This window comes from Psychrobacillus sp. Z16_25 (assembly GCF_056856695.1).
The window spans coordinates 1-166,282 of the sequence record NZ_JBXEOV010000008.1 but is presented as its reverse complement, the minus strand read 5'-3'; the positions used below and the strand labels follow the sequence as shown (position 1 = coordinate 166,282).

Below are 166,282 nucleotides of genomic sequence, written 5' to 3'. Positions count from 1 at the left end.
TGTTTTTGGTCGCACACTAACATTTACCCAGGAATTTATATGACTTTTCACTTTTACACAATTATATGTACATAATCCCGTTATTCTCGTTCGGTGGGCGATTACTCTCACATAAGCCCCATTTACTCTCACTCGGCACCCGGCTCCCGCACACTCACCAGCCCGCCCTTAATGAAGACAACTTTCAGGAAAAGCTCAACTTACTCTCCCATTTTGCTTGTACAGGTAATTCCATCCATTGGCGGTTACAATTAACTCTCGATTCTTAAGTAGTTTAGGTTATTCTAGTATACGGGCATACTTTGAGATCTCTCGGATATTCTAAGATTATTCTCGGGTGATGAGAATTTATTCTCGGTAGGGAATCCCGTCGCATGGTGATGCTAACCGTTTCCACATTCCGATACCTACCCAGCAGCAGCTTCTACTAACTCACGAATCTCTCCAATTAGTGATACACTAGAGGAAAGATGGGAGGGAGTAGCATGGTAGTGGATTTTTACACGAGGCCTGGCTGTCATCTTTGTGATGATGCTCGGTTGATGCTGAAGCTGGTGCAGGAGGATGTTTCATTTGAAATAAATGAAGTGAACATAGAAGAAGATGATGAGCTGCATGAGAAGTATATGCTGATGATTCCTGTCATCGCGCTGCAAGGAAAGATTGTTCAGTATGGACAGGTGGATTATGTGACGATCTTAGAGGCATTGGAAAAATAATGCCTCAATGGGTCTCGGTTGCGGTTCAATACATATTACGGTATAATTCGATACGGATGTATATATTTTTTTATGTATATGGGACACTTTTGTGTCCAGTGGGACAAAAATGTCACAACGGAAGAGGAAGTGACGGATGAATTCTTTTCTTGAAGCGCAGGTGACCCTGTTGCCAGAGATGAAGGAATTGCTGCAAAAGCGGTATCGGATTCTTCAAACAGTTCAGCTTGCCAAAGGTATGGGCAGAAGACAATTAGGGGAACATTTAGGTCTCTCCGAAAGAGATGCCCGGAAGGAAATGGACACGCTAAGAAACCAAGGACTAATTGAGATTTCAAGGGATGGAGCTTCTATCACGAGTGAAGGAACTAAAATTCTTCTGGAATTAAAGCAAATTGTCCAAGAGTGGTCTGGTCGATCTCAGCTAGAGGAAGCACTGCAAAAATATTTAAGTATAAAAAAAGTGATTATTGTTCCAGGAAATGCAGATACTAATAGTAATACATCTATGCTTTTATCTCAGGAAGCAGCGAAGTATTTGGAGGGTATCTTGGGGAATGGCAATATCATTGCAGTGACAGGTGGCGAAACCATTGCATCCATCTCGACCGCGTTGCCGGAAACAAACAAATGGAAGGATCTATTGTTTATTGCGGCAAGAGGCGGGGTAGGGAAGGACGTAAGGCTACAAGCAAATACGATAGCCTCCTTATTTGCCAATAAACTGAACGGTTCTTACCGAACTTTATATATGCCAGATAGTTTAAGCGAAGAAGCCTATCAGGCAACGAAAAACGAACCGTTTATCCAGGAAATGATGGAGTTGTATAACAAAACGAACATCATCATCCACGGAATTGGTGATGCGCTTGAGATGGCTAGAAGAAGGAATTCGGGAGAAGAAGAGTTAGCTCGTCTTCGGGAACTAGGAGCGATAAGCGAAGCCTTTGGATATTATTATAATGACCAAGGAAAAGCGGTGCATAGAATCCCGACGATTGGTGTACAACTAGAGCAGTTGAGAAACATAGAGCACCTGCTGGCGGTTGCCGGTGGAGCAAAGAAAGCCAATGCCCTGCTATCCTACTTTAAACAAGCACCTCCACAAACGGTCCTTGTGACTGACGAGAGTGCAGCAAAAGAAATGATGAAGATTATACCAACAAATTAGGAGGAATATTACATGCCAGTTAAATTAGCGATTAATGGATTTGGACGTATCGGACGTAAAGTATTTCGTGAGGCAATCAACAATGAAAAAGTAGAAATCGTTGCAATCAACGACTTAACAGATGCTGCGATGCTAGCACATCTTTTAAAGTATGATTCTGTTCACGGAATTTCTGATGCAGACATCACATCCGAAGGAAACTACCTGATTGTAAACGGCAAAAACATTCATGTTTACGCTGAAAAAGACCCTGCTGCATTACCATGGGGCGAGCTTGGAGTAGACATCGTAATCGAAAGTACAGGTATCTTCCGTTCTACTGAAACAGCTGGTAAACACTTAGAAGCAGGAGCTAAAAAGGTTATCGTTTCTGCACCAGGACAAGGCGGTATGCCAACATTCGTAATGGGTGTTAACGATGACAAGTACAACCCAGAAACAGACCATGTTGTATCAAATGCTTCTTGTACAACAAACTGCTTATCACCAATCGCAAAAGTTTTACAAAACAACTTTGGTATCAAACGTGGAATGATGACAACTGTTCACTCTTACACAAACGACCAACGTATTCTTGACCTGCCACACAGCGACTACCGTCGTGCTCGTGCAGCAGGAGAATCTATGATTCCAACAACTACAGGAGCAGCTGCTGCAGTAGCAAAAGTTCTTCCTGAGTTAAAAGGAAAATTAGATGGATTAGCTGTACGTGTTCCAACACCAAACGTTTCACTAGTAGACTTTGTTGCAGAGCTAGAGAAAAACGTAACAGCTGAAGAATTGAATAAAGCTTTAAGAGATGCATCTGAAAACGAATTAAAAGGTATCCTAGATTTCAACGAACTTCCATTAGTATCTATCGATTACAATGGAAACACTGCTTCCTCAACAGTAGATGGATTATCTACAATGGTACTAGGGGACAACATGGTAAAAGTATTAGCTTGGTATGACAACGAGTCAGGCTACTCTAAACGCTGTGTAGACCTTGCTGTGCTAATGATGGAAAAAGGACTATAATTTGCATAGCGCTCCATATTCTGATTTATTTTGAATAGCGTTTAAGCAACAGACCCTCTATAATAAAAGAGGGTTGAGAGGAGCAAGGGATACCCTTTGCTCCTTTCTTGTTAGTAAAGAATGTACTTTTGGTAACACTAATTCTCTGCATATTAAAGGAGGCTATTTCATGAATAAACAAACGATGCGTGACGTAGATGTAAAAGGGAAACGAGTATTCTGTCGTGTAGATTTCAACGTACCAATGGAGAATGGAGAAATCACAGATGACACTCGTATCCGTGCAGCACTTCCAACTATCCAGTACTTAATCGGTGAAGGTGCAAAGGTTATTCTTGCAAGTCATATGGGTCGTCCAAAGGGAGAAGTGAAGGAAGAGCTTCGTTTAACGAAGGTTGGAGAGCGTCTATCTTCTCTTCTTGAAAAGCCTGTTAAAAAGCTTGATGAATCTATCGGTGCACAGGTTGAGCAAGCGATTAGTGAAATGTCTGAGGGAGACGTCGTTTTATTAGAAAACGTGCGCTTCCATGCAGGGGAAGAAAAGAATGATCCAGAATTAGCAAAAGCCTTCGCATCACTTGCAGATATCTATGTAAACGATGCATTCGGAGCAGCACACCGTGCACACGCAACGACAGAAGGAATTGCAAAGCTATTGCCTGCTGTTTCTGGATTACTAATGGAGAAAGAGTTAGATGTGCTTGGTAAAGCATTATCTCAGCCAGACCGTCCATTCACAGCAATCATCGGTGGAGCGAAAGTTAAGGATAAAATCGGTGTCATTGAAAACTTATTGGACAAGGTAGATAACATCATCATTGGTGGTGGATTATCTTACACTTTCTTAAAATCTCAAGGCTATGATATCGGGAAATCCCTTGTAGAGGATGATAAGCTAGATCTAGCGAAGTCCTTTATTGACAAAGCAAAGGAAAAAGGCGTTTCCTTCCACCTACCTGTTGATGCGGTAGTAGCAGACGATTTCTCTAATGATGCAAATACAAAAGTAGTACGTATTGATCAAATTCCTTCAGACTGGGAAGGTCTTGATATTGGACCTGACACAGTGAAGCTATATGGTGATATTATTAAAGCTAGCAAGCTTATTATCTGGAACGGACCAATGGGTGTGTTCGAGATGGAGTCATTTGCAAACGGCACAAAAGGTGTGGCGCAAGCAATGGCAGAAACTCAAGGTTACACAGTAATCGGCGGTGGAGATTCAGCTGCAGCGGTTGAAAAATTCCATGTAGCAGATAAAATGGATCATATATCCACTGGAGGAGGAGCTTCGCTTGAGTTCATGGAAGGTAAAGAACTTCCAGGAGTATCAGCATTAAACGATAAGTAATTAATGGAGGCGATGAACATTGCGTAAACGAGTGATTGCGGGAAACTGGAAAATGTATAAAACGTTACAAGAGGCTACAAACTTTGTAAGAGGGTTACGTGAGGAGAACATCTCCTCTGAAAAGGTAGAAGCAGTTATCTGCGCCCCAGCATTGTATTTAGACCGACTTGTGAGGGAAACGAAGGATTCCTATCTTTCTATCGGGGCTCAAACAATGCACGAGGAAAAGGAAGGCGCATTCACTGGGGAAGTTAGTGGGCATCAACTCCAAGAAATTGGCGTTCGCTACGTAGTAATCGGACATTCCGAAAGACGCCAATACTTTAACGAAACAGACGAGTCTGTGAATAAAAAAGTAAAGGCTGCGTTCAGCTATGAACTCACTCCTATCATTTGTGTAGGAGAGTCCTTAGAGCAACGCGAGCAAAATCAAACCGAGCAGATTGTATCCGGTCAAGTATCTGCTGCGCTAGAGGGACTTTCCGAGGAGCAGGTAAAGGCATCCATCATCGCATACGAGCCTATTTGGGCAATCGGTACAGGTAAAACTGCTACAGCGGATGATGCGAATGAAGTATGCCGTGCAATTCGCGAAACAATCCTGGATAGCTACGGTGAAGAAGTAGCTGCTGCAGTCCGTATTCAATACGGAGGTAGCGTAAAGCCGGAAAATATCGAAGAGTTGCTTTCAAAAGAAGATATTGACGGGGCTTTAGTTGGTGGAGCAAGTCTCCAGGTGGATTCTTTTGTGAAGCTTTTGGAGGCTGGAGCAAATGTCTAAAAGTCCTGTGGCACTAATTATTTTAGATGGCTTTGGAATGCGTGAAGAGACTTTCGGAAACGCAGTTGCCCAAGCGAATAAACCCAATTTCGATCGTTACTGGAATGAATACCCGACTTCTCACCTGATTGCTTCAGGTGAAGCGGTTGGTCTTCCAGAGGGACAAATGGGGAATTCAGAGGTTGGCCATTTAAATATAGGTGCTGGGAGAATTGTTTATCAAAACCTAACACGTATTAATAAATCCATCCGAGATGGAGAATTCTTTAAAGAGCCTGAGCTTATTGCTGCAGTCGAGCATGTAAAGAAGACAGGAGGAAAGCTTCACCTGCTTGGCCTTCTATCTGATGGAGGCGTGCACAGTCACTACTCCCATCTATTTGCATTGCTACGACTAGCAAAGGAGCAGGGCTTAGACCAAGCCTACATCCATGCTTTCCTAGACGGTCGTGACGTTGGCCCGAGAACAGCATTAGGCTTTGTAGAGGAAACAGAAGAAAAAATCGCAGAAATCGGAATCGGTAAGTTTGCAACAGTTAGCGGACGCTACTATGCAATGGACCGTGACAAACGCTGGGATCGTGTGATGTTAGCTTACAAGGCAATGGTCGATGGCACTGGTGGAACTAGTAAATCTGCCAAGGAGGGCATTGAGTCCTCTTATGAGGCAGATATCGTTGACGAGTTTGTTATGCCTTTCGTAATCGAAGAGGATGGCAAGCCAGTTGCAACAATCGACTCTGGAGATGCGATTATCTTCTTTAATTTCCGACCAGATAGAGCAAGCCAACTGTCTATGGCACTTAAAACGCCAGGCTTTGATGGTTTTGTTCGAAGCGATAAGCATCCAGAAAACTTGAAGCTTGTGACATTCACACACTACAGCGAAGATGTCGTGGCAAATGTCGTATTTAAAACAATGGACCTTCACAACACATTAGGTGAAGTGCTGGCACATGAGAATAAAACACAGCTACGTATTGCAGAAACAGAAAAGTATCCGCATGTTACATTCTTCATGAGTGGTGGACGTGAAGCAACCTTCCCAGGAGAAGAGCGTATCTTGATTGATTCGCCAAAGGTTGCTACCTATGACTTGAAGCCGGAAATGAGTGCGTATGAAGTGACGGAAGCATTGGTTGCACAAATCACAGCAGATAAATTTGATGCAATCATCCTAAACTTCGCGAACCCAGATATGGTAGGGCACAGTGGAATGCTGGAGCCAACCGTGAAGGCAATCGAGGCTGTAGACGAATGTCTAGGCAGAGTAGTAGATGCTATTTTAGCAAAAGGTGGCGCTGCGATCATTACAGCAGACCACGGTAACTCAGACGAGGTAACTACGATGGAAGGAAAGCCAATGACGGCTCATACAACAAATCCAGTCCCTGTTATCGTAACGAAAAAGGGAGTAACGCTTCGCAGCGAAGGGATTTTAGCCGATTTGGCACCGACCATGTTACATTTATTGGGAATAGAAACACCGCCTGAAATGACAGGCAAAACATTAATGGAAACGGAGAGTTGAAAATGCCAATTATTACACAAGTTCAAGCACGTGAGGTATTAGATTCACGTGGAAATCCAACAGTAGAGGTAGAAGTATTTACAGAGAGTGGAGCTTTTGGTCGTGCAATTGTTCCATCTGGTGCATCTACTGGTGAATATGAGGCAGTAGAGCTACGCGATGGCGATAAATCAAGATATCTTGGAAAAGGAGTTCTAAAAGCAGTTGAGAACGTAAACAACGTAATTGCTAATGAATTAGAGGAAAACTTCTCTGTATTAGACCAAGTATCTATCGACCGTGCTATGATCGAATTAGACGGTACAGAAAATAAAGGAAACCTAGGCGCAAATGCTATCTTAGGTGTATCTATGGCGGTAGCACACGCAGCTGCTGATTACTTAGATGTTCCTTTATATCAATATCTAGGTGGCTTTAACTCTAAACAGCTTCCTGTTCCAATGATGAACATCTTAAACGGCGGTGAGCATGCCGACAACAACGTAGATATCCAAGAATTCATGATCATGCCAGTAGGAGCTGAATCTTTCCGCCAAGCACTTCGCATGGGCGCTGAAATTTTCCACAGCTTAAAAGGCGTATTGAAAGAAAAAGGATTAAATACAGCGGTTGGTGACGAGGGTGGATTTGCTCCAAACTTGAAATCTAACGAGGAAGCACTTGCTACTATCATGACTGCAATCGAAAAAGCTGGCTACAAGCCTGGCGAAGAAGTATTACTTGCAATGGACGTAGCTTCTTCTGAGCTATTCAACAAAGAAGATGGCAAGTACCACTTATCAGGAGAAGGCGTTGTAAGAACTTCTGAAGAAATGGTTGATTGGTATGAAGAGCTTTGCAACAAATACCCAATCATCTCTATCGAAGACGGTTTAGACGAAAACGACTGGAATGGCCACAAGCTATTAACAGAGCGTATCGGAAACCGCGTTCAATTAGTAGGAGACGACCTATTCGTAACAAACACGAAAAAACTTGCACAAGGAATTGAGCAAGGCGTAGGAAACTCTATCCTAATCAAAGTGAACCAAATCGGTACACTTACAGAAACATTCGACGCAATCGAAATGGCAAAACGCGCTGGCTACACTGCAGTTATCTCTCACCGCTCTGGTGAGTCTGAAGATGTAACAATCGCAGACATCGCAGTAGCAACAAACGCTGGCCAAATCAAAACAGGAGCACCTTCACGCTCTGACCGCGTAGCAAAATACAACCAATTACTACGCATCGAAGACCAACTCTTCGGAACATCTCAATACCTAGGAAAGAACACTTTCTACAACCTACGATAAGAGAAATATAATGGGCCGCCCACATTTGTGTGGGCGGTTTTTTGGTTGGTGTGGGTAAAACACTAGGGATTGTAGCAAAAATGAAGGTCATTGTAGCAGAAATGGGCTTGATTGTAGCACTTTTTCTTTCCGGGGGATCATTGTAGCAAAAACTATGGGGATTGTAGCAAAAATGGGGGTCATTGTAGCAGAAATGAGCTTGATTGTAGCACTTTTTCTTTCGTGGGAATCCATTGTAGCAAAAATGCTAGGGATTGTAGCAAAAATGAAGGTCATTGTAGCAGAAATGAGCTTGATTGTAGCACTTTTTCTCCGAGGACATTCATAGAGAAAAAGAATGTTGTAAAAACAGGCTCCAATGTTGTAAAACTTGGTCCTAATGTTGTAAAAATGAGCGATAATGTTGTAATTCTTCTTCCGGAGAGAAAGAATGTTGTAAAAATAGCCTCCAATGTTGTAAAAACAGACCATAATGTTGTAAAAATCACGGCCAATGTTGTAATTCCGACCCAGCGATCACCTAAAAGCAAAAACCCCTCCCCAAAACAAAAAAGCTGCTTCCCCCGAAGCAGCTTTCCCATGCCATCTTATCCATACATATAAGGTCCAATCAGTAAACAAACGACCACCAAGTTGAACAACGTCGTAAATATTACTGCAAAATGAAAGGTCTCGTCTGTCACCCGCAGCTTGCTAATCACCAGCGGCACAAGAGATAAAAGAACCCCGCCCAATAGCACGCCCACTAATTGCATGCTACTTTCCACAAATGGCAATGTGCTCAGCAGTGTTTCAATCGAAATCATCTGAGTAAAAAAGATTGCCTGGGAAATGAACAGCAATAAAACGAATAAGCCAAAAATCTTGCTATGCAAGTTCAAAATATTCTTCTTTTGTAGCCCCATCAGCAATCCATAGACAATCACCAAAGTAGCAACGATCCATGTAAAAGAGAACACAATGAGTATAAACCCATTAAACAACTTCGAAATCAACGTGTACAAAGCTTCCTTCAAGTCCCCATCTTGAAGCTGTTTACTTTCTTCAATTAATTCCGCCTCAGAGGATACAAACTGTAAATGCTTCTTCGTGCCCTCGATATCAAAAAAGAGCACGGTGTCCTCGTTCAGCATGGTCGGACGGTCGTTATGCTCACCCGCTTTGCTAAACGCCGAGGCAGTCACGACCAAATCCTCAAGCTTCCCTGCGTATAATTGGTTGGATGAAGAGAAGGCTACATAGGTTGCATCTTCCACAAAAAGAATGCTTGGTGTGTCTATGCTAGGTAGCTTGCGACCCGTCTCTTCATTGACAAAAGTTACTGTCTCAAACGCGAACTGCTGGTTTTCCGACAAATCAAATGCTGCTAGCTGAATCGTTTTGGATTTCGAGCCACCAGCAATTAGTGTCGTTTCCGCCAGCACCCCGAAGCCGTCCTTCATTTCCATAAAGTCCAGGGAGTTGACGATATCCATTGCTCCCAGCTTAAACGCAAAAAGTTCCCTTGCCTCACTCGTAAGCTGATAAACAACAAAATAGTTCTCTGTCTTACTCTTTGTTACCACGAACACCACATCATTTACCAGCTGCACGTCGTAGATAGGCTCATGAAAAGGAGTCACTTGGTCGCCTACTACAACCTCTTGATCCTTCGTCCAGTAGACAAGCTGCTCTTTATTCTTCACAAAGTTATCAACGCCCTGGGCAATCGTTTCTTCTCTCGAGGCGTCTTTGCGGATCAGTGCTTCATTGCGGTAATAATAAAATTCATCCCGGTCACTCCACGTATTCTTGGTAGTAGTGAAAATTTCATATGTATGCAAATGCTCACAATCTAACTCTCTATCACAGCCTAGCACGTATTGATGATCAAAATCTCTTAAACTGATTGTGTAGCCCGCATCCTCTTCTACAACCTGAATGACAGAGAATCTACTTTCTGGGGCATCTACCGGGAAAGCTCTACTCCATTTTTCAGAAGGGAGCGAAGTTTGCTCCTCCAAGGTAAACCAATAGTTTAGAACGATTAAGCCTAAGGCAATAAGGATGGCGGAAATCCATAGTTTGTTTTTCATGATGATAATTCCTTTTCTAAATATTTGTGTAAGTCTATTATAATATGAATTTCCTCTTTTTAGCAGATGGAATTAACTCTATATCTTTGTTCATACTATTGTAACTTTCTAATATCTTTGTTATGATAAGAGTTGTTGTGAAAGTTTCTATCAGGAGGTGTAACAATGAGTACATTTTTAATGGTATTATTAGTAATCGTGTCACTTGCTTTGATTGTGGTTGTATTATTGCAATCAGGAAAGAGTGCTGGACTGTCAGGAGCGATCTCCGGTGGAGCTGAGCAACTATTTGGCAAACAAAAAGCTCGAGGTATGGACCTTGTGTTACATAGAGTGACGATTGTTCTTTCAGTATTGTTCTTTATTTTGACAATCGCTGTTATGAAATTCTAATAAGCATGCGTACGCCTGGCCAACATACGATTGGTTAGGCGTTTTCTTTTCTATTTTTTTATACATAAGCTAAAATAAAAGCAATAGGTGTAAACGGAGGTTTTATTGAATGAGAATTACGACACCGAAGCCATTCTTTTTCCAGGCTGGGAAACGTGCGGTCCTACTGCTGCATGGTTTCACGGGGAACTCCTCGGATGTCCGAATGCTTGGGAGATTTTTAGAGAAGAACGGCTATACTTCGCTTGCGCCGCATTACAAGGGGCATGGGGTGCCACCAGAGGAGCTACTGGAGACAGGGCCACAAGACTGGTGGAAGGATGTGATCCGTGCATACGACCGCCTAAAGGCTGAGGGCTATGATGAGATAGCGGTTGCCGGCCTTTCCCTGGGAGGCATTTTTTCATTAAAATTAGGGTATACAGTCCCTGTAAAAGGGATTGTCACGATGTGCTCACCGATGACGATGAGAACAACGGACCTCATGTTTGAGGGAGTATTAAAATACGCAAGAGATTATAAACGATATGAAGGAAAGTCGGCGCAACAGATAGAAGAAGAAGTAGAGGCAATCCGTCAGCGACCAATGCAAACGCTTGGAGAGCTGCGCGAATTCGTCTACAATGTCCGCGAAAAAGTGGATCATATCTATGCACCGTTACTTGTGACGCAAGGGAAGAAGGATACCGTGATCGACATAAACTCTGCCAACTACATATACGAGCAGGCAGAATCGCTCGACAAAGATATCAAATGGTATGAAAACTCAGGTCATGTTATTACGCTAGATTCCGAAAAGGAGCAGCTACACGCTGATATCCTAAACTTTTTAGAATCACTGGACTGGAATGTGTAAAACGGACCGATTGCGCACACGCTGAAAAAGGAGGGATGTTTTAGGATGGACAATTTAAAGGAAACATTATTGGAATTAATGAACGATGAAGCATATAAGCCGATGACCACAAAGGAAATCGAGGAGCATTTACAATTAGAGGATGCAGACGATTTTAAAACACTCGTCAAAACACTTGTCCAAATGGAGGAAGCTGGGCAGGTAGTCCGCTCACGCTCTAATCGTTATGGTGTCCCAGCTCGTATGAATTTAATCGCAGGGACATTTATCGGGCATGCAAAGGGCTTCGGATTCGTTGCCCCAGAAGAAGATGGCATGGACGATATCTTTATTCCCCCGACGGAAACGAACGGTGCGATGAACGGAGACAAGGTGCTTATCCGCGTATCGAAGGAATCCTCTGGAGACCGTCGTGAAGGGTCAATCATCAAAATCACCCAAAGAGGAATCACACAGGTGGTAGGAACGTTCCAGGATAATAAAGGATTTGGCTTCGTCATCCCGGACGACAAGAAAGTGCCGATGGATGTCTTCATCGCAAAGGGTGACACGCTAGGTGCCATAGAAGGGCATAAGGTAGTAGTGGAAATCACCGAATGGCCAAGTGAAAGACGCTCGGCTACAGGGATTGTCACGAAGATTCTTGGGCATAAAAATGACCCAGGTGTCGATATCCTGTCTATTATCTATAAGCACGGCATTACGATTGACTTCCCGCAAGACGTAATCGACCAAGCGGAATCCGTGCCAGATCAAATCGCAGAAGAGGATTTAGAAAATCGTCGTGACCTTCGCAATGAAGTGATCGTAACGATTGACGGAGCAGACGCGAAGGACCTGGATGATGCTGTTACGGTGCAGAAGCTTCCAGATGGTACGTATAAGCTAGGCGTCCACATTGCTGACGTTAGCCATTATGTGACAGAGGGCTCGCCGATTGACCGTGAAGCATATGACCGAGGAACGAGCGTTTACTTGGCAGACCGTGTAATCCCGATGATTCCACATCGTCTGTCGAACGGAATCTGTTCCTTGAATCCACAGGTGGACCGTCTGACGCTATCCTGTGAAATGATCATCGACGGCTCTGGTATGGTCCTGTCGCATGAAATCTTCCAAAGTGTCATCAAGACAAAGGAGCGTATGACGTATTCCGATGTTTATAAGATACTAGAGGAAAAGGACGAGGCTCTTATCGAGCGATATAAAGACCTCGTGCCGATGTTCGAATTAATGGCAGAGCTTGCAGAGATTCTGCGCAATAAAAGAGAGCGCCGCGGGGCAATTGATTTCGACTTCCCAGAGGCAAAAATCTCGATTGATGAAGACGGCTGGCCAACTGGCGTATCCATTCGTGAGCGTACAGTGGCAGAGCGCCTGATCGAAGAGTTCATGCTAGCTGCCAATGAAACAGTAGCAGAGCATTTCAAATGGATGGATGTACCGTTCATCTATCGTATCCATGAGGATCCAAAGCCTGAGAAGCTACAACGCTTCTTCGAATTCCTGACAAACTTCGGCTTAGTCGTGAAGGGCTCTGGAAACGATATTCATCCGAAGGCACTTCAAGAAATCATAGAAAGTATTGAAGGAATGCCGGAGGAGCCGGTAATCTCAACAATGCTGCTTCGCTCGCTACAGCAGGCGAAATATTATGCAGAATGTCTAGGACACTTCGGTTTATCGACCGAGTTCTATACGCATTTCACGTCACCGATTCGTCGTTACCCGGACTTGATCGTGCACCGATTGATCCGTACGTATTTAATAAACGGAGATGTATCCTCTGCGACGATCAACCACTGGGGAGCAATCATGGACGATATTGCCGAGCATACGTCGAAGCGTGAGCGCCGTGCAGTAGATGCAGAGCGTGATACCGATGCACTGAAAAAAGCGCAATATATGGCCGATAAGATCGGAGAAGAGTTCGAGGGTATCGTAAGCTCTGTTACGAACTTCGGGATGTTTATCGAGCTTCCTAACACGATTGAGGGGCTTGTCCACGTAACGAACATGACAGACGACTACTACCGCTTCGATGATCGTCAAATGATGATGATCGGTGAGCGCTCTGGCAAGCAGTTCCGTATTGGAGACGAGGTTACCGTTCGAGTGGCTTCTGTTAATCCAGAGGAGGCTGCCATCGACTTCGAGGTAGTGGGAATGAAGAAATCCTTCGGCCGTACTCGCAAGGAGGCTCCTAAGGTCATCCATGCCTCTAAAAAAGGCAGCGGCAAGGATCGCAAGGATAAATCTCAGCCAGGACCAAAAAAAGGACCAAAACAGAAAAAGAAATTCTACGAATCCGTTGCGAAAAAATCGCAGCGTCGTAAGAGACCAAAGAAAAAATAGAGGAGCGTAACAGCGCGCTCCTCAACGCTGTGTAGGGGTGAATCTATTGGCAAAGAAACACGACGACAAGGTGCTTGCCCAAAACAAAAAGGCGAGCCATGACTATTTCATCGAGGATACCTTCGAGGCGGGGATCGTCTTGCAGGGAACCGAGATAAAATCCATCCGAAACGGGAAGGTGCAGCTAAAGGACTCCTTCGTCCGAATCCGTAACAACGAGGCATGGATCTCCAACATGCACATCAGCCCATACGAGCAAGGGAATCGCTTCAACCACGACCCGCTTCGTACAAGAAAGCTGCTGCTACATAAAAAGCAGATCAACACGTTAATCGGAGAAACAAAGCGCGAGGGCTACACCATCGTCCCTTTGAAGATGTATATCAAGAACGGCTATGCCAAGGTATTAATCGGACTAGGAAAAGGGAAGAAGGACTACGACAAGCGCGACGTCCTCAAGCAGAAGGAAGCAAAACGTGAGATGGAGCGTGCGTTCAAGGCACGGAATCAATAAAGAGCCGGACCGCAGAATAGCCAGAACTCTAATCCAAGCAGCAGGCAAGGAAGAACCTGCTAGCATTGGTATAAGCCTTTCCCTTGAATTTTGACCAACTTTGATGTATCATTATCACTGTAACGAAGCTTACATTATTCCATAAACGGGGACGTTATGGATTCGACAGGGATGATCTAAGCTTGAGTTGCGCGTCAGAGGCTCGGCTCTGTAAAAACGGACCTTATAATAACAGGCAAAACAAACAACAACTTAGCATTCGCAGCGTAAGCGCGGATCTGCTTTATCTATCCATCGCCCATGTGGCTAGGTAGAGCTCACTCTTAGTGGGATACGGCTGTCAGTGCCACTTGAGCTGCCAGCAAGAGATTTCCAAGTTAGCGTACAGGACGCCCGCTTATCGGCATAATGTCACGCGAAACCCAAATAGGTAAGCTACACGCGTAGAAGCTTAAGTGTTAGAGTTTCTGGACGCGGGTTCAAATCCCGCCGTCTCCATACAATTAGTTGATATATCAGCCTTTATAAGACTAGGGATATTGAACGGGAGTTGAACTCTTGAACAATATCCCTTTTCTTATACCTATGGAAATTTACATATTCTAAACTTATTCAAGAACCTTCTAATAAAGCATATTAGGAGGTTTTTTCTATGTCAAATAGGAAACGTAAGCATGGTATTTTTGCTGTGAAAGGGGATGTAGTAGTTTTGTCTAATAATAAGGATGAGCAAAACGAATGTATGCCAATTAGCGCAACAATGGATACAGTATTTAATCAAATGCGAATAGCAGGTAAAAGACCACGTACAAATGAAAGTTATATGTACATTTTTAATCAATTTATTGATGTTAGCCGTATAGCTTATGTGGAGGATATAAATATTGATAAATTGAATCATTACTTAGATGTTTTACAGGTTACTCCCGCGACTATACTAATAAGCTTAAAGTAGATTAAAGCGTACTAAGCAAGTTTTATAATAATGGATGGGTAACAGACGTTTCTGGAGAAACATCCAAATAAAAATTGATAAGGAAGTAAAAAAAGGAGCGCGACAACATTTATAGGTTTTAGTGATGCCGCTGTTATTAAATTAATGTACGTATTCGCACAATAGTGGAGCCGAGAGAACGTCACATCGACTTTTTAATAAGATGAATAAAAAAATGGATTTTGGTTTAATTACAAAAGCAAAAAATCATATAGCACAAACGTATACAGAAAGTGAAATAAAGTATCGGTAGATATAGATTTTATCGCTAGTGGGGGATTGAAAGAACTCTCTTTCGCAGCTTTAAAAGTTTTATTAATAATAGTTAGTTTCACCGATAATAATGGATATTCATGGATTTTGCAAGAAAAAAATAGGTGAATTAGCTGGTATTACTAGGCAACATGTGGGAAAGATTATTATTTTTTTAGTATAAAGAAGTCGACGTATGAATTAGGTATGATATAGAAGAACAGGGAATCTAGTTATCTGGTAAATATATTGAGGTGTGATTAGTTAAACGGGTAGATAGAGAGAAGCTTTAAGTTACTTAATCTTTCTTGTGTTTTTAGTAATTTAAAATATAATTAATTATAACGAAATACATATTTTGGGAGGTATTTATGAGTGGGGTTATAGGAAGTGCATTAGTTAGTATAGCTAGTAATTTTACTTGTGATATTTTAAAGTCATTTGGTAAATATAATTTGGAAAATGACATTGATAGAAAATTAAATTTTCATTTAGAAGAGTTCGAGGATTTAGATACTGATTCATATCATTTTGAGCAATTTTTAAAAAGTGAAAGTTTAAAAGCAGATTTTAGAGAGTACTTTAGAGCTAGGATAATAATAAAAAGCAACCAAGAAGATTACAAGTTTCTTTCAAAAGAGACATTTATCGATGAAGTAACTAAAAATGCAATCAATTATGTTAATGAAAAAAATGGAATTTTATTAAGAAAGGAGCTTGTAAATACATATTTTATAAGAATGTTTGAATTGCTAGAAGATGAATTATATAAAAATTTAGACGAAAATTCTAAAGGTACTATTTATTTTATAAATGATTCGTTAAAAGAGATTGAAGAAAGAATAAAAAAAAATCTATCTAATTTTAAAATTCTTGAAGATACAAGTATTTATGAAGATATTATTAAAAAATACGTTGAAATAATGTTGGACAGAAACAAAACCTCACATATCTATGGGATTGATGAACTGGATTTATATTCTTTTTATGTATTTCCTAAATTTAAATTTTATAAAAAAGATATCAGTGCCAATAATAAAAAAAGTAGTTTAGACTGGAAAGATATTTTTGTGGAATCTAATATAGTTTCTATAATCGGTGGTGCTGGGTTTGGTAAGTCATTATTTTTAAAAAATATAATTAATAAATATAATGAGTTAAATGTTTTTGATGCAGAAAAAATGGTACCTATCTATTGTGATTTAAAGAAGTTTAAAGAGTTTGAGGGGAAACTCGGTATCGTATCAGTAGAAGAATTTATAAGGTTAAGCATAATTGAATATACAGGCATGAATGAAAAAGAAATAAGTCTAGAATTAATTAAATACATTTTGGCGGAGGGAAAAGCTCTTATATTATTAGATGCATTAGATGAAGTTGAAATAAATGATAGAGATAGATTAAATGCAAAAATAATAAGCTTTTTTAAATTGTTTAATCAAAATAATAAAGTATGTATAACTTCTAGAGAAATCGGTTTCACACCTAAGACTAGAATCACTTATCAAGTACAAAAAATAAATTTAGAAGATGTTGAAGAATATATTTTAAAAATGGGGAAATTAAATTTTTTTAATAGTGAGGATAAAGAGGATTTTAAAAAGCAATGTAACAAGTTAATTCGTAGTGGATTTTTAGTAAGCTTTTTACAGTTATCATTACTAATAAATATTTTTAAAGCAGAAAGAGAACTTCCTGAAAATAAAATAGATTTATATGATAAATGTATTGATTATATTTCTAAAAAAAGAGAAAGAGACTATAATAAATCTACCTTTGATTTTAGGAAAATAAATCCTATTTTGAATAAAGAAGTGACGTTTGAAAAATTGTCTAATTTATCTAAACCAAATAATAAAGAAGTTTCTAAAGTACTAGTGGAAGAATGTTTATTGGATAGATATAGGAATACTTATAGTTGTGAGGCCTCAGCACAAGATGCAATATCAGAATTCTTGGATTTCTGTTCTCAACGTACGGAACTATATGTATCTGGAGAAAAAGAAGCAACTTATAAATTTTATCATAGATCATTCTTTGAATATTTTTATGCTAAGCATTTAATTTCTACTGAAAATAATGCGGGACTCTTAGAAGTCATTTTTAAATTTGGATTAGATTCTGAAATATTTGAACTTACATCTGCTCTTTTAAAAAAATATAACGATAATAGATATCTAAATATGTTAGAGTTATTAAACTTAAAATTAGATGAGTTAAATGATATTGAAAGTTTATTGAAAGTTTTTTTACTATTAAAGCCGGTAGAGGAAATTAACTATTTAGGAAAATTCTATAATATATTTTTTGGTAATAAAGATAAAAAACCGCTTGATTGGGAGAAAAAGGGTCCGATTAAGGGTATCAGTTTTAATTTATTTGAGGTATTTTTAAAATATAAAGAAGAAGATAAAGTAATAAAAGATTTATGGGAACATTATCCTATGGAAGTTTTGTACTCAAAATTTTTAGTATATTTTGTAGATGTTATTGATGTGAAATTCAATCGAGAGTATATGGACGCTTTCATAGAAATTAAAGAAGATAATACTCTGATTAGTTATGTAAACTTTTTTATCATAGTTGAAAATAAATTAGTTGAGGAATTAATGAAAAACAGTGATTTTAATAATTTGAAATCTAGATTCATAGAGTTTCTAAGCACTAGAATTTATTTTGATGAAAGTAGACTATCTAATGGGAAAAAATCTGATACAGTTATTCGTCTATTCGTACACAAATTTTTAAAATCTTTCATGAATTAAATTAGTGTTAGGAGAGTTTCTTGTTATAAAAATAGGTCATTGAACTAAGTTCGTAAATTTATAATACTCCCTAGAAAATGAGCGCGGCTTTGAAACGTGTAAATCCTAGTGATTCTAAGTGTCGGCATAAAGACTCGCGAATCGTAAATAAGCAGATTACACGCATAGAAGCCGGCGTATTGGAGCTTCTGGACACGGGTTCAAATCCCGCCGTCTCCATACTATAAATTTCATAGGAAATAAATGGTGGTTGTACTGAATGCATATAAGCAACAATTTGGAGACTTTTCTACACACATCACGATTCATAGAGATGGGCTTTGGCGAGAGGACACTGCACTTGGAAAAGGTATATTTGTGACGTAGTAGGGTGTCTATTACATTCAATGGGATGAAGCTTTTCTATGTGCTACTAATACGACGTTCACACCTCTTAAAATTATCTGAAATATAAAATTTTTTTAGAGAGGCAGAAAAACCCTTGCTATTCAAGGGTTTTTTCTTTTGCACTATAAGGAGTCAGTCTATAGTCATCTTACATAATATTCCCATGTATAAATATTGTGAGATGACTACAGGTGTTAGCAAAAGAGACAAAAACTATTAAGGGTGTTACCTTTTATTGTCTTGTAATGTCACTTATAATTAATTATGGGAGTGAATTTCACTTAATTAAATAGATTTACACATTTAAGGAGAATAACAATGATCAATTTTCAAGATAAAGTAAGTTTCATATGGTCAATTGCAGAGATTTTGCGTGGGCCATATAAGCCAGAAGATTACGGTAAGATTGTATTGCCATTAGCAGTATTACGTCGTTTTGACTGCGTATTAGAAAGTACAAAAGAAGAAGTATTAGCGAAGGCAGAGCAGTTCGTTTCAATGAATGAGGAAGCACGTGAGCCTATTTTAAATCGTGTATCGAAGCAAAACTTTCATAACACAAGTAAATATGATTTCAACAAGTTATTAACAGATTCAGATAACATTGCTGATAACTTACGTGATTATATAAATGGTTTCTCAAAAGTGGCTCGTGATATTATGGAACACTTTGACTTCGACCGTCAGATCGATAAGTTGGATCAGAATAACTTATTATACTTAACGATTAAACGCTTTAGCGATATCGATTTACATCCAGAAACGGTTTCGAATGTTGAAATGGGATATGTGTTTGAAGAATTAATCCGTCGTTTCAATGAAAATGCAGAAGCAGGGGATCATTACACACCACGTGAAGTTATTGGTTTGATGACACATTTATTATTCCTGCATGACGATGCGAACATTTTAACGAAGCCTGGCTTAACGCAAACATTATATGACTGTGCAGCTGGAACAGGTGGTATGGGTTCTGTTGCACAGGAATACTTACTGAGTCTAAACCCAACAGCGCATTTAGAGTTTTTCGGCCAAGAAATTAACCCTGAATCGTATGCTATCTGTAAAGCGGACTTGCTGATTAAAGGTGAGGATGCACGTAATATTCGTTTAGGAAATACGTTATCGAATGACCAATTCGCACGTGACCACTTCGACTACCTAATATCGAATCCACCATACGGAGTGGACTGGAAATCATATGAGAAGCCGATTAAAGAAGAACATGAGAAACAAGGCTTTGATGGGCGTTTCGGTCCAGGTACACCTCGTACAAGTGACGGACAACTATTATTCTTACTGCATTTGCTGTCAAAAATGAAGCCAGTAACAGCTGAAAATCCACAAGGCTCACGTTTGGCAATCATTATGAATGGCTCACCATTATTTACAGGCGATGCAGGTTCTGGTGAAAGTGAAATTCGTAAGTATGTGCTAGAAAATGACTTAGTAGAAGGCATTGTGGCATTACCAAACGACTTATTCTACAACACGGGTATTGCAACGTACATTTGGATTTTAACGAACAATAAAGCACCTCTTCATAAAGGAAAAGTATGTTTAGTCAATGCTGTAGACTTCTCGAAGAAGATGAAAAAGTCGATGGGTAGCAAGCGTAATGAAATTACAGAAGAGCAAATTAACGAAATCGTACGTTTATATGGTGATGCACAGCCAAATGAATACGTGAAGATTTTCGATAATGAAGACTTCGGTTACGCAAAAATTACCGTTGAACGTCCATTACGTTTAAACTTCCAAATCACTGAAGAACGCCTTGCACGTGTCGTAGAAGAAAAAGGCTTTGCAAACTTAGCGACAACGAAGAAAAAAGGTGATGCAGGTTACTTTGAAATCGAAGAAGGTAAAAAGCTGCAAACGCAAATTTTATATGTGTTACGTACGTTAGAAAGCGACACGGTATATAAAAATCGTGAGGAGTTCACGAAAGTAGTAAAGGGTGCGTTAAAAGAAGCAGACATCACAATTGGTGCGCCTGTATTAAAAGCAATTTTAGCTGGTTTATCTGAAAAAGATGAAACAGCGGATGTATGTATGAAGAATAAAACAGACATCGAGCCAGATACAGATTTACGTGATACAGAAAACGTGCCGTTAAAAGAAAGCATTCATGACTACTTTGCACGTGAAGTCTTGCCACACGTACCAGATGCATGGATTGATGAAACAAAAACAAAAATCGGCTACGAAATTCCATTCACTCGCCAGTTCTATAAATACACAGCATTGCGCAGCTCAGTAGAAATTATGGATGAGATTAGAGCATTAGAAACGGAGATTGCTGAGCAGTTGAAGAAGGTGATGGGATGACTACGAACTTTCTTAAAAGTAAATTAAAGTATCATTTAAAAGTAAAGAATGGTCGAGAAATAATAAATGAAGTGAACTATGATAATAATGCTATTGACGTATATGGTTCGGGTGGAATTTTTAAGTATACTGACAAAAAACTTTTTACAGGTCCTTCAGTATTATTTGGTCGAAAAGGGACAATAGGCAAACCTTTATATGTTGAAGGTGATTTTTGGACTGTAGATACTATGTATTATACTGAAATTTATTCAGGTAATTCTCCAAGATACTTTTATTATCTGTTAGAAGTGTTTCCCTGGGATCGATTTGTAACTCAAACAGCTTTACCTAGTATTGTAGGATCGGAAGTAGAGAATTATAAAATAAATACCCCTTCTGAAGAAGTACAAAATATCATAGCGAAATATTTAGATTGTAAATGTGCTGAAATTGATGGGCTATTAAAGCATAAAGGAAATCTAATAGCATTATTAGAACAACAACGCCAATCAATCATCACAGAAGCTGTTACAAAAGGTTTAAATCCGAATGTAAAAATGAAAGATTCAGGTGTTGAGTGGATTGGTGAGATTCCTGAGCATTGGGGATTATTGTCTTTAAAGCATATGGCTAGTGAAAAGAAGAACTCATTTGTAGATGGTCCATTCGGTTCCGATTTAAAAAACGAAGAATATGTTGATTCAGGAATACCAGTTATACAATTAAATAATATTAAGAATGGTGAACTAAGAGTTTTTAAAATGAATTTTGTAACTGAAAAAAAATCCGAGGAACTAAAAAGACATATTGCATATCCAGGTGACTTAGTTATAGCAAAAATGGCATCTCCAATTGCTAGGTCAGCAGTTGTCCCTGAAATGTACGATAAGTACGTTATTGTTGCAGATTGTATTAAATTAAAATTAAAAGAAAATTATTTGAATCAATATATTAATTATGCTATGAATACACCTTTTACTATCGCTCAAGCAGAATCTTTTGCGAATGGTACAACACGCTCTAGGGTGAATTTAGGAATAATAAAAAATTTAAAATTGCCTATGCCGAATATTGAGGAACAAAAAAACATAGTGAAACACCTAAAAATTAAAGTATCTGAAGTAGATAATTTAAAAAGAATTGTAGAAAATCAAATCGAAAAACTAAAAGAATACCGCCAGTCCCTTATCTACGAAGCGGTAACAGGCAAAATTGATGTACGTAATATGGAACTTGATTAAGTGAGGTGAGTTGTCATGGCAGTGGATACTTCAGAGAAAGGTTTTGAAACGAATATTGAAGCATCTTTAATTGCGAATGGTTATAAAAAGCGTGTGCTTGAAGGAGAGGCAAGTATTTCTTTCAAGCAACATGCTATTGACGTTGAAGAGCTATTTGTATTTTTAGAAGAAACACAGGAAAAGCGTATGCGTACGTTAGAGAAATCGTATGGCCCTTCTTATAAAGAAGAAGTGTTGAAGCGTATTAAAGACCAGCTGCATAAACAAGGTTTGGTTGAGTGTTTACGTAAAGGTATTAAAGACCGTGGTGTGACGTTACAGCTTGCTTATAATAAGCCACCTACGGATATGAATAAGACGTTAAATGAGCAGTATACGAAAAATCGTTTTAATGTGGCTCGCCAAGTGTATTACAGCGACAAGCATAACAATAGTTTAGATATGGTCCTGTTTTTGAACGGATTACCGCTTGTTGTGATGGAGCTGAAAAATCCATTAACGAATCAAACAGTAGAGCATGCGATGAAGCAGTTAAAGAATGATCGTGATCCACGGGAGCAACTGTTTAAGTTTAATGAGCGTGTAGCGGTTTACTTTGCGGTTGATCCAGATGAAGTATTTATGACGACAAAGTTGGATAAAGGGAAAACATACTTCCTACCATTTAACAAAGGTAACAATGGTGGGAAGGGTAATCCTTTAGCTTATGGTAGCAATTATCGTACTCATTATTTATGGGACGAGATTTTAGTACCAGATAGCTTGCTTGATATTTTATACCGCTTCATCTTTATTAAGAAAGACGACATTAAAGATTCAAATGGTGAAACGATTGGGGAGCGTCAGATGCTTATTTTTCCTCGTTTCCACCAGCTTGATGTAGTACGTAAATTAGAAGAAGATGTAAAACAAAAGAAAGTCGGTCATAACTATTTAATTCAGCACTCTGCCGGATCAGGAAAAACGAATTCGATTTCATGGCTTGCTCACCGTTTAGCAAAGCTACATAACGAGGACAATGAATCGATTTTTAGTAGTGTTATCGTGATTACCGACCGCCGAGTGTTAGACAAACAGTTACAAGATGCAGTGTATCAGCTGGAGCATAAAGCAGGGATGGTTGAGCCGATTGATAAAGATTCAGAGCAATTAGCACGTGCTATTAATAATGAAACACGTATCATCATTACAACGCTTCAAAAGTTCCCGTTCATTTTAGAAAAAGTAGCGGGCTTAGAGCGTAAAAAGTATGCTGTTATTATCGATGAAGCACACTCGTCTCAAGGTGGTAAAGCTTCTACGGCATTAACGAATGTTTTATCAGATAAGACGTTAGAAGCAGCTTATGAGGAAGACCTTATTGCAGAAGAAAACTTAGATGATGTGGATGAGAAAATCGTGGAAGCTATTATGAAAAGTGGTAAGCAGGATAACGTTTCATTCTTTGCGTTTACGGCGACACCGAAGCCGAAGACGTTAGAGAAGTTCGGTACAGTTGGTGTAGATGGTAAACCAGTAGCATTCCATCAATACACGATGCGCCAAGCGATTGAAGAAGGTTTTATTTTAGATGTGCTTGAGAATTACACGACCTATAAAACTTTCTGGAAAATTGCGAAGACAGTTGCTGATGATCCAGAAGTATCACAAAAGCAAGCAACGAAAAAACTAGCACAATATGTGTCGCTACATCCACATAGCATTGCACAAAAAACAGAAATCATTATTGAGCATTATCGTAATTTCGTGAAACGTAAAATTGGTGGTCGTGCAAAAGCAATGGTTGTCACAGCGAGCCGTTTACACGCAGTTCGTTATAAAATCGCTTTTGATAAGTACATTGATGAAATGGGTTATAACGACTTAAAAACAGTGGTTGCATTTTCTGGAACAGTTAAAGATGGTGAAATTTCTTATACAGAGCCAGACATGAACAAATTCTCAGATAAAGAGCTACCTGAAAAGTTCCATTCAGATGAATACAAAGTGTTACTTGTAGCAGAGAAATATCAAACAGGATTTGATGAGCCGTTGCTACACACAATGTATGTAGACAAGCCGTTAAGCGGTATTAAAGCAGTGCAAACATTGTCTCGTTTAAACCGTACTTGTCCAGGTAAGGAAGATACATTCGTACTCGATTTCATCAACCATCCAGAAGATATCAAAAATTCATTCCAGCCGTACTATGAATCAACAAGTTTGTCTGAAATTACAGACCCGAACATCCTATATGATATGCAAGCTGAAATTGAGCAATATCAGGTGTTTACAGAAGATGAAGTAAAGAAGGTCAATGAGCTAGAAGTAACAGGCGGTGTGAAGAAGTCAACAAAGGCACAAACAGAGTTGAATGCTATTCTTGACAAAGGTGTTGAACGCTTTAAAAAAATGTCTGATGAGGAGCAAGAGGCCTTTAAACAAGTCGCTACAAAATTCACTCGTACGTATGGCTTCGTGCTACAAGTCGTAACATTTATCGATTTAGGCTTACACAAACAGTATATTTACTTAACGTATTTATTACGAAAACTTCCACGATCAGCAGGCGATAAGGACGTTTACTTAGCAGACGATGTAGCATTAGAATACTATCGTAACCAAAAGGTGTTTGAAGGCAGCATTAAGTTAGAGGTAAAAGGTGGCGAAGAGCTGGATCCGCAAAAGTACGGTGCGGGTGGGCCTGGTGAAGATGAAAAAGTTCGTCTATCAAGTATATTAGAAAAGCTTAATGAACGCTTCGGCACCCAGTTTACAGAGTCAGATTTCCTTGCTCGTGAGCAGGTCAAGGAAGACATGCTTAACGATAAAGACATTCGCCAAAAAGCAAAAAACAACACAAAAGAAAACTTTAAATTTGCTTTCGAAAAAACATTTATGGATTTTGTCATTGACCGTATGAGTAGCAACCAGGAGTTTTTTATGAAGATATTAGAGAATGAAGAGTTTAAGTCATATATTATGGAAGATATGATGCATGAGGTTTATGGGGAAGTGAATGGGTAAAAAAATCATAAAATTTTTGAATTTAAGTATTTGACTATAAGTGTTGCATATAATATAATAATCCTAACGATCAAGCCCGTGTTCCTTCCGAGGACCGGGCTATTTTTTTATAAGGGTGATACTAAGTGAAACCATTTAAAACACATAATCAACAATTAACGTTACTTAGATCAAGAAACATGGTAATATCAGATGGTTCAAAAGCTAAAAGGATTCTGGAAAGTGAAGGTTATTATAATGTTATAAATGGTTACAAAGATCTTTTTTTAGTCAAAGATGCAGTCAGTGTCCCTGTTACCCCAGAGTTATACATACAAAATACTAAGTTTGAAGAAGTACATGCACTTTATGTGTTTGATAGAGAATTAAGAAATATTCTACTGAAATACTTATTAATATTTGAAAAAGACATTAAATCGAAAATTTCATATAGATTTCCTGAAAAGTTTTCAAGTGCAAATGCATACATGGATATAAGAAGTTTTACAAATAATCCAGATCAGCTAAAGCAAATAGTTGAATTAATATCAATTATCACAAGTACTATTTCAAAGCATGCGAAGCGTAAAAATAGTCCCATAAAGCATTATCTTGACAATCATCAAGAAGTGCCATTTTGGGTACTTTCCAACCAACTTACAATAGGGAATATTAATAATTTTTATGAGTGCCTTGATGATGGTCTAAAAGAGCTAATTGCCAAAGATTACTCTACTAGTTTTAGAAGAAATTACAATTTCTCTGCTCACATTCCAAAAGAAACATTACTGGATATTTTAAAAACTGTTAATATGTTTAGAAATGTTTGTGCGCATGAAGAAAGGTTATATTGCTTTAAATTAAACAGACGGGCAAGGAGTAACCATATCTCTAATTTGTTGAACATCCCTACTAGTTTACTTGTAGGTAATTTATTTACAGTCATTTCTCAACTTAAGTTAGTTTTAAATAAAAAAAATTTTAATGAATTATTAAAAAGCATAAAGGAATTATTTTTAAAATTTGAAGGGAAATTTTCTACAATTACTTTTGATGATATTAAATCAGTTATGGGTTTTCAGCATAGTTGGGAGTCTTTATTTTAATTTAAAAGTATAGTGATTTTTCTAGAAGTCGCGCCTTTTCCATAGGAATGGTAAGCAACTTTTATTCTATTAAAAAGAGGATTTAAGCGTTTTGGAGTAATCCATGTAATTAGACACATTTATAATATTAAAGGAACTACTGAAGATATTAACAGAGCTAAAACTCTAGTTTAATGTCTTTTTTATTTGTTCAAGAAAATAAATTGAAAAATAAGAATTGACACAACAATAATCATATTGGATAATTGGTTCATCCAATTTTATTTTAATATGAGTATAAGGGGTGAGTGTATGGGGATTGGATTTTTGGCATTGCTTGTGTTTATTGCTTTAATTATTGTTTGGACGACTGTCTTGAAGCGTAGCATTGGGGAGGCTATGGTTGTAGGGTTTGTTATCACTGCTTTGTTTGGAGGGACGAAGGCGCTTAGTATGATGTGGGATGGCATTGTATTTGGGGCGACGAATGAGGTTTTATTTGCAGCGCTCGCGTTCGTGTTTATGGCGTATGTTGTCGATAAGACTGGAATTATTGCGTTATTGATAAATATATTAAACTCCCTATTAGGGAGATTACCTGGTGGCCCTGCACACGTGGAGACAGCTGGATCTGCTCTTTTCGGTTTAATCTCTGGATCAGGATCAGGAAATACTGCTACAACCGGCTCGGTGACGATACCATGGATGATTAAATCCAAGTGGTCTCCAGAGCTTGCAGCTACCGTGTCCGCTGGAAATGCGGGTCTTGGAATAGCATTACCGCCTAGTAGCTCGATGTTCATATTACTTGGTTTTGCACCTATCGCTGCTGTAGTTTCCGAGGGAGATTTGTATCTAGCATTACTAATAGGTGGATTATATCAAGTACTGTATCGTGTCATTTTAACGTTTTGGTTTGTAAAGAAACATAAGATTGAAACACTTGGGAAAGAAAACTTAGAGCCGCTTCGCAAAACGTTTGTCATGGGCTGGAAATCGTTATTCATTTTCTTTGGTATTTTGATACCGCTTACAATTACGATTGGTCCTCTTGCGGAAAGGCTTATGGCAAATCCGAATATCGGAGAAGATGCGATTAATAGTATCTCAATATTGGTATGGGTACCGATTTTGATCACATTAATCAGTATGATAATTGGTTACAAGAACCTACCAAAATCCTTTACTGGCTGGAATGAGTTTTTACATGGGGCAACGGCAAAGTTTTCTGTCATAGGTGTTCTGTTGTTATTTGCTTTTGCAGCAAGTGAGAATTTGAAACAGCTGGGGTTAAGTGAAGATTTAACGAGTATGATGGCAAACCTAGAAATGCCAGCTTGGCTTGTTGTAAGTATCGTGGGAGCTCTACTTGTTTTAGTAGCTGGTCCGCTTTCCGGGACTGCTACATTAACAGCGATTGGTCTAGTTGCCTTTACGGTATTAGTGAGTGCAGGGGTTCATCCTATTTTAGCAGTAGTAGCCATTTTAATGTTTGCTTCTACAGAAGGGGCTTCCCCACCTTCGTCTGCTCCAATTTTTATTGCAGCAGGTATTGCCGGAGCAGAGCCTGGGAAGACATTTAAGCCATTAATCTTCTATTATGTCGTGCCTGTTTACTTGATTGGTGTATTAATAGCTTTAGGATTCTTGCCAGTACCTATATAGGAGGAGAAGGATAGATGTTAAAAATACTAGATAAAGTTTTTATTGTCGCTTTAATCTCATTTTTATCGTTAGGGTTCATCATCGTCTTAACTCAATTAATTGGATTGATTATCCAGAACGGAGAACTTATTATTAAAGTGAATGATCTATTAGCAGAACCTGCCTTTATCCTAAGTGCTGTCGCAGGGGTATTAGGGTTCTTGATACCGGTAATTAAAAATAAATCATCGAACGTCCTTACCGAAGAGGAACTAGAGGAACAGCTTTTAGAGAAGCAGACAAAAGTAAATGAGCTAAGGGGTTAAAGACTATGGGAATTCAGCATCAGCGTTTATATGAACAGGTTATTACCTATATAAATGAGAAGATCGAACAGAATATTTTTCAAATAGGGGAAAAGCTTCCGACCGAACGAAGTCTAGCAGAGGAGTTGAATGTAAGCAGAGGAACTTTGCGAGATGCCTTTCGGGTGCTAGAGTCGAAAAATATTATTCGCACGATTCCTGGTGGTGGAAGAATTCTCATCAGTCCAATTGAATCAAATCTAACCTATGAACAAGATATATTAGAAGAACTAAAAAAAGCAGAGATACTGGAATTGTTGGAGGCGCGTGAGCTATTAGAAATTGGTATGTGTAAATTAGTATGCGAGCGTGTGACAGATGAGGAACTAAGTGAGTTGGATGATATCATACGGGGCAACCATGAGAAGGGGGCATTTAATGCCTCCACCTATTTTCATTTAGCCTTGGCCACAGCGACACATAATCATGTGTTGGAGAACTTTATTAAATTAAACCTCCAGCTTATTAAGGAAGTGCGTGAGCAGAACTTCCAACATCCAACTAACAAGAATCAAGCATTCAAGGAGCACTTGGAAATATTAGAAGCAATTAAAAAGAGAGATGTGCAAGCATCTGAACTAGCAGTGAAGAAACATTTTAAGAGGATGAGAGAACGCTTGAACTAAAGGAGTGAGGCTGTGTTACATCCACATCGTTCTAGACTTATCATGCCAATTACCAATGAAAGGTTTATTCAAAAGGCGCCTTTACGAAATGCCGATATTATTGTGCTTGATTTAGAGGACAGCATTCCGCAGAGTGAAAAATTAGTTGCAAGGTCTTTGCTTGAAAGAAGTATTAAAATTGTGTCACAGGGCGGTAGTGCTGTTTATGTAAGGGTGAATAATCAGGAGGGGCTTCTGAAGGATGACATCCGTGCTGCCATACATAAAAGGCTGACTGGAATCTATGTACCAAAGGTGGAGTCAGAGGAGCAGGTGAAGGAGATTGACCTTTATTTGTTATCGCTTGAGCAGGAGAGTGGTCTAGTAGAAGGATCCATCCAATTAGCAGTCTTAATTGAAAGTGCCAAAGGGCTATTGAATATGAATGCTATTTTACAGGCGAGTCCACGAATCCAGTCTGTCAGCTTAGGAGTGGAGGACTTGGTGGAGGATATGCATATGAAAAACAATGACCAGACAGCAGACGTATTGAAAAATATTCGGATGCAGGTGTGTATTGCAGCGAGGGCAAACAACATAGTTCCGCTAGGGCTTATGACCAGTATTGCGGATTACAATGATCTGGAGAAGCTTGCGGAGGGTGCAAGGCTTGCGTATATGCATGGCTTTGCTGGGAACAGCTGTGTCCATCCTTCCAATGTCGAGGTATTCAATAACGCCTATATGCCGACGGAAGAAGAAGTAACGAGAGCGAGAATGCTTATGGAGGCATTCGAGGAGGCATTGCTTCAGAAAAAAGCGGCAATTACGTTTGAAGGGAAAATGATTGATATCCCTCATTATGAAAATGCGAAAAAATTAGTTGCCCAATATGACATGTATGTTGCCTTTGATAAACAAAAACATATGCATATGCAAAACTATAAGCAAAGTTTAAAGGATGTTTGATAATATGCTACCTCTACAAGGACTGAAAATCATCGACTTATCAACCATGCTAGCAGCCCCCTGGGCCAGTACATTTCTAGCTGACTTTGGGGCGGATGTGATAAAGATAGAGCATCCAGTAAACGGAGACCATGCGCGGAAATATGGTGCACAGAAAAACGGGATAGGCGTATTTTGGAAGACGTTGAATCGAAATAAAAAAGGTCTAACATTAAATATTAAATCCGAAGAGGGACAGAAAATATTTTTGCAGCTACTGTCGGAAGCAGATGTATTAGTAGAGAACTTCCGTCCGGGCACGCTCGATAAATGGGGCTTAACATGGGAAGTCATGAAAGAGGCTAATCCCAAGCTAATATTGCTCCGAACATCAGGCTTTGGACAGACTGGACCATATGCCAAAAAAGCTGGCTTCGGAACGGTGGCAGAGGCAATGAGTGGCTTTACCTCCATTAATGGGGAGAAGGGGGGCAACCCTATTTTACCAGGCATGGCACTAGCAGACGGTGTTTCCAGTATATTTGGAGCCCTTTCCATTATGATTGCATTATACGGGCAAATAAAAAATGGCATATCCGAAGGACAGCAGATTGACATCAATCTCTATGAACCATTAATGCGACTACTGGAGCCGCAAATAACCGCGTACGATCAGTTAAACAAAATCCCTGTCCCGAACGGAAATAGCAGCCTACAAACCGCTCCACGCAATGCCTATCTGACAAAGGATAATACATGGATTGCCCTCTCAGGCTCTTCTCAATCCATCACCGAGAATATATTTAAAGCTATTGGGCGAGAGGACTTAATTACAGACGCCAAGTTTTGTACCAACGAGCAACGAATTAAAAACGTTGCAGAATTAGATGGTATCATCGGTGACTGGGTACGAAAACATACATTGCAGGAAGTCGTTGAGCGCTTTGACAAATGTGGTGCCATCGCAGGGCCGATGTATAACATTGCCCAGCTATTCGAAGACCCTCACTATCAACATAGAGAATCCTTCATTCGAGTGCCCGATAAGGACTTTGGAGAAATGCGGATTCCAAACGTCGTAGCGAAGTTTTCTTTGACTCCAGGGGAAGTACGAACACTGGGACCAGATAAGGGAGAGCATACGATTCAGATATTGAAGGAGCAGGTAGGGTTGTCCGATGAGAAGATAGAGCAGTTGAAGGAATTAGGTGTAATCTAAAACGTTACTAATGAATTAATTGATAGGGTAGATATTGCCTTTTTAAGGATATAGAAATCTATAAATAATAACAAAATGTATAAACAAGTTAATCTGCATCTTCCTAAACATTATTGGAAGATGCTTTTTTATATTAAAATAGTATTAAAAACCAACATTAGCTTGTATGTCAGAAAGGTCCCTTATTGTTTGATTCTCAGTTTAACAGCCAATTTCATTCACTTTAATATTCCTTGCTCAAATTTTTAATAATTATAATGAATTTAGATATGACAAAATATGAAATTAAATCTATTATACTTTTTGAATTTTTGCGGTAAAATTTTACTTAATAGACAAACAAAAACAAAAATCTAGTGAGAGTTATGAGTGCAATACAAAAAATAAGGAGTACATTATGAAAAAAATTTTATCGTTTCTTTGTTTTCTAGGTATAACTACAGGTATTTCTGGGTGTTCTAATGAACAAGATCCAAATTTATTAAAAGTAGGTAAATCTTCAGATGAAATAGTGGGAGAAAATTATCAAACAGTTATTTCTGAATTGGAGGAACAAGGATTTTCAAATATCGAGACTAAGGTATTAGATGATTTAATTACTGGATGGTTGACAAAAGATGGAGAAATTAATCAAATAGAGATCAATGGTGATACTGAGTTTAATTCAAATGATAGTTTCCAAAAAGATTCAAAGATTACCATTACATATCATACATTTCCTAAAGAAGAGAAAACGGATACCCAATCTACTACTGAAAAGAGTTCTGAAGTAGTTGACCAATCAACAAATGAAACATCTGCAGAAGACAAACAAGAAGTATTAACTGCAAAAAATAATAAAGATTTAGCAGCTGTTTTAATGGTCAAGGATGAATTTCATCCAATTGTCCTTGAGTTTGCAGATAAATATGCTGGTCGAACCATTGAATTTGATGGAAATATTGCACATATGATGCAACATGGTAATTACACAACAAGATACGATATTTTAATATATGCTGGTGATTATAGTGAAACGAATTTTATTGGACCTATCTTTAAATTTGAAGATATTAATATTTTGGATTTAAAGCTTACTGGCTCAGTAATACCAGATTATATTGATGTAGGACAAAATCTTCGTATTACTGCAGTAGTTGGAGAATACAATGAAGATTCTGGACTTTTCTTTCTGAAGCCACTTTCGACAGAAATAAGATAATTGTTACAAATTATAACAAGAAAAAGAGTTGTTCGCTTAAGAACAACTCTTTTTCTATGCGTGAAAACATATGTACTGAGATCACTTAGTTATTTATCTTACTTTTTGTTTCCTCATCCATTGTGTTGCAACCCACTTTTCACCAGTTATGACTGGTGCTCCACCGTGTAAAGTTAACTCGTTTAATGTTTGATCGTTATAGAAATATTCGAAGTAAACCGCCATCCCTTTTTTAGGAGAGACAGTAAAATTCAGTTTAGGGAAGTAAGTTTCCCCGCCTTCTTCCACATCATTTAAGTACATTACGAGCGTGCTGATTCGATTATTGCTTATGATCCTACTAGTAGAAGTAAAGTAATCATAATGGGCTTTATATTCTTGACCTGGTGTATATTGAAGGATTTGAAGGCCTTCGCCGTGTTCAATAGGGATATTCATAATAGAAGATATCCTTTGTTCGATTCTAGCCACCACATCATTTTCGCTTTCTTCAATAAACGAACCACTGCTCGTCCTTTGTTCGTTTTCTACTCTTTCCGTTCCAATTTTGGAGCGTTTCATTCTGTCTTTAGACAGCCTAATCAGCTCATCACACTCTTCATCACTTAACACATTCCCTAAAACCATTACTAGTGGTTCTTCTAATCTAGCGACTATGTCAATCTCTCGATCTGTCATGATTTTATTCCCACGGTAATCAAATACCGTTTGTTCTCTCATTTCTGTTATCAACTTCATTACCCCTTTTAAACTTTAATAGTTAATACAGTACATTTGGGAAATAAAAAGTAATCCTTTATACCTTTTTATTGGAATAAATTCCTTTTTATTTTATCATATAATTCTAATAAATTTAAATAGTATAAACATTATATTTTATCATATAATTCTAATAAATTTAAATAGTATAAACATTATATTTTTAAATATTTTCGTAATGATATCCAAAAAAATAAAATCTTTCTCATATCAAAAAACTGCTATTAACTACCTTTCACGGTAACTTGTTATTTATATAAAGTTAAATATCATAAAGTAATTTTCATAATGCTTTCACTATTCCGGGGACAATAGAGCGCAAAATTGTATAGATTGTCGTTATACTTATAGTAAGAATCAAAATGATATAACAGTTTGAAATATTTTAATTGAATGGTTTAAAATGGTGGTCTTTAATTGACTTTAAATTTTTCTGGATCAGAGGAGGGTTATTATGCGTGAAAGTTTTTCATGGTCTAAACCAGAGGGTATTCCCGATTTAATTGCCAGGAAAACTGTTGATTGGTCGATTTTTGAATCCGGCTCTACGATTCCGACAGAGTTTCATCCTGACTTTGATGAAGTCAATGGTGAGAAGCTAAATCGTGGGGAGAGTCGTTCTATTAAATTAAGATATTATGGTCTTGAGTATCCTGCCCAACTAGTCAATGTTAAAAGAAAAGATACTAAGTCAGACGAATATCAGATTCGTTATAGTGATAAAATTTTAAAAAACATATTCATTACTACTTTTACGTTTAGCTATAACTATATAAAATTAGCTAGACAAAAACCTAGAGTTGGAGAGGTTAAAAAAGTTTATATAAAAGTACCTGAATCTCAGCGAGAATTTATCGACTTTATCGCAACAGATGAACTGTATGTGTATGAGTTGAGATTTTATGTCTTTAATGAAGAGGTTTATCATGATGAAGAATACCAATATGAGATAGATATTAAAACCAAAGAAAAGCCTATCCCATTTAAAGACGAACCAAAACCCAAGTCTGAAAGAAAAAGTTCGAATAGAGCCGCCTTTAAACGTGACAGTCAAGTTGGGTTGAATGCTTTATCTTCTGCTAATTTTGAATGTGAAATTAATGCCGATCATAAGGATTTTATATCGAAGGCGACAAAGCAAAACTACGTAGAAGCACATCACCTCGTTCCATTGCAGTTTCAGGATTTATTTGAAAACAGCTTAGACTTGGAGGCAAATGTAGTGTCTTTATGCGTTGGCTGTCATAAAAAACTACACCATGCATTTTTCTCTGTAAAAGAAGAACTACTGGATTATTTATATGAACAGAGAAAAGATCGGTTATCAAAGTGCAATATTAACATAGAGAGAGAAACGTTAATGGAGCTTTATAACAAAGAAATATAGTGTTTTTAAAAGTTTTATTACACCTGCCAAGCTGTTAGTAAAGTGAAGTAAAAGGAGATGTTGATGTATGTATATCGTTGGAAGAAATGAATTACAGCTGCTAGATCAATATACGTTGTTGTGAAAGAAGTGGTAAGGGAGCTTCCTAATCAAGCCACAGGTGTAATTGCCCTTGCCAGGGTGGCGAAAACGGTGGATATGGCTTGTAAAAGGCGGAAGCAGGGATGTTTTAATAGGGTTCATCACTTCAATTTCTAGCCCAGGGGATTAATACTATTATTATGTGAATGCGATGAAGCAAGCTGAAAAAGTTATTTAATTATGAGAAAGAACATCTGTATAGTTTGCTATGTGAGGGATGTTGAAGGTTTAAAGATTAACACACATCGTCATAATATTGTAAAGACATTTTCCTTTTTATTAAGGTAGATGTCTTTTTTAATGATTGTTTTTCCATTATAATAAAATATGGTTTAAATTTACTTTTTATTAGTGAACTTAGTGGGGGATTTAGTTTAAAGAGATCTCTAATTTCCTAAGTGATAATATTTAGAAGTTAATATTAAGTTCTTTTGAACTAGTTACAATTATGTACTTAATCAACTTACTTATATAGATAGATAGGGGAAAAATATGAGCAGTAATATGTGGCAGTTTTCACAGATTCCAAATATTGAAGAATCTAATTTCAATAAAATATTAGAGCGGTTTTATAGTTTAGGGGTTGCGGGATTAACAAGAGAAAACATTCAAAATTCATTGGATGGACGTTTGCAGGAAAGTGAACAACCGGTTGTAGTGAAGATAAATTTAGGAATGGTAGATCGCAATGAGATACCTGGTATAAATGAAATTGTTGAAAGGATCGATAGCTTAGAAGGAAGAAATGGTTATACAAAAGAAACGATTAGTCATATGAAAGCTAATATGTTAGAGCCTACAGTACGATATATATCCTTTGAAGATGTGAACACACGTGGTTTGACAGGTGCTAAGTATGGACAAAGCCATAACAAACAACATACATGGGGGATCTATGCCTATAACAAAGGAGTACATTTTGAGGAAAACGATCAAACCTTTGAAGCCTCCCGAGGGGGGTCTCACGGAGTTGGAAAGATAGCTTCTAATGCAGCTTCGGATTTACATCTTATGTTTTTTAGTAACTGTGATCAAGATGGTGAACAACACTTAGGAGGAACAATTCAGCTTATTGAACATAAATTAAAGGACAAGTATTATCGTTCGTCGGGTTACTTTGCAAAATTAAAGGAAGATGAAGGAACAACGAAGTTTATGCCATTTGAAAATAACTTCCATTCCATTTTCGAGAAAAATACCCGTGGTTTAAAAATTGTGATTCCCTTTCTAAGAGAAAGTTTCTATAAAGAGAAAGAGATAATAAATGCAGTATGCGATAGCTTCTTTATTTCTATCTTAGAGAAAAAGTTAATAGTACAAGTAAATGATCTAGTAATTGATGCAGATTCTATTAAATTAATTGCTAAAAATCCAGAGTATTATAATCAAGAAATTGAAGCTATGAAAAAGAATTTTACTCCTTTATACGTAGAAACATTTTTAATGGAAGAACCTAGAATGATAGAAATCCCACATCAAGAAAAAGTATATAAGTTTAAGTTGTACTTTCATTATGATGAACGAATTCCTAAAGGAAGAGTAGCAATTGTTCGTACAATTGGCATGAAGATAGAAGACTTTGTTGTAAAGAGTAACGCAACTAAACCTTTTAATGCCGTTTTAATTGGTGGAGTTGAAGAAGATAGCTATTTAAAATCTTTGGAAAATGAATCACACACAAAAATATCAAACGATGATATTAAGGATCCTAAATTAAAGAGTTTAGCAGGAAAATTTATAAATAACTTAACAAAATCTATTATCAATATAATTGAGGATGAAATTAGAAAGCATAATCCAGTAGATGGAAAGATCAATACATCGGATCTTTTATATACGACTGAAGTAGATTTTAAAGAAAATTTAGCTACTTCTTTTGGTACTGTTAAAATTAAAAATGGAGCTAATGTCGTTACCACAGGAGATAATAACGTAGAAACTAAAGGTGCTAAGAGACAGCGTATAAAAAAGAATGCAACTAAGGTAGAACCAAAAGAGACAGGTATTCGAAGAAAAGGTAAAGCGAAAGAAAAGGGTGAAAGTCTAAGCTCCGGGGAAGAAAAGAATGAGCAATACAAAATTCATTCTTATCGAGTTGAACGTGTAATTATACAGGATAAAGAATTTATCCAATTGAATTTAGATAGTCCTGAACTGAAAAAAATAGATAAGTGCGATCTTAGATTTAACATTATTGATGGTATGGGAAAAGAGTATAACAATGAATTTAACCTTGTAGAAAATTACACTCAAATCATTGATAGAAACCTAAACAAAACTTGTAAAATTGAAAACGGATCTATACATGACGTTTCTATTAAAGATGGGTATGTAAACTTACAACTTTCTCTCTCTTCAAAGTTTAATAAGTCGTTAAAATTTGTTTATTATATCGAGGTGTAACATGATTTATAAAAAAGAAGCAAACTTTCCATACCCAATTCTTTCATCTACAAGTTTAGGTTATCAGGACAGTGATTTTACTATTAAGGTTAGTTTTGAAGAGGACACAGATGTATATAGATTTCTAATAACGAGCAATTTAACTTCTGATTTTATTAACCACTTGCTAAATAATGATAAAGCGAAATACTTGCTGGTAATTCAATCTAAAGACACGAAGTTCTTCGATTTAAGTAAAGATAACTTACAGGTTGAGATACCAAAAAGTAGAATGTCTTTATCAAACAGAACATCTATCCAGCTTCATGTTATTTCTAATGATGCAATTTCGTTTTTATTTAATAATGAACTTTCTAGTTTTTATAATGATATGAAAGGTGAACTTGTTGTCCCAAAATATTCGCTTTTGGGATATTCAAATATTGTCACTTTTGAAGGTGGTATGAAAAATCCACTTGAATTATTTGAAAAGAAGTTAAATCCTCATTTAAGCTCAGCTATCAAGTATGAATTGGGAAATGAAACTATTATTATTCATTTTCGTGAGGAAGAGTTTCAATTTAACTCAATGGCAAATAAAAATAGTTTTCTCAATCCATATTTATATACTGGTTTGAGATTTGCTTTAGAACAGTTTATACAGAAGTATTCTGAAGAAGATGAATATGTCGATTTATTGCAAATAACACAACCTGAAAATTTGCTTGATTTTAAACTATATAACTTGATGATCAGCAAATCAGTTGTAGAGCTAAGTAATGAAAACATTGATGAGGTTATTGGTAGAATTTCTAATCAGATTATTGAAAAATATGTCCGTTCTATAAAGGAGCTGGTCAACCATGAAAATTAAGTTATTAAAAGAAGGTTATAAAAAGGATGAACAGCTATATCAGGCTTTTATAGATGGAACGTTAGCAAATCGTGAGGAGTTTTTCTCAGGAGAAGTTATTGAAATTGAGCATGCCCCTGATTTTCCTTTTTATATGGGAAGAGGAAGTGAGCAACAGAAAAAGGCTGCTTTTTTAGAAGCTTTTGATGTAATTGCAGGATTCTATATCCATTTGGACAGGGACATCCACTTTGATGAGCGATTTTGGCACTCTTTAATGGTAGTTGAAAAACGAGATTATATCATTACAAATTATCCTCAAGTAGTGGATAATTATAATGAGTTTTGTAAGGTAGTAATAAAAGATTTTGATTGGGAAAATTATATTTACAAATGTATTTTAGCAGTGGAATACGTGGAAGATTCAGATGATCTAGTTTATGAGAAAAAGAAGTATTATGAACTCATTATAGATAATTTAGACATCTTTAATTATATTATCAAGTACTCGCTATTTAGAAATAGGCAATTTTTAATAAAAATATTAACCGTCATTCATGAATTAGATATAAGCGAAATCATGAAATCAAAGATAAAGGATAGACCAGATCTGGGGAATGACGAAAGATATGGCAGAAGGGTAATTTTTGAATTAAATAAAAGCTATCCTGTTTTAATGAGTCCTCTATTAGATGTCGAAACCCTAAAAAATGAGTGCTTAAAAGCACTAAGTCTTTATTATGATGTCTCACAAATAAATGAAAGACAGCTATTAATGGTATAGTTATATTTCTAAATTGGATGGTGTAAGTAGTGGCAATTAAGAATTTTGGTTTTAATACAGTAGAAAAATTTTTAGTAACGAACAAATATTATATACCAGATTATCAAAGAGAATATTCTTGGGATCAAGAGGAACAAATTAGCGACTTTTGGCTCGACTTAGTAGACTTAGTGGAGAACGAAAGAGAGAACCACTTTTTTGGTCAAATTGTTGTTCATGATGATATGGTAGAAAAGAGAAAATATATTATCGACGGCCAGCAAAGAAGCTCTACCTCTGTTATATTTTTTGCAGTTATGCTGCGTTTATTTGATGAACTATATAATGAAACAGCAAAAGAAAGTGCGAGAAACAAAGTTGAAGATATTCGAGTGTCTATAATGGGCCGTTGGAGTGAAGAAGAAAATGAATTAAAGTTCCATATGGGTAAAATTGATAACGTGTTTTTTAGAGATTTTATTCAACGTGGAAAACCTATTTACGGAGAAGTCACTGAAGCATCTCATGTAAGAATTAAGAAGGCATACGACTATCTCTATAATAAAATGCAGGATCAAGTTGCTGGTTTAGATAGCCACGAAAAGTATGAGAAATTACTTTCGTTTTATAATGCATTTAAGGATAGGTTTACTCTGATGTATGTGGAAACAGACGATATTAATGAGGCATTTATTATATTTGAAACGCTCAATGCCCGAGGGAAAGAGTTAGAGACATCAGATCTTTTAAAGAATCATTTGTTTAAAACAGCTAGTAATTTAATAGATGATGTAAAAGATGAATGGTTAAAGATGCAAGGGAATGCAGAGGGTATTGATTTAACAAAATTTATAAGAACGATATGGAATTCAAGTAATGACTTTTCAAGAGAGCGTGAGCTGTATAAAAATCTTAAACGTTCCGTTACTAAGCCGAGTGAATGCTTAAAATTTACACAGAAACTTGTTGGTAGTCTAGAACCATACAAAGTTTTAATAGATCCTCAAAATGAAAGTTATTTTACAGATAAAGAAATTGAAAAACATATCGCAAACTTAAAAGTTCTTAGTGCAAGCACCTATTACCCAATTGTAATTGCTATGACTAATGCTGACTATTCGGAAGAGGATATTAAAAAAGTTTTACAGGCCATTGAAAGCTTTATCGTAAGGAATTGTGTAATTGCTGGTAAGGTCGCTAATAAATATGAAATGTTATTTGCCAAAGTAGCTAAGAAAATTAGTAATGAAAAATTATCTTACACAAATATAGTGGCAGAGTTAAAACCTGAAATGCTAAATGACGATGATTTTGAGAATTATTTTGAGGTTGCAGTAATTAAGAGCGCTCCTGTAGCTAAATTTGTTTTAAGAAGAATAGCAGATCATCAGCAAAAAGAAATCATGGTAAATCCGAATAATATGGTCATTCATTTAGAACATATCATGCCAAAGAAAGTAGGGAAGTGGAAAATCTCTGAGGAGCTGCACCAAAAATACCTACATAGAATAGGAAATCTAACTCTATTAGCTGATGAATATAATACTTCTATCAAAAACAAAATATTTAGCGAGAAAAAAGAAATGTACAAGAAATCTAAGATAGAAATGACAAAATCACTATCAAATTATACTGAATGGACTGTGTCTAGAATCGAAGAACGTCAAGCAGAATTATTTCTAGTAGCAAAAGAAGTGTGGAAGGATTTTATTGAGGTTTAAAGGTAGTCATGCTTAGTTCTCTTATTTTACTATTGAAATTTTAACTGCGTTGGTAATAAATCAAAAATTTGAACAGGCTTTAATTTAAGAGTTGAAAAAGAGGTGATTTTATGTCAGGTTTAACGGAATCTAATATAGGCAAAGTTTTAGAATGGGCATATGATAAAGCAGTTAATGGGCTACCAGGCACAGATACTGCATACGAATTAGCGGAAAGTTATTTAAGTAAAAATAAAAATGTTGAAGAAGCAATTAATAGTCTTGTAAATTGGCAAATCACCAAGTGTGCTACTTCAGGTTTTATAACTGGGTTAGGTGGGGTAGTTACAATGCCGGTTTCGATACCAGCAAATTTAGCTTCTGTACTATACGTACAGATTAAAATGATAGCAGCCATAGCGCATATGCGTGGATACGATTTAAAAGACGATCAAGTGCAAACTTTTGTATACGCATGTTTAACAGGTCAAAGTATAAATGAGGTTGTCAAAGGAGCTGGAATTAAGATTGGCATAAAAATTGGCGAAGCTCAAGTGAAGAAAATACCTGGTGAAGTAATCAAGAAAATTAATCAAGCAGTGGGCTTTAGACTCGTCACGAAGTTTGGTCAAACAGGTGCTGTAAACATAGGAAAGATGGTTCCTCTAATTGGTGGAGTGATTGGAGGCGGTTTTGATGCAATTAGTACGAAAACCATCGCTTACGCAGCTAAGGAAACCTTTGAAGAGAATAGTAGTCATCAAGTGATTTTAGAAGTGTAGCATTAAATTTATATCAATCTTCACATCAGCAATAATTTGAGAGATCCTTGCTACAAATTAGTTCAAAATTTTAAATAGACATCTTCCTTAACAAACCTGGAAGGTGTCTATTTTTATTGCCATAGAGTTCACAATTAATTGTGTGAAATGCAGAACGGCTTCAATATGACTTTTAGTCAAGTACCCATATTGATGAAATCACATCCTCCAAGAAAGCAACCATCACAAACAGAAATAAACCTCAAGTTATGGAAAAGAACTAATTAATTTATAAATTTCAGTCATTTACCAGAATTTACATCTAGAAAAGTTTGTTTATAGTCTTTCATTACTAATACTATTTTTAATATAATAACTTGGCGAATTATAATAATCATTTTAGTTTTAAATGGAGCCCGTTATCTCGCAGGAATGGGCAGTTTTCTTTAGTGCGAGATTCACATAAGAAAAAACAAAACTAACATGGTTAAAATAATTCAAAAATGAATAGCAAAGGAGGACTTTAAATGAAACAAAGGGTAGCTAAAGGGTTATTAGTTACTGTAGTTGCGTTGAATCAGGTTCTCGGTTCGGGTATAGCAGCATATGGTATGGTAAACACCGATACTTCTGAGATACTACTAGAAGCCAATGACACCCATGATGTTACAACAGAAGAATCTTCTACGGCTGTAACGGACGAAACGGTAGAAAATGAGTCAGATGTATTGGAAGGAACAGATCCTTCGATTAATACGGAAGAGCCTTCTACTGCTGTAACAGACAAGCCAGAAGAAAATGGAACAGAAGTATCCGAAGGAACAGATTCTTCAACTAGTACGGAAGAACCTTCTACAGTTGTAACAGACATACCAGAGGAAAATGAAACAGATGTACCTAAAGAGACAGATTCTTCTACTATTGTGGAAGATTTCAAAACAGAAGAAGTATCAGAAGCATACATAGACGTACGAAAAATTCCTCGATTTACATCTTCGGCACAAATCCAACCGACAAAAGTTGTCAATGTTTATACGGAAGCTAATTTAAGAGATGCCATAAACAGTGGCGATACACTCATTAAGTTAGAGAAAGATATAACATTGACAGCCCCTTTAGAAATAAACAACCAAAAAACAATCGTTCTTGATGGACAAGGCCATACGATTAAATTGGATCAAAGCCCTAGTAACACAACGAACAGGTTTGTCGTGAAATATGGTAATGGCATTGTAGTGAAAGACGTTACAATCGAAGATTACTACACAGTTGGTATCTCCTTATATAAGGCAGCCAATGTATTCTTGGAAGAGGTTGAGTTAAACGGACAAGAGGTAACGAATGCAAGCCGAAGTAATGTTGGTATCGACTTAGATGGATCGACTGTTAAAATTCGTGATATCGAAAGTAAGAATCATCGATATGCTGGGATTCGAGTTAGAAACGTGTCAGAGCTTAGACTAGATGGCTGGAATAAACATTCGAATGATACAAATGATATAGACAGCCAAGTAAAGCCTGGAGAAAACGATAATGTGATCCACGACAATAGTAGAAACTATAGTGAGTGGGAAGTGAAGCCGGGCTCGAATCATACAAGTACGATTTATAAGGTGAAGACTAAAGCCGATGTCTATGACTTAAAGGGATTTAAAGACGCAATAGCCATTGCCAATACGACGATTGAATTAATGGCTGATATTGATATTAGTGAAAATGTAGAAATTAAAGCAAAAGACGTTGCGATAAACGGAAACGGTCGTAATATCAATATTATTAGTAAGTCTTCAACGGAAAATGGTGCGTTGGCCGTAAAAGCGGAAAATACCATTCTTTCTAATTTCACTATTCATAACGGTACAACCAAGCCAGGTTTAACATTATATAACGCGAAGAATGCAGAATTATATAACGTTCAAATTATAGGAAAAGATCCAAATAGCGTAACAGAGCATAAAGACAGAAGTGGCGTCGCGCTTGATATCTATAATACAACAGTCAAATTAAAGAATATTACGAGTGCCAATAGCTTGTATCGAGATTTTCAAGTTAGAGGTGGATCTCAAGTAGAGATATTATCACAAAATGTCCATTCAACAGGTGGTGCGGTTCATATCCAATCAATCCAGAAGCTAGGCGAGGCTGAAAATAAGGTAATCGATGCCTCTGGTTTCTATTATGCTGGTCGTCCTTTTGAAGAAAATGGCGAGACGAAAGTGGACTACTTCCTAAAGGTTGAAAAAGAGGCAAAAACTCTTGAAGACATTTTAGATGGGGTACAATATGCCGGTACGGTTGTGAAGCTAAAAAATAATATCACGATTAAACCAACCGACATACCTGCAGATAAGAAATCTTTAGCAATTGAAGTATACCGTAATGTCATGATTGACGGTGATGGTTACACACTTGATTTGAATGGTTTAGCTACATTCGTGCTTAAGGGAAAAGACATAACTGTGAAAAACCTAAAAATCAAGAATTCCTATGAATACGGTGTGAATATATACAATTCTAAAAATACGTTACTTGATAACGTAGAAGTAAGTAATTCTAATTCACATGGAATCTTTGTTAATGGTAGTGCGGTTGTCTTAAAAGATGTTTCTACTTTTTATAATAAAGACGCGGGCATCAACATAACAAGATCTAGAACACTTAGAGCTCCAGAGAATGTTGATTCTGAAGTAAAAGTAGAGGGAAAACTTACACAGAAAGAATCAAATGTAAGTGTGAAAGTTGTTAACTTACAGATGCTAGATGGTAAGAAACAAGATAACAAGTTCATCCCTCAACCGAATACGTATATTCATCATGTAAATGATGAGGTTTATCAAAAATTGCTTCCATCTCAGATCGAGCTGTTAGGGATTCAAGGGACAGATGCGGCGGAGAAAGAATATTGGGAACAAGAGCATGACTATCTCGTGCTGAAAGAACGAATCGATGTAACAAAACAAGATATGCTGCTTGATGAAAATAACCAACCGATTCAGTTGAGTGCTGATGGTACCACTGATAATACGGAAAATTTAATCAAGCTGATTGAATTTGCGGCTTCTCATAGTCTAGAATTATATTTCCCAGAAGGAACCTATAAGATTACGGAAGACATCGATTTATCTAAATTACAATTACCTGCTGCATCCAACTTTAAACTTGTAGGTGATCCTACTGGGTTATCAGTCATTGATGGTAGCGGTAATCCAGACAAGATGCTGAAAATATTTAATGATACTCATGGTTCCAAAATGAATTATGTAGATTTTGAGCATCTTGTATTTAATAACGTAGGGGTACTATTCGACGGACCTCATAAAAGAGGAATTACGTTAAATCATAATGTTTTTGTGAATGGTGTGTCGGGTGCTTCCATGGACCCGTATGTAGAAGTAAAGAACAGTAAATATGTGATTGAAAATAATATCTTCTTACGAGGACAACAATATCCAGGTGAAGGTATTGCTACTTACGGAACAAAAAACACAACAATCACGAATAACTTCTTCGGTGATTTGAATAGTATCGATGATGCCAAAGAGATGATTTCAGCAATTGGATCTAAATTATCATTAATCAGCACATCAGATATAATTGATGGAGAACAAGGAAATTTCATTACGGCTATCCATAATGAAAGATATGATAAGAACGTATTAGTTCGAAACAATTATTTCCATTTGACTGGTGATGTAGTGAGTGACTTTTCAAGCATTTCTTCGAAAGGCTACGACAACTTACAAATTGTCGGAAATTACTTCAAAGGCCAAGAAAATGCTACCGATGGAGGCGTAAAAATAAGCAATGGTAAAAACGCTTATATCGGTGCGAACTACTTTGATGATGTTCCTTTATTGACCTCTATTAATACGGATTTAACAAAGGCGGAAACGTACCTACACAATACCGTCATTTATAATAACTTATTCCATCAAAAAACGAACTTTGGCATGCATGGAACAGGCATCGTATACTCCCAAAGCTTCCGAGATGGCGATAACCTAACGTTTGGTGACGGTGAGACTACAGATGATGCTTCTGGCGATGTGAAAGATTTTATCATCTATCAGAATGAATTTAAAAGTGATGAAAGAAATGGAATTACCATCTCAACTCAAGCGGATAAAGCATTTACTGCGAACGAGTTTTTAGCTTTTGACAATCGATACAAGCATACAAATAAATTAGTCAATTATAATCCACAAGGCAACAAGCTAACGGAATCCACTGAGGCTAAAATTCAACTAAAAGTGGTAAATAACGATGGATATAACGCCTTTAAATCCGTGGATATCCCATTGACACCAGCGAAAGTGGAATATAAGTATCTAAAAGAAATTCATAATGAAGCGCAAGCATTCTATGACCAAATTGCAAACGATCAGTTAATAGCAGATATGGTAGGATACTTCGACCCAACAGTTGCAGAGGAATTAAAGAACTTACTAGAGGAAGCGAAAGAGCTAGTACAAAACAACGGGTCGCAATGGGAAGTAAACGTTAAGTACACTCAAATTCTAGAAACATTCGAACGATTAAAAGATACGGAAGACGAAGGCTTTGAGGATGTTCCTACTGTACGACCAGACGATGTCCCAGTAGATAATAACTATAGCGATTACGTAGGCGATGATGAGATGTTTGTAGATCCAGACAAAGACCAAGTAGTGGATGACAAGCCTACTACATTGCCAGACGATGTCCCAGTAGAAGAGGATAAACCGACTACTGATGAACCAGATAAACCTGCTACTAAACCAGAGACTGATGAACCGTCTGAAGATATAAAACCAGAAAGCAAACCAGAAGCAGATGGAAACGGAAACGGTAACTTAACAGGCTCAGGTAACGGATCAAGCACAGGTACTGGGTCAGGTAACGGATCAAGCTCAGCAAATGGAACAGGTTCAAGCACTGTTCCAGGATCAAGCAATAGACCAGGAGCAGGTGTTGGGACTGGATTAGCATTAGGCACAGGAACAGGTTCAAATAATGGAACAGGCTTAAGTCTTGGAATAAGTTTAGGAACTGTAACAGAATCAGAATCAGACAATGAATTAGGTTCTGTTACTGAATTAGGTTCAGGCACTGAAACAGATTTAGGAAACGACGAAGATTCCGTAAATGGAGACTCGATTTCCGAAAAAGAGAAGGAATCGTTTGTTTCAAAGACTTTTGAAATAGTGAAAAAACCATTCGTATGGTTACCTTTCTTATTACTTCTTTTACTTCTTTTACTTCTTTTATTTAAAAGAAAAAAGAAAAAAGAAGAGGAACAGCAATAAGGATTAGGATTGCATGTAAATAATATGTAGTAAATATATAGAGTGTCGGCATAGTCGGCACTCTTTTTTGACAGTTTGCATTGTTGTTGCATTCACTAGATCTAACATCAAGAATCCATCTGCCTAGTGTGTGTATAGATAAAGCTCAATGTTACGATTGATAACATTTATTTTTTAAAAATTTCAGTTAATTGACAGAAATTACACATATAAAATATTGTTTATAGTCTTTCATTTCTATTACTTTTTTTAATATAATAATTTGGCGGAGTATAAAGACCTATGTTTACGTTTGTGCTATTTCTAAAGAAAACAGCAAAACTAACATGAGTAAAATAATTCTAAATGTATAGGTAAGGAGGAGTTTTGATGAAAAAAAAGGTAGCTAAAGGGTTATTAGTTGCCGTAGTTGCGTTGAATCAGGTTTTTGGTTCTGGTATAGCAGTTTATGGTATGACAAATACCACCCATACTTCTGAAATACCCCTAGAAACCAATAATAACACGGATGTTATAACCGAAGATTCTTCTACAGCTGTAACAAATAAAACAGAAGAAAACGGGTCAGATGTATCGGTAGAAACAAACTATTCTACTAGTACGGAAGAACCTTCTGCAGCTGGAACAGAAGTATCTGAGGGAACAAATTCTTCTACTAGTACGGAGGAACAATCTACAGCTGTAACAAACAAAACAGAGGAACATGAAACAGATGGTCACGAAGAAACAGATTCTTCTACTATAACGGGAGATTCCAAAACAGAAAAAGTATCAGAAGCATACATAGACGTACGAAAAATTCCTCGATTTACATCTTCGTCAGAAATTCAACCAACAAAAGTAGTCGATGTTTACGATGAAAATGGTTTAAGAGATGCGTTAAACAGTGGGAATACGCAAATTAACTTAAACGAAAATATAACATTGACAGCCCCTTTAGAAATAAACAATCAAAATACAATCGTTCTTGACGGACAAGACCATACGATTAAACTGAATCAAAGTTCTACTGACACAACTAACTGGTTTGTGGTAAAACATGGTAATGGAATTGTAGTGAGAGACGTAACGATTGAAGATTATTACACGGTGGGTATCTCACTATATAAGGCAACCAATGTATTTTTAGAAGAGGTTGTGTTAAAAGGGCAAGGTGTAACAAATTCAACCAGAAGTAATGTCGGCGTTGATTTAGATGGATCAATCGCTGAAATTCGTGATATTAAAAGTATGAATCATCGCTATGCGGGTATTCGGGTTCGAAATGTATCGGAACTAACGCTAGACGGCTGGAATGAACATACGAATGATGTAAATGATATTGATAGCCAAGTGAAAACTGGCAACGATAATAATGTTATCCACGACAATGGTCAAAACTATAGTGAATGGGAATTGAAACCAGGTTCTGGTCAAACGAGCACTATTTATAAGGTAAAGACAAAAGTCGATGTCCATGACTTGAAGGAGTTTAAGGATGCGATAGCAATCAACAATACGACGATTGAATTGAAAAATGATATTGACATTAACGAAAGGGTAGAGATTCTAGCGAAAAATGTTACAATAAACGGAAATGCTCGTAAAATCAATATTATTAGTAACTCTTCAACGAATAATAGTGCGCTGGTCGTAAAAGCGAAAAATACCACTCTATCGAATTTCATCGTTAATAATGGTACAACGAAGCCTGGATTGACATTATACAATGCTGAAAATGCAGAAGTATCCGATATTCAAATTATAGGAAAAGATCCTGCTACTGTAACAGAGAATAAAGAACGAAGTGGCGTCGCGCTTGATATTTATAAGACAACGGTCAAATTAAAGAATATGAAGTATGCCAATAGTTTGTATCGGGATGTTCAGGTTCGAGGTGGATCTCAAGTAGAGTTATTATCAAAAAATGTCCATTCAACGGGTGCCGTTCATATCCAATCAATTAAGAAGGCGAACGAGCAAAATAACACCATCACGGATGCTTCTGATTTGTATCTTGCCGGTGTAGAGTTTGAAGCAAATGGAGAAACCAAAGTTGACTACTTCTTAAAGATTGAAAAAGAGGCAACTACGATTTACGATATTTTAGATAATATAAAAACTGGCGGTACGGTCGTAAAGCTTCAAAATGATATTACGTTGAACTGGGACGAGTTACCTGAAGATGTTTTGGAGTATCTAAACATTGAAGTCGGCCGCAACGTCACTATTGACGGTAATGGACACACGCTTGATTTAAATGGGGTAGGTATATTCGTGCTTAAAGGAAAAGACATTGTCGTGAAAAACATAATCATTGATAATTCCTTTGACCACGGTGTGAATATCTATAATTCCCAAAATGTTTTACTTGATAAAGTAGTATTAAGTAATTCATATCAGAGTGGAATATTTGTCAATGGTAGTACTGTTGTATTGAGAGATGTTTCTACTTTGTATAATGTAAGCGAGGGAATCAAAATTACGAGATCTAGAACACTAAATTCCCCAAGTCATTTCGATTCTGAAGTAAAAGTAGAGGGAACGCTTACACAGAAAGAATCAAATGTCAGTGTTAACGTCACGAACTTAGAGATGCTAGATGGTACGAAACAAAATAACAAATTTATTCCTCAACCAGGTACGTATATTCATCACGTAAATGATGAGAAACATAAAAAACTAAGTGACTATTATATTGAGCTTTTCGGGATTCAGGGGACACCTGCAGCAGAGAAAGAGTATTGGGAACAAGAACATGACTATTTAGTGTTAAAAGATAGAATCGATGTAACGGAAGAAAATATGATTCTTGATGAAAATGGACAAACGATTCAAATTCAATTAATCGGTGATGGTGAAACGGACAATACGGAAAACTTAATCAAACTGATTAAATATGCGGCGTCTCATAGTAAAGAGTTATATTTCCCAGAAGGAACGTATAAAATCACAAAAGATATCGATTTATCTAAACTCAGTTTATATGCTGCGTCGAACTTTAAACTAACAGGTGATCCGGATGGTTTATCGATCATTGATGGTAGTAGTAATGTAGACAAGATGCTTGAAATATCAAACTATAAATATCAGGCATCAATGAATTATGTAGATATCGAACATCTTGTGTTTAATAATGTAGGCGTATCGATAAACGGTCCATATAAAAAAGGTGTTACGCTGAAGCACAATGTTTTTATGAATGGTAACTATACAAGAGAAAAAAGAGCAGACGGTAGCGTATCGAAAGCGACGATGGAACCATATATCGAAGCGAATAACAGTAAATATGTAATCGAAAATAATATTTTCTTACGAGGACAAAATTATCCAGGTCGAGGTATTTCTACTTACAGAAGTACAAACACAAAGATTAAAAATAATTTCTTCGGTAGTTTGGACGGTATCGATGATGCAGTGCAGATGATTCCAGAAATCGCATCAAAATTATCGATGATTAAAGGATCGAATTTAGTCAATGGTGACCAAGGGAATTTCTTTACGGCGATTAATAATGAAAGATATGACAAGAACGTTTTAATCCAAAACAACTATTTCAATTTAATGAAAACCCGCAATGTAGTGAGCGACTTTGCAAGCAATACATTAATTTCAGGTATCAATGTAGCAGCAGACGGTCAAAGAAGGGACCACATCATTTATTCAAAAGGCTATGACAACCTACAAATTGTAGGGAATTACTTCAAAGGCCAGGAAAATGGTGCCGCTGGTGGCGTAAAAATAAGAAACGGGAAAAATGCGTACGTCGGTGCGAACTACTTTGATGATGTTCCGTTATTAACGTATATTTATCCGGATTTAACAAAGGCGGAAACATTACTTCACAATACGGTCATTTACAATAACTTGTTCCATCAAAAAACGAACTTTGGCATGCAAGGAACAGGCATATTATTCTACCAGAGTTTCCGAGATGGAGATAATCTAACTTATAAAAACGGCGATGTTTGGGATGATGCTTATGGCGATGTGAAAGATTTTATCATCTATCAGAATGAATTTAAAAGTGATGAAAGAGATCGAATTACCATCACAGGTCGAGCAAAAAAAGCTTTTAATGATAACCAGTTTTTAGCTTATAACAATAAATACAAACATACGAATGAGTTAGTCAACTATAATACCCAAGGGAATTTTGGGCTAACTGAATCATCTTTCACTAAAATCCAAGATAAAGTGGTTCAAAATGATGGATATAACTCATTTAAGTCTGTGGATATTCCTTTAACACCAGCTCAAGTGGATTATACGTACTTAAAGGAAATATATGACGCAGCCAAACCATTCTTGGACAACATTGTGAACAATGGTTTAGTCGGAGATTCTGCTGGACAATATAAGCCAGATTTGGTAAAACAACTACAAGAGATGTTAGAGGAAATAACGAATTTATATTCAAATGGTCAATTACGCCAATTAGAAACGAATCGTTATGTAACAAGTCTTGACGAGCTCTATAAAAAAGTTAAAGACAGTTTGAAGCTTCCTATCACTCCGGCTCCACCTACTGGAGATGGATCAGATTCAGACTATGACTCTGATTCCGATGATGAATCAGATTCAAACGATGGACCAGGTACAGGAGACGGATCTGGAACAGATGATGGTTCAGGTTCGGATAACTTATTAGGTGCTGGAACAGGTTCAGGTAGTGGAACAGGCTCAGGTGCTGGAACAGGTTCAGGAGCAGGTACAGGCTTAGGCATAGTAATAGGCACAGGTTCAGGCACTGTATCAGGCTTAGCAACTGGAACGGGTTCAAGCGCAGGTTCAGGCACAGGAACAGGTTCAGGTAACGAAACAAAGCCTGGTACTGGAACAAGCTCAGACAATGTTTCTGGTTTAGGTCTAGGTAACAGAACAGAACTTGGTACTGGAGCAGAATCAAGCGACGAATCTGATTCGGTAAATAGAGATTCAAATATCGAAAAAGAGAAGGATTCGTTTGTTTCAAAGGCTTTTGAAATAGTGAAAAAACCATTCGTATGGTTACCTTTCTTATTACTTCTTTTACTTCTTTTATTTAAAAGAAAAAAGAAAAAAGAAGAGGAACAGCTATAAGGACTAGGGTTAGAATCCGAGATATATAGTAATTGTTAGAGTGCCGGCATAGTCGGCACTCTTTTTTACTAGAATATGAATATATCATTAAAAATCTATGCAGTTCAATGAATAGTAAAATTATTTTATTAATATAGGATTGTGTAAATAACAATATTGGATATCATAAGTAGTGAACATGTGATGAGGGGCGAGTTAGATGTTGAATAGTTCATTAAAAAAGGAATTGATTGCAAAATTAGAAAATAAAATAAAGTATTATGAGCAGTTATCTAAGAGAACCCCAAATTACGCAATTGATTTACATAATTCCAGAACAAGAAGCAAGATAGTTACAATAAATCCAAGGCACAGTTAGTATTGGATCTTTCCAACCAGCACAAGGACTGGGGGTTAGATGAAATTCGAGAAAGAGATATACGGATTACTGATGAGTTGTTAACCTTATTTAAGGACTGGGGATTAAATTAACCAGAATTGAGCCCCCGAGGGAGAGTTAAGGATGGAAAACTAAAAGCGTCACATCGTGTGACAACGTTTTCCTGACGAACATCCTTTTGGCCTCCGTGGAAAGCATCCGGCTCAGTGGAGAACCAAGCATTTTAAAAGTAACAAAGCACTTACGATTTAATAAAAAAATGAAGTGACCCCTAAAAGTTAGACACGGTTATTTCATCTAGGCAGCTTGTGTAAAATGAGTTCGGTACTGTACCGGACTCATTTTTAATTTTGCCTTTATGCGTTTCGTGTTGTAATACTTTATATACTTTTCTAATTCGACCTTAAAATGCTCCACACTTTGAAATTCCTTTAAGTAGAGAAATTCGGATTTCATAATACCAAAGAAGTTCTCCATGACAGAGTTGTCGTAACAGTTGCCCTTTCGAGACATACTCTGCTTGATGTTTTTGGATGCAAGGACGTCCCGGTATTTTTCCATCTGGTAATGCCAGCCCTGATCTGAGTGCATGAGCAGCTTATGTTTCTCAGGCAGGTGTTCTATCGCCCTATCTAACATCTCTGCGACAAGTGAATAGGTAGGCCTAGAGCCAATGGTGTAGGTGATGATCTCGCCATTGAACAGATCTAAAACAGGGGACAGATAAAGCTTTTCGCCGAACAACTTGAATTCGGTGATGTCCGTCACCCATTTCTCATTTGGTGCATCTGCTTTGAAATCACGATTCAAGTGATTCGGTGCCACTTTCCCTACTTTTCCTTTATAGGACTTGTATTTCTTCATGCGCACGACACACTTCAAGCCAAGCTCTTTCATGATGCGTTGCACCTTCTTGTGGTTCACTTTTTGCCCACGATTCGCCAGTTCATCACGGATACGTCGGTATCCATAACGGCCTTCATGATCATTATAAATCTCTTGGATTTCGGTCTTCAGCTCGGCATCCGGATCTGGTCTGTTCATCTTCTTCACTAGGTTGTAGTACGTGCTACGAGGAATTTTTGCAAACGTCACAAGAGCCTTCACCGGATACTTATGCCTTAATTCATAGATGACTTTTACTTTGTCTTCTTTGGTGACTTTTCCTTGGCTTGAACTAAGGCATTCAACTTTTTTAGATACTCGTTTTCCATCTCGAGTTGTTTGATACGAGCTTCAAGTGATTGTGTAGAGCCTTCGGCTAGTACATTTTCAGGCTGTTTTTTAGATTCTTTTTTCATGGACTGGGGCCCCTTTTTCTTGGGGAAGAATGCGTCGTACCCTCTTGTCTCCAGTTGTGCCCGCCACTTTCGAATCAGTCCTGGTGAAGAGATTCGAAAGAAAGCTGCAGCCTCGTTTGGAGAGACGTCCTTCTCCCTCATAAAGTTTAGTACGTCCATTTTAAACTGTGGCGTGTAAGATGTATAGGTTTTTTCAAAGGCAGCCAGCCCATGGTATTTGAATTGCTTGACCCAGTTGCGGACAACAGACTCGTCCGTACCGATGGATTTCGCAATCTCCGTCATACTCTCTAAACCCTCCTGGTATCTCATGACAACTTCTATTTTTTTATTCATCGTATACTTGGTCATAAAAAACTGCACCTCCAATTGTTAGATGTGTCTAACAAACGGGGTGCAGTTCAAAATCGTAAGTGCTTTAAAATTGTTTTGTCCCTGTCTCAGTCTTTTTGATTATTCTATATCTAAAATTAGTGACTGAATGTCTACATCATTTTCAATCATTTTATTTTCTTTCATGAATTCGACTGTTTTTTCCATGCTTTCGATATCTGCAGGTTTGATTTCCATGTCGAAATCATACATTTCATACATTTCTTTTACACCCTCTAGAGGAAGATCCGTTTCTTTTGCGGTGATTTCCATGATTTCCTCATAATTATCATCCATGTATTGCAATGTTTCTTTTTGTACTTGTAAAAACTTTTTCACTAAGTCTGGATTCTTGGAATAGAAATCCTCACTAGTTGCCACTACAATCGTTCCGTCAACCAGTCCTTTACCATTCGTCACTACATGGTAACCGTCTTGAATCATATTATAGGCAGTTGGACCAGCTGATAACGCAAAATCTACTTCTCCTGCTACTAGTGCAGCTTGTGCAGAAGGAATATCTAGTTGTACCAATTCAATGTCCTTCTCTGTTAAGCCTTCCGTTGCTAAATAATTGATCAGTAACTCATGTAAAACAGTTCCTTTTGGACCTGCGACTTTTTTGCCTACCAGGTCTTTAGGTGAAGTGATGTCTGCCTTATTTGTGAATAACATAAAGGCTTCAGGTGAACGACTATACATACTCATAATTTTGATATCTGCTCCATTTGATGCCGATAAAATAACAGATGTGGCACCAACTGCATTCAGAAATTGAATATCTCCAGAAGCTAAAGCTTGCGTCTGCTCTGGACCAGTTGTTAAATTAGAATATCCGAATTCGATTCCTTTTTCTGCAAAAGCCTCATTCAACAATCCTTTTTCTTTCTCTACAATAGAGGGTACATTTAAAGGAGATTGTACATAAGTTGTCTGTACTTTTTCTACTGTAGAAGCATTCTCCTCCTTATTGTCCGCGCTGTCTTGTCCACATGCAGCGATTACGGAGATAAGTACAACAAGTAAAGCTAATAACCATTTTTTCATTTATCATTCACTCTTTCCTGCTAATTTATTGATGATCTTTCTTTTTATTTCTATAAGAGAAGGGGAGAATACATCTCTAGGATAGTCATAATTCTCTAACTGAAAGTGAGCATGAACTCTTCCTTCGTTCAATACAAATATATTTTGCCCTATAGCGATTGCTTCTTCAATACTATGTGTTACGAAGATGATGGTTTTCTTTTTTAGTTGGTAAATTCTTATTAATTCCTTCTGCATAGCTTCACGTGTGAAGTAATCTAGTGCAGCAAAAGGTTCATCCATTAAAATGATGGATGGGTCATAGGCTAATGCTCTTGCTAATGCAACTCTTTGTTGCATGCCACCAGATAATTGGTGTGGATAGGCCTTTTCAAACTTTTTCAAACCTATCAAGTCCATTAACTCTTCTACTTCTTCCTGTTGAATCTTTTGTTTTTCTAACCCGAATGTAATGTTCTTGGATACAGTTAACCATGGCATCAGACGCGGTTCTTGAAAAACGAAGCTTATTTTTTCATCCCTATCTATAAGTACTTCTCCTTGATCGGATTGCTCAAGGTTAGCTAGTATGCGTAGAAGCGTTGTCTTTCCACATCCACTTTTTCCTAGGATGACACTGATGCTATTCTCTGGGAAATCAACATCAATATTTTGCAATACATCATGCTTTTTCCCATCCACCATAAAACTTTTATGCAGTTGGTTTATTTTAATCCCAGCTATTTGTCATCCCTCCTAAACGAGTGAATTTCTTACTGATGAAAGTAAACACTTTATCGCTGATGACTCCAAGGAAGCCGATTACAAGAATTCCTACAATCACCTTGTCAGAGCGTGACATCATCTGTGCATCTAATATGAAGTATCCTAACCCACTTGCAGCTGCAATCATTTCTGCACCAATAATTGCCCTCCAGCTATATCCGAGACCAATCTTCATGCCCAACAGAATATCTGGAATAGCAGCTGGGAGTATGATTTTCATAAACCTTTGTCTAGAGGTTAGTCCTAAAACCCTTCCGACCTCTAGAAGCTTATGATCACACGACCCAAAGCCTTTTTTTATATTCAAGAACATCGGGAAGAATGAAGCTAAAATGATGATGATAATTTTGGATTCTTCTCCGATACCAATCCACAAAATGAGTAAGGGAATCAAGGCTAGAGGAGGAACATGTCGGAAGAACTCCACAATAGGATTGTAATAAGGAGAAAGAGAGGGCTTTAAACCTGCAATAATACCAAGTATAAAGGCGAATACAAAGGCAATTAAAAAACCGACTAATACTCTTTTCAAACTTGCAAGGATATGAATAAACAGTTCTCCGCTTTGTACCATTACTAGAAAGGTATCCCACACCTTCATGGGACTTGGCAGAAGATAGGCACTCCAAACTTCGAAATAACTGAACAAATACCAGGCAATCAGGATAAACGCAATTGGTATTAATTTTTTTATCATATTACTCATTTGTTATTCTAACCCCATCTCCATTATGGCAACCACCTTGACAATATAACATCTCCACTAATTGTTTCTCTTGCTTCGGAGCACCCTGGAAATAAGCGTCTATATCATCCTTAGATGAAAGGCTGATGACACGCGGGACATTATCAAAAAAACCTGGCGGAATTGGGCTTGATTCAGTTGGTTTAGCACTTAGTATGATACGATGATTTCTACAAAATTCAGTCCATGTTTGAAATATCGTATTTTTCAATGTTAACTTATTACCTAAATCTCTTATATCTGTACAAGGAGTTATAATATATAATTCTGCCTCGTCATTCTTATATCTATTAGCCAGCTCCTTAGCACTGTGGATTAAAATAGGATCGATTGTTGAGTACTCTAAGCTAGTATGATGATATTTCTTTTTCACATAAGACATAGCTTTAGGGCATCTATTATCACAGAGAGTCCGATTACAGCCTTCATAACTCTCTTTGTACTTGTTTTTCACGGTTTGTATGTGATTTTCTTCACAAGTAACAATCTGAAAACCTAGACTTACTAAAGTAGATTTCAATTCTTCCTGATTGTACATTTTTAAAACAACAGGATTTAACCAGATATATTTTTGCACTTTCTTCTCCTTTCTAATCAGAAAGCGATTCAAAAAAATTATTCCGGAGTAATACTATCATAAATGATAATAATTATCAATGAGCTTCTCGTTCGGAAAGTTTTGGTGTGTGTCCCTGTATCACAAACATTCGTGATAGTTTGAACAAACGTGAAATTCATGTTTGTTTGCAACACAGGGACGGTTTAATGATTATCAAAAAAATATTAATACATATAATTTTTTTATAATTTATATATACGTATATGGCTTATAATAGTATAATTACACTACTTCTGTTTTTTAGATATATGCTAATTGACTGGGTGATTTTTGGTTTCTATGAAACAAAATAAATATATAGGTAAAAAGATCGGGGAATTTTAAATGAGTAACTTATTAGCAATGAAAGATTTAACCTCACAGCAACTAGCAATGGTGCAAGCGGAGGTTAAGGGTAAAGAAAAGTCAAAAGGAATAGCATACGCAATTTGGTTTTTCCTTGGCGGTCTTGGTGGGCACAGATACTATGCAGGAGACATTGGATTAGGGATTGCAATGACCCTTACTTTAGGTGGTTTGGGAATATGGTCTTTTATAGATGTTTTCTTTATCGGATCACGTATTGAGAAGAAAAATGAAATGCTTGAATATGAAACTATCCAAAAAGTAAAAGCTTTTTCGAACTAATAACTTAATTAATAAATAGCTAATAAGCTACCAATGTTCTGGTAGCTTATTTTTTTATATCATTTTTGAAGATATTCTAAACATATCATTCGGCGTCTGTAAATTTTACATAACCTATATATAATATTAGTAATAGCTTCACTGGTTCGCCTACTTCAAATTGATTGCTTTATTCCGATCAAGCTGAAAGATAGGTGAAGTAAAAGGAGATGTTTCTGATATGTATATTGCTGGACAAAAAGAAATGCAATTGCTGGATCGATATACGATGGAAAACCTCGGTTTGCCAGGCATAGTATTGATGGAGAATGCAGGAGCAGCAGTTGTGAATGAGGTAATGAAGGACTTTCCTGATCGGGGAACAAACATCGTCTTGCTTGCCGGTGGTGGTAATAACGGGGGAGATGGCTTTGTTATTGCTCGTAGGCTGATGGATTTTGGCTATGATGTTAGGTTACTACTTGCAGTAGAGGAGCATAACTTGAAAGGTGATGCGAAGTTGCATTATGAAGTGTTTAAAAAACGTCAGCTTCCAGTGGTAGAAGCAACTGACTTGAAGAAAGTGCATGTCATCATCGATGCTCTTCTTGGTACAGGTGTTCAAGGAGAGGTTCGGGAGCCTTTTTATTCACTCATTCAAGAGGTTAATGAATCGGCAGCATTTGTTTATGCGGTCGACGTGCCTTCAGGTGTTAATGCTAATACTGGGGAAGTGGCGAATGTTGCTGTTCGTGCAAATAAGACGATAACATTTGTGCTGCCGAAAAAGGGGTTTTATTTGCAGCAAGGCCCTGAGTATGTTGGGGAGGTAGTATGTGCGGATATTTCAGTACCGGCATCACTCGTACAAACCCTCGAAATGGATTTGCCGAGATTAATTACGCATGAGTTAGGCAAAGGAGCGGTACCTAAGCGGAAAGCGCATGGCCATAAAGGAACGTTTGGGCATGTGCTCGTCATGGGGGGATGCAAAAGCTATGTCGGTGCCACTGTGTATACAGCAAAAGCGGCATTTCACTCAGGGGCTGGACTGGTCACACTAGCCGTTCCAGAGACCATTTATCCAATAGTAGCCTCTCAATGTCCGGAGAGCTTGTTATGGCCTTTGCAGGATGAGAATGGGGCAATTGCAGCGTCATCCATTGCAACTAGTGACATTGATTTTTCATCTTATAGAACAATTGCTTTTGGACCGGGGCTCGGACGACAAACAGAGGGAGCAGCTCTTGTACGTCATCTACTTGGGAATCTATCAGGACAGCCGCTTGTTATTGATGCAGACGGGCTATATTTTGCAAGAGATTTGTTAGAAGAACTCCGCACATATGAAGGGGACGTTATTTTGACACCTCATCCAGGAGAGATGGCGCATTTAACTGGTCTCACAGTGGCTGAGGTGGAGAAAAATCGCTTGGGAATCGCAAAACAGTTTGCACAAGAGCATGGGGTTTACCTTTTACTAAAGGGGCATCGTCCTATCATTACAGCACCCGATGGTAAGCAGTTTATTAATCCATTTGGAAATGATGCTCTAGGCAAAGGTGGGAGTGGTGATGTACTAACTGGATTCATCGCTTCATTCATAGCACAGGGGGCTAGTACGGTAGAAGCATTAATTGCTGCGAGCTACTATCATGCCATTGCAGCCGAGCAGGCTGGTACAGAGTTATCAAATTATGGTACAACACCTCTAGATATTGTGGAATATGTGAGGGGGATGTTGTAGGCTTATTGTTTGCGTCCCTTTACCAGAAACATTCACGTTTGTTCAAACAAACGTGAATGTTTTATTTTTTTCGTTTGTTTATAACACAGGGAACCACCACCAAAAAGTATCATTTTATATCTTTTATCTTGACAGAAAAAGCGAAATTCTTGTCATTTTTAAATTTACTTTATGTTATTACTTTATTAGAATAGTTTGTCAGGTGTTACTTAATGCTTATTTTTTTGGTGTTTAATCATTTCTTCAATGATATTAGGACTATATTATCTGTTAATTTTAAATAAAAATGTTAAAATATAGTCAATGTTTGTTGGTGCATATAGAGATTGGTTATTGCTTTAAAAAGGGGCGTTATGTTTATGGATACTAAAACACAAATACAGACTAAAATCGATAATTTAGAAGAAGTTGTTAGGTTAATGTTGGAAGAGATTGGAGATTTGCGATCTTTTCTAGAAGTTACATACATAGAGGGACCTAAAAAGGGAGATACCTTAGGGAACTATAATAGACTAGAAATTAGAATATCTCCTGATTCTTTTATAACGTTCAAACTTCCGGAATCGAACACTTTTGAAGAATTAATTTTTGAAGAGAATAAAGTTTTGGATGTTCCGAATGATATGGAGAATATTCCTGACTTGCGAAATAAGCAAAATGACGAAGCTGAGTATAGATATTTTGAAGAATTAAGTAACTACCTAAATACAATAGTAAAAAAGCCAATACGTTCTAGGTATCAAGTTGCGGATTTGTTTGAGGCAGGATTACATGCTGAGACTACTTTAAGTGTCGCAGAAGCACATAGAAAGAAAGAAAATATTCAAAGCATGATGGCTTCTCCATATTTTGCACGGCTAGATTTAACAATATATGCTGAGAATGTCCAACAAACCTTTTATATTGGTTATGAAGGATTTGATGGAGATGGGAAAGAGGAGTATGCAATAGCCAGCTGGACTACAAAACTTGGCAAGCTCTTCGAAAAAAAAGAAAATATTTTTAACACTATTATAGAAGATCCAAAGCTAGGTAAAGTTAAAATGACTTTCGCTAGAAATATAGAGATAAATCATGGGAAAATTATAAAATTACATAAGCCTTTTGGAGAGACTATTTACAACGAAGCTTTAATAGATAAATTGGCATCCAAACATGGTATTGACATGGAAGCAATAGTGGAAACGATTGAAGCTGAACAAAGTGAGATTATTAGACAACCAATCCGTACTGGGGAAGCAATTGTGATACAAGGATCGGCTGGAAGTGGTAAATCCGCAATTGCTTTACAAAGAATCAGCTTCTTGTTAAATGAATACAGAGATGTTTTTAAAAAAGAAGACTCTATAGCGTTTTTTGGCCCCAATGAATTGTTTTTAAAGCATATTAGTAGAGTACTCCCTAGGTTGGGTACCTATAGAGTAAAACAAACAACTTATACAGATTATCTTAAAGACATAGTTTCTATTAAACATACGAAACCTATATCTGATGAAGGATATATAGCATTTAAAGGAAGCATAGAATACAAAAATTTTATTGAGTTTCAAACAAATTCCCTTTTAAATAACCTTATGCCTTGGAATGAAGAGCTTTATATAAGTGAATATGAGAGGGTTACGGAGTTAGATATATTATCTATTATTGATAAGAGCCTACAACTTCCTTATAAAGAAAGAAGAAATATGGTTCTAAACCAAATAGAACAAAAAATAAAAGAATCCATTCTATTTTATGAAGAGCTCATTGTTGCACTTGAAGACAGAATGCAAGTGTATATAACTCAAGAGGTACAAGAGTTAATTAAAAAAAATGTCGGGGAAGAAAAAGAACATCTATCTTCTATACTGAGTAATAAGACATTAGATATTCTGGTCTTGTATGAATTACAAGTTAAAGGAGATAAAAGAAAAAATAGTTCTGATACCTTTTATTATTCTCCTCTAACGAGTGAAGCTAAGGAATTAAGCACTACCTTACAAGATCTATTTACGGAAGATATAAGGAACATGATTAATAATTATATGAACGAATTCAAACAATCTTTCTTGGTATTTGATTCTCAAATATACTCATTTCTTCAACCATTTGAAGAACAGTATATAAAAATGAAAAAACAGATTTTCATAAGCAAACGATTGTCTGAACATTTTAAATATATATATCCGTATTTAATTACACCACTCCAAGAGCTTTTAGAGAGTGAGGAAATTACAAGTATTAGACTGAAAGCAGAAAAGGAATTTGAGCAGTTTTATCTCATGCATGCGAAAGAAGAGATAGGAGAAATTTTTCAAAAAGTTCTTAGAAAGTTTGAGGATTTATGGAATTTTACACTTGAAGATGAAACAAAGAAATTAATAAAAAGGATATATTTGAGAGAATTAGTAGAAGTTAATTTTAATCATAGAGTATTTAATAAACCTTCCGTATCGAAAATTCCATTGGAAGACTCTTCTATAGTGAAAAAGAAAGTAGTTAACTATTTAGAGAGTAAATGGTTTGAATCTCCAGAAGACGTGTATAAAGTAATAATGAAAGATCCATATAATATTATAGAAAAGTATGATAGCTCCTTTATCAAGCAGAACCAATCCTATATCACTAATAAGGATTCCATACATGATATAGATTTGCCCGCACTTTTCACGGTTTACTTAATTATGAATGGAAAACTAGAGGATTCTAAGAAGCTTAATTATCTAATTGTTGATGAAGTTCAAGATTACTTAGAGTATGAACTATGGTGTCTAACACAGTTAACCAAAAAAGGTAGTATGACACTTTTAGGAGATTTAGGGCAGAATCTTGCACGCTATAATAAACTCGACAATTGGGAATCTTATGCGAAGATTTTAGGAAATGTCTCATTTTATAATTTAAAGAAGACTTACCGTTCTACAAAGCAAATTGTTGAATACTCAAATCATATAATCGAACCGTATAGCAAGGGGAAATTTGAATTACCAAACACTATTTTCAGAGAAGGCCCTGAGGTAAAAGAGAAGATGATTTATTTGGAAAATAAGATGTCTTCGATTTTAACCGCAATAAATGAGTTGGAAAATGCAGATGATTCGTATGAAACCATTGCAATCTTATGCCATGACGAACAGGAAGCAAAAGATGTTTACGAACAACTTTCTACAAAAATTGAGACATTACATTGGCAAAAATCATATAATAATTCAATTAGAACGAAATATATTGTTTCAGAAGTTAAATTAGTTAAAGGATTAGAATTTGATTGTGTCATCATCCCGGATGTTTCTTTGTATGAAGATAATGATTTTGAAAGAAGATTGGCTTATGTAGGAGTAAGCAGGGCCCTGCATGAATTACATGTACTTTATACGGGGAAAATTCCATTTAATACGTCCCTGTGACAGAAACAATCACGTTTGTTCAAACAAACGTGATTGTTTTATTTTTCATGTTTGTCACAGGGACAGACACAATACAAAACAAAACAACCAGGAAAATTTCTATTTTCCTGGTTGTTTTATGTGCAGGAATAAAAAAATATTTCCTATCTTCCTGTTGTAATAATCAGAATTTATTGTATAATTTAACATAAGTTAATAAATAGGCAGAGACGATGAGATGAAAGCCTAAATGTGAGTCTTTTTGAAAAGGCTTACATTTGGCGTTCATCTTTCTTTTTTGCCGTTAACTCAAACAAAGGGGGATTTACAGTGAAGAAGATGACAGGGTTAGTTGCAAGTGTAATGCTTGCGGGGAGTATTCTAGCGGGCTGTGCTGGGGGAGAGTCTGGCGGTGAAGGTGGAGGAGATCGAATTACGCTTTATTCTCCTGAAACACCTGACTTTGCTAAAGAATTAGCAGCGAAATATGAAGAGGTGCACGGTGGAAAAGTAGATGTGCATTACGCTGGAACGAATGTACTGGTGAATCAAATGCTAGCTGAAAAAGATAATCCAAAGGCTGACGTATGGTATGGCGGAGGGGGAATCCTACCTTTCGAAGCAGCAGTGGATAAAGGTATTTTGGCAAATTATATTCCAGATTTTGCAGCAGATTGGGACATTGTAGAAGATGGCATCAAAATGAAGCATGAAGACGGAAAATATGTTGGGGTGGAAATTTTCGTTTTAGGTTTTTCTTACAATCCGGAATTAGTGTCTGAGGAAGAAGCACCAAAAACGTGGGAAGACCTATTAGATCCTAAGTGGGAAGGGAAAATCCAATTCCCTAATCCAGCTGCTTCTGGGACAGCAACTTTAATGGTAATGGACCAGATGATGAGAAAAGGGGAAGACGAGGCTTGGAAATACTTCGAGCAATTAGTGAAGCAGTCTAACTCGATGCCTGACTCAGGTTCAGCGCCAACAAAAGCAGTAGCAATGGGTGAGGCTCATATTGGAGTTGGATTTGACTTTATGGCATATGAACAAAAGGCTAAGGGTGAAAGCGTAGACTTTATCGTACCAGATAAAACGCCGGTTCTTGTAAACCCAGTTTCCTTAATCGAGGGTGGTCCAAATGCAGAAGGCGGAAAGAAATTTATGGACTTCCTTCTATCTGAGGACGCACAACAAATCATGGCTGACTGGTATCATATCCCGATTAATCCAAACGTAGAATCTAAGACACCATTGAACTTAGAAAAGGTGAAAGAGATTGCAGTTGATTTGGATATCGATTGGGTGAATGAAAACTATGACCGAGTTCGAAACGAATGGAAAGATAAATTTCAATAAATAAGGGTGAATATAAATGGGATCAGTAAAATTAAGTAACATCACAAAAAAGTTCGGGGACGTTACTGCGCTACATGATATTAACCTTGATATCAAGGAGGGCGAATTTTTCGCTCTTCTTGGTCCTTCGGGATGTGGAAAAACAACCACTATGAGATGTATTGCTGGATTTGAGAACCCTACTTCTGGAGAAATTTACATAGGAGACAATGAGGTAGAAAACATTCCCGCAAACAAGCGTAACTGTGGCATGGTTTTTCAAAGCTATGCACTATTTCCTCATATGAATGTTTTTGAAAATGTCGCGTACAGTCTGAATATCAAAGAGTTAAACTCTAGTAATCCATTTAAACAATTAGGCATTTACGCACGTTTACTGAATAAAAGATTAGGTAAAACACCAAAAGCCACTCAAGAGAAAGTGATGGAAATACTTCAATACGTTGAGCTAGACCAATATGCGGATCGTCTAACTAGCGAGCTTTCTGGTGGACAGCAGCAAAGGGTTGCCCTAGCTAGAGCCTTGGTAATGGAGCCAGCCGTTCTATTGATGGATGAGCCACTTTCAAATCTTGATCAAAAGCTTCGACACTCTATGAGAAATACGATTAGATCGATTCAACAAGATTTAGGGATTACTACTATTTTTGTTACGCATGACCAAGAAGAAGCGATGAGTATGGCGGATCGTATTGCAGTAATGGACAAAGGGGAAATCGTGCAAATTGGTACCCCGACAGACCTATATAGTAATCCACAAACACCTTTTATCGCAGACTTTGTTGGAACCTCCAATATTTTAAAAGGTAACGTGGTAGGGGATGAAAACGGTTTGCTCCTTGTTAGCGGAGATGGTTTTCATTTGAAGTCCTCTAATCATACGACGAAAAAAGAAGTTGATATTATTATACGCCCAGAGCATGTGAGAGTGGAGCCTGTTGATAGTATAGTAGATGCTTCTACTACAAACGTGATAGAGGGTACAGTGCTCATGTCTACCTATTTAGGTTCGATTGTTCGCTATGATGTTCAGGTTGGAGAATATCAACTAATTGTGGACACCACATACTCTACAGGGGCAAATATATTTGAAGAAGGGAAAAAGGTGAAACTGACGATAGAGTTTGAAAGGGTGCTATTGATATGAAGAAATCATTCAAGAACTTCAGCGGATTATCAGTAGTTAAAATATTTATCTACGTATTTTTTGGCCTTTTCATGATACTCCCGCTTTTTTCAGTGTTTCTCGTTAGCTTCACGGGGCAGCCAATCAATATTTTAGGTTCAATCACTGATCCGTCTATTTTTAGTTCTACTATGGAAAAGTTGAAGGGCGTATCCTTAGACAACTATAAAAAAATCTTTACAAACTCAGGCTATTTAGATGCCTTAAAAAACAGTTTATACTTGGGCTTTTTAGTAACTGTAATTGTTATTACGCTCTGTATCCCAATGGCATACGGGATTGCTAGAACAAAAATGCCCTTTAAAAAGATCATCTCAGCATTATGTACCATTCCGCTTATCGTTCCGACTTTTATCTCCTCCTATGCATTTATTATTATGTTCGGAAGAGCAGGATGGGTGACGGAAATTTATAACATGTTAGGCGGAGAAGGGATGCTTCTCGATCCTTACTCTATGGCGGGAGTTGTTACAGTACAAGTATTCTTCTTCTTCCCATATGCACTTTGGCCGTTAGTTGCGGCATTTAAAATAAGTGATATTAGCTTAGAAGAAGCCTCACATAATTTAGGGGCAAAGAGCTGGTTCACTTTTATCTTTGTCACGTTTCCGCTTGCGCTTCCAGGGATTATCTCTAGTGCGCTATTAATATTTACGGTAAGCTTCTCTGACTTTGGAACTCCGATTGTTCTTGCACCTAAAGAATTAAACCTCTTGGTGGTAGAAGCATATCGTGAAATGGCAGGCTTCTTTAACTGGGGCGGTGCTGCTATTCTAACGGTAGTTATGTTGGTTGTTGCTGCATTCTTTTTCTGGCTTCAGCATTTATTTACGAAAAGCAGAAACTATGGATCTGTTTCTGGAAAGCCTAAAAAACAGAAATTAATAGAGAACAAGCTATTAACCAGAATTCTGTCAGGCTACTCTTTCTTCGTGGTGCTAATTCCACTTTTAGCGATGCTGTCAGTAGCTCTACAATCTGTCGCTACAACTTGGGGAAAGGATTTACTTCCGAACGGATATACACTAGATCACTATAAAACAATCTTCTCCACGTCTATGGGGAATATACAAAATAGTATTATGCTTGCCGCAGGTGCGCTTGTTTTAAGTGTTGTCCTAGCGACATTTGTCTCTTACTTTGTGGTTAGACAAAATTCATCTAAGCTAGATTTCATGGCTTCCATGCCTTTAGTGGTTCCAGGAATCGCATTTGGTATTGCTTTAATCCAGACGTTTAATACAGCACCGTTACAGTTAACCGGGACTGCTGTTCTATTAATCATTGCCTATACCATTCGACGACTGCCATATATGGTGAGGTCTACAATGGGAGCGATGAGGGCAATAAAACAGGATATTGAGGAGGCTGCAATCAATCTTGGGGCAACTCCTTTAACAGCGGCTATCACAATCGTTGGGCCACTGATGCTACCAGGTATAGCGGCTGGCTCTGTCTTGGTGTTTATCACTGTTATTAAAGAGGCCAGCGTATCTATCTTACTTGCACCTGCAGAATGGGCACCAATGAGCTTAGTTATTTTCCAAAATATCTTACGTGCTGAATATTACACCGCTGCCGCTATGTCAGTCGTTCTAGTGGTACTTGTGCTCGTGTTACAAGGATTGGCTAATTTCTTATCAAGAAAACAACAGTTATAGTCTATTGGGGTGAAAACGTTGAACGGATATATATTTGATTTAGACGGAACAATCTATATTGATTCGGAGATTATTCCAGGGGTGCCGGAAGCGATTAGGGGCTTGAAGGAAAGAGGAGATAGGGTAGTATTTCTCACAAACAAATCGATCGCTAGTAGAAAAGATTACGTAGAAAAATTAAAGATGTTAGATATTGAAGTGAAGCTGGAAGAAGTAATTAATTCCAATTATATAACCGCATTATATTTAAAGAATATCATGAAGCCGGAGGACTCCGTCTATGTCATTGGAGAGGAACCCCTTTTCGAAGAGCTTAGGGAGAATCAAGTAAAACTGACGGACTCCTCCTCTGAAGCCTCCCACGTCGTTATTGGATGGGACAGGGAGTTTAACTACGAGAAGTTAAACCACGCCTATCAAGCTTGGAGAAATGGAGCGGAAATAATTGCTACAAACCCTGATCGTACCTGCCCAGTCAGTGGAGGAGAAATACCAGACTGTGGGGCCATGATTGGAGCTCTAGAAGGGGCGACAGGTGAGTCTGTCAAAATTATTACTGGGAAGCCATCCTCTCTTATGGCGAATTATGTATTAAACAATGTACTGCAGATGGAAGCAAGTAATTGTTACATGGTTGGGGACAGATTAGAGACCGATATAAAAATGGGAAATGATGCTGGCATGCAATCTGTTTTAGTACTGACAGGAATCACGACAACGAATATGCTAGAAAATCCTGTACATAAGCCGGAATATGTATTAGACAGCGTAAGGGACATACTTTCGTTATAGATTAAAACTCCACATCTCTGGAATCCCAGCGGATATCGCTAGAGCACCGTTTTCTAAGGCTAGATGTACCTCTGATATATTATCTATCAGACCTCCAGCTATTATAGGAAATGGTAGACTTGTAGAAAGCTGATCAATGACCTTTGGCATAATACCAGGCATTACTTCTACAGCATCAGGGCGACAGGAGTTAGCCATTTCAATCCCTTTCATGACAGCATTCCGATCTAGCAAAAATATTCTTTGGATAGTCATGAGGCCAACTTCTTTAGCAAGCTTCACTACATTGCTCTTCGTGGTGATAATCCCGGTCGGTTTCCATTTATCAGCTACGAAAGTTAAGGCTGTTTTCGAGCTTGAAATACCGTCGATAAAATCTAGGTGAATAAAGACGTATTTATTTGCCTGTTTTATCTTTTGTATATGCTCGCCTGCGGTCATGATGTTTCCGGTAAGTAGAAAGACAATATTGGATTTGCTGGCAATCGCCTGTTGCAAATCTTGTTCGTTCGTAACAGAAGCTATTATTTGTGATTCAACCATATCAACTAAACTCATACGTGCACCTCTTCTATCTTTTGGTAGTTATTATAGCATATTTACATTTTTTGAAATAAATAATTTTGGTCAGAGAATTGATGAGAAGACCGTTACAATACTTGCCTAGCTGCGAGTTTCTTGTAATGGTCTTTTTTCTATGGAAAGGAGAAAAAAATGAGGAATTTTTCATATGAAGCGAGAAGCACCATCTTATCCAATCTTGAAGAAACGAACTACGATATTCTAGTTATTGGAGGGGGTATTACAGGGACGGGAATAGCATTAGATTGTGCTACGAGAGGCTTGAAGGTTTTAGTAGTAGAAATGCAGGATTTTGCAGCGGGCACTTCTAGTAGATCCACGAAGCTGGTTCATGGAGGCCTTCGATATTTAAAGCAGTTTGAAATTAAAATGGTAGCGGATGTCGGGAAAGAGAGGGAAATTGTTTATTTAAACGCCCCACATGTGACTCATCCAGAGTGGATGCTCTTGCCTATTTATAAAAAGGGTACCTTCGGGAAATATTCTACTTCCTTGGGGTTGATGGTATATGATTTTTTAGCAGGCGTGAAAAGGCATGAAAGAAGGAAAATGTTAACGAAGGATGAAACGATACAGAGAGAGCCTCTATTGAAGCAGGAAGATTTGATAGGCGGTGGCTACTATGTCGAATATAGAACGGATGATGCAAGACTAACGATAGAAGTTGCGAAGAAAGCGTCTGAAAAAGGGGCAGATCTCTTGAATTACGTGAAAGCAGAGAAGCTACTTTACACAGATGATGGACGGGTTTGTGGAATGACCGTTAAAGATGTCTTTTCGGGAGCTCACTATAATGTTTTCGGAAAGAAAGTTGTGAATGCTTCGGGACCTTGGGTAGAAAATATCATTGGCTTAGACAAGAAAATTCAAGGGAAAAGTTTACTGCATACAAAGGGAGTTCATATTGTCATAGATCAACAAAGGTTTCCATTAAGACAAGCGGTATACTTTGATACACCAGATGGAAGAATGGTATTTGCCATTCCGAGAGACGGTAAAACGTATGTGGGAACAACGGATACCGTATTTGAAGGGGATTTAGTAAACCCTACAATAGAAGAAGAGGACAAAGATTATTTAATCCAATGTATACAATTTATGTTTCCACACACGAATGTTACAGTAGAGGATATTGAATCTAGCTGGGCAGGGGTAAGGCCTTTAATTAGAGAGGAAGGGAAGGGGCCTTCTGAAATATCAAGGAAAGATGAAATTTGGACATCAGAAACTGGCCTCCTAACGATTGCAGGTGGAAAGCTGACAGGATATCGAAAAATGGCCGAAACGATTACGGATATTTTATGTAAGGACTTGCAAAATGAAGGTATTGCAGCTGGACCTTGCATCACCAAAACGTTAAAGCTTTCGGGAGGAGAATTTGATAGCCCAACAGACTATGCAAGTTACACTGCCAAAAAAGCAGAGGATTTAATGGAGCTCGGTCTAACCAATCAAGAAGCTATCGCTCTAGCAACAATGTATGGAAAGAACACAGATAAGATTTTGGAACTGGCAGATCGAGTACAGACTGAAATTACCCTGCCACTAATTATAAAATTAACACTTCATTATGCAATCGAGCATGAGATGGCCATGACTCCTGTAGACTATCTACTAAGAAGAACAGGAAGCATCTTGTTCAACATCTCTTTTGCACAAAAGTGGAAGCTAGAGGTTACCGAATATATGGCACAAGTATTGAACTGGGATGAAGAAACAAAAGAGAGAATGTGGGCAGAACTAGAGTTACAGCTTCGACAAGTTGTGTCTTTCCCTGGGTAAGAAACAATCACGTTTGTTTAAACAAACGTGATTGTTTTTATTTTCATGTTTGTTTGTGACCCAGGGAGCCAGGCTACTGTTATAATGAAAAGAATATTTAGCTAGGTGTCCCTTTGACACAAACATTCACGTTTGTTTGTGACCCAGTGACAGACACAATTTAGGAGGTAAATAGATGATTACAGTCAATCATACGCCTAATATGACAGGTGTTTTAATATGTGGAGATAAAGACGATTTAGAACAGCTATACGATGCCCTGCATCAAATTGTTGGGGGAGAAGGAGATTCACCTGGTTTAAAAAATGCGAGAATGCGAGTGCTCGGTTTATGCTACGACCTACGTCATGCACTAATGGGACATCGCAATGCGGGGTTCAAGGACCATGGTCTCGATCATGAGCAGATGAAATATCTATCATTGGTAGGGACAAAGCAAAATTTGTATTTATCCTTTGAAGCATTTTGGCCAGAGATGCTGTATATTATGTTTGTTTTAAATACGTTCATTGAGGAATATGAGCGAAGAGAGAAAGTACATAAGTGGGATGGAAATATAGCAGCAGTTCGTTTATTTCAACATCAGTTATTAAATCTAATAGAAGAAACGGTCACTCCGAGACAATTTGCTACTGTGAGAAGATATGCCGAAAGTAAATCAATCTTTGACTATAGTTTTTATAGGGATACCTATACTCAGTATATCGATTATTTGAACATGGAATGGATGGAGCTTGAGCTTGAAGAGCGTGTAAAAAAGCTAAGTGTTTTTGCAAAACGAGTATCAGAGAACACAACCGATTACGAGCGCTTTAAAGCTTATGTGGATGAAGAAGCAATTCGCCATGGTGTTTCATCAGGAGAACTGAGATATGGAGATTATGACCATATCATTTGGTAGTCACATGGCGTATAGTTTTGTAAAATTAATTGAGAATGTGGGAAGATAATGCACCTTTACGAGCGGGGGTTATGTAAGTATAGAAGGGAGCAAAGTGATGCTACAACTTAGAGTGGAAAAAAATCGGGATATATTTCGAGTTATCCAAATAAAATCTGATCAAACACTATATGATTTCGAGTTAGTCATTGGTGCGGCTTTTGAAATAGAAGAAATGGTAGAGCCTGTCTATCAAATCATCCGCCGAAATGGTATGCCTGCTGAAGAAGCATTTGCATTTTATGACGATGAAGAAGTTTTGGATAGTGAGGAAGAGCTAATTGGAAAGTGGTTTATAAAAGAAGGAGACGAAATGCTTGTAATCTTGGACGAACAAGAAGAACTAAGCGTAATGTTGGAGAAAGTTATGGAAGATACAGAAAAGCCATATCAATGTGTTGCTGGAGCCGGGAATTTATACGACAGTAACAAAGAGGTAGATATAGAGGCCATTAATGATAACCTTCGCTTCCTGGATGAGATGCCCTATATGGAGCAATTATTAGAGCCCGATTATTTGACCCTGCTTGGGTATGCGGATGAACTAAAGAAGTTAAAGCCGTGGCAATATTTTGGGAATGAAGACATCATTGCCCTTCATTTAAAAGGTGCTACTTACTTTGTTTCTGTTATGGGTGCTGGTGGGGAAGAGTATGGCGTTATGATATATGACCAGGAACATGGGTATAGATCACTTGCTGCTATTCTTGATGGAGGGTATCTGCCTGATGATTTTCACTTTGATCTTAGTGCCTTAACGGTAAATTACCTCGACCGTGCTGAACTAGAAAAACAAGATTATGATCTGATAAAGGATAATGGTTTAAGCTTCAGAGGCAAAAAAAATTGGATTTCTTTTCGTTCTTATGAGCAGGGACTTGAGCCAATCATCCCGTTATATTCTGACGTAGAGATTATGAAAATGATCGTACATGGGATGATCAAAGTAACGCAAATGCGAAAAGAGGGTTGGCAATATCCGCAAGTTGCTACCCATGAGTTTCCTGCATTCCATATATATGATGATGGACAGGTGAAATTTGAAGGACTGATTAATGTCCCACTTCAAAAGAACAAGCTAGAAATTGAAGTCAACGATATTGAAATAGCTAGGATTAAGAGAAATAAGAAAAGTAGCTTAGAGCTGGAATATGATATGTTTTATTTGCCATTTGGAATTTCTGAAAAAGAAGAACGTACAATCTATCCTCTTTTATACATCGTGATGGACCGTATGACCGGTCAGGTTTACGTTAATGAAATGATGCCCTTCCCAAAAATTCCAATTTTTCAACAGCAAGTTTTTTGGACCATGCTCCTAGAACTACCTATCCGTCCAAAGAAGATTTATATGAAAAGAGAAATGATAGATATCCTACAACCACTTGCCAAATTAGCAGGAGTAGAATTAGTCATCAGTGAACTACCAAAGATACAAAAATTAAAAGATATGATGGATCAAATGCCTCCGGTCTAACAGAAATGCTATAGGAATCAACAGAACGTGATTGTTCAGACTATCTAAAACTGGAGTGTGCCATATGGGAAATGAAGTGAATTGTCCCGTTTGTTTTTTTCCTATGGAAGATGGGGCTGGTTATTGTATCTTATGTGAAGAAGTTGTATATAAAGATGAGGATGGTAAATTGACTAGCGATTTTTTAGAATTGATTGAAAAATGATATTTGAAAATAAGAGTAGGTTTGCGTAAGGATCTTTCAAATTCAGTCTAATTGAGCGAGCTGAATTGCATATCGTATAAAAAAGGTCATCTTCTAAAATAATAGGAAGATGACCTTTTTCTATAATGTTTATTTCCCACAGCATTTTTTGTATTTCTTTCCACTACCACAAATGCAAGGATCATTGCGACCAATTTTCCCATATGTATCTCGCATGATGGTTTTCATATCGATTGTTTTCATATCTTTTTCAAACTGCACATTCCGTTCGACAACTTCATTACGCCAAGCTTCTAACTTTGGATGTTCACGATTCATTGCTTTATAAAACGCATAAAATATTTCTTCCATATCACACATTCCAGCAGTTTTACCATTGGCAATATATTGCTCTATCAATAGAAAGGTATGCTCAGAAAAATGAGTTGCTAACGCTTCAATGAGTAGCTCTTGTTTTGTCACATCATTTGTTTGAGAATAGGCCTCGACCAAAGCTTTCTCTGCTAAAGGAGTTTTTATTTCTTTTAAAATGGAAATTGCAACTATAAATGTATCTTCTTCTGCTATAAGGGGAGCAACTGCACTGACTACCTTGTCAGATTGCAATGAAATAAGTGCTTTGCAAACTTCTTCTATCAATACATCCTCATAGCGTGGAAGCAACTGTACCATCTCTGGTATCAAGTCGTGCAGTTGAAAGATGCCAGCTGCACGAACGGCTAAAATACCGTTTGGACTAAATGACTCTTCTTCTAGCTCGTCACGAATAACTTGGCGTGCTTCATTTTCATCATATTCACCTGTCTGAATGAGAATATCCTGCACGAATTTAGCGCTCCCAAATGCGCCCTTATCAAAGTTACGATTTAAATCAGAGGTAAATTCTCCATAGAGCTCCCATAATGGCTCTAAGTCCTCTTCTGTTTTGTCTTCAAAAGCTAAGAAGCGTTTTCTCGCATTCATATAGATTTTAGACATATAAAAGGTTAACTGTTCCTCGTACTTCAATAAAATATGGGGAGGTGTGTTTTCAAGAAATCCACGAACTAAGTGAATTTTATTAAATGGCCATTCAGGAAGCCATTGCAATAATAATTCGATTGTCTTTTCATCTTTTGGAAAATCATCACCATGTAACAATAGTGTCTTTCTTGCTTCCTCATGCTCACCGCAAAAAGCGACTATTTCATTTGTTAAGGAAACTGGAACCTTCGGATACTCCTGTAATTGAGCTAACCAAAAATCGCGCAAAACCTGGTCAGTCGATAACACATTGGGCATAACTTTTTGAAAAAAAGTGTTCATAATTAGCCCCCTCATTTAATTTAGGATATGTTCAGTTTACCCTAAAGGTTGTCCCTATGTAAAAAACAATCACGTTTGTTTAAACAAACGTGATTGTTTTAATTTTCATGATTGTTTGTGACCCAGGGACAGACACAACTAGAAGAATTCAAAGTTCTCTACTTTTTTGCCTTCTTTTCGTTTTTTAGCGATTAAATAGGCATCGATGATGACTACTGGCATTGTAATATATACGGAAAATCCTAAAGTAATGATACTGAAGATGATAGAAAGAACGAAGAACAAAATTCCTTTTGCTACTTGGCCATTCACGATTTGGCCTAGCCCTGTAAGTAGGAAAGATAATAATGCAGGGATTGCTGGATGCATTCCTTCTCCGTTTGTAGATTTACTTTTCTTTACGTTCACTCCGCAAGCTGTACATATTTCTTGAACGTCACTTACAGATTCTCCGCAGTTGTAGCAATAGTTCTTGACTGTATTCTGTCTTACTCCACATTTTGGACAGATTTCTGCTAACTCTGAAATAGTCTCAGAACAATGTGTGCAATACATAATAGTACCTCCCGAAAACTTTATAAAATATTGATTTAGAGCAACAAAATCTATTAAATCGCCCAAGTCTATGACCGGACGATTCTTGTATTTGTATGGCACCAAAAAGAGTAGAACCTTTCAGGTAGGCAATGACACATATAAATATCCTGAGAAAGCTACTCTTTCCGTTTTTAATTCAACAATATTAAGTATAAAGGATTTTAGGAGTATTCTATCAGGGGATTGGTTGCTCTTTTGGTAGTGCTTCCCTCTAGCGGAATAAAACAAAGAGCCAACGTAACAAATAATGAGAGACTTATGTATGGTATGTTAAGTTTAAAAATATCCATCCTTTTAAAAGAAAAGGGGTGAAACAACAATATTAATCCATCTATCTAAGAAGTGTAGGAAGCTAAACTAGTTTATCTTCCCTTATAAAATTTGTCGGCTCTATAAACCATTAACCATAATAAGATTTGTGAAACGACTAGAAAAGCCACCCAGTAGCTATTGTCGATTGCTGCAAGATAAATTGCGATTACACTTAGTATGAATGAGATGATAAAGCCGAATAGTGTATTAGATTCTTTTAATAAGCTCATTTCTACCTCCTAAATATATATTTTTTCTATTTATTTAATAATAAAGTCATCAGGTGCAGGACCCTACTCACGCTAAATTAATAGATTTATCAGATAAATTTATTATATACCAAATGAATAGCCAAGTTTATACAAAAGTATATTTGTTTTTTATACGGCCTTGCTGTGACACTCTTTACCTGGTTAAATAAGGAATAGATATAAGTGTTTAATTAGCAAGTTGAATGGTCTTTTTTTTATGTGGACAGCCGAAGGAGTGATAATGATGAGCTGGGAATTAAACGTAGCTGAAGCGAAGGAAGTGTACCTTACGGAAAGTGATATGTGGAGGTATACCCAGCATTTTTTGATGCACGCCCATCATACGACTACCTATAAGCATGTGTTAATGAAAGCTTTACTGGAGAGCTTGCCGGAAATCAGTGATAGTGGTCGACTGAGTTTTTTGCAGGTGACGAGACATGTGACGAAAATCTATTGGAATCTAGCGATTACCTACCAGCTGGGGCAGATGAACTCCAAGGATAAGCGGAGTGGGGTAGAGCAGGTTATTTTAGATTTTCAGCGAAAGCACAATATACCGAGTGAATGGAATTTTGAGAGAATACCAGAGACCCAGCAGGAGCAGTTAATTAAAGATGTTTCTGTTATCTACAAGAAAAATGTCTATGGCTCCTTTTATAAGTCCTTTAATGGTACTATTTATTCTTTTCATAAAAGAGAAGGCTGGCTTCAGCTTGCCCCTCCTTATATCGTTTTCTTTGAAAAGTATAAGAAAATCCTGATGAATGTAACGAATTATCAGCTAGCACTATTTTTAGAGAAATACAATACAAAGGAAGCGATGGAGCACATTTTGACGAAGGTCGAGTTTGTCTCTGCTAGACAGTCGCTTGCAGAATTCCAGTTGTTGTTGAAGCAATATGGGGAAGAGCACTGTTTTTATTGCAACAAGCCACTGAAACGGTCTCATGTGGATCACTTCGTACCTTGGAGCTACGTACAAAATGATGTCCTGTGGAATTTTGTCCTTGCTTGCCCTTCTTGTAATACAAGTAAAAGCAACCGCTTGGCACACGAGCAATATCTTGAAGAGTTAGTGAAACGCAACAATACATGGATCGCCTACGAGCAAATGGAGACGTATAGCGAGAGAAAGCTTGTACATATGTATGACTATGCCATTCAAAACGGCTTCTTAGGAGAATGGCGACCGGTCTCCCTGGGTTAGAAACATACGTGTTAGTTTAAACAAACGTGAATTTCATATTTGTTTCTTACACAGGGACAGAAACAATACAAAAAATACCCCTGCGTCAAAGCAGGGGCATGCTTACACTGGGATAAATCAATGCAAGTATTTAGAGGTGTCTTGATCTTGGGAGTCTGCGTTAAGGGCAGTGGTTCCTGTGTCGGCCTGTTGGTCATTTTTTTGTTTTTTAGGGGATGATGTTTGCTTATTTGTATTTTTTTCGCTAGATCCAGCATTAGAACCAGAGGACGCATTCTTTTGTTCATTGGAATTCCCCGTATTACTGTTTTGGGCATTTGAAGAGTCTGCTTGGGTTTCAGCCATCTTAGCCACGCTGTCAATGATAGTCCCTGCTTGTGGGGAGATAGTTTTTGCTATCGTACCTACTGCTTGGATAACCTCTTCACCGGTGCTATTATTTTGCGCGTTCTGCCCACTAGTATTATGATTGCTTTGTTTCCCTGAGCTTTGTGATTGATTCTTTTGTGTGCTATTCTCATCGGACATTGATTTTGCAATATTTCCTACGGTTTGCATTATATTGCTGCTATCATGGTTTGAACTAGCAGCATTATCTCCACTCTGTTGTTGAGTGTTACTATCAGAGCCTCCAAATAAAGACTGCGTAATACTGTTGTTCATCATGCTTTGCTTAAAGCTACCATCCATCATACTGGAAGTCATCGCTTTTCTAGGACAGTAATTTGTTACTCCTTCCGCTGCTTTCATTGCTCCGAAAAGAATAGCCAATTGTCCCTTTGTACTTTTGGGATCACGGATCAGTTGGATTGTGCCATAAGCCGTCATAATAGAGCCCACCATGAAGCGGATATAGGCATGTTTATTGCTAAGGTTTTGTTGGTTTTGCGTCATTATAGCATTCCTCCCAAAGGATAATTTTTCTTCTCCGTATCATCACGAGGAAGAAGGTAAGCGTAACAAGAAAAGAACTTAGAAAAGAAAGTTCCCCTTTATTTTTCCCATCCAATGCTTGATTATTCCGTTACCAAGCATTGAAACAAAAAGATAGATGCGCTAATTTCTTAATAGGTATTTTTTGTTAATAAATGAAACTATTTGTTTAAGAGAATTTTAAAAAATATAAAACATTTTACCTATTCCAAATATATAATTATTATATATTTTATTTATTTTATGAAAAATTTACTGTATAATAGAGTTGTAATCGATTATATATAATAAGTTGTTTAACGGAGGTCATCACAATGGGACGTTTAGAAAATAAAGTAGCAATCGTGACAGGTGCAGCACGCGGTATGGGTGAATCACATGTCCGAGCATTTGTTCGTGAGGGAGCAAAGGTAGTTTTTACAGACTTAAACGAAGAAGGCGGACAAGCCCTTGCGAAAGAGTTAGGTGAAAACGTATTATTTGTGAAACAAGACGTGACAAAAGAAGCTGACTGGCAAAAAGTTATCGAAGAAACGGAAAAGGCTTTTGGTCCAGCGAATATTTTGGTAAACAATGCTGGAATCAGCATGAATAAAACATTAATGGAAATGACGGAAGCAGAATATCGTAAAATCGTGGAGATCAACCAAGTTTCTGTATTCCTTGGAACGAAAGCGGTTGTTCCTTCTATGCAAAAAGCTGGAAGCGGCTCTATCGTAAATATTTCCTCTATGAACGGTCTTGTAGGAGGAGCAGTTGGTTATACAGATACAAAGTTCGCTGTACGCGGTATGACGAAAGCTGCTGCACTTCAATTAGCTCACTTTGGCATTCGTGTTAACTCTGTACATCCAGGTGTTATTGAAACGCCAATGGTTAGCCAAGGAGATGCTGTTGAAGCAATCAAAGAATTCGCTAAGCATATTCCATTAAAACGTGTAGCACAATCAGAAGAAGTTTCTAACCTTGTTCTATACTTAGCATCTGATGAATCCAGCTACTCTACAGGTTCTGAATTCGTTATCGATGGTGGATTAACTGCAATGTAATGAAATAAATCACCACACACCTCATGTTAGCAAATAGCTAGCATGAGGTTTTTTATGTTTAAAGAGATGCTATTCAAGGAATATTAATGTTAAGACCCACTAAATTAAGTATTTGCAAAGCTGCATTACTTAAGCGCTTGGTTTCCTGTAGAAGTTAAATGTACTGCTTTTCCTTCATGATGCGTATATATAGTTGGAGACATGTATCTCCATGTATAGAGGCTAGGTTTTTTCAAAAGCTAAGTTTAAATTTCACTGACTGATAAGACAGCCTTAGTTTTCATTCAAATTCGTTCATATAATAGACAAAAATTATTGACAAAATTGTGAACGAGTTTGATAATAAGAAACAAGAGGGGTGTTTGAAATGGAAACATACGTTAAAATGCTACACGCTACAAAGCTATTTGGTGCAGTTTTATTAACGATTGGGGTAGCAGTTTTCTTCTATGGAATAATGACTAGTGGGCAAGGAACTGTCATGGGAATCGGCATTGGCTTAGTAATGGCAGCGTCGTTCACATTCATTATTGGGATGATCCTAGTAGCGTCAGAAGAAATGGTTTTAAACGGCAAAAAATATAGAAATGAGAGCATCTAAAGCTTTCGTAAAAGGTATTTAGGGAGCAATCTCTAAATACCTTTTATTTTGAAATAAAGGACTGATTTGCATCATGTCAAAAAAAGTACTCTACATAACGGCTATCGTAGTGGTGATGACGGCTGTCATTATGGGGTTGGTCTTATTTATAATAAAAATTGAAGAGATCCCAAAATTAGCAGTTGCCTATGTTGCTGAAAAGGTTGAAACGGAAAGAAAGCAAGAACTCTTAAAAGACTATAATAAGGAAGATTTTCAGCATGTCACGATTTATTTTAGTGATTTTGATAAAGAGCTCATACCCGCTACGAAAGAAGCTCTAACCAAAGGAATGAATATAAATGAGAAGCTTTTAGGGTCTTATAGTAAACCGCTTGATGTTGTGCTTTTTTCTACTAATGAGCAAATAGAAAGCTTTTCAGGACTAGCCTATGCCATTGGATTTCATTCAGCACAACAAAATATGTTGGGTATATTACCGGAAAACCGAGAAGGTATTTTGAACGAAGTAGGACCAACCATTTCGCTTTACAATAAAAATGTAATACATGAGTATACGCATTATGTATTAACTCAGCGATTATCAGAGTTAGGCTTGACGACACAGATATTCCAAAATGGTTTTCGGAGGGGATAGCCGATTATTTTGGAAGTGATGGTCATGCTCAGCCTACTATAGATACTGAAATTATCCCTTTGGCACGCTTATCAACAAGGGAAGGTTGGAATGAATATAGAACCAATCCCACTTATGATATTTATTATCAATCCTCTTATTATATCCAATCACTTGCAGAAGAGTTTGGTAGTACAATCTTCGATGAAATCCTTACCGAAACAGAAAAGACAGGTGATTTTCAAAAGGGCTTTCAGCATGCGACCAAGATGGATGTACACGAGTTTGAAAATAAAGTGAAGGCCGCTCTATGAGATTTTGCAGTAATCATGGCTTCATTTTGCTAGGACTTGTTGGAGATAGTTTGGACAGGTTTCTCTGCTTTTACTTAAAGGATCCTTTAATAGATTACATTAAAAATACTACCATGAGTAGCACAAGCCAAGGTCATGGTTTGCGCTACTTTTTTATAATAGAAGGGAAGCGAAGTCAAAACCATTTGGAAATCATTTATATTTAGCAGTAAGCACTGTAGGTTCGGAGCAGCGTCGGCGACTCCAGTGGGAGCAAGGTGTCAGGCAAGACAGCGCAACCGCACGTGTTAGCGTTGGGTGCTGGCTTGCCTGGGGGAGGGAAAACTAAGAACGTCACATCCTGTGACAACGTTTTCCTGACCAACATCCTGTTGGCCCCCGGAAAGCGTCCGACGCAGCGGAGAACCTATACCCGCGCAAAATAAGAAAGCACTAATGATCTTATCAAAAGATAGAATCATTAGTGCTTCTTGTTTAATTTATTATATTTTACAGCCTCTTACATATCCCAAACCATTACAAGTAATGTACCAAAGATCGTGAAAAGGGCTATTAGCAGGCCATAGTAAACATTCGTGTAAATTGCTGCCTTGTCTTCTGACTCACCAGCATGCATGAATACTACTACCTGTAAACCGGCCTGAACAAATGCTGTAACTAGCAATATGGTCATTCCAACTGCAAAGGACATATCAGTGAAATACACCAGCAATGCTATAGCAGTCAACACTAGGGAAAACACAAAGCCCATTACTTGTTTAAGAGGAAATAATTCTTTCATATTACATCATTCCTTTCAAGTAGATGAAGCTGAAGATGAAAATCCAAACGACATCTAGGAAGTGCCAATATAGAGAGAAAATAAAGGACTTATTCGCTGTCTCTGGTATTAATCCGCGTTTTCTAATTTGCAAGAGGATGAATAATCCCCAGAACAACCCAAATGTTACGTGCAATCCGTGTGTTCCAAGTGTCGTTAAAAGTGCTGCTGTAAATGCACTTACCGTTAATCCAGCTCCGACATGTACGTAGTGAACAAATTCATAAATCTCAACGCTTAGGAATCCAGCTCCGAGAAGAAGGGTAGCGATAATGAAACCCATTGTTGCTTTTTTATTGTTCATTCGCATGGCATGTATTGCTAGACCAATAGTAAAACTACTAGTTAAAAGTAAGATTGTTTCAATCAAAACTGGTGTTAGCTCGAAAATATCTGCACCTGCAGGACCGTTACCTATGCGGTTCTCCAAGGTGAAGTAGGAGGCGAAGAGGGTAGCAAATAGCATAACCTCTGCGCCAATGAAAATCCAAAAGCCTAAGATTTTTAATCTGTTTTCTTCTGTGCTGTATTCAAGTGGAAGTGACTTATCTACCTTCATTTTTTAGCACCTCGCAGTTTTCTTTCCGTTTCTTCGACTTCTTCAACTGAAATATATCTTCCGTGGTCTTGCTCAAAGCAACGATATGCTAGACATCCTAAAATTCCAAGTAGGGAAGCAATCGCCAGCGGCCAGATACTGAACACCATCGCAAATCCGAAGACGAAGAAGAAACAGCTCATGATAAATGGCAAGCCACTGTTGTTTGGCATATGAATCTTTTCCACTTTGTTAGGGAAAAGTTTATGTCCATTTTTCTTAGAATCCCAAAATGCTTGTGTTGAAGAAACCTGTGGTAGCGTAGCAAAGTTGTATTCAGGCACTGGTGTATGAGTAGCCCATTCCAATGAACGTGCATCCCAAGGATCGTCTCCGATATCTCTTGGAGAGTAACGGATACTATAGTAAATGTTATATACAAGTAATATAAAGGATACAGCCATAACTCCTGCACCTACAAAGGAAATCATGTTCCACATACTGAATCCAGTAGCTTCAGAGTAAGTGTACATACGACGTGCTTGACCGTCTAATCCTGTGATATACATTGGAATAAACGCTAGTACGAAACCGATTGTCATTAACCATGCAGTCCATTTTCCTAGCTTTTCATTCAACATAAATCCGAAAATTTTCGGCCAGTAGTAAGTTAAACCAGCTAGCATCGCGTAAACCACACCCGGAATGATTACATTGTGGAAGTGGGCAACTAAGAACATTGTATTATGATATTGATAGTCTGCTGCTGACATCGCAAGCATTACCCCTGTAACTCCACCCAATGTGAATAGTGGGATAAACATCATGGAGTAAAGCATTGGTGTCGTAAATTCAATTTTCCCTTTCCAAAGGGTGAACAGCCAGTTAAAGATCTTCACACCGGTTGGAATGGCAATTGCCATTGTCGTGATAGAGAAGATACTGTTTGACATTGGTCCTTGACCCATCGTAAAGAAGTGATGCGCCCATACGACAAAGGACAGTAGGGAAATAATAACCATCGAGAATACCATTGATTTATAACCATACAGGTTACGTCTTGCAAAGGTAGGGATGATTTCACTGAATATACCGAAGGCAGGAAGAATCAGAATGTAAACCTCTGGATGTCCCCAAACCCAGAACAGGTTTGCCCAAAGCATATCCATACCACCGTTATCAGTAGTAAAGAAGTTAGTCCCAAACAATCTATCCAATGTTCCCATTGCAAGCAGTACAGTTAATACTGGGAATGCAAAGACAACAATAATATTGGCAATTAACGCTGACCATGTGAACATCGGCATTTTCATTAATGTCATACCTGGTGCTCTCATCTTTAAGATTGTTACGATAAAGTTAATACCGGTCATTAAGGTACCAAGACCAGCTATTTGAATCGCAAGCAAGTAATAGTTTGTTCCTACTGATTGACTGAATTCGTTACCTGCAAGTGGGAAGTAAGAAGTCCAACCTGCATCTGGTGATCCCCCGACAATGAAGGAGATATTGAATAGTCCCATCCCCATGAAGAACAGCCAAAAGCTTAGAGCATTTAGTCTAGGGAATGCTACGTCACGTGCACCGATTTGAAGAGGCACGACATAGTTAAAGAAAAAGGTGATAAATGGCATCGCCATAAACAAGATCATGACTACCCCGTGAGTAGAGAAGACCTCATTATAATGCTGTGAATCTAAAAACGTATTATCAGGCATAGAAAGCTGGTAGCGCATCATGATGGCATCCACGCCACCGCGGAATAACATTAGTAACGCTACAAGCAAGTACATAATACCGATACGTTTATGGTCTACCGTTGTGATCCATTCTCGCCATAAATAGCCCCATTTTTTAAAGTAAGTGATTCCAATGACAATCGCAACCATTGTAAGACCGATTCCTACCATAGATGCGTATATCAAAAAGCTTGGATGTGGAACGGCAAAACGCTCAAAGAAATCCATTCTATTGTACTCCTTTCAGAATCTATAGCTTGTACTATAGGTATCTAGTAAACTTTCATTTTAATGATGAGAGTGATCATCTGCATTTTCATCTTCGGAATCTGATGAATCAGATCCGTGGTCATGACTTGGTGGTGGAGAGAATTCTAAGTGTGTCCCCACATAAGTTGAACGTCCAAGATGGCCTGGCTCAAGTAGTTCTTCAAACTTTTCTTCTGTTAATTCTGGTGCTGTCTCATGAACTTCTTCAACCCACTCATCAAAGTCAGCCTGTGACATAGCAGTTACATCAAAAACATTTTCAGCAAATCCAGAACCACTAAAGTTTGCGTTTCTTCCCATGAATTCACCCTCTACATCAGCAGCTAAGTGAAGAGTAGTAACCATGTCGGCCATCGCATACTTTTGACCTCCAAGTTGTGGAATCCAGAAGCTAGTGATTGGTCCGTGTGAATAAAGCTTAAACTCAATTGCTCGGTTAGCAGGAATATATAAGTAGTTCACTGTTTCAATACCCTGCTCTGGGTAGCTAAAATGCCACTTCCAGTTTGAAGAAGAAGCGTAAATAGTTAATGGCTCCTGATCCTCATAGCCTTGTGGTGTAGATTCTACTATATAGTTACTTTTCACAGAAACGACAGATAGAACAATAACTATAATGATAGGAATCCCGATACAAAGTGCTTCTACATATTTATTTCCTTCTATATGAGGTGGTTCATAATCCTCGCTTTGCTTAGAAGCTCTGTATTTAAATAAAACAAAAGCTAAGATAGCTAAAACTACAATTACGATTCCACCCATTAGCCAGATGGAGAACATAATATCACTTGCCTGTCTTTCGGCCATTGGACCCTTCGGATCTAAAACAAGCAGCGGCTCACAACCGGTTAACACTGTTGCAATAGTGAAAACCATTAACAAAAGAGACCACTTTAATTTTCTTTTCATCATTGTACCCCTTTCTACTCAATTAATAGTAAGTAGTATCTAATAATAATTATCGAGTAATTCCTCTCGTGCTTTTATCTTATTCCCATTTGTCCAAAAAAACTAATAAATAAATCGGACTTCACAATTTGTTCAGGAAGATTTGAACTTTCCGTAACAAGATTGAATTTATGACAAAATTGTGGAGGGAAAACTGGTAAATAAGGGTGGTAACTTTCTAATGAGTCGCCTCTAAAATGGTAATCAAGAAGTATTTTGACAAATATTAGAGAATTTTAAAGTGAAAATTGAAGAAATATTAAAAGAAACTAGAGTCTGTTATAGATGGGAATTTTCAGGTGTTACTTGTTCGATTATATGAAAAGGTAGATTAGTCGAAGGAGGTAGAGATAGAGGGACCAAAACGGAGTTGTATATAGAAGCTTTTTTTCAGAAAAAACAACCTTTAGCTCTCAAAGAACTAAAGGTTGTTTAGCGAATATTATATTTCTCCAGCCGCTAACCATGGAATAAAGCCCATTAAAAAAAGCTCTGTTGCTGGCATGAAGTAGGAGCCAAAATGGAAGTCTGGATCTAAAGTAGTCACAATCCACGTACCTTTCGTGCTCACTTTGTCTACATACAACAAGGACCCGCCATCCTTCATGTCGATAAGAGATTGCATGCCATCCTTTAGATGGAAAACACCATGCTGGTGCCAGGTACAGGCTTGTAAATCTAAATGGCCATCACGGAATAAAGGGTATTCAGGGGCTACTAAACGTAATCCACTGTCTGCGCCTGGCTCTAGCCACCACCAAAAGTTTGTTGGACGCTTTTCCCACTGCTGATTCGGAATCCATTCCCACGGTTGAGGTCCAAATGCAACTACAATACCACCTCGGTCAGCAAAACGGATAATCGCTGGTGCGGCCTCTAATAGAAGCTTGCCATGTAGCTGAGAAGGAACGATTAATACATCCATACCCTCCAGTTCACTTTCTTGAAAGCGAGGAAGGTAAATGATCTTTTCTATGTACTGATTTATTCTTGGTTCATGGAATGTACGGTAGTGTGGAGCATGTCCACTATATAAAACAGCTATTTTTCTCATGCTTGTTGCCTCTCTTCTAATCTCTCAATTTCTTCCTCTAACCATTCAAGTGTTTGAGGAGCTATCAGCTGAGTTGTGTTCTGACCAGTCGCGTAAGATAGGAGGTCACGTGCGGAATGTGCTAGTATTGTTCCTTTTGTAGAGGTTCTATCTACAAATGTGATTGGTTCACCACTTTTGAAAGCAAGCCATACTTCAACCTCTGGGTTTGTAACAGGATGATATCCACGTGCGTAAAATCCGGAAACTCCTTTGCGATAAGCAAGCTCCTGCATATCTACTCCACGGAAGACAGAATCAGCCTTTCTGATTTCCATTTCGTAATCTACATGCTTTGTGATTTTCTTTGGCATGAAAGGATTTACCCTAGGCAGCCAGCTCCGAAAAATATGGGTGCAAGCGACAACTATTTTCCCGGCATTTAAAAACTGTTGTATGATTTCTCTATTCTCATATAGGTACTCCTGGTCAATGAAATCTGTAATCACCAACACATTGTAGGGAGAAAGATCAGTTGTCCCAAGCTCATATTGATCAAGGTTTGTAACATGGCCCATCGGTTCATTGGAGGCAGCCATTGCACGACCATCTAAGCCAAATGCATGTCCCCCGTCTAGCTTCAAAATATTTAATTTTGACATGTAAAATCTCCTTTTTATAAATAATACTAATAACTAACTATATCAATATAACTTTAAATGATACATATTCTCATTTAAAGTTGCACTGATAATCATTTTAACACTGCCTGATGATGAGGCAAAGTCACTGGGTATTTCTGTTGCTGGCCTTAAATGGATTGTGATTGCAGGGGCGACCCTCTGTACAGCAGCAGCGGTATCCATTGCAGGAATCGTTTGATGGGTAGGACTTATTATTCCTCATATTGCTAGAATGCTAGTCGGCAACAATAACGAGAGGGTTTTACCGCTGTCGCTTGCACTCGGGGGATCTTATCTCTTAGTAATCGATACACTTGCGCGTTCCATTACAGCTGCAGAAATTCCATTGTCCATATTAACTGCTATTATCGGTGCGCCATTCTTTGCTTATTTATTGCGCAAAACGGGAGGTAGCTGGTCATGAAAATTGAAGTACGTGAAGGTAACTTCTTCTATGAAAAAAAGCGGGAGCAGAAGAAGTCCTTTATTTATGAATCGAACATAAATTTTACGTTAGAGCGCGGGCAAATCATGGCTATTCTTGGTCCTAATGGTGCTGGAAAAACGACACTCTTAAAATGTATAACTGGTTTATATGAATGGAAAACCGGGGAAACGCTCATAGATGATGTCCCTCTGACTAATGTGGCACAAAAGGAGCTATGGAAAAGAGTAGGCTATGTGCCACAGGCGCACAAAATGGTATTTGGATTTTCTATAGAGGATTTAGTGGTAATGGGTCGCGCTCCATATATAAGCTCTTTGTCCAAGCCTCGTAAGAAGGATTATGAGCGAGCGCATCAAGCGTTAAATGAAGTAGGTATCCTGCATTTAGCCCAAAAATCCTGTAATGAAGTCAGTGGTGGCGAGTTGCAGCTAGCACTTATTGCTAGAACATTGGTATCAGACCCAGAAGTACTTATTTTAGATGAGCCTGAATCTCATTTAGATATCCAAAAGCAAGTAGTAATTCTGGAAACTTTAAAAAAACTAGCTCGAAATCACGATATTTCTTGTATTATCAACACACATTATCCAAATCACGCTTTTTACTTGGCAGATCAGGTATTGATGATAGCGAAAAAGAAAAAAGCGATAACCGGAACGGTACAGGAGGTAATGACGGAGTCTCGTATGCGTGATTATTTTAATATTGAGCTTAAAAAGTTAATCTTTGATGAAGAGGATTTGCTATTTGAAACAATGATCCCACTTGCACTTACAGCAAAGCGTGAGGTAAGTGAATGTAAATATCATGATTTTAAGGAATAGATTGAATGACCTCCTTTCGTGCAATCCTTAGCACTTATTGGAGGTCTTTACTTATTTATGCTATCTAAACGTATAAAAATATTTGATTTTTAATAAATTCATCATAAAAATCCTCTCTCAAATATGTTATTATGTATTTTATAGAAATACAAATATCTTCTTAGAGAATACAACAGGAGGGGAAAACATGAGAAATTTATTATCGAAATGGAACAAGCTAAGTCTCGTAACAAGAATAGTAGTAGGGATTGTCATTGGTTTGATTTTAGCCCTTACGGCACCTGAAGCAGCAAGCGGGGTTACGATTCTCGGTTCGTTATTTGTCAGTGCATTAAAGGCGGTTGCACCTATCCTGGTTTTCTTCCTGGTTATTACTGCAATTGCCAAACAAAAACTAGGAGCAAAAAGCAATGTTTTCTCCATTCTTGTCCTATATGCGATTGGTACACTTTTGGCTGGAGTAGTTGGCGTCGTTATGAGCTTCCTTTTCCCGACAAAGTTAACATTAGAAAATGCTGCACAGGATCTAGCACCTCCTGGTGGAGTAGGAGAAGTATTAGAAACGTTGGTATTTAATATTGTAACGAATCCAGTAGACGCTTTAATGAGTGCTAATTACATAGGAATTTTAGCTTGGGCTGTCGTGCTTGGTATTACACTGAAGCATGCAAATGAAACGACAAAAGTAGTTTTAGAGAATATATCGGATGCTATTTCGAAGGTAGTACAGTGGGTTATTAATCTAGCACCACTAGGGATTTTAGGTTTAATTTTCGACGCTGTTGCAACAAATGGCCTTTCCACACTCCTAGATTATGGACGCTTACTACTAGTGCTAGTTGGTTCCATGTTAATCATTGCATTAATTATTAACCCAATCATTGTATTTATTTATACAAGAAAGAATCCATATCCGTTGGTGTTTACGTGTCTGAAGGAAAGTGGGATTACAGCATTCTTCACACGAAGCTCTGCTGCTAACATCCCAGTGAATATTCGACTTGCAGAAAAATTAGGATTAAACAAGGATACTTATTCCGTATCTATTCCACTAGGGGCGACTATTAACATGGCAGGTGCGGCAGTCACTATTTCCGTGTTGACATTAGCAACTGTACATACGCTTGGGATTGATGTGGATTTTGGAACGGCGGTCATCCTCATGGTGTTATCCGCAGTATCTGCAGCAGGTGCTTCTGGAGTTGCGGGAGGTTCTCTACTATTAATTCCACTAGCTTGTAGCCTGTTCGGTATCTCAGATGATATCGCAATGCAAGTAGTGGCAATTGGCTTCATCATTGGAGTTGTACAAGATTCATGTGAGACAGCATTGAATTCATCCTCTGATGTATTGTTTACAGCGACAGCGGAAATTGCAAAGAATCGATAAGAGAAACAGGTGGATCACTTCCACCTGTTTTTTCTTTTTCCCTATTAGTAATTAGATTCAAAAAGGAAATACGTGCGGTGACCTCTAATTTACTTGCGGCGCCGGATAGATTACTTGCTTACTGGTCGAAGTTACGTGTGGTAGCCAAGAGAATACTTACGGTTTTGTTTGATTTACTTGCGAAAGTCTATATGAGAAAACCTCCTAGTTGCTGACTAGGAGGTTGTATATTATGCTGCTATTCTTTGTTTCTTCGCCTTTCTAAAATAAAGTAATTCATAAATGCAAGGCACGACGATTAGTGTTAGAAGCGTCGCCATTGCCAGACCGCCGATTACGACTACTGCCAGGCTTTGCGATACAAGGCTGCCTGCTTCTGCTTGCTTCCATAACAGAGGGAGCATAGCGGAAATGGTGGCAACTGCTGTCATGAAGATGGGACGCATTCTAGTCGCGGTTGCTTCAAGGATAGCTTCCCGAATGCTCATGACCTTTTCGTTTTGCTTCACGCGGTCTAGTAGCACGATTGCGTTCGTTACGACGATTCCTATCAGCATTAATGCACCAAGGAGGGCAGTTATGTCAATGGAGATTCCACTGATTATAATCCCTAGAATTGCTCCGATAGCTGCTAGAGGAAGAGAAAACAGAATCGCAATCGGTGTCCGAATGGATTTAAATGTTATCACCATGATGAGGAAAACGATTCCGATTGAGACAAGCATCATCAAGAAAAGGTCTGCAAATTCGTCAGCCTGCTGACTGCTGGAACCTCCAATAAAGACGTCTGTACCAGCTGGGATGTCTATCCCGTCCTTCTCTTCATTTCCAAAAATAGCTGTATTCATCTCGCTTGCAATCTCCGATAGCTTATTAGGGTCTACAGAAGCAGTTACACGTAAATAGGTGTTTCCATCCTTATGCAGCTGTACGGTAGAGCGTTCTTCTTTTTGTAAGGAAGCAACGGATGACACCGGGGCAGGTCCTTCATTTGTCATAATTTCTATCCCTGACAAGTCCGCAGATTTTTCTACTTCAATCAGCGGCTCTAGGTAAACAGCTTTAGTTTTATTATCTAAGCTGATCGTTCCAATTGGTGTTTTGTTCAGCATGACACCAAGTTGCTGCGCTACTTGCTCTGTATTCCCCTTAGAAGGATTCACAACAAGGGAATAGACGGTTTTCTTTTCGTCTTGATTGCTCGTGACCTTTTCTACCCCGTCTATTTGTTTTATTATCGGTACGATTCTCGTTGCTACGCCCTCTAAAGCTTCCTTGTCATTCCCAACAATGTCGATCCTGATACTCGTGCTAGATCCTCCCATCATGAAAGAGGAGGCAACCACTTCGAAATCTGCGTTTGCATAGTTATTTCTTTTTGTTTCTAGTGCCTTTATTACCTCTTCAATATCTTTTTTGTCATGCAATAAAATACTGAAGGTGGCTTCCGTAGAGGAGCCGACATATCCATATTGCGCAGATTCAGGAGCTGATCCCACTTGCATAAAGACAAATTCCGTTTCATCAAGTGTACGGATAAATTCCTCTAATTCTATTGCCTTCTCTTTCACCTCTGGAATCGGCGTTTCCGCTGGGAAACTTACCGTTGCGTATACATAGTCGGCAGATGAATAATCGACCGCTCCTTTTGGAAGGAGGAAGTATGCGCCGATGGAACCGACAAAGAGGAGTCCAGAAATGCTGAAGACGATCCATTTGTGTTTAAGGGACCAAGCAACTACTTTCGGAAAACGAATTGCAGGCTTGTGCTCTGGCAGCTTCGAATTCTTTAACAGCGTGCCGCCCAATACTGGAACAACAGTTAAAGCTACGAGTAAAGAAGCGAGTAAGGAATAAGTGACTGTTAGAGCAAATGGTAATAAAAAGGATTGTAGAGAGCCTTCTAGTAAGCTCATTGGTAAAAACACTGCAACAGTTGCCAAGGTAGATGCAGTGATCGCTACTCCTACTTGCTTCGTAGCATCGATTACCATTTGAATAGAAAACTTCTCTGTTTGCATTTTCCTGAAAATATTCTCAATAACCACAATACTATCATCCACTAATCGTCCTACTGCTACTGCCACTCCACCTAGGGTTAGGATATTCAAGGTCACCCCTGAGCACCAGAGTAGGAATAGGGTAAGGCATAGAGAAAGTGGGATGGAGATAATCGTGATAAGCGTGGAGCGGATATTTCGTAAAAATAATAGTATGACGATTGTTGCAAATAAAGCTCCAAGTAGAAGCTCCTTCATCATCGTATGAACAGAATTTTGTACGATGTCAGAGGAAGAAACGTAAATGACAGCCTCTTGATGTGGAAACTGCTCATTTAGCTCCTTTGTTACCTTTTCTACTTCCTTACTGATTGTCACGGCATTCGACTCTGCATCCTTCATGATGCTGATATCTAATGCATCTTTTCCATTTAAACGACTCGTATAATCGGAGTCCGTTATTTCTTTGATTGTTGCCACATCTCCAAGGGAAACCTCTGGTGATAGGGATAGCCCCTTTAGTTTTTCAAGGCTCGTTAAATCTCCTATTACTTTGATGTTGCTTAATTTATTCTCCATATTCTGCTCTGCAATGGAAATGGTGGCATTTTGACCTTGTAACATGGTCATGATGGAGGTGATAGGAATTCCATATCCGGCCAGCTTCTCTTCGTCTACATCCACGGAGATAATGGATTCTGTTATTCCATAAACGTCTACAATCGAAACGCCCTTAACTGCTTGGTACTTTGCCTTGATTTCATTGCTAGCAAATGCAAGGTTCTCTTCTGTCAAGCCGTCTTCAAATGTTACGGCGATATTAATAATTGGAATCATCGAGGTATGCAGCTGGGAAACAGTAGGCTTTCCAATATTGGAAGGGAAGGAGAGATTTGCAATTGCCTCTTGAACCTCCTGCTTTGCCTGCTTCATATCATAGCCTGCTTCATATACGATATCGACTAAAGAATAGCCATCACCCGTTCGCGAATAAATAGATGATTTTCCGTTCAAGCCAGAGACAGCTTTCTCTATAGGGGTAGTTGCCTCCAGTTCCATTGTTTTGGAATCCGTTCCATGACCCATTGTAATGATCGTTACTTGGGGATTATCTGCAGAAGGTAAAAATTCCATAGGCAGTCGAAAATAACTGATGATCCCCATTACTAAAATAAGTACGGTTAACACACTAATAGCGGCCTTGTTTCCGAAGGCCCATCTTGTAAAGCTCGACATGTTCATTACTCCTCCTAATTGGTGTGACAAAGATTCTTCTTTATCATAATTATTAGAAAAGTTTTCCACATGGAGCCGAAGCTTGAATTTGATGTAAGACTGGAGGCTGAGAAGGGGGTAGGGCCACCCTATAACGGGGATTATTAATTCCATTGGAGATGGAAATGACATGGTAATACGTGCGGTAATCAAAGATTTACTTGCAGTTCTCGGTAGGTTACTTGCGCCTCTGCTGATTTTACTTGCGGTACTCAGGAGAATACTTGCGAATTCACTTGTTACTTGCACCTAGAGGAAGGGGAAAGTAAAAAAGCACAGTCAATTTCCTTGTGAAATTGCTGTGCTCTACCTTTATTTTATAAGCTAGATTTCATAATGCAGTTGACCTCTGTAAATCCCATTTTTTCATATATCTTTTTGGCAAAATTGGTGGAAAAGACGTTTAAGCGCACCTCATCGAATCCTTTATTCTTCAAAAAAGCCTTCCCTTCATTTATTAGCTTGCTTGAAAGTCCTTTGCCTCGGTGCTCCGGAAGGACGAAAATCTCATAGATAAAGCCATATTCCTTTGCTGAAAAGTAATCCATATTTTGAGCGAGAAGAATCCACCCAGTAATAGAGCCTTCTTCCTTTGTCAATAAATATGTGGCTCCTCGGTTTACTATAGGAGTTAAAAGCTCTAAAGCCTGTTCTTGCGTGATTTTCATTTGTGCGCCTTCGCTTGCAGATTGACCAGCATGCGAGAAAATAAATTCGATATCTTCCTCAGTGGCAATTTCAATCATCGAATTCCAACCTCTCTTCTGTAATAAATTTCTATTCTATATAACTCTCTTTAATTCCTTCTCGATTTTAAGAGGAAATTTTAAATCGGCGGCGAATAGTTAGAGAAGAATCATGGAAATGGAGCGAGTATATATGGATATAATTACTTCTATGTTTACCTCACATTATGACCTCTATATCCGATTGGTAGTTGGAACATTTATAGGTTTTTTAATAGGCTTGGAGAGGGCTATCAAGCATAAGCCCGCTGGTATTCGGACGCACATTTTGGTCTGCTTGGGATCTACGCTTGCGATGAGTCTTTCTACTTTAAACCAAGGACCTTATATGGATCCAATGCGCTTGGCAGCTCAGGTAATCAGCGGAATCGGGTTCTTAGGAGCAGGTGTTATCTGGCTTGATAAGGATAATGTGAAGCGTGGACTTACAACCGCTGCAAACCTATGGATAACGGCTTGTGTCGGTTTAACCATTGGCTATGGAGCTTATGATCTAGCGATTATTACTGTATTTCTAATGTTCATCGCTATGAATTTGCCTAAGGTTGTAGAAAAAATAGGCATACTGCCAAGAAGCAAGGGAGCAGATGATAGCGATAGTGATGGAGAATAATATACATACCATGCGCTAACAGAGGACACCAGTGTAATGCTGGTGTTTTTATTATGAATAGCTTTGTTTTGTAAAAATGTCACAAACTTACATACTCGATTGTCTTAGATGTAGAACAGCATCATGTACAACGAATAACAAGCTTTCTCAAATGCACTACTTCTTTATTAAAAAGAGTGGTGCATTTTTTGGTTAAGTTCTGTTTTGTCCATCTCACCGAATATAATTTTCTAAGACAGTTTTCCAAACGGACGGAGGATGAAGTGGAGTTAATTGTTATCCAATCAACGAAGCATTTACGTACGTACAAAGAGGAATGGGATGCTATTTTACGAGAAGCGGACAATAGATATCCTTTTTTTGAGTATCCTATTTTCTCAAGCTGGTGGGATACCTTTGGCAGGACTCAAAACATGGTGGTTTATGCTGTAAAGGAGCTTAAGAGAGTAATCGCGTTCTTTCCTTTTCAAGTTGAACGGTCCGCAAGCTTGACCACTTTTCGGTTTCTAGAAGATCCTACTCAGTTATACAAAGGGTTTGTCATCGGTAAAAAGGATATGGCAAGAGTGTTTATGTATTTCTTTGATGAATTAATGAAGAGAGAAAAAAAGTGTATCTTCCAGCTCGATGGGTTTATTGACAAGGAGCAGGTTTCTGCTTTGTCAGACTACTTACAGGCACGGAATAGTAAATTGGAGGAAAGAAGGTTGGATATCCCTGAAATATCCTCCTCTACATTGCCTTATCTCACCTATATTCCTTTAAAGGAAAAAGTGTATTTAGAAAGTATAGGCGAGATAGAGATAAAGAAAGTAGACCTAGACGGGGTTATTCCCTTTCTGCCAAGTGAGGAACTTTCTTTTTATAGAAGAGTTATCGAGGAGCGTTCGGACGAGCTTCATGTTCATCTTTGGACTTTATCGCATGGGAAGGAGGAGATTGCTTGCTATTTAGGCTTTAGCTGTCGCGGAAGGTTTGTTGGACACAGAAGCTTTTGGAAGGAGGAGTATAAGCTCTTTAACCCAGAGAGAGTCCTGTTGTCTGAATGTCTCCAGCTTCTTGCTTCGGAAGCAACCTACTTAACGGTAGAGGATAGCAATTTACCTTTCGTAGTTAGTAACTATGGGCAAAATTCTATACATACCATTTGTTTTTCTTCCAAGAAGCTTTTTTCTTGGCTTCCTTCCTCACTTCCAAACTGTGAGCCTTTAAAAGATAGCATTTCAGTAACCTCCTCTCCAAAATTACTTTTGGCTAGGCTCTCCAATAATAAGCTGCGAGCACAGAAAACTTATAAAAGATTAGAGAAAGAAGAGTTTTTGTCACTAACATCTAGCAAGAAATACACACTTCAAAAAATAGCAGAGGGCTTTGAAGGGTTTTATAGTAAGCAACCAGAATGGTGCTTTTGGGTGAATCCCTCTCACATTGTAAATGCGACAACAAGGAAGGCTTTAGATGAGCAATCAATCTATGTTGTCGATTGGGAGGGCGAGGACTTGGAAAAAGTGCTTGCTTTTGTCCAAGACCACTACAAGCCAAAGAATATCTATCTTTCTATCAATGCGAAAGACAAGGAAAACAAGAAAAAATTAAAGCTATTTGGTTTTCAATTTGAGTGAGATAGAGGAAAGATGGAAAGAGATAGCATGTGCTCTTTCCTTTTTTTCTTTCCCTTTAGCTGGTCAATATCATGCTATACTAGTATGAAATAGATAGAAAAGGATGTTAAAAATGCAACAGGATAAACCACATGTACTAGTAGTTGATGGAATGGCTTTGCTATTTCGTTCCTTCTTTGCAACGGCGATGAGCGGAAACTACTTTAAAAATGAAAAAGGCATTCCGACTAATGCTGTTCAGGGCTTTGCACGGCATGTATTGGCTGCACAAGAAATTATGAAGCCTACCCATATGGCAATCTGTTGGGATAAAGGGATGAATACCTTCCGTACAGAATTATATGAAGGCTATAAAGCACATCGCCCTAAGCCGGCGGACGAGCTTGTACCACAATTTGATATGGCGCAAGAGCTTTCTGAGCATCTAGGCTGGAAAAACTTCGGTGTTGTCGGTATGGAGGCGGATGATACGATTGCATCGATCACGCACAAATGGAAGGACGATGCTAGATTTACGATTGTAAGTGGAGATAAGGACTTACTTCAATTATTGCATCCATCTACAGAGATCGCTTTTACGAAAAAAGGATTTACTATTTATGATATGTATAATGAAGCTAGATTTATAGAAGAGTATGGCATTTCTCCACTTTTATTCCCAGATGTGAAGGCTTTTATGGGAGATTCCAGTGATGGCTATACAGGTGTAAGGGGAATAGGACCGAAGACCGCTCTGCAATTAATTCAAACCTATGGATCAGTGGAAAGTGTATTAGAATCATTGCATCTATTAAAGGCAGGACAACGCACGAAAATTGAAACGGATATGGAAATGCTCAAGCTCTCTAAACAGCTGGCAACTATTCGAAGAGACGTGCCAATTGATGCAGAGCTGGAGCATTTATTAATAAACCAGATTGATTCCTCTAAAATGGATTTCTTATATGATCAGGGATATACGATTTTAGCGAGACAGTTGCAAGCTAATTTACTGGCGGAACAAATTTAACAAAAGTAAGGATAGGGGCATTGTCCTGGAAGCTTACCCGTCGAATTTTACTTTCTCGGTTTCGTCCTCCATTGTCATGTATGAATAGAAAGATTTCATCTTCTATCTTTTCATAGCCTATGCAAGGAACCCAATGATAGGAAAAAGTAAATATGCCTTTGCGTCGGAAGGCAAAATACCGATCAAACTTTAAGGCAACTGGTCGACCTGCTTCTATTTGCTGCATTGCATCATGGACATTGCACTTAGAGATTTTCCATGCTGGTCCCAGTAGCCTTTTCATTTTTCTAATAAATCGATGCGTGAAAAGGCCGATTCTAGTTCCGCCTAGCAGCTTATACAGTTGATTCACCTGATAAGAGTAAGTGTCTGGTTTTATATAATTTAACAGCACATAGGCTGTCACAGGTCCACAAGCAGAAGACTGCAGCTTTGGTTGTATGGATGAATCATATTGGGACATTCCTTTGACAGGAAGTATTACCTTCAAGGTTGTTTCCTCCTTTAGAGGGGATTGTCTTTATTTTACTAAATCTGAGGGAGAAAGCCTATTAAGGCGTTACAAAGGGGAAGAAAAACATGATTAAACTATTAGAGGACAAGGATTATAGCCAAGCTGCTCATGTAGCAGCTCTAGCGTATCCTGGGATGGATAGTCAAACTCCTGCAAAAAGAGAAGAGCTAGCTGAAAGGCTAAAGCGAGAGCAGGAAACAGAAAATCATATACGCTTTTATGGTTATTTTGATGAAGAAGAGACGCTCAAGGGGATGTACAGAATAGGCGATTTCACTATAAATTTGAACGGCAGGCTAGAGCGGATGCTTGGCATTGGTATGGTCGCTGTTCATTTATTACATAAAAAAGAGAAGATAGCCTTAAAGCTCCTTTCTGATTTTCATGAGAAGGCAAGACAAGAAGGGGTGGGGCTAGTTGCTCTTTATCCTTTTAATCCTACCTTCTATCGAAAGATGGGCTATGGATATGGGCCTCTTAAATATGAATATTCAATCAAGCCAGATACTATCGTGACTAATGGGAAAAAAGAAAACCTTCGATATTTGGATGCGGCGGACGAAGAAGAAATGGTGAAGCTTTATAACAAGTATGCAAGCAACAACCACGGGATGCTACAGCGAACATGGAGTGAAAGACAGCATATCAAAAACGGAGCCGCTAATTATGTTGGAGTGAAAATAGAGGGAGAGTTAGTAGGCGTTTTAGCCTTCTCTTTAAAGAAAATAAGTGATGACAATTTCTTGCACCAGCGCATGTATGTCCATGAATGGGTTTGGAGCAATGTGGAAGGATATAAGCAGCTAGCTGCTTGGTTACATTCTCAGCAGGATCAGGTGGATCGCATCGTTCTACGGACATTTGATACTTCCTTTATTTACACATTAACGAATCCTTCTAATGGCTCGAACCGACTTATTCCGAGTGTGTACCATGAAGCGGCCACTGTGGGGTCTGGCTTAATGTACCGCATCGTCAATATTCCTGTATTTTTAGAGGCTTTACAGAGTACGTTGTCAAAGCCTGCTTCAACAGAACGGTTCCTTATGCAAGTGGAGGACACTTTTATACCAGAACAGGCTGGGATATATGAAATGACCTTCGACGGTAAGAGCTGGAGCGCAAACAAAATACGAAAAACCGGTCAACAAGTACTCTTAAACATTGCCATCCAAGAGTTAAGTGCTTGGTGGATGGGCTGCACCTCTTTAGAGGAGCTTTCCAAGTACGGTATAGTCGAGTTGGAAACACAAATGGCTATTCAATTGGACAGCTGGTTTAAACCAAGAAAATTACCTATCTGCTTGACGAACTTTTAAATATAATCGTTTATTCTACGATGATGGGGAAGAAAATATTTTTTAGGCTTCATAAAAATGTGTATAAGAAGACGCAAGATTGTAATTTTTGATTTTTGTATAATAGCATTGATATGATTAATATAAAATGTAGGTGGTGTTTCACCTTAGTAACAGATAGTTGATCGGAATGGAGGGTGGCAGACTCCTGCGGGAACAGCGCGAGCGGAAAATCCACTTTTATCGTGACCTGACACGATAAAAGTTAGTTGGAGCCGTGCCCGCGGAAAGCGTCCGCCCAAAATGGAGAACAACGGACTTTATTAGAGCATTGACCTTCATTTAAACTAGAGCAGAACTAATAAAGCCCTTTCGAATCTATTAATAGAATCGAAAGGGCTTATATATTATTTAAACAGAATGTAACGTTGTGTTTTTCTCCCCTAACAGCTTGCTTAGAGCGATGCGGAAGTCCTTGTAGGTTTCAATGTCTACATGTAGACTTGCATAGACAATTTCACGAATGAAGCTTGGATTAAAACCAACATAAATCGGTCGGATTCCCATTAACTTGAGGGAACTATTTAAACGATTGATGGATAAAGCTAAATCATTATAGTCAAATGTTTGAATATGCTCCAATGTTACTCCAGTAAAATCAAAAACAACATTCTCTACTTCTTTATGCTCACCAATATAAGCCAATGTTTTAGTTTCGATGTTGTCAAATCGCTCCTTATACATATATCCTACAATGGGAATGAGAATAGTCTTCGGGACAATAGAAGGAATAATAGGAGTGGACATAGTCATGATAATTTTCTCATACCGAGCAATTTGTTCTTTCAGCTCAAGAACTTCTTTTTCTTGGGACATTTCTACACCTCATGTTTTTTCATTCTCTTCCATTGGCGTTAGTGGTTATAGGTTTTATCCCGCATTAAGGGACAGTAAGACTCCCACTTCAAGATGGCAAAAGAAATGAGACAGCTAAGTGGGAGATCAACTGTCCCTAAAAGCCCGATTGGTTCAACTAATGATTGGTGGGGGATGAAAGAAAACCCCACCAATCAAAGTTTCACTTTATTGTTGTGCATCTAAGAATTCTGTTACTTGTTCAGGACTTTTTGCATTCGCACTATGTAAATGTGCTTTCTTCTCACCATTTTGGTAAATAAGTAGACTAGGGATTCCCATTACCTCATACTTTTCTGCTATTTCAGGCAATTCATCTCTATTAAGTTCATACCAAGCGTACTTGTTATATTTCTCGATAATAGGATCAATAAACATTTCCATACGTCTGCAGTCTGGACACCATCCAGCTTCAAATTTTACGATTACCTCTTGATCGCCTGAAATAATTTCGTTAAATTGTTCTTCGGTTGTGATTTTTTTCATAGTATGTACCTCCGGTAAATGATATTTATAGTTTACACTGTTTCCCAGAAGGGAGGAAGAAAAATGTCTTATTATGTTCATTTTATTATTGCGAAAATTTAAATATTGAACTAGAATAATAGATATAGAAATTGTTTCTATTTTTTTTGCAAACAAAATGAATGAGCGTTCATTCAAGATGAAGGGGAGGCTTTGTAGGTGACATATCAAATTAAAAAAGCAGCTGTACTTGGATCAGGGGTCATGGGATCTGGAATCGCAGCTCATTTAGCAAACATCGGTATTCCGACATTATTATTAGATATTGTTCCAAAGGAAATCAGTAAAGAGGAAGAGGCGAAGGGGCTTACTCTAGAGCATCCAACGGTTCGCAATCGATTTGCTGAGTCAGCTCTGCAAAAGCTATTAAAACAAAAACCGGCACCGCTAACTTCGAAGAAAAATCTTTCGTTAATCACGCCTGGTAACTTTGAGGATGATTTGGAAAAATTAAAAGATGTCGACTGGATTATTGAGGTTGTAGTCGAGAATCTAGCTATTAAAAAGAGCTTATATGAAAAGATAGATGCTGTTCGCAAGCAAGGTACGATTGTAACTTCTAACACTTCAGGTATTAGCATCAACGCAATGGTAGAAGGGCGTTCTGAGGACTTCGGAAAGCATTTCCTAGGTACACATTTCTTTAACCCGCCACGTTATTTGAAGCTACTAGAAGTAATTCCTGCAGCTACTACTGCTCTAGAAGTAGTGGATTTCATGAAGAAATTCAGTGAGGACGTTTTAGGGAAGGGTGTCGTAATTGCAAAAGACACACCAAACTTTATTGCTAACCGTATCGGTACTTATGGTCTGCTAGTGACATTGCGTGAAATGCAAGCAAGAGGCTATTCCGTAGGTGAGGTGGACTCTGTAACTGGTCCATTAATCGGTCGTCCGAAATCAGCTACCTTCCGTACACTAGACGTAGTAGGTCTAGATACTTTTGCACATGTTGCAAAAAACGTCTACGATCAAACATCTGGTGAAGAGCAAAAGGTATTTGAAATTCCAGCATTCATGCAAAAAATGCTTGAAAATAAATGGCTTGGTGCTAAGTCAGGTCAAGGCTTCTTCTTAAAAGAAGGAAAAGAAATCAAAGAGCTAAATCCAGAAACAATGGAATACGAGCCAATGAAAAAGCTGAAAACAGCCTCTATGGAAATGGCGAAGCAGCAAAAAGGTCTAGCGGCAAAGGTGAAAACGTTAACGTATGCAAAGGACCGCACTGGTGAACTATTATGGAGCATCCTTAGTCCAACATTAATTTACTCCGCTCAGCTTCACGGTGAGATTGCAGATGATATCGTGTCAATCGACGATGCGATGAAATGGGGCTTCGGCTGGCAACAGGGACCATTTGAAGTGTGGGATGCTATTGGCGTTCAAGCGTCTGTGGAAAAAATGAAAGAAGAAGGCAAGGAAATCCCGGCATTGGTTCTTTCTTTATTAGAAAAAGGCTTTACTTCCTTCTATAAAGAAGAAGATGGCCTGCTTTACTTCTTTGATGGCAACGACTACAAAGAAGTACCGGTTAGTGGAAAGGCAATCAACCTAAAAAGCTATAAGAAAAAGCACGGAGTAATTAAATCAAACTCTGGGGCTAGCCTAATAGATTTAGGAGACGGAATCGCTCTACTAGAATTCCATTCGAAATCAAACGCAATCGGCTTAGATATCATTCAAATGATCAACTTTGCAATTGATGAAGTGGAGAAAAACTTCAAGGGGCTTGTCATCGGTAACCAAGGGAAAAACTTTAGCGTTGGTGCCAACCTTGGAATGATTCTGATGGAAGCACAAGACGATAATATTTTTGAATTAGACTTTGTTGTTCGCAGCTTCCAAAATGCAATGATGAAAATTAAATATTCCTCTAAACCAGTAGTTGCAGCTCCATTTGGAATGACACTTGGTGGAGGAGCTGAGGCTTGTTTACCAGCAACACATATTCAAGCAACAACAGAAACATACATGGGGCTTGTTGAAGCTGGTGTAGGTCTGATCCCAGGTGGAGGCGGTAACAAAGAGCTTTACATGAAGCACTTGAAAGGCCTACCAAATGGTGTTCAGGTAGATTACTTAAATGTAGCAACTAAAGTATTTGAAACAATTGCGATGGCAAAGGTTTCGACTTCAGGAGAAGAAGCACGTGAGAACAACTTCCTGAGCTTTGCGGATGGAATTAGCGTAAATCCAGATCACCAAATCCATGATGCGAAGCAAGCGGCACTTGCATTAGCTGAAGCAGGCTATAAAGCGCCAATCCGTGAAAAGGTTCCTGTATCAGGGGCACCTGGCTATGCAGCATTAATGCTAGGAGCGGAAGGCATGTTCTTATCTGGCTATATTAGTGAGCATGATTTAAAAATTGCAAAGAAGCTAGCATATGTAATCGCTGGTGGAGAGGTACCATACGGCACGCTAGTAGATGAGCAATACTTATTAAACTTAGAGCGCGAAGCATTCTTAAGTCTGGTGGCGGATCCAAAATCACAAGCAAGAATGCAGCACATGTTAGTAAAAGGAAAACCATTACGCAACTAGCGTGAAGGAGAAGGAGGAGAACTCATGCGTGAGGCAGTTATCGTAGCAGGTGCTAGAACACCGGTTGGAAAAGCGAAAAAAGGATCCTTGGCAACTGTACGACCAGATGATTTTGGAGCGTTAGTAATAAAGGAAACATTAAATAGAGCGGGCGGTTATGACGGCCCAATAGATGACTTGATTTTAGGATGTGCAATGCCTGAGGCGGAGCAAGGGATGAACGTAGCTCGTAATATCGGCGCGCTAGCTGGTCTTCCGGATACAACATCAGCAATTACAGTAAACCGTTTCTGCTCCTCTGGCTTACAATCCATCGCATATGCTTCTGAGCGTATCATGCTTGGAGCAGCAGAAGCGATTATTGCAGGCGGGGTTGAGTCAATGAGTATGGTACCTATGATGGGGAATACCATTCGTCCAAATCCGAAGCTAGCAGAAACAGCTCCTCAATACTATATGGGAATGGGCCACACTGCTGAGCAAGTGGCAAATAAGTATAACGTAAGCCGTGAGGACCAAGACGCATTTGCGGTTCGCTCCCATGAGCTTGCAGCTGCGGCAATCGCATCTGGCAAATTCAAGGATGAAATCGTGCCTGTAGAAGTAATCAAGCATTTTGTAGATGCAAATAACAAACAGCAAACGAAAAAAGTGATGTTCGAGATGGATGAGGGTGTACGTCCAGGAACGTCCTTAGAAACATTAGCGAAGCTACGTCCTGCATTTAACGTCCGTGGATCGGTAACAGCAGGTAATGCCTCTCAAACGTCTGACGGTGCCGGAGCGGTGCTAGTTATGGACCGTGAAGTAGCAGAAGCGCAAGGCCTAAAGCCAATCGCTAAGTTCCGTTCCTTTGCTACTGGTGGAGTTGCACCAGATGTGATGGGAATCGGACCGATTGTAGCCGTACCAAAGGCATTGAAGCTTGCTGGATTATCGATTGAGGATATCGATATTTGGGAAATAAACGAAGCATTCGCTTCCCAATCTATCCAAGTAGTTCGTCATTTAGGAATCGATATAGATAAGGTGAATGTAAACGGCGGAGCAATCGCTTTAGGTCATCCACTAGGGGCAACAGGAACAATTCTAACGCTAAAAATGATGAGTGAATTGAAGCGCCAAGGGAAGCAATTCGGTGTCGTTACAATGTGTATCGGCGGCGGAATGGGCGCAGCAGGAGTATTTGAGCTTCTTTAATTAAGAAGAAAAGCGCAAGCGCCTATGTCTGCCCCGACAAGCAAATGGGGATTGGTGAGGATGGAAGGAAAACTAAGAACGTCACATCGTGTGACAACGTTTTCCTGACCAACATCCTGTTGGCCCTCGAGGGGCAAGGCGCTGGAGCTGGACAATTATCATCAAAAATCTTTTTATACAATAGGAGGAAGAGAAAATGACACAAGTTCAAGACGTAGTAAAGGGTGGAAGCTTCTTAATAGAAGATATTGAAGCAGAACGTGTATTCACACCAGAGGATTTTACAGAAGAACAAAAGATGATTGCAAAAACAACAGAGGAATTCGTTGCAAATGAAGTGCTTCCTGTAGTGGAAAACTTAGAGCACCATGAATTTGAACACTCTGTACGTCTATTAAAATCTGCTGGAGACCTTGGTCTTCTTGCGGCGGATATTCCTGAAGCATATGATGGGCTTGGCCTAGACAAAATTTCTTCTGCTTTAATTGCAGAAAAAATGTCTGTAGCTGGTGGCTTCTCTATTACTCACGGTGCTCACGTAGGAATCGGTACACTACCAATCGTACTTTTCGGTAACGAAGATCAAAAGAAAAAATACTTACCAAACTCCGCTTCCGGAGCTAAAATCTCTGCTTATGCATTAACAGAGCCAGGTTCAGGTTCGGATGCACTAGGTGCGAAAACAACTGCGAAATTAAATGAGGCAGGTACTCACTACATCCTTAACGGAGAAAAGCAATGGATCACAAACGCAGGTTTTGCTGATGTATTTGTTGTATATGCGAAAGTAGATGGAGACAAATTCACTGCATTTATCGTAGAAAGAAACTTCCCAGGTGTATCTGTTGGTGCAGAAGAAAAGAAAATGGGGATTAAATCCTCTTCTACTCGTACATTAATTCTTGAAGATGCAGAAGTACCAGTAGAAAACCTATTAGGTGAAATTGGACGCGGTCATATTATCGCTTTCAACATTCTAAACATCGGACGTTACAAATTAGGTGTAGGAACAATTGGTGGATCTAAGCGTGCGTTAGAATTAGCGATTTCTTATTCTAACCAACGTCAACAATTTAAGACGCCAATCTCTTCCTTCAACTTAACTAAGCAAAAATTAGCTACGATGGCTTCTAAGCTATATGCAACAGAAAGCTTGATCTACCGTACAGTTGGTTACTTTGAGGACCGTATGAGTCAATTAAGTGAAGAAGAGCAAAAAGACGGAAGCAAAATTGCTGCTGCAATTGCTGAATATGCAATTGAGTGCTCTATCAACAAAGTAGTAGGTTCTGAGGTTCTAGATTATATTGCAGACGAAGCGGTTCAGTTACATGGTGGATATGGCTTCATGCAAGAGTATGAGGTAGAGCGCATTTACCGTGATTCTCGTATCAACCGTATCTTCGAAGGTACGAACGAGATCAACCGTTTAATCGTTCCAGGTACATTCTTGAAGAAAGCGATGAAGGGCGAGCTTCCATTACTTCAAAAAGCACAAGGTCTTCAAGAAGAGCTTCTGATGATGATGCCGGAAGAAATTAGCGACGAGCCACTAGCACAAGAAAAAGTATTAGTTGCAAACGCGAAGAAAATCGGTCTATTAGCTGCTGGTATGGCTGCACAACGCTTTGGCGCTAAATTAGAAGCAGAACAAGAAGTCCTAGTAAACATTGCAAACATCGCAAACAACGTATTTGCAATGGAGTCAGCAGTGCTTCGTACAGAAAAAGCAATCAACCGCAGTGGAGCAGAAAAAGCTTCTCAAAAGCTACTTTACACAGAAATCTTCTGCCAAGAAGCATTTGATGAAATCGAAAAAGCTGCAAAAGAAACACTGATCGCTTCTGTTGAAGGTGACAACCTGCGTATGATGCTTTCTGCACTTCGCAAGCTAACACGCTACACTCCTTACAACGTAATCGAGAAAAAGCGCCAAGCTTCCGTGAAGCTAATAGAAGCAGAAAAATTCGTTGTTTAATCATTAGTTATCAGGAAGGTCTCTCAATGGAGACCTTCTTTTTACATAAAGCGGTTGATTTCCGTTCTGGCTGGACGCTTTCCTGGGGGCGCGGCTTCGGGACAACAGGATGTTGTTCAGGAAAACGTTGGCACACGATGTGCCGTTCTTAGTTTTCCATCTTGTTTCGGATGCTTCCGAAACAATTGGATTTTCCGCACGCGCTTATCCCCTAGGAGTCGCCAGCCGACACTTCAATCAACTTTTTCTTATATGTCACCCACAATTTATAGTGATGACCCTGACAACCCAAGTAAATCAAGCACTGACGCAAGTAACAGATCCATAACCGTAAGTAACCGATAAGCCTGTGCAAGTAACAATCACAGGCTCGCAAGTAACAGCAGGCGAACCGTAAGTAATGGTAGAATATTGGGAAATGAAGAACGGGTTGTAAGTAAATCGGTGACTATATGGTGCGATTTGGATGGTATAAGCGCATATTCAAAAAAGTAGTAAAAATCGGCTGATTTGATTGACAACCGCAAGTAAATCAGACACTACCGCCAGAAACAGCCCCATAACCGCAAGTAACCAATGAGCCTGCGCAAGTAACATACACAGCATCGCAAGTAACCGCAGGCGAACCGCAAGTAATGGTAGAAACTTGCCAAACTAATCCACCATTAGAAAACCGGCCATTCTCCCCGTAATTTACTCATCTACCGTTATATGGCTTGCTCAAGAAGGAGAGAATGAGTATGATAAAAAGAAAAAGGGTGAGATCAAATGAAGATACAATACTACGGTTACCCAAAGTGCAGTACATGCAACAAAGCGAGTAAATGGTTAAAAGATAATAATGTTGATTTTGAGAATCACCATATTGTCGACAATCCGCCTTCAAAGGATTTATTAGAAGAAATCGTAGATAAAAGTAACATAGAATTAAAGAAATTTTTTAATACAAGTGGAATGAAATATAGAGAGCTTCAGCTGAAGGACAAGCTTCCGAATATGTCTAAGGATGAACAGCTTACATTGCTTGCATCAGATGGCATGCTCATTAAACGTCCGCTTGTGTATGACGGGAAAAATGTAACGCTCGGTTTCAAGGAAGACGAGTTTGAGAAAACGTGGAAAAACAAGTAAATCACCTTGTTTTTACTATAAAAGTATGTGAATATAATAGTAGAATGTATAATTTTTGGAGAGGGGTATATAAATGAGCACACCTAAAGATTTAAAGTACTCAGCGGATCATGAATGGGTAAAAGTAGAGGATGGAAAAGCTAAAATCGGAATTACTCATTTTGCACAATCCGAGCTTGGAGATATCGTTTTCGTTGAGCTTCCACAGGTTGGCGACGAAATCAAAGCTGGAGATCCTTTCGGAAGCGTAGAATCTGTAAAAACGGTTTCTGAGTTATATGCACCTATCAGTGGAAAAGTGGTTGAGGTTAATACTGAGTTAGAGGATAGCCCCGAATTTGTAAACGAATCACCTTACGAAAATGCATGGATGATTGTAATCGAGCCAGCAGATTTGGAAGAAGTTGAGAGTTTACTTAGCCCTGAAAAATACGATGAACTAATAGCAGAGTAATAATCAAAGCGCCGGTTAATATCGGTGCTTTTTTCATATAATAAAGGTAAAGGGAAGAAGTAAGGAGAGAAGCAGCTATGACTACTATTTTTAGTAACCAAGTTATTCTTGTTGAAGGAAGGTCAGATAAGCTTCAGCTTTTAACACTTCTAGATGAACCAACCGAAATTATATGTACAAACGGTACGATATCCAATGTGAAATTAGAGGAGCTTCTTAGTCCTTATGATGGACTTCCGATTTATGCATTTCTGGATGCCGATAAGTCTGGAGAACAAATTAGATCAATCGTAAGAAAAGAATATCCCGAGGCTATACATCTCTATACAAACCCAATGTATGGAGAAGTGGCAAATACACCGATGAAGGTTTTGGCATCTATTTTGAAACGTGTTAATATAAAGGTGAAAAAAGAATTCTTAGTATAGGAAGATGCCTTTATGAATGAATGGACACGCAAGGAATGGGAAGCGAACAAAAACCAATCAAACATGACCTTGTTTTATTTATATACACCCATGTGCGGAACCTGCCAGGTGGCCCATAAAATGATGGAGGTTGTCCAAGAACTTGTGGATGTTCCTATAGGCCAGGCTAACATTAATTTTATCCAAGAAGTGGCCAAAGACTATCAAATTGAAAGCGTTCCTTGTCTTTTAATCACGAAAGATGGAGCGGTTGTTCGAAAAATTTATGCTTTTCAATCTGTTCCCTATTTAATAGAAACTATTAAAAGTATTGACGTAGATTAATAATAATGATAATATGCAGTATACTATATGTGAATTAAATAAAACTAACTCTTATTAAGAGAGGCAGAGGGAAGTGCCCGATGAAGCCTCGGCAACCGTCATGAAAATGAAATGGTGCCAAATCACACAAAGCAGAAGCTTTGAAAAATGAGAGAATGGATGAATGGTATTTATTGTTACCTACACCCCTTCTGCTCTTTTGCAGAAGGGTTTTTTTGATAGAAAGGCGGACAGGTTTACATGATAAGTTTAAAGGGAGTCTCGAAAAAGTTTGCTACAAAAAACGGAGAAATCGTGGCAGTAGATAATGTAAATCTTGAAATTAAATCTGGAGAGATTTTCGGGATAATAGGGTACAGTGGTGCGGGAAAAAGTACAATGATTCGTTTGTTGAATGGTCTAGAAAAACCATCAGAAGGGCAAATTATCGTAAACAATCAAGAAATAACAGCAATCAGTGAGGATAAGCTCAGACACTTCAGACAAAAGGTAAGCATGATCTTCCAGCATTTCAACCTTCTTTGGTCTAGAACGGTTGCAGAGAATATTGAATTCCCACTAGAAATTGCAGGGGTATCTAAAGAAAAGCGAGCAGCACGTGTCAAGGAGCTTCTAGAATTAGTTGGGTTAGAGGGAAGAGGAGATTCTTACCCTTCACAGCTTTCAGGAGGCCAGAAACAGCGCGTTGGGATAGCGAGGGCTCTTGCCAATGGTCCAGAGGTATTGCTATGTGACGAAGCTACTTCTGCGCTTGACCCAGAAACAACAGACTCTATTTTAGATTTACTAGTAGATATTAATGAAAAGCTCGGGCTTACTATTGTGTTAATTACTCACGAAATGCAGGTTATCCAAAAAATCTGTAATCGAGTTGCGGTTATGGAAAAAGGAAAAATTGTAGAGCTAGGAGATGTCCTGCAGGTTTTCCAAAAGCCACAGGCACCTATTACAAAACGATTTGTCTCACAGATATCTGACTCCAATCAGCCTACTCAAACTATTCGCAATCTAAGGGAGCTCTATCCAAATGGTAAGTTGGTAAAGCTTGTTTTTGTAGGAGAACAAACGGAGCAACCAATTCTATCTAGATTAATTAAGCAAATGGATTTAGAGGTCAATATTGTTCAAGGCAATATCTCTCATACACAAGGAGGGGCCTTTGGTACGCTGATTCTTCACCTAGAAGGAAAAGAAAAGGCTATTAAGCAAGCGATTGACTTTATCCATGCTCAAAAGATTCATACGGAGGTGATTCCTCATGCTTGAAACATTACTTCCGAATGTGGATTGGCCTAAAATGTGGGAAGCAACATGGGAAACAGTATATATGACAGGAGTTTCTACTCTGCTTACGGCTATCTTAGGATTAGCCTTAGGACTTCTCTTGTTTTTAACAAGCCCCCATCAAGCATGGGCAAACAAGCTAGCTAACTGGCTAACTGGAGCGGTGGTAAATATATTCCGATCCATACCATTTATAATTCTAATAATCCTGTTAATCCCGTTCACAACGTTTTTAATCGGTACGATGAGAGGACCAAATGCAGCATTTCCTGCATTGGTGATTGGTGCAGCACCCTTCTATGCGAGACTAGTATTAATTGCATTAAGGGAAATCGATAAAGGCGTGCTAGAAGCTGCCAAGGCAATGGGAGCAAAAACTTCCACAATTATCTGGAAGGTGCTTCTACCGGAATCCATGCCGGCTTTAGTATCTGGGATTACAGTTACAGCGGTGGCGTTAGTTGGATACACTGCTATGGCTGGAATTATCGGAGCGGGCGGACTCGGAACGCTTGCTTTCCAAGATGGTTTTCAAAGAAGTAAAGATGATGTAACCTTCGTAGCAACCATTCTTATTCTAATATTGGTATTTATTATCCAGTGGGCTGGAGATACAATAACTGCAAAAATCGATAAACGATAAGGGAGATAGTCAAATGAAAAAGTTATTAGCAGGGTTATTCTTAACAGCAAGTACAGTGGGATTAGCAGCTTGTGGAGACGATGACAGCAACAAGTTAGTGGTAGGAGCTTCTAACGTACCGCATGCAATTATCTTAGAGGAAGCTAAACCATTGCTAGAAGAACAGGGCATCGAGCTTCAAATTGAAACATACCAAGATTATGTACTTCCAAACAAAGACTTAGAATCTGGAGAGATAGATGCAAACTACTTCCAGCATGAGCCTTATCTAAAATCACAGATTGCAGATCATGGATATGATTTCGTCAATGCGGGTGGGATTCATATCGAGCCAATCGGTCTTTATTCTAAAAAATATGATTCAATCGAAGAGCTTCCAGAAGGTGCAACTATTTTAATGAGTAATTCCGTTGCAGACCATGGACGAATTCTTGCAATGCTTGAGGACGCTGGGCTAATCACTCTAGCAGAAGAAGTGGACCGCACTGCAGCAACTATCTCCGACATCGTTGATAATCCGAAAAACCTTGAGTTTGATCCGAACTATGAGTCAGCGTTAATGGTACAGCTTTATGAAAATGAAGAAGGTGACGCTGTGCTGATCAATTCAAACTATGCAATCGATGCAGGGTTAAATCCATTAGAGGATTCCATTGCAATTGAAGAAACAGATTCACCATATGTGAACCTGATTGCAGTAAATGCTGGTGATGAAGAGGATGAGCGTATCAAAGCTTTAGTGGAAGCATTGACGTCTGAAGAAATTCAAGAGTTTATCTTAAATGAATGGGGCGGCTCTGTCGTACCAGTAAAGTAAGAAACAAACAAAAGAAGAGGTACTCTCTGCGTAATTATAAGCAGAAGGTACCTCTTCTTATTTATATCTAGTAACGGAGACGGCCGTTATTTGAAAATAGATTCTTCCAAAGGGTTAGTTCTTATTGAAATTTATTTATAAGGGGAGACATTAATTGGTTCGTAGCAGCGGCGGCGACTCCTGCGGGAGCAAGGTGGTTGGTAAGACAGCACAACCACGCGCGTCAGCGATGGGTGCTGGCTTACCTGGGGGAGGGAAAACTAAGAACGTCACATCGTGTGACAACGTTTTCCTGACCAACATCCTGTTGGCCTCCACTCCAAGCGTCCGACGATGCGGAGAACCTAAGGTTCACCTTCTTGATCGCTTACGGAGAACCCGAAGCCAAAAAATAAAAAAAACACTTATGATTCTATACGTGCAAAGAATCATAAGTGTTTCTCATTCAATTTATCCCAGTCACTTGTATATTAGTGAGGTAAAAATACTAATTGGATTGCAAACAGGATAGCGAAGATATAAAGCATTGGATGAACTTTTTTCGCTTCCCCTTTTACTATTTTTAGAATTGGGTAGAGAATAAATCCAAATGCGATACCTGTTGAAATACTAGACGTAAGCGGCATAGTTAGGATAACTAAGAATGCTGGGAATGCTTCGTCAAACTTGCTCCAGTCAATCTCCTTCACAGAACCTATCATCAACGCACCTACTATTATTAACGTCGGTGATGTTATAGCTGCTACACCTGAGATGGAGCTCACTAATGGGCCGAAGAAGGAAGCAACGATAAATAGAATAGCTACCGTTAAGCTTGTTAAACCAGTACGTCCACCAGCTGCTACTCCTGAGGAGGATTCGATATATGCCGTTGTTGGACTTGTACCAAACATAGAACCTACTGTTGTAGCAACAGAATCTGCTAGTAAAGCATGGCGAGCACGTGGCAGCTTCTCATCTTTCATTAATCCGGCTTGCTTTGCAACACCAACCATTGTACCTGTTGTATCAAATAATGTTACTAACACAAATGAAAATACAACACCATATAAACTATAAGAGATAACTTCTCCGATTGCTTCTATTGGATTCCAAACTAAAATACCCTCTGGAAGACTTGGAACAGCAACTACTTGTTCAATGTGTAATTGATTTGTCAGGATAGCTACAATTGCTGTAATAACCATACCGATAAATAACGCACCATGAACATTGCGGATCATCAAAATAACCGTAATTAGTAAACCGAATAAGGTTAACAGAACACCAGGAGAAGTTAAATCTCCTAGCCCAACAAGATTGCTTTCGTTTGCTACAATTACTTCCGCCATACGAAGTCCTAAAAAGGCGATAAATAAACCAATTCCAGCCGTAATCGCATGCTTTAAATTAGAAGGAATTACAGCTATTAGCTTTTCTCTTAGTGGTGTCAATGACAAGATAATAAAAATGATACCTGCCACGAAGACAGCGGAGAATGCAGTGATATAATCTATTTTTCCGTCTGAGGCTAAAACAACCGCATAAGTAAAGTATGCATTTAACCCCATTCCTGGTGCGATTGCGATTGGATAGTTAGCGAACAGTGCCATCCACAATGTACCGATTACTGCAGAGATAATTGTTGCCATAAATACTTGGTCAAGTGGCACGCCTGCATCAGATAATATAATTGGGTTAACTACTACAATATATACCATGGTTAAGAATGTAGTCATCCCAGCTAAAAGCTCAGTCTTTACATTTGTACCATGTTCTTTCATACGAAACATATTCATTTCTTTCCATACCTTCTTTCTTAAACACGAACGTTTTTTAGGACATTACAAATATTATTCGTTTTTAAGGTAAATTTCAATGCTTTTTACCAAAAAAAAATTATTTCTAATTTTATAAAGCCTTTATCTTATTTTTAGGATAAAAGTAATGATTTATCCATAAAATGTTTTAATTTTTGAGAGGAGGGTATCAGTGTTCTGAACACTAAAAAATGGAAAGGGATGATTCATTATCAGTACCGAAGGATTGCCTTATACACAGAGAATGGACAATGCGTTTAGAGGAGTACATGGCTTTGGGTATGACGAGTTAAGGAACAGTCAAGAATTAAGGACAAAGGTTGAACAAAGAAGACAAGAGGATCATGAAAAAAGTATGCAAATTGCTGCTAAAATAGATGCACAAGCCTTCAGAGGCTTATAGAAGTAAAAAATCCGGAAATAGTATATTTCCGGATTTTTTTATTTAATGATCCGTTAGAACCGTTTTAGATTCTACGATATGAGCTTGGTATTCATTCAAGCTCATATGAAAACCACTTTTATATACTGTGATTGAATAGTAAGAAATCATTGGCGCTTTGCCTGACGGGTAAGACGTGGATGTGAACATTTTTATTGTTATACTGACATCTATTCTCAATTAGGTCCACCTTATTGAAAATGCTTTGTAATAGATGCTGTATAAAAAATCAAGGTTTTTTATGGGAAAAAGCAAGAAATCTATTTGCCTTACATTATATAAAAGAAACTAATCCAAAAGAATTGCAAGGCTCCTCTGTTTGCGTTAAGATTAGAATGATAATAATTTAGAATGGTTTACATTCAGAGTTAAAAAATGGAGGTTATTAAATGTCGACTTTAGTTATAAAAGATTTACACGTTGCTATCGACGGTAAAGAAATCTTAAAAGGTGTTAATTTAACTATTAATACAAACGAAATCCATGCTGTAATGGGTCCAAATGGTACTGGTAAATCTACTTTGGCTTCAGCAATCATGGGTCATCCGAAATATGAAGTAACTTCAGGTTCCGTTACTCTTGACGGAGAAGATGTATTAGAAATGGAAGTGGACGAGCGTGCAAAAGCTGGTCTATTCTTAGCAATGCAATATCCAAGTGAAATCACTGGGGTAACAAATGCAGACTTCTTACGTTCAGCAATCAATGCTCGTCGTGAAGAAGGCGATGAGATTTCTCTTATGAAATTTATCCGTGAGCTAGATAACAAAATGGAATTCCTAGAAATGGATACTGACATGGCTCAGCGTTATTTAAACGAAGGATTCTCTGGTGGGGAAAAGAAACGTAACGAGATTCTTCAATTAATGATGCTTCAACCAAAATTTGCGATTCTTGATGAGATTGACTCCGGTCTAGACATCGATGCACTTAAAGTTGTTTCTAAAGGAATCAACGAAATGCGAGGAGAAGGCTTTGGTAGCTTGATTATCACTCACTACCAACGTCTACTTAACTACATCACGCCTGACCATGTACACGTAATGATGCAAGGTCGCGTAGTTAAATCTGGTGGTCCTGAGCTTGCTCATAAACTTGAAGCACAAGGATATGACTGGATTAAAGAAGAGTTAGGCATCGAAGACGAGACAGTTGGACAAGAAGCATAAGAAAGGGGACGCATACAAATGACGGTTGAAACAAAATTGGCATTAACCGAACAGGATATTCGCTCCTTTTCAGAAGGTCACCAAGAACCAAGCTGGATGACGGAGCTACGTCTACAAGCATTCGGTCAATTGGAAACACTTGCAATGCCAACTCCAGATAAAACGAAAATTGATAAATGGAACTTCTTAGAGTTCCCAACACATTCTGTAGAGAGCCAAGCTTATGCTTCCTTAGATGAACTTCCTGAAGAAGTGAAAGCTATTGTAAATACAGAAGAACAAAAAAATATTTACATCCAACGCAATAACACACCAGCTTATGTAGCTCTTACAGAAGAGTTAAAAGCAAAAGGTGTTATTCTTACAGATATCCACACTGCTGCTCGCGAGCATGGGGAATTAGTACAACAGTATTTCATGACTGATGGCGTAAAAGTAAACGAGCATAAGCTTACTGCTTTACATGCGGCGCTATTAAATGGTGGGGTGTTTGTTTACGTTCCTAAAAATGTCGTGATTGAAGAGCCAATTCAAGTTGTGTACCTACATGACAACGATACAGCTTCTTTATTCAACCATACATTATTGGTAGCAGATGAGAATAGCTCTGTTGTTTATGTAGAAAACTATCTTTCAACAGTAGAAAAGACAAATGGCTTAGCGAACATAATTTCTGAGGTTATCGTGAAGGATAACGCTAAAGTGACATTCGGTACTGTGGACGTTCTAGCAGAAGGCTTTACTACTTATGTGAACCGTCGTGGTGTAACTAGCCGTGACGCGATTATAGAGTGGGCACTTGGCATGATGAACGATAGCGACACGATTTCTGAAAATGTTACCCACTTAGTTGGAGACAATTCAGAAGGGCATGTAAAGATGGTAGTTGTAGGTCGTGGAAAACAAAAACAAAACTTCACGACGAAAGTAATTCACTGGGGCAAACATACAGAAGGTCAAATTCTGAAACACGGTGTAATGAAAGACGAAGCATCTTCTATCTTCAATGGTATTGGGAAAATTGAATACGGTGCTACAAAATCAAATGCAGAGCAAGAGTCTCGTGTACTTATGTTAAGCGAAAAAGCCCGTGGAGATGCTAACCCAATCCTATTGATTGACGAGGACGATGTAACAGCAGGTCACGCAGCTTCTGTAGGACGCGTAGATCCACTTCAGTTGTATTATTTAATGAGCCGCGGTATTTCGAAACAAGAGGCTGAGCGCCTAGTAATTCACGGATTCCTAGCACCAGTAGTAAATGAACTACCAATCGAAGGCGTTAAGAAACAGCTGACGGAGGTAATTGAAAGGAAAGTTCGCTAATGATCGATATTAAAGAGATTCGAAGCTATTTTCCCATCCTTAATCAAGAAATCAATGGTCATCCATTGGTATATTTAGATAGTGCAGCAACCTCTCAAAAGCCTGTTCAAGTAATTGAAGCTTTGAGAAAGTACTATGAGTTTGATAACTCCAACGTGCACCGAGGTGTGCATACACTTGGAAATCGTGCTACGGAAAGCTACGAAGGGGCGCGTGAAAACGTTCGCCGCTTCATCAATGCAAAGAGCACGAAAGAAATTATCTTTACTCGCGGCACGACTACAGGTATCAACACTGTTGCTCGTAGCTACGGGCTAGCTAATCTTCAAGAGGGTGACGAAATTGTTATCACTTATATGGAACACCATTCAAATATTATTCCTTGGCAACAACTTGCTAAGGAAACTGGTGCGACATTAAAGTATATTGACCTTGAAGAGGATGGCACTTTATCACTTGAGAAGGTTCGTGCTACAATAACTGATAACACAAAAATTGTGTCTGTTGTTTATGTTTCCAATGTCCTTGGAACGATGAACCCTATTAAGGAAATTACACAAATTGCTCACCAGCATGGTGCTGTAATGGTTGTTGATGGGGCACAGGCTGCTCCGCATCTTAAACTGGATGTACAGGATCTCGATTGCGATTTTCTAGCTTTTTCAGGTCATAAAATGTGTGGACCTACCGGTATCGGTGTGCTCTATGGTAAAAAAGCCTTGCTAGAAAAAATGGAACCAATTGAATTTGGTGGAGAGATGATTGACTTTGTAGGCTTGCAAGAGTCTACTTGGAAGGAGCTTCCTTGGAAATTTGAAGGTGGTACTCCAATCATCGCAGGAGCAATCGGATTATCTGCTGCAATCGACTTTTTGGAGGAAATTGGCCTAGAAGAGATCGAGAAGCATGAACATCGGTTAGCTGCTTATGCCATGGATAAGATGTCTACAATTGATGGCCTAACTATTTACGGTCCACAAGACCCGAAGGCAAGAGCTGGCATTGTAACATTTAATTTAGATGAAGTACACCCTCACGATGTTGCAACAGTCCTAGATATGAATGGTATTGCTATTCGTGCAGGACATCACTGTGCACAGCCATTGATGAAATGGCTGAAAGCTACTGCAACGGCTAGAGCAAGCTTCTATGTATATAACTCAGAGGAAGATGTTGACTTGCTAGTTGCTGGCTTACGTACTGCAAAGGAGTATTTTGGAGATGTCTTCTAATAACTTAGATCAACTTTATCGTCAGGTGATTATGGATCATTATAAAAATCCTCGAAACAAAGGAAGTATCGAGGATGGAGCACTGACAATTGATATGAATAACCCTACCTGTGGAGATCGCATTCATTTAACCCTTCAAATAGAAGACGGAAAAGTAAAAGATGCGAAGTACGACGGAGAGGGATGTTCTATCTCCATGTCTTCCGCTTCTATGATGACTCAAGCGATTAAAGGAAAGAGTGTGAATGAGGCGCTAAAGCTTTCAGAAATCTTTTCTGATATGATGCTTGGAAAAGACTATGATGATTCCATAGACTTGGGTGACATTGAAGCCCTAGCTGGAGTTTCTAAGTTCCCAGCTCGTATCAAGTGTGCAACACTTGCATGGAAGGCTATGGAAAAAGGCGTTTCAGAAGAAAAATAATAGCAAGAACGGAGGAAATACGATGGCAAAAAAAATGCCTGAAATTGGTGATTACAAATATGGCTTCCACGATAAAGACGTATCCATTTTCCGTTCAAAACGTGGTTTAACGAAAGAAATCGTTGAAGAAATTTCGCGTATGAAAAATGAACCACAATGGATGTTAGATTATCGCTTAAAAGCTTTAGATATATTCTATTCGAAACCAATGCCACAATGGGGTGGAGAATTAGAGCCATTAAATTTTGATGAAATCACATATTATGTAAAACCATCTGAACAAACAGAAAAATCTTGGGATGAAGTACCAGAAGAAATCAAAGCTACTTTTGATAAATTAGGTATTCCTGAAGCAGAACAAAAATACCTTGCGGGTGTTTCTGCACAGTATGAATCAGAGGTTGTTTACCATAACATGAAACAAGAGCTTGAAGATATGGGAATCGTATTTAAAGATACTGACTCTGCCCTTCGTGAAAACGAAGATCTTTTCAGAAAACACTTTGGTACAGTAATCCCTTCTTCTGACAACAAATTTTCTGCACTTAACTCAGCAGTTTGGTCAGGCGGATCATTTATCTATGTGCCACCAGGTATAAAAGTGGATACTCCACTTCAAGCATACTTCCGTATTAACTCAGAAAACATGGGTCAATTCGAACGTACACTTATCATTGTGGATGAAGGTGCTTCCGTACATTACGTTGAAGGATGTACAGCTCCTGTTTACACAACTAACTCACTTCATAGTGCGGTAGTTGAAATTATTATTAAAAAGGATGCTTATTGCCGTTATACGACAATCCAAAACTGGGCAAACAACGTGTATAACTTAGTTACAAAACGTGCTGTTTGTGATGCTAACGCAACGATGGAATGGATTGACGGTAACATCGGATCTAAATTAACAATGAAATACCCTGCTGTTATCCTGAAGGGTGAAGGCGCTCGTGGTATGACATTATCTATCGCAATCGCTGGTAAAGGGCAACACCAAGATGCTGGTGCGAAAATGATGCACTTGGCTCCTAATACGTCTTCTACTATTGTTTCGAAGTCTATTTCGAAACAAGGTGGTAAAGTAACATACCGTGGTATCGTTCACTTTGGACGTAAAGCAACTGGTGCTCGTGCAAATATCGAGTGTGATACATTGATCATGGATAATCAGTCTACTTCTGACACAATTCCATACAACGAAATCTTGAACGATAATATTTCTTTAGAGCATGAAGCAAAAGTTTCGAAAGTATCTGAAGAACAATTATTCTACTTGATGAGCCGTGGATTAAGTGAAGAAGAAGCAACAGAAATGATCGTAATGGGCTTCATCGAGCCATTCACAAAAGAACTTCCAATGGAATATGCAGTAGAAATGAACCGCTTGATTAAGTTCGAGATGGAAGGTTCTATTGGTTAAGACATTGATAGAGGAGACGAACTTTACTAGTTCGTCTCTTTTTTAATGTTAGACTGAAATTTGCTGAGGTAATTGAACAATTTGGTCAATAAAAAGGAGATGGACGACATCCATCTCCTCTTCCTCTTATTTATTTGGTGTGAATTTCTACATCCTGTAGCTTTACATATTGTCCGTCAGAAAGAGTTAAATACGTATCTGCTTGAACATTTTCATTTGTAATGATGGAATCTAGCTGGTGTGTACTATCTTTTGAAACCTCATAATAGCCCATGTCGGTATCACTATCTAAAATCATCTTGTATTCACCTGCTGGAATATCCACCCCAACGCGATACATCCCATCATCATACTCTCCATCTTTCGGGATAACGGATGGTGCTTTATCTACCGGATACATATAAGCTCCTTGAAGCTTAAAGTATTCTCCGTCACGAAGTGTTACAAAGGAATGGGAGTCATCAAGATTATCGTTAAATATGATGCTTTCCAGATTCCCTGTACTATCTTTAGCGCTTTCGATATATCCCGTCTCATCAGCAAACACCAGGTATTCACCAGCTGGGATATCTGTTCCAACCTTATAGGTACCTGATTTAATGCGGTTATCTGAGGTCGCATTCTGATTATTATTGTTGTTGTTGTTGTTGTTGTTCGTGGTATCTGTTTGGTTCTCCTCATTTGTTGAGTTCGTATTATTAGTGTTATCTGTATCATCGCTTCCACTTGTAGCAAAGATGATAATAATGATTACGACTATTAACCAGAACCACCATCTTGTATAGAATGGCTTGTTATTTTCCTCCAAAGGAAATTCCTCCTTTATGTTATAGAGACTCTCTAGGGAGCTCTTTGTTAAAAGGATTGGACATTTCCTGTTTTTTTATTCAGCTAGTTTTGGTTTGAGTTCTTTAACCAATTCCTGGACAGGATTACAACATTACCGTCCATTTTTACAACATAGTCACTAATTTTTACAACATAAGCCCTCAGTTTTACAACATTACTCCCAAAAGCCTAAGATTTACCGCATGTTGAATCATTTTCAGACCATACTCCTTCATTTACACACCAACCAATCAATTCTACTCACAAGCTCCAAATACGCTCGCTTTTTTTGTCGTAATGTCTAGCTGGTGGTATCATATGGGTATACATAGAAGAGGTGGTCAAATGATTAAGATTGGTTTGACAGGGTGGGGGGATCATCCTGACTTGTATGTGTCCTCGGCCAAAGAGAAATTAAAAGATTATAGCGCTAACTTTCCAGTTGTAGAATTGGACGCAGCTTTTTATGCCATACAGCCTGAAAAGAACATTCAAAAATGGATTCGAGAGACACCAGATAATTTTCAATTTGTCGTAAAGGCATATCAAGGGATGACAGGTCATCAGCGTGGGGAAATTCCTTTCAAAACGACTGAAGAGATGTTTGAAGCTTACCGGAAATCAATTCTCCCTTTTCAAGAGGCAGGAAAGCTATCAATGGTGCTTGCGCAATTCCCGCCTTGGTTCAAATGTGAGAAAGAAAATGTGCAATACCTTCGTACGATTAGAGAAGAGTTAAAGGATTTTGAGGTGGCGGTTGAGTTCCGACATCAGTCCTGGTATTCTCCTGAATATGAAAGGGGCACGCTGGAGTTTCTAAGGGACAATGAGTTTCACCATAGTGTGTGTGATGAGCCACAGATAGGGGAGGGGAGTATTCCTCTTGTGCCAGTGGCTACCTCTAAGAAGGTGTTGGTACGCTTGCATGGACGTAATGCAGCTGGCTGGCTAAACCCTGGAAACAGGGAAAAGTGGAGAGAGGTAAGGTATCTCTATGACTATAATAAAGAAGAACTGACCTACATAAAAAAAGTATGTGAGCAGCTGGATAAACAGGCATCTGAAGTAATAGTATTATTTAATAACAACTCTGGTGGGCATGCAGCTAAAAATGCTAAAGCCTTTCAGCACATGCTGGATATAGAGTTTAAAGGGCTTGCTCCCAAACAACTAGACCTATTTGAAGGGGAATTTTAACAAATGGAATGGATTATATTAGCATTATGCGGTTTATTTTCAGGAATTATAGGAGCGCTTGTAGGTCTTGGTGGGGGTGTCATTTTAGTACCGGCTCTGCTTTTGTTTGGTACCACCCTTGGTTGGGTACCGGACATCACGCCACAAAGTGTTGTGGGTCTATCCGTTATTATGATGATTTTTATAGGGCTATCTTCTACCCTTTCTTACATGAAGACCAAAACAGTTGATTTTAAAAGCTCCATTATTTTCTTTATCGGAAGCATCCCTGGAACTATATTGGGAGCATGGGTAAACAAAGGCTTGGATTTACCGTCCTTTAATCTCTATTTTGGTATATTATTAGTAGTCCTTTCCATGCTTCTTCTAGTGAGGAAATATCTTAAGCCGGTACAATGGTTTGTAAAGAATGGAACGAAGCGCACCTTTACAGATGGAGATAAAACATTTGTATATGGATATCCAATCTGGTTTGCTTTAATATTCACCTTCGCAGTGGGCTTTGCTTCAGGGTTGTTCGGAATAGGTGGCGGTTCTATGATCGTTCCTGCCATGATCTTGTTGTTTTTGTTTCCACCTCATGTGGCGGTTGGTACCTCCATGTTTATGGTGTTCTTGTCGGCTATCGTAAACTCTGCCACACATATATCTTTAGGAAACGTTCCATGGCTGTATACAATACCTGTCGTACCTGCAGCATATATTGGAGCAAAGCTTGGTGCAAGGTTGAATAAAAAGCTGAATTCAGAAGCGCTAGTAACGGCTCTCCGTATCGTATTGCTGATTTTAGGGATTCGATCTATAATTGATGGATTATTCTAGCTAAGGAGGGGAGATAGGATGATGGAAAGAATCAATATTTATCATACGAATGATTTACATAGTCATTTAGAAAATTGGCCAACCATTCATCAATTTCTCTCTGATAGACAAAAGGCTCATTCCACTAAAGAGACAGTGTTGACTTTAGACATTGGAGATCATCTCGATCGCTCCAATGTATTTACAGAAGGCTTCCTTGGAAAAGGGAACGTTCAGCTTCTAAATAAGGCAAACTATGATTATGTAACGATTGGGAATAATGAAGGAATTACTCTAGGACATGAAGAATTGGATACTTTATATGAGGATGCTAATTTTGAAGTGATTGTATCTAATTTCGTTTACCCAAATGGGGAGATACCATCATGGATTCGTCCTTATAAAATCCATGTTACTCCGACAGGGTTAAAAATTGGAATTGTAGCTGCAACTGCAGACTATGGTATCTACTATGAGCAGCTTGGCTGGCATGTACAAGATCCGATTAATAGGCTTAGCCAGCTTAGTCGAGAATTAAGACCAGAGGTTGATGTGTTAATCTGCATGTCTCATTTGGGGAAATTTCAGGATGAAATCATATCGCAAGAAATACCAGAAATCGATTTAATATTAGGGTCTCATACGCATCATTTCTTTGAGCAAGGGAAATGGATAGGAAATACGCTGCAAGCAGCCGCAGGGAAGTTTGGGAACTATATCGGCTATGTAACGATTGATTTCGAGCACGAGACGAAAACAATCGTGGAAAAACGTGCTGTTCTATATCCAGTTGAGGATTTGCCTAAGCCAGTGGATGACATAGACCTACAACAGTCCTGGCAGGATAAAGGCTATGCGGAGCTTGCCACACCCGTATTTTTTAACCAAAAGAAACTTCAAAAGGATTGGTTTAAGCCGTCTCCGCTCTCGAAATTTTTTGGTGAAGCTTTGTTAGCCTTTACAAAGGCTGATTGTGCAATGTTTCCAGCAGGAATTTTCTTGTCCGATCTTCCTAGTGGAATGATAAAGGAAAGTGACTTGCATCGCTGTCTACCACATCCTATTAATCCATGTGTGGTTACTTTAACCGGTGCCGCTCTTTTAGAAGTGTTGACGTTATCCAAAAATGAAAAATGGCCACGCTTAGAAGTGAAAGGGCTGGGATTTAGGGGGAAATACCTTGGGACTATTTTGTTTGATCAATTAGAGGAAGTCCAGGGTGTTGTCTTTGTTGATGGAAAACCGTTACAAATTGAGAAGACCTATACTTTAGCTACTCTAGATATGTTCACCTTTGGTTACTTCTTTCCTTGCTTGAAAAATTCGGATAAACGATACATTATGCCGGAAGTTATTCGAGATATCGTGAAATGGTATGGTACCCATTACAATTATGAATATCGCTCATACTGATTCCCCTTGTTACATATAAGTAACAAGGGGGATTTTTTACTTGTTTTATCACAAAAGAAGACAGCGACATACATTTCATATTAGAACTCAGACAAAGCTAGCTATCTTTTTAGCAAGTTTTCTCCTATCGGTTGCTGGGGTATTCTATTATGTAAATGCCCAGCTGACACCAACCTATCTCGATTATGCAGAGGTTCAAACAAACAAGATAGCTTCTATGGTTATTAGTAAGGCAATAAATTCAAGAACATCAAACGTGCTTGATGTGAACGATATCATTGAGCAAGTACCTACAGAAAGTAAGACAATGGTAACGACAAAGTTTAATACGGAAATAATTAATAGGGTGTTGGCGGATACGAACAGCTTAGTCCAAGCACATTTGGAGCAGGCAGAGCGTGGAAATCTATCCAGTCTCCCTTATTTAGATGATATTGAGTATGACAAGCAAACGATGGAGGATCAAGGAGGGGTTGTGTTTTTTGTTCCAATGGGGCAGGCAACCAACATACCTCTAATTGGAAATCTAGGTCCAAAGATTCCTATACGCTTTCATGTGATCGGGAACGTCCAGTCAAATGTAGAAACGAAGATTACGGAGTTTGGAATCAATAATGCCTATGTAGAAGTTACCATCCACATAAAAGTAAGCGTACAGATAATAGTTCCACTGGCAAGTAAAATAAGTGTAGTGGAACAAAATATTCCGGTAGCGATGGGATTGGTTCAAGGTCAGGTTCCATATATTTACACAGGGGGTGATGGTGAGGCAGCTCCTTCGGTTGAAGTGCCAATACCGTTACCTGAAGATTAAAAAACCTTCACTTTTTAAAATTTCCTGTTATGATAGAATAAAATAAATACACATTAGGTAGAGGCTGCATTGCTTAATAGTATTGTACAGAAGGGTGACACCGTTGATCGTACAAGAAAGGAAGCATTGCCGAAATTAGATTTGTCGTCAAGCAATCTAGTTGGGGTTATTTTGAATAAAAATAACACTGTCATCTGTTGGAAAACAGATGGGGAGCTACACGTAGATGAACATATTACTATTCAACGTAGAGGCTAACCTAAATTTACTTAGGTTAGTCTTTTTAGTTTTTGAATCGCCCGCTTGGAGGAGCGTTTCTCACTCCATTAATTGGGGCAGACAGTAGTATACATGTTTAAAAGGAGGAGCAATAATGGAAGGCACTATTTATTCATTGATACCACCACTACTTGCGATTGTGATGGTTTTATTAACAAAAAGAGTATTATTATCACTTGGGCTTGGAATCGTTTCTGCAGCATTCCTGAGCGAAGAATTTTCATTGATAGGTTCTCTTCGTCTTTTGTGGGAATCTTTTAGCGTTTCTTTCTGGGATGATGGTTTCAACATGTACAATATTTATATTCTATTATTTATTTTATTTCTTGGAATTATCACCGCCTTTGTCAGTCTTTCAGGTGGTAGTAAAGCCTTTGCAAATTGGGCAGTAAAGAGAATCACCACAAGAAGAGGGTCTAAGCTATTAACTGCATGCCTCGGTGTCATCATTTTTATTGATGATTATTTTAATGCTTTAGCAGTAGGGCAGATTGCAAGACCAATTACTGATACATACAGAGTATCTCGAGCAAAGCTTGCATATATTATCGATTCGACCTCTGCACCTATTTGTGTTATTTCGCCAGTGTCTAGCTGGGGGGCATTTTTGATAGCTCAATTAGGTCTCATATTTTCTACTCATGCTATTACGGAGTATACTCCCTTGCAGGCATTTGTTTATATGGCTCCTATGAACTTCTATGTAATTGCAGCATTAGCTGTTGTTTTCTTCGTAGCTTGGACAGACTTTGATATTATGGGAATGAAAAAGCATGAAACTCGTGCTCTTGTAGATGGAGAGCTTTATGATAAAGGAAAAGTGAACCCAGGGGATCTTGCTGGTCATTTCCCGGAAAATAATTATGGAAAAGTAATAGATTTAATCTTGCCTATTGCTTCTCTACTCGTTGTAACTATTATAAGTATAGTTTGGACTGGCTATAGAGCTGCAGGCTCCACAAATCTTTTTACTATTTTTGAGCACACAGATGTACCTTTTTCTTTATTTATAGGAGGTCTTGTCGCTTCTATTTTGGCTATATTACTCTATGCAAGACAATTTAAAGTAAACCCAGATGCTAATGTTAAATACATTACAAAAGGATTATCAAAGGGAATCCAATCGATGATGGTAGCAGTTTTTATTTTAATCTTTGCATGGTCATTAGGATTTTTGATTACCGAATTAGGAACTGGTGACTACCTAGCATCATTGGTTACAGACTATAATGTACCAACTGGTATACTTCCTCTCATTTTATTTGTTGTAACTGCTTTTATGGCATTTGCCACTGGTTCATCATGGGGATCATTTGGTATTCTTCTTCCTATTGGGGCAAGTATCATTATGGCGGTAGAGCCAGATTTGATTTTACCAGTGCTTGCATCTGTTCTTGCAGGAGCTGTATTTGGTGATCATTGCTCTCCAATTTCAGATACTACTATCATGTCTGCGACAGGTGCAGGCGTGAATGTATTAGACCATGTTACGACCCAGCTCCCATATGCAATTATTTGCGCTATCATCGCAGGAATAGGGTATTTGGTCCTTGGTTTAACAGGCTCTGTATTATCAGGCTTTGTTACTGTGATCATCCTCATAATCGTTCTGTTTCTGTATTGGAGCATCAAAGGCAAGAGGAGTCAACAGCTAGTTTAAACGTTTCTCTATGGCTTTTCTGAAGGTTGTTTGAATTCAAATAATATGGTACATTGACAAAAGTAATAGTATGTTATTTGGGGAATGGGGTAAAGAAATGACATCATGTAAGCCGCCAAAGAAGGAGCATGAGCGGAAGCCTGACTGGCTGAAGATTAAGCTAAACACGAATGACGAGTATAAAGGCTTAAAGAAATTAATGAGAGAAAATAATCTCCATACGGTGTGTGAAGAAGCAAAGTGTCCGAATATACATGAATGCTGGGGTTCTAGACGTACAGCAACCTTCATGATTCTGGGAGCAGTTTGCACGCGAGCTTGTAGATTCTGTGCAGTAAAAACAGGCCTTCCAACCGAGCTAGACTTAGCAGAGCCAGAGCGTGTAGCAGATTCTGTTGTCATCATGAATCTGAAGCATGTAGTAGTTACCGCAGTAGCTCGTGACGACCTAAAGGATGGAGGCTCAGAGGTGTTTGCGGAAACAATTCGAGCCATCCGAAGAAAAAATCCATTTACCACTATCGAGGTCCTACCTTCTGATATGGGAGGGATTGAACAAAATCTTCGGAACATCATGGATGCAAAGCCGGACATACTCAATCATAATATCGAAACTGTACGTAGACTAACACCAAGGGTCCGCGCTCGCGCAACGTATGATCGATCGCTCGAACTGCTAAGAAGGGCAAAAGAGATGCAGCCGACTATTCCAACTAAATCTTCTATCATGCTGGGACTAGGGGAAACACATGAGGAGATAGTAGAAGCGATGGACGATCTGCGAGCAAACAATGTGGATATTCTAACGCTGGGTCAGTATCTTCAGCCGACGAAAAAGCATATAAAGGTTCAAAAATATTATTCACCAAACGAGTTTGGGGAATTAAGAAAAATTGCTATGAGTAAGGGTTTCTCCCACTGTGAGGCTGGGCCACTGGTTAGAAGCAGCTATCACGCTGACGAACAGGTGAACGCAGCAGCTAAGCAAAGGCAGCTCCAAGGGGAAGATTTGCTTGCACAAAATAGCTGATGGATGGTGAGCTATGATAATCGCAGAAGGCTATACGTATGAGATAATTGAAAACTATCGCGACGCATTTAAGGAAGAAGTTTTTTTAGAGCGCTATAGTGAAATACTTACGAAGTATGATTATATCGTGGGAGACTGGGGATATGGTCAATTAAGGCTGAAAGGCTTCTTTGATGATCGCAACAACAAGGCTACCTTTGACACGAAGATAAGTACACTAAAGGACTATATATATGAATACTGCAATTTTGGTTGTGCTTATTTCGTCGTGAAAAAGACAGGCGTAGCTCCAAAACCGCTTCCACCTATATTGGAGAAAAAAGAAAACCTTGAACAAGATCAGCTATGATCGAGTTCAAGGTTTTTTGCTTGGTAAAAAGTATCTGATAAATTGCTGTTGAGCGAGAATAAAGTTGCTCTATCCGAGAGTAAATCGTCACCGAACGAGAGTAAATTGGTTGAACGAGAATAAATTCCCCTTATCCGAGAATAAAACATCACCGAACGAGAGTAACCACCACGTAACCGAGAATAAAGTGCCGTTATCTGAGAGTAACGCTCAACCGGTTTAAAGCCGACACAGGCCATGTCCTTCCACCATTTTAACTGAGAGTAAATGCCCGATGAACGAGAGTAACAGCAGCCTAACCGAGAGTAACTAAGCTGAACGAGAGTAAATTACTTCTATCCGAGAGTAATCCAAGGTTGAACGAGAGTAACCACCACGTAACCGAGAATAAAGTGCCGTTATCTGAGAGTAACGCTCACCCCAGTAAAAGCCACCTGTCTAACTAAGAAGCTCTCTTAAGTAATCTCTTAATTCCTTTGCTTCTTCAGAAGTTCGATTAAAAACTTCTTCTAAATAACCTGGCTCCTCCACGTCATCCGAGCCAATAATTGCGGATCTTCCATATTGTATATCCATCACAAGTACTTTTCCGAAAAATCTAGTGCTTTGAAGGATTGCTAAGTCATATCGTTGAGATTCCCCTGTAAAACCTACGAATCTCGTTTTTGTATCCTCTACATCGTCATAAAGAAAAAATCGTTCCATATTAACTACACTCCTTCCCACTATGAATTATGGTACTATAGAACAGAGGTATTAATCAATGAATATAAAGGTCTCTAGCCCGAGATGAAGGATATCTCATCAACTAGAGGCATACTGCTTTAGGAGGTAACAAGATGTATTTTGTAGATCGAAAAAAAATTGGGCTTTCCTTGCAGCATATGAAGGAATTACTGGCATTACTAGAAGGAAATACAGACTGGCATAAGGATCAGCTTTCAAAGCTTGCATTAGAGAGAGTTGGCCATAACATGATAGAGGCTGTTATAGATGTAGGAAATTCAATGATTGATGGTTTTATTATGCGTGATCCAGGTGGTTACGATGATATTATCGATATCTTAACAGATGAAAAAGTTATCACCTCAGAGATGGACGGTCCTTTGAAAGAGGTTATCGAACTGAGAAAAGAGCTGGTTCGAAATTTCTATGCAGTAAATCATACAAAGCTAGAAGAAGTCTTAAAATCAAACCTTGTTTATTTAGGTCAGTTCCCTGGAAGAGTAGAAGATTATTTGGAAAATGAGCTTGGTCCTGTATCTGCATTTTTACCGGAGGATAGCGATGTCCAATTATAGGGCGTATTTCTTGGATCTAGATGGAACTGTCTATAGAGGAAATACTGCTATTAAGGAAGCAGTAGAGTTTATCCATCATTTGCAGAATAAAGGGATTGAGCCGTTCTTTGTTACAAATAATGCTTCCATGACACTTGAGCAGATTCGTTCGAAGCTTGCACAAATGGACGTGCATACAACGGAGGAGCATATTATTACTTCTGCCATTGTTGCTGCGCATTATATTGCAGAGCATTTTCCAGCCAAAGAGGTTTTTATGATTGGGGAAACTGGTTTAAGGGAAGCGTTACTGGATAAACAGATTACGATTACCGAAAATCTAGGAGAGGTAGTAGTAATGGGTATCGATCGTTCCATCAATTACGAGAAGCTGTCAACTGCTTGTCTATCTATTAGAAATGGAGCAGCTTTTATTTCTACGAATAGTGATCATGCATTCCCTACGGAACGTGGCTATGTACCTGGTAATGGCGCTTTTACTAAGCTAGTAGAGCATTCTACCGAGAAAGAAGCTCTATTTATGGGGAAACCACAGCCATTTATATTGGAAATGATGCAGCAACGATATGGATTTGCTAAAGAGGAAATGGTGATGATTGGAGACAACTATCATACAGACATTTTAACTGGCATTCATTTCGGTATCGATACAGCACATGTTAACTCTGGGGTTCATCGAACAGAAGAGGTCCGCATGATGGAAAAACAGCCGACCTATTTTTTAGAGTCTTTAAGTGATTGGATTAAATAGAAAGATAAATGAAAAAGCCCTGATGATTCTAATCATATAAAAAAAGAATCATCAGGGCTTCTATTTGATTTAGCTTCCTTTGCCTTTGTTTTCCCTTCATCTATTTAACTAGTACATTCGATAAGTAAAATAGGCACGCTAGTTGGACAAGCATTTATTTTATTCGTGATTAAAATAAAGGATTTTCTTCAATATATTGATATATTTTCTCTACCAGATCAGATGGGGAGTCACCTTCCACAACATCTCCATTTACTATTGCAAATAGTGTTTCGGAGCATAGGGAGCAATAGCTGAGACAACCATATTCTAATACATCTAAATCGGGATCCTGTTCTAATATATCGAATGCTTCCTGCGAACCATTTGCAAGGTTGCTGATACAAAATTCGACCATTGGATTCATAGCTGTCACCTCACTACTTCGACATGCTACCGTTTTTTTTTATATACGTCAATAAAGAAGTATTATTGTGAAAATCATCACAATCATTTATAATTTTAGATGATAACAAAGTAGAGGGAGAATTATATGCGAAAATTAGTACTATTAGGAGGCGGATATGGTAATATGCGCATATTACTGCGCTTACTACCAAATAACTTGCCTGATGATGTTGAAATCACTTTAATAGATCGAACGCCGTTCCACAGTCTAAAAACGGAATTTTATGCATTGGCAGCGGGCACATCCCCAGACTCTGATATTCGTGTTTCATTTCCAGAGAATGAAAAGCTTAAAAAGGTGTATGGAGAAATTAAAGAAATTGACGTAGAAAACAAAGAAGTAAAGCTAGAGGATGGTCAATCCGTTCGTTACGATGATCTAGTTGTAGGTTTAGGCTGTGAAGATAAGTATCATAATGTTCCAGGAGCAGCTGAGTATACTTATAGTATTCAAACAATTGGTCGCTCTAGGGAAACCTTTAAGTATATCTGCGGATTACCTTCAGGAGCAGTGGTTGGTATTGTAGGAGCAGGTTTAAGTGGTATCGAATTGGCAAGTGAGCTAAGAGAAAGTCGTAAAGATTTGCAAATTAAATTATTTGACCGAAGCCCACGTGTACTAAGAGATTTTCCAGAACGTTTAAGTAAGTATGTGCAAAAATGGTTTGATTCCAATAATGTAGAAGTAATCAGTAATTCAAACATTACAAAAGTCGAGCCAAATAAATTATATAACCATGAAGAAATCATTCCTGTGGACGCGGTTGTTTGGACAGCTGGTATTCAGCCGGCAGCTCCAGTACGTGCGCTACCAGGTGAGAAGGATAAATCCGGTCGTGTCATCCTTACTCAGTATCACGATTTACCAAGCTACGAGGGTGTATATGTAGTTGGAGATTGTGCATCCCTACCATTTGCTCCTAGTGCTCAATTAGCAGAAGAACAAGCTGAGCAAATTGTAAAGGTACTTCAAGCTCGTTGGAAGGGTCAACCACTTCCAGAAAAAATGCCGGAGATCAAGCTGAAGGGCTTTATGGGATCGCTTGGGAAGAAACAAGGCTTTGTTTACATGGCAGATATCTCTGTAACCGGGCGTATCGCTCGTTTAATGAAATCAGGGCTACTTTGGATGTATAAGAGACATAACGGGTAATTAGCAATAGTATCTTTTTATTTTAAAAAGTCTCATAACTTCTATTATTAAAAGAGTTATCCATTTATGGATAACTCTTTTTTTTAGAAAGACACTATGTTAATGGATAATAAGGAAATTGTACGTGTTAATCCAATCTATTCTTCACGTAAACCGTACTTTTCCAATGCAGTAAGCACAGGCTTAAGTTGGATATATCCTTCGCCTATCACCTCATCATTGATCATTACGAGAGGATAAAAAAACTCGTCTTCTGCAATTCGCTGGGCAATATTCTGCTGCTTTTCTTCATTCAGTGGACCTTCGATATCTATGTAGGTATAAGTAATATTGTTCTGTGGAAACTTTCGGTTAATCGCAGCTTGGAGCCATTCATATGTGTCCTTGGAGGAAGGCGCGTTTACACAGCTAGCACATATAACATCTGCTCCATACACCTCAATTGTCAATGGTTGGTGAGTCATCTATCCATCCCCTTAGTTTTAGTTACTTTCACATTATAATAAGTTTTTGGAAATAAAGTCAAAAATACAAATTTCCTTAGACTTTCTGACCCGGCGGTGGTTTGGGATTAAACACTTCCAATTGCACAATATATAATTTATAATATTGTTAGCGAAAGGAGTCGATAGATATGACTGATACAATGACTGAGCAAGTTCAAGAAGTTCTAGATAAATTGCGTCCATTCTTACTACGTGACGGAGGAGATTGCGAGCTTGTTGATGTAGAAGATGGTATTGTAAAGCTACGTCTTCTTGGTGCTTGTGGTAGCTGCCCAAGTTCTACCATTACATTAAAAGCAGGTATCGAGCGTGCTTTATTGGAAGAAGTACCTGGAGTAGTAGAAGTAGAGCAAGTATTTTAATTACCAATCATTTTTAAATCGTAACGGATTTATATTTAGTTCTTTTAAAAGAAGCCTTATCTTGGCTTCTTTTTTTGTGGATATTGTTCACGTTTTAAGGAAACACTCCATTTAAATGTAAGATAAATGGTCGTGCTTTAGTAGCCATGTCGTTTTGAATTACCAAGTAGTTTTCCTTGTCTTGGTAGTAGAAACCTTGATATGATAAAAGAAAGAAAGGGTGATTTCAGATGACAGAGATCGTAAATTTATCTGAAGCGGCAGCATATCGTGTAAAAGAGATGATGACTCATAATGAAGAGGCTGGCTCTTTTCTACGCGTATCAGTAAACGGTGGGGGATGTAGCGGTCTTTCTTATGGAATGGGCTTTGAGAAAGAAAAGAAGGATGATGATGTCCTTTTGCATCAGCATGGACTAGAGATTATCGTCTCAAGTGAAGACGCACCAATTCTTAATGGGACAGTAATTGACTACAAAGAGTCCTTGATGGGTGGCGGATTTACCATCGACAATCCAAATGCTATTGCATCTTGTGGATGTGGCTCTTCATTCAGAACAGCCAAAGTTACCGGAACGCCAGAAAGCTGTTAATAAAAGTTACTTACATTTGTTGTCTCCTAGAGGGATTAGGAATGACTTGAACACATTTACTGTGTATACAATCGTGAAAAATAGTAGTGACAACTCTGCGATGGGTTGTGAATAACTAAGTCTCTTTGATGGATGATGTTGCTAAACATTATGGATCGGGGAGGCTTTTTGTGATGATGTTGTGCTAAAAATGTTGCTTTGTCTAGGATTGCTATTCTCAGTCATATGTCATTATAGAAGAAGGATACTCCGTTCAAATACATAAATTTGCCTATCGGCTATTAAATAAGAGAAAGAATGAATACACTTTAAAGTGGTTTGTAATTTGGAGGATCAAATATGTCAAAAAATATTACAAAACGTTGTGCAAATTTACTAGCAAATGAAGAGAGCTATGATGTAGATTTTAAATTACATGTAAAAGGGTTAACTGTGGATGACTTAGTGGCTTTTGCAAACTCTCCTACAGGTGGAACTATACTTATCGGTGTAGATGAAGATATAAATGAAATTGGAAGACAGATAGGAAAAGTTGTTGGTTGTAAAGTTGGAGACAATGAAAAAATGATTATTATGAATAAAGCAAATGAATGTAGACCACCTGTTGACATAACTATTTTTGTAGAAAATGAGGATGAGAATCCTTTTTATAGAATTGAAATTCCTAGTGGTCAATTTAAACCGTATTCTACTCCGAAGGGAACCTATTTGATTCGAGGTGACGGACGTAATCTTGCTTTAAATAGAGATAGGCTTTTACAGATGTTTCTAGATGAACAAGGAGATACTTTCCTGAATAGGTTTAAAAATGCTACGGAGTACTTAGGTGAAAGTATTGTTGAAACTAACAAAAAGTTGGATATATTCGGAAATACGATAGAACGTTTACAACGAGAATTAAGTAACGACATTGACGAAATTACAAAAAGCTTAGAGGACTTAACTAGTAATGTGGAAAAAAATCTAGATGAGATTATTCAAAACACTGATAAGTTAGTGGAAGAAACAATAAATAATTCCATGCAGACTGTGGATGAAATTATTAATAGAATGAAAGGAATTGACCAAGATTTATATGAAACCAAGCTTGTAACAAATAGGTTGCTGGAGCATTTTGGAATTGAACATCCTTATACAACTAAGTATAAAAAACAAATCGCTGAAACAGTCAAGGACTCTTACAGGATGATGAAAGAAAATAGGATTAGGGATAATCGGAATGCGAGTGAAGAGGATATTATAAACGATTTTAGAAAGAAAATAATCGACTTGATTAAAGAGTCCTATGAAGTGGATAGGAACACTTTTATGAACGAAGATACTCTAATTGATACGGTAAACACTACTATTGAGAATATGAAGTTATCGGACATAGAAGATGTAGAAAAATAACATTAGCCAGCTATTCACAAATAGGCTTTTAGACGGTTAGCATATTACTGATAATCAAACAAAAAACCTAAAAAGTTAGGATGAACAAACGGTCTCTTTATCTGTATAGTAATAAAATATGAGAAATTAAGGAAGAATTTTGTTACAAATTAAGTGAAAAACACTATATTAATAGCGAAAAATTTTCTGTTTTTTCTAACGTTATAGATATGAGGAAACTTCTGTTGAAATCCCTATCTAAAAGGTCTAAAATAAGGTGTATAAGAATTTTGTAAATTTAATGACAAACAAAGAAAGACAAAGAACTTGTATTGTTTTTCTAAAAAACACAAAAAGGTGGTTGCGATCTTCGTGAAAAGACCAACAATTCTAGTATTAGGCGCGGGCTATGGTGGGTTATCTACAGTAGTTAATCTGCAAAAAATGGTAGGTCCAGATGCAGCAGATATTATTTTAATTAACAAAAATGATTACCATTATGAATCAACATGGTTACATGAGGCTTCTGCTGGTACTCTTAGACCAGATCAAGTTCGTTATGATATTACGAAAGTTATTAATACTAGTAAAGTGAAGTTTGTGAAGGCGACTGTAGATGGCATTGATGTAAATTCTAAAAAAGTGTCTACAAGTGCTGGAGAGTATACATATGACTACCTTGTAATTGGCTTAGGCTTTGAAGGTGAAACATTTGGTATTCAAGGATTAGATAAATATGCCTTATCTATCGCAAACGTAGATGCAGCTCGTCAAATTCGTGATCATATTGAGTATCAATTTGCTACATGGTCAACAGAAGAGGTTCGTGACGACAGCCGTCTAACTATCGTGGTAGGTGGAGCAGGATTCTCTGGCATTGAGTTCTTGGGAGAACTAGGAAATCGTATTCCTGAGCTAAGTGCAGAATATGATGTACCTAGAGAAAAAATCCGAGTAGTATGCGTAGAGGCAGCTCCAATGGTGCTTCCAGGCTTTGACCCAGCTCTTGTGGAGTATGCTGTGCGTCAATTAGAAGCAAAAGGAATTGAATTCTCTATTGGTACTCCTGTAGTCGAAGCAACTCCAGAAGGTGTTAAAATTAAAACTGGTGAAGAACAATTTGAATTTATCAAAGCTGGCACGGTTGTTTGGGCAGCTGGTGTTCGTGGAAACAGATTGATCGAGAGCTCAGGTATTGAAAACATGCGTGCCCGCGTTAAGGTAGAAAAGGATATGCGTGCTCCTGGTTATCCAGATGTGTTTATAGTGGGAGATTGTGCACTTCTTATTAACGAAGAGACAAATCGTCCATACCCACCTACAGCTCAAATTGCCATGCAACAAGCTGTAACGGTTGCTAAAAACATTGTAGCCTTAATAAACGGAAATAATACGGAAGAATTTGTACCAGCCTTAAAAGGTACCGTTTGTTCCTTAGGTGAGCATGATGCTATTGGTGATGTAATGGGTAAAAAAATCACTGGGAAAAAAGCAGCTATTATGAAAAAAATCATTGATAACCGCGCACTATATATGATTGGTGGTATCCCATTAGTACTGAAAAAAGGTAAATTCTAAAATATTTATACTAGCTCCCACTTTAAATAAGTGGGGGCTTTTTTTAAGGGGGGATCTCTAATGGGAAAAAAAGAGAGAGGAACTGTATGGTTAGGTGTAGCCGGGTTAGTAATCAATAATCTTGGTGAATGGCTTGTCGTAAAAAAGAGGTATGGTGGGTTGAAGGGAGTTTGGTCTTTACCAGCTGGTTTTGTGAATCCTAATGAAACTATTGATCAGGCTGCTCTGCGAGAGGTAAGGGAAGAAACAGGGGTCGATTGTATCGTTGATAGTATGATAGGTTTTCGGAGTGGCGTCATTAAAAATGAGATTAGTGACAACATGGCAATTTTTTTATTAAAACCTACGGAAGAACGGCCAGTACTGCAAGCTCAGCTTTCAGAGCTATATGAGGTGTCTTGGAAGCATCCACAAGATCTAGTAAAAGAGGAAGCGGCATCTGTTATGCTCTATGAAATAGCGAAGAGCTCATTAGACGGTGGATTTCCCACAATAGAAGGAATAAATCCAGGAGATGTTTTTGGATATACAGCATATAAATTGTTCATAAAATGAAAAAAATGACACAAAATAAACACAATTTTATTTTGTGTTTTTTTATTTACAGAAAAAGAAATACATGATATATTATCTGAAAATTATAAATAAACTAAAAAGGAGAATGTACAATGACAAACTTTCATAAAACGGTTAATCCAGCTCACTGTCCATATTGCAAAGGGCAAGGCTATTTTCAGTTAAGACTTGGAGGCTCAGAAACTTGTAACTGCTGCAAGGGATCTGGGAAAAATAAATAGGCAATTATGACAAATACGTGACAACCTCCATGTAGATTGAATAGTGTCCTTTGTTAGGGTACACTTTATCTAGAGATATTACGGAGGTTATTACGTATGGATTTTACAATTGCACAAATGATTTTATCAGTCCTTATATTTTTTGTTATGTTTTTCGGAATAGCATTTCTCATAAATATGCTCCTTCGTATGACTTGGTTTATGGCTTTTCTATATCCACTTATTGTTGTTTTCATTATCGATGAAGTAAGGTTTTTTGATTATTTTCTGAAACCAGGAACTGCATTCTCCGCTTTAGGTGATAAAATAGTAGCTTTACATATTGCCGATATAGTGATACTATCCGGCGGCTTATTAGGAGCAATCGTTGCAGGAGTCGTTATTAAACAGCTTAGAAAAAATGGATATCAAATGTTTTAAGAGTTTTATATTGTTATAGAAAACATAAAAACATCAACCTTGGACCATCAAAAAACCTGTCAAAAGTCACTTGCATCGACTTTTTGACAGGTTTTTTTTAAAGAATCCAACTATAAATAATGATAGAGATTAGGATTCCTGTTAGTGCACCCATAAATACTTCCATTGGCTTATGGCCAAGTAAAGTCTTCAATTCTTTCATTTTTTCCTCATTCTTTTTGTGTGCCCATCCTTTTGTTTGATCTACGAATAATTGAAAATCTATTCGCAGCTGATTGATAATGATTGCCTGCTGGCCGGCTTGGAATCGAACGCCAGTAGCATCAAACATGACAATCACAGCAAAAATGGTCGCTACGGCAAATAAAGGAGAATCTAGTCCTGCTTCAAATGCGATGGCAGTGCACAAAGAAGTGACAGCAGCTGAGTGAGAACTAGGCATTCCCCCGGTAGAGGTAAACAGCTTCCAATCAATTTTTTTGGTTACTAAATAGTGAATGGGAATCTTTACGAATTGTGCAAAGAAGATAGAAAACAGAGCGGCCCATAATGGGGTGTTTTGGAGGATTGCCAAAGTAGACACCGCCTTTCGCTAAAACTTATTTACACTAGTATAACACATTCATACAATTCGAAAAATGAAGATTCATCCTATATAATAGATATTGTATGTATAAACTAGGGGGGACCAAAATGATAATTAGTACAAATGCTGTTTTGTTCAACGAAGTACAGTCAGAGACTTTAGTAGTGGGTATGCCTAAGCATCCTGAAAATACAGAGAAATGGGAGAGCCTGCTCAGTACCTTTGGTGAGCATTTATTGGACTGGGTAAAAAACGGTGATATTTCTACTGACTTAAAGAAGCTAGTAAAGGTTCCTTTGACAGGAAATGATGTTGTCAAACGTATTTTGTTTGTAGGGCTAGGGGAACGTAAGCAGTTAACACAGGACCGCCTTAGAGAAGTTTTTGGCTTAGTAGGTAAAGAACTTCTACATAGCAAGCCTGAAACCTTAGCGATATGGTTACCTTCCTTCACTTCTGATTCTATAAATGATGGAGATGTTGCATATTTAGCCGCTGAAGGTATTGGAATGGGATCTTTCGTCTATGAAGGATATAAAACATCCTCTAATACACCAGATTATTATTTAGCAGGCGTTGAGTTGCTTTCTGACGAAGATGGAGAAGAGCTTGTTTCTTTCTTTGAGGTTGGCAGTATCTATGCGGATGCAGTGAACGAAGCAAGAATTTTAGTAAATACCCCAGGGAATGTACTAACCTCTACACAATTAGGGGAGTATGCAAGAGAATTAGGTGAAACATACGGATTTGAAACAGAGATCCTTGGAAAAAAAGAAATAGAAGAGCTTGGTATGGGGGCACTCCTGGCGGTGAATCAAGGGTCAGTTGAAGAACCTAGACTAATTGCATTGAAATATCAAGCCACTGAAAATTGGGAAGATGCAATTGCTTTAGTCGGGAAAGGAATTACCTTTGACACTGGTGGTTATTCCATCAAAACGAAAACAGGTATCGTTGGTATGAAAGGCGATATGGGTGGAGCAGCTGCAGTTTTAGGAGCGATGCAAATTATTGGAGAGCTACGTCCGAATAAGAATGTCATTGCTGTCATTGCATCCACTGATAACATGATTTCAGGTAATGCCTTTAAGCCTGACGATGTTATTACGTCTATGAGTGGAAAAACTATTGAAATTCTAAACACTGATGCAGAAGGGCGCTTAGTGCTGGCTGATGCTGTAACATATGCGAAACAGCAAGGAGCTGATTATATCGTCGATGTTGCAACGCTTACAGGTGGCGTTATTACTGCCCTAGGCTTTGATAAAACAGGTGCACTTACGAATAATGAGGAATTCTGGGAAACCTTCATGGAGTCATCCCTAGAAACCGGTGAATTTGTTTGGAGACTACCATTAACGGAAAATGATAAAAAACGTATCCGTAAAAGTGATGTAGCAGATTTGAACAACTCTCCTGGTGGGGATGGTCATATGATTTTCGGTGGAGGCTTTGTTGGAGAATTTGTAGAGGATACTCCTTGGATTCATCTAGATATTGCTGGTACATCTGGTGCAAGTGCTCCCCATGATTTAGGTCCAAAAGGTGGAACGGGTGTCATGGTTCGTACGTTGGCAACCTTAGTTGAAAGAATGGCTAACGAAGAAGAACTGCAAACAGTAGAAGAATAGGTAAAAGCACAGGTACTGATTCCCCAATTGCATAAGTTATATGGAAGGGAGGAACAGTATGACTAGATTTTCAAGAGGTTATGGCGGTTATGGCCGTGGCTATTATGGTGGAGGTCCATTTGGTGGCGGCTTTGGTGGTCCGTTATTAGGTGGTTTTGTTGGAGGGTTATTAGGATCTTCTATTGTTGGAGGATTTGGTGGACCTGGCTATAGACCTTATCCGTACGCGCCATATCCATATTACCGTAATTATTATCCAAGGGGATATTTCCCAGGCTATTACAGATAAACAAAAAAGCTTTTACAAACAATTTGTTTGTAAAAGCTTTTTATCATGCACCAATCCCCATTTGCTTGTCGGGGCAGAAATAGGCGTATACGCTTTTCTTAGTGCTTCGCGTGCTCTCGTTTTTTTTCAACTACTTCTGCTAAGTCGTCTCGTACAGTTAGTTTACTTACTTTTATACCAGAGTAATAAGCTGCTCTCCCCATCATATGGCCTCCTACAGGTCCAGTAATAAACAGGAAGAGGATACCTAAGAAGATGCGGGAGTTAAAGATTCCTTCATTTAACCAGAAGTGAAGAAATACTCCTATTAAAATACTCATAACCCCAAGCGTTGCGCTTTTTGAGGCAGCGTGAGCTCGGGAATACACATCTGGGAGACGTAAGAGACCTATCGCGGTAACTATTACGAAAATGGTTCCAAATGAAATAAATAGAATGACTAAACTATTAGCTATCACGGTCACGTCGTATGATTTCTCCCTTCTCAGTAAATTTGGAGAATGCAATTGTTCCGATAAAGGATAGCACTGCAAGAAGCAGGATAACTTCTAAGAAAAATACTGTGTCAAATATGATGGAGAATAATCCAATTAATGAAATTAACCCGACGCCAATGGCATCTAGAGCAATTACACGGTCAGGAGTAGATGGACCTTTTACTAGACGGTAAATAAAGCCGATAAGCGCTAGGCTTATTAAGACAACAATTGCCCAAAGAAAAGCATTCAAGATCTACTCACCTCCAGTATTGCTTTCTCGAAAGTATCTTTAATCGAAGTAATTGCCTCGTCAATATCCTCAAAATCAATCGTGTGGATATATAAGGTTTTATTATCATCAGAAATATCTAGTACGATTGTACCCGGAGTTAAGGTAATTAGACTAGAAAGAAGGGTGATTTCCCAGTCTTTTTCGAGAACAGTCGGCATTGCAAAGATAGCCGGACGGATTTGCATTTTTGGTTTGATAATTAACTTTAAAACTGAAATGTTGGAAAGCACTAATTCTTTTAAGAATAACAGTGTTAATTTGATGACTGCCCATACTCTGCCCATGTAAAAACGGCTAGAAAAGGATTTCCTCATCATAATCAACATAACTAATCCTAGTAAGTATCCTACAATAAAGGTAGTAAGCTTAAAGGAACCAGATAGAAACATCCAAGTTAGTGCAAGAAAAAAATTTAACAATATTTGAAATGCCATTATTTATCTCCTCCAAACACTGCATCTATATAAATAGATGGATCAATTAGAGAAGCAGTTGCATCTGTCATATACGGAACTAATAATTCAGCGCCTAGGCCGTAAACTACTGTAATGGATACAAGCAGTAATGCTGGAACCATCAATTTGTTATACTCTTTCGATGGTATTGACGCCTCTTTTTCCGCTCCCCAAAAAGCATAAATAAAGATTCGAATAACAGATAGCAACACAACAAGGCTTGAAGCAAGAATGAAGATACCTTGCCAAAGCAGTTCTGCTTCAAAACCACCTTGAACAATCAGAAGTTTACCAATGAATCCACTTAGTGGTGGTATTCCTGCTAATCCCAAGGCTGCAATTAAGAAGGTCCAAGCAAGCATCGGGTATCGCTTCATCAAACCACCCATTTTTCTAAGGTCGCTAGTACCAGTGATTTTTATGATAATACCTATTAACAGGAACAAAGCGCCTTTAATAAGTATATCGTGGATTAAGTAGAAAACAGAGCCCATCATCCCATTTTCATTCATTAGGGAAGCCCCAAACAGAATCACGCCAACTGCAATGACAATATTGTAGATAATGATTTGCTTCACATCAAAGTAAGCAAGTGCTCCGATACATCCAGCAATAATGGTGATGATGGAAATGATCATCAGCAGCTCATGTGTAAAACCGATATCTGTAGTGAAAAACAATGTGTAGGTTCTCATAATCGCATATACTCCTACCTTTGTCAGGAGTGCACCAAATAGGGCCAGGACAGGCACCGGTGGAGCAGCATAAGAACCAGGCAACCAGAAGAAAAGTGGGAAAATACCACCTTTTATGCCGAAAACAACTAAGAATAGGACAGCGATTACAGTGATAATGCCTGATTCACCAATTTCAGTAATCTTCACAGATATATCTGCCATATTTAATGTTCCAACTACAGAGTATAAGTAACCAACTGTAATAACAAACAGGGAGGAGGAGATAATATTCACTACTATGTATTTGATAGACTCTCTTAGCTGTATTTTTTCTCCACCAAGAACAATCAGAACATAGGACGAAATCAACAGCACTTCAAAGAATACAAATAAGTTGAAAATATCTCCCGTTGTAAATGCCCCATTTATTCCTGTAAGCATAAATAGGATAGCTGGATAATAATAAGAGGTTTCTCTTTTTTCATCAAGTGACACTATGCTGTACCATACTACAAATAAAGCAATTACCAAAGAGGATATCACTAACAGTACAGAAAACATATCAGAAACCATAGAGATTCCAAAGGGTGGTGCCCAGCTTCCAAGCGTTAACGTTTGGACACCGTCTGTTTTTACTTTACCTAATAACAGGATAGCCGAACCTAATGCAGCTAAAAGGCCAATAATAGAAACCACTCGCTGTGCTATTAGCCTTTTTGGGAAAAATATAAGAATAGCAGCGAATAGGAAAGGGATGAGGACGGGAAATAATAATAGGTTACTCATTGTCGTCAGTTCCTTTCATTAGCTCCATATTGTCAGTTCCAATCTCTTTATATGCACGGTAAGCGAGCACTAAGGAGAATGCAGTGACACCGAAGCTGATTACAATAGCTGTAAGAATTAAAGCTTGTGGGAGCGGGTCGGCATAATCAGTGACTCCATCTGCTAATACTGGAGCAGACTCTCCAGAAAGACCTCCCATAGTAAGCAATAATAGATGGGTTCCATGACTCAAAAGACCAGTTCCGATAATAATTCTGAGCAGGCTTCGAGACAGGATGAGATATACTGCAGCCATAAATAGAAAGCCGATTAAAATGGACATTAATATCTCCATTATTCATCTCCTCCTATCATTTGAATAATTGTCATTGTTACTCCCACAACAACTAGGTATACCCCAGTATCAAAAAACATAGCTGTATGAATCGAGGTTTTACCTAGTAAGGGAATATCGAAATAGTCATATGCATGGGTGAAGAAGGGAACATCAAAGAATATGGAACCGGCTGCTGTGACAATCGAAATTAATAGCCCTATTGCTGTCAAAATAGTGTAGTTTATAGGAATCATCTCTTGCACTGTTTTTAAATCGAAGGCTAGAAGAAGTAAAACGATTGCACTAGACATTAGCAATCCACCTACAAATCCTCCTCCTGGAGTATAATGACCTGCAAAAAAGATATGGATAGAAAAGAGAAATATTAGAAAGAACACTACCTTGGTTGTAGTTTGGATAATTAAATCATTTGTTTTCAACTTTTCTATCTCCTTTCTTTCTTGCCAATCGAAGTGTGATCATGCTAATGATTCCAAGAGAGGCAATAGATAATACCGTAATTTCAAATAATGTATCAAATCCTCGGTAGTCCACTAAAATAACATTGACTATATTTCCTCCACCAGCTTCAGAATAAACAGTTTCCTCATAGTAGCTAGAGATGGACTCCATGAGCTTTTGAGAATGAGCTGATATGGCAATAATAGTTACCAAAACACCTACACATAAGGAAATAATGAAGTTTACAAGCTTAAACTTACGATCAACTTTTGGTTTTTCGTATTTATTAAGCTTTGGAAGATGATAATACGCAGCTAAAAATAGCGCTACGGAAACAGTTTCAATAACTAACTGTGTTAATGCCAGGTCAGGTGCTTTAAATAACACAAAAAACAAGGCTACTGTGTATCCAACCGCTCCGAGAGCAATAATCGCTGTTAGTCTGGAGTTGGTTACTAAAATAGTTATTGTTCCGATAATGATTAATAAAGAAATCGTAACCTCAAACAAACCAATAGGAGCTAAATTACTTACGTCTAGGCGATACGCATCCTTTAACCAAATAGTACTTCCTAACAGGATGATAATTCCTGCATACATATAGATTAAATAGGAGCGCAAGGAACCAGTCATATAAAGAGAGGATAGACGGTTTGCTCCATTTTCTGAAGCCATTGTCATCCAATTGTAAAGTCCATTCAAAGAAATCTTAGCTGGCATCTTTTCATATGCAACAGACCATTTTGGTAGTGTTTTATATAAAAGGAAGCCTATTAGGAAAACGCCTAGCGTCATATAAAGTGCAGGCGAATCAAAACCATGCCATGCTTTAATCTTAAAGCCTATGTCGGCAGGAGCTTGATAGAAAGCTGGTTGAATTGCCGCAACGGCTGGCTTAATAAAGAAGCTACTTACTACATTAGGAATAAAGAAAATGACTACTACAAGAACTGCTAAAATAGCAGGAGAAATTAGCATTCCAAATGGTGCTTCATGTGGTTTTTTAGGTAATTCCTTTGGCTTATAAGACCCACTGAATGTATGGAAAATAAAATATAGACAGTATACAAAGGTGAACACACTAGCAATCCAAGCAACGATTGGGATAAGAATCCACCAGGTATCCATTGCATATAGGTCAAAGTTCTGAAGCGAAAGAGCAGCCTCAAAAAACATTTCCTTACTTAAAAAACCGTTAAACGGGGGTACGCCGGCCATAGAGAGACCACCAATAAGGGCTATTGTAAAGCTGACAGGCATTAAGCTCATCAAACCGCCTAGTTTTCGAATGTCTCTTGTACCAGTCTCATGATCAACAATTCCCGCAATCATGAACAGGCTACCTTTAAATGTTGCATGATTCATTAGATGGAAAACTGCTGCAAAGGTTGCGAAGGTGAAGGTTGTCACCAAGTCACCTGTTACATGATAGGCAACCCCTCCGATTCCAAATAAGGACATAATTAGACCGAGCTGACTGACTGTTGAAAAAGCTAAAATTGCCTTTAAATCTGTTTGTTTCACAGCAAAGAAGGAACCCCAAAATAAAGTAAGAATACCAACGCCGGTCACAAGCCAGATCCATACTTCTGATAAGGCGAAAATAGGAGTCAAACGAGCAACCAAGTACAATCCAGCCTTAACCATTGTTGCGGAATGTAGATAAGCACTAACAGGAGTAGGTGCTTCCATTGCATCTGGTAGCCAAATATAGAAGGGGAATTGAGCAGATTTTGTAAATGCCCCTAAAAGCACTAATACAAGCGCCCAAACAAAAAATTCATGATTCGCAAGTTCGGCTGCTTGACTGATTAATTCTCTGATTGAGAATGAGTCACCAATTATTCCTAGGATTAAGAAGCCGCCAAGCATCATTAATCCACCAAACACGGTAATCATCATAGATTTCAAAGCACCAAGTCGAGATTTATCGCGAGTGTACCAAAAACCAATGAGTAGGAAGGAGGAAATAGAGGTTAATTCCCAAAAAAAGTATAGGCTAATTAAATGATCAGATTGAACAACACCAAGCATTGCAGACATGAACATTAATAAATACACATAAAAATTTCCGATGTTTTCTTTTTTCTTATCTAGGTAGTAGATAGAGTAAAAAACAACTAAGGCTCCGATCCCAGTTATTAATAGGGAGAATAATAAGCTTAAGCCGTCTATGTATGCAACAAGGGAAATATTTAAGGATGGAACCCATGAAAGCTCGTCTATGTAATAATTACCATCGGCTATCGAAGGGATATATGTTCCATAAAAAATTACTAATACAAGAGGCACGAGCAATACAAACCATCCGGTGTGGATTCCAATTTTTTTGTAAAGGATAGGCACCAGTAATGCTGCAATAAGTGGTAACAGTATTGCAAAAACAAAGGACATAAGAATCCTCCTTTCAAAAAAATAGTTTTAATGTCACTTTCTTATATAAAAGTATAACGTAATTAACACATGTTTGCATGACGAAAACCATGTTAATTTAACCCACCCTATTGTTTTCTCTTGCTTTATATATAGGAAGAAAGGCTAAAATACTGAAAAATAAAAATATTTTATAGGCCGATAAAAAAATAATTTTTTTCCTGATTTCGGATACATTTGGAATTAATTTTACCCACTGACCCTTTAAAAAGATTTGATTATATCAATAGGATGTACACAAGTGGATTTCTTATGCTTATTGGCTATTTTAAAGCCCAACTTAAAATGGAATGGGTATTTTAAATCTTGCAGATTTTTCAAACTATCGATATGATACATAGGATATTATTAGAATTTAAGAGGAACTTTCATGAAGAATCCATACGTTTTTGGCTTTTTGCCCTTATTTACTATCATTCTTTTTAGTTTTAGCTATGCTACTTACTCAATGTTTCAGCTTATAAGTTTATTTGAGGTAATTGGTGTTTATGAAGGGATGAGGGAATTCTTATCCGATATGGAGATTAAGCTTTTTGTCTTGATTATCCTTATCTTAGTTTATTTTATGCTTTTTTCTGCATTGAAGTTGATTGCCGAGACTATCCACGAGCTGGGCATGCTATTTTTCTCTAAGGATTTAGAAGGGAAGACACTGGTGCAAGCAAGGGGAGGCTATCTTATCTTCTTTGGAGGGGGAGTTCTTTCGGTTATAGGAATTCAGTATATAGAGCTGCTGTTGTTTGTCTTTCTAGCGACCGCCTTTGTTTATTTCATATACGTGGTTTATAAGCTTAGTCCTTCTTTGAGTATGGGTGGAATCATTGGACTTGTGATGTTTGAGATTATTACCTGGAGTTTTCTTCTTGCATTAGTGTTGTATGCTGCGATTAAGCTTTATAACGGGATAATAGCAAGTTTGCCTTTTGTGTAGAGACCTGGGACAAATCGAAAAGAAGCACTTATAATTCTGAAAGATGATAAGAATTATAAGTGCTATTTTGTTTTGGTAGAACCAGGGGTTCTCCGCTACGTCGAACGCTTGGAGTGGAGGCCAACAGGATGTTGGTCAGGAAAACGTTGTCACACGATGTGACGTTCTTAGTTTTCCCTCCTTCAACTTAAACCATCGCCGAACGCTAACGCGTGCCGTTGCGATGGGCTAGGTTCGCCTCTGCCCAAACCAATTAGCGTTTCCCCAAATACATAATTACTGAGCGAGTTTTTAGCTAATCTTGCATGATTAGATTGAAGATGTGGTGCGGGATTTTTTTATTTTCTATCCTTTTCATGTTTTGTGGTTGATCATGGCCCACCCACACTGCGGATGTATATTGATTGGTTAAACCTGCAACCCAGAAATCACGAAAATCGTTTGTTGTGCCTGTTTTTGCTCCAACGTAAGGAGTATGGACTGTAATTCCTCTTCCCGTGCCTTCCTTTACAACTAAAGCTAATAGCTCTCTCATCGTTTGAACGGTTTTAAAAGACCATACCTCTTTTTTGTCGTTGTTCCACTCATATAGCGTATTTCCTTCTTTGTCTTTCACCTGACGAATAGCATATGTAGGTGTATAGATACCATCTATAAAGCTAGAATAAGCGTCAGCCATTTCTAAAATGGTCACTCCTCTGGTAAGCCCTCCGAGAGCAGCAGAAAGAGTAAAATCTTGCTCTGTCACATGTTGAAATTGAAAAGAATCCAATTTGCTAAATGCCTCGTTAACCCCAACTTTCTCTAACAATCTTACAGCCGGCGTATTATGACTTAGCTTAAACGCATCACGAATAGTGACTTGACCATACCATCTGCCACCATAATTTTGGGGACAGTAGCTGCCGATACATAGCTTGCCTCCATCTACTAAGTTATTAGGAGTATAGGTAGTGGTTTCAAACAACGGTCCATACACTAATAGTGGCTTGAGAGAGGAGCCTGGCTGTCTAACGGCTTGGTAAGCCCGATGAAAGTCGAATTTTTTATATTTATATCCACCGTAGACGCTTACAATCTCTCTCGTATTATTATCTATTACCACAGAAGCAGCCTGGATACCGGTGTTTGATTTGGCTAACAGCTGGTTTATAGCAGCTTCATCCTTTTCTTGCTTAGAGGGATCTAACGCTGTGTAAATGGTAATACCTTGTGAAAGGACTTCGTTTATCTTCGATTGAAGTTCATTCTGTAGCAAAATGAGAGCGTTTTGATCTGTTTCTTGTTGCATTCTTTCCACATATCCTTCTTGGGAAGCTATCAACTGCTTCAGTTCCTCATATACATAGGTGCTATATGAGGGATAAGATTGCTTTTTTTGTTTTATTTGTAAGGTAATATCCTCTTTTTTTATTTTTTCCCCATGAGCTTTTGTGATAACTTCATTTCTAACTAGAACGTCTATTAGTCGTTCTTGTCTTTTTTTTGTATCCTTAAAGTGTTCTAATGGATTGTATAGGGCGGGATTGTTAGGTATCGCGCAAATAAAAACTATCTCTGCCTCATTAAGCTCTGCTAATGGTCTATTGAAATAGAAAGTGGCAGCTGCTCCAATTCCATACACTTGATTTCCGAAATACATTTCATTTAAATAGTTTGTCAGAATCTCGTCTTTTGAATATTCCTTTTCCATTTCATAAGCGTAAAATAGTTCCGTTAATTTCCGCTCATACGTTTTCTCAGTAGATAGGTAACGTAGTCGAACAAGCTGCTGCGTAATCGTACTGGCCCCTTGTTCTTTTTCGTGGGCTGTGGCATTTGCTACTAGTGCCCGAACAATTGCACTGAAATTAAAACCTATATGGTTGTAGAATTTTTCATCTTCACTCTGTATAAAGATTTCGTTTACGAACGGGGGGATTTCCTCTAAGTTCAAGGGTTGACGCCATTCTACGTAGTCCTCTGAAAATATCTGCTCGTGGCGATCTACCAATATAACTGGAGAGGAGAACGAGGGGGAGGATAGCTGGATGGAATCCTGAATTGTTTCTTTAAATGCCTCTGCTTCTAAAAGTTCAGTTTGTATAAAGGAATATAATAGCCAAATAACCGGAAATAATATGAAAATGAGTAAAAATCCCATTGATTGACGCATTGTTTGCACATCCCATTCTACTTTCTCCATAAAAGAATAGCACACTTTCAACTGGGAAAGTGTGCTAATTTTTTAGAGCTTCGTGAAGCTCTTCTTCATGTAATACATCTTCAAAATCTTTCACTGGCTTTTTGTTGGCAAAATAAATGACAAAGAATGCTATCAAGAACAGTGCTCCAGTAATATAAAATACAGAGGAAATACCAATGAACCCACTGATGAAACCGCCAAACATGGGACCAATTATGTTTCCTAAAAATCGGAAGCTGGTATTGTAGCCCATCAATTCTCCTTGTACTTCAATCGGTGCCTCTCTTCGGATTAGGGCGGTCGTAGTTGGTATTAGGCCACCAGATGCAATCCCAAATAGGAAGCGAAGAATGATTAGCTGCCAAAGTTCAGTTACAAGGGCCTGTGGAACAATAAATAGGAAGGCCATGAGCAAGAGAACACCTAGTATTTTTTCATATCCGATACTATCTCCAAGTTTTCCCCAAGTTCTAGAAAACAAGATACTGCCCACTCCAGTTGCACTAAACGTTATTCCAGCAAGAAGTGCGACATCCTTCGTGTTCGTTAGATGCGAAACATATAAGGAGAGGAGCGGTTGAATACTGAATAAGCCAATTTGTATAAGTGAGCTGATCATTAATACATTCAGTATTAAGCGGTGATGGAATATACCGGATACGACCACTTTTCTAGAATATTCATGGTCTCCTTCTTTTTTCACCTTACGTACCTCGTGAATCCCTACAAGGACCATTAGTGCTGCAATCGAAACAGATATAGAGGTAATGATGAAGGTGTATTGGAAGCCGAAAGTATCCGCCATGAATCCGCCTATTATTGGACCAAATAGAGTACCTGCTACGCTTCCCATTTGCAGTGTGCCCATCGTTCTGCCGGCAACTTCCTTAGGAGTCTGCGAGCTTATAAAAGCAAGGGAAGTCGGAATAAAACCGGTAACTACACCCATAAAAAGGCGAAGCACAAAGAAAGCTTCTACAGAGTTGACAAAACCCATTAAAAAAACACTTATCGCAATACCGAACCCATTCATCACAAGGATTGGTTTATATCCATATCGATCTGCAATTCTTCCCCAGATTGGTGACATGATTAGAGCGGAAACAAAGGTAGCTCCAAATACTAATCCGGACCATTTTTGAACATAGGCATCTGTAAAATCCCCCATTGTATTTATGTAGAGGGATAAAAAAGGCATAATCATTGTCATCGTACTGGAAACAAAAAAGATGGAAATCCACATAATAATAAAATTACGTTTCTGTACGCTCATAAAAATCCCTTCTTTCTGTAGCGTACTTCACCCGAAATTATTTTTATTATAGAACATTTCGTGACGCTAAGGAAGTGAGTGAAAACTTTTTCACTGAAATATGACATCAAAATATGGTAAACTAGCTTGGGGTGATAATTCGTGAGAAAACTAATAATTATTGGTTTATTTTCCGTGCTAGCTTTAAGTGCATGTGGTTCTACCGCTGAAAATGAAGAGCAGGGTAATACCGATACACAAACAAATGGACAAGCTGAAACAGAAACACCAACTGAAAATGCTGCAACTGGTAATACAGATACCCAAGAAGCAGGAGAGATAATCATGTATCCGCAACTTTCCGAGGAAATCGCTGCTGACGAAGCTTTGGTCGTTATGCATACAACAATGGGCGATATTAAGATTAAGCTCTTCCCAGAGCTTGCGCCTAAGACAGTGGAAAACTTCTTAACTCATGCGGAAGAGGGTTACTACGACGGTATTATATTCCACCGAGTTATTGAGGATTTCATGATCCAAGGTGGAGACCCAACTGGTACTGGTATGGGTGGAGAAAGTATCTATGGGGAAGATTTTGAGGATGAGTTTTCTATGCAGCTATTTAACCTGCGTGGTGCCCTTTCTATGGCGAACGCTGGACCAAATACAAATGGCAGTCAATTCTTCATTGTACAAGCTAAACAATCAGCAATGACAGAAGAACAACTGATAAAAGGTAACTGGCCTGAGGAAATTGCTAAGGCATATGGGGAAATGGGTGGAACGCCTCATTTAGACCAAAAACATACTGTATTTGGACAAGTTATTGAAGGAATGGATGTAGTGGATGAGATAGCAGCTGTAGAGAAGGACGCTAACGATAAGCCAAAAGTAGAAGTATCCATCAAATCAATTGAGATTATTCAAAAATAAAAGGAAGTGTCACACGTGTTTTCTTTTCTACAATTAGGGTTCCTATACTTGTATTTCCCAGAAGACAAGACAGAGTATATACCAGTAGTATTGGAATTTCTAATTTTATTGCTCGTATGTATACTTGTGTTTAGATGGCTTATAAAAAAATCTAGAAAAGATGCTCTGAAAGCAAAAGAAATTGAAGATAGAGTATTGAAAGAAAGAAGAGAACAGCAGAACAAAGAACAGCTCCCTCCACAATAGGGGGCTGTTTTTTCGTTTCATAGAATATTATATCGCTAGAGTTAGCATCCCACGAACTAAGAAGTGTAGCTCTTATAGTTTTAAAGCCTTTATTCTTCTTCCATGTCTAATTGTTTGTAATAGTTATCTACAATCGGATAAATATCTGGATTTGAATCGTAATAGGTATTGTCAATGTGATTTAGAGTAAACTTAAATTCCTTTTCGGCATCCAAAAGAGTAATACCGTATCTCCAGCCTTCACGTTCTTCTTGATTTTCTTGTGGAGTAAATTCAATTGCTTTGATAAGAGATAGAAATTCACCAATATCTTCTTGCTTAGTTATCGTTTTAGAAGCACCGTTTGAACCATCTACAATGATAACTTCATTTACATTTTCAATTTTTGCGTTTTTATAAAATTCTTCTAATGAGTGCGTTTTTTCATTAGTACAGGCAGAAAGTAATAATAGGCTTACCAATAATATCAGGAAAAAAGTTTTTTTCATATAACCACCTCCATGTTTATACTTCTATTAAGTAGACGCAGAAAATATAAAATAGAAACATTTTTGTAAAAAGGTGTTGTTGGGGAAAATATTTTAGAAAACAGCCAATAAAAAAGAAGCACTTTTGATTCTATAAAAGGATAAGAATCAAAAGTACTTTCTAATTTAGGGTCTCAGGTTCTCCGTTGCGTCGGACGCTATCTGTGGGCCAACAGGAAATCAATTCAATGCTTTCTTGAATCGTTCTATTCCATCTTTCACTGTTTCTAATGGACAAGCAATATTCATGCGTAGGAAACCGTCTCCGCCTTCGCCATATTTTGTGCCAGGCTCTAATGCCAGCTTGCCTACTGTTAGTAGTCGCTGCATCATTTCCTTTTCTTCCAGTCCGGTTTCTCGGTAGTCGATCCAAAGAAGATAAGTGCCTTGTGGCTTGGATACTTTAATGCCTTCCAGCTTTGTCAACTCTTCTATGGCATAATCTATATTACCTTCTAACGTCTTCAGTAGTTCTTCTAGCCAAGGAGTACCTTGCTCGTATGCTGCTTGCATAGCAGTTAGAGAAAACACGTTTAAGCCCATGTCTCCACGGCGTACCGCTTTGTTCTGTAAAACTAGTCGTTTTTCATTACATGGGACGACTGTAGCAGCAGCTTGGATACCGGCCATATTAAAGGTCTTCGTAGGTGCAAAGAAGGTTATAACGTTTTCTTTCTTCCCAGCAACTGAAAGCATAGGAACATGCTTATTTGGTTTATAAACAAGATCAGAATGTATCTCATCTGATAAAACAAGTACATGATGTCGCTCGCATAATAAGGCCATCTTTGCTAAATCTTCCTTACTCCATACCTTGCCACCTGGGTTATGAGGATTACATAGAATAAAGGCCTTTACGTCATGCAAACAAGTCTCAAAGCTATCCCAATCTATTGCTAGTGTGTCTCCTTCTTCTTTTAGCAAGCATGTGACAACTTCTCTTTCTAAGCTCGTAGGTATGCTTTTAAAAGGGGGATAAATAGGAGAGTGAACTAAAATTTTATCCCCAGGCTCTGTAAATGCCTCTATGGTCTCTGCCATAGCAGGGATAACCCCATTTCTTAGTAAAATCCAATCGTTATTTATCTCTAGCTGATGCTTGCTAGATACCCAGTTTGTAAGTGCCGTTCTTACTTCCTCAGGAGTAGTAGAATATCCAAATACCGGGTGTTCCAATCTCTTATGTAAGGCTTTTTGAATAACAGGAGCTAAGGCAAAATCCATATCTGCTACCCACATTGGGAGCACATCCGAACCATCCTCTATAGAATAAACCTGCTCAAGCATGTCCCATTTTGCTGAATATGTATTTCTCCTTTGATAGATTGTAGAAAAGTCTGACAAATCAAATACCCCTTTCATTTTGCGTGTATTATGTTATTATAACCCTAACTAATAAAACTAGTAAGGTGAAAAACTACATGGATAGTATAGAAATGAATAGAAAAGCGGTATGGACCCTACAAGCCTGGGATCCTTTTAATATAGGAGCAGACGGATATGATGCAGAAATAGCTGATGTAGTGGCCTATCTACAGACTATTGACCACCCCTCTGACCTTGCTAAAAAAATTCAGGAAATCTACGAGCACTCATTTGAACGGTGGATACCATTAGAAAAATGTATGGAAATTTCTTATAAATTAATTGCTTTAAAGTACGAAATGAAATGCATCATTTAAGAAACGGCACTGATCGGAAGAATATTCTTTCCGGTCAGTTTTTTTGGGCAACCAAAAGGCACAAATCCTTACGAAGGCTTGTTCCTAGTTTGATTTAAGTATGAATGCCCCAAAAAAATTAGAGAACTAAAAAAAGAGCTCCCAAAGGGTAGCTCTTTTTTATAAGAAAATAAGCGCCTGCGCATTTCTTTTATTCTATGTGTTTTGTCTATTGAACTCCAATTGAAAGAGTCTCCCTGTCGACTGGAAGGGCATAGATTGTGGCCTGCGCTTTTCTTTATGCTTCTTGAATTCCGTCTAATAAGTTGGAAGCTGGCACTTCTAACGCATTAGAAAGCTTGAGGATTGTTTGTACAGATGGGATTTCACGTCCTGTTTCATATGCCTCTAGCTTACCAACACCAATTCTAGTTTTTAAAGAAAGTGTTTCAAGCGAGATTTTTCTCTCTTCTCTTAATTGCTTAAGCTGTTCATGTAATTCTTGTTTCATGATTCCATCCACCCCTTTTCATATAAAAATCCTTACTTCTAGTATAGCACAGGTATGTTAAGAAATTTATATTTAAGTGTTGACAGATCTAGAACAAATTTTTTCCCGCTCCTGCTTCAAGATGGCAAAAGAAATAAGACAGCTAAGTGGGAGATAGCCCGATTGGTTTAACTAATGATAGGTGGGGGAGGAAAGACCCCCACCTATCAAAGTATCACCTTATAGTAAGACGTTTAACAAGCCTTGTATAAAGACAAGGAGGATAGCTAACGGAGCCGCATATCTTACAATGATATGCCATATATTCATCACTCGATTAGTGACGTTAAGCTCTTCCAATAGTTCTTTTTTGGAGAACTTGTAGCCTGCAAAGATGGAGATAAATAACGCGCCTAATGGCAGACCGATACTACTTGTTAGGAAGTCAGCAAAATCAAATAGTATCATATCTAGTATTTTAATATCCGATAATACACCGAATGATAGTGCACTAGGAATGCCTACTAGGAAAATCAAAAAGCCAAAAAGCCAAGCAGCCTTTTTACGTCGTTCGTATTTTGACTTGATTCCAATAGATACTACAATTTCTAACATACTGATAGAGGATGTTAGCGTAGCAAACAATAATAAGACAAAGAATATTATTAAGAAAAATTCTCCAAAGATAATTTGTTCAAATACAGCCGGAATGATGATGAATACTAACCCAGGACCAGCATCAGGAGAAAAGCCTAAAGCAAATACTGCTGGGAAAATAACCAGGCCAGCCATGATAGAGATGACGATATTTAACACAGAAACACTAACAGCCGAGCTGCCTAAATTGGTTTCTTTTGGCATGTATGAAGCGTAGGTAATCATTCCAGATACCCCTACACTTAAAGAGAAAAATGCTTGTCCGAGAGCAAGTAAGGCAGTTTCCCAGGTGAAATAAGACCAGTCAGGAACAAATAGAAACTTTACCCCTTCCCATGCCCCTGGAAGTGTTAATGAACGAATTGCTAACACAATGAAAAAGATGAAAAGCATCGGCATCATCCATTTGCTTGCCTTTTCAATGCCTCCTTTAATTCCTCCTGAAACGATAAGGACTGTTAGGAGAATAAAAGCTCCCTGTCCTATTAAGACCTCCCAGGGATTAGAAATGACAGAATTAAAAAGATTCTCATAGAAGGATTCACCCGAGTGGTTTAAGCTTAGAGTAATAGAACGAGCCAGGTAGGAAAGGATCCAACCACCAACTACACTATAAAACGATAGAATAATAAATGAGAATATAAAGCCAGACCATCCAATTAAAAACCAAGGCTGGTTTGGCGCTAATCGTTTAAATCCAGTAACAGCGTCAGATTGTCCTTTTCTCCCGATAAGAAACTCAGCCAATAATATAGGCAGACCTATTAGTAAAGTACAGAGGATAAATAAAGCAACAAAGACGCTCCCGCCATTTGTGCCTGCCATATAGGGGAATTTCCATATTGCCCCCAGTCCGATGGCACTCCCTGCAGCTGCAAGAATAAATCCAATTTTCGAACCAAAATGATCTCTTTTTTCCATAAAAATTTGTCCTCCTTATTAAGGATTTCTTTATTGTACAAAGGAGTTTTCAAAAAGTATAGGGGGAAATGTAACAAATGCTAATAAACTTTCGTACCACTTATAACCAACAGAGAGAGCGAGGGGGAAGTATGGAAGAATCTGATTTAATTGCTAGGGCTCAAGCTGGGGATAAAGAGGCCTACTCAGACCTTATCCGAATGCATCAGCGAACTGTAGAGAAGTTTGCGTTCCAATGCGGCGTACAAATACAAGACATTCCTGATGTGAAGCAAGAAGTTTTTATAAAGCTATACAGATTTCTTCATCAGTTTCAAAAGGATCGATTTACAACATGGCTATATAAAATAATTCTCAATACAACAAGAGATTATTATCGGAAGGAAAGGAAGGAAGCGGAAAAGGAAAAGAAAGTACAAACTTTTGGAAACAATCAATTCGTTAAGTCGCCAGAAGCTAAGGTATTAGTTTTTGAAGAGGATCGTGCCTTGCATCAATCAATACAACAATTAGATGAAAATTACCGTTTTCCGATTATCCTTTTTTATTTTCATGACCTTACTTACGAGCAAATAGCAGAAGTACTAAGTATATCTATTTCCACTGTAAAGGTGAGAATGCTGAGAGCTAAAGGTCAACTAAAAATACTACTGGTTCAAGATAGGGGGGCTGAAAATGGACAATAAAGAACTTGAAGATCGATTTGAATTTTTAAAGAAGAGTTATGATCGCATTCCCTCTGAAGATCATTCGGAGGATGTAATGAAGAGAATAGCTGAACAAGACCAGGAGCAACAGCAAAAGGGCCAGAGCACCAGAAAGACGAAATGGCAAAAGCTCGGCGTTTGGGCTGTGGGTGTAGCTAGTATTGTTATTTTCGGGTTCATAGGAGCAAGTTTTCTGCTGACAGAGGATAAAAGTGAAGCAAACCTAGAGCAGAGTGAATTGACAAAAGAAGAGATTTCTGAACAAATACTAATAATTTATGAAAGGGAACGTGAAAGCTTTCGAAAAAAATTAGATCTACCTGAAGAAGAATTTTCAGCTATTCCATTTGTACAAAATGCCGACATGTTCATTGAAAATAATTCTAAAATCCAACAGCTTTCTGGCCAAGAGGATCCTGAAGAATTTATTAAGAACTTGATTATAGATTACTTCTTTGTGCTCCCAATGGACTTGATAAATGAATTAGTGGACAAAAATCAGGTGATGCCCGAAATAGAAGCATATGAATTCTTGGAGAAATATCATCGAGCTATTAATAATTATCAGCAATACGGAAACTATGGACTGGAGAAGTACCAGGAAGAGCTTGAAAAGCTGAAGGTAAATGAAAAGTATCATTTATACAACTTAGAGGCCCAGAGAGAGAACCTACCAGTAGAGCTACAAAATATTTTGAGGATTATTGAATCGCAGGGGTTACATTTAGTCGCCACTAACGAAGAAAAAAGATTAGAGGTGAGATTTAACAGGGATAACGTATTTACTCCACATATTGAAAAGTTGCTCTCCCCACTAGCTAATTCTTATATGATGTGGATGAAGGGCTATCCAATTAATGAAGATCCTATGGAATATACATTTGAAGATACGATGGAGCCATTAATCCACCTAGAGAGCATCATGGCTGTGAAGGATCAATATGATCACTATAGCGCTGATGTAATAGGAGATAGAGAGCTAACTTATAGAAGGATATTATATGAATTAATAAAAGGAGAACAGGTTCTAAACTCAAATGGAACTGTGGATGAAAAATATCAAGATATTTGGGTAACAGCATTAAACGAATACCCTGATTCCCTTGCTGCGTTTATCATCAAGCCAATCGTAGAGGAATTTATGGCAAGCGGGTGGACAGAATCTTCCTCGTGGGAAGCCTTCTCAAGAGATGATATCACAGCGAACTTGAAAAAGTTTATGGTTGGCGAGCTTACTAGGGAAGATGATCAGGCTACCTTGATAGATGACGATTTTGTTCAAAAGATTCATGGGCTATATAAAATATACGCCGATTCCAAGGATCCAGCTTTATTGAAGGAAGCAACTCCAGAAGAGATAGTTGGGTTGTACTATTACTCCATCCAATTAAAGGATTATGACACTGTATACTCTCTCTATCTGAAGGACGGTGCTATACAAATCCCGAAAGATGAGTATATGGAAGGAAACCATGTACAGATAGAGGATATACGAAAAGAATTTTCTTCCTTTCTTTCTAGGCCGGTGAATGAGGATAAAACGGTTGTAATGTTGACTCTCCAAAAAGGAGGGAATATGTATAAAGAAGAGGAATCCATTGGCTTTCAATTAAACAAAACAGAAAATGGCTGGAGACCCCGGTTTATGCCAACACAGTGAATTTTGCCCGTCCACTTTCTATTATGCTATAATTTAACATGACCAATACGTATATAAGAAAGTAGGAAAGGCAACATGACAAACACATACAAGGTAGGAGATGTTGTAACTGGTAAGGTAACAGGGATTCAACCATATGGAGCTTTCGTTAGTCTAGATGAAGAGACCCAAGGCTTAGTGCATATTTCAGAAATCACGTATGGCTATGTAAAAGAAGTCGGGGATTTTTTGATGGTGGGGCAGCAGGTAGAAGTGAAGGTTTTAGAGGTTGATGAAGAAGCAGGAAAAATTAGCCTTTCCATCAGAGAACTGCAAGAAAAACCACCAGTAAAAAAAGAAGAGAAGCCTCGAAAATCCTTACAAGCACGTATTGATGAAAATGATGAGGAAGGCTTTAACACATTAAAAGAAAAACTGGCAGATTGGATTAAACAATCCATCCGGTAAGAAACAACAAGAGTAGACGGAGAAGCGACTGTGAAAATCGCTTCTCTTTTTTTATTTGTTAACTATTGGTAACTTTTGGATGACTATTTATGTCTAATTGTAAAAGGAGGGATGGGCATGAGACAGTGGATTTTCTTAATCGCTATTACTTTATTCCTTTTTTCTGCTTGCAATAGTGAAAATCCATATAGGCATTATAAAGACAATGAAATGATAGGAAATGTCCTTGAGATACAGGATGAAAAGACAATTCTCATTGACATTTCCGAATGGGAAAAGCGTGGTTGGATGTCCAGCTATAATACAGAAGATGAAATCTTTTATACAGCTAAAATAACGGATGAGACAGATATTATGTTTGAGGATGGGACAAACGCTACAATGGAGGATATGAAAACTGGCCAAAAGGTGTTGGTCAATCCACCAAAGCGTAAGAAAATCGAAGGCTCCCCAAAAGAACTAATATTATTAGACATGACCTTTGAAGAAAAATATGCTGGCTTACTTCCAAGTGATGGCTACCGAATTGTAGTGATGCAGCAAAAGGGGGGAATCATGTCTGTGGAAGAAGAAGTTTCTATTCTAGATATGTTGAGTTTAAAACCAAAAATCAACGCTTCATGGATGGAATATGACAAAGACTACATTGTAGATTTTCAGAAAGAGCTGGACATCAAAGAATTCCCTGCCTTACTTGTTTTTGATGAGGAAGGGCTGATCTTTCAAACGAGTCATATAGAAGAACTAAAAGCTTATATGACAAACTTAAGAAATGAATAAAATAAAAGGAAGAATGAAGTACTTCAACGTTTCTCTGGAGGTCAATATGATAAGCTTGGACAAATCCTCGGTTTCTTGATGGGTTATGTTCTTCTTATAAGTTATTTATCAAAAGCTATTTTTAAGAAGGAAACATTGATGGTTCGGAGCAGCGTCGGCGACTCCTGCGGGAGCAGGGTGGTAGGTAAGACAGCACAGCCACGCGCGTTAGCGATGGGTGCTGGCTTACCACGCCCCCGCGGAAAGCGTCCGACGATGCGGAGAACCAAAGGTTCAGAATCATACTTCCTAATCACCATTCTGTTCACCCCCAGAGAAAGCGTCTGACGCAGCGGAGAACCTAAGGTAAAAATTAAGAAGCACTTAATCATTTAAGCGCTTCTCATTCGATTTCCCTATTCTCTTATTTCTTCATTTTTCGTAAGCGATACTGAAGGTTTTGCCTGCTCATACCGAGAGCCTCAGCGGCTTTTGTGATGTTGTTGTCGTGTTTTTCCATTGCTTTTTGTAGATAATAGCTCTCTGCTTCTCTCAGATATTCATCAAGAGGTAAGAAAACCTTTTTAGAAGCTAAAATAAAATCTTCTGCTCGCTTTCCTGCATTTTGTATTTTGAATTTAAAGTGCAAAGGCAGCATATCAAATCGAAGCTTGGTCTCATTAGTGCTCATCGAACAAATTTCATCAAGGAGCAGCTCAAGCTCCTTTAGGTTGCCAGGCCATGTATAAGAAAGAAAAGCATCCATCACATCTTCTTCAATTTGCTGGATAGATGTGCCATACCGATTAAGGTATCTTTTAAAATAGTCTTCCACAAAAGGGGGAATATCCTCAGGGCGATCTCTTAACGGTGGGACTCGGATAGTAATTGTAGCAAAATGATAATACAGTTCCTTTATCAGCTTTCCTCTATTAATTAAATCAATTGGATCTTCGCCGATGCTTGCGATAAAAAGGTTACTTGTCTTATGGTTCTGCAGTATTTGATATAGCGTGTTCTGGAGCTCTACAGATAACAAGTCAATTCTTTCGCAATAGATGGTGCAATTGGAGACAGCGGAAATTTCTTGCTGAAATTTTTGGATAAAATGAAAATCCGCCATGTGGCAGTGCAAGCTTAAAAAATGCTGATTGGGCGGTGATAACTGGCGATGAATAGCTTCTGCTATGAAGTCCTTTGCTGTTCCAGCTTCTCCTATGAGCAAAACAGGCATTCTTATTTCAGATGCTTTTAAGGATTGTGCCTTTACTTCCTTCATTAAATTAGATTTGGCAATAATGGTAGAAAGGGAGATCTCTTCATCGTGTCGTTTGAATGGCTGGTAAAGAAGCTTCTCCATTGTAGTAATATCTCTGGAAAATTCAATTGCCCCAACGAGCTCCTCTTTTTCAAATACAGGGTAAGTATCATTAATGGTCGTAATTTCTTGCCCATTTCGATTCCAGTATGTTTGCTTTACTCGAAGGATGGGTTCCTTTTGATGTAGAACCTTTAAAAGTGTACTTTCCTGTTGTTCAAATCGAAAAAGCTCCAAAATAGAGCGATCTTCCACATCTGTTATATTTAATCCTTCAATTTCTCTCATTTTTTCATTATAAATGATCGTTTTACCATGTATGTCGACAGCATGAATCCCTACACCAACATGTTCTGCTGCAAATTTATAAAATGGCTGCAGCCTTTTTTCGATGTCTTCCATTATTGTCACCTCAAGAAATTTGAAAGATTTAAGTTATTTTACTTGAAAAACGCAATTATCTTTTGCATTATTATATATAGAAATGTATTAATAGTGCAAATTATTTTTGCACCTAATCTAAAGGAGGATGTTCATGATACCGTATAAGCATGAGCCGTTTACTGATTTTTCTAAAGAAGAAAATAAAAAAGCAATTAAGGATGGATATAAAATTGTAGATTCCTATCTTGGTCAGGATTTCCCGCTAGTTGTAGGTGGAGAAAGAATTACGACAGAAGATAAGATAGTTTCATATAATCCTGCTAAAAAGACACAAGTGGTAGGGAAAGTTTCGAAGGCTAGCAGAGATATCGCTGAAAAAGCTATTAAAATAGCAGATGAAACGTTTAATACTTGGAAAAAGGTAAAACCAGAAATTCGTGCGGATGTTTTATTCAAAGCTGCAACAATTATTCGCCGTCGCAAATTCGAGTTTTCTGCATTATTATCTAGAGAAGCAGGGAAAACGTGGCTAGAAGCGGATGTAGAGGTTGCTGAAGGTATTGACTTCTTAGAATACTATGGTCGTCAAATGCTTCGTTTGAAAGACGGTCAACCGGTAGAAAGTCGTCCAGGTGAATATAACCGTTATGACTACATTCCTTTAGGGGTTGCAGTTGTTATTTCTCCATGGAACTTCCCGTTCGCTATAATGGCGGGTACTACAGTAGCAGCAATGGTTGCTGGGAATACTGTTCTTCTTAAACCAGCTTCTACAACTCCTGTGATTGCCTATAAATTTATAGAAGTTTTAGAGGAAGCGGGAATGCCAGCTGGCGTTGTTAACTTTATTCCTGGTTCTGGAGCAGAGATTGGGGATTTCTTAGTAGAGCACCCACGTACTCGCTTAATCAGCTTCACTGGTTCTCGTGATGTTGGTTTAGGAATCGTAGAGAAATCTTCTAAGTTATCAGAAGGTCAAATCTGGATCAAACGTACAATCCTTGAGATGGGCGGAAAAGATACAATCGTAGTTGATAAGGAAGCAGATCTTGATTTAGCTGCACAAGCTATTGTTCGTTCTGCTTTTGGCTTCAGCGGTCAAAAATGTTCAGCTGGTTCAAGAGCTGTAATTGTCAAGGACGTATACGATGAAGTATTGAAGCGAGTTGAAGAAGTAACGAACTCTCTATCTGTTGGTATTCCTGATAATGACGAGCATTATGTAGGACCAGTAATTGATGCAGCAGCTTACAAGAAAATTATGGACTATATTGAAATTGGTAAAGGAGAAGGCCGTTTAATCACTGGTGGTACTGGTGATGATTCAGAAGGTTACTTTATTCAACCGACTGTTATTGCAGATGTCTCTCCAACAGCACGTATCATGCAGGAGGAAATCTTTGGGCCAGTATTAGGAATTACGAAGGCAAAAGATTTTGATGAGGCAATTGATATTGCAAATAATACAGAATATGGCCTAACTGGTGCAGTTATTTCGACTAACCGTATGAATCTTGAAAAAGCACGTGAGGATTTCCACGTAGGTAACCTATACTTTAACCGTGGATGCACGGGTGCAATTGTTGGCTACCAACCATTCGGAGGCTTTAATATGTCTGGTACAGACTCTAAAGCTGGTGGACCAGATTACATCCAACTTCATATGCAAGCAAAAACTACTTCTGAAATGTTTTAATTAATTACAAATGGGCAGGCACATTTTTGAAGTGTCCTGCCTGTTTTTATAGGAGGATTATTAATGACAGTTACAGGTAAAGTAATTGAACTAACAGAAAAGTTCGGTGCAAACAACTATCATCCGCTTCCAATCGTCATTTCTGAAGCACAAGGGGTTTGGGTGAAGGACCCAGAGGGAAATAAGTATATGGATATGCTATCAGCCTATTCTGCAGTTAACCAAGGGCATCGTCATCCTAAGATTATTCAAGCGCTTAAGGATCAAGCGGATAGAGTGACTTTAACTTCCCGTGCATTTCATAATGACCAATTAGGACCATGGTATGAGAAAGTTAGCTCACTTACAGGTAAAGAGATGGTTTTACCTATGAACACAGGGGCAGAGGCAGTTGAAACAGCTTTCAAGGCTGCTAGAAGATGGGCGTATGATGTAAAGGGTGTTCCAGACAATCAAGCGGAAATAATTGCTTGTACAGGAAATTTCCACGGACGTACGATGGGAGCAGTATCCTTATCTTCTGATCCTGAATATAAAAGAGGATTTGGTCCAATGCTTCCAGGGATTAAACTGATTCCTTACGGAGATCTTGAGGCTTTAAAAGAAGCGATTACGCCAAACACAGCGGCATTCTTAATTGAACCGATTCAAGGAGAAGCAGGAATTATTATTCCTCCTGAAGGGTTTATGAAAGCTGCTCTAGACCTGTGTAAAGAAAATAACGTTCTATTTATCGCTGATGAAATTCAAGCAGGCTTAGGAAGAACCGGTAAGATGTTTGCTTGTGAATGGGAAGGCATTGAGCCTGATATGTATATCCTGGGCAAAGCACTAGGAGGCGGGGTATTCCCGATTTCTTGTATCGTTGCTAATAAGGATGTATTAGGCGTTTTCAACCCTGGATCCCATGGTTCAACTTTTGGTGGAAATCCTATGGCTTGTGCAGTTTCTAACGCTGCTTTAGACGTTTTAGTTGATGAAAAGCTTGCGGAAAAATCACTAGAGCTCGGGAACTACTTTATGGAAGCGCTAAGAGAAATTAAGCATCCTTCCATTAAAGAAGTAAGAGGACGTGGATTATTTATAGGAATGGAGCTTACCGAACAGGCAAGACCATACTGTGAAGCACTAAAAGACCTTGGCTTATTGTGCAAGGAAACACATGATACAGTAATCAGATTTGCTCCTCCACTAGTAATTTCCAAAGAAGAATTAGATTGGGCATTGGATAAAATTAAAAAAGTATTCACGAATTAACAATTCTTAGACAAATTCCATTGGACATGTGATACAATGAGTGCGAAGAAATAATTATGAATTAAAGAGGCGAAATAATTATATGGCTGAAAATTTAAACCTGTTCACTTCAACGCAGGCAGTAATTAAAGAGGCTTTGCAAAAACTTGGTTATGATGAAGCGATGTATGAATTACTTAAAGAACCAATCAGAATGATGGAAGTAAGAATCCCGGTAAGAATGGATGACAACACAGTAAAGGTATTCACTGGATATAGAGCTCAACACAATGATGCTGTTGGCCCAACTAAAGGTGGAGTGCGTTTTCATCCAGGCGTAACAGATGAGGAAGTTAAAGCGCTTTCAATGTGGATGACACTGAAGTGTGGAATTGTAGATTTACCTTATGGTGGGGGAAAAGGTGGAGTAACCTGTGACCCTCGTGAAATGTCTATGGGAGAGATTGAAAGACTTAGCCGTGGCTATGTTCGTGCAATTGGACAAATTGTTGGTCCAACGAAAGATATCCCAGCTCCAGACGTTTTCACTAATGCGCAGATTATGGCATGGATGATGGATGAATACAGTCGTATGGACCAATTCAACTCTCCAGGATTTATTACTGGTAAACCACTAGTTCTTGGTGGATCACAAGGCCGCGACCGTGCGACTGCACAAGGAGTAACAATTGTTATCAATGAAGCTGCTAAAAAACGTGGAATTGATATGGTTGGCGCTCGCGTGGTGATTCAAGGTTTTGGTAATGCAGGTAGCTTCTTGGCTAAGTTCCTAAATGACCAGGGTGCTAAAGTGATAGGTATCTCTGATGCTTATGGAGCGTTGTATGATCCAAACGGTTTAGATATTGACTATTTATTAGATCGTCGTGATAGTTTTGGTACGGTTACAACTCTATTTGAAAATACAATATCTAATGAAGAATTATTAGAATTAGAATGTGATATTTTAGTGCCTGCTGCTATTGAAAATCAAATTACCTCTGAAAATGCTCATAATATAAAAGCGAAAATTGTAGTGGAAGCAGCAAATGGACCTACCACATCTGAAGCTACTCGTATTCTTTATGAGAGAGATATTTTACTAGTTCCTGATGTATTAGCAAGTGCAGGAGGAGTAACGGTATCTTATTTTGAATGGGTACAAAACAATCAAGGCTATTACTGGACAGAAGAAGAAGTAAATGAGAAGCTATTGAAAAAAATGGTGGATGCATTTGACAATATTTATGAAGTAGCAACAACGCGTAACATTAATATGCGATTAGCTGCTTATATGGTTGGTGTACGTAGAACTGCAGAAGCGTCTCGTTTCCGTGGCTGGGTATAACCAAGTTGAACCGCTTGTATTTTACAAGCGGTTTTTATTATGATTACTTTAACAGGTAAGGGAGGAATTTAGTTGAATTCATTTACATTTTATAATCCGGTTAAATTAATTTTTGGAAAAGGGCAGATTGAGAAGCTACCTACTGAGCTTTCTACATATGGCAAGAAAGTGCTGGTAGTATACGGTGGAGGAAGTATCAAAAAGAATGGCTTATATGATAAGGTAATAGACTTGCTTCAAGAAGCGGATATGGAGATTTTTGAATTGGCAGGTGTAGAGCCTAATCCTAGACTTTACACAGCTACACGTGGGGCAGAGCTGTGTAAGAAAGAAAACATAGATGTTATTCTAGCTGTTGGCGGTGGTTCCGTCATTGATTGTACGAAGCTTATTGCCGCTGGTGCAAAATATGATGGGGATCCATGGGATTTGGTTTTACGTAAGTCTCCTGTCAAGGAAGCACTTCCGTTTGGTACAGTTCTTACCCTGGCTGCTACAGGCTCAGAGATGAATTCAGGTTCTGTAATTACCAATGAAGAAACGCTAGAGAAATATGGATGGGGAAGCCCATTAACATTCCCTAAATTCTCTATCTTAGATCCGGAAAATACATTTACAGTGCCGTTAGACCAAACTGTATACGGAATTGTAGATATGATGTCTCATATGTTTGAGCAATATTATAATAATGCAACTAACACTCCTCTTCAGGATGAAATGATAGAAGGGGCGCTTAGAACGGTAATAGAGGTTGCACCAAAGCTTGTAAAGGACCTTCATAATTATGAACTTCGCGAAACAATTCTTTTCGCAGGAACTTTAGGGTTAAATGGTTTCTTGCAAATGGGCTACAACGGAGATTGGGGTAGTCATAATATAGAGCATGCAGTTTCGGCTGTATATGATATTCCGCATGCAGGTGGTTTAGCGATTATTTTCCCTCGTTGGATGAGGCATAACCTACATGTAAATCCTTCTAGATTTGCAAAGCTTGCGATTAAGGTGTTTGAAGTAGATCCTTCTGGCAAGACAGAAGAGCAGGTTGCACAAGAAGGAATCGATCGTTTAGCTGAATTTTGGGCATCCTTAGGCGCGCCATCAAGACTAGCAGATTATGAGATTGATGACACAAAGCTTGATTTAATGGTAGAAAAAGCAATGGCAAGAGGGGAATATGGTAATTTTAATAAGCTAAATGCAGAAGATACAAAAGCTATTTTAACTGCCTGCTTATAAGTGCGTTAGTAAATTCTCTATATAAGTGATAGGGGCTAAGTAAAATAAACAAGAAGCACTTATGATTCTAATTATATTTTAGAATCATAAGTGCTTTCTTAGTTTTAATACTTTATTTTTCCCTTCTTATGGTAAGCTGGCACCCATCGTTAATGCACGTGGCAGTCCTGTCATACCTACTACCATGCTCCCATAGGAGGCGTCGATACTGCTACGAGCCTATAGAGTTTCCTACTTGAAACATGGGTTCGATTATAAATTCTAATAAGAACACAATTCATAAGAAAGGAATAGTAATATCTTTCTACTATTCTACTTTGTTACTTGTCTTCAACACAGTGTGCTGGTCTTTATGATGCGTCCAGGTTCTTATTCCGTCATCCTCATCGAATGATATGGAGACATCCGTTACTCCAGGTTGATTTAGTATCAACTCTTTTACCACGTCATGGATATCATCGACTTGCTCAAAAGAAAGTGATTTGTCTACTTCTGCTCTTAGGTTTACATGCAGGTATTCTCCTTCTTTAATAACCTCTAGTTCTTGGATATCCCTTATATCGTTAACCTCTGATACGATATGAGAGATATGTACGAGCATTTGTTCATCCGTTTCGCCAAGAGCACCTCTTGCATTATCCAAGAATACTTTTCCTACTACGTAGAACATCATTACCCCGATGATGATAGAAGCAATACCCTCAGCTTGTAAAAAGCCTGTAAAGTAGGAGATTAACACTGCCACAAAAGCAAGTATACCTCCTAATGTTGCAACTAGATCCTCCATAAATACGAGTTTAGTTGCAGGTTTTGCTCTATTTAAATGAGCAAAGCTTGTAGTTAAAGGGGCCATCAAGGAGCCTTTTATCCCTGCTTCATGTAGGATTTCCTTTCCTGCTTTATACAAAACAGCAAATTCTAATAGGATGGCTATTCCTAATACGATTAAACTTATTGCTACTCCTTCTGACTCCGCAGGATGTTGAATGTGGTGCCAGCCTTCCTTTATGGTTTCGTAGGAAAGAATCCCTACTAAAATAACTGCACCGAGACATACAAGGTTTACTAAGCGACCAAATCCATTTGGAAACTTAGGAGTAGGTGCTTTTTTAGAAAGCGCTGAACCGATATATACAAAGAATTGGTTAGCCGCATCTCCGATAGAGTGCATCATTTCAGCGAACATTGCCACGTTTCCAGTAATAAAAAAAGCAACCCCTTTTAAAATAGCAATGAAAGTATTTACGATTGCTGCAATTAAAGATGGTTTGTTCCCGCTTTTCAATAGTTTAAAAATATCTCCCATAATAGTTGCTCCTTCTTCTTTTAAGTTTTAAATAGATTCTAGTTCAATTGTTTCTATAAAATCTAACTCTATAATAGATTGATAAAATTCTACCGTATTCTTCTTGGTTAGTATAGACAAACGGAGTTGAATTTCGTGTTTAATTTCCTTCTCGTCGATCCAAATATCCTTTATACGTATGTTATCTATATAGAAGCGATTTTCTATTAGATAGTCGTGAACCTTTTGGATATCTTCTAAATGAGGAACAATTACTTTTAGAGCAAGTTCTTTTGATCTTAATCTTTTTGGACCGAATTTTGTGAGGAGGGGAGGAATCAGTTCTATTCCTATAAGAACAATTAACACAGATGTAGCTGCTTCTATGTAAAACCCTGCTCCTACGGCGATACCAATTCCGCCAGCTCCCCATATCATTGCTGCGGTAGTTAGTCCGGATATACTATCATTACCTTTGCGCAGTATCACTCCTGCCCCTAAAAAACCAATTCCGCTAACAATCTGGGCAGCTAAGCGGAGAGGATCCATTGTAATGTTTACTCCTATTTGTCCTTCGTGTGCTTTATAAGCAGATTCAATAGATATGTATGTAAGTAAGCAGCTGAAAGTTGCAATTACCACACTTGTTTTAAGACCCACTGGCTTTTTTTTGAGTTCCCTTTCAATTCCTATTATCAAACTTAAAAAAGCAGCGAAAGAAAGTTTGATCATGACTTCTTTATGAAGGACTAAATCTGTTAACCAATCCATTCATTAATCCTCCTTTCTTATTGGATATTTCACCATATGTTTATTTTTGATTCTTATACTCTCACATACCCGCTTTTCAATAAATTAAATATATCTTTTTTAAGAGTGGCATTTATAAGTCAGAGTAATATTAATAGAACTTAAATAGAGCAGTTATGGAACGCTCAGATGCATTTAACAAAGGATATTATACTATTAAACAACTTTTTTTAAAAAAGGTATTGCTTTTTTAGAGAAGAAGGAGTATATTAATACTTGTCCTTCGGAACAAGCGAAAAAAACTTTCAAACGAAATAAAAAAACGCTTGACTTAATATCCGAAAGAAGTTATACTGATAAAGTTGTTGAAAGGCGACGGAAAATGAACATTGAAAACTGAACATGCAAAACGTCAAGATATACAGCGATTGAAACATATCGCAAAACAAACATGACATCATTTTATGATGATGCCAGCAAAATTTATGAGCTATCAAAGC

At 38.3% G+C, this 166,282-nt stretch carries 146 protein-coding genes, 1 other RNA gene, 1 pseudogene and 2 riboswitches; of the genes and pseudogenes, 103 read left to right on the top strand and 45 right to left on the bottom strand.

Translation table 11 applies throughout. The annotated features are described in order from the left end of the window. Positions 1 to 485: 485 nt before the first annotated feature. From AC1VU3_RS10650 to AC1VU3_RS10615, 8 genes are all read left to right on the top strand, one after another. On the top strand, positions 486 to 719 hold the full coding sequence (locus tag AC1VU3_RS10650) for a glutaredoxin family protein (RefSeq protein ID WP_480388562.1): 234 nt from the start codon (positions 486 to 488) through the stop codon (positions 717 to 719). Between the two features lie 136 nt (positions 720 to 855). Then, positions 856 to 1,890 carry a sugar-binding transcriptional regulator gene (locus AC1VU3_RS10645; RefSeq protein WP_482983453.1) on the top strand — a complete coding sequence of 345 codons (1,035 nt, stop codon included), beginning with the start codon at positions 856 to 858 and terminating at the stop codon, positions 1,888 to 1,890. Between the two features lie 12 nt (positions 1,891 to 1,902). Beyond that, positions 1,903 to 2,910: a type I glyceraldehyde-3-phosphate dehydrogenase gene (gene gap / locus AC1VU3_RS10640; RefSeq protein WP_480388560.1), complete on the top strand. Its 1,008-nt coding sequence runs from the start codon at positions 1,903 to 1,905 to the stop codon at positions 2,908 to 2,910. Between the two features lie 169 nt (positions 2,911 to 3,079). After that, complete coding sequence (locus AC1VU3_RS10635) at positions 3,080 to 4,261, top strand: phosphoglycerate kinase (RefSeq protein ID WP_480388559.1); 1,182 nt, start codon at positions 3,080 to 3,082, stop codon at positions 4,259 to 4,261. A 19-nt stretch (positions 4,262 to 4,280) separates the two neighbouring features. Then, a complete protein-coding gene (tpiA, locus tag AC1VU3_RS10630; protein WP_480388558.1) occupies positions 4,281 to 5,042 on the top strand; it encodes a triose-phosphate isomerase in 762 nt (253 codons plus the stop codon). Continuing rightward, positions 5,035 to 6,573, top strand: coding sequence for a 2,3-bisphosphoglycerate-independent phosphoglycerate mutase (gpmI, locus tag AC1VU3_RS10625; protein ID WP_482983452.1), 1,539 nt, complete (start codon positions 5,035 to 5,037; stop codon positions 6,571 to 6,573). Before tpiA ends, gpmI begins: the two co-directional genes overlap by 8 nt. 2 nt (positions 6,574 to 6,575) lie before the next feature. Continuing rightward, a complete protein-coding gene (eno, locus tag AC1VU3_RS10620) occupies positions 6,576 to 7,868 on the top strand; it encodes a phosphopyruvate hydratase (RefSeq protein WP_482983451.1) in 1,293 nt (430 codons plus the stop codon). Positions 7,869 to 8,022: 154 nt separating this feature from the next. Further along, the gene (locus AC1VU3_RS10615; protein ID WP_482983450.1) at positions 8,023 to 8,196 is read left to right on the top strand and encodes a hypothetical protein; all 174 of its coding nucleotides are present in this window, start codon (positions 8,023 to 8,025) and stop codon (positions 8,194 to 8,196) included. Between the two features lie 259 nt (positions 8,197 to 8,455). Here the strand turns inward: AC1VU3_RS10615 and AC1VU3_RS10610 are convergent, their stop codons facing one another. Then, the gene (locus tag AC1VU3_RS10610) at positions 8,456 to 9,943 is read right to left on the bottom strand and encodes a hypothetical protein (protein ID WP_482983449.1); all 1,488 of its coding nucleotides are present in this window, start codon (positions 9,941 to 9,943) and stop codon (positions 8,456 to 8,458) included. Positions 9,944 to 10,108: 165 nt separating this feature from the next. Here AC1VU3_RS10610 and secG point away from each other — a divergent pair, with 165 nt between their 5' ends. The 17 genes from secG (at position 10,109) to AC1VU3_RS10525 (ending at position 32,065) form a co-directional block, all read left to right on the top strand. Further along, on the top strand, positions 10,109 to 10,336 hold the full coding sequence (secG, locus tag AC1VU3_RS10605; protein ID WP_480388553.1) for a preprotein translocase subunit SecG: 228 nt from the start codon (positions 10,109 to 10,111) through the stop codon (positions 10,334 to 10,336). 109 nt (positions 10,337 to 10,445) lie between these two features. Continuing rightward, positions 10,446 to 11,192, top strand: coding sequence for an alpha/beta hydrolase (locus tag AC1VU3_RS10600; RefSeq protein WP_482983448.1), 747 nt, complete (start codon positions 10,446 to 10,448; stop codon positions 11,190 to 11,192). A 45-nt stretch (positions 11,193 to 11,237) separates the two neighbouring features. Next, positions 11,238 to 13,547 carry a ribonuclease R gene (rnr, locus tag AC1VU3_RS10595; RefSeq protein WP_482983447.1) on the top strand — a complete coding sequence of 770 codons (2,310 nt, stop codon included), beginning with the start codon at positions 11,238 to 11,240 and terminating at the stop codon, positions 13,545 to 13,547. 46 nt (positions 13,548 to 13,593) lie between these two features. Continuing rightward, positions 13,594 to 14,061: an SsrA-binding protein SmpB gene (smpB, locus tag AC1VU3_RS10590; RefSeq protein WP_482983446.1), complete on the top strand. Its 468-nt coding sequence runs from the start codon at positions 13,594 to 13,596 to the stop codon at positions 14,059 to 14,061. Positions 14,062 to 14,208: 147 nt separating this feature from the next. Then, positions 14,209 to 14,562, top strand: a transfer-messenger RNA (tmRNA) gene (gene ssrA, locus AC1VU3_RS10585). Positions 14,563 to 14,713: 151 nt separating this feature from the next. Next, complete coding sequence (locus AC1VU3_RS10580; RefSeq protein ID WP_482983445.1) at positions 14,714 to 15,016, top strand: hypothetical protein; 303 nt, start codon at positions 14,714 to 14,716, stop codon at positions 15,014 to 15,016. 662 nt (positions 15,017 to 15,678) lie between these two features. Further along, positions 15,679 to 18,072, top strand: a complete 2,394-nt coding sequence (locus AC1VU3_RS10575; RefSeq protein ID WP_482983444.1) for an NACHT domain-containing protein — start codon at positions 15,679 to 15,681, stop codon at positions 18,070 to 18,072. A 705-nt stretch (positions 18,073 to 18,777) separates the two neighbouring features. Continuing rightward, on the top strand, positions 18,778 to 20,790 hold the full coding sequence (locus AC1VU3_RS10570; RefSeq protein ID WP_482983443.1) for a type I restriction-modification system subunit M: 2,013 nt from the start codon (positions 18,778 to 18,780) through the stop codon (positions 20,788 to 20,790). Further along, positions 20,787 to 22,013, top strand: coding sequence for a restriction endonuclease subunit S (locus AC1VU3_RS10565; protein ID WP_482983442.1), 1,227 nt, complete (start codon positions 20,787 to 20,789; stop codon positions 22,011 to 22,013). Before AC1VU3_RS10570 ends, AC1VU3_RS10565 begins: the two co-directional genes overlap by 4 nt. 15 nt (positions 22,014 to 22,028) lie before the next feature. Beyond that, positions 22,029 to 25,019, top strand: a complete 2,991-nt coding sequence (locus AC1VU3_RS10560; protein ID WP_482983441.1) for a type I restriction endonuclease subunit R — start codon at positions 22,029 to 22,031, stop codon at positions 25,017 to 25,019. A gap of 125 nt (positions 25,020 to 25,144) precedes the next feature. Beyond that, positions 25,145 to 26,104, top strand: a complete 960-nt coding sequence (locus AC1VU3_RS10555) for an Abi family protein (RefSeq protein WP_482983440.1) — start codon at positions 25,145 to 25,147, stop codon at positions 26,102 to 26,104. Positions 26,105 to 26,395: 291 nt separating this feature from the next. Further along, a complete protein-coding gene (locus AC1VU3_RS10550; RefSeq protein ID WP_482983439.1) occupies positions 26,396 to 27,748 on the top strand; it encodes a TRAP transporter large permease subunit in 1,353 nt (450 codons plus the stop codon). 14 nt (positions 27,749 to 27,762) lie between these two features. Beyond that, the gene (locus AC1VU3_RS10545) at positions 27,763 to 28,053 is read left to right on the top strand and encodes a hypothetical protein (protein ID WP_482983438.1); all 291 of its coding nucleotides are present in this window, start codon (positions 27,763 to 27,765) and stop codon (positions 28,051 to 28,053) included. Positions 28,054 to 28,058: 5 nt separating this feature from the next. Continuing rightward, complete coding sequence (locus tag AC1VU3_RS10540) at positions 28,059 to 28,718, top strand: FadR/GntR family transcriptional regulator (RefSeq protein WP_482983437.1); 660 nt, start codon at positions 28,059 to 28,061, stop codon at positions 28,716 to 28,718. Between the two features lie 12 nt (positions 28,719 to 28,730). Then, the gene (locus AC1VU3_RS10535) at positions 28,731 to 29,666 is read left to right on the top strand and encodes an HpcH/HpaI aldolase/citrate lyase family protein (protein ID WP_482983436.1); all 936 of its coding nucleotides are present in this window, start codon (positions 28,731 to 28,733) and stop codon (positions 29,664 to 29,666) included. 4 nt (positions 29,667 to 29,670) lie between these two features. Next, the gene (locus AC1VU3_RS10530; RefSeq protein WP_482983435.1) at positions 29,671 to 30,864 is read left to right on the top strand and encodes a CaiB/BaiF CoA transferase family protein; all 1,194 of its coding nucleotides are present in this window, start codon (positions 29,671 to 29,673) and stop codon (positions 30,862 to 30,864) included. A 397-nt stretch (positions 30,865 to 31,261) separates the two neighbouring features. Beyond that, on the top strand, positions 31,262 to 32,065 hold the full coding sequence (locus AC1VU3_RS10525) for a DUF4839 domain-containing protein (RefSeq protein ID WP_482983434.1): 804 nt from the start codon (positions 31,262 to 31,264) through the stop codon (positions 32,063 to 32,065). A gap of 93 nt (positions 32,066 to 32,158) precedes the next feature. Here AC1VU3_RS10525 and AC1VU3_RS10520 read toward each other — a convergent pair whose 3' ends face one another. Then, positions 32,159 to 32,803 carry a 2OG-Fe(II) oxygenase gene (locus AC1VU3_RS10520; protein ID WP_482983433.1) on the bottom strand — a complete coding sequence of 215 codons (645 nt, stop codon included), beginning with the start codon at positions 32,801 to 32,803 and terminating at the stop codon, positions 32,159 to 32,161. 475 nt (positions 32,804 to 33,278) lie between these two features. Here AC1VU3_RS10520 and AC1VU3_RS10515 point away from each other — a divergent pair, with 475 nt between their 5' ends. The 8 genes from AC1VU3_RS10515 (at position 33,279) to AC1VU3_RS10480 (ending at position 51,157) form a co-directional block, all read left to right on the top strand. Continuing rightward, positions 33,279 to 34,211 (top strand): HNH endonuclease, encoded by a 933-nt coding sequence (locus AC1VU3_RS10515; RefSeq protein WP_482983432.1) that lies wholly within the window; start codon positions 33,279 to 33,281, stop codon positions 34,209 to 34,211. Between the two features lie 633 nt (positions 34,212 to 34,844). Beyond that, the gene (locus tag AC1VU3_RS10510; protein WP_482983431.1) at positions 34,845 to 36,755 is read left to right on the top strand and encodes a hypothetical protein; all 1,911 of its coding nucleotides are present in this window, start codon (positions 34,845 to 34,847) and stop codon (positions 36,753 to 36,755) included. Position 36,756: 1 nt separating this feature from the next. Continuing rightward, entirely contained in the window at positions 36,757 to 37,608 is an 852-nt protein-coding gene (locus AC1VU3_RS10505) for a hypothetical protein (RefSeq protein WP_482983430.1), read from the top strand. Next, the gene (locus tag AC1VU3_RS10500) at positions 37,598 to 38,371 is read left to right on the top strand and encodes a hypothetical protein (protein ID WP_482983429.1); all 774 of its coding nucleotides are present in this window, start codon (positions 37,598 to 37,600) and stop codon (positions 38,369 to 38,371) included. Before AC1VU3_RS10505 ends, AC1VU3_RS10500 begins: the two co-directional genes overlap by 11 nt. Before the next feature lie 29 nt (positions 38,372 to 38,400). Next, positions 38,401 to 40,071: a DUF262 domain-containing protein gene (locus tag AC1VU3_RS10495; RefSeq protein ID WP_482983428.1), complete on the top strand. Its 1,671-nt coding sequence runs from the start codon at positions 38,401 to 38,403 to the stop codon at positions 40,069 to 40,071. A 110-nt stretch (positions 40,072 to 40,181) separates the two neighbouring features. Continuing rightward, on the top strand, positions 40,182 to 40,832 hold the full coding sequence (locus AC1VU3_RS10490) for an EcsC family protein (protein WP_482983427.1): 651 nt from the start codon (positions 40,182 to 40,184) through the stop codon (positions 40,830 to 40,832). A gap of 506 nt (positions 40,833 to 41,338) precedes the next feature. Continuing rightward, the gene (locus AC1VU3_RS10485) at positions 41,339 to 46,096 is read left to right on the top strand and encodes a right-handed parallel beta-helix repeat-containing protein (protein WP_482983426.1); all 4,758 of its coding nucleotides are present in this window, start codon (positions 41,339 to 41,341) and stop codon (positions 46,094 to 46,096) included. 369 nt (positions 46,097 to 46,465) lie between these two features. Continuing rightward, positions 46,466 to 51,157 carry a right-handed parallel beta-helix repeat-containing protein gene (locus AC1VU3_RS10480; RefSeq protein WP_482983425.1) on the top strand — a complete coding sequence of 1,564 codons (4,692 nt, stop codon included), beginning with the start codon at positions 46,466 to 46,468 and terminating at the stop codon, positions 51,155 to 51,157. Between the two features lie 676 nt (positions 51,158 to 51,833). On the opposite strand, the gene AC1VU3_RS10475 is transcribed toward AC1VU3_RS10480, so the two are convergent. From AC1VU3_RS10475 to AC1VU3_RS10455, 5 genes are all read right to left on the bottom strand, one after another. Next, a protein-coding gene (locus AC1VU3_RS10475; RefSeq protein ID WP_482983424.1) for an IS3 family transposase occupies positions 51,834 to 53,188 on the bottom strand; the annotation gives its coding sequence in 2 pieces (ribosomal slippage) (positions 51,834 to 52,735 and positions 52,735 to 53,188; 1,356 coding nt in all). 102 nt (positions 53,189 to 53,290) lie between these two features. Beyond that, a complete protein-coding gene (locus tag AC1VU3_RS10470; RefSeq protein WP_482983423.1) occupies positions 53,291 to 54,256 on the bottom strand; it encodes an ABC transporter substrate-binding protein in 966 nt (321 codons plus the stop codon). A 3-nt stretch (positions 54,257 to 54,259) separates the two neighbouring features. Then, on the bottom strand, positions 54,260 to 54,937 hold the full coding sequence (locus tag AC1VU3_RS10465) for an ABC transporter ATP-binding protein (RefSeq protein ID WP_482983422.1): 678 nt from the start codon (positions 54,935 to 54,937) through the stop codon (positions 54,260 to 54,262). 28 nt (positions 54,938 to 54,965) lie between these two features. Next, a complete protein-coding gene (locus AC1VU3_RS10460) occupies positions 54,966 to 55,727 on the bottom strand; it encodes an ABC transporter permease (RefSeq protein ID WP_482983421.1) in 762 nt (253 codons plus the stop codon). Next, the gene (locus AC1VU3_RS10455; RefSeq protein ID WP_482983420.1) at positions 55,720 to 56,343 is read right to left on the bottom strand and encodes a hypothetical protein; all 624 of its coding nucleotides are present in this window, start codon (positions 56,341 to 56,343) and stop codon (positions 55,720 to 55,722) included. The genes AC1VU3_RS10460 and AC1VU3_RS10455 overlap by 8 nt, the downstream gene beginning before the upstream one ends. Positions 56,344 to 56,709: 366 nt before the next feature. On the opposite strand from AC1VU3_RS10455, the gene AC1VU3_RS10450 reads away from it, so the two are divergent. The 7 genes from AC1VU3_RS10450 (at position 56,710) to AC1VU3_RS10420 (ending at position 67,098) form a co-directional block, all read left to right on the top strand. After that, positions 56,710 to 57,012 (top strand): TM2 domain-containing protein, encoded by a 303-nt coding sequence (locus AC1VU3_RS10450; protein ID WP_482983419.1) that lies wholly within the window; start codon positions 56,710 to 56,712, stop codon positions 57,010 to 57,012. Positions 57,013 to 57,232: 220 nt separating this feature from the next. After that, positions 57,233 to 58,738 (top strand): NAD(P)H-hydrate dehydratase, encoded by a 1,506-nt coding sequence (locus AC1VU3_RS10445; RefSeq protein ID WP_482983418.1) that lies wholly within the window; start codon positions 57,233 to 57,235, stop codon positions 58,736 to 58,738. Between the two features lie 359 nt (positions 58,739 to 59,097). Beyond that, positions 59,098 to 62,124, top strand: a complete 3,027-nt coding sequence (locus AC1VU3_RS10440) for a 3'-5' exonuclease (RefSeq protein ID WP_482983417.1) — start codon at positions 59,098 to 59,100, stop codon at positions 62,122 to 62,124. Between the two features lie 318 nt (positions 62,125 to 62,442). After that, complete coding sequence (locus AC1VU3_RS10435) at positions 62,443 to 63,459, top strand: ABC transporter substrate-binding protein (protein ID WP_482983455.1); 1,017 nt, start codon at positions 62,443 to 62,445, stop codon at positions 63,457 to 63,459. Between the two features lie 16 nt (positions 63,460 to 63,475). Further along, the gene (locus AC1VU3_RS10430; RefSeq protein WP_482983416.1) at positions 63,476 to 64,606 is read left to right on the top strand and encodes an ABC transporter ATP-binding protein; all 1,131 of its coding nucleotides are present in this window, start codon (positions 63,476 to 63,478) and stop codon (positions 64,604 to 64,606) included. Continuing rightward, positions 64,603 to 66,306 carry an ABC transporter permease gene (locus tag AC1VU3_RS10425; RefSeq protein ID WP_482983415.1) on the top strand — a complete coding sequence of 568 codons (1,704 nt, stop codon included), beginning with the start codon at positions 64,603 to 64,605 and terminating at the stop codon, positions 66,304 to 66,306. Before AC1VU3_RS10430 ends, AC1VU3_RS10425 begins: the two co-directional genes overlap by 4 nt. Positions 66,307 to 66,315: 9 nt before the next feature. Beyond that, positions 66,316 to 67,098, top strand: a complete 783-nt coding sequence (locus AC1VU3_RS10420) for an HAD-IIA family hydrolase (RefSeq protein ID WP_482983414.1) — start codon at positions 66,316 to 66,318, stop codon at positions 67,096 to 67,098. Here AC1VU3_RS10420 and AC1VU3_RS10415 read toward each other — a convergent pair. Beyond that, positions 67,093 to 67,656: a glycerol-3-phosphate responsive antiterminator gene (locus AC1VU3_RS10415; RefSeq protein WP_482983413.1), complete on the bottom strand. Its 564-nt coding sequence runs from the start codon at positions 67,654 to 67,656 to the stop codon at positions 67,093 to 67,095. The genes AC1VU3_RS10420 and AC1VU3_RS10415 overlap by 6 nt on opposite strands. Before the next feature lie 156 nt (positions 67,657 to 67,812). Between AC1VU3_RS10415 and AC1VU3_RS10410 the strand changes: the two genes are divergently transcribed. The 4 genes from AC1VU3_RS10410 (at position 67,813) to AC1VU3_RS10395 (ending at position 72,084) form a co-directional block, all read left to right on the top strand. Continuing rightward, positions 67,813 to 69,462, top strand: coding sequence for a glycerol-3-phosphate dehydrogenase/oxidase (locus AC1VU3_RS10410; RefSeq protein WP_482983412.1), 1,650 nt, complete (start codon positions 67,813 to 67,815; stop codon positions 69,460 to 69,462). Between the two features lie 175 nt (positions 69,463 to 69,637). Continuing rightward, positions 69,638 to 70,363: a DUF6904 family protein gene (locus tag AC1VU3_RS10405; RefSeq protein ID WP_482983411.1), complete on the top strand. Its 726-nt coding sequence runs from the start codon at positions 69,638 to 69,640 to the stop codon at positions 70,361 to 70,363. Positions 70,364 to 70,460: 97 nt separating this feature from the next. Further along, entirely contained in the window at positions 70,461 to 71,879 is a 1,419-nt protein-coding gene (locus AC1VU3_RS10400) for a DUF7309 domain-containing protein (RefSeq protein WP_482983410.1), read from the top strand. Positions 71,880 to 71,943: 64 nt separating this feature from the next. Continuing rightward, a complete protein-coding gene (locus tag AC1VU3_RS10395; protein WP_480388515.1) occupies positions 71,944 to 72,084 on the top strand; it encodes a hypothetical protein in 141 nt (46 codons plus the stop codon). A 129-nt stretch (positions 72,085 to 72,213) separates the two neighbouring features. Here AC1VU3_RS10395 and AC1VU3_RS10390 read toward each other — a convergent pair whose 3' ends face one another. The 3 genes from AC1VU3_RS10390 to AC1VU3_RS10380 all read right to left on the bottom strand — a co-directional run bounded on the left by AC1VU3_RS10390 (position 72,214) and on the right by AC1VU3_RS10380 (position 74,528). Continuing rightward, a complete protein-coding gene (locus AC1VU3_RS10390) occupies positions 72,214 to 73,389 on the bottom strand; it encodes an SEC-C metal-binding domain-containing protein (RefSeq protein ID WP_480388514.1) in 1,176 nt (391 codons plus the stop codon). Positions 73,390 to 73,527: 138 nt separating this feature from the next. Further along, positions 73,528 to 73,944, bottom strand: coding sequence for a double zinc ribbon domain-containing protein (locus tag AC1VU3_RS10385; RefSeq protein ID WP_480388513.1), 417 nt, complete (start codon positions 73,942 to 73,944; stop codon positions 73,528 to 73,530). Positions 73,945 to 74,348: 404 nt separating this feature from the next. Further along, the gene (locus tag AC1VU3_RS10380) at positions 74,349 to 74,528 is read right to left on the bottom strand and encodes a hypothetical protein (protein WP_480388512.1); all 180 of its coding nucleotides are present in this window, start codon (positions 74,526 to 74,528) and stop codon (positions 74,349 to 74,351) included. A gap of 265 nt (positions 74,529 to 74,793) precedes the next feature. Here AC1VU3_RS10380 and AC1VU3_RS10375 point away from each other — a divergent pair, with 265 nt between their 5' ends. After that, complete coding sequence (locus tag AC1VU3_RS10375) at positions 74,794 to 75,759, top strand: HNH endonuclease (protein ID WP_480388511.1); 966 nt, start codon at positions 74,794 to 74,796, stop codon at positions 75,757 to 75,759. A 117-nt stretch (positions 75,760 to 75,876) separates the two neighbouring features. On the opposite strand, the gene AC1VU3_RS10370 is transcribed toward AC1VU3_RS10375, so the two are convergent. After that, complete coding sequence (locus AC1VU3_RS10370; protein ID WP_480388510.1) at positions 75,877 to 76,653, bottom strand: YgaP family membrane protein; 777 nt, start codon at positions 76,651 to 76,653, stop codon at positions 75,877 to 75,879. 353 nt (positions 76,654 to 77,006) lie between these two features. Here AC1VU3_RS10370 and AC1VU3_RS10365 point away from each other — a divergent pair, with 353 nt between their 5' ends. The 4 genes from AC1VU3_RS10365 to AC1VU3_RS10350 all read left to right on the top strand — a co-directional run bounded on the left by AC1VU3_RS10365 (position 77,007) and on the right by AC1VU3_RS10350 (position 79,272). Then, complete coding sequence (locus AC1VU3_RS10365) at positions 77,007 to 77,741, top strand: glucose 1-dehydrogenase (RefSeq protein WP_480388509.1); 735 nt, start codon at positions 77,007 to 77,009, stop codon at positions 77,739 to 77,741. A gap of 367 nt (positions 77,742 to 78,108) precedes the next feature. Further along, positions 78,109 to 78,342 carry a hypothetical protein gene (locus AC1VU3_RS10360; RefSeq protein WP_480388508.1) on the top strand — a complete coding sequence of 78 codons (234 nt, stop codon included), beginning with the start codon at positions 78,109 to 78,111 and terminating at the stop codon, positions 78,340 to 78,342. A 73-nt stretch (positions 78,343 to 78,415) separates the two neighbouring features. Continuing rightward, the gene (locus tag AC1VU3_RS10355) at positions 78,416 to 78,979 is read left to right on the top strand and encodes a hypothetical protein (RefSeq protein ID WP_482983409.1); all 564 of its coding nucleotides are present in this window, start codon (positions 78,416 to 78,418) and stop codon (positions 78,977 to 78,979) included. Positions 78,980 to 79,038: 59 nt separating this feature from the next. After that, positions 79,039 to 79,272 carry a hypothetical protein gene (locus AC1VU3_RS10350; protein WP_482983408.1) on the top strand — a complete coding sequence of 78 codons (234 nt, stop codon included), beginning with the start codon at positions 79,039 to 79,041 and terminating at the stop codon, positions 79,270 to 79,272. A gap of 499 nt (positions 79,273 to 79,771) precedes the next feature. On the opposite strand, the gene qoxD is transcribed toward AC1VU3_RS10350, so the two are convergent. The 6 genes from qoxD to AC1VU3_RS10320 all read right to left on the bottom strand — a co-directional run bounded on the left by qoxD (position 79,772) and on the right by AC1VU3_RS10320 (position 85,282). After that, positions 79,772 to 80,053: a cytochrome aa3 quinol oxidase subunit IV gene (qoxD, locus tag AC1VU3_RS10345; RefSeq protein WP_480388506.1), complete on the bottom strand. Its 282-nt coding sequence runs from the start codon at positions 80,051 to 80,053 to the stop codon at positions 79,772 to 79,774. Between the two features lies 1 nt (position 80,054). After that, positions 80,055 to 80,651 carry a cytochrome aa3 quinol oxidase subunit III gene (gene qoxC / locus AC1VU3_RS10340; protein WP_480388505.1) on the bottom strand — a complete coding sequence of 199 codons (597 nt, stop codon included), beginning with the start codon at positions 80,649 to 80,651 and terminating at the stop codon, positions 80,055 to 80,057. Beyond that, a complete protein-coding gene (gene qoxB, locus AC1VU3_RS10335) occupies positions 80,648 to 82,597 on the bottom strand; it encodes a cytochrome aa3 quinol oxidase subunit I (RefSeq protein ID WP_480388504.1) in 1,950 nt (649 codons plus the stop codon). The genes qoxC and qoxB overlap by 4 nt, the downstream gene beginning before the upstream one ends. 60 nt (positions 82,598 to 82,657) lie before the next feature. Further along, a complete protein-coding gene (qoxA, locus tag AC1VU3_RS10330) occupies positions 82,658 to 83,548 on the bottom strand; it encodes a cytochrome aa3 quinol oxidase subunit II (RefSeq protein ID WP_480388503.1) in 891 nt (296 codons plus the stop codon). 481 nt (positions 83,549 to 84,029) lie between these two features. Then, on the bottom strand, positions 84,030 to 84,641 hold the full coding sequence (locus AC1VU3_RS10325) for a hypothetical protein (protein ID WP_482983407.1): 612 nt from the start codon (positions 84,639 to 84,641) through the stop codon (positions 84,030 to 84,032). Continuing rightward, positions 84,638 to 85,282: a phosphate starvation-inducible protein PhoH gene (locus tag AC1VU3_RS10320; RefSeq protein ID WP_480388501.1), complete on the bottom strand. Its 645-nt coding sequence runs from the start codon at positions 85,280 to 85,282 to the stop codon at positions 84,638 to 84,640. The genes AC1VU3_RS10325 and AC1VU3_RS10320 overlap by 4 nt, the downstream gene beginning before the upstream one ends. 94 nt (positions 85,283 to 85,376) lie before the next feature. On the opposite strand from AC1VU3_RS10320, the pseudogene AC1VU3_RS10315 reads away from it, so the two are divergent. The 3 genes and pseudogenes from AC1VU3_RS10315 to sstT form a co-directional block, all read left to right on the top strand. Next, a pseudogene (locus tag AC1VU3_RS10315) lies at positions 85,377 to 85,727 on the top strand (FecCD family ABC transporter permease); the annotation flags it as partial. After that, entirely contained in the window at positions 85,724 to 86,575 is an 852-nt protein-coding gene (locus AC1VU3_RS10310; protein WP_480388500.1) for an ABC transporter ATP-binding protein, read from the top strand. The pseudogene AC1VU3_RS10315 and the gene AC1VU3_RS10310, both read left to right, overlap by 4 nt. A 187-nt stretch (positions 86,576 to 86,762) precedes the next feature. Continuing rightward, positions 86,763 to 87,965 (top strand): serine/threonine transporter SstT, encoded by a 1,203-nt coding sequence (sstT, locus tag AC1VU3_RS10305; RefSeq protein ID WP_480388499.1) that lies wholly within the window; start codon positions 86,763 to 86,765, stop codon positions 87,963 to 87,965. 230 nt (positions 87,966 to 88,195) lie between these two features. Here the strand turns inward: sstT and AC1VU3_RS10300 are convergent, their stop codons facing one another. Both AC1VU3_RS10300 and AC1VU3_RS10295 read right to left on the bottom strand, forming a co-directional pair. Beyond that, positions 88,196 to 91,201, bottom strand: a complete 3,006-nt coding sequence (locus AC1VU3_RS10300) for an efflux RND transporter permease subunit (protein ID WP_482983406.1) — start codon at positions 91,199 to 91,201, stop codon at positions 88,196 to 88,198. Between the two features lie 356 nt (positions 91,202 to 91,557). Continuing rightward, on the bottom strand, positions 91,558 to 91,986 hold the full coding sequence (locus AC1VU3_RS10295) for an N-acetyltransferase family protein (RefSeq protein ID WP_480388497.1): 429 nt from the start codon (positions 91,984 to 91,986) through the stop codon (positions 91,558 to 91,560). A gap of 133 nt (positions 91,987 to 92,119) precedes the next feature. On the opposite strand from AC1VU3_RS10295, the gene AC1VU3_RS10290 reads away from it, so the two are divergent. The 3 genes from AC1VU3_RS10290 to AC1VU3_RS10280 all read left to right on the top strand — a co-directional run bounded on the left by AC1VU3_RS10290 (position 92,120) and on the right by AC1VU3_RS10280 (position 95,230). Then, positions 92,120 to 92,599: an MgtC/SapB family protein gene (locus AC1VU3_RS10290; protein WP_480388496.1), complete on the top strand. Its 480-nt coding sequence runs from the start codon at positions 92,120 to 92,122 to the stop codon at positions 92,597 to 92,599. A 263-nt stretch (positions 92,600 to 92,862) separates the two neighbouring features. Continuing rightward, positions 92,863 to 94,221, top strand: coding sequence for a GNAT family N-acetyltransferase (locus tag AC1VU3_RS10285; RefSeq protein WP_480388495.1), 1,359 nt, complete (start codon positions 92,863 to 92,865; stop codon positions 94,219 to 94,221). A gap of 112 nt (positions 94,222 to 94,333) precedes the next feature. After that, positions 94,334 to 95,230, top strand: a complete 897-nt coding sequence (locus AC1VU3_RS10280) for a 5'-3' exonuclease (protein WP_480388494.1) — start codon at positions 94,334 to 94,336, stop codon at positions 95,228 to 95,230. Here the strand turns inward: AC1VU3_RS10280 and AC1VU3_RS10275 are convergent. Then, positions 95,205 to 95,720 (bottom strand): C39 family peptidase, encoded by a 516-nt coding sequence (locus tag AC1VU3_RS10275; protein WP_480388493.1) that lies wholly within the window; start codon positions 95,718 to 95,720, stop codon positions 95,205 to 95,207. The two genes, AC1VU3_RS10280 and AC1VU3_RS10275, sit on opposite strands and share 26 nt — an antisense overlap. Before the next feature lie 89 nt (positions 95,721 to 95,809). Between AC1VU3_RS10275 and AC1VU3_RS10270 the strand changes: the two genes are divergently transcribed. Then, positions 95,810 to 97,063, top strand: a complete 1,254-nt coding sequence (locus AC1VU3_RS10270) for a GNAT family N-acetyltransferase (RefSeq protein ID WP_482983405.1) — start codon at positions 95,810 to 95,812, stop codon at positions 97,061 to 97,063. 390 nt (positions 97,064 to 97,453) lie between these two features. Here the strand turns inward: AC1VU3_RS10270 and AC1VU3_RS10265 are convergent, their stop codons facing one another. Beyond that, the gene (locus tag AC1VU3_RS10265) at positions 97,454 to 97,918 is read right to left on the bottom strand and encodes an STAS domain-containing protein (RefSeq protein WP_480388491.1); all 465 of its coding nucleotides are present in this window, start codon (positions 97,916 to 97,918) and stop codon (positions 97,454 to 97,456) included. 207 nt (positions 97,919 to 98,125) lie between these two features. Further along, complete coding sequence (locus AC1VU3_RS10260) at positions 98,126 to 98,443, bottom strand: thioredoxin family protein (RefSeq protein ID WP_482983404.1); 318 nt, start codon at positions 98,441 to 98,443, stop codon at positions 98,126 to 98,128. Between the two features lie 198 nt (positions 98,444 to 98,641). Here AC1VU3_RS10260 and AC1VU3_RS10255 point away from each other — a divergent pair, with 198 nt between their 5' ends. The 10 genes from AC1VU3_RS10255 to AC1VU3_RS10210 all read left to right on the top strand — a co-directional run bounded on the left by AC1VU3_RS10255 (position 98,642) and on the right by AC1VU3_RS10210 (position 109,285). Then, on the top strand, positions 98,642 to 101,026 hold the full coding sequence (locus AC1VU3_RS10255; protein WP_482983403.1) for a 3-hydroxyacyl-CoA dehydrogenase NAD-binding domain-containing protein: 2,385 nt from the start codon (positions 98,642 to 98,644) through the stop codon (positions 101,024 to 101,026). 24 nt (positions 101,027 to 101,050) lie between these two features. Then, positions 101,051 to 102,226: an acetyl-CoA C-acetyltransferase gene (locus tag AC1VU3_RS10250; RefSeq protein ID WP_480388488.1), complete on the top strand. Its 1,176-nt coding sequence runs from the start codon at positions 101,051 to 101,053 to the stop codon at positions 102,224 to 102,226. 196 nt (positions 102,227 to 102,422) lie between these two features. Beyond that, entirely contained in the window at positions 102,423 to 104,204 is a 1,782-nt protein-coding gene (locus AC1VU3_RS10245) for an acyl-CoA dehydrogenase family protein (RefSeq protein WP_482983402.1), read from the top strand. A 768-nt stretch (positions 104,205 to 104,972) separates the two neighbouring features. Then, positions 104,973 to 105,335 (top strand): arsenate reductase family protein, encoded by a 363-nt coding sequence (locus tag AC1VU3_RS10240; RefSeq protein ID WP_482983401.1) that lies wholly within the window; start codon positions 104,973 to 104,975, stop codon positions 105,333 to 105,335. A gap of 73 nt (positions 105,336 to 105,408) precedes the next feature. Next, positions 105,409 to 105,789, top strand: coding sequence for a glycine cleavage system protein GcvH (gcvH, locus tag AC1VU3_RS10235; RefSeq protein WP_480388485.1), 381 nt, complete (start codon positions 105,409 to 105,411; stop codon positions 105,787 to 105,789). Between the two features lie 77 nt (positions 105,790 to 105,866). Further along, positions 105,867 to 106,217, top strand: a complete 351-nt coding sequence (locus tag AC1VU3_RS10230) for a toprim domain-containing protein (RefSeq protein WP_480388484.1) — start codon at positions 105,867 to 105,869, stop codon at positions 106,215 to 106,217. 12 nt (positions 106,218 to 106,229) lie between these two features. Continuing rightward, positions 106,230 to 106,541, top strand: coding sequence for a thioredoxin family protein (locus AC1VU3_RS10225; protein WP_480388483.1), 312 nt, complete (start codon positions 106,230 to 106,232; stop codon positions 106,539 to 106,541). Positions 106,542 to 106,589: 48 nt separating this feature from the next. Further along, positions 106,590 to 106,695, top strand: a riboswitch (SAM riboswitch). A gap of 86 nt (positions 106,696 to 106,781) precedes the next feature. Further along, positions 106,782 to 107,807 (top strand): methionine ABC transporter ATP-binding protein, encoded by a 1,026-nt coding sequence (locus AC1VU3_RS10220; protein WP_482983400.1) that lies wholly within the window; start codon positions 106,782 to 106,784, stop codon positions 107,805 to 107,807. Continuing rightward, a complete protein-coding gene (locus AC1VU3_RS10215) occupies positions 107,800 to 108,468 on the top strand; it encodes a methionine ABC transporter permease (protein ID WP_480388481.1) in 669 nt (222 codons plus the stop codon). The genes AC1VU3_RS10220 and AC1VU3_RS10215 overlap by 8 nt, the downstream gene beginning before the upstream one ends. 13 nt (positions 108,469 to 108,481) lie before the next feature. Continuing rightward, entirely contained in the window at positions 108,482 to 109,285 is an 804-nt protein-coding gene (locus AC1VU3_RS10210) for a MetQ/NlpA family ABC transporter substrate-binding protein (protein WP_482983399.1), read from the top strand. A 470-nt stretch (positions 109,286 to 109,755) separates the two neighbouring features. Here AC1VU3_RS10210 and AC1VU3_RS10205 read toward each other — a convergent pair whose 3' ends face one another. Beyond that, positions 109,756 to 111,057 (bottom strand): NCS2 family permease, encoded by a 1,302-nt coding sequence (locus AC1VU3_RS10205; protein WP_480388690.1) that lies wholly within the window; start codon positions 111,055 to 111,057, stop codon positions 109,756 to 109,758. Between the two features lie 253 nt (positions 111,058 to 111,310). On the opposite strand from AC1VU3_RS10205, the gene AC1VU3_RS10200 reads away from it, so the two are divergent. The 6 genes from AC1VU3_RS10200 (at position 111,311) to sufB (ending at position 117,097) form a co-directional block, all read left to right on the top strand. Beyond that, a complete protein-coding gene (locus AC1VU3_RS10200) occupies positions 111,311 to 111,487 on the top strand; it encodes a YuzK family famiily protein (protein ID WP_482983398.1) in 177 nt (58 codons plus the stop codon). Positions 111,488 to 111,915: 428 nt separating this feature from the next. Then, on the top strand, positions 111,916 to 112,695 hold the full coding sequence (gene sufC, locus AC1VU3_RS10195; protein WP_482983397.1) for a Fe-S cluster assembly ATPase SufC: 780 nt from the start codon (positions 111,916 to 111,918) through the stop codon (positions 112,693 to 112,695). An 18-nt stretch (positions 112,696 to 112,713) separates the two neighbouring features. After that, positions 112,714 to 114,021: a Fe-S cluster assembly protein SufD gene (gene sufD, locus AC1VU3_RS10190; RefSeq protein WP_480388477.1), complete on the top strand. Its 1,308-nt coding sequence runs from the start codon at positions 112,714 to 112,716 to the stop codon at positions 114,019 to 114,021. Next, positions 114,021 to 115,253: a cysteine desulfurase gene (locus tag AC1VU3_RS10185; protein WP_482983396.1), complete on the top strand. Its 1,233-nt coding sequence runs from the start codon at positions 114,021 to 114,023 to the stop codon at positions 115,251 to 115,253. The genes sufD and AC1VU3_RS10185 overlap by 1 nt, the downstream gene beginning before the upstream one ends. Next, entirely contained in the window at positions 115,243 to 115,677 is a 435-nt protein-coding gene (gene sufU, locus AC1VU3_RS10180) for a Fe-S cluster assembly sulfur transfer protein SufU (RefSeq protein WP_480388475.1), read from the top strand. The genes AC1VU3_RS10185 and sufU overlap by 11 nt, the downstream gene beginning before the upstream one ends. 22 nt (positions 115,678 to 115,699) lie before the next feature. Next, complete coding sequence (sufB, locus tag AC1VU3_RS10175) at positions 115,700 to 117,097, top strand: Fe-S cluster assembly protein SufB (RefSeq protein ID WP_482983395.1); 1,398 nt, start codon at positions 115,700 to 115,702, stop codon at positions 117,095 to 117,097. A gap of 130 nt (positions 117,098 to 117,227) precedes the next feature. Here the strand turns inward: sufB and AC1VU3_RS10170 are convergent, their stop codons facing one another. Further along, complete coding sequence (locus tag AC1VU3_RS10170; protein WP_482983394.1) at positions 117,228 to 117,905, bottom strand: Rv1352/Rv1906c domain-containing protein; 678 nt, start codon at positions 117,903 to 117,905, stop codon at positions 117,228 to 117,230. Positions 117,906 to 118,270: 365 nt separating this feature from the next. Here AC1VU3_RS10170 and AC1VU3_RS10165 point away from each other — a divergent pair, with 365 nt between their 5' ends. The 7 genes from AC1VU3_RS10165 to AC1VU3_RS10135 all read left to right on the top strand — a co-directional run bounded on the left by AC1VU3_RS10165 (position 118,271) and on the right by AC1VU3_RS10135 (position 125,468). Next, positions 118,271 to 119,122 (top strand): DUF72 domain-containing protein, encoded by an 852-nt coding sequence (locus AC1VU3_RS10165; protein WP_480388472.1) that lies wholly within the window; start codon positions 118,271 to 118,273, stop codon positions 119,120 to 119,122. A 3-nt stretch (positions 119,123 to 119,125) separates the two neighbouring features. Next, positions 119,126 to 119,944 carry a sulfite exporter TauE/SafE family protein gene (locus AC1VU3_RS10160; protein WP_480388471.1) on the top strand — a complete coding sequence of 273 codons (819 nt, stop codon included), beginning with the start codon at positions 119,126 to 119,128 and terminating at the stop codon, positions 119,942 to 119,944. 18 nt (positions 119,945 to 119,962) lie between these two features. Continuing rightward, on the top strand, positions 119,963 to 121,336 hold the full coding sequence (locus AC1VU3_RS10155) for a bifunctional metallophosphatase/5'-nucleotidase (protein ID WP_482983393.1): 1,374 nt from the start codon (positions 119,963 to 119,965) through the stop codon (positions 121,334 to 121,336). Between the two features lie 40 nt (positions 121,337 to 121,376). Further along, positions 121,377 to 122,150 (top strand): sporulation protein YunB, encoded by a 774-nt coding sequence (gene yunB / locus AC1VU3_RS10150; RefSeq protein WP_482983392.1) that lies wholly within the window; start codon positions 121,377 to 121,379, stop codon positions 122,148 to 122,150. Positions 122,151 to 122,200: 50 nt separating this feature from the next. Then, positions 122,201 to 122,377, top strand: a riboswitch (Lysine riboswitch). 146 nt (positions 122,378 to 122,523) lie between these two features. Further along, the gene (locus AC1VU3_RS10145; RefSeq protein ID WP_482983391.1) at positions 122,524 to 124,089 is read left to right on the top strand and encodes a Na+/H+ antiporter NhaC family protein; all 1,566 of its coding nucleotides are present in this window, start codon (positions 122,524 to 122,526) and stop codon (positions 124,087 to 124,089) included. A gap of 97 nt (positions 124,090 to 124,186) precedes the next feature. Then, positions 124,187 to 125,119, top strand: a complete 933-nt coding sequence (gene lipA, locus AC1VU3_RS10140) for a lipoyl synthase (protein ID WP_482983390.1) — start codon at positions 124,187 to 124,189, stop codon at positions 125,117 to 125,119. A gap of 13 nt (positions 125,120 to 125,132) precedes the next feature. Beyond that, positions 125,133 to 125,468: a YutD family protein gene (locus tag AC1VU3_RS10135; RefSeq protein WP_482983389.1), complete on the top strand. Its 336-nt coding sequence runs from the start codon at positions 125,133 to 125,135 to the stop codon at positions 125,466 to 125,468. Positions 125,469 to 125,906: 438 nt separating this feature from the next. Here AC1VU3_RS10135 and AC1VU3_RS10130 read toward each other — a convergent pair whose 3' ends face one another. Continuing rightward, entirely contained in the window at positions 125,907 to 126,173 is a 267-nt protein-coding gene (locus tag AC1VU3_RS10130; RefSeq protein WP_480388465.1) for a DUF3055 domain-containing protein, read from the bottom strand. A gap of 134 nt (positions 126,174 to 126,307) precedes the next feature. Between AC1VU3_RS10130 and AC1VU3_RS10125 the strand changes: the two genes are divergently transcribed. Beyond that, positions 126,308 to 126,769, top strand: coding sequence for a DUF86 domain-containing protein (locus tag AC1VU3_RS10125; protein WP_480388464.1), 462 nt, complete (start codon positions 126,308 to 126,310; stop codon positions 126,767 to 126,769). Further along, a complete protein-coding gene (locus AC1VU3_RS10120) occupies positions 126,756 to 127,520 on the top strand; it encodes a TIGR01457 family HAD-type hydrolase (protein WP_480388463.1) in 765 nt (254 codons plus the stop codon). Before AC1VU3_RS10125 ends, AC1VU3_RS10120 begins: the two co-directional genes overlap by 14 nt. A 169-nt stretch (positions 127,521 to 127,689) precedes the next feature. On the opposite strand, the gene AC1VU3_RS10115 is transcribed toward AC1VU3_RS10120, so the two are convergent. Beyond that, positions 127,690 to 127,926 carry a YuzB family protein gene (locus AC1VU3_RS10115; protein WP_480388462.1) on the bottom strand — a complete coding sequence of 79 codons (237 nt, stop codon included), beginning with the start codon at positions 127,924 to 127,926 and terminating at the stop codon, positions 127,690 to 127,692. Between the two features lie 126 nt (positions 127,927 to 128,052). Between AC1VU3_RS10115 and AC1VU3_RS10110 the strand changes: the two genes are divergently transcribed. Next, positions 128,053 to 129,120, top strand: coding sequence for an NAD(P)/FAD-dependent oxidoreductase (locus tag AC1VU3_RS10110; RefSeq protein WP_480388461.1), 1,068 nt, complete (start codon positions 128,053 to 128,055; stop codon positions 129,118 to 129,120). A gap of 137 nt (positions 129,121 to 129,257) precedes the next feature. Here AC1VU3_RS10110 and AC1VU3_RS10105 read toward each other — a convergent pair whose 3' ends face one another. Next, positions 129,258 to 129,584, bottom strand: coding sequence for a YuzD family protein (locus tag AC1VU3_RS10105; RefSeq protein ID WP_480388460.1), 327 nt, complete (start codon positions 129,582 to 129,584; stop codon positions 129,258 to 129,260). Between the two features lie 170 nt (positions 129,585 to 129,754). Between AC1VU3_RS10105 and AC1VU3_RS10100 the strand changes: the two genes are divergently transcribed. The 7 genes from AC1VU3_RS10100 to AC1VU3_RS10070 all read left to right on the top strand — a co-directional run bounded on the left by AC1VU3_RS10100 (position 129,755) and on the right by AC1VU3_RS10070 (position 134,747). Further along, positions 129,755 to 129,988: a NifU family protein gene (locus AC1VU3_RS10100; protein WP_480388459.1), complete on the top strand. Its 234-nt coding sequence runs from the start codon at positions 129,755 to 129,757 to the stop codon at positions 129,986 to 129,988. Between the two features lie 230 nt (positions 129,989 to 130,218). Beyond that, the gene (locus AC1VU3_RS10095) at positions 130,219 to 130,581 is read left to right on the top strand and encodes a HesB/IscA family protein (RefSeq protein ID WP_480388458.1); all 363 of its coding nucleotides are present in this window, start codon (positions 130,219 to 130,221) and stop codon (positions 130,579 to 130,581) included. A gap of 339 nt (positions 130,582 to 130,920) precedes the next feature. Continuing rightward, on the top strand, positions 130,921 to 131,973 hold the full coding sequence (locus AC1VU3_RS10090) for an AlbA family DNA-binding domain-containing protein (RefSeq protein ID WP_480388457.1): 1,053 nt from the start codon (positions 130,921 to 130,923) through the stop codon (positions 131,971 to 131,973). Positions 131,974 to 132,324: 351 nt separating this feature from the next. Beyond that, positions 132,325 to 133,530: an NAD(P)/FAD-dependent oxidoreductase gene (locus AC1VU3_RS10085; protein WP_480388456.1), complete on the top strand. Its 1,206-nt coding sequence runs from the start codon at positions 132,325 to 132,327 to the stop codon at positions 133,528 to 133,530. Between the two features lie 60 nt (positions 133,531 to 133,590). Beyond that, a complete protein-coding gene (locus tag AC1VU3_RS10080; protein ID WP_480388455.1) occupies positions 133,591 to 134,085 on the top strand; it encodes an NUDIX domain-containing protein in 495 nt (164 codons plus the stop codon). A 113-nt stretch (positions 134,086 to 134,198) separates the two neighbouring features. Then, positions 134,199 to 134,327, top strand: a complete 129-nt coding sequence (locus AC1VU3_RS10075) for a YuiA family protein (protein WP_480388454.1) — start codon at positions 134,199 to 134,201, stop codon at positions 134,325 to 134,327. Between the two features lie 96 nt (positions 134,328 to 134,423). Beyond that, positions 134,424 to 134,747 (top strand): YuiB family protein, encoded by a 324-nt coding sequence (locus AC1VU3_RS10070; protein WP_480388453.1) that lies wholly within the window; start codon positions 134,424 to 134,426, stop codon positions 134,745 to 134,747. Between the two features lie 97 nt (positions 134,748 to 134,844). Here the strand turns inward: AC1VU3_RS10070 and AC1VU3_RS10065 are convergent, their stop codons facing one another. Then, positions 134,845 to 135,321, bottom strand: coding sequence for a divergent PAP2 family protein (locus tag AC1VU3_RS10065; RefSeq protein ID WP_480388452.1), 477 nt, complete (start codon positions 135,319 to 135,321; stop codon positions 134,845 to 134,847). Positions 135,322 to 135,440: 119 nt separating this feature from the next. Here AC1VU3_RS10065 and AC1VU3_RS10060 point away from each other — a divergent pair, with 119 nt between their 5' ends. Together AC1VU3_RS10060 and AC1VU3_RS10055 are read left to right on the top strand one after the other, a co-directional pair. Next, positions 135,441 to 136,964: a leucyl aminopeptidase gene (locus tag AC1VU3_RS10060; protein WP_480388451.1), complete on the top strand. Its 1,524-nt coding sequence runs from the start codon at positions 135,441 to 135,443 to the stop codon at positions 136,962 to 136,964. Positions 136,965 to 137,022: 58 nt separating this feature from the next. Then, the gene (locus tag AC1VU3_RS10055; RefSeq protein ID WP_482983388.1) at positions 137,023 to 137,253 is read left to right on the top strand and encodes a hypothetical protein; all 231 of its coding nucleotides are present in this window, start codon (positions 137,023 to 137,025) and stop codon (positions 137,251 to 137,253) included. A 98-nt stretch (positions 137,254 to 137,351) separates the two neighbouring features. Here the strand turns inward: AC1VU3_RS10055 and mnhG are convergent, their stop codons facing one another. Genes mnhG through AC1VU3_RS10020 form a run of 7 tightly spaced genes read right to left on the bottom strand, consistent with a single transcriptional unit; the run spans position 137,352 to position 143,114 of the window. Then, complete coding sequence (gene mnhG, locus AC1VU3_RS10050; RefSeq protein WP_480388449.1) at positions 137,352 to 137,717, bottom strand: monovalent cation/H(+) antiporter subunit G; 366 nt, start codon at positions 137,715 to 137,717, stop codon at positions 137,352 to 137,354. Next, positions 137,701 to 137,982, bottom strand: coding sequence for a Na(+)/H(+) antiporter subunit F1 (locus AC1VU3_RS10045; RefSeq protein WP_480388448.1), 282 nt, complete (start codon positions 137,980 to 137,982; stop codon positions 137,701 to 137,703). Before AC1VU3_RS10045 ends, mnhG begins: the two co-directional genes overlap by 17 nt. Next, positions 137,979 to 138,458, bottom strand: coding sequence for a Na+/H+ antiporter subunit E (locus AC1VU3_RS10040; protein ID WP_480388447.1), 480 nt, complete (start codon positions 138,456 to 138,458; stop codon positions 137,979 to 137,981). Before AC1VU3_RS10040 ends, AC1VU3_RS10045 begins: the two co-directional genes overlap by 4 nt. Beyond that, on the bottom strand, positions 138,458 to 139,885 hold the full coding sequence (locus AC1VU3_RS10035) for a Na+/H+ antiporter subunit D (RefSeq protein ID WP_482983454.1): 1,428 nt from the start codon (positions 139,883 to 139,885) through the stop codon (positions 138,458 to 138,460). The genes AC1VU3_RS10040 and AC1VU3_RS10035 overlap by 1 nt, the downstream gene beginning before the upstream one ends. Before the next feature lie 49 nt (positions 139,886 to 139,934). Continuing rightward, on the bottom strand, positions 139,935 to 140,276 hold the full coding sequence (locus AC1VU3_RS10030) for a Na(+)/H(+) antiporter subunit C (RefSeq protein WP_480388446.1): 342 nt from the start codon (positions 140,274 to 140,276) through the stop codon (positions 139,935 to 139,937). Further along, on the bottom strand, positions 140,276 to 140,698 hold the full coding sequence (locus AC1VU3_RS10025; protein ID WP_480388445.1) for a Na(+)/H(+) antiporter subunit B: 423 nt from the start codon (positions 140,696 to 140,698) through the stop codon (positions 140,276 to 140,278). The genes AC1VU3_RS10030 and AC1VU3_RS10025 overlap by 1 nt, the downstream gene beginning before the upstream one ends. Continuing rightward, positions 140,685 to 143,114: a Na+/H+ antiporter subunit A gene (locus AC1VU3_RS10020; protein WP_482983387.1), complete on the bottom strand. Its 2,430-nt coding sequence runs from the start codon at positions 143,112 to 143,114 to the stop codon at positions 140,685 to 140,687. Before AC1VU3_RS10020 ends, AC1VU3_RS10025 begins: the two co-directional genes overlap by 14 nt. Before the next feature lie 409 nt (positions 143,115 to 143,523). On the opposite strand from AC1VU3_RS10020, the gene AC1VU3_RS10015 reads away from it, so the two are divergent. Beyond that, positions 143,524 to 144,084 (top strand): DUF5366 family protein, encoded by a 561-nt coding sequence (locus AC1VU3_RS10015; protein WP_480388443.1) that lies wholly within the window; start codon positions 143,524 to 143,526, stop codon positions 144,082 to 144,084. 295 nt (positions 144,085 to 144,379) lie between these two features. On the opposite strand, the gene AC1VU3_RS10010 is transcribed toward AC1VU3_RS10015, so the two are convergent. Next, positions 144,380 to 146,269, bottom strand: coding sequence for a transglycosylase domain-containing protein (locus AC1VU3_RS10010; protein WP_482983386.1), 1,890 nt, complete (start codon positions 146,267 to 146,269; stop codon positions 144,380 to 144,382). A gap of 34 nt (positions 146,270 to 146,303) precedes the next feature. After that, positions 146,304 to 147,542, bottom strand: a complete 1,239-nt coding sequence (locus AC1VU3_RS10005) for an MFS transporter (RefSeq protein ID WP_482983385.1) — start codon at positions 147,540 to 147,542, stop codon at positions 146,304 to 146,306. 141 nt (positions 147,543 to 147,683) lie between these two features. Here AC1VU3_RS10005 and AC1VU3_RS10000 point away from each other — a divergent pair, with 141 nt between their 5' ends. After that, complete coding sequence (locus AC1VU3_RS10000; RefSeq protein ID WP_480388440.1) at positions 147,684 to 148,454, top strand: peptidylprolyl isomerase; 771 nt, start codon at positions 147,684 to 147,686, stop codon at positions 148,452 to 148,454. Positions 148,455 to 148,469: 15 nt separating this feature from the next. Continuing rightward, a complete protein-coding gene (locus AC1VU3_RS09995; protein ID WP_480388439.1) occupies positions 148,470 to 148,700 on the top strand; it encodes a hypothetical protein in 231 nt (76 codons plus the stop codon). A gap of 89 nt (positions 148,701 to 148,789) precedes the next feature. Here AC1VU3_RS09995 and AC1VU3_RS09990 read toward each other — a convergent pair whose 3' ends face one another. Further along, entirely contained in the window at positions 148,790 to 149,188 is a 399-nt protein-coding gene (locus tag AC1VU3_RS09990) for a hypothetical protein (protein WP_480388438.1), read from the bottom strand. Positions 149,189 to 149,407: 219 nt separating this feature from the next. After that, a complete protein-coding gene (locus AC1VU3_RS09985) occupies positions 149,408 to 150,571 on the bottom strand; it encodes a MalY/PatB family protein (protein ID WP_480388437.1) in 1,164 nt (387 codons plus the stop codon). Between the two features lie 77 nt (positions 150,572 to 150,648). On the opposite strand from AC1VU3_RS09985, the gene AC1VU3_RS09980 reads away from it, so the two are divergent. Then, the gene (locus AC1VU3_RS09980; protein ID WP_480388436.1) at positions 150,649 to 150,909 is read left to right on the top strand and encodes a DUF1871 family protein; all 261 of its coding nucleotides are present in this window, start codon (positions 150,649 to 150,651) and stop codon (positions 150,907 to 150,909) included. 277 nt (positions 150,910 to 151,186) lie between these two features. On the opposite strand, the gene AC1VU3_RS09975 is transcribed toward AC1VU3_RS09980, so the two are convergent. Together AC1VU3_RS09975 and AC1VU3_RS09970 are read right to left on the bottom strand one after the other, a co-directional pair. Then, entirely contained in the window at positions 151,187 to 151,399 is a 213-nt protein-coding gene (locus AC1VU3_RS09975; protein ID WP_480388435.1) for a helix-turn-helix domain-containing protein, read from the bottom strand. A 219-nt stretch (positions 151,400 to 151,618) separates the two neighbouring features. Further along, complete coding sequence (locus AC1VU3_RS09970; protein WP_480388434.1) at positions 151,619 to 152,956, bottom strand: sodium-dependent transporter; 1,338 nt, start codon at positions 152,954 to 152,956, stop codon at positions 151,619 to 151,621. A gap of 131 nt (positions 152,957 to 153,087) precedes the next feature. Here AC1VU3_RS09970 and AC1VU3_RS09965 point away from each other — a divergent pair, with 131 nt between their 5' ends. From AC1VU3_RS09965 to AC1VU3_RS09950, 4 genes are all read left to right on the top strand, one after another. Further along, complete coding sequence (locus tag AC1VU3_RS09965) at positions 153,088 to 153,642, top strand: RNA polymerase sigma factor (protein ID WP_480388688.1); 555 nt, start codon at positions 153,088 to 153,090, stop codon at positions 153,640 to 153,642. Further along, on the top strand, positions 153,632 to 155,323 hold the full coding sequence (locus AC1VU3_RS09960; RefSeq protein WP_480388433.1) for a hypothetical protein: 1,692 nt from the start codon (positions 153,632 to 153,634) through the stop codon (positions 155,321 to 155,323). The genes AC1VU3_RS09965 and AC1VU3_RS09960 overlap by 11 nt, the downstream gene beginning before the upstream one ends. A 75-nt stretch (positions 155,324 to 155,398) precedes the next feature. Beyond that, positions 155,399 to 155,770, top strand: coding sequence for a S1 domain-containing post-transcriptional regulator GSP13 (gene yugI / locus AC1VU3_RS09955; protein ID WP_480388432.1), 372 nt, complete (start codon positions 155,399 to 155,401; stop codon positions 155,768 to 155,770). 117 nt (positions 155,771 to 155,887) lie between these two features. Continuing rightward, positions 155,888 to 156,550: a hypothetical protein gene (locus AC1VU3_RS09950; protein ID WP_482983384.1), complete on the top strand. Its 663-nt coding sequence runs from the start codon at positions 155,888 to 155,890 to the stop codon at positions 156,548 to 156,550. Positions 156,551 to 156,953: 403 nt separating this feature from the next. On the opposite strand, the gene AC1VU3_RS09945 is transcribed toward AC1VU3_RS09950, so the two are convergent. After that, complete coding sequence (locus tag AC1VU3_RS09945; RefSeq protein ID WP_482983383.1) at positions 156,954 to 158,249, bottom strand: AAA-type ATPase lid domain-containing protein; 1,296 nt, start codon at positions 158,247 to 158,249, stop codon at positions 156,954 to 156,956. 133 nt (positions 158,250 to 158,382) lie between these two features. Here AC1VU3_RS09945 and pruA point away from each other — a divergent pair, with 133 nt between their 5' ends. From pruA to AC1VU3_RS09925, 4 genes are all read left to right on the top strand, one after another. Continuing rightward, positions 158,383 to 159,927 (top strand): L-glutamate gamma-semialdehyde dehydrogenase, encoded by a 1,545-nt coding sequence (pruA, locus tag AC1VU3_RS09940; RefSeq protein WP_480388429.1) that lies wholly within the window; start codon positions 158,383 to 158,385, stop codon positions 159,925 to 159,927. A 63-nt stretch (positions 159,928 to 159,990) separates the two neighbouring features. Then, entirely contained in the window at positions 159,991 to 161,184 is a 1,194-nt protein-coding gene (locus AC1VU3_RS09935; RefSeq protein WP_482983382.1) for an ornithine--oxo-acid transaminase, read from the top strand. Positions 161,185 to 161,266: 82 nt separating this feature from the next. Then, positions 161,267 to 162,511 (top strand): Glu/Leu/Phe/Val family dehydrogenase, encoded by a 1,245-nt coding sequence (locus tag AC1VU3_RS09930; RefSeq protein ID WP_480388427.1) that lies wholly within the window; start codon positions 161,267 to 161,269, stop codon positions 162,509 to 162,511. Between the two features lie 72 nt (positions 162,512 to 162,583). Further along, complete coding sequence (locus AC1VU3_RS09925; protein ID WP_480388426.1) at positions 162,584 to 163,747, top strand: iron-containing alcohol dehydrogenase; 1,164 nt, start codon at positions 162,584 to 162,586, stop codon at positions 163,745 to 163,747. A gap of 307 nt (positions 163,748 to 164,054) precedes the next feature. Here AC1VU3_RS09925 and AC1VU3_RS09920 read toward each other — a convergent pair whose 3' ends face one another. Both AC1VU3_RS09920 and AC1VU3_RS09915 read right to left on the bottom strand, forming a co-directional pair. After that, entirely contained in the window at positions 164,055 to 165,053 is a 999-nt protein-coding gene (locus AC1VU3_RS09920; RefSeq protein WP_480388425.1) for a cation diffusion facilitator family transporter, read from the bottom strand. A gap of 27 nt (positions 165,054 to 165,080) precedes the next feature. Next, a complete protein-coding gene (locus tag AC1VU3_RS09915; RefSeq protein ID WP_480388424.1) occupies positions 165,081 to 165,803 on the bottom strand; it encodes an MgtC/SapB family protein in 723 nt (240 codons plus the stop codon). Positions 165,804 to 166,282: the final 479 nt, after the last annotated feature.

Bases quoted from the DNA above. Each gene is read 5' to 3' on its own strand.
- AC1VU3_RS10650 (WP_480388562.1), top strand. From the start codon at position 486: ATGGTAGTGGATTTTTACACGAGGCCTGGCTGTCATCTTTGTGATGAT.
- AC1VU3_RS10645 (WP_482983453.1), top strand. From the start codon at position 856: ATGAATTCTTTTCTTGAAGCGCAGGTGACCCTGTTGCCAGAGATGAAG.
- gap (WP_480388560.1), top strand. From the start codon at position 1,903: ATGCCAGTTAAATTAGCGATTAATGGATTTGGACGTATCGGACGTAAA.
- AC1VU3_RS10635 (WP_480388559.1), top strand. From the start codon at position 3,080: ATGAATAAACAAACGATGCGTGACGTAGATGTAAAAGGGAAACGAGTA.
- gpmI (WP_482983452.1), top strand. From the start codon at position 5,035: ATGTCTAAAAGTCCTGTGGCACTAATTATTTTAGATGGCTTTGGAATG.
- eno (WP_482983451.1), top strand. From the start codon at position 6,576: ATGCCAATTATTACACAAGTTCAAGCACGTGAGGTATTAGATTCACGT.
- AC1VU3_RS10615 (WP_482983450.1), top strand. From the start codon at position 8,023: ATGGGGATTGTAGCAAAAATGGGGGTCATTGTAGCAGAAATGAGCTTG.
- AC1VU3_RS10610 (WP_482983449.1), bottom strand. From the start codon at position 9,943: ATGAAAAACAAACTATGGATTTCCGCCATCCTTATTGCCTTAGGCTTA.
- secG (WP_480388553.1), top strand. From the start codon at position 10,109: ATGAGTACATTTTTAATGGTATTATTAGTAATCGTGTCACTTGCTTTG.
- AC1VU3_RS10600 (WP_482983448.1), top strand. From the start codon at position 10,446: ATGAGAATTACGACACCGAAGCCATTCTTTTTCCAGGCTGGGAAACGT.
- rnr (WP_482983447.1), top strand. From the start codon at position 11,238: ATGGACAATTTAAAGGAAACATTATTGGAATTAATGAACGATGAAGCA.
- AC1VU3_RS10580 (WP_482983445.1), top strand. From the start codon at position 14,714: ATGTCAAATAGGAAACGTAAGCATGGTATTTTTGCTGTGAAAGGGGAT.
- AC1VU3_RS10575 (WP_482983444.1), top strand. From the start codon at position 15,679: ATGAGTGGGGTTATAGGAAGTGCATTAGTTAGTATAGCTAGTAATTTT.
- AC1VU3_RS10570 (WP_482983443.1), top strand. From the start codon at position 18,778: ATGATCAATTTTCAAGATAAAGTAAGTTTCATATGGTCAATTGCAGAG.
- AC1VU3_RS10565 (WP_482983442.1), top strand. From the start codon at position 20,787: ATGACTACGAACTTTCTTAAAAGTAAATTAAAGTATCATTTAAAAGTA.
- AC1VU3_RS10560 (WP_482983441.1), top strand. From the start codon at position 22,029: ATGGCAGTGGATACTTCAGAGAAAGGTTTTGAAACGAATATTGAAGCA.
- AC1VU3_RS10550 (WP_482983439.1), top strand. From the start codon at position 26,396: ATGGGGATTGGATTTTTGGCATTGCTTGTGTTTATTGCTTTAATTATT.
- AC1VU3_RS10545 (WP_482983438.1), top strand. From the start codon at position 27,763: ATGTTAAAAATACTAGATAAAGTTTTTATTGTCGCTTTAATCTCATTT.
- AC1VU3_RS10540 (WP_482983437.1), top strand. From the start codon at position 28,059: ATGGGAATTCAGCATCAGCGTTTATATGAACAGGTTATTACCTATATA.
- AC1VU3_RS10530 (WP_482983435.1), top strand. From the start codon at position 29,671: ATGCTACCTCTACAAGGACTGAAAATCATCGACTTATCAACCATGCTA.
- AC1VU3_RS10525 (WP_482983434.1), top strand. From the start codon at position 31,262: ATGAAAAAAATTTTATCGTTTCTTTGTTTTCTAGGTATAACTACAGGT.
- AC1VU3_RS10520 (WP_482983433.1), bottom strand. From the start codon at position 32,803: ATGAAGTTGATAACAGAAATGAGAGAACAAACGGTATTTGATTACCGT.
- AC1VU3_RS10515 (WP_482983432.1), top strand. From the start codon at position 33,279: ATGCGTGAAAGTTTTTCATGGTCTAAACCAGAGGGTATTCCCGATTTA.
- AC1VU3_RS10510 (WP_482983431.1), top strand. From the start codon at position 34,845: ATGAGCAGTAATATGTGGCAGTTTTCACAGATTCCAAATATTGAAGAA.
- AC1VU3_RS10505 (WP_482983430.1), top strand. From the start codon at position 36,757: ATGATTTATAAAAAAGAAGCAAACTTTCCATACCCAATTCTTTCATCT.
- AC1VU3_RS10500 (WP_482983429.1), top strand. From the start codon at position 37,598: ATGAAAATTAAGTTATTAAAAGAAGGTTATAAAAAGGATGAACAGCTA.
- AC1VU3_RS10490 (WP_482983427.1), top strand. From the start codon at position 40,182: ATGTCAGGTTTAACGGAATCTAATATAGGCAAAGTTTTAGAATGGGCA.
- AC1VU3_RS10485 (WP_482983426.1), top strand. From the start codon at position 41,339: ATGAAACAAAGGGTAGCTAAAGGGTTATTAGTTACTGTAGTTGCGTTG.
- AC1VU3_RS10480 (WP_482983425.1), top strand. From the start codon at position 46,466: ATGAAAAAAAAGGTAGCTAAAGGGTTATTAGTTGCCGTAGTTGCGTTG.
- AC1VU3_RS10470 (WP_482983423.1), bottom strand. From the start codon at position 54,256: ATGAAAAAATGGTTATTAGCTTTACTTGTTGTACTTATCTCCGTAATC.
- AC1VU3_RS10460 (WP_482983421.1), bottom strand. From the start codon at position 55,727: ATGAGTAATATGATAAAAAAATTAATACCAATTGCGTTTATCCTGATT.
- AC1VU3_RS10450 (WP_482983419.1), top strand. From the start codon at position 56,710: ATGAGTAACTTATTAGCAATGAAAGATTTAACCTCACAGCAACTAGCA.
- AC1VU3_RS10445 (WP_482983418.1), top strand. From the start codon at position 57,233: ATGTATATTGCTGGACAAAAAGAAATGCAATTGCTGGATCGATATACG.
- AC1VU3_RS10440 (WP_482983417.1), top strand. From the start codon at position 59,098: ATGGATACTAAAACACAAATACAGACTAAAATCGATAATTTAGAAGAA.
- AC1VU3_RS10435 (WP_482983455.1), top strand. From the start codon at position 62,443: ATGACAGGGTTAGTTGCAAGTGTAATGCTTGCGGGGAGTATTCTAGCG.
- AC1VU3_RS10430 (WP_482983416.1), top strand. From the start codon at position 63,476: ATGGGATCAGTAAAATTAAGTAACATCACAAAAAAGTTCGGGGACGTT.
- AC1VU3_RS10425 (WP_482983415.1), top strand. From the start codon at position 64,603: ATGAAGAAATCATTCAAGAACTTCAGCGGATTATCAGTAGTTAAAATA.
- AC1VU3_RS10415 (WP_482983413.1), bottom strand. From the start codon at position 67,656: ATGAGTTTAGTTGATATGGTTGAATCACAAATAATAGCTTCTGTTACG.
- AC1VU3_RS10410 (WP_482983412.1), top strand. From the start codon at position 67,813: ATGAGGAATTTTTCATATGAAGCGAGAAGCACCATCTTATCCAATCTT.
- AC1VU3_RS10405 (WP_482983411.1), top strand. From the start codon at position 69,638: ATGATTACAGTCAATCATACGCCTAATATGACAGGTGTTTTAATATGT.
- AC1VU3_RS10400 (WP_482983410.1), top strand. From the start codon at position 70,461: ATGCTACAACTTAGAGTGGAAAAAAATCGGGATATATTTCGAGTTATC.
- AC1VU3_RS10395 (WP_480388515.1), top strand. From the start codon at position 71,944: ATGGGAAATGAAGTGAATTGTCCCGTTTGTTTTTTTCCTATGGAAGAT.
- AC1VU3_RS10390 (WP_480388514.1), bottom strand. From the start codon at position 73,389: ATGAACACTTTTTTTCAAAAAGTTATGCCCAATGTGTTATCGACTGAC.
- AC1VU3_RS10385 (WP_480388513.1), bottom strand. From the start codon at position 73,944: ATGTATTGCACACATTGTTCTGAGACTATTTCAGAGTTAGCAGAAATC.
- AC1VU3_RS10380 (WP_480388512.1), bottom strand. From the start codon at position 74,528: ATGAGCTTATTAAAAGAATCTAATACACTATTCGGCTTTATCATCTCA.
- AC1VU3_RS10375 (WP_480388511.1), top strand. From the start codon at position 74,794: ATGAGCTGGGAATTAAACGTAGCTGAAGCGAAGGAAGTGTACCTTACG.
- AC1VU3_RS10370 (WP_480388510.1), bottom strand. From the start codon at position 76,653: ATGACGCAAAACCAACAAAACCTTAGCAATAAACATGCCTATATCCGC.
- AC1VU3_RS10365 (WP_480388509.1), top strand. From the start codon at position 77,007: ATGGGACGTTTAGAAAATAAAGTAGCAATCGTGACAGGTGCAGCACGC.
- AC1VU3_RS10360 (WP_480388508.1), top strand. From the start codon at position 78,109: ATGGAAACATACGTTAAAATGCTACACGCTACAAAGCTATTTGGTGCA.
- AC1VU3_RS10355 (WP_482983409.1), top strand. From the start codon at position 78,416: ATGTCAAAAAAAGTACTCTACATAACGGCTATCGTAGTGGTGATGACG.
- qoxD (WP_480388506.1), bottom strand. From the start codon at position 80,053: ATGAAAGAATTATTTCCTCTTAAACAAGTAATGGGCTTTGTGTTTTCC.
- qoxC (WP_480388505.1), bottom strand. From the start codon at position 80,651: ATGAAGGTAGATAAGTCACTTCCACTTGAATACAGCACAGAAGAAAAC.
- qoxB (WP_480388504.1), bottom strand. From the start codon at position 82,597: ATGGATTTCTTTGAGCGTTTTGCCGTTCCACATCCAAGCTTTTTGATA.
- qoxA (WP_480388503.1), bottom strand. From the start codon at position 83,548: ATGAAAAGAAAATTAAAGTGGTCTCTTTTGTTAATGGTTTTCACTATT.
- AC1VU3_RS10325 (WP_482983407.1), bottom strand. From the start codon at position 84,641: ATGAGAAAAATAGCTGTTTTATATAGTGGACATGCTCCACACTACCGT.
- AC1VU3_RS10320 (WP_480388501.1), bottom strand. From the start codon at position 85,282: ATGTCAAAATTAAATATTTTGAAGCTAGACGGGGGACATGCATTTGGC.
- AC1VU3_RS10310 (WP_480388500.1), top strand. From the start codon at position 85,724: ATGAAAATTGAAGTACGTGAAGGTAACTTCTTCTATGAAAAAAAGCGG.
- sstT (WP_480388499.1), top strand. From the start codon at position 86,763: ATGAGAAATTTATTATCGAAATGGAACAAGCTAAGTCTCGTAACAAGA.
- AC1VU3_RS10300 (WP_482983406.1), bottom strand. From the start codon at position 91,201: ATGTCGAGCTTTACAAGATGGGCCTTCGGAAACAAGGCCGCTATTAGT.
- AC1VU3_RS10295 (WP_480388497.1), bottom strand. From the start codon at position 91,986: ATGATTGAAATTGCCACTGAGGAAGATATCGAATTTATTTTCTCGCAT.
- AC1VU3_RS10290 (WP_480388496.1), top strand. From the start codon at position 92,120: ATGGATATAATTACTTCTATGTTTACCTCACATTATGACCTCTATATC.
- AC1VU3_RS10280 (WP_480388494.1), top strand. From the start codon at position 94,334: ATGCAACAGGATAAACCACATGTACTAGTAGTTGATGGAATGGCTTTG.
- AC1VU3_RS10270 (WP_482983405.1), top strand. From the start codon at position 95,810: ATGATTAAACTATTAGAGGACAAGGATTATAGCCAAGCTGCTCATGTA.
- AC1VU3_RS10265 (WP_480388491.1), bottom strand. From the start codon at position 97,918: ATGTCCCAAGAAAAAGAAGTTCTTGAGCTGAAAGAACAAATTGCTCGG.
- AC1VU3_RS10260 (WP_482983404.1), bottom strand. From the start codon at position 98,443: ATGAAAAAAATCACAACCGAAGAACAATTTAACGAAATTATTTCAGGC.
- AC1VU3_RS10250 (WP_480388488.1), top strand. From the start codon at position 101,051: ATGCGTGAGGCAGTTATCGTAGCAGGTGCTAGAACACCGGTTGGAAAA.
- AC1VU3_RS10245 (WP_482983402.1), top strand. From the start codon at position 102,423: ATGACACAAGTTCAAGACGTAGTAAAGGGTGGAAGCTTCTTAATAGAA.
- AC1VU3_RS10240 (WP_482983401.1), top strand. From the start codon at position 104,973: ATGAAGATACAATACTACGGTTACCCAAAGTGCAGTACATGCAACAAA.
- gcvH (WP_480388485.1), top strand. From the start codon at position 105,409: ATGAGCACACCTAAAGATTTAAAGTACTCAGCGGATCATGAATGGGTA.
- AC1VU3_RS10230 (WP_480388484.1), top strand. From the start codon at position 105,867: ATGACTACTATTTTTAGTAACCAAGTTATTCTTGTTGAAGGAAGGTCA.
- AC1VU3_RS10225 (WP_480388483.1), top strand. From the start codon at position 106,230: ATGAATGAATGGACACGCAAGGAATGGGAAGCGAACAAAAACCAATCA.
- AC1VU3_RS10220 (WP_482983400.1), top strand. From the start codon at position 106,782: ATGATAAGTTTAAAGGGAGTCTCGAAAAAGTTTGCTACAAAAAACGGA.
- AC1VU3_RS10215 (WP_480388481.1), top strand. From the start codon at position 107,800: ATGCTTGAAACATTACTTCCGAATGTGGATTGGCCTAAAATGTGGGAA.
- AC1VU3_RS10210 (WP_482983399.1), top strand. From the start codon at position 108,482: ATGAAAAAGTTATTAGCAGGGTTATTCTTAACAGCAAGTACAGTGGGA.
- AC1VU3_RS10205 (WP_480388690.1), bottom strand. From the start codon at position 111,057: ATGTTTCGTATGAAAGAACATGGTACAAATGTAAAGACTGAGCTTTTA.
- sufC (WP_482983397.1), top strand. From the start codon at position 111,916: ATGTCGACTTTAGTTATAAAAGATTTACACGTTGCTATCGACGGTAAA.
- sufD (WP_480388477.1), top strand. From the start codon at position 112,714: ATGACGGTTGAAACAAAATTGGCATTAACCGAACAGGATATTCGCTCC.
- AC1VU3_RS10185 (WP_482983396.1), top strand. From the start codon at position 114,021: ATGATCGATATTAAAGAGATTCGAAGCTATTTTCCCATCCTTAATCAA.
- sufU (WP_480388475.1), top strand. From the start codon at position 115,243: ATGTCTTCTAATAACTTAGATCAACTTTATCGTCAGGTGATTATGGAT.
- sufB (WP_482983395.1), top strand. From the start codon at position 115,700: ATGGCAAAAAAAATGCCTGAAATTGGTGATTACAAATATGGCTTCCAC.
- AC1VU3_RS10165 (WP_480388472.1), top strand. From the start codon at position 118,271: ATGATTAAGATTGGTTTGACAGGGTGGGGGGATCATCCTGACTTGTAT.
- AC1VU3_RS10160 (WP_480388471.1), top strand. From the start codon at position 119,126: ATGGAATGGATTATATTAGCATTATGCGGTTTATTTTCAGGAATTATA.
- AC1VU3_RS10155 (WP_482983393.1), top strand. From the start codon at position 119,963: ATGATGGAAAGAATCAATATTTATCATACGAATGATTTACATAGTCAT.
- AC1VU3_RS10145 (WP_482983391.1), top strand. From the start codon at position 122,524: ATGGAAGGCACTATTTATTCATTGATACCACCACTACTTGCGATTGTG.
- lipA (WP_482983390.1), top strand. From the start codon at position 124,187: ATGACATCATGTAAGCCGCCAAAGAAGGAGCATGAGCGGAAGCCTGAC.
- AC1VU3_RS10135 (WP_482983389.1), top strand. From the start codon at position 125,133: ATGATAATCGCAGAAGGCTATACGTATGAGATAATTGAAAACTATCGC.
- AC1VU3_RS10130 (WP_480388465.1), bottom strand. From the start codon at position 126,173: ATGGAACGATTTTTTCTTTATGACGATGTAGAGGATACAAAAACGAGA.
- AC1VU3_RS10125 (WP_480388464.1), top strand. From the start codon at position 126,308: ATGTATTTTGTAGATCGAAAAAAAATTGGGCTTTCCTTGCAGCATATG.
- AC1VU3_RS10120 (WP_480388463.1), top strand. From the start codon at position 126,756: ATGTCCAATTATAGGGCGTATTTCTTGGATCTAGATGGAACTGTCTAT.
- AC1VU3_RS10115 (WP_480388462.1), bottom strand. From the start codon at position 127,926: ATGAATCCAATGGTCGAATTTTGTATCAGCAACCTTGCAAATGGTTCG.
- AC1VU3_RS10110 (WP_480388461.1), top strand. From the start codon at position 128,053: ATGCGAAAATTAGTACTATTAGGAGGCGGATATGGTAATATGCGCATA.
- AC1VU3_RS10105 (WP_480388460.1), bottom strand. From the start codon at position 129,584: ATGACTCACCAACCATTGACAATTGAGGTGTATGGAGCAGATGTTATA.
- AC1VU3_RS10100 (WP_480388459.1), top strand. From the start codon at position 129,755: ATGACTGATACAATGACTGAGCAAGTTCAAGAAGTTCTAGATAAATTG.
- AC1VU3_RS10095 (WP_480388458.1), top strand. From the start codon at position 130,219: ATGACAGAGATCGTAAATTTATCTGAAGCGGCAGCATATCGTGTAAAA.
- AC1VU3_RS10090 (WP_480388457.1), top strand. From the start codon at position 130,921: ATGTCAAAAAATATTACAAAACGTTGTGCAAATTTACTAGCAAATGAA.
- AC1VU3_RS10080 (WP_480388455.1), top strand. From the start codon at position 133,591: ATGGGAAAAAAAGAGAGAGGAACTGTATGGTTAGGTGTAGCCGGGTTA.
- AC1VU3_RS10075 (WP_480388454.1), top strand. From the start codon at position 134,199: ATGACAAACTTTCATAAAACGGTTAATCCAGCTCACTGTCCATATTGC.
- AC1VU3_RS10070 (WP_480388453.1), top strand. From the start codon at position 134,424: ATGGATTTTACAATTGCACAAATGATTTTATCAGTCCTTATATTTTTT.
- AC1VU3_RS10060 (WP_480388451.1), top strand. From the start codon at position 135,441: ATGATAATTAGTACAAATGCTGTTTTGTTCAACGAAGTACAGTCAGAG.
- AC1VU3_RS10055 (WP_482983388.1), top strand. From the start codon at position 137,023: ATGACTAGATTTTCAAGAGGTTATGGCGGTTATGGCCGTGGCTATTAT.
- AC1VU3_RS10040 (WP_480388447.1), bottom strand. From the start codon at position 138,458: ATGGCATTTCAAATATTGTTAAATTTTTTTCTTGCACTAACTTGGATG.
- AC1VU3_RS10030 (WP_480388446.1), bottom strand. From the start codon at position 140,276: ATGGAGATATTAATGTCCATTTTAATCGGCTTTCTATTTATGGCTGCA.
- AC1VU3_RS10020 (WP_482983387.1), bottom strand. From the start codon at position 143,114: ATGTCCTTTGTTTTTGCAATACTGTTACCACTTATTGCAGCATTACTG.
- AC1VU3_RS10015 (WP_480388443.1), top strand. From the start codon at position 143,524: ATGAAGAATCCATACGTTTTTGGCTTTTTGCCCTTATTTACTATCATT.
- AC1VU3_RS10010 (WP_482983386.1), bottom strand. From the start codon at position 146,269: ATGGAGAAAGTAGAATGGGATGTGCAAACAATGCGTCAATCAATGGGA.
- AC1VU3_RS10005 (WP_482983385.1), bottom strand. From the start codon at position 147,542: ATGAGCGTACAGAAACGTAATTTTATTATTATGTGGATTTCCATCTTT.
- AC1VU3_RS09990 (WP_480388438.1), bottom strand. From the start codon at position 149,188: ATGAAAAAAACTTTTTTCCTGATATTATTGGTAAGCCTATTATTACTT.
- AC1VU3_RS09980 (WP_480388436.1), top strand. From the start codon at position 150,649: ATGGATAGTATAGAAATGAATAGAAAAGCGGTATGGACCCTACAAGCC.
- AC1VU3_RS09975 (WP_480388435.1), bottom strand. From the start codon at position 151,399: ATGAAACAAGAATTACATGAACAGCTTAAGCAATTAAGAGAAGAGAGA.
- AC1VU3_RS09970 (WP_480388434.1), bottom strand. From the start codon at position 152,956: ATGGAAAAAAGAGATCATTTTGGTTCGAAAATTGGATTTATTCTTGCA.
- AC1VU3_RS09965 (WP_480388688.1), top strand. From the start codon at position 153,088: ATGGAAGAATCTGATTTAATTGCTAGGGCTCAAGCTGGGGATAAAGAG.
- AC1VU3_RS09960 (WP_480388433.1), top strand. From the start codon at position 153,632: ATGGACAATAAAGAACTTGAAGATCGATTTGAATTTTTAAAGAAGAGT.
- yugI (WP_480388432.1), top strand. From the start codon at position 155,399: ATGACAAACACATACAAGGTAGGAGATGTTGTAACTGGTAAGGTAACA.
- AC1VU3_RS09950 (WP_482983384.1), top strand. From the start codon at position 155,888: ATGAGACAGTGGATTTTCTTAATCGCTATTACTTTATTCCTTTTTTCT.
- AC1VU3_RS09945 (WP_482983383.1), bottom strand. From the start codon at position 158,249: ATGGAAGACATCGAAAAAAGGCTGCAGCCATTTTATAAATTTGCAGCA.
- pruA (WP_480388429.1), top strand. From the start codon at position 158,383: ATGATACCGTATAAGCATGAGCCGTTTACTGATTTTTCTAAAGAAGAA.
- AC1VU3_RS09935 (WP_482983382.1), top strand. From the start codon at position 159,991: ATGACAGTTACAGGTAAAGTAATTGAACTAACAGAAAAGTTCGGTGCA.
- AC1VU3_RS09930 (WP_480388427.1), top strand. From the start codon at position 161,267: ATGGCTGAAAATTTAAACCTGTTCACTTCAACGCAGGCAGTAATTAAA.
- AC1VU3_RS09920 (WP_480388425.1), bottom strand. From the start codon at position 165,053: ATGGGAGATATTTTTAAACTATTGAAAAGCGGGAACAAACCATCTTTA.
- AC1VU3_RS09915 (WP_480388424.1), bottom strand. From the start codon at position 165,803: ATGGATTGGTTAACAGATTTAGTCCTTCATAAAGAAGTCATGATCAAA.